The following is a 229,332-nucleotide window of genomic DNA, read 5'->3' on the forward strand; positions in this document are numbered from 1 at the left end:
GATATATCACTCAAATGAGACGCGACCTCAGCTGCTACCCTCTGTCCAGCAATGGGGGGCAAGGGTTTCGCTTCAAGTGCTTCAAGAAGTTCAATATCGGGCATTTAAAACTTAATTCCAAACTCTTGCAGAATTGCTTTACAACTCGAACAGGCTTCCATAACTTTCCCAGTCTGCACACTGATGGTCCTTATTGTCGAGCCCGCAACATCCGCGCCCGCGTTCAATGCTCTACTAACGGCATTGACTTCCCCGCAACAGCCATGAAACACCGAGCGAGAAGAGGCTGGGACATTTTCAGCTATCTTTGCAACGGTTGGATTAGTCGGAACTCCAGGCCCCCCGGCGCGGGTGCTGGCGCCTGTGAATACCTCCTTTGCGCGAGTAACGAGGCCGGAGACCGCACCTCGTGTCGAGCCTCCAGCAACTGCCTCGGTCACTGCCGTTCGAGCTGCATTAGTCGCTGCCACAGCCGCAGTTTCTGGTGCAGTTGCGGCAGCGGCGGCGATAATTGCGCTCCCCGCGACTCCAACTGCGATGCCCTGCGCCATCATTTTCCCACAAGCTGCACCCTGCCCCGCACAATCTTTTCCGACGTCGCGCAGTGCCTGGTTTCGGCGATCCATGACAGAGTCGGACTGCTTTCCATCTGGATCGCTCCTATTGACGGGATCGTTCCCGACATAGGCATACCAGTTGAGCCCATCCTCATACCCGATGGGATCGGTCTGCAGGAACCGTCCGAGGGTGGGGGAGTAGATGCGGGCCTTGTAGTAATAGAGCCCGATCTCGGGCAGCCACGCCTGGCCGGTGTACTGGAACCGCCCGCTGTTGGTTGCCGAGGGGATACCCCATTCGTCGTAGCCGTTGATCGCGAGCGCGGCGCCCGCATCGTCGGCGATCGCCACGATGCTCCCCTGCCAGTTCGCGCGCAGCCGACGCAGCGCGGTGGTGGCGACGCTCGCTCCCTCGTACCAGATGATCGGATCGTCGACGCTCGCCCCGTGCACATAGCGCCGCTGCAAGGTGCCCGCCGCATGATATTCCCCGACCAGCTCGTCGCCGTCGTAGAGGAAGCGCGTCGTCAACCCGCCGCCGACGGTTTCATAGAGCCGGCCCAGCGGATCGTAGCGCAGGCTCGCGGTCGCGCTGCCGCCCGTGCCCACCAGCCGGTTCTCGATGTCGTAGAGATAGGTCTTCGTCCCGTCGCCGGTCAGATTGCCGTTCGTATCATAGGTGAAGTTCGCGGCCCCGGCGGACGTATACTGGTTGAGCCCGTTGACGCCGTACGCCCGGTTCACATCGACCGAGCCCGTCCACCCATAGCCGTCGTTCGACAGCGTCCGGTTCGAAAGCTGTGACGCCGCATTATAGTCCAGCGTATAGCTCACGTCGTTCGCCGTCGACGCCAGGTCGTGCGTCAGGCTCGTCAGACGGCCCAGATTGTCATAGCCGTAGCTCGTCGCCACTCCGGCCCCCAGCGTCGCGGGAAGGCCCTGGCCGTTATAGGTGAACGCCGCCAGCGACGTCGCCCCCTGGAGAATGGCCGTCACCCGCGCCGCGCCGTCATATTGATAGGTGAAGGCCTGCGCGTCCGGGTGTGTCACCGATGTCCGCCGGCCCGCGATGTCGTAAGCATAGCCCAGCGTTCGGGTCACGCCGTCCATCTTCAGCGCCGCGCTCGTCTGACGGCCGAGGCCGTCATAGCCATAGGTCAGCCCGTCCGAACCGCTCGTCGCGCTGTCGAAGCGGACGTAGAGCGGATTGTTGCGCAGGTCGTAGCCCGTATAGACATCGCGCGTATGCGTCACCGCAAGCCCCGAGCGTTCGGGGACCAGCTTGACGATGTTCCGGTTCAGCGCATCATATTGATAGGTCAAAAGGCTCCCGTCGCGTTTGCGCAGGCTGGTCCGGTTGCCGTTCGCGTCATAGCCATATTGTTCGTAATCGGTGGTCGAAGCCTGGCCGGGGGTGGCCGGCGAAGGGAAATTCCATCGCGACAGCCGGTCGAACCCGTCATAGGTATAGCCGGAGCGATTGCCCTTGGCGTCGGTGACGCTCGCCTGTTTGCCGTTCGACGTATAGGTGTAGGTCGCATAATCCTGCTGGATCGGGGTTCCCACCGCGCGCTGAACCTTCAGCAGCTGCCCGGCATCGTCATAGATGTTCTTCGTGATCCGGTCGGCACCCTGGCTGCCCGACGTTCCGGCGACGCAGGCATCGGTCGTGACCGTCGCGAACACCGCCGGGTTCATCCGGACGGCGGTGCAGACCGGCTGGCCGCGGCCGTCGAAGGATTTGTCGGTTATTTGCAGCGTGGTGCCGCCGCTCGATACTTTTTCGCGGATCGGATAGCGCGCGGCGCTATAGCTGGTATCGATGCGTGAAAATGTTTGCGTCAGGGCCGTGGCATTGGGATCGGTGACATAGCCCGACTCGACGGCGATGACCTTGTCGTCGCTGTCGCGATAGGTGTAGCGCTTCGCCTGGCGGACACCGTCGGTCGCGGCCGGGCCGATCTCCCACGTCTTGCGGCCATGGATGTCATAGCGGTTGTAGCTCGCATCCGACGTCCCCGCGACCGGCCCGTCGGTGACGAGCAGCCGTCCGGCGGCGTCGTAGCTGTACGTCGTTTCCGAGGTCAGCCCCGCGGCCTGATCGACCTGCCGCACCGACGAGGGCAGAAAACTGTTGCCCCAATAGCTGTATACGGTGCGCAGCTCCTGCGTCGTCCCGCACGTCGTCGTCACGCCGCACACGCGAGTGACGGTCTTTCGCGATACGAATCCGGCCCCGGTATCGACCTCGGCATATTCGTTGATCGTACGGCGGCGGACGCCGTTCTGATCGGCGGGGTCGGTCTGCTGCGTCAACTGGCCGCGCGCGTTGTAAACATAATCGGTCTGGTGATTGAGAGCGTCGCGTGTCCAGACCGGGCGCCAGCACAGCGATGTCAGCTTGCAATCCAGAACCCCGTTCGCGTCGGTATAGGGCGCGAGATCGACATGGGCCTGCGTGACGATATTGGCGAGGCCGGAGCCGGGCTTTGCGGCCATCGTCCGGGTCGAAATATTGCCCGCGGCGTCATAGACGACCGTTACCGAATTGCCTTCCGGCTCGATAATCTTCGTGACGCGGCCGTTCCCGTCATATTCATAGCTCGTCGTGCGGTTGAGCTCATCCTTGACCTGGGTGATGCGATTGCTGAGCCCGATAGTCTTGATCGCCCCGCCCAACTGCACGGTGTAGCTGGCCGCGTAACCGGCCGGGCCGGTGACATTGACGGCGCTGTACGTATAGCCGCCAAGCTCCGGAGCGTAGGTCGGGCTGGTATAGCTATAGTTCCAGACCGAGCCGTCACGGTTGATCGAACCGATCATCTGCGCCAATGCCGGCAGGCCGGACTTCGGCGTAACGACCAGCGTATTGGTGCTTTCGGTCGGGAGTTTCTGCGAATAACTCGCCGTCTCGGTCTCGACGCCGAGTGCGCCAGGGTCAAACCCATGATAAACGCGGCCGTTCAGATCCGTGACCGATCCATCTAGACCATAGGTCAGACGCGCGATGGGGGTGCTCGGCGCGCTCGTCTTGTACAGCGTCGCCTGGCTCGGCTTGCCCCAATTGGGCTCTCCGAGCACCGATCCGTGATAGGCGATCGAAATATGGTAGCCGAGATTCGTCGAAACCTGGATCGGGCGATAGAAGACGCGACCGTAGCTGTCCCCAGGAAGACCGGCGGTGTCATAGGCGAAGCTGATCACTTCGCCATCGGGATATTCGACGCTCGATGCATAAAATTGCCGGACGTGCTGAGGGTATGGATTGCTTGGTGGCGGAATGGTGAACAGATGAACGAGGCTGTAGTTATATTTGGCGCCCGTACCGCTTTGCCGATAGGTTTTGCCATTATAGGCAAGCGATGAGCCCTTGCCGGTCACACTATCGCATCGCTTGATTGTCGTATTGGCAAGAAATTCCCAGTCGCACTGGAAGGCTTCCGATACTCCATCTATGGTATGCGCCGTCCAGGCGCCGCTCAGTTCGCCATCATCGTCGAAATCCCGAATCTCGTTACCCTTGATAAAGGGGGCCGCATTCTGAATCTGGTCGAATTTCAATCTCGGCGCGGCCGGCACCGACAGCGTAAGCGTATCAGGGGTGGCCTTGCCGGTGGCGAGGTTGACCCCATTGGGATCCGGTTCGATTGCGATCGGTGAGATCGGCTGCGGCATCTCCTGCGCCATTCCCGGAATCGTGAAGAGACCGGCGAAGGCGAGGGCGATCCCGGCAACGAACCGTCTCAACGCGATGCCAGGATGCACTTTTCGCCCCCGCTGTATGATGTGAGATGGGCCGTTCAACATTCCCGATGCGTCGAAGAGGCTCATTTGCCCTTCTCCTCGCTGGGCGCCTCTTCGCTGGCATCTCCTGTGCCGGCGGGCCGGCAAGTCAAACAGACGCTGTCGTCGTTGAAAAGTGTCCCAATGCCCTGCCCATCTGATATGGTCGCACCATTCGTTGGGTTGGACAGGTTCACATAGAATGTTTCGTTCGGTTCGACTTTGAAATCGGTTCTCGTCACCACGGAAATCGTTTTGGTCATCTGCGTTGGTGCGAATGTCAGGGTTCCTGACGTGGCCGTATAGTCGGCCCCCGTCGCAGTGCCGTTTGCGGTTGCATAGTCCACGCTATACGTGGACGTTGTGGAACCCGTCTTGGTGACGGTGAACACGAGCGTCTCGCCTTCTGTCCCCATTGCGTCGTTGATGCTGAAGCTGGGTCCCGGAGGCCCGCCTCCGGAGGCGGTGCAATCGATCGTTCCTGTCGTTGTCGTCTGATTGGAGCGATTGTCTGCGGCATCATATGTCGTGGTGGTCTTTTTGCCCGACGCCGGCCCGCCGGTCTTGCCGACCTGCGTCAATCGCCCCAGCTCGTCATAGCAATAGGAAACCGACTCGCTCGCCGCCGACGGACTCGGCGTCAGCGCGAGCATAACGGCAATGACGAATGCAAAGCATGTCGTCGTCGCGCATCTGAGCGATGCAATTATGCCTCTGCTTTTTTTGAGCCAACTATGATGCGACGCCCCCGTTTCGCAATTCATATATTCCCCCATTTGTTCTTCTGGTCGCAATTCATTCGTTCGGAGTCAATCGTACACGGCGCATGGTTAGGGGGCGACGTGGACGCTGAGCCGCCGGTGGAACGACGACGGGCTGCGCACGCGGGTGACGCGCGGAGACGGCAATTACACGGCCTATGGCTATGATGGGCTCGATCGGCTGACGAGCATCCACAGCAGCGCGGCGCTGCTGGTGTCGCAAGCTATAATGCGAAGGGCGAGGTGATTGGCCGGTCGCGGAGCAACGACGCCCATATTTACGGCGGGGACGCGGACATTGCGCGCAGCTATGCGGTGAACGGGCTCAACCAATATGTGTCGACGTCGAGCGGCGCGGCCTTTTGCTGCAATGGCAACGGCAATCTGACGGCCGACGAAACGAACGTGTTCCTCTACGATATCGAGAACCGGCTGGTGGAGGGCGGGCGCAGGAGAGCGGCAATGGCAACTGCGCGGCGCAGCTTTACACACGGGCGCGCTGCGCGCGTCGCTGCGTTACGACCCGTTAAGGCGCCTTTACGAGACGACGGCGCGAGCGGGCTGGTGCGCTATGAACATGACGGGGGCGAGTTGGTCGCGGAATATGACGGCGTGGGGACGATCCTGCGGCGCTACACGCACGGCGTGAGTCGGGGCGACCCGGTGGCGTGGTTCGAGGGGGCCGCGATGACGAGCGTGGCGCAGCGGATGTTGCTGACGGACCATCAGGAGCATTATCGCGGCGGCCGACGCGAGCGGGACGACGCCGGTGAGATCAGCCGCTACCACGAATGGCGGCGGCGGCGTAGGTGCTATAACAGCTGGTTTCGCTCAAGTTAGCCATGCCAGACTCGAGAGCTTGAATCTGTTCTACATACCTTAAAACGCCGTGATGGCGCTTATTCTTACGAGTGTGACGAGGCCGCAATTGAACTGACAATCACCAGTTTCATTGATACGCACCCGTTAACAGCGGTTTTCCCAGAATTGGAAGCATAATTTTTCATCGTTATCCATAAATTATTGATTCTACTTATCCCGAAAGATACGCTATTCAGTATCCGTGGTCTTGTGACATAATCGCGTCTGGGGGGCGTCTTGATGGGCAGGCAGAGGGCGGTGCTATTGACGTCGTGCGGTGGTGCGGCGTTGTTGGTGGCGGCGGGGGCCGGGGCGACCGAGACGGTCAGTTATAGCTATGATGCGCTGGGCCGGCTGACGACCTCGACGGTCAGCGGCGGCCCCAATGCGACGGTCGGCACGGCGACCTGCTTCGATGCGGCGGGGAACCGGACACGCTACACCGTGGGAGCGGGAGTCACCGCTTGCGGCTCGACGCCGACGCCTACCCCCACACCGACGCCGACACCCACGGCGCCGGTCGCGGTGGCCGACAGCGTCAGCGGACCATGTGGTGGCGTGCGCACCTACAATGTCGTCGCGAACGATTATGATCCGAACGGGCATACACCGCTGACCCTCGTCTCGGTGACGCATAATTCCGTCGTCGATGCCTCGGTGATCAGCAGCACGACGGTACAGTTCACCGGCTATGCGCCGGGCAACACGAGCGTGCTGTCCTATGTGGTGAAGAACAGCGTCGGCGGAACGGCGACCGGATCGATCACCTACAAGACGACCGGCACGACGAGCACATGCTACCAATGATCGGGGCGGCGGCAGGAACTTGACGGCAAGCGGGGGGTAAAGGTGGACAAGCAAGGGGCACGGCATGTCTTCATTCGGGCGGCGGCCTGGGCCGCAGCCGCCCTGCTGGGCGCCGCGGCGACCGCGCCGGCGTCGGCGCAGACAACCGCGACGGTGATCACGCCGCTGGAGACGCAGCCCGACGTCAACAACGTCAATATCGGAACCGGACTGATCCGGGTCGACGTCCCGACCCTTTCGGTTCCGGCGGCGCCGCGGCTTCGCTTCGATGCGCTTCAGAATGCGGTGCCGCATCTTCGCGCCGACATCTGGGGCGGCATGGGCAGCTATATCGAATCGTCGATCGCCGTTCACACGGGCGGATCGACGTCGGAACTCTTCCGATGCCGATATGACGACGTCTGCACCAACGAGAAATCGAACGGCGCGCTGATCGAGGGCAATATCGTCGACGGCGGCCCCTATCAGTTCACCGAGAGCGGCAGCGGCGCCGTCTATAATTACAACTCGCTTCAGCTCGACAGCGGCACGACGCAGCGGCGGGTCTGGTATTATGCGTCGAGCATCACCTACCCCGACGGCGAGATCATCTCCTTCACCTACAACAAGCAGACCTATTCGAGCGGCGCGGGACCGATCCATCACCGGCTGGCCCGGATGAGCAGCAACATCGGTTATGCGATCGAATTCACCTATGAGGGCAGCGACGTCAACTATCCGTCGTGGACCTGGATTCGGCAGGCCAGGCTCTATGCCATTGCGGACCCCGGAACGACATTGGGGCAGCTCGACTATACCGCGACGGGCACGATCACCGACCTGTCGGGCCGCACCTACACCTGCTCGGGCTGCAACAACGGCATCCGCAGCGCGCCCGAATGGTCGACGGTCAGCCTCTCGCTGCCCGGCGAATCGGGGACGCACCTGACCGTGACGCCGACTCCCATTCCCGCGGGCGGGGGGAAGAATGTCGTCGCGTCGGTGGTCCGTGACGGCGTGTCGTGGACTTATACCTACGGCAATCTGCAGGCTGCGCCGGAACCCACGGGCTATACTTACGACAATGTCGTGGTGAACGGCCCGGCCGGCTATCATGTCACCTATGCGATCCGATCGGCGGGAAAAGGTGTGCGGCTGATCGAATCGGCGGTCGATTCGATCGGCCGGACGACCGCCTATAGCTATACCAAATTTCGGCCGACCCTCGTCACACTGCCGGAGGGCAACAAGGTCAGCGCGACCTATGACGACTATGGCAATATCGTGTCGAAGATCAGCTATCCCAAGCCGGGCTCACCGTTGGCGGCGGTGACTGAAAGCGCCGCCATCGACACCGTCGCCTGCGCCGCGCAGCTGGTGCTCTGCTTCCGGCCGACCTCCTACACCGACGGCCTCGGGCGGACGACCGACTATGTCTATGACAACAGAGGCCGGCTGATCCAGCGGACCGACCCCGCCGACAGCGCGGGGGTACGGCGCGTCACCTATCTGAGCTATGGCGCGTCGTTCACCGCGCCGATCCTCGTCCGCACCTGCGGGCTCGGCACGACCTGCGGGACGAGCGCCGAGTGGAGGACCGAATACAGCTATGTGGGCAAGACCGCCTTGCCCGCGACCGAGACGGTGGTCGACGGCGTCGCGGGAACCTCGGCGACGACGGGCTACAGCTATGATGCCGCGGGCCGCCTGCTGGTCCAGGACGGGCCGCTGGCGGGCACCGACGACGCGCGTTATTTCCGATACGACATATTGGGACGCAAGACGTGGGAGATCGGTCCCGCCAACGCCGACGGCAGCCGCCCGGCGACGCGCTACACCTATCGTGCGTCAGACGACAAGGTGACGCTGGCGGAGACGGGAACGATCCCCGACGCGACCAGCAGTGCGCTGACCGTCGCCAGCAGCGTGCAGACCGATTATGACGCGCGCCGCAATCCGGTGCGGACGGCGACCGTGGCGAGCGGCACGACCTATCGGGTGACGAGCGCCTCGTTCGACGACCGCGGCCAGCCGATCTGCCAGACCGTGCGCATGAACCCGGCGGCGTTCGCGTCGCTGCCGTCCGACGCCTGCACGCTGGGGACGGCGGGCGCCGACGGCCCTGACCGGATCACGCGCAACACGCACGACGCGGCGGGGCAACTGCTCAAGATCCAGAAGGCCTATGCGACGCCGCTGCAACAGGATTACGCGACCTATACCTATACCGCGAACGGCAAGCAGGCGTCGGTGAAGGACGCGAACGGCAATCTGGCGACGCTGGCCTATGACGGGTTCGACCGCCTGTCGCGCTGGACCTTCCCGTCGAAGACGGTGCCGGGACAGGTGAACGCCGCGGATTACGAGGCCTATGGCTATGACGCGGCGGGCAATCGCACGTCGCTGCGCAAGCGCGACGGGGTGACGCTCTACTATCAGTACGACAATCTGAACCGGATGACGGTGAAGACGGTCCCGACGTCGGCGAGCGGGGCGGCGGGGTACAGCATTCATTACGCCTACGACCTGCGCGGGCTTCAGACCTGGGCACGGTTCGGCTCGTCGGCGGGCGAAGGGGTGACCAACGCCTATGACGGCTATGGCCGGCTGATGTCGGCGACGACGACGCTGGGCGGGGTGAGCCGGACGATCGGCTATCAATATGACGCGGCGGGGAACCGGACGCGGGTGACGCATCCCGACGGCACGCGGTTCGACACGGTGTACGACGCCGGCGGGCGGCTGCTGACGATGGGCTGGACGAACGGTCTGGGGACGACGCCGTTCCTGACGCTGACCCACGACACGCTGGGCCGGCGGACGCAGCGGGCGCAGGGGGCGAGCTGGACCAGCTACGGCTATGACGCGGTGTCGCGTCTGGCGGCGCTGGGGCAGCATTTTGCGGGCGGCACGGGGAATGCGGCGACGGCATTCGGCTATAATGCGGCGTCGCAGATCGCGACGCGGACGCGCGACAACGACGATTATGCCTTCACCGGCTATGTGGCGGCGGATCGCGCCTATGCGGCGAACGGTCTGAACCAGTATACAAGCGCGGGCCCGGCGGCGTTCACCTATGACGCGAACGGCAATCTGACGGGCGACGGGACGACGAGCTATGTCTACGATGCCGAGAACCGTCTGGTGAGCGCGACGGGCGGGACGACGCTGTCCTACGACCCGCTGGGGCGGCTGTGGAAAACCTCGAGCACGGCGCAGGGGGTGACGCAGTTCGTGTACGAGGGCGATCATGTGGCGGTGGAATATGACGGGTCGCACGCAATCCGGCGGCGGTTCGCCTGGGGTCCGGGGGCGGACGAGCCGCTGCTGCAGGACGAGGGCGGCGCGCTCGACTGCTCGGGCACGCGCTTTCTGCACCCCGACCAGCAAGGCTCGATCGTCGCCTACGCCAACTGCGCGGGCGGCCGGCTGGGAGTGAACAGCTACGACGACTACGGCATCCCCGGCGCGTCGAACTGGGGACGGTTCCAATACACCGGCCAGGCCTGGATCGCCGACCTCGGCATGTATTACTATAAGGCCCGCTTCTACTCGCCGACGCTCGGCCGGTTCCTGCAGACCGATCCGGTGGGGTATGACGACCAGATCAACCTCTATGCCTATGTCGGCAATGATCCGATCAATGGAAGTGATCCGAGTGGCACGGATTCCCTATGGGTGACAGATCCAGAAGGAAATACGATCGTCATGATTCCAGTCAAGTACTCTGGTAACGGAGTTACCCCTGAGATTATTTCTCGAGTGGTAGAACGTGCCGCGGCGTTGGACACTGGAGATTCGAAGCTTAAAATCCAGATTATCCCTACTAGTAAAGCAATCTCCGGTGTTTTGAATAAGATGGATTACAGCTCGGGGTGGGATTTCAAGCGCTTTAAAGAGGTCGGGGAGGGGGTTAATAAGATCGGAGGGAATCGCGGACATATTAATAGCGATGCAACAGATGAATCGGGTAATCCAAGAGATCCTGAGGGAGCCCTGCTGCATGATACATTGCATATGGCCGGTTATCGTGATGGATATACGGGCGGCGGCGGTGATGGTCGAGGTGCGCGTGCTCCCAGTTCCCCAACGCCAGGTCTTTCTAATCAGAATATAATGGCAAATCGCGGCGGTACATCTCTCACTCAAGGGCAGTCAGCAGAAGCGCTCTCAAACAGGAGTTCAAAGGTATGTTCGATACGGACAGGATCTCTTATTCCAGATTGCAAATAATATCTGCTCTAACAGTTTTTATATCTTCCATTATATATTCGCCCCTCTCCAATGCAGAGCAAAATACCTCCCCCATATATGTATCAGTTGCACTTAATGGAGATGATAGTCTAACACAGAAGTTATCTTCTTTGATAAAGAGTGGAATAAATTTAAATAATAATATACATCTTGTAGAAGATAAAAGTGATATGTACTATAACATATCATCAGATTCAAATGTTGATTTGGATATTTTGTCAGGTAAAGAAGTTATTATATATAACGTTTATCTTCGAAAAGACGGAATCATAAAAGGTCATATTGTTGGCGTATGCTTTGAAAAAAAAATGATCAAGTGCTCAAAAGACATTTTGGATAAGTTTATATCAATAATGGAAATAAATAGATAATATATAGCTAAATAGTAAAATTATAGATTACAATACGCACTATCTTTTCCATGACCCTCGCACCAGTATTTCGGACACGCTCCGGCCGGTCGCGTCGCGTTTGAGCTGGACGATCAGGTCGATTGTCGCGCGCGCATAGGCGATGATGTCGAGGCGCTGGAGAGTCGAGCCGCCTTCCAGGACGAGCAGGGCCAATTGTTCGAACGCGCGGTCGACGCCGTCGGCGTGGATCGTCGTCATCGATCCCGGGTGCCCTGTGTTGACGGCGCGCAGGAAGGCGAAGGCCTCCGGGCCGCGCAGTTCGCCCAGGATGATGCGGTCGGGGCGCATGCGCAGCGATGCCGACACCAGGTCGTTGGCGCTGACCGCCGCCTCGCCCAGCGCGCTGCGGGCGGCGATCAGGCCGACCGCATTGGCGTGTGCCAGCCGGATTTCGGCCGTATCCTCGATCAGGATCAACCTTTCTTCGGCCGGAATCTCGCGGATCAGCGCATTGAGAAAGGTCGTCTTGCCCGACGAGGTGCCGCCCGAGATCAGAATGTTGAGCCGCCCGCGCACCGCCTCGCGCAGCGCCGCGGCGATATCGCCGGCCGCGACGAGGTCGTTCACCCGCCCGATGATCGCAGTCGCCGCGTCCCCGGCGATGCGGACCTGCCGGAACGCGTCGGCCGCGATATAATCGTCGAGCGCGAGGTCGGCCGCGACATGCTTGCGGATGGCGAGCGCCAGGTCGCCGCGCGTCGCCGGCGGCGCGACGATCTGGATACGCGAACCGTCGGGCAGGCCGGCCGAGAGCAACGGATGCTCCCGGCTGATCCCCTGATGGCCCAGCGCGGCGACCTGCCGCGCCAGCCGGGCCAGCAGCGGCGCGTCGAGCGCCGGAACGTCGTGCCGCTCGATCCGGCCACCCAGCGTTTCCAGCCACAGCTCGCCGGGCCGGTTGATATAGATGTCGGTGACGTCGGCGCGCTCCAGCGCGAAGGAGAGCGGCGCGAGATAGCTGTGCAGATAGACTTTCCCGGCGGGCGCCATCGCCATCATTGCGCGGCCTCTACCCCGGTGAAATCGAGATCGCGCGCCACGAACACGCTGATGCTGGTGCCCTGCCGGACGCTGAGCGTCGGAGGAATCTGCGTGGCGGGGGTGGTGACGCTGGCGCCGGGCAAAGCGCCGGGAAGCGCGATCACGACCGAATCGCCCGCGGACCGCGCGGCGATATTACCCCCGATCAGCATCGCCGATTGCAGGATCGATCCGGCGAAGCGTTCGAAGAAATGGCTGTTGACCTTGGCGCGCATGCCACCGACGCCGACCGGATCGGTGGCGGGCGAGCCAATCGCGATCGTGACGCCGTCGGGCCGGATCAGCCGGGTCCACGTCACGAAGGCGCGCTTCTGCCCGGGGCTGGTATCCGATCGATATTCGCCGATCAGCCGGCTGCCGCGCGGGACGAGCACCCGTCTGCCGTCGAAGCCATGGACGTCGCGCTGCACCAGTGCCCGCGCATAGCCCGACCCGGTCGAATTGAGCGCGGTTTCCAGCACCGCGGGGATCAGCGTGCCCTGCGGCACCGTCGTCGAGCGGTTCGACATCGCCCCGGCGCGGCTGCGCGCCGACGCCGCGTCGCGCGGGTCCGCGGGGGCGCCGCTTTCTCCCGATGCCGTCACGCGATCCGTGGCGGGCTGCGACCCGTCGATGACCAGGATCGCGCCGTTGCTCGTCCGCGGCGGAGGCGCGGGCTCCGGCGGCGGGGCATAGGTTTGCGGCGGCATGGGCTGGGGTGGCGCCGGTTGCGGCGGCACCGGTGCGGGACGCGCTTGCGCTGTGCGCGGCGTCGGCTCGACGTTTTGGAGAAGATCGGGCGGCGGCGCGCCCGCGTCATATGACACCGGCGGGATGTAGAGCGGAGGAAGCGCTTGTGGTGCGCCAATGACATCGGCCCGTGCAGGCCGTACGGCCGGTGCGGTCAGCGCGCGGCGGCGGGCATCGAGGATCGAGAAAAGGATGGCCGCGGCCAATATGGCCAGGATCGCGATCGCCATAGCCGACAGCCCGGCCCGCGGCGGGGCGACACGGGGCATCGCACCGCGTTCCGCCGTTTCGGCGGCGGCTGCCGGATCGGGACCGGGCGCGGTCATGGTGCATCCTCTTTCGCTGCGTCCTCCGCCTTCAGCGCATGGCGCCGGGCGCGCGCCGTCTTTCGATCGATCCGGAAAAGCAGCCGTTCGTGGACGCTGTCGATGACATAGAAAGGCCCGCGCATATAACCGTTCGCGAGCCGCTCGCGCCCATGGTCGTCGATGATGAAGACGGCCGGGAGGGCGACGTGGGCCGGCCAGTCGATATAGGTTTTCACGCCGTCGTCGCCCATCTGCGCGGGCCACAGCGACCTGCTGCCGCTCAGGCGATACTCACCGACCTGCCGCCCCATTTCGGCCGGCGCCCCCGAAGAATCGTCGCCCGCCTCGGCCGGATAGCGGAACCGCACTTCATAGGGCGGCAATCCGACGGCAGGTACGAGATCGAAGGCATAGAAGCGCGCGCTGGTGATGACCGTCATGTTGGTGCTGACGCCGCCCTGGGTCGGCCGCACGAAGAGCATGTTGCCGCTCTGGCTCGCGACCGCCTGCCATGCGCCACTGTCGCCTATGGCGACATTCTCGATCCGCTCGTCGGGAGCCAGCGCGATCAGAAGCTGATAACCGGGGGCGCCTTCGATCTGCACGACTTGGTCGCGCCGATAATCGACGGTCTGCATGCGCGCGTCCCCCGCCCCCGGATAGGGACGCATCTGGGCTGCCGAAACGATCGGAAGCAGCGCGAGGAGAAGGGCCGACGCGCGCGCGATCACGGCCGTGCCTGCTGCGGCTGTCCGGTTCGTTGCCCGGCCCGGGGTCCGGCTCCGGCCGCGGGAATCGTCTGAGAAGGGATCGCAGAGGTTTCTGGCGGCATCAGCGCTTCGGCGCTCTTGCGGTAGGCGCTGACCTTGAAGCCGAGCGGGTTGACCATCCGGTCCGCGACGCTCATCGGTTCGTCGCTGTAGCCATAGCGGACGATCGCAACCCAGGGCTGCGCCGGCAGCGTCCGGCCGCCCGCGTCGCGGCGCTGCGTGTCGAAGCGCACCATCGCCGTATCGCTTCCCATCGGTGTCACGCTCTTGACCTGGACGTCGATCAGCGAAGAGCGCGGAAGCTGCACCAACGGGCTTTGCGGATTGGACGCCTGGATTCCCGAGATGTAGCTGTCACGCGCGGTCCCCGCCGACCAGAGCGCGACCTTGCGATAATCCTGCTGGAGCGAATTGATGTCAAACCCTTCGCGGGCGATGACATATTGGACGAGAAAGGATTGGGTGAGCGCGCGGTCGCGCGACATCGTCTGCGGTTCGAGTGGCTTCAACTGCTGGACGAAACCGGTCTGCCGATCGACGAGCAGCGTATAGGGCTCGACCGTCTTGAGCGGCATCAGGAACAGCAGGGCCAATGCCTCGCAGATCGCGACGATGCACGCCGCAGCCGCGACCCACCATGCCGTGCGACGCGACGCGCGCAAAGCCTCGGTCCGATCCTTCGCCCAACTGTCGGCTTCGGCAAAATAGGCATCGAGCGCTTCGCGGCTGGATTTGTTCATGATCGCCGGTCCCTGGCCGTGCTGTGGGCGGACAGGCGCCGCCGCGTCCGCCGGACGGCGTGGGTCGACGACCGGGCGGCGGCTCGCCCTTCTCCCGCATCCCGTTGTGCGATGCCGCGGGCGATATGGACGGCGCGTGGCCCGCCGGCGACTTCGGAGGCCGTCAGGTCGCGCCGCTGGCTGATCGCGATGGCGTCGGCGATCGCCGCGGCGCGCGAGCGGCCTGCGACGGACGCACGCGGCTCGGCGATCGGCCGCGACACGTCAGGCTGAGCGGCGCGGCCATCGACACGCGCGCCGTGCGATGGCCTCATCCACGCTGGAATCCGGAGGGCGAGCGCAACGCGCGCGAACAAATAGGCCGCGCAGGCTAGCGCGATGGCGAAGATCGTCGACGCGGCAAGCAACTGCGCCGGTGTACCGACGATATCGAGGCCGCTCGCGCGCCTCGCGAGCAGATTGGCAAGCCAGGGCTCGAGATAGGCCAGGGAAAGTCCCAGCGCGACCGAGATCGCCAGGCTCGCCAGCGCCGTCCCGATCAGCGCCTTGACCCAGCCTTCAAACAGTCCGCGCGTCCCGTCGAACAGCAGAAAGGCCGCGAACAGCGGCGCCAGCGCCAGAAGCAGGCCCGCCGCCACGCGCACGACGGCAAATGCGGCTACGGTCGAGACGAGGAAGATCACGCGCGCGAAGCCGATGGCGAAACTGTCGAAGCCCAGAAACGGGGGAGGCGCGACCGCTGCCATGCGGGGGAGCCCGTCGGCGCCGATCGGCGGCGCACCGACCCCCTCGATGGCCAGGATCGTCAGCGCCCGATCGACGCCGTCGATCCGCTCGATCAGCCCGCCGCCGCTCCCCGGCAGGCTCGTGGCGCCGCCGATTGCCGCCGCGAACTCGGCCGGCGAGCGGAGAATGACGTCATAAACCAGCAATTGGTATGCCGGCCAGCTGGTCGCGAGAAGCAGAACGAGCCCGATCTTTACGAAGGTCAGCACGCCTTCGCGGACCGTCGGCGTCTGGCCAAGGAGCATCCGGTATCCGAGGAATGCGATGAGCAGCGTCACGATGCCGGTCAACAGGACCGAGGCGGTCGATCCGGGCGCCGCCAGCGCCCTGTAGCCTTCTGTACCGATGACCTGCGCCTGGCAGTCGAGAAAGCGCAACAGGCTGGGCGCGAATGCTTCGGGCGTGGGGACGGAATCGCAGATCGTGGCCATCAGGCGCGCTCCATCAGCGCGTCGTACCAGGCTTCCGGCGCATCGCCATGCGCGGCCCGCAGCTCATCGAGCAAGCGCACCGTCCGCTCGCGCCCCGACAAGATCGTTAGCAATTCCCGCTCGCCGGACAGGTTCAGGCGTACGACGACGCTTTCATTGCCATGTTTGACCAGAAAGCAGTGGGCGCTGTCGGGCAGGGAGCGGACCAGCTCGAACTCATGGGGGGTCAGGCCGAAACCCTCGACATAATCGGCCTGGCGCGCCTTCGGATTGGCCATGAAGATTTGCGTCGCCGCCTGCTCGATGATCGCGCTCGCGATCCGGCTCTCGAGGGCGTCCTGCGCGCTCTGGGTCGCGAAGCCGACGATGCCGTTGCGCTTGCGGATCGTCTTCTCCCAGTCCTTGATCCGGCGGACGAACACGTCGTCGTCGAGCGCCTTCCAGCCTTCATCGACGACGATAATCGCCGGGCTTCCGTCGAGGCGTTCCTCGACGCGGTGGAACAGATACATCATCGCCGGGGTCCGGACCGAGGAATCGTCCAATATCTGCGTCATGTCGAAACCGACCGAGCGCGCCGACAGGTCGGTCCCGTCCTCCGCATTGTCGAAGAGCCAGGCGCGCTCGCCATCGCCCCACCACGGGCGCAGCCGTGACCACAGGTCCGCGGCATGCGGCCGATGGCCGCCTCGAAACAGTTCGACGATATGGCGCAGCCGACGATGATGCGGCGGCTGCGCGTAATTGGCGTCGATCGCATCCTTGATCTGCGCAAGCTCGTCGACGTTCACCCCGCCGGCCAGGAGCGCCAGCCAGTCGATGAGAAACTGGCGATTGGCGGGCCCGTCTTCGAGCTGGAGGGGATTGAGCCCCGATGGATGGCCGGGCCGCAGAATATCGTAGCGCCCCCCGATCGCGCGGACGAAAAGCTCGCCGCCGCGATCCTTGTCGAAAAAGACGATCCGCGGGTCGAACTTGCGCGCCTGTGCGAGCAGGAAATTGAGCGCGACCGTCTTGCCCGAACCCGAAGGGCCGATGATGGTGAAATTGCCTAGGTCGCCCTGATGGAAGTTGAAGAAATAGGGGCCGGCCGCGGTGGTTTCGAGCAGCGCCACCGCATCGCCCCAATGGTTGCCATGCGCTTGGCCCAACGCGAAATTATGTCCGCTCGCAAGCCCCGCGAAATTCCCGGTCGATACCAGACCGCGCCGCGCGATATATTTGAAATTCCCCGGAAACTGGGCCCAGAATGTCGGCTCGAGCGCGATCTCCTCGCGAACCGCGATGATGCCGAGGTCGGCAAGCGTGGCCTGGACCTCCGCGATGCCCGCGTCGACGATGGCCGGCGAGCCACCGCGCAGCGCGATGCTCATATGATGTTCGCCGAAGCTCGATCGTCCTGCCGCCACCTCGTCCTTGGCGCTCGACAGTTCGGCGCGCAGGCTGAGGGCCTCGTCCTCGGCCGAGCGCATGCGCCGCAGCGTCAGATTCATCCGGTCGAGCGCGGCCTGGCGCTCGACGAAGCCGAAGGATTGAGCGATGGTGAGTTCGAACGGCAGCCGCAACAGTTCGTCGAACATGCCGGGGCTGGTCTGTCCCGGATAGTCCTTGATCGACACGAGTCCGAGATAGCTTCTGTCCGCATGCCCCGAAGGCCCGAGTTCGATCGCCTCCTGTCCGAAGCTGATGCGCCGGTCGGGCAGGTAGGCGCCGATATCCTGCGTCGGCAGCAAGACCGGCCGGCTTTCGCCATGGAAGAGCGTCGAAAGGAATTCGAGCGGTTCCGAATAGAGCCCCGCCCCGCCCTCATAGATTCCGAGCAGCGAGGGCTCATAACCGGCAAGCGCCGCCATTAGCGCTTCGCGGGCGGTATCGAGCTGGCGAAGGTCGTGCACGACCGTCTCGGCTGCAGCACCCGCCCGGCCCAGCTTTTCGCGCAAGCCGTCGAGCAGCCCCACCCTCCCTTGCAGCGGACGACGGATCAGCGTCAGATAAAGGTCGTTGACGAAGAGCTGGCGCCGATCGAGCCTTCGCTGCCAGGCCGCATCGAGCTTCGCCGAGAACGGGTCGCCGAATATCCCGTCCAGCCCGGCATCGACACGACGACGGACCACATGGTGATAGATTGCAAAGCGCGACGAGCCGATCGCCTGGAGCATCGCATCGCGCATGCGCTTGCGATAATTGATCTCTTCGGTATCCGCGGTCTCGAACAGCATGCCGCGCATACCGATGACCTGCAGCAGCAGGCCGTCCCGCGTTGCGATCGTGTGCTCGTCGACATGATGGCTATAGGGCAGATGCCGCCCGGCCGGCGCTTCGCGCGCCACCGTGCGGGACGATGCCGCTAGGGCCGGTAGGAGTTGCATCGCCAGATCGCATGGTTGCGAACGCGCGGACAGCGTCCGACTTTCGTGAGCCAGAGATCGAAGAAACGCGGCTCACGCAGGCAGAGCAACACGCCTGCCAGATGGACGATCAGCGCGATCGCCAGCGCCCATATCGTGCGAAAGATCAGGAACAGTTCGGTCGCGACAACGGCGTTGGCGACGAAGTAGCTGTAAGTGACGCCGGCGAACATCTGCGGGCGGGTCAACGCGACGAACAGCGAATCCCGCTCGATCCCCTCCACGCCTCAATGGCCCAGGCTGGCGGTGGACTGGATACCGGCGACGATGCTTGCTGCGCCGAACAGGATGAAGCAGCCGAGGATCACCGTCGCGCCGTAACGCCAGTTGATGCGCCCCGTCAGCATCATGAAGCCGACCGTGGCGACAGCGATCACCGCCACGACCGTGGCGACCGTGCCGAGCAGCGTGCCCTCCAGCCATCGCACCGCCGACACCAGGACCCCGGATCCGGCGGGATCGGCGATCTCCTGAGCCTGGACTGCCGCTGCATGAAAAAGTCCGGTCGCCAGGCCGATCAGGCCGGCGATCCTGCTTCCTGTCCTTACTCCATTCATCCCCTGCTCCGCCAAGGCCCCGCGGTTGTCGGCCAAGATACCGACAATAGGGCGCAACCGCCCTGTAAATCAATGCAGCGAATATAGTCGCACGAACGATTCCGATTTACTAGACTGCGGTCCGACTAGAATAGCGTTCGATCAAAATTACCTGGAAAACAAATCTTCCGGAAGAAGAAACCGCCGAAACCCCGATGATCCACGCCGTCCCGTCGCTCACCGATCCGCCTCCCGGCAGCCCGATTGCCGAAAGTCTGTCGTGGATCCAGGACGCGACCCTGGGCGCCGTCGCAACCACTATCGCGGTGATCGCAGTGGCCGCCATCGGATTTCTGATGCTGTCGGGGCGACTCGATCTGCGGCGTGCCGTTACCGTCGCCGTGGGGTGTTTCCTGTTGTTCGGGGCCGGCCGCATAGCGGTGGGGCTCACGGGCCTGGCTGGCGCAGCACCGCCCCCGATGGCCGTCCCCGATACTACCTCCTTGCCACAGGGGCAGCTCTCCCCGCCGCCGACCGTCTACGACCCCTATGCGGGCGCGTCGGTGCCGACGGTCCGCTGAAACCGAAGCCGGCGTCGACATTCGACCTGATGGCGCTCCTTGTAGAGGCTCCAATCGATTGGCGGTTTGCCGGTCCGACTGGGATTAGCCTTGATGTGCTCTGTGGCGCCAAGATCGCTGGCAATGAAGGTGCGTAGAGGGTCTGCGTCGTAGGCGGCGTCGGCAATGATGTGACCGACGCCTTTCAGACCTGCCAGCGGCGCTTCGGCTTGCGGGCGGTCACCATATTGCCCTGGCGTCGGATGGATACGGATCGGCGGGCTGATCGCATCGACAGCAGCATGCAACTTGGTCGTCAGGCCGCCGCGCGAACGACCGATCGCGGCAGCTTCAGCCCCCCTTTTGCACCACTCGCATCCGCGTGGACTTTCGAGATCGTGCTGTCGATCAGCACATACTCAAAGTCCGGCGTGTCAGCCATCGCATGGAACATGCGTTCCCATACACCTGCGTGAGACCAGCGCCGGAACCGCGCATGCACCGCCGTCCACTTGCCGAACACCTCCGGCAGATCACGCCAATGCGTCGCATTACCTGCCATCCACGGGATCGCGTCAACGAATAGCCGGTTATCTACACCGCTCCGACCCGGCCGCCCCGCCCAACCAGGAAGATACACCTCTATCCGGTCCCATTGTTCGTCCGTCAGCTTCCGTCTGCTCATTGAGCATCTCCTTCGATGACATTGAATCAATCATCCCATCAAGGAACCCCTGAATGCAGACAGCGCCTAAGCCGAATTCTGCAAACTCGCACGAAGAAGGGCTGGTGACAAAAGAGCGTCAGATGCCGCAGGTGCCGAGCTTTCCGAACTCTGCGCGGCTGAGGTTATTGCTCTCGTCGCAGAAACGAAGGCGGTCGCAACGCTATCTGCGTGATGCACCTGACTGTCGGGCAATGCACAATAACTAAATTATGGGGAAGCAGCAGTTTGTCCTACCGAGGACCGAATCATTTCACCACGACCCACACGAAATGTGGGAACATCTGTGATATCGATCCGAATGATTTCTACAAATACCATGTAAAATCAACGCGATAAATCGCTTGTCTGGTGACCCCTACGGGAATCGAACCGGATTTTCAGGGCGCTACAGGGGATCAGAGGGGAAATAAACCTCTATTTTTCAACAACCGACTTACCCTGGATTGCCCTCCATTACCCTAAATGTGCCACGAAATGTGCCACGGCGGAGGGTCCGTTCAATCCTCGGTGATTCCAGGGGCTGATGACAGAATGCGATCGCTGTTTGTCTCCGAGCAAACTGCGTGCTTCTACCGCAATACTGATCGCTCGAGTCTGACGCTTCTCACGCCGACGGCATTGAGTCTGGATGCACGGCCTTGACCACGAAGCAGCCGATGCAATCAGCTCTATGGTGATCGATCATCGGAAACGATGAACCGCGCTGCGAACCAAAAATCCAAGAAACCGCATAGCTTGTCTCTTTGTCTATTGTTCCCATCCCCCGCCCAAGGCTAAAAATACCCGGACTCTATCGTTCGCAATCGTAGCGCTTGACGCTGCTAGCGCCGATTCGGCGGCAGCGAGGCTTCTTTCGGCATCGAGCAGGTCGAGGCCCGTTCCCAAGCCGCCGCGAGTCATTCGCGTCTGCAGGCCGAAGGCTTTGCGGTTCTCATCGCGCGCAATCTTGAGTTTTGCGTTCTGCTCGAGGTCGCGCGCATAGGTGCTAAGCGCGGTTTCCACTTCGCGCAAAGCAGACAGGACGCTGCCGTCAAATGCCGCCAGCGCCCCGCGAGAGGCGGCGTCGGCCTCCACGATTCGCGCCCGTGCCACCCCCCGGTTAGGGAATGTCCAGGAGATCAGCGGTCCCAGGCTGAACCTGAACGCCGAACTATCGAACAGATTGCCGACGCCGCGCGACGTCGTGCCCAGCGATGCGCCGAAGCTGACGCTCGGATAGAGTTCGGCCGTGGCCACGCCCATGCGCGCGGTCGCCGCCGCGAGTTGGCGCTCGGCCTGGCGGATATCAGGTCGCCGCCGGATTAGTGCCATTCCGTTGCCTATCGGCAGCGGCTGGTCGATGGTCGGGATTATCTGGCAGCTCGCGAGGCCGGGAGGATAGTCTTCGGGTGCCCTGCCGAGCAGCACGGCGAGACTGTAGAGGGCCGCCTTGCGGTCCGCTTCCAGCGGCGGCAACGCCGCTTCCAGCTGCGCCAGGAGCGCACGGGAGCGCATAGCATCAAGCGGGGTGTAGAGGCCTGCGCGCACGCCACGGTCGGTGAGCGCAAGACTTTGCCGCTGCAACTCCATCGAGCGGCGTGCGACGACCAGCCGCGCACCGGCGGCACAAGCGTCGGAATAGGCTCCGACCACGCCCGCAACGACTGTGGTACGCGCAAGATCATAGGCAGCCGCCTGCGCCTGGGCATCGGCATCCGCCGCTTCGATGGTGCGCCGGATCCGACCCACCACGTCCAGTTCGTAGGAGATCCCGACGCCTGCATCGAATGTTGCATGAGTTCCCGCTGGTGATCCGAGACCGAGATTGGAGGTCTCTCCCGCGGAGGCGCCACCATTTACCGACGTCTGGACATGGGCGCTTGCCCGTATCTCCTGGACGATCGCCTGCGCGCGTTCGAGATTGGCCGCGGCAATCCGCAGATCGGTATTGGCTCGAATGGCTTCCTCGACGAGCGCGTCGAGTTGGGGAATGGCATAGAGCCGCCACCAACGGTCCGGCAACGGCTCAGCGGCAAAGGCCGGCGAATTCCCCTCGGCGAAGGCGGTCGGTTTCTCTGCTATCCCTGCCGGCGGAGGCGGCGCGTGATAGTCCGGGCCGACAGTGGCGCAACCCGCCAACATCAGCGCGCCCGCGAAGGCCCATGATCCCCTCGTGCCGAGACGCTTCATTGTCATGCGCCCAGACCGACCGTGCGTGCATCCCCCGCGCTATCAAGCGACACCGTGACCGTTCGTCCCGCGATCAGGTCGATGCCGGGAGGAACCTTGTCGATGGCGATCCGCACCGGGACGCGCTGGGCAAGCCTGACCCAGCTGAAGGTCGGGTTGACGTTGGCGAGCAGTGTGCCCGAGGCAGTCGTTCGCTCGCGATCGTCAATGCCGGCTGACCGACCCTCGACATGACCGGAGAGGGGGCGGTCCTCACCCATAACGCGGATGGTCACCCGCGCGCCCGGATGGATATGCGAAAGCTTGGTTTCCTCGAAATAGCCCGCCACATAGTAACTGTCCGAATCGACCAGCGCCATCACTGGCTGGCCGGCGGTGGCATAGGCACCGGGACGAAGCGAGAAGTTGGTGACGATACCGTTGACGGGCGCACGCACCTCAGCGCGTTCGAGATTGATACGGGCAAGATCGCGATCGGCGATCGCCTGCGCATAGCGGGCGCGGGCCTCCTCTGCGGCGGAGCGGCGGTCGTCGCGCTGCTGACCCGAGACGATGTCGGCAAGGCCCTGATAGCGCCGGTTCTCACGCTCGGCCGCATTCAATGTGGCGCGGGCGGTGGCGACCGCCGCTTCCGTCTGCTGGAGGGCGTTGCGCAAGCGGACATGATCGATCGTGAACAATATCTCGCCGCGCCTCACGACCTGATTGTCACGGACATGCACCTGTTCGACCCGGCCGGATACGTCGGCGGCCAGTGGAACCACATCGGCCCGGATCTTTCCATCTCGCGTCTGGGGGGCGTAAGTATAGTAATTATAGAGCTGCCAGAAGACGAGCACCGCGACGCCCAGCACGAGCAGGGTAAGGAGCGGCTTGAGCAGGCGCAGGATCGTATCGCGGTCAATGGTCATGGCGTGTGCTTCAGGATGAGGTGACCAGGCGCAACGCGAGAAACGCGGCGCCGGTCAGGATGAGGAAGAGGGAAGTATCGAACAGCGGTCGCTGCCAGACGAGGCGATAGAAACCCGCGGCTTCGAGCAATAGCGAGACGAGCAGGCGGGCGGCAAAGCCGATGCCGACGCAGAGGAGCAGCGGCGAGAGGAAGATGCCGGCAATATCGATCTCTCCGATCATCGGGAGGGCTCCCACGCCGGTGCGCGTTCGAACAGGGCGATACGCAATCCCGCAAGGGCATGGATAACGCGGTCCGGCCGGTCTCCTGGAACCCTGTGCTCGAACCATAGCCGGTCCAGGGCATCATCGATCATCGTGAGCAGCCGCGACGACGGCTGCGGCGCATCGAACTCGGCGCGGAACTGGTCGAGCACGCTATCGGTCGCCGCGCGGGCTGCGGGCGGAAGCGCTTTCCCGATCATACGCAGGTCGGCGACGTTCACGCCGACACGAAGGCGGGAGAGCAGGCTCGCGCTGCGTTCGATCTGTCCCGTCGCGGCAAGCCGGGCGGTCATGACGGCGATGCGATCGAGCGCCCTCTGGACATAGCTGTCCCGTATTCTCTGGTTTGCCGAGCGGCTGAGCCGGGCGATGTCTCGCGCTTCCTTGCGCAGGAAACGCTGAAGCTGATGCTGGACGCCCCAGCTTCTGAACAGCCCCGCGCCCAGAAAGGCGACATAGACACCCAAAAGGCTGGCAAGGCCGGTCTCGAGGAAGGCCCCGAAATCGAACGGAGAATAATGGCCCTGGAGGTTGATGTTGCTGAGGCCGTAGGCCAGCACGAGGGTCGCCATCGGATTGACTGCCGCCCATGCTCCGAGCGGCAGCATGAACAGACCCATGACGAGCGCAAATGCCGCAAAATCATTGGCGAGCGGCAGAAGGCCATAGCAGAGCAGCCCGGCAAGCGTCAGCGCGAGCACCGCGAAGCGGCCGAACATCGCGATCGCCTTGCCTGGCTCGTCGCCGCCTCCAAAGAAGGCCAGCGCGACGGTGCTGAGCAGCACGGCATTCGCGCCCTGATGCCAGCCCGTCATGTACCAGAGACCGCAAAGCAGCGCATAGGAAACGAGAATGCCCCCCGCCAACCTGCTGGCGTGATCGAAGTCTGGGATCAGCGGGAAGGCGCGGGTTTCCCTGACCTGTCCGGCGAGCGCCGGCGTCAGCACCGCTTTCCCGTCGAGCACCGCCTCGATCCGGCGCACCTCGCTCCAGAGCGTGAGCCCTTCAGTGAGCATCCCAGCCAGCGAATCGTGCACGAGTTGCTGCCAGCGCCTGCCGGGCCCGGCATCGAGCGGAACCGCCCGCACATCGTCCGCAAGTCCCGCCGGCGGTTCGGCACCAGTTGCAAGGCAGGCGCTCGCAGCCGCCAGACTGGGCCGGAGCGCTTCACGCTCCGCCTCGCTGAGCCCGGCGATCCGGCTGCCGATCGCCGAGAGCAAAGGGATCATGCGGAGCAGACGCTGCTGGATCGCAAGCGCATGGCGCAATTCCGAGCGGCTGATCGTTGGATCGTAGCGCAACGTACTGATGAGCTGCGAGAGCGAGGTGATGTCGGCCAGCGTCTTCAGCCGATCATGTTCGCCCTTTGCATCCGCCTCATGTCCGTCGAAGATGTCCCTGGCCCAATTCTCCATGTCCGGCAGCCAGCGATGGATGCTCGCGCGCAGGGTCCCGCCGAGCGACCGCGGCATGACGATGGCATCGACGATCGTGGTCGAAAGAATCCCAAGCGCGATTTCGCTGACCCGCGCCACCACCGTGTCGAAGCTCGTCTCCGGATGGTCCACGCCGGCGACAGCGACCAGCATGAGTGTGATCGAGAAAAGCTGGAAACCATAGCTGCGGGGCGTGCGATCGAGAAACGATAGGCCAAAGCCCATGGTCGCGACGATCCCTGCGGCCGCCACGAGCAGCAGCGGCGTGCTCGCAAACATTGCCACCAGCCCGAGAGTGACTATGCCTGCGCAGAATGTTCCTGCGAAGCGATAGACGGCCTTTGACCGGATCGCGCCCGACATCGGGTTCATGCACACGCAGCAGGTGACAAGCGCCCAATAGGGGTTGGGCAGGCCAATCCGCACGGCAAGCGCGAAGGCGATCATGCCGGCAACGAACAGCTTGGCGGAAAAGATCAGTTGGTCGGCGCTGACCTTCATCGGCCCGAACGCTCCTGCTGCAGGTATTGACCGATGCGCGCCTCGAACAGACGGAGCGTCCGGGTCGTCGTCTCAATGTCCTGAGACGGCAAATCCCCGAGGATCCCGGCCCGCAGCTCGTCGACTGCCTTCTCCATCTTGCGGGCTATTTCGCGGCCCTTGGGCAAGGCCTGGATGATTTTGGCGCGGCGGTCGTCCGGAGAATCGCGGCGCTCGAGCAGATCGGCCGCTTCCGCCTGGTCGAGGATGCGGACCATGGCGCCCGGGTTTACCCCGACTTCCTCGGCCAGCGCGTTCTGCCTGATGCCTTCCTCTCCACGGCGCGCAGCCAGGATCAGAGCCGACGTCAGCGATGCCGGAAGCCCGAAGTCAGCCAAGGCCATGTTGACCGCCTGAACCCAGATGCGCCGCACTGGCTGCAACGCGTTGGTGAATTCAAAAAGCGTCGCCGCGCTGACTACGGATCGGTGGGTTGGCATGGACGTCCCTGTAGACCGACGTGTCTATATATTCAATAGGCAACGGTTGCCTTTGCAACATATTTGGCTATGAACGCCTATCTACGCTCATGTTGAAGGAGGATTGGCCATGAGCCAGGAGCAGCTTCAAATCGAGACCGGCGAGGGCAACTGCCCCGCCTATTTTTTCACGCCGGACGGGGCGGGCCCCTGGCCGGGCGTGATCTTCTGCATGGACGGGTTCGGCATCCGCCCAACGCTGTTCTCGATGGCGCAACGGCTCGCCGACAGCGGCTACGCCGTCTTGCTGCCCGACTTCTATTATCGCGCAGGTCCATATGGACCGCTTGTGCCCGCGGAGGTTTTCGCGAGTGGTGACCTCATGGGCGCCATCGGTCACTTGCTGGCTTCCACCGACAACCATCGGGCGGCACGGGACGCGGAGGCGTTCATCACGTTGCTTGACGAACGACCTGATGTTGTCGGCCCTCGATATGGCGTAACCGGCTATTGCATGGGGGGCGGCATCGCGCTGTCGATCGCCGGAAGCTGGCCGAAATACATTGCCGCTGCGGCGAGCTTTCACGGCGGCAATCTCGCAACGGACGCGGATACCAGCCCGCACCTGCTGGCGCCTTCGATCAGTGCGCGGGTCTATGTCGCCGGCGCCGACAAGGATGATTTGTACCCGCCCGAAATGGCCGAGCGTTTGGAAAAGGCGCTGACGGATGCTGGCGTGGACCATCGATGCGAGATTTACAGCGGAGCGCTGCACGGGTTCACCATGGCTGACTTTCCCGTGTTCGATGTAGCGGCCGCGGAAAGGCACTGGCGAGAGCTTGTCGGGCTTTTCGATGGTTCGCTGCGTTAGGCAATGTCAGCATCGCCAACAACGGGACGGCTATGGCACATATGATGGAACAGCGGCGTTTCCTCACACCCGATGGTTTGACGCTGATCGGAGATGTCGGCGGACCGCCCGATGCGCCGACTGTCATTCTGCTGCACGGCGGCGGCCAGACGCGACACAGCTGGGCCGGTGCGACGAACCAGCTTGCCGATCGAGGCTATTTCGTCGTGAACTACGACGCTCGCGGACATGGGGACAGCGACTGGTCTCCCGATGGGGACTATTCGCTTCCCGCGCTTGCTTCAGATCTGGGCGCGGTCCTGTCGACAGTTTCCCGGCCTGTAGCGCTGGTCGGCGCTTCCATGGGTGGAATGACGAGCTTCTATGCCATTGGTAGGGCGTCTCGATCTGTCGCGGATTTGCTCGTCATGGTTGACATCGTTCCGCGGCCGGCAGCGGAAGGTACGGAGAAAATCCGGCGGTTCATGAAGGCTCACCCACATGGGTTCAGCGATCTCGATGAGGCGGCCAACGCCGTGTCCGCCTATAATCCGCAGAGAAGGCGCCCTTCGGACCCGAGCGGCTTGATGAAGAATCTCCGTCTGCGCGACGACGGACGTCTTTACTGGCACTGGGATCCGCGCTTTCTCGAAAGCCTCCCCAACTCGGAACCGCCGTCCTTCGCAGACGATATGGAACGGGTCAGCGGCAATGTCACGCTGCCTACGCTGCTGGTCCGCGGAGGGCAGAGCGATATTGTCGACGATGAAGGTGTGGTCAGCATGTGCAGGCTCGTGCCGCAGACGGAGGTTCGGGATGTGCCGAAGGCCGGACATATGGTCGCCGGCGATCGAAACGATGTCTTCAACGATATCGTGATCGATTTCCTGCAGCGGCACATACCGTCATTCGGATGATGCGGGGTGCCGCATGAACGGAAGGTGGAAGGCTTGCGGCTCAGCGCTGGAGCATTTGTCATGACGGCCGTCCAATCAGTCGGATTGAAACGTCACATCGAGACTGCCGGCCTCAGCGCTGCTGGTGAGATTCAACTCAGGCGGGCGGCCGCTGGCTCATAAATGTCCGCCAGTTTGAGCAACCCCGCTCTTTGTCCACGACGCACGGCAGAGCCCTCGCATCGAACTGGCTGAGCCGGATACGTCCCCTGACCGTCACCGCTTCCGATGCTGCCTTCGACTTCAAGTGCGCTTGATGGATAATTGAAGAACCAGCACGCCGGCTATGATGAGACTGATCCCAAACATAGCCGTGAGACTCAGGCGCTGCTGATATACGATCCAGCCAATCAGGGTGAGCAGGGCAATCCCGACGCCGCTCCAGATCGCATAAGCGATACCCAGCGGGATAGTCTTCAAAGACATCGCCAGCGCGCTGAAGGCGACGATGTAACCCAGGATCGACACTAACGCCCACACGGGGCGGGAGAAGCCATCGCTTGCCTTCAACGCGGAAGTCGCGATGACTTCCGCGCCTATGGCCAGGGCAAGAAGCAGATAGGCTTTCATTTGTCTGCGATCATGGGGAGTGCTGTCGGGAAGCTTTGCAACGAGCGCAGACGTCATGCGGGATGTGCATTAGCGTTTCCCCTGCCTTCAACGTCACGAAGCCAAGATTGCCGGGTCGAACCCTTCCTCCCAATAGTGTGGACGGACAATGGGAAGGCCGAGTGCCGCGAAGGCGCGATTGTCCTCCCAATAGGTCGATTCCAGCACGATCTTCCCGCTATTATCGAACTCGAGGAAGGTGGAACCGAGCGTGCTGATCGTTTTCCCGCCCGTCGCAATGCCACGATAGCTTTCGGCGCCCTCGATCTGGACGTTCCAGTGGATGAGGCCCCTGCGTTCGTTACCGAGATATTCGGTCGCCGTGAAACGATAGCGACCATTCTCGCCGGCCGCGATGCCGCCCAGATTGCGGACCAGCATTTCGGTATCGGTGAACGTGTCGTTTTCATGATCGTCAATTTTCGACCAGTCCGACGAAAAGAAGTCGGCGTAAAGCGCACGCAGCACATGGATGTCGCCGCCGAGCGCATTGCACCAGTCCTGCGCGAATTCGAGCGTTCCGGCGGGAGCCCCGCTCAGTTTGACATCCGCCGAACGGGCAGGCCCTTCGTGCGGTTTGCCGGTGAGGATCTTGGTCGGGCTGACGGGGCCTACGGCGCGCAGGACCGCAGCGGCATCCCACCAGGAGGATTCCCGCTTGATGAAGCCGTCCTTGTAGATGTGGAATGTATGCCCCTGGGTCGTGAAGGGCTTGTCCTTGACGTCGAGGCCGATGAACATGGCCGCATCCTCGGGTCCCCATTCCCAACGCAGGAGCCCGAAATTCTCATCGCCGATATAGGAGCGCATCCTGAAATTGTGGATGCCGACGCCATTGGTGCGATCCTTGTTGGCGTAGGGGACGAACAGCCGGTGAAGGTCCGCCTGGTTGTCGATGTTGTGCTGGTCGAGCATCACATCCTCGAAGACGAAGTCGTCGCCTGGCCCATATAGGCTGCAGATCGCTTCCGGGCTGTGCCTGAAGGCTTTCAGCCATTTCACGCAAAATGAATAATGCATCGTCCTGCTCCTTCCGTGCGACGAGCGTTGCGCTCGATAATCCGATGTGTCGGCATTACATCCTGAAGACCCCGTATCGCGGTTCGGGGATGGGGGTGTTGAGCGCGGCGCTGAGCGCGATCGCAATGGTTTCTCGGGTGGCGAGCGGATCGATGACGCCATCGTCCCACAGTTCGGAGGTGGCATACCAGGCACTGGACGAACGCTGATATTCCGCGATCACGGGCTCGCGGATGGCCGCGATCTGCTCATCGGTAAGCGCGCCGCCTTCTCGTTCCATCTGCCTGATCTTGACCGTGGTCAGCACGCCAGCGGCCTGCTCGGCACCCATCACGGCCACCTGCGAGCGCGGCCAGGAGAACATGAAGCGCGGATCGAAGGCACGGCCGTTCATGCCGTAGGTTCCGGCCCCGAAGGAGGCGCCGCAATTGATCGAGATCTTCGGGACCGAGGCGCCGGACACCGCCATGATCATCTTGGCGCCGTCCTTGGTGATCCCTCGCCGCTCATATTCGCGGCCGACCATGAAGCCGGTGATGTTCTGCAGGAACAGGAGCGGCGTGCGGTTCTGATCGCACAGCTCGATGAAGTGCGCACCCTTCAGCGCACTGTCGCTGAACAGCACGCCGTTGTTGGCGAGGATGCCGACCTGCTGGCCCCAGATGCGGGCATAGCCGCAGATGAGGGTGGTGCCGTAGCCCGGCTGATATTCGTGGAAGCGGCTGCCGTCGACGATGCGGGCGATCACCTCGCGCATGTCGAACTGGACGCGGCCATCGGCGGGCAGGATGCCGTAAAGCTCCGCCGGGTCATAGGCGGGCGGTTCGGGATCGATCGCCGGCTCGCCAGCCTTGGGTTGCCTGCGCCATTGCGCGACGATCTCTCGCGTGATCGCGATGCCGTGCAGCTCGTTGTCGGCCGGATAGTCGGCAACCCCGGAAACCGACGTGTGCATGTCCGCGCCGCCCAGCTCGTCGACGGTGACATCTTCCCCGGTCGCCGCCTTCACCAGCGGCGGACCGCCGAGGAAGATCGCGCCCGTGCCGCGCACGATCACGGAATAGTCGCTGAGCGCGGGGATATAGGCCCCGCCCGCCGTGCAGTTGCCAAGGACAAGCGCCACCTGGGGCACACCCATCTTCGAGAGGGTGGACTGGTTGCGGAAGATGCGCCCCGCGCCGTAGCGATCGGCGAAGAATTGGGCCTGGAGCGGGAGGAAGCCGCCGGCGCTGTCGCACATATGCACGACCGGTAGACGGTTCTCGATCGCGATGTCGAGGGCGCGGACGATCTTCTTGACCGACATGGGATACCAGGCGCCGCCCTTGACGCTGCTGTCGTCGGCGCGGATCACCACTTCCTTGCCTGAGACGATGCCGATTCCGACAAGCTGGCCGGCGCCCGGCGCATCCTCGGCATAGGGTGTTTCGCCTGCCGCCAGCGTGGACAGTTCGAGAAAGGGCGTGCCGGGGTCGAGCAGTTGCTCGAGCCTGGCGCGGACCGTCATCTTGCCTTGGCGTTCGAGCCGCTGAAGGTCGCGTTCGGGACGAATGGTGCGGACCGCGTGCTGGCGCCTCTCCAGTTCCGCCGCAAGCGCGCGATTATGCTCGACATTGGCGAGAAAGGCGGCGTCGCGGGGATCGATCCGGCTGTGAATGCGGCGCATCATGCGTCCTCTCCCAGCGGAGCGAGCGTGACGAGCGGCGCGTCGCGCTCGAACGACTGCGAGAGTGTGACGTGGACCGCTTCGACAACGCCGTCGCGCGATGCGCGGATGGCCGTTTCAAGTTTCATGCTTTCGATCACCAGCAATATGTCGCCTTCCATGACGGTCTGCCCGGCTTCGCTCGACACGCCAACGACAGCGCCGGGCATGGGCGCGCGCACCGTATCTTCCGATCCACTTGCCGCTCCGGCCGCATGGCGCAGGACGGCATCCTTGAAGAGCAGCTCATGGGACTCGCCGTTCCAGTGGATGAAAAGCCTGTCACCTTGCCCGGCGATGTGGACGGGGCCCTGGCTGTCGCCTGCGCGCAGCAAGCCGTTGTCGAGGGAAATCGCGACATCGCCGCCGTCGAAGCGCAGGATGTAGCCGTCAGCCGTTCTCGACAGCCAGATCAGATGGTCATGGCCATCCAGTTCGATACAATGCCGCATCAGTTCCTCCATCCGCCGATGGCGGCGTGAAGCGGGGGAACCGCGTTCGCGGCATCGAGGACAGGGCGGGCCGAAAGCGCCGCCGCCGCCAGCAGGGCGCGGACCGTGGCGCCATCCACAGCCGGGTCGGCCGCCAGTTCGGGTTTCTCACCGATCAGGCCCGTATGTATGGCGCCGGCGCGCACATCGGGATCGGCGAGCAAGCGTCGCAGATAGGCGATATTGGTGCGGCACCCCAGAATGACGAAATCGGCGAGCGCGGCATCGGCCTTGTCGAGCGCCGCTTCGCGGTTCGCCGCATGGACGATGAGCTTGGCGATCATCGGGTCGAAGGCCGCCGTCACGGCGCCACCCTGTTCCACGCCGGAATCGATCCGCACGCCGGCGCCGCCGGGCGGAATCATCGTCAGCAAAGGGCCGGTCGTGGGTGCGAAGTCGCGCGCGGCGTCCTCCGCATAAACGCGGACCTCAATGGCATGGCCGTTGATAGCAAGTGCGTCCTGGCCGTAGCCCAGCGGTTCGCCCGCGGCTACGCGGAGCTGTTCGGCGATGAGATCGGTGCCGGTAATCTCCTCGGTGACGGGATGCTCGACCTGGATGCGGGTGTTCATTTCGAGGAAGTAGAACTCGCCCCTGCCGTAGATGAACTCGACCGTCCCCGCGCCGACATAGCCCGCCGCCCGCGCGATACCGGCGGCCACCTCGCAGATGCGCTCCCGCTCATCGGCGCTCAGCGTGGGGGAAGGGGCTTCTTCCACCACCTTCTGGAAACGGCGCTGGAGCGAGCATTCGCGCTCGAAGAGATGCACGACATTGCCGTGCGTATCACCCAACACCTGAACCTCGATGTGGCGGGGACGCTCGACATAGCGTTCGGCGAACAGCCGGCCATCGCCGAAATAGCGTTGTCCCTCGTTGCGACCGCGCTCGATCTCCTCTTCGAGAAGGGCAAGATCGCGCACGATGCGCATGCCCTTGCCGCCGCCGCCGGCCGAGGGCTTGATGAGCAACGGGGCGCCGACCGCGCGAGCGCGTTCCACGAAGGTCGCGGGGTCATCGTCCTCGATCGCGGACGGCGCGACCGGGAAGCCCCGGCTTTCCACGAAATTGCGCGCGCGCACCTTGTCGCCCATCAAATCGATGGTTTCGGGCCGGGGGCCGATGAAGGCGATGCCCGCTTCCTCGCAGGCCCTCGCGAACCCTGCATTCTCCGACAGGAAACCGTAGCCCGGATGGATCGCATCCGCGCCGGATTCCTTGGCCGCCGCGATAATCTGCGCGCCGTCGAGATAGGCCGCCACTGGCGTTGCGCCGGTGATTTCCACTGCGGTGTCGGCCTGCTTCACCGCCGGCGTCTGCGCGTCGACGGCATGATGCACGGCGACGCCCTTAAGACCGGCCTTGTGGACGGAGCGGAGGATGCGAACGGCGATTTCGCCGCGATTGGCGATCAGGACTTTTGTGATCTTCGTCATGCGCCCGCCTTTGCGAGATACGCGGCGCGTAGCGCCTTCTTGTAGAGTTTCCCGTTCTCCTGGCGCGGCAGTTCTCGGGCGAGGTCGAAGGAACGGGGTACCTTGATCGGCGATAGATGAGCGCGGCAATGCGCGGTGAGCATCTCGACAAAGGCGGTTTCGTTCTCCGGCCACTCGGTCGGTTGGACAACCGCTTTCACTTCCTCGCCGAACTCCTCGTTGGGAACGCCGAACACGGCAACATCCGCGATCGCCGGATGCACTGAAAGCAGGTCCTCGATCTCCTTGGGATAGACGTTCACCCCGCCTGTGATGATCATGAAATCCTTGCGGTCGGAGAGATAGAGATAGCCTTCCTCATCGAGCCGGCCCATGTCGCCCATGGTGATCCAGCCTTCGCGATGATAGACCGAGGCGGTCTTTTCCGGGTCGTTGTGGTAGGCGATCTGCGGTCCGTTGCCGAAATAGATCTGGCCGATTTCGCCCTGGGCCAGTTCCTCGCCATCATCGCCGACGATATGGATTTCGCCCAGCACCGGACGTCCCACGGACCCAGGATGCGCCAGCCACTGTTCGGTGTCGATCGCGGTATAGCCGATCGCTTCCGATCCGGCGTAGAACTCGTGGACGATCGGTCCCCACCAGTCGATGAGCTGGCGCTTCAATTCCGGGGGGCAAGGGGCTGCTGCGTGAACCGCGACCCGGTGACTGGAAAGGTCATATTGGGCCTTCACCTCGTCCGGCAGACGGACCATGCGGCTCAGCATGGTCGGCACCCATTGGCTGTGCGTCACATGATAGCGGTCGATGGCGGCCAGCGCCTGTTCGGCATCGAACTTGGTCATGATGACGTTGGTGCCGCCGATGCGGTGGATGGCGAGCGTATATTTGAGCGGGGAGCCGTGGTAGAGCGGCGCGGGGCACAGATAGACGCTGTCGGGCGTGAAGCTATAGAGTTTGGCGAGCAGCACCGAAAGCGGATCGGCTTCGTCGCGCGTGCGGCCGAGCTTGGGCAGGATGCCCTTGGGCCGCCCGGTGGTGCCTGACGAATAGAGCATGTCGGCGCCCGCTGGGGTGTCGGAACTGGTTTCAAGCGGCGTCTGGCCTTCGATCAGCGCCGTGACGGACAGGAAGCGATCATTCGCCTCGCCGGTGGTGAACCAGTGGCTGACCGGCGTTTCCCAGCCCTGCAACTCCGCCATCAGCGGCTCATATTCCGGCGCCGTGACGACAAGGCGGGCGTCGCTGTCGGTGAGGATATGCGCCACTTCCGCATGCTGAAGGCGAGTGCTGATCGGCGTCCAGTAGAGGCCCGCGAGCCATGCGCCCCAGCCTATGGGATGATACCAGATGCCGTTGGGGAGCATGAGGGCGATATGATCGCCGGGTTGAAGGCCCAGCGCGCGGAAGGCCGAAGCGATCTTCCCCGCCGTGTCGGCCAGTTCGCCATAGGTCATCGTGACGCCGCTTTCCGCGATGATCGTGGCGAGGGCGTCGGGTTTTTCCTTTGCGACCAGGAACGGGTTCATGAGAAGTCACCGCGCATGGCTAATCCATCCTCTCCGATTCTTTGACTGTGCATTAGATGAAATGTTCAATTTATGCAATGTTGTCGCATGGATGATCCTGGCCATCGCTGGTGCCTCTCCGATCCTAGCGGTTCGATAGACTGGCGAGGGTCGCTGCAAAGCGCGCCGACCGTCCCGCCTGGTGCTGAAGTTCCCGTTCGGTCGCGAGCGATTGCTCAAAAGTCTGGGTTTCGGCGAGAGCGGCGGCGCGCTTGGTCCCGGCGACGGCCAGGGGATCGAGCGTCGTTGCATTCTCGATGAGCGACGACAGAAGGGAAGCTACGGCGCCGGACTCGACAAGGCGGGAAACCATGCCGATGCGGACAGCCTCTTCGCCGTCGATCGTCTCGCCGAAGAGAAGCAGGCGCCTTGCCTGAATCGGGCCGACAGTTCGGGAAAGCAGCCAATTCAACCCGCAATCGGGGATGAGGCCGATCCGGGTGAAGGGGAAGGCAAAGCGCGCCTTCTCGGTGGCCACCACCATGTCGAAGGCGAGCACCAGCCCGCAGGCGCCGCCGACGACCAGGCCGTCGACCATGCAGACCGTGGGGCAGGGAAGGCCGGCAAGGCGTCTGAGCAATGGGTGATAGTGGTCGTCCAGCAGGGTTCCCAGTTCGCCCGCATGCGTCATGGGATCGGCAAGGTCGCCGCCGCTAGAAAAGGCTTTTCCCTCCGCATCGAGGATGAGAAGATGCGCGCTGGTCCGCTCTACCTCACCCAGCGCCTCGCCGATCTCCGCGAGCAGGGCACGACTCAGCACATTGCGCTTTTCCGGCCGGGCCAGCGTCACTCTCGCGACGCCGTCCGTGATGCCGAAATATATGTGCTGCCAACGCATGAAGAGCCTCGCTGTCAGAGAGCTTCGATGATCGTCACATTGGCGATGCCGCCGCCTTCGCACATCGTCTGGAGGCCATAACGCTTGCCGCGCTTGCGCAAGCCGTGAACCAGGGTCGCCATCAGCTTGGCGCCGGATGCGCCGAGCGGATGCCCCAGCGCGATCGCGCCGCCGTTGACGTTGAGACGGGCTGGATCGGCCCCGGTTTCCTTCAGCCAGGCGAGATTGACCGACGCGAACGCCTCATTGACTTCATAAAGGTCGATATCGTCGATGGTGAGGCCCGCGCGATCGAGCGCGCGCCGTGTTGCACGGATTGGCTCGTCGAGCATGATGATCGGATCGCCGGCGGTCACGGTCAGATTGACGATGCGGGCGAGCGGCGTCAGTCCATGGACTTTAAGCGCCGCCTCGCTCACCACCAGAACGGCGGCGGACCCGTCGCAAATCTGGCTGGAGTTGGCGGCGGTGACGACACCGCCCTCCTGCAGCGTCTTCACCGAGCCGATCCCTTCCAGGGAAGCGTCACGGCGAACGCCCTCATCGTGGACATGTAACTGCGAATTGCCCTGTGCATCAGTGATTGCGACGGGGACGATTTCATCGTCGAACGCGCCGGCATCGATCGCGGCGACCGCCCGCCGATGGCTTTCCAGCGCGAAGCGGTCGAGCGCATCCCGGTCGAACCCATATTTGTCGGCCATCATCTGCGCGCCGGTGAACTGGCTGAACTCGGCGACCCCGAACCGCTCGCGGATACGGTCCGCGAACGGCGTGCCCAGGCCCGCCTCGGCGGGGAGCTTCGTCGCGGTGAACATAGGTACGCGGGTCATGCTTTCGACGCCGGCGGCAAGGACCACATCCTGCGTGCCCGACATGACCGCCTGCGCCGCGAAATGGATCGCCTGCTGCGACGAGCCGCACTGGCGGTCGATGGTGACGGCCGGCACGGTCTCCGGCAGGCGGGACGCCAGCACGGCATGGCGACCGACATGGAAGCTCTGTTCGCCCACCTGGCTGACGCAGCCCATGATGACATCGTCGATCGCGGCGGGATCGATGCCGGTGCGGTCGAGGGTGGCGTTGAGAACTTCGGCGGCCAGCTCGACGGGATGCCAACCGGCCAGCGCGCCCTTCCTGCGTCCTCCGGCGGTGCGCGCCGCCGATACGATATAGGCTTCACTCATGGCTGAAATCTCCGGTGATGCTGAAGGGGGAGCAAAGCGTGGTCATTTTCCGCTCCACGCGCCTTTGCGCTTTTCGACGAAGGCGACCATGCCCTCGCGCTTGTCGGCGGTCGCGCACAGGCCATTGAACAGGCGGCGCTCGAACAGGAGGCCCGCCGAAAGACCCGTCTCGAAAGCGGCGTTGACCATTTCCTTGTTGGCGATGGTGGCGAGCGGAGGGTAGGCGGCGATCTCCGCCGCGGCCTTGATGGCGTCCTCCACAAGGGTCGCAGCGGGCACGATGCGAGACACAAGACCGGCGCGTTCGGCTTCATGCACGTCCATCATCCGGCCGGAAATGCACATGTCCATCGCCTTCGCCTTGCCGACCGCGCGGGTCAGGCGCTGCGATCCGCCCATGCCGGGCGCAACGCCCAGCTTGACTTCGGGCTGGCCGAATTTCGCCGTGTCGGCGGCGATGATGAAATCGGCCATCATGGCAAGCTCGCAGCCCCCGCCCAGCGCGAAGCCCGCGACCGCCGCGATCCAGGGCTTGCGCGTCGCCACGACCCGGTCGAAGCCGCCGAAATAATTTTCGCCGAACATCTCGGAAAAGCCGCGGTTGGACATTTCCTTGATGTCGGCACCGGCGGCGAAGGCTTTCTCACTACCCGTGAGCACCGCGCAGCCCTGGCTGGCGTCCGCCTCATAGGCCGCGAAGGCTTCGATCAGGTCGGCCAGCACCTGGCTGTTGAGGGCATTGAGGGCATCGGGACGGTTGAGGCGGATGAGAGTGACCGCTCCGTGCTGCTCCACGATGATCGTCTGAAACTGGCTCATCTTGTGTCTCCGAAAGTCGAAGCGGCGCCGGGGTCAGAACCCGACCTTGTCGCCGCCCTTGAGTTTGAGGATGTCGCGCGCTTCGTCGGGGGTGGCGATTTCGAGGCCAAGCCCTTCGAGGATCTGTCGGACGCGGATGACCTGCGCGGCGTTGGAGGGCGCGAGGACGCCCCTGTCGAGCCAGAGATTATCCTCCAGCCCGACGCGGACATGACCGCCCATGGCGGCGGCCTGCGCCGCGACCTGCATCTGGCTGCGCCCGGCGCCCAGCACCGACCAGCGGTAGTTGTCGCCGAACAGGCGGTCGGCGGTGCGCTTCATGTGCAGCACTTCTTCCGGGTGCGCGCCGATGCCGCCCAGGAGGCCGAAGCAGGTCTGGATGAACAGAGGCGCCTGAACCAGCCCCTCGGTCCAGAAATAGTGGAGATTATGCAGATGGCTGGTGTCGTAGCACTCGAATTCGTAGCGCGTGCCAGTGGCGTTCAGCGTGTCGAGCGCGTAGCGAATGTCCTGGAAGCTGTTGCGGAAGACGAGGTCATGGCTGGCCTCGAGCATTTCCGGCTCCCAGGCGTGCTTCCATGTCCGATCCTTCTTGAGCATCGGGAACAGACCGAAGTTCATCGACCCCATGTTGAGGCTGGCGACTTCGGGCTTCCACACTTCCGCCGGCTTCACCCGATAGTCCACCGGCATATAGGGCGAGGCTCCCGTGGTGATATTCACCACGACATCGCTGCCCTGCTTGATGACCTTGAGGAACGGCTCGAAATCCTCCGGCGTGTGAACGGGTTTGCCGGTTTCGGGATCGCGGGCGTGCAGATGGACGATCGCGGCACCCGCTTCGGCCGCCTCCAGCGCGCTTTGCGCGATCTCGGCGGCCGTCACCGGCAGATGGGGCGACATCGAAGGTGTGTGGATCGACCCCGTGATCGCGCAACTGATGATGACCTTGGACATGGAACTTACTTCGCGGCCATGCGGATCGATCCGTCGATACGGACGACCTCGCCGTTCAGCATGTCATTGTCGATCATGTGGAGCGCGAGCTTGGCGAACTCCTCCGGCTCGCCGAGGCGCGGCGGGAAGGGAACCGAGCGGCCGAGCGATTCCAGCGCCTCATCGGGCAGGATCTTGAGCATCGGCGTCAGGAAAATGCCCGGCGCGATGGTCAGCACCCGGATGCCGTAACGCGCAAGTTCGCGCGCGGCGGGAAGCGCCAGGCCGACGACACCGGCCTTGGAGGAAGAATAAGCGGGCTGGCCGATCTGTCCATCGAAGGCGGCGACCGAGGCGGTGTTGATGATGACGCCCTGGGTCTGCTTGCCGTCACCCGGCTCCTGATCACGCGCGATCGCGTCGGCGACGAGGCGCAGCATGTTGAAGGTGCCGATCAGGTTGATGCGTACGACCTTCTCGAAGGCCGAAAGCGCCAGCGGACCGTCCTTGCCAAGAATCTTCATCGGCGTGCCGACGCCCGCGCAGTTGACGAGGATACGCGGCGTGCCGAGTTCGGCAACGATCTGCGCGACCGCCTTCTCGCCTGCCTGTGCATCCGCAATGTCGATGGCGAACGCCTTGCCGCCGATCTTCTCCGCGACCGCGTTCGCCGCATCGGCGTTGAGATCCACGACCGCGACCCTGGCGCCGCCCTCCGCAAGCCTGATCGCCGTCGCTTCGCCGAGGCCCGAGCCGCCGCCGGTGACGATCGCTACCTTGTTGCCGATATCCATGGGTTTGCTCCTTGATGGTTTGCGCGCTTCATTCAGGCGCGTAGAGGTTGCCGAGGCGCATGCCGCCGTCACAGTCGATGGTGGTTCCGGTCACGAAGCTGGCCGCCTCGCTGCACAGCCAGGCCACCGCATTGCCGATGTCGATACGTTGGCCGAACCGGGGGAGCGCGAGCGCGCCGCGAATGCGTTCGGCGAGGTCCGCATCGGTCGCGAGCCGCGCCAGCCCCTCGGTGTCCGCGATCGGGCCGGGGGAGACAGCGTTGACCCTGATCCCTTCCGCGCCCCATTCGAGCGCCAGGCAACGGGTCAGCATGTCGATGCCCGCCTTGGCCGCGCAGGCATGGGCCTGCATGGGCATGGCGCGCTGGGCCTGGGGCGCCGTGATGTTAACGAGGACGGCGCCGGGACGCCTGAGATGCGGATAGGCGGCCGAAAGCACGTTGAATGTGCCGATCAGGTCGATGTCGACGATCGTCTTGAAAGCGTTGGGCGACATCTTGGCCGCCGGCACGAAGAAGTTGCCCGCCGCGCCCGAGAGAACGATATCGATCGGCCCCTTGGCATTCGCCACCTCTTCCATGATCGCCTGCAGGGCGGCAGGCTCGCGGACATCACCGGCATGATGCGTGACGTCCACGCCATCGGCGCGCAGCGTGTCGGCCGCTGCGGCGATGCGATCCTCGGAGCGGCTGACGATCGCCAGGCGCGCGCCCAACGAACCCAGCCGATGGGCGACGCCCAGGTTGATACCGCTCGACGCCCCGACGACGATGGCATTGCGGCCCGAGAGACATTGCGGGTCAAGCGACATGGATTTCTGCTTTCTGAAAGGAGTCGGAGAAATAGACCGGACGCTCGATCGTCCAGAGGTCGCCCCACAGGGCGCCGCCGCCATCGGCCGTGATGGTCGTGCCGGTGAGGAATCGCGTGGTGTCGCTGGCGAGAAACGCGATGATCTGGGCGATGTCCCAGGGATCGCCGGTCGCGCGCTGGGGATTGGCGCGGGCGAAGGCGGCGCGTGCGGCTTCCGGATAGACAGAGAGGCCGCCGCTATCGACAAGACCGGGCGCGAGGCAGTTGATGCGGATGCCATGGGGCGCCCATTCGACCGCGGCGGTGCGGGTCACATTCTCGACGCCGGCGCGCGCGGCGGCGCTGTGCGCGATGCCCGGCATGCCGCGGCCGTTGGCGGCCGTGACATTGACGATGACACCGCCCCTGCCTCCGTCGATCCATCGCCGGGCCACGGCCTGCATCATCAGCCAGCACCCCGTCAGATTGGTTTCTATGACGGCCCGCCAGCCCTTGGGCGCGATCTGCGACGCGCCTTGCGCGAACTGGCCGCCGGCATTGTTGATGAGGATATCCGGCAAGCCGAAACGCGCCGCTACGGCGTCCAGCAGCCGTTCTATCCCGGCCTCGTCGCGAATATCGCAGGGGTGGGCGAGGATGGGCCAACCACGCGCGTCGAAGGCGGATTGCACCGCTTCGAGCCGTTCGGGGTTGCGCCCGCAAATCGCAACCCTTGCACCGAGACGCGCCAGCACCCATGCCGCCGCTTTGCCGATCCCGCTGCCCCCGCCCGACACGATGGCCGTGCGCCCGTCGAGCAGGCCGGACGCAAGCGCCAGCGGAGCATCGTCCAGCCGAAGATCATCGACAGTACGCGCGCTCATTTGAGCAGTTCGCCGGCGATGATGAGCTTGCGGACCTCTGTGGTTCCCGCGCCGATCTCCATGAGCTTGGTGGCGCGGAAGAGCCGGTTGATCTCCGACTCCCAGATATAGCCGGTGCCGCCATGCACTTGGACCGCATTGTCCAGCACCTGGTTCATGGTGTTGGCGGCGTAGAGGACCGAGGCGGCCGTCAGGGCGTGAATCTCGCCGCGTCCGCCCTCGCCATGCCCCAGTTCGGAGCAGCGCGAGAGAACCTGATAGCAGAAGCCGCGCAGCGTCTGGACGGCGACATACATATCGGCGAGGCGCGACTGCACCATCTGAAACTCGCCAATGGCCTTGCCGAACTGTACGCGGGTCTTGGCATAATCGACCGACAATTCGAGCGCCCGTTCGCAAATGCCCAGGCACAGGGGCGAGATCATCGCGCGTTCGAGATCGAGGCCGCTCATGACGACCCGGACGCCGCTATTCTCCTCTCGCAGCAGATTGGCGGCCGGTACGCGGCATTCGTCGAATACCAGCTCACCGGTCTGGCTGCCACGCCAGCCCATTTTCTCGAGCTTCTGGGCAACATGGAAACCCGGCCGATCCGTTTCGACGACGAAGGCCGAGATTCCCTTGGCTCCCGCCGCCGGATCGGTCTTGGCATAGACCAGCACCACGTCAGCGACCGGGCCGTTGGTGATGAAGATCTTGGTGCCGTTGAGCACATAGTCGTCGCCATCCCGGCGCGCGGTGGCGCGCATCGAACCGAGCGCGTCCGAACCGGCACCGGGTTCCGTCAGCCCAAGCGCACCGGTCCATTCGCCCGAGCACAGCCTTGGCAGGAAGCGCGTACGCTGCTCGTCGTCAGCATTGGCATAGATGTTGTTGAGGCAAAGATTTTCGTGAACGACCCAGCTGAGCGCGAGGGCATGGTTCCATCGTGCGAAGGCTTGCGCGACAAGTCCAGCGGTGAAAATGTCCGACTCAAGCCCGCCGAACTGCGCCGGAGTCGTAATGCCGAGATAGCCGGCATGGCCAAGCCGCCTCATAATATCGACCGGCCACCATTCCTCGCCATCCATCCGCTCGGCAAGCGGATAGAGTTCGGCGCGCGCGTAACGGTCGGCCTGGTCGAGAATCTCCTGACGCTCGGTATTGAGCCGATATGTCCACGCCTCGGATTGATCGCTTTCCGCCATGCCGCATGCATCCTCTTCCGCCATTGATCAGGCTGTGAATCGTCTCCTAGCAGGAATGTGCATTATGGCAAGTATTCTATTACGACACTATTCAGAACTGCGGCAAATGGGCATGCAAACGCGGCCCTCATGCGAAGGCCGCGATGAAAAGAGAATGACGCTGAATTTAGCGTGTTGGCGGATGCGACCGCTCGTTGGCCCCTTCGATCTCACCGGGCGGGGGCGCAAGGTGCGGGATTGCGCCGTTGAGGCGCGCTTCACGGGCTGAATTGCGGAACGATAAGGCAAAGAAATCGACGCCCCAGCGCAATTCATCCGTGGTTAGATGCGATAACTGGCCCGCCAGATAGTCGACCGACGCCTTGACCATTCCGTCGACGAACTTCTCGCCGGCCTTTGTCAGTCTGACGACTTTCTCACGCCCCGAATCAGGATTCTCGATTTGCGAAACGAGAGAGAGGGGCGGCTTGGACAATTCGCGCAACAGCTTCGATACGTTTGAATTGCTCATCTCGAACCAAGTGGCGAGGCGAGTTTCGATATCCTTGCGCCGCACCCAACCGGCTGCATCCGCGCGCGAATGAATGAGCCACAGGATCGCCGCCTGCTTGCGAGAGATGCGCCCCTGACACATCACCGTTTCGAGGTCCATGCCGATCCGATAGTGGATCGGATAGAAGAAGTTCAGCAACTCGCCGACCAACGGGAGCGGCGGGCCATATGCCGGCTCGGCTACCGCATCATCCTTCCTCTTCTGCCGGGTGGCCGTTTGCGCCGTCATCTACGTCCTCGATATCTGCCTGCGCCCTTCATAGAATATTCAGTGGCGCTTGAAAACATTACAATCAAAGGACAATGACGAAAGTGTATTATTGTGCGATCTGATGTGGCGTATGCGTGCGATTTGGGGGCGTCTCCATGAAAGAGCAAATCTCTCAAAGCGCCTCTCCGACCAGCCGATAAATGTGCTACAATCAGGCTATGGTGCGGGTTCCCCGCCGCCGCTAGCCGTGCGGAGCCGCGCGAAATCATATACTTGGCGCCCGACCAAAGCGAGTTGATCGCAAACGGCCGCGTCCGTGCATCTGCCATCCCTGAACAGGCCTCCGGAACTGTTGACAGCCGCGCCAAGCGGCGTCGGCCATCCCCGCAGGGCGTGGGTGATCGAGCGAAGCGCAGCGAGGGTAGACCCTGTTGCCTGCCAGCCATAGGCGGTAGCGATCAAACCGACCGGAACACCGTCCAGATAGGCACGGGGATCTTTCGCGGTTTCTTCGACATAATCGATCGCGTTCTTGACCAGGCCGGAAATCGACCCGTGATATCCCGGACTGGCGATGATCACGCCGTCGGCGCGCCGCACCGCGTCAACCAGCGTTCTCGCCTCCGGAACATCCATGGCGCGAGGGCTGAGGTAGTGTGGTAGTCGGCCCAGGTCCGCGCCGCCGAACAACAGCGTCCGCGCACCCAGTTGTTCGGCCGTTGCGAGAGCCATGGCAAGGGCCTGCTCGGTTGATCCCCCAGGAGAGACCGTTCCGCCTATGCCGAGAATGAAGGGCGATGCAGCAGTCATGAAATAATTACCTTCGCCGGGAAGAGGGCGAGCCCAGGGGCCGGCACCGGCGCTTACGTGCCGGTGCCGGACAGCGACCTTAGCCAAGTACGCCGAGTTGCGATTTCCCAAGCAATTCGTAAACGGCATCTCCGGAAAGTGGGTGGTAGATGCCGGCGCGCGCGTCGCGGAACGCGCGCTCCAGCGGTCCACCGCGCCGGATCGCTCCGCCGCCGGTCAGGCGCATGGCGATATCGGAAACCCGCACGGCGGCCTCGGTCGCGGCGATCTTCGCGATCGAAATCCGTGCAGGGCGCTCAGCCGCGCTCCAGTTCGCATCTTCGCCTGCCGCCAGAAGGTCGGCGGTTCCGCGCACTGCGCGTTCAGCCAGTTCCAGTTCCACGATCGCCTGGCCGAGCTGGTGCTGGATATGCCCCACGTCCCGGACCATCACGTTCGCGCCCGACACGGTATGGCCGAGCGACTTCTTCGCGAGCGAATCCCGAACCAGGCGCAAGGCCCGGTCCGCAACGCCCAGATAGACGCCGGCGAACGGGAAGCTTACCCATTCCATTTCGCCGATCAGGCCGGTGCGGAACGGGCCGCCATAACCGTCGGCGGGCACCGGCACCTTGTCGAACACGCAGGTCTGCGTGCCCGAAGCCCGCATGCTGAACGTATCCCAGGTACGCTGGATGCTGATCCCCGGCGTGTTCACCGGAACAATGAAGACCGACTCGCGTGCCTTGTGCTCTTCATAGTCCTCCGGAACCTTTCCATCGGCGTCGGTAATGGTGGCGTTGAAGGTGACGATGTCCGCCCCCTCGATGAAGGTTGCCCAGTTCTTCTTGCCCGAAACATGCCATCCACCATTGCCGTCGGGGACGGCAACCGTATCCGCGATGGTGGAAAAGCCGGCGCGTTCCTCGCTGAACGGACCGGAGATCAGGGCATTGTCCTCGACCACCTGCCTGAACAGCCTGGTTCGCGCTTCCTCCTGCAAGAGATCGCGAAAGATGCCCACCATCACATGGTGCATGTTGAAGGACAGGGTGATCGCCGGATCGCCCCAGGAAGCCAGTTCCTTCTCGACCAGCGCCACGGTCCACAGGTCGGCGCCGAAGCCACCATATTTCTTGGGAACGATGAGCTTCGCGAGACCGCTTTCCTTGTAGAGGGGGACGAGTTCGAGCGGCAGTTGGTTTTCTTCGTCGGCCTTGGCGCCTACCGCCGAAAAGCTCTCGGCGAGCTTGCGCGCACGCGCCACGAGATCGTCACGTTCGGCCGGTGTGATTTCGATACTATGCTTGCCCATGGGCCTCTCCTTCGCATCTGCAGAGATCGCGAAAATGGGCGATCTTGCGACTGGCTACGCGCCGATCGGTCGCACCAGGGCAGGGACTCGATCGCTTGAAATCCAACCTGTTTCCGGGCGGAAATGTAAGCGGTTCGGCCTCGATCACGGCATGTTCCCGATCAGCACTTGGGGTTCTATCTAGCCAAACACTGCATTTTGGCAAGTGTTTATTGAATGAACAAAATGGCGCTTGCGATGCGCTGTCTCACCGGATGGCGGGGCCTCCCGTCAGGGCCTCTACGCGCTCCATCCACGGCAATATGGCAGGCTCGCTGCGCAGCACGTCCAGGCCGCGCCCGGAACCGGCGACACATTCCAGTTGGGACACCACCGCAATGTCCGCCAGCGTGAGGCTCTCGCCAACGAGGAAGTCCCGACCATCCAGCAGGGCGCCAAGCGCCCGCGCGTGGCGTTTCAGTTCTTCCAGAATGTCGGCTTCGCTCCGGCGCGCGAGGCCCTGTCCGGTTCCTTGCTTTCGCGTGAGATAGGGAACCAGCGGCCGGGCGATGCGCCGCATCAACGCATTGTCATATTTGAGGATTTCGCTCACCCAGCGTTCGCGGTCATAAGGCCAGGTGAACCGCATCGTCATCTCGAAGAAATAGAGGCTCTCGTCTGCCCAGTCTTCCAGCAGGTCGACCAGCGCGCGGGCCTTCGGCTCCTGCGGAAAAAGGGCGGGCTGGGGGGCGTGGAGGTCGAGCGCGCGGCAGATGTCGCTCGAATCGTGCAGGACGCGCCCATCCAGTTCAAGGATCGGAACCTTTCCGACCGGCGACAGCCGCTTGAGTTTGCCGAGGTCCGCCATGGGCACATTATGCACCGCATAGTCGAGGCCTTTATAGGTGAGAACACGCCGCACCTTGTCGCAAAACGGTGAAATTTCCAGTTGATGGAGGATGATCCCTGCCACGGCGCTCTCCCGTCATTCTTAAAACTGTGCATTGACGACACTATTTAGGGAAGATAGGGTTTGGGCGAGCTTGGGTCAATGCACATCACAAGCTCGGCAATGAGAGGATAGCGTCCTATGGCCCTTGTCGAATATGCGCGTGAAGGCGCGGTAGGGCGGTTGACCCTCAACCGCCCGGAAGCAGGAAACGCCGTCGACCCTGAGTTCATTGCCGATCTCGCAAAAGCGATTGAGGCCGCCTGCGCCGATCCGGGCCGCGCGATCCTGATTGACGCGCGCGGCGCGAATTTCAGTCTTGGCGGTGATGTTCGTCATCTCGCCGCTTCAGGAAATGGCGTGGCGGATGTCCTGCGCGATATGGCCGCCCGCTTCCATGAAGCCCAGCTCAAGTTGTGCGAACTGCCCCTGCCCATTGTTTCCGCCGTCCAGGGCAATGCGATTGGCGGCGGCTTCGGACTCGCGCTTTCGGCCGATTTCATTCTGTGCGCCGACACGGCTCGGTTTTCGACCGGCTATTCCCGCCTGGGCCTGAGCGCCGACGCGGGCGTCAGCTACTTCCTGACCCGCGCGTTGGGGGCCAGGCGCGCGACGGCGCTTCTGATCAGTTCACGTTTCCTGTCGGCGCAAGAGGCGCGAAGCATCGGAGTCGTGGATGAGGTCGTGCCCGAAGCGGACCTTCAGGGCAAAGCGGTGGCCTTCGCCGATCAATTGGCTTCGGGGCCGACAGCGGCCTATGCGGCCATCAAGCGCCTCACCGAGGCGGCCAGGACATCGGGACTGGCAGACCATCTCGATCGCGAAGCCACCGAAATTGTCGCCCTTGCATCGGGCGATCAGGTGCCCTGCGCGATCGACGCCATCGCAACCCGTAAGCAGCCGGTTTTTCAAGGCTGAACCAACAAGGACATCAAGAATCGACATGGCCGGATTATATTTCGAGGAATTGGCGCCGGGCCTGATCCTGGATCATGCAACCAGGCGCACCGTTACTGAAACGGACAACGTCCTGTTCACGACGATGACGATGAATCCCGCGCAGATCCATCTCGACGCGGACTATTGCGCGCGGACGGAATTTGGGCAGCCGCTCGTCAACAGCATCTTCACCCTTGGCCTTATGATCGGTCTTTCGGTTGGCGACACCACGCTGGGCACGACCATCGCCAATCTCGGCATGACAGATGTCGGCTTTCCGGCTCCCGTATTCGTGGGCGACACCATAAAGGCTCGAACCACGGTCAAGGAGGCCCGCATCAGCAAATCGCGGGATGATGCCGGCATCGTCACCTTCGAGCATCAGGCCTTCAACCAGAAGGACCAACTTGTCGCCCGATGCCTGCGCGCCGCACTGATGCTGCGGCGATCGGTATGATGCTGCGCTCCTTCCTCTTTGTCCCCGCGGACAATGAGCGGAAGATCGCCCGAGGGCTGCAATCGGAAGCCGACGCCTTGATCCTCGATCTGGAGGATTCCGTGGCGCCCGACCGCAAGGCGGAGGCCCGGAAGCTGCTCGCCGGCCAACTCGCCGATCTCGATGGCAGCACTGTGCCCAAGCTCTATGTGCGGATCAATCCGCTCGACAGCCCCCATGTACTCGAAGACCTACTCGCGGCGACTCACGCGGCCGTCGCCGGCATCGTTCTCCCCAAGGCTTGCGGCCGTCACGACATCGATCGTTGCGGGCATTACCTGGATATGGCGGAGAGCGCGAAGGGCATCGCTCCCGGTGCCATCGGCATTCTCCCCGTCGTTACCGAGACGGCTGCGGCGGTGCTCAGATTGCCGGAACTCACCGCGCCGATCGGGCGGCTTCATGCCTTGACCTGGGGCGGCGAGGATCTGGCGACAGTGCTTGGCGCCCGCGGGAACAAGCGTCCGTCCGGCGAATGGGACGACAGCTTTCGCCTGGCGCGCGCGCTTGCCCTTCTGGCCGCGGCGGCGTGCGACGTGCCTGCGATCGATACGCTTCATGCCGATTTTCGTGACGGCGAAGGATTGCGGGCAGCCGGTCTTGCTGCACGGCACGCCGGCTTTGCGGGCAAGATTGCGATCCATCCCGATCAGGTTTCCGTCATCAACGAGGTCTTCGCGCCGAGCGAGACGGAGATCGAGGACGCCAGGGCAGTCGTCGCGGCCTTCGCCGCGTCGCCTGGAAGCGGCGTCGTGGGACTTGGCGGCCGGATGCTGGACCGTCCGCATCTTGTAGCCGCGCAACGGCTGCTCGCGACAACAGGAGAGGTACTTCAATCATGACCGACGATCCGGGCGCGATCCTTGAAAGCCAGCGCGCGCAATCGCGCGATCCATCGCCCGTATCGGCTGCGCTGCGCAAGGACCGCCTGCGGCGCGCCATTGAGGCTCTGTCGAGTCATGAGTCCCGGTTCTGCCACGCGCTGGCTGAGGATTTCGGTGTCCGCGCGCGCGAGCAGTCCCAGCTCTACGACATTGTCGCGTCGCTCCAGACCTTGCGGCATACGCTCAAGCATGTCGATCGCTGGATGCGGCCCGAACGGCGGCCTGTGGACATGGCGCTCCGCCTGTTCGGCGCCTCTGCCTGGATTGAATATCAGCCCAAGGGGGTTGTCGGCATATTGTCGCCCTGGAACTTCCCGCTCTATCTGACCTTCGGCCCGCTCGCCGGAGTCCTTGCCGCTGGCAATCGTGCGATGATCAAGCCGTCCGAGCATAGCCCGGCGACATCGAGCGTATTGTCGGATGCCATTTCGTCGGCCTTCGATCAGGACGAAATCGCGGTGGTAACGGGCGGCGCGGACGTGGCGGCCGCCTTCTCCGCCCTGCCGTTCGACCACATGATCTTCACCGGGTCGACGGCCGTGGGGCGCCATGTCATGCGCGCGGCGGCGGATAATCTGGTGCCTCTCACGCTCGAACTGGGAGGCAAGTCGCCGGTCATTGTCGGCTCGAACGCCGACACGGCGCTGATGTGCGATCGAATCGTCACCGGCAAACTTCTGAACGCCGGCCAGATCTGTCTCGCACCGGACTATATGCTGGTGCCCGCCAGCGAAGAGGCCGCGGTAGCCAAGGGGATCGCTGCGGCGGCGGAAGCCATCTATCCCAATCTGACCGCCAACCCGGAATATGCCTCCGTGCTCGGCGACCGCAACCGCGAGCGGCTTTCGCGCTATGTCGAGGAGGCCCGGGCGCACGGCGCGCGCGTGACCGAGATCGGTGCGCGCGCAAACGACGGGCGGCTGCCTTTCACGATCCTTCAAGATTGCCCGCTCGACGCCGCGGTCATGAAGGACGAGATTTTCGGGCCGATTCTTCCGATCCTGTCCTATGGCTCGCTTGACGAAGCGATCGCGTTCGTCAACGCGCGACCGCGCCCGCTCGGCCTGTATTTCTTCGGTCGCGACAAGACTGAAGAACGGGAAGTGCTGTCGCGGACCGTCTCCGGCGGCGTCACGCTCAATGATGTCGTCTTCCATGTGACTGTCGAAGACTTGCCCTTCGGCGGCATCGGGGAATCCGGCTTCGGCGTCTATCATGGCATCGAGGGCTTTCGCGAGTTCAGCAATGCGCGAGGCATTTTCCGCCAGTCGCGCTTCGATGTCGCCCGCATCGCCGGCTTTCGCCCGCCCTATGGTGCGAAGCTGAGGAAATTCATCGCAAAGAACCTTGGCGGCAGCCGGGCGCATTGAACACGAGGAGAAGGATATGACCCCGCCGATCGATCATCCGCTCAATCTCACCACGCAGGCGATATTGACATGGGGGAGTTGGGGATTGACCGCCGTGGCGCTGCTCATCGCGGCTAGGCTCGGCGTCCGAGAGAGAACGCCGTTCTACGTTCTCCTGATTCTGGCCGCCATGTTCGGCGCCTTTGCTGAACCGCTCTATGATGAAGGTCTGATGCTCTGGTTCTATGAACCCGGCATCTGGTCCCATTTTACGGCCTTTGGCGTGGCTCAACCCAATTGGACCCATAGCGGATATGCCATCCTCTATGGCAGCGCGGCCATGATCATCACCAAGTCCATTCACGACGGCGCGATTTCTAAAAACAGCGTGTATATTTTTTTCGCGCTGGAAGTGGTCATGTCCTGCGTGTTCGAGATGTTCGGGATCAACGGCATAAACGGCGGTGCCTATGAATATTGGGGGCCGCACGTCTTTCGCTTGTTCAACTACCCCATCATCATCGGCATCCTCGAAGCAACGCAGGTCATTTGTTTCTCGCTTGCTGCTATCGAGCTTCGCCAACGGGCAACGCATCCTGCGCACCTTCTTGGCCTCTTCGCCATTTTCCCGATGACCTTTTACGCCGCGAACTTTGGCATCGGCGGTCCGGTCATCATCGCGCTGCATCTCGACGCGCCAGCCACGTCTACGGCATTCGTGACGTTTGGCACGCTCTTGAGCATCGGTTTGGTATTCATCGTCCTGCGGATGGCTGGAGCCGTGATGATAGAGCAGGCGCAAGCAAGCAGGAATGCGGCCCGCTCACTCGGCCAAGGATAGGAGCAAGGATCGTGGTCGAACTATCCCTTGCAGGAGCCATTGAGTCCTTCACCCTGCGCGTCGAGGACCAGGTGTTGGACCGGCTCCGCCAGCGCCTTGATGACGTTCGATGGCCCGACTGCGAGCCGGTTGCCGATTGGTCGCAGGGTGTACCGCTCTCGCGGATGAAGGAACTGGTCGACTATTGGAAGTCTGGCTATGACTGGCGGCGCTGCGAGCGCCGCCTCAACGACCTCGGGCAGTCCCGGGTGCGGATTGATGGCATTGACATCCATTTTCTTCATATCCGTTCGCCTCATGAAGGGGCGATGCCGCTGATCCTCACCCACGGTTGGCCGGGTTCGGTGATCGAGTTTCTCAAGTGCATCGAGCCGCTTACCGATCCCACACGTCATGGCGGCAAGGCCGAGGATGCATTCCATCTCGTGATCCCATCGCTGCCGGGCTTTGGTTTCTCCAGCAAGCCGGTCGAACCGGGTTGGAACGTGCAGCGTATCGCCGGCACCTGGGACATCCTGATGCAGGCCCTGGGCTATGAACGCTACGGCGCTCAAGGCGGAGACTGGGGCGCCGTCGTCACGACCGAGATGGGCGTGCTGCGCCCCGCTGGGCTGCTCGGTATCCACCTCAATCTTCCATTCGTAATCCCCGATCCGCTTCCCGCTGAACCGAGCGACGAGGAGGCGGCGATGCTGGAAGCGCTCGTCTATTACAACCGCTGGCAATCGGGCTATTCGACACTGCAGGCGAGTCGTCCCCAAACGCTCGGTTATCTGCTTGCCGACTCCCCCGTCGGCCAGGCCGCCTGGATATACGAGAAATTCTACGAGTGGTCGGACTGCGACGGCGATCCGGCAAATATCTTCACGGCCGATGAGTTGCTCGACAACATCATGCTCTACTGGCTGACAAACAGCGGGGCCAGCTCAGCCCGATTATATTGGGAAAGCTTCCACGGTGCCTTTGGCGCAAGGGAGCTTCACCTTCCGGTGGCATGCAGCATCTTCCCTGGGGACATCTACAGGGCACCGAGAAGCTGGGCAGAGAAATGCATGCACAATCTCGTCTATTGGAACGAGTTGGCCAGGGGAGGGCATTTTGCGGCCTTCGAGCAACCCCACATCTTCGCCCGCGAAGTAAGACAGGCGTTTCGCGCCATGCGGTGAGCCGGCAACGCCGACAGGTGCTTGCTGGCTGAATTTCACAGCGGGATCGCCGATCGCTTCCGTTTGGACGGCTTCTCAGAATCGTGCCAGATTTCAACCATGCACTATCTGCATCGTTTATATATTGCACTATCCCCAGAATGTTGTAATGGCTGGGGCAGCGATCGGGGAGTCGATATCATCGACGTGAGCCCGACGAGGTTTCGACGGTCATGATGGCCGCAGAAGGAGGATGTTCATGATAAAGGCGCCCTTGAAGGCTCGGGTTCTGTTTCAGTCACTCGGCATGGTCGTGCTGGCGCACCAGTTTGCGTCGCCTGCGCTCGCGCAAACCGAACCTTCGTCTGCGCCGCAGGCTTCCGCTCAGTCATCCGGCGACCAACTGGGCGAGATCATCGTCACGGCCCAAAAGCGTTCGCAGTCGCTCAACAATGTCGGTCTTTCGATCACGGCCGCGGATGGCGAGCAGCTCACCAATCTGGGCATTCGTGAAACCGGCGATCTCGTCAAGATCTCGCCCGGACTGACCTTCACCAAGAGCCAGGACGGCACGCCGCTCTTCACGATCCGGGGTGTCGGCTTCAACGACTATACATTGGGCGCGAGCCCTGCTGTCAGCGTCTATGTCGACCAGGTTCCCCTCGTTTACAGCGCCTACACGCAGGGCGCCACGCTCGATCTGGAGCGTGTCGAGGTGCTGAAGGGGCCCCAGGGCATTCTCTTCGGCCAGAATTCGACGGGTGGTGCGATCAACTATATCGCCGCCAAACCGACGTCAGACTTCCAGGCTGGCGTGAAAGCCTCCTATGGCCGCTTCGACACGTTTGACGGTGAGGCGTTCGTCAGCGGGCCGATCACCGACACCCTGGGCTTCAGGCTGGCCGGCAGTACAACGCAATCGGGTAGCTGGCAGTATAGCTACACCCGCGATGACAAGCTCGGTAAGCAGGACATCCTGCGCGGTCGCCTGCTTCTGGATTGGAAGCCGACCGATACGCTGTCCTTCCTGTTCAGCGCTAACGGTTGGCGCAACAAGTCCGATACCCAGGCGGCGCAGCTTGTCGGACTCAAGCTCCAGCAGGACGCTTCCGCGCCCGGTCAATATGATCCGGTGGAAACTCTCCGGCGTGTCGCCGCATTCCGGGCCCTTTCTCTCGCACCGGGCAACGCACGTGCCGCCGATTGGGATATGGGCAGGAACCTGAAGCGCGATGACAGCCTGTGGCAGCTTTCCCTTCGGGGCGATCTGGAGCTGGGCAGCGGCATCACATTGACGTCGCTAACCTCTTACACCCGCTTCCGCCAGGACTACGAACTGGACCGCGATGGCACGACCCTGCAAAACGCAGGCGTCGAATCGCGTGGCAATGTCAAAACCTTCACTCAGGAGTTGCGGCTTTCCGGAGAAAGCGACAGGCTGAACTGGACGCTGGGCGGCAATTACGCGAAAAACAAGATTCGTAGTTCCGACAATTTTCTGGTGAATGATTCGACCAATACGGCCATCTTGCCTGGCTTTGGCGTCGACAACGGAGATACCACGATTACGGAGAATATCCGCGATCTGGCCGCTTTCGGAAACGTCGAATATAAGCTCACGGACCAGCTGACCGTCCTCGCGGGTGCGCGCTATACCGATACCAAAAATGACTATACCGCTTGTATGCGCGGTGGTCCCGGCCAGCAATTTGTGTTTTGGCAGCTCTCTCAGGCGATCAGCGGTGTTGCTCAACCGGCACCCGACGCAAACACCTGCGTCAATATGGATGAAACAACGTTCCTGTTGATCAGGACTCCCTTTGAGAGCACGCTCCACGAGGACAACGTCTCGTGGCGAGTGGGCGTCAACTACAAGCCGACACGCGATGTGCTGCTCTATGGGCTGGTGTCGCGCGGTTATAAGTCAGGAAATTTCCCGACTGTTCCGGCTTCGACAACGCAACAGTTCGCGCCGGTTAAGCAGGAATCGGTCACCGCCTATGAGGTCGGGATCAAAGCGACCGCTCTGGATAGGAAACTGCAGATCAACGCAGCTCTTTTCCACTATACCTATGACGACAAGCAGATTCGTGGTCTTGTGATTGATCCGATCTTCAACCAGCTCGAAAAACTGGTGAATGTTCCCAAATCCCGGATCAACGGGGCGGAGATCGATATCACTGCTCGTCCATTGTCCGGGCTCACGCTGCGGGCGGCGGGTACCTGGATCGACTCGAAGGTTCTGGATTTTGTCGGGATCAACAATGACCGGGTCCTGGGTGACTATCGCGGATCGGAGCTGCCCTTCTCTCCCAAATGGCAGTTGGTCGGCGATGCGGAATATCGTTGGGCTCTGAGCAGCGACCTCAACGCGTTCGTCGGTGCCAATGTCCTCTACAACAGCAAGACCAATTCGACGCTTGGCGCTCCGGCAAGCTCGCGCATCAAGGCTTTCGCGACACTCGATCTGCGCGCCGGGATTTCCGGTCCGGATGATAAGTGGACGTTATCAGTCTGGGGACGGAACGTGACGGACACCTATTACTGGACCAACCAGTTCGTCACCCAGGATGTGATCGTGCGATATACAGCGATGCCTGCCACCTACGGGGTTTCTGCGAGCTATCGATTCTAGCTGCTTCCTTGTTGGTGTAAAACCGAACCTTCGGGGTAAGCAGGGGAAGCAAGTTCTTGATTTGCGGTGCGCCAATTTGCCCTCCGTTACCCTAAATATCCTACGGAAATGCTGCCGGATGGGTTCCGTACGCTTCTTGCCTTTCGGGCTCAGAGCGCACGCTAATTTGTCGACTTTGGCTTCACGTTGGCGCGGTTCAGTTCGATGAGATGAGAACGGCGGTGCAAAATTAGACCACGGTAGCGGCGGCGAAGTGCTGCTGCGGGCGGCGTAAAAGTCGTCCACTTTTTCCCTTTTCGCGATGCTGGCGAGGAGGGATGAGGGATTTACACCGTGGAACTTTACCTGAAGGTTCGTCTTGCCTGCGCGGGCGGCATGAGCGCCCGGGCGGCAGCGAAGCATTTCAACATATCGCGCGACACGGTCCGCAAGATGCTGTCGTATTCCGAGCCGCCCGGTTACCGTCGCAGCGCCCCGGTGCGGCGACCGAAGCTGGAAGCGTTCATACCGATCATCGACGGCTGGCTGGATGGGGACCGGTCGGTTCCGCGCAAGCAGCGCCATACGGCGAAGCGTGTGTTCGATCGCCTTCGCGAAGAGCATGGCTTCACCGGAGGCTACACGATCATCAAGGATTACATCCGGGAGCGGGATCAGCGCAGCCGGGAGATGTTCGTGCCGCTGGCACACGCACCCGGCCATGGGCAGGCAGATTTTGGAGACGCTCTGGTCGAGATCGGCGGGGTGGAGCAGAAGGCGCACTTCTTCGTGCTCGATCTGCCGCACAGCGACGCCTGCTACGTACGCGCCTATCCGGCTGCCGTTGCCGAGGCCTGGATGGACGGCCATGTTCACGCCTTTGCGTTCTTCGGCGCGGTGCCGCTGTCGATCGTCTACGACAACGACCGCTGCCTGGTCTCGAAGATCCTGCCTGACGGGACGCGGCTGCGCGCGAGGCTGTTCAGCGCCTTCCTGTCGCACTACCTGATCCGTGATCGTTACGGTCGCCCCGGCAAGGGTAACGACAAGGGCGGCGTTGAAGGCCTTGTCGGCTATTGCCGTCGCAACTTCATGGTGCCGATCCCCCGGTTCCCGACATGGGAGGCGTTCAACCTGTGGCTCGAGGAGCAATGCCGCAAACGGCAGAACGACCGGCTGCGGGGCGAGAGCGAGACGATTGGCGAGAGGCTGCGGCGCGATCTGGCGGCGATGCAGGAACTGCCGGCTTCCCCCTTCGAGGCCTGTGACCAGACCAGCGGCCAGGTCTCATCGCAGGCGCTGGTGCGTTACCGGACCAACGATTACTCGGTGCCGGTGCGCTTCGGCCACCAGGAGGTGTGGATCAGGGGCTATGTCGACGAGGTGGTGATCGGTTGCCGGGGCGAGATCATTGCCCGCCATGTGCGCAGCTACGAGCGCGAGGATGTGATCTTCGATCCGATCCATTACCTTCCCCTGATCGAACAGAAGATCAATGCCCTCGATCAGGCCGCACCATTGCAGGGCTGGGACCTGCCCGAGGTATTTACAACGCTGCGCCGGCTGATGGAGACGCGCATGGGCAAGCATGGCCGGCGCGAATATGTGCAGGTACTGCGCCTGCTGGAGAGCTTCGCTCTAGCCGATCTGCATGGCGCGGTGAAGCAGGCCCTTGATATGGGCGCGATCGGCTTCGATGCGGTGAAGCATCTCCTGTTATGCCGGGTGGAGCGCCGCCCGCCCCGACTGGACATGGCGATCTATCCCTACCTGCCCAGGGCCAGAGTGGAGACAACATCGGCGCGCTCGTACATGCGGCTGCTGACCGGCGGAGCAGCGGCATGAGCAGCCAAGCTCCCGAACTGCTGCTCGCCAGCCACCTCAAGACGCTCAAGCTGCCAACCTTCCTGCGCGAGCATGACAAGCTGGCCCGGCAATGCGCAGCAGAGGGCGTAGATCATGTCCGCTACCTTGCCCGGCTTGTCGAACTGGAACTGATCGACCGGGAACGCCGGATGGTCGAGCGCCGGATCAAGGCCGCGCGGTTCCCGGCCGCCAAGAGCCTCGACAGCTTCGACTTTGCCGCCATTCCGAAGCTCAACAAGATGCAGGTGCTCGAACTGGCGCGTTGTGACTGGATTACCCGTCGCGAGAACGTCATCGCCCTTGGCCCGTCGGGGACCGGCAAGACCCATGTCGCGATCGGTCTTGGCCTGGCGGCCTGCCAGAAGGGCCTGACCGTCGGGTTCATCACTGCTTCCGCGCTGGTCAGCGAGATGATGGAGGCACGCGACGAACGCCGCCTACTGCGCTTACACAAGCAGATGACCGGCTATAAGCTTCTCATCATCGATGAGCTGGGGTTCGTGCCCCTGTCAAAGACCGGTGCGGAACTGCTGTTCGAGCTGATCTCACAGCGCTACGAACGCGGCTCGACGCTGATCACCAGCAACCTGCCGTTCGACGAATGGACCGAGACGTTCGGTTCCGAGCGCCTGACAGGCGCGCTCCTCGACCGGCTCACCCACCACGTCAGCATCCTCGAGATGAACGGCGAGAGCTATCGCCTGGCCCAGAGCCAGGCACGCAAAGCACGTCCCAACCCCTGACAGAAACGGCAATCCGGGTGTTGGCGACCCCCGCTCGGGCTACGCCCTCCCGGCGCTCGCCAACACCCGGATCAAGTGGCCTGGTTTTGCTCCGCCCAATGGACGACTTTTACGCCGCCGTTGACAGATGAGAAGCCAATCTCGAAACTTGCCCATATATCCGCCTGTATCGGCGGCGATCTGTGCCAGCAGTTCATCGCTCAGTTCATCTTGTTTGAGATCGAGATCACGCAACGCGCGTCTCACCATGTGGCCTTGGAAAACGAAAATCGCATTGCGCAAATATCCGCGCACGATTTTTTCGATCTTTTTATCGTCCCCTTTGGCGGCATGGATGAGCTTTTCTATGGCAAGAACCGTGGGATCGGGCTCCGCCATCGTCTGGCGCATTTCCGGTGTGAGCTTCATCTCCTCGTCAGACATGGATCATTCCGGCTCATTTGCTTTGGGCATATCAGTATAGTCGCATGGTCGCCGCAGGTGAACAAGGTTCAGCTACGAGGCTCCGTCAGAAAAACCAGCTGCGGAAGATGGGCCATCCCACCATGAAACAGACGGCATTGCTGCCAGATATTTTGTCATGACTTCGCGGTGCCACACAGGTTTTCTCGCGCAGTGATGGCAGGGGCGTGGGAATGTCCTTTGATGTTAACCATTTCCGCGATGAAATTCCCCTCCAAAAGTCACATTGCCGAATGGTGAAATTCCATGATGATAGCCTGTTGGAGCGTTTTGTTCGGTTAGCGGGGGGCAAGCAGACATAGGGCATCGGCGCGGTTTGCCCGATGCCCCCGAATGGGATGGAGAGCGAATGCCCATGCGACACGAAGCCCGAATTGAACCCATGCTGGAGGAGACAGGCCGTCCGGCTGTCTTCGCGCCACTATGCAGGTCGATCATCAGCGCAAGAGCGGCGTCGGCCACCATGTTCGGCTCTCTATGCGCCGACCCAGGATGCGAAATGCTGCTCGATCTCTATTGGCGCGACAGCCAGGGATTGAAGACTTCACTCACCAGCTTCTGCCTCGCGTCAAAAGCATCTGAGATGACCGGCCGGCGATGCCTTGCCGAGATGGAGGCGCAAGGCATAGTCGAGCGCTTCCCTGATCCCTTCGATAAACGCCGGATATATGTCCGGCTGACCGCTGCCGGGCAGGATAAGATGGATGCGTGTTTCCAGACCTTGCTGTCCGGATATGCGCAAACCTGTCACGACTGTGCCCGCAAATGCGGCGACGCTCCAGACGGGGCCCGGCAGGCAGTCCCGTTCTGCATTGCGATAGACGGCGTCCGGCGCTTCCGGCGGTAGAAGTTCAGCGTCGGTATCATTGGTCGGTAAATAGGTCGGCGTAGCGCGAAGCGCTGCGCCGGTAAAACCGGGACGCGCTGCCCGTTGATCCGAGCTGAGATCACGCTGTCAGCAAGTATCGGCCGCGGCCTGAAGAGAAGGAGGGGTGGGGCGAGGGAGTTTTCCTATGCTGGAGTTTCTCCCATGGCCCTGTCGCGCACGAGCGCCGATCCGCGCCTGCATGCCGCTGCCGCCAATATTGTCAAATCACTTGGTGGAGCATGGAAGCCATCGGGCGCGATGTGCCGTTGTCCTGCCCATGACGACCATCGTCCGAGCCTGTCGGTCCGGGTCGGCGAGCATAGCATATTGTTCAAATGCTTTGCCGGCTGTTCCACGATTGATGTCATCCGCGCGCTGCGCAGCGACAGGCGGCCTATCCCGACAGCCGATGCTGAAACGGAATTCACACGCGCAGATGGCAGTGAGCGACGGTTGGCCGGCCGAATTCGTTCGCTCTGGGAGGAGGCGCGCCCTGTCACCGACATCGCGGTGAGCGTCTATATGGCGACGCGCGGCTTCAACGGAACGCATCCGGTTTTGCGCTACCATGATCATGTGCCGCTTGGCCGCGGCGTCGACGTCCGTTTTCGTCCCGCGCTACTGGCCGCCATCGAAGCCGACACCGGCGTTATAGCGCTCGAACGCCTGTTCCTTGATCCCCGCACCGGATTACCGGCGACTGATCTCGATCCGCCCAAATTGATGCTCGGCCGCCCCTATGGCGGCACGGTCCGCTTCGGAGCCGCCACCGATGTGCTGGGGCTGGCTGAAGGCTGGGAGACCGCCTGGTCCGCCCATTTGCTGCTGGGCATCCCCGTCTGGGCCGCGCTTGGCGCCGACCGCTTCCCCTTGGTCACTGTTCCGGAGCGGGTGGAGCGCCTCTTCCTCCTCCATGACAACGACCTTTCCGGACGGCGCGGCGCGGCGCGGGCAAAACATGCCCATGCGCGAGACGGCCGATCGATCGAGGCGCTGCCACCACCGCCGGGCTTCAATGACTGGAACGATCTGTACCGGGCGAAGGGAGGGGGGAGGGAGATGGTTGCGGAATGCAGGCTGATGATCGGCCGCGTCCCGCGCATTCGGACACGCGCAGCGGCATGGGCACCCAGCCAGTCCTGAACGCGAACCTGCTACAATCCACACAGGAGACGAGCCTTGACCTCGCCACAACCGAGCTATCCCTCCACGCTGCCGCTCTCCAGGATCGAGCCGGGATATAATCCCCGACGCTATTTCGATCGGAAAAAGCACGAGGAACTCGTAGAATCGTTCCGTCTGCGCGGACGAATGCTGCAACCCATGCTGCTGCGACCGGCTCAGGATGCCGAGGGCAAATATGTCATTATTTGCGGCGGCCGTAGGTATAGGGCTGCCCTCGAGGTGTTCGGGCCCGATGGAGAAGTGCCGGTCATCATCCACGAGATGACAGACCAGGAGGCGCTTGAAGCCGCGATCGATGAAAATGAGGTGCGCGACGATACCTCGGAGACGGAGCAGGCCGATGCTGCCGTCCGTGTTCTCGCGGCGTGCAAGGGCGACCGCGCCGAGGCCGCATGGCGATTGGCCTGGTCCCGCACCAAGCTCGATCGCCGCCTGGCGCTCGCTGAACTCACCGAGGCCGCCAAAACCGCGCTTGATGAGCGCCGGATCAAGGTCGGGCACGCCGAACTGCTCGCCGTCATCCCCAAGGACAAGCAGGACACGGCGCTCGAAACGATCCTGCGTCTGAACCTCGACGTGAACGATACGCGCAAGGAACTCATGCGCATCACGCATAGTCTCGCCAGCGCGTGCTTCGATAAGACCGAATGTGCCACCTGTCCGTTCAACTCGGCCGCGCAGCAGGTCCTTTTCGAAACCCATGTCGACGATGGCCATTGCACCAATCCGGGTTGCTTCAAGCTCAAGACCGAAGCCGCCGAAGTGATCCGTTTCGAGGAGGAGGAACGCGCCGCGAAAGCGGCAAGGAACGCGATGCCCACTGTCGTCGATGATGCAGATGGTGAGGAACAGGACGATGTCACGGACAAACCCGCACAGTCGATGGATATCCAGCCGCAACCAGAAAACGGCGCGCTATCATCCATTCCTGTCGAAAGCCGCGAGCTTCCTCCGGCGCGCACAGCCGACATCGTGCGGGCCGCGTCGTCGGCGCATAAACCGACTGTCACGGCCAGGTCGATCGCGGCCCGAACCGTCGAGCTTCGCGAGGCGACATGGCGAACCGCGCTTGCCCGTGCGCTCGCCGGCAATGCTGTCCACGCGCGGACCACGATCCTTGTCGCGGCGATGTCGGGCACGCTTTCGCAGATCAAGCCCGGCACGCTGACGTCCCGTGCCGGCATCCTCGTCGGCGCCTCGTTCCCGGACCTCGACTTCAAGGGCAAGATAGCGGAAATCCGGGCGCTTGCCGATGCACGAGCCGCCAACGTGCTGGCCGTCATTGGCGGCGCTTACGCCAAGGATGTGCTCAGCTTCGATCATGTCGCGGACCTTGCGAGAGTGTTCGAGGTCGACCTGCGCGAGACGTGGCAAGTCGATCAGGCCTTTCTCGAACGCTACACCAAGGAAGAGCTCAAGTTCATCGCCCAGGAATGCGGCCTGATCGCGCATGTCGGCGAGAAACGGTTCGCCAAGCTGCTCGCATCGAAAAAGACCGAGCTTGTTACCGGCATGCTCAATCGCATCGGGTTCGATTGGGCGGGACGCCTACCGAGCGCGATGACGCTCGATGGCGCCTATGGACCGCCCCCGGATCGCGCTGCCCAGCCGATCGAAGCTCCCATCCCGCAAATCGCCGCCTGACCGGCATCCTCGCCCTTCCAGACAAGGATTCACGCCCATGTTGATTTCCAACCTGCTCCCGCTTCTCGCCAACTATTCGCTCGGTTTCGATCTTGTCGCCAGCCCTGACGATACCGTCACGCTGACCGTGATCCCCCGCAAGGCGGTGGGCGCGAAACACAGTCTCGAATCCGGCGAGACCCGCCCGATATCGATCACGGCAACTGCCGCGGAGATCGATGCGGAACTTGGCCGCGGCGCGGACGGCGCGCTCGGCCAGCTCATCGCCACGCGCAAGACCCTCGCCGACCAGATCGCCGATCAGCGCCAGGCGGCCGAGGACGCAAGGGTCGCCGCTGCGGAAGCTGCGAAGGCCAAGGCTGCGACGAAGGCCGCGACGGCAAAGTCGACGCCGCCCGCCAGTCCCCCGAAGCTCCAGCACTCGGTCACTCCGCCGGTCGATGCCAAACCGGACCAACCCGCCACCCTGTTCTGACCGAACTCCGCCCAAATCTCGCCACGACCCAAGCCGGGAGTTTTCCCTCATGCAGATCAATCATCTCACCCGCGCGTACCGTTATGACGGCATCGACCTTCCGGTTCCGCCGCATCTCGCCAACGATCCCGACAGTCTGCGCGCCTACCACGCGACCCTCTACCCTGCGGTTCTCAACGCCGAGATGGTCGATGCCGGCGTGTCGGGCGGCGCCCACGTCACCGAATACCGGCGCGCCGTCGGCACGAAGGGCTGACCGTGGCGCGCAGCAGCAGCAGCGCCGCGATCCCGTCCGCCGTTCGCAAAACGCTCATCGAATGGATTGAACCCGGCAATGGCGTCACATCCGACTTCACCCAACCAATCTGCAGCGAGCAGACTCAGGCGCTCCACGCGCGCATCCTCCTCGCCTCCGGGGACAGCAGGAGCAACGCTCCCAGGCCGCTCCCGCCGCCGCCGGGCCTGCGCCTTCCACCCCTCGGCTGACCTCGCGGGACGCGTCGTCGCGCTGTCCGGCGACATTCCCGCCCACTTCGATGCTCCGCTGGCGCCTCATCATAAGCTGATAGGCCGTTGGGCTGCGTCTCGGGAAACGACGGCCAAACGCTATACCCGCGCCGAGGCGCGCCAGCGCATCGAACGGGTGTTCGACAAGGCGGTGCTCGACATTCTCGGCTCCGTCGAATTCGCTGACTTCAGGGTCGTGGTTCTTCACGGCGAGGAAGACTATCCGCCGGCGATCGCGGTGATCTGCGACAGCATGGGGCAACTGGAGCTCGGGTGGATCGAAGACAGCGATGCACCCATTCCCTGGCGCGCCGCGGCCTACAAAGCCCTGGACGATATGCTGGCGCGCGCCCTTCCGATCTTCGGCTACGATGATCTCTTCGATGAAATCTCCATGTATTATTGGGACGGCGCGACCGACGATGAAACCGCGCGGCAGTGGATCACCGAATATCAGGGCGTGGATCCTGAGTATCTCGACGAACTCACTCTGCCATCCAATATGGAGTCTCGTCGGCCCGAATGGATGATCGCGAAAAACGCGGGGGCATCGGCGGAACTTCCGAACGGTTTGCGCCGGAAACTGGAGGAACTTCGCAAGGCGCATGCGGCCCTTGGGAAGCTTCGGCCGGAGCGCAACGCCTGGCGCTTCGATCTCCAGATTGCCTACGAGTATCTCCCCGGCATCGAGGAATGCTCGACATTGCCCCCGCTGACCCTCGTTCCGGTCGAGCAATTCGCGCGCGAGGTCGATGACGTCGGGCGCCACGGGATGGAATACGGCTTCATGGACATCGCCGGCTTCTGCCCTCTGCCGGATTCGGTCCCAGTCGATGACTGGTTGGCGTCCTTGCGTGTCGGCGCGCGCTTCCTGCTTGCCGCCCAGGACCTGATCCAGCTCGACCCAGCCAACCTCTGAGGTTCCTTTATATGTCTGACCACAGCACCCAGTTCGAAGCCACCGCCGGCGGTCTGGCGCTGACCAACGCCATTCTCCTCTACCGCAGCCAGCCGATCCGCAACGCCAGTCCCTACGCCACCACTCGCGAGGGTGCCGCGGCATTTGCCAGCATCCATGCGATCGAGCATGACGACGAGGGACGACCGACTATCGGCGCGGGCACATCGCTGTCGCGCGCGCATCTACGTCAATGGACCGAGGCCCTGGGGCGGACCGTTCTTCCCGAATTCCTGCCTGACAATGTGCTGGTCGCGCATCCCGACATGCTCGCATGGTGGATCCCGGCCCAGGTTCGCCCAGCATATTTCGCGCTTACGACTCCACCCGCCGGCCTGCAGGTGCTCGCAGCGCGAACTACCATGCCGGTCCCTTATCCGCCGCATCTGTTCATCGCGACCCGATCAGGGTTCGGTGTTTATGCCTTGTCGGCAAACGAGCGGCCCGGGATCGATACTCCAGTGCTGCACTCGCCGGTGCTCAATGTTTACCTCGATGGGCAACTTTGCTGGGGCAACATTCCAAGGCCAAAAGCGCTGACGACAGCCTCCATCCCGGAATTCGAGCGCGCGGTGTTCGATAGCTGGTCCACTCACCCAAATCCCGGACAGGAACTGACCATCACCGGCAAAGGCGGTCTGGTTCGGCTCTGGGATGACCTCGCCGCGCGCAAGGCGAAGCGCTTTCCTGTCAGGCGTCTCAGGCCGTTCGATCCCGGTCGGACACGTCAGGCTTCCCGGCGAATGATCCGGACCGACCCGATGACTCTGGGGAAACTCATTGCGAGAGGAGCGAACCAATGACCGTGCTGGCTGACGACCCGACCGCGGCCGCGGTCCTTGCCGCCGTGCCATGCTATCCGGTCCCACCGCAAGGACGCTCGCCCGCCCTCGATAGGCTGCGCGCCGCCCGCGCCGGGCGCGGCCTTGCGATCGGGATAGACGGCGTCATGCTCGTCCTGCGCCGGGCCTGGCTGGAACTCGATTTCCCGATCACGACGCCTCTTGCCTTGCATGTGCCCTACGGCAGCACGGGCGCTTGCCGCGCTGAGCTGCGTTGCGGCCTCATTCCGGGCGAGCATCTCGCTCATATTCTCGATCATTTCCGCGCGGCGTTGCCCAATGAAGCCGCGGCGTTCGTCCTATGGAACGAAGCGACCCACGAATTCGCAGTGGACTTTCCGGCCATCGACGACGCCACGCCCTCGCGCCTCGTCTACCGCACGCCGGTCCCGCAACCCGATTGGCATGTCGTCTGCGACCTTCACAGCCATGGGACCGGTCCCGCCTTCTTCAGTGCCACCGACGATGCCGACGATGCTCATGCGACGAAGATAGCGATTGTGGTCGGACGGCTCGACGATCCCAGTGGCCTGGCGATGGTCGCGCGTCTTTGCGCCGACGGCATGTTCATGCCGCTGCCGCGGAGCCCGTTTTCAGGAGACCGCCATGCCGACTGATCCTACGGATCGCCACTATCTGCCCGCCGGGTTCGACAATCGCACGATCAACGTCCTGCTGGTCGGATGCGGCGGAAATGGCGGGCAGATGCTGATGGGACTCGCCTCGCTCGATACCGCGCTGCGTGCGATCTCCTCACGATCGCTCCACGTTGCTGTGGTCGACAATGATATCGTGACCGAAGCCAATCTTGGCAGGCAGCCATATTATCAGGGCGACGTCGGCAATTCCAAGGTCCGCACGCTCACCGAACGGATCAACCTCGCACATGGCCTGACCTGGCAGGCGGTTCACGGCCGCGCCCCTGAAGCCATTGGTCTAGAAGGCGCCGACATCGTCATCACCTGCGTTGACACGGCATCGGCCCGCCGTGCGATCGGCGCGGCGCTCGCCGAGTGCAGGACCGTTCCCGCCTATTGGATGGATCTCGGCAATCGCGCGAGTGACGGGCAATATCTCATCGGCTCCCCGGAGGCCCGTTCCGACAAGCGCCGCCGTCGCCTGCCGACCGTGCTCGAATATTTTCCTGAACTCGCCGACGAAAACCTGCCCGACGATGATGCACCATCCTGCTCGGTTGCCGAGGCGCTCGAGCGTCAATCGCTGTTCGTCAACCGTGTCGTCGCGAGCCATGCTCTGGCGCTCCTGTTCGACCTCCTCGGACGCGGCTCCATCGGTCACGCGGGCGCGTTTATGAATCTCGCGAGCGGTCAGGCCGTCCCGATCCCGTTGCCGCGCGGCGACTGAACCTATCCGCATCACCCCGTCCAAGCCGGTCCGGAGCCGGCCGAAACCACACGCCAGTTCGGCGGAGCGGCAGGAGAATCGTGCCACCAAAATTCCAACCAAAGGAGAACGTGTATGGCTTCCATTTCCGAAAATGGATGGACCCTTCATTACACGATTTGCACCTTGCTGGCCGCCAAGGTGAGGCCGGGCGATATCATTCCCATGCCGGGCGGGGGCGGCGACTTGATGATACTCGGCGGGCGCGCCCCGCAGCGTGCCAACGACCGTGGCAGCGTTTTCGTGCGCGACCCCCTCTCCGAGACCAGTGATCGCATGGAAATGCCGCTCCGCGCGCTCGGCATGGTCTGGATCAGTGCCGCCGGTGGCTGGTCGGAACTCCCGGCATGAGAGAGTTCCATGTCCATGTCTATACGACGATCAGGGTCAAGGTCGCGGTGACCGCCGATGATCATGCGGACGCCATGAGACAGGCTGACGCGATCGTCGAACGCGGGATTTTCCCTGTTCGTCTCCTTCCGAACGCCGCTGGCGTGCTGGAGGCGGAGCCGGCCGAAGAGGTCACCGGCTATCTGGTCGATGAAACCAACGATCCCGAATTCGAAAAGAGTCGCTCCTACGATGCCGAATACCGGCCTTGCGGCGCGGGCGACAGTCCGGGCTGCGCCTGAGGAGGGGGAGAGGGAACGGGGAAGGGTGCTCCGCATGATGGAGCAGTCTGGAGAACCCCCATGCAAATCGAACTACGGCGCATCTCCTACAGCGCCGCGCTATCGCAGGAAACTTCGGCTTTCTCGGCAGAAGTCTGGATCGACGGCGAACTTGCCTTTCATGCCCGAAACCAGGGAACGGGCGGCGCGGACTTCTATCATCAGGTCGGTCGGTGGACCGTGGCCGAGGTCGATGCCTGGCTCAAGGCCAACCGACCGGTGCGCTACCTGGATGAGAATCTCGGCTGCGACCATGATCTCGAGATTGAGGTGAGCGATCTCCTCCTTCGCGCTGTCGAAGGCCGTCGCCTGAAGCGGCTGCTCCGCACTAATCTCGTCACGATCGAGAGTGATGAGATCCTGCAGTATCCGCTGCGCAAGCGGCCACTTGCGATCGTCACCCGCGCCGTGCGCGCCACCAATCCCACCGCGGTCATCGTCAATGACGCCGGCGATGAGGTGTTCGCGCGCGCGCTCGACCTGCTCCTCGCCAGCTGCTGACACTTCAGGCTGGAGATCGTCATGACCGATAAGTTCGATCCCGCCGATGCGGGATGCTGGATGGCACGCGGCCGTCCAGCCCATCACGCCCATGCGCTGGCCGATGCCTGGCGCCGCTTCCCCGACCTGCCGAACGATGCGCCCCTCGACGCCCGCATGGCGCGTTCCCGCGAGCGCGTTCAGGCGCTTCGTCCCCTCAACGAGGCGATCGCCCAGGAAACCGAGCGCCAGCGCGTGGCCGCGAACTTTGCCTGCATCGAGCGCCAGATCGCGCAGGGCAGCAGCGACAGCCGAAACCCCGCGATCCTCCACGGCCGTGACGTCCATGGCTATGGCTGGGATGCTGCCGTTGCCTACGCCGACGGACTCTATGCAGCCCGGGCGGGATGGGAATCCAGACCACCGTCGCCGTCTCGCCGGGGAGAGCCGGATGTCCGCCGGCTTGGCTACGATCGTGGATTTCTGGATGGCGGCGGCAGGCCCGATGACATCTTCGATGTCGCCCGGCGATCCTTTCTGGCAGCGCCGTCAGAGCCCGATCGAATGGAAGAACCGCGCATCGCCCGGCCGCTTCCCAGCCAATGGCCAGCTCCCACGGACATTCCCGCACCCGTATCCTGGCACAGGCGCTTGCTGGTGCTCGGCGCTTTGGAAAGCGCGACGGGCGTGATTGGCATCCACGCGATGCTGCGGGAACGGCCCGGACATGAAACCGCAGGGCTTTATCTGCTCGGCGCTGACTCAGGGTTGAGATCCATCTCGACGACAAACGGAGCAACGCCTGGCGATCAAACTGCGCTTCGCCATACGCTGCGCCAAGGCGACTATACCGACATCCTTGTCGTTGCCGACGACGCCGAGATGTCCCGACTGGACGCCGACGCCGATATCCTGCCGCTTGCGCGAACGATGGAGCGCACGCGCAATTCGGTGCTCCAGCAGCGCGCGCAGTTCCGTCTCTGGCTGGCTCGTGGCCGCGCGCCCGGCGACCAGTTTGCCGGCGGCCATATCCGTTGGAGCAAGATGGCCGCCGGGCTGTCGGGCCGTCTCGGGGATTTCACCGCGCGCTATGCTGGCCCGGCGCGGCCTCGCGGGCATCGCATCGTCGTCGAGGATGCAAGCGGTGGGCCGGCACTCGGTTACCGCACGCCGCTGGGCCGCGAGCTCCAGCCCGAGATCGTGATCGGCAACAAGGCGCATGCGCGAACCGCGATGGCCGACCTGCTGCGCCAATATGCAGCTTCGCTTCGCCTCGGCTGACCTGACGCCTGAGACGATGCTCAACCCAGGGCCTCACGTCGCGCCCTGATCTTCGACCAGCCTGAGACGCTTGTGGGCCGCAGCGCCGCGCCCGCGAACCCACCAAAAAGGAAGCATTCCATGCGAAACAGTGCATCCGCGCTGGCTCTCCAGCTATGCCTCGATTTCGACCAGCCGGTCAGGCCTCCCGATCCGGCGCCCGATGCAGCGGGCGTCTCCCAGGTTTGCGAACCTACGCTCTTCTCGCTGGCGCCGTCGGAGGTGCTTGCCCCCAGCGATTTCTCCTTCGCCGCCGGGCGGATGCTGGCGTCGTCATGGAAGGTCCGCGCGCAGGACAATGTCGAGGCGATCAGGCTGCTGAACCTCCTGGACCGCGAAGAACGAGGGGCGACGCCGGCCGAGCAGGAAGCGATCGCGAAGTTCATCGGCTTCGGCGCCTCCGAGCTTGCGAACAACATCTTCGCCGATCGCGCGGGCACATTCCGCGATGGCTGGGAGGAACTGGGGCAGGGCCTTGCCGCGGAGACGACCGATGCCGAACTCCAGTCGCTCAAGCGCGCGACGCAATATGCCCATTATACGCCCGAATATATTATCCGCGCCATGTGGGATGCCGCCCGCATCCTCGGTTTCACTGGCGGACAGGTTCTTGAGCCGGGATGCGGCAGCGGCCTCTTCATGGGTCTGCGGCCCGACTGGCTGGCGAGCGACACGCTGTTCGTCGGCATCGAGAATGATCCCGTCACCGCCCGCGTCGCGAACGCGCTCTATCCGGGTCAGATCATCCGCTGCATCGATTTCGACAAGGCGTCGCTGCCGCGCGACTTCGACCTCGCCATCGGCAATCCTCCGTTCTCGAACCTCAGCATTCAGAACAAGACCAGCCTAGGCCGGCTTGGGCTTTCGCTCCACGATTTCTTCATCGCGAAATCGCTGGAGCACCTTCGGCCCGGCGGCGTCGCCCTGTTCGTGACCTCACGCTATTCGCTCGACAAGAGCGATCCCAAGGCCCGCAGCCATATCGACGGCATCGCCGATTTCCTCGGCGCCGTGCGTCTTCCGGGCCGGGCCATGCGGCAGGAAGCTGGCACGGACGTCGTCGTCGATATCCTGCTCGTCCGTAAGCGCGAGCCTGATCTCCTCCGGCCCGGCCACAACTGGATCGATCTGGCCGATGTTCCCGACAGCGACGAGGGCGAGGGGCCGCTGCGCATCAACCGCTATTTCCTGGACAATCCCGGTCATGTGCTCGGGCGCCATGAATGGAAGAGCGGCCAGTTCGGCATGGACTATCACTGCGCCGCCGAGCCGGGCGTCGACCTTGGGCAGGCTCTCACCACCGCCCTGTCGGGAATCGCGTCCCGATATGAAGGCACCTGCCGCCCCGTTCATCGCACGACATCGCTGCGTGACCGGGTCGATGTTTCCCTCAACGTTGAAATCGGCACCGCCGCCGACGAGGCCGAATTCAAGGAAGGCAGTTATCTCGTTTCCGGCGGTGTCCTGCACCAGGTCGTCGACGGCATGCCCACCGCGGTTGACGTCAAATCGGGGCGGGGCACCACGGGCCTGTTCGCCAAACACGCGAGTATCATCAAGGCGCTGATCCCGATCCGCGATGCGGTCCGCGCGATCCTGCGGGCGCAGCTGAACGACCAGCCCTATGCGGCGTCCCAGGAGAGGCTGCTCACGCATTACAGGCAGTTCACGAAGAAGTACGGTCCGATCAACCGGACCATCACCAGCATCCGCACCGACCCGGACACCGGCGCCGAGAAGGAATATCAGCGCCGCCCGAACCTCCAGCCCTTCCTCGACGATCCCGACGTCTGGCTGGTCGCGTCGATCGAGGCCTATGACGAGGCGAGCGATACCGGTACGCCCGGCGCGATCTTCACCGAACGTGTCGTCAAGCCGCCGGTCGCCCATGAAATCCACTCGGCGCAGGATGCGCTGGCGGTGTCGCTCCACGAGCGCGGCCGCGTCGATCTCCCACTCATCGCCGGTCTGCTCGGCGTCACCGAGGCCGAGGCCCTCGCCGACCTTGCCGACGACGTCTATCTCGACCCCATCCGCACCACGCCCCATTTCGACCACTGGGTTACGGCGGACGAAGCGCTTTCAGGCCCCGTGCGCACCAAACTCGCCCTCGCGCGCGAGAAGGCTGAATCCGATCCCCGCTTCAATGCCGTCACCACCGCGCTCGAGGCGGTCCAGCCGGTCGATCTGAAACCCAGCGAGATCACCGCGCGGCTCGGCGCCCCCTGGATTCCCACCAATGTCATCAAAACCTTCGTAGCGGAGATCATGGAGGTCGAGACTACCATCTATCATACCGTCGATATTGCGAGCTGGACCGTCGACAAGGCCCCGTTCGCCGGACACGTCAGTTCCACTTCGACCTGGGGCACGGCGCGCCGCGGTGCAGCAGACCTGCTCGAAGATGCCCTCAATTCCCATATCCCCAAGATATACGACGTTCACCGCGAAGCTGACGGTTCAGAACGCCGCGAGCTCAATGTCACCGACACCGAAGCCGCGAAAGAGAAGCTTGCCAAGATCAAGTCGACCTTCGAAACTTGGGTGTGGCAGGACAGTGAACGCGCCGACCGCCTGGTCCGGATTTACAACGACGCCTATAACAACCTCGTTCCCCGGACCTTCAACGGCAAGCATCTGACGCTCCCCGGCGCGTCGACCACCATCCAGATACGCGATCACCAGAAGCGCGTTGTCTGGCGGATCGTCGCCGCGGGCTCGACCTATGTCGCCCATAGCGTCGGCGCGGGAAAAACCTTCAGTCTGTGCGCTGCGGTAATGGAGCAGCGCCGTCTCGGTCTCGCCAACAAGCCGATGATCGCCGTGCCCAATCATTGCCTCGCGCAGATCGCGCGCGAGTTCCTGATGCTCTATCCCACCGCGCGCATCCTGGTCGCCGACGACACGAACTTCATCAAGGAGAAGCGGCGGCGGTTCCTGGCCCGTGCGGCGACCGGCAACTGGGACGCGATCATCATCACCCATGATGCGTTCAAGTTCATCCCCACGCCGGCAGCGTTCGAAAAGCAGCTGATCGAAGACCAGCTTGCCAGCTACGAGGTGCTGATTACGGGCATCCAGAGCGACGACCGCGTCTCTCGCAAGCGGGTCGAGCGGCTGAAGGAGGGACTCCAGCGGCGGCTTGAGAATCTGAAGGCCCGCAAGGACGACATCGTCCATATCGGCGAGATCGGCATCGACCAGATCCTGGTCGACGAGGCCCAGCAGTTCCGCAAGCTGACCTTCGCCACCAATCTGGGTGACCTCAAGGGCGTCGACCCGGTTGGCTCGCAGCGGGCGTGGGACCTCTTCGTCAAAAGCCGATACCTTGCAGACATCAATCCCGGTCGCGAACTGATCCTGTCGTCGGGGACGCCCATCACCAACACCCTCGGCGAGATGTACACGCTCCAGCGCTTCATGCAGCCCGATGAGTTGCATGCCAAGGGCCTGCACGAGTTCGACGCCTGGGCCGCGAACTTCGGTGACACCCGCACCGAACTCGAACTTCAGCCGAGCGGCAGCTACAAGCCAGTCACGCGCTTCTGCGAGTTCGTCAACGTCGCCGACCTGATGGCGATGTATCGCAGCGTTGCCGATGTCGTATTGAAGGACGATCTGCGCCAATATGTCCGGCTGCCCACCATCAAGGGCGGCAAGCGCAAGATCATTGTCGCGCAGTCCGGGCCGCCCTTCAAAGCCTATCAGAAGGTGCTCGCCGGACGCATCAAGGCGATCGAGAACCGCAGCGGGCGGCCCCAGAAGGGCGACGATATCCTCCTTTCGGTGATCACCGACGGGCGGCATTCGGCGATCGATCTCCGCTTCGTCGATCCCTCGATGGGGAACGAGGAGGGCAACAAGCTCAATCTCCTGATCGAGAATGTCCACCGTATCTGGCGCGATACGAGCGACAATCGCTACACCGATCCCGAAACCGGCAGGCCCTATCCGCTGCCCGGGGCGGTGCAGATGATCTTCTCCGATCTCGGCACCGAGAACGCCATCGAGACACGCGGCTTCTCCGCCTATGTCTGGATCCGCGAACAACTGATCGAGATGGGCATACCGGCCGATCAGATCGCCTTCATGCAGCATTACAAGAAGAACAGCGCGAAGCAGCGCCTGTTCAACGACCTCAATCAGGGGCGCAAGCGCATTCTCATCGGCTCGACTCCCACTATGGGAACGGGCGTCAACGCGCAGCAGCGCCTCAAAGCCCTGCATCACCTCGACGTTCCCTGGATACCCTCAGATATCGAGCAGCGCGAGGGTCGGATCGAGCGCCAGGGCAACCAGAACGACGAGATCGAGCTCTACGGCTACGCCACCAGCGGCTCGATGGACGCGACGAACTGGCAGATGCTTGAGCGCAAGGCCCGCTTCATCGCCATGGCGATGTCGGGCGATCGCTCCATTCGCCGGATCGAGGATGTCGGCTCCAACGTCAACCAGTTCGCACTGGCCAAGGCGTTGGCGTCCGGCGATGATCGCCTGATGCGCAAGGCCGGGCTCGATGCCGAGGTCGCAAGGCTCGAACGCCTGCGCGACGCGCATATCGACGATCAGTATAATATCCGCAGAACCATCAAGCGAACCGCGGACGCCATCATCGACAGCTCCAACCTGATCGCGAAGCTGGAAGCCGATATCGCACGCCGGGTTCTTCCGCGGCACGACCAAGTTCTTTTCGATTGCGGCGGCACGATGATCACCGACCGCAAGGCCGCCGGCGAACGTATCCTGAGGCAAGCCTTCGAATTGCGGCTGCACGGCGGCCAGGCCCGCCAGTCGCTCGGCACCGTCAACGGTATCGATGTAGAACTCGCAGGCTACGAGGCCGTCGACGATGATGGCGAACCCGGTATCCGCACGTCTGTCGCGGCACTGCACCACGGCGAGCGCAACGGGTTTGAGGTATCCGACAAGACGCGCTGGAGCACGGCGTTGGGTCGGCTCGAATCCTCCATTCTCAATCTCGACGCCGAACTTGCCGCCGTGCAGGCCGATCTCAAGGCGAACGAGCGGCGCCTTCCAGCCTTCGAGGCGCGTCTCGGCCAGGACTTTCCCGATGCCGCCCTGCTGGAAGACAAACTGCGGGAACTCGCCGAACTGGAAGCCGATCTGGCGACGACCAAGGGCGAATTCGAGCCGGGGAATGACGATGGCGCAATCCTGACGCCGCCTTCGAGCAACGAAGGCGCAGCGGTGTCGCAAGCGGCCTGACCGGTTTCCTGTCGTAATCCAGCTCGACAGATCACGCGCTGGCCGCCGAGGAGGCGCTGTTCAGAAGCGGCGACCAGTAGCGATCGCGTTCGGCGACGGCATCGGACGAAAGGGAAGGGGGTAGGCGTGGTTGGTCGTCGGGGGGCGGAGATCATCGCGGTAGCCACACAGCATCAGATCCGCAACGCCGCTGAGCGCACCGACAATCCCGCCGCGATCCCCCAGCATGGTGGAATGTTGGCTGCGGAAAAACCCACGCCACAAGCCCTTTGTCCAATCTCCACTTGAGGAGTCACGCGCATGGAAATCACTTTCCACTTCGGTGCCGCCGGCCATCCCGTCAGCAGGATACTCCACGCTGTCTACGGCTCCCACTATGGCGTGGCGCTGGCTGCGGCGCGCACCTGGCACCAGCGCATGATCGCCTCCGCGCGAAACGGAACCCCGCCCGGCGGTCAATTCGTGATCGAGGTCAAGAATGATGCGGTGGTTCGGACCGATCTCATCTTCGATGCTTATTATTTCCGGCAGCATCAGGAACCCGATGACTCCTCCTGGTTATGCCAGTTCCAGTCCTTTCCCCTCGCCATTCCCGAAACCGTCAAACAGATCGTGACCGAGGCGCTCCGGCACACCCTGGTCGATGTTGGCTTCCTGATCCCGCGCGCCGAGTGGGAGGAACGATACCCCGAGCAAGCCGAGATGCTGCGCCAGTTTCGCCAGGCGATGCACGATCGCTTCGGCCCGCGCGATGATCAGGGGAAGGACATGCCATAAGCTGGCACGGCCTCTACCCGCTCGCCGACGCGATCCGGCCCTTCGTGGTCACTCGCTATAAACTGGCTACAATCCTTGGCGCCGCTCGGCTCCACGAGATCAGCTCTCCGCCCGTGTCCTGGAAGTGCCGCGGGCGGCCATAAGGAGTGAAGGGGGAAGCTGGGAAGGGAGCAGGCGAGTGAGTCCGAATGGACCACGGACCACCACACCCCGGTTCTGCGCGGGGTGGGCTCTTCCTTCTTCGGAGACATTTCCCATGACCACTCCCAGATCCGCGCCATGGACGGCGCAGGAAATCACTACGCTGCGCGCCTGGTATCCGGCCGAAGGGCACGGCGTCGCGCAGCGGCTACCGGGCCGAAGCATCCATGCCTTGCAGGTCAAGGCCCACAAGCTCGGTCTGAACACAGCGCATAGAAATTCCGCGCCCAGACCGCATCTTGAAGGCGAATCACTCGAGGAAGCCATCCGGCTGCGCGAGGTCGAAAACTGGTCGTTCAACGCCATCGGCAAACATTTCGGCATCTGCGAAGCCAGCGCCTGCAATGCGGTGACGATCGCCCTTTGTGTCCGGCGCGGATACCGTCCCGCGGAGCGCGATAAGCATGGCCGCCTGACGGCCGAGGGCATAGAGCGACTGCGCTACGCATTGAAAAAGGGCTACAAGGGCATCGACATCCAGTTGCGTCTTGGCGTCTCGGCCGCCTGCGTTTCCGAACAGCGCCGCCGATATAACCGTGAACTGCTTGCCCGCGGCAAGGCGCTACTACCACCGCCGGGAGGTGGCCAGGCCTACAGCGGCGTCAAGGTTTCGGCGGCGAAGCGCAAACAGGTAGAGGAACTGTTCCTGCAGGGGCTTGGCACCCAGAAGATTGCCGAGCGCACTGGCGTGTCGCGGACGAGTTGCACACGCATCCGGACCCGGCTCTTCCGGCGCCTGCGCCGCAAGGGTGAAACGCTTCCCGGATGCGATGCCGCCGGGGTTCGTCGTGTCCATGCCGAAACCGCCCGCTTCGTCACCGATGAGCAGAAAGACCTTCTGCGCGCGATGCTCCTCGATCGTGTGCCTGTCCAGCGGGCCGCGCGCGAACTCGTGATCGGCGCATCAAGTGCCTATCGTCTTCGAGATGCGTTTGCCGCCGAACTGGCGGGCGAAGGACAGGTTCTCCCGCCTCCCAGGCGTCCCGGCCGGGTTCGCCATGCGCCGGTGCGTAGTTCGTCCTGGCCTCCAGCTTCGCCTCAGGAGATTTACGCATTTCGGCGTCTCCTATGCACGATGACCTTCGCAGACGCGAAAACCCATTGGCAGGACATGCGGCGGGAGGCGGTGAAGGCGGAACGGGAAGCCGCCGCGACGCAAAAGCTGACGTTCGAGGAGCAGCTTGCCAAGGTCGCATCCGGCGAACTGCGGATCGTGAGCGGTTTCGTCCGGAACCACCTGGAGCCGCGGCTGCCTATGCATTCTTCGCTACGAAGCAGGAGCGAGACCCTGATCGACGCCTGATCGGGCGATCGTCATCGTCGCCGTTCCATATCGCCCATCCCGGTCTGAAATGGTGGCGGGCGTCTCGGACGCGTTGTCCATTCTCGATGTGCGCCATGCCCATTTCGGGCCTGCGGGGCTTCTGGACCCGAATCGGCGGACGTCCGCCCCTCAATCAGGACATCATCATGGATTCTCACGAAAACCATGTCGCGGCCGTGACCCGGCTGTTGCGATCATGCGCCTATCGCCATGATCTTCACCGGCTGTTTTCGGACTGCATGGAAGCAAGCGCGATCAGCATCTCCAACAGCATGGACGTGCGCAATCGAGAACCACGCGAGAAGCGCTATCTCGATATCGTTGGTCAGTATGAACGCGATATCGTCGAGCTATTCCCTCAGGTCTTTGCGGGAATCGTGATGGCCCTTGAGGCCGAACCCCGCGATGCGCTCGGTACGGTGTATAATAGCCTTGAATTGCCGAGCGCAGACAAAGGACAGTTCTTTACGCCGTGGCCCATATGCCAAATGATGGCGGAGGCGACACTTGGGGACCCGAAGCTGATCCAGGATATGATAGCGCGCAAAGGTTTTGTGCGCGCAATGGAGCCTGCCTGCGGCGCGGGCGCAACGTTTATCGCCCTTGCACAAACCATGCGCGCACAAGGCATCAACTATCAGCGGCACCTCCATGTGACCGCTGTCGACATTGACGCGCGGGTCGCCCACATGGCGTGCATCCAGTTCAGCCTACTGCACATTCCTGCCGTCGTAATCGTCGGGAACTCGCTTTCGCTCGAAATGCGCGACCACTGGTATACGCCCGCGCACATCATGGGCGGATGGTCGGCAAAACTCGCTCGGTGCGATAGCGAGCCAACGGCAAGCTCCGCTCCAAACGAGAACCCTCCCGTTCCGACGACCATTCTTCCTCCGCCAGCCATAGCGGAACGCTCGGAACACCATGTCGCGCCGCGCCAGCTCAGCCTCTTCTGAGCAGACCATCGCGATAATCAGATTGGGCATTGGCACGCCCAAGCCGCCGATGTGCCCCCGGCGTTGCCGATCCCGCGATCGCGATCAGGCGCGATGTCCGCGCAATTGCTCAACCACTCATGATGAAGGAGATTGTGATGAAAGATCATCCACGATTCACGCACCTCACCTTGCTGGCGCGCGCCAGAACAGCACTGGCCTCCCATGCCGAAGCGTCCGCCGACATTGCGGAGGTCATCGCCGATCTCGATACCGCGATACTATCGATCGACCGGGCGCCTGTGGCTTGGTCCATTCCCGTCTATCTCGCCACAATCGGGCATGGCCGCGGAACCACCAATGTCGTCGCGGTCAGTTATGGAGGGCTGCAGGTGCAGGTAGCGACCTTCTGCCGCTCACAATGGGCCGAAATCAACGATAGTCGCGATCCGGGGCAACTCGACGATGCCATGGTGATACGCGACTATTTCAATCTCCATCCAGAAGACGAACTGACCAGCCGCATGGAATGGATCGACCCCGACCTCGGCTACGATCCCGAACGCCTCGAGATCGGCAACTATGTTGCCTTGTCCTCCAGCCATATATCCTGGCCGACGACAGAAAGGATCGATGAATGGATGAAAGTCGATCCGTGCGAGCGGCCCGTCAGCATCGCGGATACTCATTATGGCTGGGTCGTAGCCACCAATCCGTCCTCGTTCGGCGACTTTTTGGAGATTCCTGACGATCTGTTCCATGCGCTGACCTTCGCGCGGGGACTGGGCTGCAATTACCTGATCCTGGACCGCGATTCTTCCACGACCGATCGGCTCGTCTGTTATGAATGGTGACGGCCTGATCGAAGGGGAGGGGGAGGGGTTGAGGCGGGTGTGTGGATGCGCCCAGGCCTCAGGAGTAGAACCCCATGTCCTATGACGCCGCGTTTCGCTTTCAACAGGCGCTTGACCCCTCCGCGCTGACCACGCTTGCCGGAGGGCTGAATGTCCTGATCCGGGCAATCGACGAGTGTCGGCGCAACCAGATCGATGCGGAGCGCGATCCGGCCGTCCTGCTGCTGGCGCGCCATCTTGGCAACCTTGCGGCTGAGAACCGTCCGCCTCAGACGGAGTTGCGCCTTGCCTGCGTCGAAGCCGTCGGCGCCGCCGAACGCACGCCGATCCTGGTGACGCTGGCACGGCGCGGTGTCGACTATGACAGCGCCGCAAAGGCTACTTTTCACAAGGAGGGCCGCAAGGCGATGACGCGGCTCGCCAAGGCGCTCGGCCTCCAACGGGGGCAATTCGAGTTGCGTTCCAACATGGCGGGAATCGCGTGCTCAGGCGAAATTACTATTCACTCTGCCGATCTCTATATTCAGTTCGATCTGGGCTGCATGGGCCCCGGCCACGAGGTAATGTTCCGTAGCTGCGAGGGGCTTAAGGATTATGTCGGCGGCCGCAACCATTTCGCTTCCGTGGCGGAGTTGATCGAACCTACCCGGCTCGCCGATCGTATCCGCCGCGATCTCAATCTTCCCCAACCGGACGTCGCTGCAACCCAGCTCTTCGCCTGAGGACAGTCATCATGGAAATCATCGTCACCCGTTCCCGCATCGCGGGGACGCTGCCCCACTATGCCTATCGCGCGCTGGTCCCCGCCGACAAGGTCGCGGCCGAACGCCGAGCACTGACCGGCACGGTTGTCGGGCCAAAACATGTCGGGCGCCTCCCGTGCGTTCGTCTTGCACAGTTGCTGGCGCCCGACCGCTATTTCACGATGGCGCATGCCGAGCGCGCCGTGCTTGCCTCACGCATCGCCGCCCTCGGGCGCCGGATCGAAACCTTGATCATCCAGGCCAGCTTCCCGGAGATGACCGCGGCCTTCACACCCATCATCTTTCATCTCGATGCCGATCCCGGCGACGCTTTCAACTGGATCGACATCGACGACCTGACGGCCGCTTTCGACCGTCTCGAGTTGCGGTTCGCCAATCTCACCGCCTTCGATCTCGGCCTTCGTCCAGACGATGGCCGCTGCGCCGCCTGATGCCCGCATCGATCTCATATCCTCATCACCCGGAGAATCCGACATGGACATTTTCGTCGCCAACGGAACGCACTTCTCGCAACCGTCGAAGATCGCGCGCTATCACGCCAGCGAACGCGAAGCCCGGATCGCCGCGACCAATATGGTGAATCAGCTTCGCGCCGACCTCGATGCCAAGGGCCTGCCGCCGATCGATACGAGCAACTGGCAATTGGGGCTGGTCGGTGCGCAATGCCGTCACCTCGCCGCGCAGGGCATCGAAAATACAGACATAGACCCCGATGACCTCGCGGAAACCGCCGGCTTCGACGTGTGGATCGAACAGGCCGAACTCCAGGGGATATCGGTTCTTGCGCTCAACGATCGGGAGCTTTCGACAGTCCTTGCCGCGTTGCGCGACCACCAGCGACGTCACTGCGCGTCCGATCCCGGCGACATCGCCAGCAATCTCGGCCGGCACGAACCGCTGAACCCGGAGGAGATTGATGATCTCTGTATGCGGATCAACGGCGCCGGGCAGCTCCCGCTCGAAGCCAATGTCGTGATCGAACTCGAGGGCGGTCTTGTCCAAGGAGTCATCGCCGACCGGCCGATCGCGGTGCGAGTTGTCGATTATGATGCCGAGAGCGCCGATCCCGGCGGCCTCGTCATGGTCCCGCGCGACAATGGTGACCCCGTCCCTGCATCTATCAGCGGTTGGGCCGTTGAGGACGCCTGCATCGATCCGGAATGGATAGCGCGCCTTGATGCAGCCGACGCTCTAGACGACCGAGCCACGCCACCGATGGCAGCGGAATGATCTCGATCGATTCGACGACGATCGAGGACAGGTTCCAATGCACCGCGAATTGTGCGAGCGTCGCACGATGAACGAGCTCACCGGTCTATCGCAGGCATTGCAGGAAGGTGGCGGGCCGGGGTTGCTTGCCGAATATGGCATTGCCGTGGAAGGAAGCCCGGAAGCCCTCGCGACACTTCGTCGATTGCTTGTCGGCAAACCAATTGGCCAAGCCTTGGTGCTCATCGCTCAATTCGGGCGTCAGTATGGCATCCGGCTTTTCACGACGTCCCAATTCGATGAACATCTCTTCCTGAAAGACGCGGCCCGCTTCGGAATGGATTATGAAGAGGCCACTATGTTTGCCCTCAACCTGATTCCTCAGCCTGGTGCCGTCCCCAAATTGAGTTCGGAAATACGCCCGCTGCATTTAGGCGCCACCCGGAAAAAGCGACCACCCAGGCAATAGGCGCCCGCTCGCTACAACTTCGCCATGCGGTGGTCTGAAGGATATAGACATCGCGATCGCACCGTCACCGGCTCGATCCGACTGGTGCGCTCGTTCCCGCTGACCGTTGGGCCTCTGCCTGAACCTATAGTCGCCGCCCGGCGACCGGCAAACCATCAAACCGCCAGGTACGCCGGGTCGCCGCTCATCTCACGGGCCATTCCTCACCACCACCATCCCCACAAGGAGTATCTGCATGACGACTTCCGATATCGATACCGCAACCGCCGAACAGCTCGCGCCGGTCCTTTACGCTGCTATTCAGCGTCTCGGTCAGTTCGGCCGCACGGGCGCTGTCGCGCTCGCTGCCCTGGTCGAAGATGACGACGCCGATTTTGAGGAGGGTGCCTCCTGGATTGGCGACATCGCCGCCGGCGATCTGCGCGAATAGCCACCCGACACCGACATTCCTTGTTTTCCACGAAGCCCGGCCATCGCGCCGGGCTTCGTGATTCTGGGGAAACGTAGATGCACTGCCTCGCCCCGAAACCTGATGATCGCGGGCCCCTCGAAAGGACGATCGATGACCAGCTTTACCGCAACCTATAGCCCGGAAGACAACAAGATCCGCATTTACGCATCATCGCACCTTGATGCCGAGACCTATGCACAGGTCAAGGCGGCCGGGTTCAGATGGGCTCCGAAGCAGGAGCTTTTCGTCGCTCCCAGGTGGACGCCGCAACGCGAGGATCTGGCCATCGAGCTTGCGGGCGAGATCGAGGCCGAGGAAATGAGCCTGGCCGAGCGCGCTGCGATCAGAGCAGAGCGACTCGAAGGTCTTGCAGACAAGCGCAACGCCCAAGCCAATGCCTTCGCGCACCGCGCGGATGAACTATCGCAGGCCTTCTACATGGGTCAGCCGATCCTTGTCGGCCATCATAGCGAACGCGGGGCGCGCAGGACACAGGGACGAATGCACTCCGCCATGACAGCATCTGTAAAGGCGGAAAAGGCAGCAGGCTACTGGCTCGGCCGCGCGAGCAGCGCCGGGCATTATGCCAGCAGGAAGAGCGACCCGCGCGTCCGCGCCAACCGAATCAAGGCCCTGCTGGCAGAACTGCGGGACTTTCAGCGCGGTCTCAACAGGGCCCATGCGGCGCTGGCGATCTGGGAGGAGATCACGACCGACGAACAAATCCGTCACGCGCTCGGCAACATGGATTCCCGCGAACTCTGGTCGGGCTATGATGTCTATTACAAGGTCAACAGGGGCGAGATCACGCCTGCCGACGCACGGCAACAGTGCATCGACGGGGCAACCGTCGCCGTCAACGGTCCCAACCGCCGCCGCTGGATCGAGCACATCCTGCACCGGCTCGCGTTCGAGCGTTCCATGCTCGGCGACGTGCCGCGCTATGACGGCGAACTAACCCCGGTCATCATCCAGGCCTTCGCTCGCGAGCATGGCGCGGAAAGCCCGAAATGTAGCGCGCTCACTGTCGGCCGTTTCCGTCTCGAAAGCCCGGTTCCACTTCCGGCGCATATCGCGTCGGCATCCTCTCTTGAACTGAACGAGGATGACTGGCGCGACCTGATGCAGGCGTGCGGCTACATCGTACTGGAGAAGAAGGCTCGCCGGGCGGGCAAGCCGGGCACGGTGCCGCTGATCAATCCATCGCGCGAGCAGGCCGAACAACTTCAGCGGATATGGAACCTGCGCATGGCCGCAGCCCGCAAGGGCAAGCAAGGTGCAGCCAAGCCCAACGAGGTACGTGCGACGGAGCAAGCCTTTTATTCGGCCAATTCAAAGGGCGACTATGACGTATTCAAAACGGTGGAGATAGCCGCAGATGGCCGCCCCGTGCGAATGGGCTGGCAGGGGCATGAGCGCGTGCGGTCCGGCGAGCCTGTCGCCCGCATCCGCATCTCTGATCTAGGCAACGAAATGTACCAGCCGGACGCCGTTGTCTTCATCACCGACAAGCCGAGCAAGGCGTTGCCGATCGACCTCGACGCTCTTGAAGCCGATGCCCGCCATGCCGTGAACGAGGAGGCCGCAGCATGAAAGCAGGCGTCTCTTCCTGGCCCGCAGAGCCATCACGGATCGCGGTCCATCCGCCCAGCGTTTTCGCAAAGGCTGAGATCGCGTCCGCTGCGGAAAACCAAAACCGCACCATGCCGACGGATAGTCTCGTATCCGCCCTCGAAACCGCTGCCTGCCTCTGGGAGGCGGTGCTGACATTGCGCGATCATCCCAGCTCCGACCCGGACGCCGTCGCCTTGGCGCTGGCCATCCGCGAAACCTGCAATGCGGTCGGCGCCGCTGACCTGCGCTTGACAGTCGTGGGCTGGGCCAACGCGGTCGAGGCTGCCTGGAGTGTGGTCGCCGACACCTACGACCTGTGTTTCGACTGGGACTTCGTGCCGGGCTGGATCGTCGATCATATCGACTGGTCCGATCCTACCCATCCCACGATCAGGCCGGAACCCGTGCCGGAAGGCCCCGATCGTGCTGCGATCGACGAACCCGTCACCGCCCAGCCGCCCGCTTGGCGGCTATCTGCTGACGAGGGGAACTGACCATGGGGCGCTCGGTATCCCATCCCAGCGGAGCGCATGTCGCGTTCGCGCAGTGGGACGCGGGCTGGATCGAGGACGACGACGATTCCGACACCCGCCATTTCGATGAATTTGCCGCACAGGATGACTGGGACTTCATCGTCGCGGATTTTCGGGAGCAGGTGCTCGCACTCTATCCTTCGGCATGGACTCATGACGGATGGATTGACCGTGAAGATCGGATTGTCGCCATGAACGGCTATGCCCGTTTCGGCCTCTCGGAATATTGCGGCTGCATAGCCTATTGGGTGGTCTTGCGGGATGACATCGGCGCCGGCCGGGAAGGGCTGGCAGAGCAATGGTTCGACCAGATCGGGCCAAAGTTCGAGCAGCGTTTCGCGACGCTTGTCCGGCTGGGCAGCTTCTCGAACGGCGAGTCCGTCTATCGGCGTATCGCCGCCTGATCGCCCGGCCGGCCGATCCCATATTTAGCTCATTTCACGATCGCAGGATGCCGCCGGAGCGCTGCTTACCGATCGCACAATCGCGCCATGAAGGGGAGGGGGCGGGAGGTGGGGGCGATGATGAGGTCGCAGCATTTCCGGAGACTCACATGACTTTCCCCACCACTATCCACACCACGGTCGGAGATTCCCTGCTTACCAGGATCACAAGGTTCTTTGACGGCTCGGTTTCTGCGTGCCTGATCGAGGCGATCCAGAACGCACGCCGGGCTGGCGCCAAGCGGATCGATATTTCCCGGATCGAGAGCGATCGGGGACCTGTGCTGCGTATCCGTGACGACGGATGCGGCATCGCCGATCCGGTCAAGTTCCTGACGCTTGGCGACTCCGGTTGGGACGAGACGATCGCCCGATCCGAAGATCCGGCGGGCATGGGCGTGTTCAGTCTTGCGGGACGTTATGTCACGGTCCGTTCCCACGCGGCTGAACTCGAGGTGGCTTGGCAGGTGACCATCACCCCCGACGCCTGGGAAAGTGGCATGCCGCTCGATCTTGCGCCGGCGGCCATCGACAAGGGCACCGAGATTGAGGTCGACATGACCGAAGACTGGGTGAAAGCACTCAATCAGGCGGTGAAGGATGCCGCGCGCTTCTGCCCGGTGCCGGTCTGGCTCGACGGCAAGAGGCAACTCCACGAAAGCTTCCTCGCCGATGCGACACGCGTCGAGAAATGGAACGGCTGCAACATCGGCATCTACTGCGACAATATTCATGTTCCACGCGAACTGGCGCGGATCAACTTCCATGGCCTCACGGTCCCGTGCCAGCTGCCGCATATCCATGACGTGGATGGTGGCCGTGGATGGTATGCCAAGGTCGACATCATAGACGCAGGCCACCTACAACTCGTGCTCCCTGCGCGCAAAGAAATGGTGCAGGGGCCGGCGCTCGAGGCGTTGCGCGAGGCCTGCGAGGCGGCGATCTTCCGCACCGTCGCCCGCAAGGGTCACCATCGGCTGTCGCATGCCCATTGGCTGCGGGCCAAGGCGCTGGGCGTGTTCCTCCCTGAAGCCGCACCCTGGCTGTCGGTCTGGACTCCGCGCACCGCGGAAGCGGATAGCACCATGTTCGGCGAGCGGGTGGCGGGTGAACCGATGATCCTGATGCCGACGGACCAGGCCCATATCGAGCAGTGTGCCGAGCGCGCCCTCGCGTCGGGACGTCTGCACGGCGCGACCCCAGTCGAGCCCGTCGATGAATTCGCGGGATACGCCTGGTATGACGAACTTCCGCGAGTGCTCGGATGGTCCTTCCGGGTCGACCAGGGCGAAGGCGACGTCTTCGATTATGCGGCTGACACGCAGCTGTCGCAGGTCGTGGTCTCCGGGCGCGTCGATGCGATCGAACTCGAAATCGCCGTGCAGGCGTCAGCCGATTCCGGCGAACCTGCCGAAATCCTCTCGTTACCGGCGGATGTGCTGATTATTCCCGATGACTGCTCGAACGATCTCGATAACGTCACCATCCTGCTCAGCGCCGACTGTGCAATCACACCCAGCGAACTCGCCTACCTGCTCGAAGCCGCCTGTTTCTATCACGACGACGATTGCGACGCCGACAGCTATCATACCCAGCAGGCGACATTCGATATGCAGGCGCGCTTTGCTGCGAACATGTTGCTGCTCGGCGAGGATGCCGCAATCCTTGAGCGAGTCCGCGAGGCGATCCGCGAGCATGTCTCCTGGCTGATCCCCAAGGACCGGGCGATTAGGATGCAGGCTGTCAACTATCTGGTTGAGGCCAGCTTCGCGGACAATGACGACGGGGCCGCTCTCGGCGCCGCCGAATAGCCCATTCTCTTTCCGGCCTGCCCGGCGCGTCATCACGCGCGCCGCGGCACGCCATGTCCATGAGGAATCGTCCCATGACCCAGGCTCCTCCATTCAGGAAGATTTTCGACGGCGTCGCGACACGCGAGCAGATGTTCGAACTGTTCAACCGCGTTCCCGATTGTTCGTTAGAGGATCGCATTTCGGGGAAGGCTTTTGAGAATAGATGGTTCGAGATTGAACTCGAATCCTACGAATCCATGCTTGAGGAACTGCCGCCGCTCTTCATGCGCGCCGGGATGTTTGCCTGGTCTGAACTCAAGGCCGGTTTCGTCGGTTCGGTCTTCTTCGCCATCACGATCGGACGCAAGCGCTGGTTTACCGGTTATTGCAATCTTGGAGATCGCCATAGCCCCGACGCGATGCGGGCGGCAATCATAGCCCATGAGACAGCCGCCGCTCCGGGCATGACCCGCGAACAGAAGCTGGAACTGATCTGGTCGCACACGCATCCTGATATTCGTGGTCTTGCAGGCGAGGCCGATCCCGATGCGTGGCCCCCGGAAGACCGGGGCAAACGCACGATCGTCATTTGTGAACCGGACGGCGGTTCCGCTTTGAAACTGCTCGAACGCCTCACCGATGATGAGATCGACCACCGGCTGCCGTCGGGGCCGGCGATCTAGCCTGCCGGGTGCTGTTCCATCCTTTCCATCCAGGAGCTGAAAGATGGCCAATCACTATCTGCAAACGGCGTTCGCCATTCCGCTGATGCCGCAGGAAGCAATCCTGCTCAAGGAATGCTTCGCCGTATCGACCCAACTGTCCAGCGACTTCGCCGAACTCCCGTCTAACGGGATGCAAGCGGTGAAGACCTATTACGCGTCGCTCAGCGAGGGATTCAGGAACACCTTTCCGAACAAACCGGAGGAGGAGGATCCTTTCGCGGACTTTCTCGATCTCTGGTCGGATCCGGGCTTTCCCGAGTTCGATGCCGATCTCATCATTCAAGGCGACCCGGAGGCCAAGACACAGTTCGCGTTCATCAGCGGCCATGAAGCCGACGTTCCGGCCCTCGCATCGCTGATCCAGAAAGTCTGCAAATCCGCGCTGCCGTTCGGCTTTCAATGGGCGGAGGTGGCCGACAAGGACATCGCTGACGGTTTCGGAGGCGGTTACTATGTCGTCACCGATACTGAGATATTCGGCGGCTCGACCCGGTGGCTCATGAAGGAGACGCTGCAAACATTGCGAGCTGGCGCGACATGAAGCCGCTGCTCAAGCAGCCGTGCAACGAATGCCCCTGGCGCCGCGATCATCCCGCCGGCTGGCTGGGCGGCTACCGGCCGGAGGATTTCACGCAGCAGATCCAGTTCGACGGGCCGCCGCTGCCTTGCCACAAGACCATTCCGGGCGATGGCAGCGATGCCCGCGCGATGTGCGCCGGCGCACTCATCTTCATGCGCAACAGCTGCAAAGGCGCGCATCACCCCGAATATGGCGACGCGCTCGATATGATCGAGCCGGATACTGAGACAGTATTCGCCTGGTCACAGGAGTTTATCGACCACCATAATAACCCGGCGCATTGGGTCGAGAACGTCCGGGCTCGGATGATGAAGCGCCCCTGAGACCGCCAATAGCTCTTCCATCCCCGACATAGCACCGGACACCTCGTGTGCCCCGTCTGGTCGCACCCGCGAAGGAGATTCCGATGAACGACGATCAATTCGACGCGCTGGTCGATGACGCTACCCATGCGGTCAACACCCTCATTCCCAACACTGTGCTGGACGGTCTGCGCGATAGCGAAAGGTCGGATCTGCTTTTCCAGATCAATGACGCGCTGACACCGATCCTGCGCGAAGCGATCGACAGGACCGATAGCGACAATCCGACCCGCGCCAGCACGATTGCTGCCCTAATCTGCGAGCTGCTGGAGACTCATGCCAAAAAGTGCGACGAGAGCGGCGATTGCAAGGATGACCGTCCGCCCCATGTAATTTCGGAAATCCATGGCACAAGCGCCAATATCGACAGCATCGCAAGCTGCGATATCCAGACGGGGACGCAGATCTACCTCGTGCTGGGCGATCGTTCCGCCTTCCGCATTACCGTGGAGGCGGTCTCCACATGATCGAGATGCACATGGGGCTTCGTGCCCTGAGGCAGATCGCGCTCGCTGCCGACCAGAGCGAACGCGACGTCGTCAGGACGGATGTATCCGATATCCTTGAGCGCGCCGGTTGGGAAAATTCGGCGCGCACCGTCATCGACAGCATCGGTTGCCCAGTCGTCTCCCACGATGCCGCCTCCGACGATCAGGAAGACCCGTCACAACAAGGCTGATCCCGCATCGGCCATGCCCGCCTACCGGGCAGCAAACCTTCCCCATCTCAACCTCATGGAGGATATCATGGCCCAACTGTCTCCCCTTCGCGAGCGTTTGGCGAGCGCGGAGCACGCATATGCCTGCGCGATTCAGCGCCGTAGCGCCACCGGCCGCAACCAGTATGTCATCCGCACCGGCAGCCCGATCCAGCCGTTCTGCGTGACGGAGACGCGCCCGGCGAAGGACGAAAATCTCGTACTGCACGTCGCCTGATACCAATCCCATCGTCGTGGAGGCGCCAATGAACCCTGCCGATCGATACCCGATCACGCCGGGCATGTGGATCAGGACCGAGGAGAACGAGAAGTTCTTCTTCCTGCGATATTCATCGACCGGCCATTGGGGTTTCTTTTCCGAGGAGCGTCATCACACCGTGCGGGAATACAAGCTCCCGCTCGCGGGCCTCAAACCTTGGCACAAGGAACGCTGCCCATGAAAACGCACGCGATGGCGAGCGGCCTTCGGGTCACTCTGAGCAAGACCGAGCTGCAAGCCTTGCTTGCGCTCGCGCGATATGGCGCCGAACAGATCGCGGCCGCACACCATTCTTATATCGTGCCAAAGCGGCAGGAAGCCCTGGCGGCCGACGTCATCAAGGGCCTCGAACAGGGGCTGTCGTCGGTCCGCTGGAAACAGGCGGAGGCCAAGGCAAGACGCGACGCACCGAAACGCGAGGCCGAGCGACGCGCAGCACGCGAGCATCATGCACAGATCGACGGCTATACGGTTTGGGGGATGTTGAGCGACTGGACCGATCTTTCGGACGATCCCGACCGGCACCAGTGGGCGGATCTATTGAATCCTCTAACCGAAGCGCGTGAGCAGGCAGAAATTCGCCATAATGTCTGGCGGATATTCATCAGCAAGGGCAGCGCCGCGGCGGACGATCTCATCGTCTATCCGGGTGATTGCACGCAGACCGCCGATCGTCAGGAAATCGAGGTGCTCGCCCGACGAATCATCGCGCAACATCGGGAATGACGGGATCGCGCTGGCAAGATATGCGCGCGCCCTCGGAGGTGACCACAGGATCGGCCATTGCGAAAGGGCCCGCAAGGAGGGGAGTAGGAGGGGCTGACGGTGAACTTCCCTGGGAGCTTGCTATGACCGCCAGCGATTTTGCCACATACCATCGCGTATCCACGCCACCCATATTCATCTCCGGATCGCTTTCCATCCGGCAGCTTCCGGCCTGCGTAATGAAGCGGCTCGGCGTCGTCATCGAAAAGGAGTTGCCCGTCGTGATTGGCGACGCATCTGGCGCGGATGCAGCGGTCCAGCGATTCCTCGCCGATTGCGGTGTGCGTCACGTCACGATCTTCTGCGGAGGTTCCGTCCCCCGGCACAATATCGGCATATGGCCGGTCCGGCAGATCCGAGCAGATGCTCCTGCGGGTACGCGCGCCTTCCACAGCGCGAAAGATCGGGAAATGTGTCGCCTCGCCGGTGTCGGGTTCGTCATATGGGACGGAACGAGCCAGGGCAGTCGCGCCAACATCCGGCGACTATGCGAGCGCGGGCGGTATGTCGTCGTCTATCTTCGCCCTGACGACTGTTTCGTGACCCTTGCCAGTGATGCGCAAAGGATGGCGTTTTTGGCCTCCGGCCGTCTCGGCTGACATCACTGCGGAATGGTGGTTGCACGCCTCGCTAGAACCCGCCCCCAGCCTCGAACTTCCATCACAAGGATGCCATCGATGACCGAATCCATTCGATTGTCCGCCGATGACGTCCGGCAGCTGCGAGACGTCGCCGAGCGTATCGCCCGCCGCCACAGTTCCGTCCGCCGCTTTGCGATCGAGATCGCCGAGCGCTTCAGCCTCACCACCGGCAACGCTGCCCTCAATATCCGTGCGATCAGCGCCGACCCGGATTGGGCGGACACCGATCTCAATCAGACGTTCCCCTGGTCGCGCATCCGCGAGCGCCATATACTTGCGAACGGAGGTGCGCTGTTCGACCTCTATATCTACGAACGGCCCGGCATCGGGGAAACCGGCGACCTTGTCTGCTGCGTCCAGGCCGAGTTAGATGGACAGGGCCTCATTGCCGTCCACGCGGATAGCACCAGGGATGTCTGGCGCCGGTCGGACCTGTAGACTGTCTTTCCGCCCATTCGATACGATGAGCGCGATCGCTCACAGCAACCACATCTTCGGGAATCCCGCCATGCGCCTGTCAGACGAGCTTGCCGCCAGACGCCGCCTCTATGCCATGCCGCTCGTCACCGCTCCGGCGGTGATGGTCATCGACATTCCGCCGCGTCTCGCGGGGCAGGGGCTCGCACTCGATCGCTATTATATCGTCATGATCGAGACCGATGAGGAGCTTGCCGCGTTCGAAGCGTTCCTCACCGTGGACCGGGACGGCCTGCGAGCACCCGATCTACTCGATCGCAAACCCAGTTGCCGCGAGGCGGGAGAGATAAGCTTCTTCGAATTCTCGCCCCCTGAGCCGGGCTGGCCATGGATCCTGCTTTGTCACTGGCCGCGGCACTTTGCGCGGATGTTCGGCACCGACCCCGATGCTCTCGCGCGCCGGGCCTATTCGATGGAGGCGTTCGACGATCGGGAAGGCCTGGAAGCGGCGCTGAAGGCGCATATTGCCGCGTTCGGCGAACTGGCGGACGTCAAGGTCATCCAGCCGCTGGCCGGCACGGCGGGCCGGGCGTGATCAGGCTGCCTGACTTGCCCCTATTCTGGATGAGCAACTGACCGCAGCGAACAGTCCTGGGCCGCAGGAGGGGAGGAAAGAGGTGATGGGCGAGGGAGCCATAGTGGATCCTCCGATCTCCATAAGGAAACAGCCCATGCCCACCCATCAGCTATCCGGTTTCACGACGGAAGCAACCGCCGACATCATCTCTCGGCCGTCCGCCGATCTTGTCGCGCTGTCCAGCAACGAACTGATGGTTGCGCGCAAGCTTGCCTATAATCCCGAAAACGACGCGCTTGGCGAAGGTGATTTCTGGGCCGAATATATGGAAAGCGAGGACGACTGCATGGCCGCGCGCCAGGTCGTTCCGTTCGACACATTCACGCTTTCCGTCTGGCATACCCTTGCCGCCGACATGTTCGAGGAACGATCCGATGAACGCGATGCATCCCAGATCGACCGGCTGATCGAAAGGCGCGGCCTGTTTCCTCATGATCCCGCCAATCGTCCTTGGCGTATCGCGCTTCCCGCAATCGAACTCCAAATCGCGCTTGAAAAGGATATCAAAGCAGGTTCGTGTCGGACTGCCGATGCCCGGATACGGGTCGATGCCCTCGATCAATTGTCCGGCATGGAGCCCGACTTCTATACGGATAGGGAAGCCATATCGACCGCAGGCTGGGACGCTCTTTCGGTCACCATCTTCGAACAGACCTGCACTGCGCCGACGGGCGTGCGCTTCGGGAACATCTTCGATCGACCCGACCTGACGACCGGAACGCCGCTCGCGCACGCCCGCGCCCAACTCTTCGAACTCCAGACGGCGCTCGCTTCCGCCACACGGAGCCGACGGCAGGATCCTGCGTTCAAAATCTATGTGCGGGGCATGATGGACGAGCTGCTCGCGATGCCTCCGCTGCTGGAGGCGATCCATAATGACCACAGCGGCGCATTCCGCGTCGTGGCCGCCTTTCTCGACGATCATCATCCCGAATGGTCCGAGGGGCTCTCGAAGAACCAGGCATTCAGTCCCTTGCTGCCCCTGCCTGTCGACTGGAATGGCCACGTCGATATCGTTGGCCTGGTGCAGGACTCGCGCGCCCGCATGTCCGCCGAAACGGTGGGTGTCGCGCCGCAGTTCTTCGGACTCTATGCCGGACGCCGCGATGGCAGTTCCGTCTGGCTCGGGGCGGCGGCCTGCGAAGCCGATGCTCATGCGCTGGTGACCCGGTTGGGCTAACCCGGCCCCATATCGATCCGCTCATTGGCGCGGCAGACTGGTGCAACAACAGGGCGGCAACATGGCGCCCTTCGCGTTCTCCACAGGGGGAAAGGGGGTGGTTGGTGGATGAGTTTCATCTGGGAGTTCACCAACCATGTCCAGCAGCCAGCGAACCACGAACACCCCCGAAATCATCGTAACCGACAGCATCACCTGTCCCAACTGCGGCGCAGCCGAGTGCTATGATGATCCCACGAGCCCTACAGGCAAGCGGTTCAACATCAACGCCTATAAGGTCGGCGACAAGCACGGTTACTGGTGGAGCCGTTGCAACCTTTGCAATAGCTGGTTCTAGAAGGGCAGGAGGATTTCCGGCTCCCGCAAGCGTAACCGTCTTTCGTCTCACCGACCCTTCGCTTGAGAAGCGTGACGTCGCGGAGGCCAGCATGAACATAGAGATCATCGTCGGCCTCCCGCATCTCAATCGTGGCCCGCTTCTCCAGCGCGCGATCGAGATGCGCTATCCGGTCCTCATTTCAGCGAACGCGCTGTCGCGATGGGATCGCCGCGAGGGCTATGCGCGCTGGGCGGGCTGGAACCTGCGTTCGCTGGCCAATGCCTCGCGCCTGGTGTCGATCGACCTCGACTCCGCCGGCTTTGTCGTCGCTCATCGCTACCGCGGGCTGCCCTGGACGGCCGATGACTATATCGAACTGGCCGCAAGCTACCCATTTCGGCGCTTCGCGAGCCTCGACCTGTGCACCGAAGAGGAAATTGCCCGCGACCGCGACGAAGTCCTCGACCGTATCTCGCGCACCATCGCGCTCAATCATGCCTGTCATGCAAGAGCCGCCGATCGCGGAATCGATGCCCGGTTCATGCCCGTCATCCAGGGACGGCATCCCGACGACTATCTGCGATGCCTCGACGGCATTGCCGGTATCCTTCGGCCAGGCATGGTTGTCGGTATCGGCTCCATGTGCCGCCGCACGGTGTCCGGTCCTGATGGGCTTCTCGCGGTGCTAAGCCGGCTCGACCGGGACGCAGACCCTGCGCTCCGCTTCCACCTTTTCGGTGTGAAGGGAACAGCCCTCCATTATTTGCGGCCGCTTGCGCATCGCATCGCCAGCCTCGATTCCTGCGCCTATTCTCTGGCCGCGCGGATCGAGGCGTGGCGCGAAGGCTTTTCGAAGACCGACGAGTTCGTTGCCGGTCATATGGAGCGATGGCAACGCCGGCAGCAGGCCCGGCTCGACGGGGGCGACGCCGCATTCCAGCATCATCTGCCGCTCACGAAACCTGCGCTTTCGGCCGGAAACGCATGGGACAGAGCACTCGATCTCGCCCGGGCGGAAATCCGCACTTTGATCGAACAAGGGGAGATCGCGCACGAGCAAATCACCGAAGGGTGGGTCGCGCAGTGGGCGGCTGAAACCTATAGCGCCACGTAGTAACGCAGGTCCTGGTGAATTTAGCCTCGGTCGCTGACCTATGCGGTGTGCGAAGAACTCACCGGCCTATAAGGTCGAGGACGCCACGCAGGGTCTTGCCCATCGATCGAATCATCTCCTCGCCCGCCTCACCTCGTCATCCCGACAGAAGTTCCAATACTCGTCCATATCTGCGAGCGTTAGCTTCTTCGGCTGCATCTTGGCCCAGGCATCCGCCATAAAGAGCATGAAGCTCATTGCGCCGTCATCAGAAACGGCATGCGGCTGATACACGATAGGCAGGTTCATCACGAGCATCCCTGTCGGAGCACTTTGTTTCTTTTTCAAAGCGGCGATAGGCGACCGCCCGTTTTTCACAGGTCCGAGACGCTCCGATTACGCCTGTCGCTGCGAATTCACAAGATTGACCGCCAGATTGGCGTGAACGACGCGCGGTTGCAACCACCGATCACCGTCGCCGCACGGCCTGGCTGTGCCGATGGGGGCAATTGCGGCCTTCAAGCCCGCAAAAAGGAGGTATCCGTGACCCAGTGTCCCGAATCCAATTCGGCCGAGCGTCATTGCTATGGCGTGATTCTCCATCATCGCGCCGAATGGTGGCTTGTCGAATTTCCCGAGCGCGATCCGGACCCTATCAAGGCATGGGCCCTGACCGGCCAGCTTACGCCGGCGATGGCGGATTGGTTTCGTGCCGATACGGGCAATAACGCCGCCAAGGCAGAGGTCCCCGCGTTGAACCCGGACAGTCGCTGCTGGTCTGGTGAATTCTCGATCCGTCCGTCGCCGGATAGCGCCGATCGCTTCGACATCGATGCGCATCCCTGGGGCTCCGAAGCGGGCGAATTGGAGACGCGGCTTGCCCGCGCCATGATCGAAAGCACACTCTTCCCTATCCCGCCCGGCTTCCTTTCAGTCTTCACAGGCCTTCCGGACGACGATCGACCCGTTCTTGCCATCCGCCTCAGCGGCTATATCTGCTCGACGTTCGAAGTGCTCACCGCCCGTTACATGCCGGTCTATCGGCCTCGATCGCCCTGGCGGGACATATCGGGCGAGGCCGTCAGCGACAGCGGCAGTGACATTCTCGGATGGGCACCCGCCCGCGACTGGATCAGGCCGGCATGACACACATGGCCTACCGATGCCGGATCGAGCTTGCGCCGATACCGCTGGATCATTATATCTGACTAACTAGTCAGATGGAGAATTTTCATGACTACCTCCAAACGCGCCGGTGACGGCCCCGCACGCAAAGGTGGTTCCAGGCTTCCACCAGCGGCGCGCGGATGGAAGCTCGAAGACGCCAAGGCGCGGTTCAGCGAGGTGGTTCGCCTGGCCCGCAGCGAAGGGCCGCAACGCGTCACGGTGCGCGGCAAGGATGCCGTCGTTATCATCAGCGCCGACGAACTCGAAAGATTGCTGCCGCCTGAACGCAAGAAGCCGCTTGTCGCCTTTCTCGAAGGACTGCACCTCGAAGGCGTCGATCTGACGCGCGAACGCGATAGCGGACGGGACATCGTCTTGTGATCGGCTGGCTTCTCGACACCAATGTGATTGCCGCCCTCATAAATCCCAACGGCGCGCCGAGCGTGAAGACATGGGCGTCGGAGCAGCCCGAAGAAGCGCTGTTCCTCAGCATCCTGACGCTCGGCGAATATGACAAGGGAATCCACGCCATACCCGCGAACCATCCCGAGCGGCCCCGCTATATCGGGGCTCGCGATGCGCTCGAAGCGCGTTTCAAAGGTCGCATTCTGTCCGTTGATGACGCGATTATCCGGCGATGGGGAGCAATCTCCGGCGACGTCAAGCTAGGGACGGGCCATGCGCCGGGCGTTGTCGACACAATGCTGGCGGCCACCGCGATTGAGCACCAGCTTTATCTCGTGACTCGCAACGTCAAGGATGTGCGTCACAGCGGCGCAGCCATATTCAATCCGTGGGAGGATGATCCCACAACTCTGGCGCTATCCTGACCAGTTCGGGAATGAGATCCTTCCTCAGGCCCCTTCGAGCAATCGCTCCCGCGCCAGATCCAGCGCGTGCGAAAGCCGTATCGCCACCACCTGGTCCTTAGGGTCGACGAGGCATTCGAGTGCCGCCTCCATGTGCTTGATGGCGTTTTCCAGCCCTGGCTCTTCGTCTGTCATCTGTGCTTCTCCGTCCCGTCGCGCTCAGTCGGCGGGCACCCCCCCGGAGGAGGATGCCGGCCCCTGAGCCGGACGGTAGAAAGACGCGAACAATAGAACGCGTGCCTGATCTTTAGCCGGAGCCTGGACATAATCAGGCAATCCGGCCGCAAGGCATGCGCCGACTCTATTGTTCGGAGTTTCTACTCTCCGGCCCACCACCGGCGGACCCGCCCCTCTAACCCAATCGGGCAGCAACTGCCAATCGGTTCCGTGCGAAATTACCGGATGCCGCAGGTGGGGACGGGATATTCAGCGTGTCGATAGACGCGCCGCTTCGACCGGCCGATACATATCCGCGCGATCACGCATTACGCTGGTAAGCCAGGCGAGATGGCTGGCCGCGTCCGCCAACGGCAACGTGGCTACCGCGTCGAACAGGCTGCGTTGATAGGGTGGACCGCTATCGAGGATATCCACCAGCTTTTCCCGCGCCGGGCTATGGGGATCGGTGATCTCGGCATTGGCTTCGCGAGCCGCCTCCAGAAAGGCCTCAGCCAGTTCTTGCGTGGCATAGTAGCCGCTGTCGAGACCTTCCCCGAGCGCGAGGGCGGCGATCTGGCTGCGCACATCCGCGATATCGGGGTCGTTGACTGCATCGATCAGCGACAGGTTGAAATCGAAGGTGGCGAGATAGTCCGCGATCATGGGAAAGTCCTTTCATCCATGAATAGAACATAGGTCGAACATGTTTACAATCGGAATGATGCCCGCAATAGGATCGCGATCATGAGTTTCGCTTCCGCATGGGCCGCCCCGATCGGCCGGCACCCCGCGCCGTGACCATGGCGGCCGCGCCTCTGCGCCTCCGTGGACAGCTGCGCCGATCCGAGCGCGGTTTCCTCCTCGAGATGGAGGATGGCCACGTCTGGCGTCTCAATGGCGCGCAGGATTTCCCGCCGCTGGTGGACGCCACTGTCATCGTCGAGGCACGCAAGGCCAGCAGCAGCCTCCTCGACGTTCTCTGGCTCGGGCCAGCGTAGCAACCCCAAAGGCACGCTCCGATCTCTCCTCGGGCATCGCGTTTGGGGAACCGTCGCCGCGGGCCTCGGCGAGGACGCCTCGGCCCGCAATCAGCGTCGCACGCAGTCTGTCATCACATTCTGCGCCGCCTCGCAGGGTCTCGGCGTGCCAGGGCTGGTCGGGGCAAGCAAGGGCTGCCTCCGGCCAAGAAAACCTAGGAGTAGAAGGGGCCTGCCGACGTTGTCGCTTGGGGTAAGCGGTCGGCAGGCCCCTTCTACTCCAAGCTTTTCTAAAGGCCGCAGCGCGACGTCCCTTGCTTGCCCCGACCAGCCCTGACCCTTGAGCCCCGGCGACGGCGGCTCCGAATGCGATGACAGACGGCCACCGTCGCGTCCTCCGCTGATCAGGAAGGAATGGCTTCGCCATACTTTTCTTTGTTCGGGACGCTGCCGCGTCCGTTTTATTGGCTCTGGCTCACCAAATGCGATGAAATACTGTCAAGAAAACAATGACATATACTCAAAAAGGGGGAGGGGGTATAAGTATAGGTGCTGATGGGGATTGGCCCCGGATGCATCGTTTGGAGTAAAGGCTATGAATATCGGTGAGTTTAACCTGAACAAGGGCCGCATCATCGGGTGGATTGCCACCCGCGCAATCGACCTGCCCAAGCTGGCCTTGCGCCCGGTGGAAAGCGAAAACGAACTGGCCCCGGCTTATGAAATCATCGCGCCCAATGTCGGGGGCCGTGTCGTTCAGGTCGGCGCGCTTTGGGAAGCCGTCGCCAAGAAAACCGGCGAGGTTTTCCTGCAAGGCCATGTTGATGACCCGTCGATGCCCGAAGCCCTGCCCATCGCGCTTTTCGGCTCGGTGGAGGAAGGCTATCGGGTGGCATGGCGCAGGCCGGAGCGCGACGATTTCGGTCCCGCCATTCGCGCCACCCGCGACAATGCGCCTTCCGGCAACCGTGGCGACGACTACGGTTTCGGTGACAGCACCGCCGATGAAAGCGGCGGACTGTCCAGCCAAGGAGCCGCCGCCGATCTGGACGATGAAGTTGCGTTCTAGGGGCTAGGCCGAGACGGGCCGGGGGAGCGTTGCACCGCTTCCCCGGACCCTAACCGATCATCCTGCCATCAGGAGTCAGACCCATGACGAAGAAGTCAGCTAAGAAAACCGTTAGCACATTTGCGGACCTGCCGGAACTTATCGCGGAGGAAACCGCAAACCCTGCCTTTGAAGCATCCTTTGGCGATCCGCTGCCGCTGTCCATCATCGAACCCGGCGACGAACCGGGCGAACACACCATGCCCGAACCGTTCACCGCGCAGAAGGTATGCGGCGAACTTATCACGTCGCTTTACTGCCTCTTGACCGACACGCGGCTTGACCCGCTCGCCCCGCAAATCGCTTGGGGTATCGTCAACAGCTTCCATTTCGTTGCCGGAACGGTGGAGCGCCAAGAGGATAGGCTTGCCGACAAAATCCGCGACATGACGCGGCGCATGGAACCGGGCGAGGTATTCAACAAAGACCTTGAGGATACCCAGTTGCAATGCCGCTCGCTGGCCGAACAGCGCGCAGCCATCGAGACATTGCGCGACTATGCCGCCGCCATGTATCGCGCTTGTTGGCGTCGCGCATGGGCACCGACCAAGGGCAGCAAGGCGTCATCTGTCACCACCGCAAGCTATATCAATGCGCTGGATTTCTTGCAGGAGCGCGCCCTTGCCAAGCGCGAGAAGCACCAGCCGCAAGGCCCCGTCGTCATCTTTTCCGGCCCAGCCGTATGGGAGGAATGGCAACCGCTTTGGGCGAAGCTAAGCGAGATCAAGGCCCGTGTTCCGCATATGACGCTTGTTACCACCGGGCAACGGAAAGGGGCGGACGCCATCGCGGCGGCATGGGCAGCGCGGGAAGGCGTCCCCGTTGTCGCCTATGGCCTCTATGGTGGCGGGCGCAAGGCTCCCTATCAGCGCAACCGCAAGATGGGCGAGCTTGAGCCGGTGGAAGCCGTCCTTTGCGAAGGGTCCGGCATCCAAGCCAATCTCTATCAGACCATGCGGAAACAAGGCGTTCCCATCCATGCTTTCCGCAAGCCCAAGGATGCCCCCGCATCCCGCAAGCCGCAGAACGGCGAGGGGGACACGTTCAGGCAAGCACGGCGCAGCGCCTGAAACCAAACGGCGCGGCGCTTCCCCCAGCGCCGCGCTACCCATCACACGAGACCCGCCAAGGCTGGCGCGCATCCCCGCGCGCTGGCCTTTTGTCGTGCCCCCGGCCGCCGCCGCGCCTGACGGCGCGGCGGCGGGAAGAACCAAAAGGGGAAGGGCCGACAGGTTCACGCCCCCACCGAAGGGCCGAGCGCCCCACCGTCATCCCCCTTTGCGGGCCTTGGCGCGGCTGGCGCTTTCCCCGAATGGGAAGCATCGGAGGCACCCGACGCCCCCTTGAGCGCAGCCAGCGCGGCAGCGCCGCCCAACCGCAACACATGGCCCAGCACGTCCCGGAACTCGCGTTCCGTCAATTGCTCGACCGGCAGCGCCGTCACCATTGCCGCATAGCGATCGCGTAGCCGCTTGCGTAGCGCAGCCTTCTCGACCGCAATCCTCTTCTCGCGATCTTCCAGATCAGCGAGCCTATCGCGTTCAGACATTTTAGGCATGACCAGTTTCCTTCTCAGGCTGGCCCGCTCGTCACGCGATCCTTGTCGCACAGGCGCACCCGCGCCACAAGCGACCCCACCGCATAGCGCGACCTATCTCCCCACATCGACCACCACCGCAATGGGTGCGCCCGGCAGCGGTAGGGATGACGCAGCAACTCCGTTGCTGCGGGCAAGCGACGCACGCGCTTCGCGGTTTGTAATGCACCGTACGCACGGGTGCTGTGGCCTGAAACTGCCCTATAATCAATGGTTTCCGTTGGCAGACGCGTCAGCCAGATTTCACGTTATTTGGCTGACGCGTCTGCCGCCTCAGTACTATTGCCCGAAAAAGCCCCGCAATTCCGCCGTTTCCGGCTGGCAGACACGTCCGCCACGCTGATTTTATTGTGATCGTCGCTTGTCTGCGCTATAGTTGCTGTGCGTCGTGACCTCCTTGTCGAAGCTCCAGTCGGAGCATCACCTTGGCAAGGGTCACAATCCGGATCGACGATGCCCTTTACGAGCGGCTGCAGCGCCGTGCCCGTAAAGTCGGCGTCAGCGTCGCCGAACTCCTCCGCCCCGCGATCGACCAGACCGCCGATCCCCGCGGCGGCTACGTCTACACGACGCAGGACGAAATCCTCTCCTGCGTCCTGCAGACGCTCTCTATCCTCGCGGCATCGGTGCGACGCCGGTCGCCCGAGACGCTCGAACAGGGCATGGCCGACGCCAGGGCGCTGCTCCTCGAAAAGGGGCTGCTCTCACCGGACGAACAGCCATGACCCGGCGCGCGGATCCCCACCTCGCGGACACATGCCCGGCCTCGCGTTCCCCCTCGGCGGGCTTCCCGTCCGGCCGCGCGATTGCCTGCGATTATTCCCTGCCGGTCAGGGCCATCCCAAATCCGGGGGCATGCCGTAGCGCACCGCCAGCCGTTCGGGGGAGGGGCCGGCCATGAGCATCTTCCGCAACGACACGTTGGGGAGCTGGACGCGGGGCGGGCAGGCGATCGTCCACAATGTCCGCATGACCACCCAGGTCTTTTTCCAGACCGTGCTGGCCGGGCTGATCCTCTGGTTGATGGGGACCTGCTGGTATGCGTTCGAAAAGTCGACCGACTATCAGCGCTTCGTCCTCGCCAAGCTGGTGGAGGCGACCATCAAGGCGGATGCGGCGCCGGGGACCAATGACCCGGTGCTGTTCCGCACCCCCGACGGGCGCCAATACTGGACCTCGGCCGACACCCTCGCCGACTCCGGTGTCGCGAAGCAGGCGCTCCACAAACTCGAAAAGGACCTCATCCACGGGGCGGCCATTGCCGGTGTGGTCGCCCTCTTCGGACTGGTCAGTGCCTGGTTCTATTTTACCAGAACTGGGAAGGGGCTCGGCTCCAACGAATATCTGCGCGGCGCCCGCTTCGGGACGGCCTCGGAAGTGCGGCGCGCGCTCCGGGGGCAGAAGAAGGGGGCGCTCACAATCGGCGGCGTCGCCGTGCCGGAAGCCTTCGAGCCCGAACATATCCTGCTGGTCGGCGCTCCAGGAACGGGCAAGACCAACCTCATCACCACCATGCTCGAAGGCATCCGCAAGCAGGGTAAGCGGGCGATCGTCTATGACACGGCCGGGAGCTTCGTTGAGAAATTCTATCGCCCCGGCAGGGACATCCTGCTCAACCCGCTCGACAAGCGCACCGACATCTGGAGTCCCTGGGTCGATGTTCCGCGGGAGTATCATTACGACCAGATCGCGGAATCTACGATCCCCGACAAACATGGCGATCCGTTCTGGAGCAAGGCCGCGCGCGGCACGCTGGTCGCCGTCCTGCGCAAGCTCGCGCGGCAGAAGCACACGCTCATCTCGGTCCTGCTTGATCGGGTGCTGCGTTCCCCGCTCGCCGATCTTGCCGCCTATGTGAAGGGCACCGATGCCGCCGCTTTCATCTCCGCCGAGGGAGAGCGCACCTCGGCCGGCGTCCAGGCCGAGCTTGCCTCGGTCATGCGCAGCTTCGCCTATCTCGACGATACCGAGGACGGCTTCTCGATCCGGCGTTGGGTCGAGGACGAGAAGGACGACAGCTGGCTGTTCGTCACCGTCAAGGCCGACCAGCTTCCTTCGCTGCGCCCCCTGATCACGGTCTGGCTCGACATCGCGATCAGCGCGATCATGAGCCTCACGCCCGACCGCGACCGGCGGCTCTATTGCGTCATTGACGAATTGCCGACGCTCCAGAAGCTCCCCAGCCTATCCGACTTCCTCGCCCGTGCGCGCAAATATGGCGGCTGCGGCATATTGGGGTTCCAGTCCTATCCCCAGCTGACCGCGACCTACGGCAAGGAGGATGCGGCGGCCATCACCGGCTACTGCTCGACCTGGGTCGCGCTCCGGGCGAACGATAGCGACACCTCGGAACTTATCTCCAAAAACCTTGGCCGGGTCGAGCAGGTCGAAGCCAACGAGGGGATGAGCTACGGCGTCAATGACATGCGCGACGGGGTGAACCTCAGTCGCATGCAGGTGACCCGCCCGCTGGTTCTGGACACCGAGGTCACCCATCTGCCGAACCTTTCGGGTTTCCTCCGTTTCGGGCGCAATCTCCCCGTCGTCCGTTTCACCGATCGCTTCAATCCGCTGCCTTCGATCGCGGCCGCGTTCGTTGAACGCACCGAGCCCCCCAAAAGGCTGCCGCTCGGCAAGGCCATCATCTCCCAGGCGTGGGCAGAGCGCCGCGCGCGCCAGGCGCGGGAGGAGGCCGCGAGGCGAGGGCAGGGTCCGGGACATCCGGACACGCCGCCGTCTCCCGGAACGGGGCAAGGCGATCTTTTTACCGGCGAGGCCAATCCCCCGCCGGCGCGGGAGCCGACCCAGGAGCCGCCCAGCCTGCCGGATCCCCAGGACGCCGTGCCGCAGGATGAGGTGTTCGGACCCACCGACCACAGCGATTCCGGCATGACGGACGAGGGAGCGCCGATCGACGATCATCCCGACGAGGAGAACAGGGTTGCCACCCCCATCCCCTTGTTGGGGGCGACGCGCGGCACGATCCGTGTGCGGCTCGACAGCCATGGCCGTTCCGAAGGCCCGCGTGAGAAGGCGAAGCCGGCATGATCCATCCTCGCCGCCTCAAGGGGACACCCGCCAATATCGGCCGCTACTATACAATCGGCGACTATTATACCAAGGGCGGCAACGAACCCTCCGAATGGGGCGGCAAGCTCGCCGCCAGCCTCGGCCTGTCCGGGCCTGTCGACCCCAAGCAGTTCGAGGAACTGCTCGCCGGCAAGGTCGGCGACCAGCAGCTCGGTCGCCGGCGCAAGGAAGGCATCCAGCATCATCCCGGCTGGGATTTCACGATCAGCGCGCCCAAGTCGATCTCGATCCTGGCGCTGGTCACGGGCGACGAGCGCATCCTTGCCGCGCACGAGCGGGCGGTCGGGGTTGCGCTTGCCTATGCCGAGGAACATGCCGAGCTGCGCCGCCGGGTGGACGGCGAGATCGTCCACGAGACGACGGGCCGGCTGCTGTTCGCGCGTTTCACCGAATATGCCAGCCGCGAGCACGACCCGCAGCTCCATACCCATGTCGTCATTCTCAACATGACCAACCATCTCAATGGCGACCGCATGTCGAGTCTCGAGACGCGCTCGATGTATGCCGAGCAGCTCGTCATGGGTCAGATCTATCGCAACGAGATTGCCCGCGACGTGCGCGCGCTGGGGCATGAGATCGTGTTCGATCCGCGTAAGGGGCTGTTCGAGGTCGAAGGCATGCCCGGCCAGCTTATCCGTGACTATTCGCAGCGCGCCGAGCAGATCAACGAGCATGCCGCGGAGCACGGGCTTGAGGGACAGGCCCAGCGCCGGATCTCCTTCTTCGCGACCCGAAAGGCCAAGGAGACGATCGGCCTCGATGACCTGCGCGAGCAATGGCGCGTGCGTGCTGAACCCTATCGTGAAGATCTCGACAGGCTCCAGGCCGCGGCGCAGGAGCGGGGTGAACGAACCATCGAGACCGATCCGCGCGTTGCCCGCCGCGCCGCTCTGTTCGGCATCCGCCAGAATGAAACGCGCGAGGCGGTCAACAATATAGGCCGTCTCTATCGCACCGCGCTCGCATCGCATGTCGGTGAGGTCCGCCTGGGCGACGTGCGGCCGCTCTACGATGCGCAGGAGAACAAGGGCAAGCTGCTGGTCACGGTGCGCCAGACCGGCGACCAGCCGCTTCCGCGCGGCCGGACATCGCGCCGGACCGCCAAACTCGAACTCGCCCTGTCCGAGCATCTGTCGCTGGCCATGGGCGATGCGAAGCCGGTTGCCACCCGTGAACGGCTGGAAGAGGCTGCGACGGCCGCCAGGCTGAAGCCCGAACAGACCGCGGCGCTGATCGCCATCGGCAGCGGCACAAACCGGGCGGTCGGCGTGCATGGTGTCGGCGGCGCAGGCAAATCCACCCTGGTCGCCGCGTTGGTCGATGCGACCCGCGACGACTATACCACCGTGGCGCTCGCACCGACCTCTTCGGCGGCGGCGGAACTCGGGCACAAGGCGGGCATCGAATCCCGCACGCTCGCCTCGCTGCTCGCGAGCGGCGGTTATGGCATTACCGACAGGCATATTCTCGCGCTCGACGAGGCGGGCCAGCTCGGCAACCGCCAGGCGCTGCGCGTGCTGGAGATCAGCCGCGCGACCGGCGCGCGTCTCATATTCCTCGGCGACAATAAGCAGACGGGCGCGATCGAGCAGGGCAAGGCCTATTGGCTGCTCCAGCAACTCGGGCTGCCGACTAGCCAGCTCAAGGAGTCGCGGCGCCACCTGACCGACGCGACGCGGGAGGCCGCGGACATGGCGCGCAAGGGCGACTATGCCGCGTCGCTCGCCGCGCTGGATCGCGTGACCACCGGCGACACCGCGGAGAACCTCGCCAAGGCGATGGTCGCCGATTGGACCCGGCTCAAACCGGAGATACGGGGCGAAACCAATATCCTCGTCCTCGACAACGCGACCCGTCTGATCGTCAACAGCCATATCCGCGAAGTCCTGAAACGCGAGGGCACCGTCGCGGCCGAAGACCATCGGCTCGAAGTGCTGACCCCGTCCGGCCTGACCGACCAGGAAAAGCAGATGGCGCGCTTCTACAGCGCGGGCCAGGTGCTCAAGTTCACGCGCGACAATCCCAGGCTGGGGATCGCACGCGACGCCGACTATCGCGTCGTCGGGGTCGGCCGGAACAATCATGGCCGCCAGGTCGTGCGCCTGGTCGACGAGCATGGCCGCCAGATCGAATGGCGTCCGGGCCTCGGCAAGGCGGCGCATGTCAATGTGTTCCTGCCTGAGAAGCGCGACCTTGCCCAGGGCGACCGCATCCAGTGGCGGCTGGTCAACAAGGAACTCGAGGTCAAGAATGCCGAACGCGGCACCGTTCTGGCGCTCGAGGGCAATATCGCGACGATCAGATGGGACCGCGGCGAGCGCGTCCAGCAGGTCGATCTCTCGGTCCACCGGACCTGGGATCATGGGTATTCGGAAACCGTCTATTCGTCGCAGTCCAAGACCTATGACCGCGTCTATGCGCTGGCGCCTGTGGAATCCGGCCTCGTCAACGGTCAGAACTATTACACCGCCATCACTCGCGCCGCCTATGGCGTGAAGCTCTGGACCGAGAGCCAGCAACGTCTCGCGGAAAAGCTCGCCTCGCGATCGGGCGAGAAGACCTCGTCGCTCGAAGGGCTCGGCCGGATCAGGGCCGACAGCCACAAGATGCGGGGACTTCGCCACAAGGACCGGCACGACCGCTCCCGCGAGGAGAATGCCCGCGAGCGCGCCGCCCGTAATGCCGAGCGGGAGCAGCGCGAGCGGAAACGGCAGGGCCGCTCCGAACCCCGCCCGAACAGTCTTGCCGAGATCCTCGCCGGCCGCGCGCAGGAGGCTGCCTCGCTGGTCGACCGCTTCCTGCGCGGCACGATCGAACGGGACCGTCAGCACGCGCCGGCGGAGCCCGATCGCGCGGGTACGCGCGAGCCTGTCCACCAACCAGAACCCCAATCCCAACCTCAGCCGCAGCACGATCATGGCGATCGTGGCGGCGGGCATGACCGATAGGAGAAGATGATGGAACTTTTGCTGATGGCGATCGCCTGCGCCGCCCTCGTTGCCCTGCTATACCGCCATTATCGCGTTCCGATCCGTCATCGCTGGCGACGCCGACAGGCTCGAACGATGTGCGAGCAGCTGCGCGGACCGGATCGCGATCAGCCCGCCGTCTTGCACTATGCCCGGCTGCGCGCGATGGATCCGCTGGCGTTCGAGGAATTACTGCTCGAAGCCTTCGAGCAGCGCGGGCACCGCGTCATCCGTAATCGCCGCTATACCGGGGACGGCGGCGTCGACGGGGAGGTCATCATCGATGGCCGGCGCTGGCTGATCCAGGCGAAGCGGTATCGCGATGCGATCAAGCCTGAACATGTGCGTGAGTTCGCCATGCTTTGCGCTGCGCGGCGGCGGCGCGGCATGTTCATCCACACCGGTCGCACCGGCGGGATGAGCCGCACGATCTGTTCGAGCGCCGATGGCATCGAAATCGTCTCCGGGCAGCGATTGCTTGCGCTGCTGACCGGCGCTCCGTTCGAGCCGGATGGTCTGCCGTCTCGCGATCTTCTTCGACGTGGCCCCTCCGATTTTCGTGATCGGATAGTGCAATGAGGGCGTGTCGATCAATGATTTTCCAGGCCTCGGTAGCGGGAAGGGCGCTCACCAGTATAGCGATCCTGTCCGTCATACTGACGCCGGCTCCTGTGCTGGCGAAGCAAGCTGCACCTGGTGAGGTCGCCGAAATCGCCCGTTGCATCCGCGTCGCCGCGCGGGGGCGTGCCTGGCTTGAAAAGACGCTTTGGGGCTTGCGGACACAGGAGGCTGGCTGGCTGGGCGCGGAGATCGCGAATACCAACGGCACCCACGATCTCGGGCCGCTTCAGATCAACAGTAGCTGGGTGCCGAAAATGTCCCGACTGCTCGAACGACCCCAGGAGCAGATCCGTCATTGGCTGCGCTACGATCCCTGTTTTAATGTCGAGGCGGCACGCTGGATATTCCTGTCCGGGCTGGAAGCGACCGGAGACTATTGGAAAGCGGTTGGCGTCTATCATAGCCCAACCGAGGCGAGGCAGGTCGCCTATGCGAAGAAGGTCGCAAGCCACATGCGTCGGCGGTTTGGCCCGGACGTGTTTGCGGCAAGCCGCGGGAACCTGGTGAGGTAGTTTTGGGCGATGAATACAAGCGGTTGAATAGCTTTCAACGCTGGACTCCAAGGCTGGGCAGGCAGCCCGTTCGCTGCATCTGCCCTCCGAGGTCATCCCTTTTCAGCGAACACTGGGATCGTACCTAAGATCGTGCGCTGGCCACCTGCGCTTTGCAGCTTCCGCCCCAATTCAGCGATGCGTCGTTCGCCGTCCTCTTACGTCAGTGTACTCCTTCGATGGGGCTGGCGGACTTGCACAGCTTGGCAGGCTTGGTGGACGGCCTGCGATCTGCTGATCGGTGAAACTGACGACAGGCAGGCAATGGCGCGATAGGGTGAGTATTACGCCCGCGCCCGCAGTTCGTCGATCATGCATTTGTGTTGCCCATAACCTGCTCTCGATCTTGGGCCATCCGGCCGGAGCTGATCCGGTCAATCTGATGATCGAGCCGAAGTCCATCGATACACTCAGGAGCCTTACGTAGTGACGTTGCCAGTCGGCGCGGTGATGGTGACCACAAAAGAGGTGGCTGGGTGAAACCTTGAGGCGGCCTCTGGCACCTTACGCAAGCTGGAGATGAGCTATGTCCAAGCCGATGATTTTGTGGTTCGAAGACATCGGTATCGCTGATGTGCAGGCCGTAGGCGGCAAGAACGCGTCTTTAGGCGAGATGACCGCGGCCCTCGCTCAGAAGGGCGTGAAGGTGCCCTCTGGCTTTGCCACCACTGCGGACGCTTACAGGGCGTTCATTCACGACAATGAGCTTGCACCCCGCATTACGGAACATCTCTCCGCCTTCCACTCCGGCGGATGCACCCTTCAGGAAGCGGGGCAGGCTATAAGGAGTCTGTTTCTGGAAGCGGAAATGCCCTCCCATATCGCCGAGGAGATTGTGTCCGCTTATGCGGAACTTGGCCGGCGTACCGGCACAGAGCGTCCCGCCGTTGCCGTGCGCAGCAGCGCGACCGCCGAAGATCTGCCGGATGCGAGCTTCGCGGGCCAGCAGGAAACCTTCCTCAATGTCCGGGGCCGGGCCGCACTTCTGGCGGCCTGTCGTCGATGCTTCGCCTCGCTGTTCACCGATCGCGCGATCAGTTACCGCGATGCGAAAGGCTTCGATCATCTCGAGGTTGCGCTGTCGATCGGCATTCAGCAGATGGTCCGCTCGGACCTGTGCGGATCGGGCGTCATGTTCTCGATCGATACCGAAACTGGCTTTCCAAATGCTATCGTCATCAGCGCCGCCTGGGGGCTGGGCGAGACCGTCGTCCAGGGGAGCGTAAACCCGGACAGATATGTCGTATTCAAACCGCTTCTCGCGCAGCCGGGGACCGAACCGATCATCGACAAGGAGTTGGGCGGTAAGGCGTTCCGCATGGTCTATGGGGAAGGCGGAAGCCACCGTACGAGGATCGTCGAGACAACCGAGCAGGAGCGTCAGAGCTTCGTTCTCGATAACAGCGATATCGTCCAGCTCGCGCGGTGGGCCGTGGCAATCGAGGACCATTACCAGCGTCCCATGGACATGGAATGGGCGAAGGACGGCGAGACTGGTGAACTCTACATCGTCCAGGCGCGTCCCGAAACGGTTCAGGCCCAGGCCAGCACTTCGACATTCCGGCATTACCGCCTCAAGGAGAAAGGCGACCCGCTATTGACGGGCGCGGCGGTGGGAACAGCCATCGCTGCTGGCAAGGCTTGTGTCATCCGGACCGCCGCCGACATCGCCCAGTTCCGGGACGGGTCTATTCTCATCACTGAGACGACTGACCCCGATTGGGTTCCGGTCATGAAACGCGCGGCGGGGATCGTGACCAATCATGGCGGCACCACCAGCCACGCTGCCATCGTCAGCCGCGAACTCGGTGTTCCCGCAATCGTCGGCACCGGAAACGCGACCGAGATCATTGCCGAGAACAGCGAGATCACGATCAGCTGCGCTGACGGTGACGTCGGAACAATCTACGCCAGCATACTCGATTTTTCCGTGACGGACGTGGATATCGGCTCCCTGCCGGCCACCCGGACGGACATCATGGTCAATATCGCGAACCCGGCGGCGGCATTCCAGTGGTGGCGGCTTCCTGCCCGAGGGGTCGGCCTTGCGCGCATGGAGTTCATCATCAACGCGCATATCAAGGTGCATCCGATGGCACTGGTTCACCCGGATCGCGTGAGCGCTGAAGCTCAACGGCAAATACGCGATCTGACCAAGGGGTATTCCGACCCATCGGAGTTTTTTGTCGATGTCCTCGCGCGCGGCATCGCGAAGCTTGCAAGTCCCTATTACCCGCACCCCGCCATCGTGCGCCTGAGCGATTTCAAAACGAACGAATATGCGCACCTTGTGGGCGGCGACGCCTTCGAGCCGGATGAGGAGAATCCGATGCTCGGCTTCCGCGGCGCCTCGCGCTATTACGATGAACGGTATCGCGAAGGCTTCGCTCTCGAATGCCGCGCGCTCAAGCGGGTCCGGGAGGAACTGGGCTTCTCGAACGTCATCGTCATGGTCCCCTTCTGCCGCACGCCGGCCGAGGCGGATCGCGTGCTCGAAGCGATGGCCGAGAACGGTTTGCGCCGCGGGGAGAATGGGCTGCAAATCTACATGATGTGCGAGATACCCTCGAACGTCATTCTCGCCGAGCAGTTCGCTACGCGCTTCGACGGATTTTCCATCGGCTCCAACGACCTCACCCAGCTTGTGTTGGGTGTCGACCGCGATTCCGGGATTCTGGCCAATCTCTTCGATGAAAGAGACGAAGCCGTCACCCGCATGATCTCGGAAGCCATTCGCAAGGCGCACGCGGCGGGCATCAAGATCGGCATATGCGGCCAGGGGCCGAGCAACCATCCGGACTTTGCGGCGTTCCTGATTTCGGAGGGTATCGATTCCATGTCGCTCAATCCCGACAGCTTCGTGCGAACGATCAAGGCCGTCGCGGAGGCGGAGGGACAATCGGGCTGAGCGCCGGGTGAAATGACACTGATGCGAGGTACAGGAAATTGCGTCTACCGGTGCTGATCCGCCTGGGTTCACCCGCATATTGTCGCGCAATCGCGAGCTCGGGAAGGTTACCCGAGAACGTCGTCTGAGTCCGGCGGCATTCGTAAAAGCCCTAATGGCCCCATCCTGGAACCGCCGATAGCCTTTGAGTGCTGGCTGGAATCGGGGAACAGGGTCCGGCCAGATGACGTTGATAGCAACAGTCGGAATGAGCGCCGCCGGTAGCGGGGAGACGGACGGCAACAGGAGGTTTTCCTATGTCTGCCGTATCTGCCTTTCCATCCTTCTCCCAGCCCCGAATGTCCGCGAAGACATCCGGCGTCGTCGCGTGCATCGATTGCACCGATCGCAACGCGTGGATCTATCCACACGCTCTTGCTCTGGCTTCAACGCTCGACGTTCCGGTAACGCTGCTTCAGGTCTTGGACAGAGACGCGTCGCCCGACGCACGGCCTGACCCCATCGAGTGCAATCTTCGTCGCCGCGAGGCCATGCGGGTGCTCGATCGTTGTGCTGCGACGATCGAACCGTCCTCATCTCAAACGACCATTGAGCTCGCAGAAGGACCGGCGGCGGAGGAAATCTGCCGGTACGTGCGGGAGTGTGACGAAGGGATGGTCGTGCTGGGCAGGCGCGGACGAAAGGAAGCCGGCCGCGACGGCGTCGGGGGCACAGTCCACAAGGTGCTGTCCCAGGCACCAGGCCCTGTCCTGCTTGTTCCGGTGGAAGCGCCCGTCCCGGGTTCGGCCTATCGACGGATCGTGGTGCCGCTCGATGGCTCGCGCTGGGCCGAAAGCGTGCTGCCCCTTGCGGTGCGCCTCGCGAAGGCAGCCGACGCTGAGCTGCTGCTCGTTCATGTCGTCCCCACGCCCGAAATGATCCAGGCGCGACCCCTGGAAACCGAAGACGAGACGCTGCGCGAAAACCTGATCGAACGCAACGAGCAGGCCGCGCGCAGCTATCTGGATCGGACCAGGTCCAATCTTTCGGCGATGGGCCTTCGCGCTCGCGCGATTGTCATCCGTGGCGGCGACGTTCGCGACACGCTTTGCGCGTTGATCGATCGCGAAGCGGCTGATCTCGCGGTGATGTCCGCACGCGGGCACGGGCATCAGCATGTCAGGGACGTCCCGTACGGAACGGTTGCCTCCTATCTGATGGCCCATTGCAGTGTCCCGATGCTCGTCCTGCCTTCGGCGAGTCGCAAGGCGCAAATGACTTCGCCTGCCGCCAGCCAGAGCGTGAGATTGCCAACGGCCATTCAGGTCTGATTGATGGCCGATTATGAGGAGCGCGATCCGCTCGCCGGGGCGGCGGAGGAGGTCGCCGACCGTCATCGCCTGACAGGACTGCTCGGCAAGTCGGTGCCGCTGCCCGCATGGGCGCATCTCGAGGAGATGAAGACCTGGCTGAGGCAGGCCCGACAGGCGGCCGCCAAGGCCGACAAGCGCGCAGGCGCCGCGGCTGAATGGCTGCTCGACAACGATTATCAGATACAACGCGCCATCCTGCAGATCCGCGAGGATCTTCCCGGAGAGTTCTACGCGAAACTTCCGGCGATCTCCGGGGACGGGCTCGGTCGCCCTCGCGTGCATCAGCTTGCCCATGCCTTGCTGCAGGCTTCTCACCTGCAGGTCTCGCTGAATGGCGCGGTGCTGTTCGTAGAGCAATATCAAAAGAAGATGCCGCTCAGCATCGCCGAGACCTGGGCCTTCCCGACCATGCTGCGCATAGTCTGCCTGGAATTGCTCATCGGAGGTTTCAGCCACCTCTTCCCGGAGGTCGAGCCGCCCTTTGAGATCGTCGAGACGCCCGACACGGCGATGGTTGGTTTTGACGATACGGAATGCGTCGCGCGCGCAATCGCGAACCTTGGCGTGATCGCGACGATTCAATGGAACGACTTCTTCGATCGAACGAGCCAGGTCGAAGCCATCCTCCGGCGCGACCCGGCAGGCGTCTATCCACATATGGACTTCGATACGCGCGATCGATATCGCCATGCGGTCGAGCAGCTTGCCGACCAGTCGGGACTCCCGGAATGGGATGTCGCCGAGCGTGCCTTGCGCCAGTGCTATAGCAGCGACGAAGCGCCATCGGGCCATGTAGGCTTCTGGCTCATCGATATCGGACGGCCTGCCTTTGCCGACGCGATCGATCCTCGTCCATGGACGCCGGGCTCGATATTGCGACGCGCGCTGCGTTATCCAGGCCTGCTTTATGCAGCCGCCTTGCTGCTCGCGGGCCTTGCGGGCTTTGCTCTACCCGCAGCCTATCTGGTTTCCACCGGCGCCACCGCCGGATCCTGGCTTCTAGGGATCGCGCTCACCCTGCTACCCGCATCGATCCTGAGCATCACCTTCGTCAATTGGCTCGTGACCCACATCGTTCGGCCGAACGTACTCCCCAAGCTCGATTTCAAGGACGGCATCCCCGAAAGTTCGGCGACGGCAGTCGTGATGCCTGTCTTGGTCGCGCGATTGTCGGATATCGCGCCGCTGCTTCGGCGCCTGGAGGCACACCGCCTTTCCAATCCCGATGCCGCGCTCGAATTCGTGCTGCTCAGCGATTTCGCCGATGCGTCACAGGAAAGTGTCTCGGTCGATGCCGATATCGTTCGCGCGCTGACCAGCGGGATCGAGGAACTCAACGCGCGCTTTGCCAATGCCAAGGGACATGGGCCGTTCCATTTGCTGCATCGGCCACGACGGTTCAACGCGGCCCAGGGCTGCTGGATGGGCTGGGAGCGAAAGCGCGGAAAGCTTGAGCAGTTCAACGCCTTCATCCTGAACGGAGATGCGTCCCCCTTCAATGTGACCGTCGGTAGCATCGAACGGTTGCGGCGATGCCGTTTCGTGATGACGGCCGATGCCGATACCAGGTTGTCGGCCGGCATCGTCCGGCGACTGGTGGGGACGCTATCTCATCCCCTTAACCGCGCCCACTTCAACGCTGCGACCGGCGCGGTCGAACGAGGATATACGGTTCTTCAGCCGCGCGTTGAGCTGGCGCCGGAAGCGACCGGCCAATCCTTGTTTTCGCGCCTCTATGGCGGTGACACGACCATCGATATCTATTCGCGCGCCGTATCCGACGTCTATCAGGATCTGCTCGGCACAGGCGTCTACGTGGGCAAGGGCCTCTATGATGTGGCGGCCTTTCATCGGAGCCTCGAAGGGCGCGTTCCCGAGAATACACTTCTCAGCCATGACCTGTTCGAAGGACTGCACGGGCGAGCGGCGCTGGTCAGCGATGCGATCGTTTATGAGAGCTTCCCGACCAGCTATCTCGACTTCACCTGGCGCTGGCACAGATGGGTCCGTGGGGACTGGCAGATCCTGCCATGGCTCTTTCCCTTCGTGCCCGGCGGCGATGGCCGATGGCTGCGCAACCGGCTCGGCTGGTTCGATCGGCTGAAGATATTCGACAATTTGCGGCGCAGCATAATTCCAGCGAGTATTGTGGCGCTGCTGGTGGGTGGATGGTTTCTTCTCCATGGGCAGCCCTGGGTCTGGACCTTGCTTGCCGTCATCGCGCCCGGTGCATATCTCTTTACGGACCTCGTGACCGGCCTCGCGCAGGGCCGCCGCCGCGGCGTCATGCAGAACCTGCTGCGACGTCTGGCGGATCACGCGGGTCGCTGGTTTCTCGCTATCGTCTTTCTCGTCAGTGACGCGATGATAGCGCTGCATGCCATTGCCATCACCCTATGGCGTCTCCATTCGGGCCAAAGAAAGCTCGAATGGACGTCGGCCGCCCACATGGCGACGCGCAACGCGGCGCGACATCCGCGACTGGCGGCATGGCGTGACATGGCCGCCTCTCCGGTGTTCGCGCTGATCATCGGCGCGGGTCTGTTCCTTGCGGCGCCCGCTTCCCTGCCTGTCGCGGCTCCCCTGCTGCTGCTCTGGTTCATTGCGCCTGAGATCGCGATCCGGATCAGCCGTCCGATTGAGCCGGCAAAGGACACGCTGTCCGAAAACGATCGAAAGTTCCTGAGACTGATGGCGCGGCGCACCTGGCTCTTTTTCGAGACCTTTGTGCGCCCCGAGGACAACTGGCTGCCACCCGATAACTATCAGGAGCCGCCCGACGAGGAAATCGCGCACCGAACCTCGCCGACCAACATCGGAATGATGATGGTATCGGTCCTCACTGCCTGGCGCCTCGGACATATCGGCCTCAACGAGGTTGCGACACGGCTTCACAACACGCTCGATACGTTGGATCGCCTGGACCGCTACCGCGGCCATATTCTCAACTGGTACGAGACGAGAACGCTCGCGGCCCTGGAGCCCCGATATGTTTCGACCGTCGACAGCGGAAATCTCGCGGTCAGTCTGATCACCGTCGCGCGAGCCCTTCAGGAAGCCAGAAGCTTGCCACCGGTCGCCACGGATTTGTGGCGAGGGTTTGACGACAATATCGAGTTGCTCGCCGAAGCGATTGCGACGATCGACCTCGAAGCGGCCTCCGCCGCCGGCTCGATCCTTGAGGCTATGCGGGAAACCGCCCGCAGGATTGAGGAAGGGAGGCAAGACTGGGCCGAGAGGATCGACGATCTCCTGTCGATCGATCTTCCTCGCCTGCGCGAGCAGATTACCCTGATGGCCGAAAGCGTCGGCGAGGATGAAATCGCCTCCCTGCGGAATGTCCAAGCCTGGCTGGAGCGGCTCGAACATCATCTGTCCGGCATGCGGCGAGACCTTCGGCTGTTCTCGCCCTGGTGGGAGACGCTCGCGGCGCATCCGGCAGAGTGTTCGAACGTCGCGGCAAAAGTCGCCGACCTGTTGGCGAACGACCGGCTGCCGTCCACGCACGCGGGCGCCGCGGCAGCAATTGGCGTCCTCAATGCGGCGAGAGACCAGCTACCGGCGGAAAGCCGGCAATGGGCGCACGATCTCCAGGCGGCGATCGAGGAAGGCCAGGCGGCCCGGCAAGCGCTTCATGACCGCCTCGATGACCTCTCCAGTCGCGCTAACGCCGCCGCGCACGCCATGGACTTCTCGTTCCTGTTCGATGCCGGCAGCCGGCTCTTTCATATCGGCTACAATGTGAGCGCCGATCGAATAGATCCGCACCACTACGATCTGCTCGCCAGCGAAGCACGCCTCGCCAGCTTTTTCGCCATCGCGAAGGGCGACATAGAGCCTCTGCACTGGTTCCATCTCGGGCGGCCCATCACCAAGCAGCACGCAGGCCTGGCGTTGATATCGTGGAACGGCTCGATGTTCGAATATCTGATGCCGAACATCTTCCTGCAGAGCGATCCCCAAACCCTGCTCGGAATGAGTGACCGGACCGCGATTGCTATCCAGATCGCATTCGGGCGGTCACATGATATGCCTTGGGGTATTTCGGAGTCGTCCTTCGCATCGATGGGCGAGGACCGCGTCTACCGATATCACGCATTCGGCGTCCCTGCGCTCGGCCTCCAGCGAGGTCTGGGGCGCGATCTGGTTATCAGCCCCTATGCGACGGCGCTGGCGCTGACGATCCGGCCCGCGCTGGCGACGCGCAACCTTCAAACTCTGGCGGATCTTGGCCTCATCGGCCGATACGGATTTTTCGAAGCGGTCGACTTCACGCCCGAGCGGGCGCCTGACGGTGAACGCTTTGCCGTCGTGCGCTCCTACATGGCTCATCATCATGGCATGAGCCTTGCCGCGCTCGGAAACGCGTTGTGCGATGACATGCTCGTGCGCTGGTTCCACACCGATCCTCATATCCGCACCGTCGACCTGCTCCTTAACGAAAGGATTCCATGGGAGCTGCCGCCCGAGATCGCGCGGCTTGAGGTTCGTGAGCCACAGCCGGAACCCGACGAACTGATTCCGGGCCTTTACGGCTGGGCACCCACTCGGCGCCGTGGGGAGCACGCGTGGCAGATTCTCGGCAATGGCCGGCTTTCGAGCCGCATTCGGACAGACGGTGCAGGTGGGCTGAGCTGGAACCAGCATGCCCTGACCCGTGGGGACGCAGGTTTCTGGATCTATCTGCACGACCGGGATGCAGATGTTACCTGGTCGGCAACGGGCGGCCCCTTTTCTCGACCCGAAGACGCGCCGGAGGTGATCTTCCAAGCGCATCAGGTGGAGTTCCACCAGCGCGCCCACGGCTTGTCGGTCACGACAACGATCAATGTCGCCAATGCCGACGACCTGGAGATCCGGCGTGTCGCTCTTGTCAATGATAGCGATAAGCCCCGGACCATCGAAGTCACGGGCTACGCGCAGATCGTTCTGGCTCCGGCCCAGGACGCGGCGCGCCACCCTGCCTTCAGCAAGCTGTTCGTGGGGGCGGAAGCCTTGCCTGGCAATGACGGCCTGCTTTTCACGCGGCGGCCGCGCAGTTCGGCGGAACGTCCGCCCGTCCTGCTGACCCGTGTGATCGGGGATGAAGATGGCGTTACCCTGCTCGGTCTCGAAGCCGATCGCAGCGCTTTCATCGGACGATATGGGTGCCCCAGGCGGCCCGCATTGTTGACCGGGGAACTGCCTGGTGGCCCGCTCGGCTGGACGCTTGATCCGATCTGCGCGATCAGGATGACGGTGGAACTGCCTCCGCGCGCGCGACGTGAATTCGCCTTCGTCACCATTGCGGCTGGATCCCGGCAATCGGCCCTCGAACTTGCCGAGCGCTTTACCACCCTGCCGTCACTCGACTGGGCTGTGAGCGATACGGCAAGTGCGGCGGCGCGCGAGATGCACAAGCTGGGCCTGCAGCCGCACATCGTGCCGCAGGCGCAGGCGTTGCTGTCCACTCTTCTCACCAGAGCGGCAGAGCCGGGATCGGCCGGCGCGCGCACATTTCGGCGCGGGGACCTTTGGGCGCTCGGGATATCGGGCGACCATCCTATTTTGATGCTGCGTTCCGGAACCGCGGAGCAGCAGGACCTGCTTCGACAGCTTCTCTCCTTCCACAAGCTCATGCGGCAGCGTGGTATGCCGATCGACCTGGTGGTGACGCATGAAGGAACGTCGGGCTATATCGAGCCCGTCCGCGAGCGTCTTCTGGAAGTGCTGAAGGATGCCGGGCTACAGGATCGCCTTGGCACCCATGCCGGGATACACCTCGTCGGCATCGGTCCATCCGATGGCGAGCGGGCGGCGCTTCTCGATCAGGTTGCCCGCCTCATCCTTGACGAAGCCGGCGGCAGCCTAGTCGACCAGCTTGCGCGATACGACCAGCCGCCGCATCCGGGCCCGCTGTTCGCGCCGGTCGGGGCGAACTCCGGTACAATCATGACGGCGCCCGTACCGCGCCCGGCTGATCTGCAATTCGATAATGGGTGGGGAGGCTTCGATCCGGATACGGGCGACTATACTATCTATCTGGAACCCGGTGCGCCGACCCCTGCGCCCTGGGCCAACGTCCTCGCCAACGACGGCTTCGGGACGATCGTGACCGAGGGCGGTCTGGGCTTCACCTGGGCGATAAACAGTGGTGAAAACCGTCTCACGCCGTGGTTCAACGACCCTGTCGAAGATCCTCAAGGCGAACGCCTTTATCTGCGCGATGAGGAAAACGCACGGCTCTGGACGCCGACGCCGCTTCCGGCCGGTGGAGACACGGCATGCCGCATCGATCACGGCCCCGACCGTACGTCCTGGCACCGGCATAGCGAAGGCCTTGAACAGGAGCTCTCCGTCATCGTGCCGACGCACGACACCGTGAAGCTTGTCCGGCTTCGCTTGCGTAATCAGTTGCCGCGTCCGCGCCGGATCACGGCTACCTACTATGCCGAATGGCTGATGGGCGCTGTGCAAGGAGAACAGGCGCCCCTGCGCCGCTCATTCTATGATCCGATCTCGCACGCGATTCTCGGCCAAAATCCCTGGACCGACGAATTTGCCGACCGCATCTCCTTTCTTGCTTCGACACTTCCGGTCCACACGCTCACCACCTCACGCTACGATTTTCACGGCGATGACGCCGACCCCACCAGTCCCCTCGGACTTCTGAACTGGGATCTTGGTCACCGGCAGCATGCTGCCGGTGACGACTGCTGCGCCGCCCTGCAGGTCCATCTTGATATCCCGGCTGAAGGAACCGCAGAAGTTTGCTTTGTGCTGGGGCAGGGCGACGACCTGGATCACGCGCGTGACCTTGTCCGTCGCTGGCAGGACCCATCGGCCTTCGAGACCGCGGCGCGGGAGTGTGCCGGTTTCTGGAAGGACAGGCTGGACGCGGTGCAGGTCAAGACGCCCGATCCCGCCTTTGACCTGATGGTCAACCGGTGGCTGCCGCACCAGTCGCTCAGCGCCCGCATCCGCGCTCGCGCGGGCTTTTATCAGGCGAGCGGCGCTTTCGGTTTTCGCGACCAGCTGCAGGATGTTCTGGCACAGATCCATGCCGATCCGAATGCAACACGGCAGCATATCCTTGCCGCGGCTGCCCATCAGTTCGAGGAAGGCGACGTGCTGCATTGGTGGCATCCGCCATTGGATCGCGGCGTCCGCACGCGCTGCTCGGACGATCTGGTCTGGCTACCGTACGCCGTTGCTCATTATGTTGAGGCGACCGGAGACAAAACCATCCTGAGCGAGCTGGTTCCTTTTCTGCGGGCGCCCCCGCTCACGGCCGAAGAAACCGATCGCTATGCGCGTTTCGAGGTGAGTGACTACACGCAATCCCTGTTCGTTCATTGCGAGCGCGCGCTTTCCCACGCCTACCGCCTCGGGTCTCATGGCCTCCCGCTGATTGGTGCAGGGGACTGGAATGACGGCATGGATCGCGTGGGCAACCGGGGGCATGGCGAAAGCATATGGCTCGCCTGGTTTCTCATCGCGACCATCCGAAATTTCACGCGTCATTGTGTGGATGCGGACCGGAACGAGTTCCGCGACCATTGGAACGGCCGCGCAGAGACGCTTGCGGCCGCGGTGGAACGGTCGGGGTGGGATGGCGAATGGTATTTGCGCGCATTCGACGACGACGGCCGTCCATGGGGCGCGTCGGAAGAACAGGAATGCCGCATCGATTCCATCGCGCAGTCGTGGTCCGTATTGTCGGGTGCCGGCAAGGTCGAGCGTACCCGATCGGCGCTCGCTTCGGCCAGACGATATCTGGTTCGGGATGACGACAGTCTCGTGCGTCTGCTGGATCCGCCCTTTGACCGCACGCCGCGTGAGCCGGGTTATATCAAGGCCTATCCGCCGGGAATTCGCGAGAATGGAGGCCAGTATACCCACGCGGCAAGCTGGCTCGCGCTCGCGTTCGCGCGCACGGGGGATGGTGATGGGGCCAAGGCGCTCTTCGACCGAATCAATCCTATTCAGCATGCCGCGACGGCTCGCAGCGCCGCCCATTATCGAACCGAGCCTTATGTCGTGGCGGCTGACATTGCCGGCATGGAGCCCCACCTCGGCCGAGGTGGCTGGACCTGGTACACGGGTGCCGCAGCCTGGACATGGCGGTTGGCGGTAGAGGAGATTCTTGGCGTTCGGCTCGTGGGCGGCGAACTTCAGGTGCGCCCCGTCTTGCCCAGGGACTGGGAGAGCGTCGAATTGACCCTGCGGCGAGGCCGTGGGTCTATTCATGTGACGATCGAGACGGATGATACTCTGGAGAGCGAAGAACCGGTAATCGAGGTTGAAGGGACGCTCTGGGACGCACGCGGAATCCCGTTCCCCGAGAACGATCATACGCGGATAGTCGTCGTGCGGGTTGCGCAGCGAGCCTGAAGAGCAATCCAGGACCGGGGCCAACGTGTATCCGGTGCTTTACGTAGCGCCCAGTGCTTCAGGCTCGGCTACAGGAACACTTCTCAACACCTTGTTGCCGGGGAGCGACCGATGAGCACCATTGAAGAACTTAAGGCTGATCTTGCCAAGCTCCGGGACGAAGCCAAGGTCCAGGTGCATCTGGGCGCGATGGAAGCTCGCGAGGAGTGGGACGAGCTCGAAACCAAATGGCACCATTTCGTTGCAGAAGCTCGCCTTCAGGAGAGCGGCGGTAACATCAAGGCCGCGCTCCAGGTGCTCGCTGATGAACTTCGTTCGGCTTACCTGCGTCTGAAGAAGGCGCTATAAATCTGCACCGAACCCCAAGCCGATTTCGGTACCTACTGTTCTGAAGGAATCTCCGTGACTGACACAGCCGCCATAGAAGAGCGCCTGACAGAGCGACTGTCGGAACTTCGCGCTCGGCTGACGCGAGTGAATGCGGATCTGGCTGAGCCCCTTAATGCGGACTCATCGGAACAGGCCGTCGAAGTCGAAGATGATGCGGGTCTGGAAGCCGAGGCAAGCTTGATCGTGCGGGAGGCCGCTTCGATCGATCGTGCCCTGGAGCGAATTGCGAAGGGCACCTATGGCGAATGCGTTCGTTGTGGGTCGCAGATTGCACCGGCTCGGCTGGATGCACGGCCGGAGGCAGCATTGTGCATCGATTGCGCGCGCGCCGAACAATGATCGGCATCGCGACCTCACCGGATGGAGAATCCCTTCGGCTGGGGCGACATGCGCGGCCTGCATCATTCCCCGTCACAAATGGCGAACATCCAGGACGTCCATGACTTGCGTTGCGACCGTCTTGCGGTCATCCGCCGCGTTGACGCGGTGCCAGTCGATCTCACCCAGATCATAGCGAGTCTGCAATTCGACAACGGCGCCGTTGGCGTCGGAAGCGTCATGTGTCCGGGCGGATACCCTCGCCGTCAGCATATCGGGTGATGCGTCGAGCCATATCCCATCGAACCGCACATCTCGTCGCAGTGCGACCTGATGGATCTCCGTGCGCTCTTCAGGCTTCGCATGGACAGCGTCGGCCACCACCGAATGCCCGGCGTAAAGCATGTGTCCCGCCAGCCGTCTCAGCTCTGTGTAAATCGCTGCGTTCGCGGACAGGGTATATGCGTCTTTGGGAAGCGGCGATTCTGGCGGCACGCCGGCAAGTCGCTTCCGCAGCACATCGGATCTCAGAATACGCGCGCCTGGAACCTCGCCGAGGGAATGGCCGATCAGTTTCGCTATTGTGGACTTGCCGGATCCGGAAAGCCCGCCAATGGCGACGAGCCGCGCGGGCACCGGTTCGAGCACTGCGCGCGCCAGCGTCAGATAGGCGCTGGCCTTTTGGGTCAGAGCTTCGTCTGAACCATCGCTCGCCTGTGCGGCCGATGTATGGGCGCGAATCCCGGCTCGGATCGAAAGAAACAACGGCACAAGGGCCACGCCGGCATCGTCCTGAGGGGAAATGTCCAGATAGCGATTGAACAGGGCATTCGCTTCGCAATGAAGGCCGCGGCCCCATAAATCCATGAGTAGGAACGCAAGGTCGTAAAGGACATCGCCGGTCGCAAGTTCGGGACTGAATTCCAGGCAGTCGAACAGGACGGGGCTCCCGTCGATCACGGCAATGTTACCCAGATGCAGATCGCCATGGCCATGTCTCACGCGCCCGCTTCGCGCACGTGAATCGAGCAGATCGGAGTGCTGGGCCAGCAGGGCGACTTGCCTGTCGATCAGGTCTCTCACGAGCCGAGCGGGAAGAATGTCGGGGAATCGAGCCATGCTTCGATCATTCCCGGCAATGACGGCTTCCAAACGGCTGCGCCCCGATCCGGACAGGCACGTCTCGGCGCCATCATGAAATGCCTTGATCCGGTCTGCGAGCTGCGTGATCAGCACATCGGTCAGGCCACCTTGGGTTGCCACATGATCGAGCAAGGCGTCATCGGGAAAGCGGCGCATCTCCAGAAGCCAATCGACAGGTTCTCCGTCGCCATCGAGGTTCAGGCAGCCCGCCGAATTCTTGGATACCGGGCGAACCGCCAGGTAGAGTTCCGGCGCGGTCCTGCGATTAAGCCGTAGCTCCGCTTCCAGGGCGGCGCGGCGTCTATCGGCGGTTGAAAAATCCAGATAGTCGAACTGGACGGCACGCTTGAGCTTCCATGCGCGATCGCCGACGAGGAATAGACGCGCCGCATGCGTGTCGATCCGACGCATGGGCTCTCCAGAGCCGAAGGCTCGTCCCTCGAGAAGGGTTATGACGTCGGCTTGCGGGTCTGCGTGGTGCCGAGGTCCCGTCGAAGCCTCCGGCAAACTGCTATGCCTGCCCGATTTCGATCTTCCGACTCCGCGCTGGCGCATTTTCATCCTTGGTCAGTGTGACGGTGAGGACACCATCCTTGAATGCAGCGGTGATCGCGTTCGGGTCAACGTCGCTGGGCAAGGATACCTGGCGCCGGAAGGAGCCATATCGCCGTTCGCTGAATACATAGCCCTTGTCCTTGCGTTCGGTCTCCTCCTTCTTTTCGCCGGCTATCGTCAGGAGACCGTCAGCGACGCTGATATCGATATCATCATCGGACAGGCCAGGGAGCTCGGCGGTGAGGCGATAGGCCTTGTCCTCATCGACAAGTTCAACAGCCGGAACTGGCGCGATTGAAGATCGATTGCCGACACCGAACAGACTGGCGGCGGGGCGGCCAAAATCTTCGAAGAGGCGGTCAATCTCCGTGCGAAGCCAATCAACCGGATGATCGAGAATTGGGCTGATCGGATTGGCCTTGGACGTGGTCGCTGGAACCTGATCATTCATGGCGGACCTCCTGCGAAATGAATGCTCGAGGTCCGGATTGGGCGGGGGGGATGGCCGATGAATCAGGCCAACAGCGATCCGGCCCTCGAGCGAGGAGGAGGCTATGCGGTTGCCTGGGTGGGCTCTATCCGGAAAGTTACTGAGGGGCGTTTGGGGCGCTCACCATCTCACAATGGACCCGCGGGTCCATTGGTTCAGGTAGCAGCGCGCAAGTCGCACGGATGATGACAATCCGAAGAGCCCGGCCTAAAGAACGCCGACGGTTTGAAGCTCGTGGATGCGACGGTCTGGACATGTTTCCAGCGCTGAACTCCAAAGCAAGTAACATCATCGTTGAGATGGTTGCCAATTTTAATGGATCGCACGAGGCGCTGTTGATAGGCTTGAGACAGAAAGGGGTATCAGCGCTTGCTGCTTCCTTCTGACGACGAAGAGGCAGAGTCATCATTAAAACCGCTCCGCGATCCGGGAAATTCCTCCATTCATGGCAAGCGGGTGCCATTGCGCCACTGGTTGACCGTTCGATCCATGCCCGGCTTTTGACCGCGTCCCTTGCGGGACTGGCTATCGCCGTCATCGCGGTGGTCACACGATGGCAGCTTGGCCGGCAGATCGACGAGAGCGTTCATTATTTCGTCTCTCTCGGCGTGGCCGGTATGGTGCTCGTGGCGCTCAGGCCGGATATCGTGGTGTTGGCGGGCGTCACGCTCGTTACCCTTACGACGCTCGCAATCGTTGACGGTTGGCCGACCGTGGCAGAACAGTGGGTTGCCCTGTTCCTGTTTCTCGCCGCCATGGCTCTGCTTTGGCGGAATCACCATCGTACTCTCTCACGCGCTCGCGATCTCGCGGACGGGACGAGGATGCTGGCCGCAGAACTGAACCTGCTCATCGATGGGGCGGAAGATTATGCGATCTATATGCTCGATGCTGAAGGACGGGTCACGATCTGGAACGGGGGCGCCGAGCGTCTGAAAGGCTGGACAGAGGCCGAGATGGCCGGCCAGCTTACAGATCGGTTTTATCCGGCCGATGTCGTCGCCAGCGGCAAGCCGACGTCCTTGCTTGCCGAAGCACAACACCGTGGCAAGATCGAGATCGACGAGTGGCAGATTCGTAAGGATGGCAGTGAGTTTCTGGCTCACATTTCCATCACCGCGTTGAAAAAACCCGACGGATCGTTGGGCGGTTTCGCGACAATTGTCCACGACATCACCGACCAGCGAGCAACGCTGAGCTCTCTTCGCAACAGTGAAGCGCATCTTCGTTCGATTTTGTCGACGGTCCCCGATGCAATGATCGTCATCGATGAAGGCGGCACGATGGTGTCGTTCAGCACGGCGGCCGAGCGTTTGTTCGGTTACACTCAGGAGGAAGTCCTGGGTTCCAATGTCAGCATGTTGATGCCCTCGCCTTATCGCGAACGCCATGACGGTTTTCTCGAGCGCTATCTGCGTACAGGAGAGAGGCGCATCATCGGGATCGGACGCGTGGTTTTTGCACTGCGAAAGGATGGGACGACCTTCCCGATGGAGTTGTCGGTTGGAGAAGCGGCCGGCGAGAGCCAGCGGCTGTTCACCGGCTTCATTCGCGATCTGACGGATCGCCAAAGGACACAGGAGCGGCTAGAGCAGCTTCAATCCGAACTGATCCACGTCGCGCGCGTCAGCGCGATGGGGACGATGGCGTCGACGCTCGCCCATGAGCTGAATCAGCCGATCACCGCCGTAGCCAACTATCTCGAAGCGGTCCGGGACCTGCTCGACCAGCCAGATCCCGATGATCTGCCCGACATCCGGGAGGCGCTGACAGACGCCGCGGGGGAAGCGATGCGCGCGGGTCATATCGTGCGCCGTTTGCGTGATTTCGTTGCCAGGGGGGAGGTCGAGAAGACTGTCGAGAACTTGCCCAACCTCATTAACGAAGCGGCTGCCTTCGGCCTGATGGGCGCGGGCGAGAAATCGATCGAAACCCGCATGGACATCGATCACGAAGCTGCGACGGTCCTCGTCGATAAGGTCCAGATCCAGCAGGTCCTCGTGAACTTGATCCGCAATGCGGTCGAGGCCATGAATGCGCGCGCCAGGCCTGTGCTCACCATCCGCACCGGTCCCGACCAGGCGGGTTTTGTGCGTGTCACGGTGTCCGATACCGGCACGGGAATGGCCCCCGAGGTCGCTGCCCAGCTCTTCAAGGCCTTTGTCAGCACCAAGTCGGACGGCATGGGGTTGGGTCTCTCGATTTGTCGAACGATTGTCGAAGCCAATGGCGGGCGCATCTGGATGGAGCCTGCGGAAGGGGGCGGCACGCAATTCCATTTCACACTGGTCAGGGCAGATAGGGAGCAATCTTATGGAGGATAAGCGGATCGTCCACATCGTCGACGATGAAGATGCAATCCGTCGATCTGCCGGTTTCATGCTCAAGAAATCAGGTTTCTCGGTCGAAACCTGGTCCTCCGGTGTTGAATTTCTGAAAGACGTGAGGAACGCGGCCGAGGGCTGCATTCTCCTCGATGTGCGTATGCCTCAGATGGATGGGCTCGAAGTCCAAAAGGAATTGAACGAACGCGGTATCGCGATGCCCGTCATCATCCTGACCGGGCATGGCGATGTGTCGATCGCTGTAAGCGCGATGAAGGCCGGCGCAGTCGACTTCATCGAGAAACCGTTCGAGAAGGCGGTGTTGCTCGCGGCTATTGAAAGTGCCTTCGAACGGCTTGCCGACGTTGAAGGCAGGGCAACCCGCGCCGCCGACGCAACGATCCGCATCGCCGCTCTGTCCGGGCGCGAACAGGATGTGCTCAAGGGGCTTGCGCGAGGACTGCCAAACAAGACGATCGCTTATGATCTTGGGATTTCGCCGCGCACCGTAGAGGTGCATCGCGCCAACCTCATGACCAAGCTGGGCGTTCGCAGCCTGTCGGAGGCGCTCCGTATCGCGTTTTCCGCGGGGATCACGGGCTGAGGATCGGGACACTTACGTAGCGACCCGGGGATCGTTTCCTGACATCGTCCGAGGGACCAGCAATGCCGCTGGGCCGATGGTGTGAGATGTCAGGCGAGAATATTGCGGCCCCGTTGCGGGAACGCCCGCGTCTTCTTCTGGTCGAGGATGACGCCGGTGTTCGCCGTTCACTGCAGCTTCTCTTTCGTGCGCAGGGTTTTGACGTCCGGGCCTATGCGGCTGGTGCGGCGCTTCTGGACGATCCGTTATCGGGGGATGCCTGCTGCTTCGTTGCTGATTTTCGATTGGAGCAGAGCGATGGCATCGAGGTGCTTTGCCGCCTGCGCGAACGTGGCTGGCCGGGTCCAGCCATACTCATCACCGCGTTCCCATCGGCCGAACTGACCGAGCGTGCCTTGGCGCAGGGGTTCGCCCAGGTTCTGGAAAAGCCCCTGCGGGAACATGCGCTGACTGGCGCGCTTGCCAGGCTGACGGGCGTGGGAAAGCGCATTTGAAACGACGCTCGACCAAAAGGGAGTGCGCAGCATAACAGGAGAAACGTGTGACAGCAGCGGAACAGAAACAGCAGGCGCCCTATGATCTGGTTGGAGGGGCCGTCGTCGTCCGGAATATCGTAGACCGCTTCTATGATCTGATGGATCAGGAGGACGCCTATCGGGAGTTGCGTGCGCTACACGCCCCGGAGTTGGGGCCGATGCGCGTTTCGCTTGCCGGTTTTCTCAACGCATGGCTGGGCGGACCGCGAGATTGGTTTGATGATCACCCTGGCGTTTGCATGATGTCGGCCCATGCGCGCCTGCCGATCACTGGTGAGACAGCGGATCAGTGGTGTGACGCGATGCGCCGCGCCATCGCTGATTCGACGGTAGATCCTGCCCTGGGCGTCAAGATGGCCGAAGCCTTGTCGAACATGGCGCAGGGCATGGCGGCGCGTGCCGCGTCGGCAGCGTGACCCCGCGGCGCGAACAGGCGAAGAAATCACTATGACCGAGATGTTCGCGATGCAGCTCGAAGCGGTCGGCACGCCGCTGCGGCTCGTTGCGCGACAGGTTCCAACGCCTGGTCGAGGCGAGCTTCTCATCGAGGTCGCTGCTTGCGGCGTCTGCCGAACCGATCTGCATATCGTCGATGGGGAGATCGAATCCCGCCTCCCCATCGTTCCCGGGCACGAAATTGTCGGCATCGTTGTTGCGGCGGGGGAAGGGGTCGCCGATGTCGCGATCGGTGATCGCGTCGGCGTTCCCTGGCTCGGACATAGCTGCGGCCATTGCGACTATTGCCGAACAGGTCATGAAAATCTGTGCGATAGTCCCGCATTCACGGGATGCACCCGGGATGGCGGTTATGCGACCCATACGGTTGCGGACGCTCGCTTCTGCTTCAGGATACCCGACGCCTTTTCCAATGAAGAAGCCGCGCCCTTGCTGTGCGCCGGGCTGATCGGCTGGCGGTCCCTGCGCGCTGCGGGGGAGGGAACGCGGATCGGTCTCTACGGATTTGGCGCCGCCGCGCATATCATCGCCCAGATTGCGCTGTGGCAGGGCCGGGCGGTTTATGCCTTTACCAGGGCGGGAGACGACGAGGGACAGGCTTTTGCGCGATCACTCGGCTGCGCCTGGGCCGGATCATCGGAGGATGACCCGCCCGTGGAACTCGATGCGGCGATCCTCTTTGCCCCCGTCGGTGATCTTGTTCCGCGCGCGCTGCGTGCAGTCCACAAGGGAGGCAGGGTGATCTGCGCAGGGATCCACATGAGCGACATTCCGTCGTTCCCCTATGCTGACCTCTGGGGTGAGCGAACCATTGCATCGGTGGCTAATCTGACCCGCGAAGACGGCACAAGCTTTTTCGAGATCGCGCAGAAAGCCAACGTCAAATCCGTGACGACGGTCTTTCCGCTGGCTCAAGCCAATGTCGCGCTTGAGCGGTTGCGCAGTGGCGCCGTTGTTGGAGCGGCCGTCCTGGTGCCATCGAACTACGCGAAGGCTTGAGTATGCACTCGCCGCGAAGCGCCCTCTTCACGGCCCCAGGGGCGAGTGCGCGTCACGCGGTGCCTCTGTAAAGTTACGGAGTGCGGTCATCAATGGCCGGGGCCATGATGCGATCATGAGCAGCATTTCACAGATCAAACATGTGCTCGTCGTCGTGGACGGTGCAGAGCATTCCCTGACCGCCGTTGATCAGGCGCTTGCCTATGCCGGTATGCATGAAGCGGCGCTTACGATCGTCGTCGTGACCGAAAATCTCGCATTCGCCGCGGCGGCTGATGCGATGGCTTTCGCGCAGGCCATCACGGTATCCGAGGACCAGCGCGACGAACATCTGGCGGCCGTTCGCGAACGAACCAGGAATACCGCGATCGAAGTAGAGGTTCACTCGGTGTTCGAGGCCAGCGGGCTGATACCCGGTCTCGTGAAGGCTGAAGGCCAGTACGCGGATATCGCGCTGATTCCGGGTGTCGGGCGCTGGCAAAGGGATGGCTTGAGGCGCCGTATCTCCGAGGCGCTTCTGTTTACGGGCGTGCCGACGGTCATTTTGCCGGCCTCCTGGAATCCTGGTCCCATCGATCACGCCGTATTGGGCTGGAACGCATCACTTGAATCGTTCCGCGCCGCGAGGGCGCTTCTCAATCTGGCCGAACCCGATGCCCGTATCGACGTTGCGATTGTCGATGATCCGGGTGTCGAATCCGGGGAGCACCGGGGCGGTGTCCAGATCGCCCGCCTTTTCGCGCGACATGGCCATAGCGGCGGCGTTTGTCCGATCAGCTCATCCGGTAAGGATACGTCGGCTGTCCTTCAGAATTACGCAGTGGAGCAGAAAGCCGATGTGCTCGTGATCGGTGGCTATGGGCGTTCGCGCGCACTCGAGTTCGTGCTTGGCGGCGTGACGCGGGAACTGATCGATCATCAGCGCCTGCCGATCGTTTTCGTACACTGACTGGCGAACCCGTCTAACGGTTGAACGGAGGAGATCATGAAAGCTCTCGTTTATCATGGCCCCGGCGAGAAGAGTCTCGAGGATCGCCCGAGGCCGGCCTTGCAGGCACCCGGCGATGCGATCGTGCGGATCACGAAGACCACCATTTGCGGCACCGACCTGCACATCCTGAAGGGGGATGTGCCGACGTGCGAGCCGGGCAGGATCCTCGGACATGAGGGTGTCGGGATCGTGGAGGAGGTCGGAACCGCGGTTGGAGCCTTCAAGCCCGGAGATCATGTCCTGATCTCCTGCATCACCTCTTGTGCCCGGTGTGAATATTGCCGGCGCGGCATGTATTCGCATTGCGTCGAGGGCGGCTGGATATTGGGCAACAGGATCGATGGCACGCAAGCCGAATTCGTGCGCATCCCCCATGCCGACAACAGCCTTCACGCGATCCCGCCGGGGGCCGATGAGGATGCCCTCGTCATGCTGAGCGACATTCTTCCGACGGGCTATGAGTGCGGCGTCCTGAACGGGAAGGTTGCACCGGGCAGCAGCGTCGCGATCGTCGGCGCTGGACCGATCGGCCTGGCGACCCTGCTGACTGCGCAATTTTATGCACCGGCCCGGATCATCATGATCGATCTCGACGACAATCGCCTCGCCGTCGCGCGCAAGTTCGGCGCGACGGACACGTTCAACAGCGGACGTGATCCGGTCGTGAGCCTGGTTCGAGAGCTCACCGACGGCAAGGGGGTCGATACGGCTATCGAAGCAGTCGGGATCCCTGCGACATTCGCGTTATGCGAAGAACTGGTCGCGCCCGGCGGGGTAATTGCCAATGTCGGTGTCCACGGCGCCAAGGTCGACCTCCATCTGGAGGAACTCTGGTCGCGCAACATCACCATCACCACCCGGCTCGTCGACACCGTCAGCACGCCGATGCTCCTGAAGACGGTCGAGGCCAAGCGCCTGCGGCCCGAACAGCTCGTCACCCATCGTTTCGTGTTGTCGGACATATTGGAGGCGTATGAGACGTTCGCGCGCGCAGCCGATACTCATGCCTTGAAGGTGGTGATCGACACGTGATCGGGGTTTCCAGCGATATTCCGGGCGATGCGCAGCAATTCCATCCGAATATAGGGAGTTCCGAACCGGCGGAACCATCGTTCGCGCGCGCGCGCCGGCTGCGCCTTCACACGCATCATGAGCTGGTCGCGATCATGCGGACCGACAGCCCGGTGTGCCATGCCGAGGGCCTTGCCGCGCACACCCAGGTCTATATCCGCAACGGCAGCCAGCCGATCGCGGCCACGCTCTATCAGGTGGAGGGCGACTTCCTGGCCGGCGACGAGATCGGTCTGTCCGAAGCGGCCTGGGTCGCGCTTGGCGTGGAGGAGGGAACCGTTGTCCAGGTCGGTCATGCGCCGCCCCTCGAATCGATCGCCTGCGTCCGCCAGCGCATCTACGGACACAGGCTGAACGGGGCCGCGCTGACCAGCATCGTCGGTGACGTGGTGGCGGGCCGCTATGCCGATGTGCACCTCGCCGCCTTCCTCACGGCTACCGCCACGCTTCCCTTCGACGAGGACGAGACCTACCATCTCACCAGGGCGATGGTCGAGGCCGGCGACCGTTTGCGCTGGCCGAGCGAGATCGTCGTCGACAAGCATTGCGTTGGCGGTCTGCCGGGCAACCGCACGAGCCCGATCGTCGTCGCCATCGCTGCCGCCTGCGGTCTGACCATGCCCAAGACGTCGTCGCGGGCGATCACGTCCCCGGCGGGAACGGCCGATACCATGGAGACGCTCACCCGGGTCGATCTCGACCTTGGCGCCATGCAGCGCGTGGTGGCGGTCGAGGGCGGCTGCCTCGCCTGGGGCGGCGCGGTCTGCCTCAGTCCCGCCGATGACATCTTCATCGGCGTGGAACGCGCGCTCGACATCGATACGGAGGGGCAGCTCATCGCCTCCGTTCTGTCGAAGAAGATAGCGGCGGGCGCGACCCATGTGGTGCTCGACATTCCGATCGGGCCGACCGCCAAGGTGCGCAGCGTCGCGGCGGCCGAACGGCTGGAAGCCACGCTTGGCGCCGTCGCCGCCCGTTTTGGCCTTGTTATCCGCTGTGTCCAGACCGATGGCACCCAGCCCGTCGGCCGGGCGATCGGGCCCGCCCTGGAGGCGCGCGACGTGCTGGCGGTGCTGACAGGCGATGCCGATGCTCCGCCGGGCCTTCGGGACCGCGCCTGCACGCTCGCCGGCGTGGTGCTCGAACTCGGGAAGGTCGCGGAAGAAGGCCAGGGACGCGCGCGCGCCGAACGCACATTGGCCGACGGCAGCGCCTGGGACAGGTTCCAAAGGATATGCCAGGCCCAGGGCGGCATGCGCACCCCGCCCACGGCCAGGCTCACCCATCCGATCCTGGCGGCGCATAGCGGCCGCGTCACCCATATCGACAATCGCCGGATAGCGCGCCTTGCGAAGCTGGCGGGCGCGCCCGACTCGCCGGCCGCGGGCATGCTTCTTCATGTTCGCCTGGGCGACGACGTTATCGCTGGCCAGCCTTTGCTGACCCTCCACGCCCAGTCGCAGGGTGAAATGGCTTATGCGCTGACCTACGCCGCCGCCAATGCCGACATGCTTGCGATCGTGCCATGACGGCGATGCTGTTTTCCATGCCCGGGAACGAACGGCTGGCCGCATCCATCGCGGAACATACCGGGTGGGCGACAGGCACGCTCGAGGTTCGCCGGTTTCCCGATCAGGAGAGCTATGTCCGGCTCCGCTCCGGGGTGTCGGGATCAGCCGTGGCCGTCATATGCACGCTCGCGCGGCCCGACGACCAGATCATGCGGCTGCTCTTTGCTGCAAGGCTGCTGCGCGAGAGCGGGGCGCGGTCGGTCCATCTCGTGGCGCCTTATCTTGCCTATATGCGACAGGATCGGCGGTTCAAGGATGGCGAAGCGCTGACGTCCCGCCAGTTCGCCCAGCTCCTTTCATCCGAGTTCGATGGGCTCGTGACCGTCGATCCGCATCTCCACCGCTACGCGGATCTGGGGGAGATCTATTCGATGGAGACGGCTTCGCTCGCGGCATCTCCGCTTCTGGCGGACTGGGTCCGGGCCAATGTCGATGCACCGCTCATCATAGGACCCGACAGCGAGAGCGAGCAGTGGGCGGGCGCAATCGCCAGGCTTATCGGAGCGCCCCATGCGGTCTTCGCGAAATCGCGGCGCGGTGATCGGGACGTCCTTATCGCGGCCTCGGACCTGGGGGCATGGAAAGGCCGCACGCCGATCCTCGTCGATGACGTGATTTCGTCGGGACACACCCTTGCCAACGCCGCGCGCGAGATCATCGACCAGGGCTTCCCTCCGCCGATCTGCCTGGCTGTTCACGGCCTCTTCGCGGCTGGTGCCGAGGCTTTGCTCAGGGAAGTCGGCTGCCGCATGGTTACGACCGAAAGTATCTCGCATGCCAGTAACGCGATCACTCTTGGCGCACTGCTTGGCGATGCGCTGGCCCGGCAGATGGAAGGGGGCGCCGGTCGGCTACGTATAACACCCGAATGAATCCCATCACGGCGCTGGGTAGCAGGAATAGCTCAAAGCTGGAGGGACATATGGCTATCAAGGACATTCTCGCCGTCGTCGATACCGGAGACAAGGACGAGCGGTTTTTGCGCGATGCGCTTGCCTTTGCCGAGTTCCACGACGCCAGCCTTGCCATCGTCGTGCTGTCGGCTCTCCCCGCGAGCGACTATGCCCTGACGGTTGCACTGCCTTATGTACTTCTTCCCGATTATACTGAAGCGGTGGAGGCGAAGCAGCAGCGGATCGCGATGCTCGCCCGCTCCACGAACGTAGAGGTGAGGACGATTTCGGACCAGCCGGCGGTGATCTTCGCCAAGACCGCGGTCTATGCCCGTTATGCCGACCTCGTCCTGTTCGGTCCTTCGGACAATTACGACCATCCGCCAATTCGACGTGATACGCTTGAGCGTTGCCTGTTCGCATCTGGGCGTCCCGTTCTGATCCTGCCCACCGGCTATAAACCGGCCGCCATCGATCACTTGGCGATCGGCTGGAATGCGACCCGCGAGGCGACGCACGCGCTGCGCGACGCGACCATGTTCGCGGCGCCTGGGGCAAGGATCGATATACTCATCCTCGATGCGAAGCCGACGGCCCAGGGCCACGGTTCCGAACCGGGAGCCGATGTCGCCCACCATCTCGCCCGGCATGGCTTTACGTCGACCGTAGTTCCCATCCAGGGCGGTGACGTGTCGGATGCGGAGGCGCTGGTCGAAGCGGCTCACCGGCGTGGCGCCGGGATGCTCGCGCTTGGCGCTTATGGCCACTCTCGCCTGCGCGAGATGATCCTGGGCGGCGTCACGCGCGACCTGCTCACTGGCGCGCCGCTGCCGCTGCTGTTTGCGCATTGAAGCCCATTCAATCGGCGGCACGCAAGCGCGGAACCGCGGGCCGGGAATGAAACCGGTCCGCACGGTCTTCGCTCCGCATGCTCAACACGAGATGGTTTGATGTAATACGAAAGAGATTTGATGTCAGGACCCATGGAAACTTCCGAAGTGCGCTGGCATATGCTGTCAACCAGCGAAGTTGCCACGGCACTCGACGTCGGTTGTGCGGGTCTCTCTTCTCCGGAGGTGGATCGGCAATCGGCCCGCTTTGGGCCGAACGCGCTACCCCGGTCGGCGCGTCGCAATGTGTTCCTTAGGTTCCTCGCGCAATTCCATAACACGTTGATCTATGTGCTTCTTGCCGGGGCATTGGCCGCAGCGCTGCTCGATCACATGATCGACGCGGTGGTCATCGTCGCCGTCGTGATCGTGAATGCGGTGATCGGGCATATCCAGGAAGGAAAGGCTGAACAGGCGCTTGAGGCCATCCAGCAGATGATCGCGCCCAAGGCCAGCGTGGTGCGTGACGGCGTGAGGCAAACGATTCCCGTCCGCGAGATCGTGCCCGGCGATCTCGTGATGATCGAGGCCGGTGATCGCGTTCCCGCCGATCTCAGGCTTCTCCATGCGCGGCGAATGCTTATCGACGAGGCGCTGCTGACGGGCGAATCGGTGGCTGCCGAAAAGCAGGAAGCGGTGCTGCCCGAGCAGACCGATTTGGCGGATCGGCGTAATATGGCCTTTTCGGGCACGATGGTTGCGGCTGGGCACGCAAGCGGGCTCGCTGTTGCCACCGGATCTCGCACGCAGATCGGACGGATCAGTTCGCTTATCCAGTCGGTCGAACAACTGGCAACCCCGCTGCTGAAGCAGATCGACGGTTTTGCCCGGCGCTTCACCTGGTTCGTACTCGCGGGGGGGCTTGCGCTGTTCGCCTTTGCCGTTCTGGCGCGGAATTACGATTGGATCGACGCGCTGATCGCCGTGGTCGCGCTCGCCGTGGGGATCGTGCCGGAAGGGCTGCCGGCGGTCATCACGATTACTCTCGCGATCGGCGTGCGGCGGATGGCGGGGCGCAACGCCGTCATCCGAAAGCTCCCGGCCGTCGAAACGCTCGGCGCGACCTCGGTGATATGCACCGACAAGACCGGCACGCTCACACGCAACGAAATGACGGCCCGCCGCGTCATCACCGAGCGGCATACGATGATCGCGAGCGGATCCGGCTATGTTCCCGATGGTCAAATCCGGATCGTCGGGTCCGGGGACCAGGCAGAGGCTATGGCCGATGCGATGCCACTGATCCGCTGCGGGCTGCTGTGCAACGATGCCGCGCTGCGCAAGGTCGGTGCGGAATGGCGTGTCGAGGGCGATCCGATGGAGGGGGCCCTCTTCGCCCTGGCAATGAAGGCGGCCATCGATCCGGAGCAGGAGCGGGCGGAATGGGAGCGGCTCGACGAGATTCCCTTCGACGCCGCGCATCGGTTCATGGCGACGCTCTGCCGGGGTTCCAACGGCACGCGCTTGCTGTTCGTGAAGGGCGCGCCCGAAGCGCTCTTGGCGATGACCGCGCCCGACAATTGTTCCTATTGGGAGAGTTCCATCGCTACCGCCGGAAGCGATGGCGAGCGCGTTCTCGCCTTCGGCGCGAAGGAAATGCCTGCCGGCAGCGAACGGATCTCGTTCGAAGATCTCTCGACTGGCGTGTGCCTCCTGGGCCTTGTCGGCTTCATCGATCCGCCTCGTGCGGAGGTCAAGGACGCCATCGCCGAATGCCGGTCCGCCGGAATCGGCGTCAAGATGATCACTGGCGATCATGCGGCGACGGCGCTGGCGATCGCCCGGCAACTCGACCTTGCCGACGACCCGCGCGTGCTGACCGGGCTGGAACTGGAAAAGCTTCCGGACACCGAACTGGAGCAAGCGGTCGCGGATGTCTCGGTCTTTGCCCGGACCAGCCCGGAACATAAATTGCGGATCGTCCGTGCGCTGCAGGCTCAGGGAAAGATCGTCGCGATGACGGGGGACGGCGTGAACGACGCGCCGTCCCTCAAGCAGGCCGACGTCGGGGTCGCCATGGGCATCAAGGGCACCGAAGCGTCGAAAGAAGCGGCTTCCATGGTGCTGCTCGACGATAATTTTGCCTCGATCGTCAGCGCCGTTCGCGAAGGCCGAACGGTCTACGACAACATTCGCAAGGTCATTTCCTGGGAAATCCCTACGAACGGCGGTGAAACACTGGCGGTCGTATTGGCGATCCTGCTGGGCTTCGCGCTGCCGATGACGGCGACGCAGATCCTCTGGGTGAACCTCGTCCTCGCCGCCACGCTCGGCCTCGTGCTGGCGTTCGAGCCCACGGAACCCGGTGCGATGTTGCGCCGGCCACGGGAGCGCGGCGCGCCGTTGCTTTCGCCGTTCCTGCTTTGGCGTGTCCTTCTCGTCTCTGTGCTGTTCGCGGCCGTCACTCTCGGAATCTTTTTCCATGTTCTGGCGCAAGGCCGGAGCCTGGAGATGGCGCGCACCATGGTCGTCAACATGTTCATCATCGCGGAGATCTTCTACCTCTTCAACGTCCGCTATCTCCACATGACGTCCCTGACATGGCGCGGCGCGATCGGTACTCCCGCCGTGTTGATCGCGATCGGCGTTCTCGTCATCGGCCAGGCGCTCTTCACCTATGCGCCGTTCATGAACGCGATTTTCCACTCGCAGCCGCTGGGCTTCGCGGACTGGGTGTTGCTGGTGGCGTGCGGCATGCTTCTCATGCTGTCGCTGGAGGTGGAGAAGCATGTGATGCGGCGACTGGGCTGGTTTAGCGAACTTAATAATCAGGAGGACATGCCATGACGCGTGACGGTTTCCCTAAATGCATCGCGCTCGCGACCGACCTCAGCCATCGTTGCGACCGCGCCTTCGATCGCGCCCTGCTGGTAGCCCAGGCATGGCGGGCGGAGCTTATGGTCATCCACGCGCTGAACCCGCCGGAAGACGGGATGCTGTCCGTCCGACTCGGCGATCTGCCGTCCTGGCGTCGGCCTCTCGAAGACCCGGTGCGGGCGGCGCGCCATCGCATCTACCACGACCTTGTTCGCGAGGCGCCGCCAATCGACATTTCGGTCCACGTCGAAACCGGCTCGCCGGCACCGGTCGTCCTCGATATCGCCGGAAAGGGCGAGGCGGGCCTGATCGTCACCGGCGTGGCTCGCGATGGGCCGCTGGCCCGGATGCTGCTCGGCGATACCGTGGACCGGCTGATCCGCAAGGCGCCCGTTCCGATCCTGATCGTACGCGACCGCGCTTTCGAGCCTTACCGCGCCATGGTGGTCGCGACAGATTTCTCCGCGCCCGCCCGGATCGCTCTGGAGACCGCCGTCCGCTTTTTTCCCGATGCGGCTATCTCCCTTTTCCACGCCTACGATGTGCCCTTCGCGGGCTATCTCGGCCGATCGGAAATCGAACGGCAATTCGAGGGTTATGGCGAGGCTGCGGCCGACAAGTTCCTTGCCGAAGCGGGACTGTCTGATGTGGCGGCCCGGAACGTCACGCGCATGATCGAGCACGGGGTTCCCGAAGCGCTGCTTCGCGACCGTGCAGAAAATGCCGCACGTCACCTGACGGTCGTTGGAACCCATGGCGGTGGCCTCGTCTATGAGGCTATGATCGGCAGTACGGCGCGCAAGATCCTTGATGCGGTCCCGGGCGATGTCCTCCTCGTACCCGATCCCGCCAGGCGCAAGGTGAACCCGGCCGGATGACGCTGGCGATCGTTTCCAGCCTCATGGGGCTCGCCGCCCTGATCGCTGGTGCGGAGTGGCTGGTGAGGGGAGGCTCGGCGCTGGCCGCGCGGCTGGGCGTTTCGCCGCTGCTCATCGGCCTCACGATCGTGGCGCTGGGAACGAGCACGCCCGAACTCGCCGTCGGGATCGAGGCGGCGCTCCAGGGAAACGGCTCGCTCGCGGTTGGCAACATCGCCGGCACCAACACCGTCAACATCCTCCTTATCCTCGGCCTCAGCGCGATGCTGCAACCACTTGCCATTCGGATGCAGACGCTGCGTCTGGAACTGCCTGTCATCGTCATCGCGTCGGCCGCGCTACTCGTCTTTGCCTGGGACGGTGTGCTCTCGCGCCTTGAGGGGCTGTTTTTGATCACGATGGGAATGGCCTTCACGCTGACCGTCATTCGCGTCGCCCGGCGGGAAAGCATCACGGTGAAGCTGGAGTTCGCGCGGGAATTCGCGGCGCCGCGCTTTTCCCGCCGCCACGGTTTCTCCGCAATGGCGATGCTGGCCATCGGCCTCGTCGTGATCGTCGTGGGCGCCAACTGGCTGGTGGATGGTGCGGTCGCGCTTGCCCGGTTGTGGAACGTATCGGACGCCTTTATCGGACTGACGATCGTTGCGATCGGTACTTCCGCTCCTGAACTCGTTACGACGATCATTTCGACGATTCGTGGCGAGCGCGACATCGCGATCGGCAATCTGATCGGCAGCAGCGTTTACAATATTCTGGTGATTCTCGGCGCGGCCTGCCTGTTTCCGTCGAACGGGATCGAGGTCAGCGCGCAACTGATCCGGGTCGACATCCCGGTCATGTTGGGGGTCGCGCTGGCCTGCATTCCCGTATTCATCAGCGGACGCCAAATTTCGCGGTTCGAGGGTGGAATGTTTGTGAGTGCCTACTTGCTATATCTTGCCTATTTGATCAATGATCGGATTTAACCGATAAGGAAAGCGCGAGGGCATCTTTTGACAACGCCGCGATTTTCCCGCCTTTCGTCTATTATCCAGTGATTTTGGGTCGCAGGCGGTGGCTGCTGCTGTCAGGTTGCTAACGCGGGTCTTTCGATCCCGGTAGAACTTCGCACCCTTTCGATCGGAGCCTTCGCATTCGTGGACCCGCGATAGCGTAACGATTAGGGAAATCCCGGATAGACCCGAGCCCATCCGGGTCCCTCAATGGCGGCCATGATGAACATCGCGACCCTCACCCTGAACCCGACGATCGACGTCGCCTATGAAGTCGATCATGTCTACCACACCCGTAAAATGCGGACGAAGACAGAATTCTATTCGCCGGGTGGCGGGGGAATCAACGTGGCCCGTGTCTATGTCCGGCTCGGCGGGAACGCGCGGAGCTACTATCTTTCGGGCGGTGCAACCGGCCACGCGCTCGATGGTCTGCTCGACCTGCACCAGCTGGTGCGCAACCGTATCCCGATCAAGGGGCATACCAGGGTGGCCACCGCAGTGCTCGAGCGCGAAAGCGGGAAGGAATATCGCCTCGTTCCGTCCGGACCGATGGTCGAACCTGCAGAATGGCGGCAGTGCCTCAATCAGCTCCAGACGGCACAATGTGACTATCTGGTCGCGAGCGGTTCGCTCTCACCCGGCATTCCGGATGATTTCTATGGCCAGGTCGTCGCGATGATGACGGAACGCAATATACCGGTCGTGCTCGACAGTTCAGGCGCTGGCCTGCGCGGAGGCCTTGAGCAAGGCGGCGTCTTCCTCGTCAAGCCCAGCATTGGCGAGTTGCGCCAGTTCACCGGTCGGGATCTTCCCGACACGGAGTCGGTGGGACGGGCGGCCATGCAGATCGTCGGGGGCGGTCATGCGCAATATGTGGCGGTGACGATGGGGCACGAGGGCGCTCTCCTTGCCTCGGCCGAGCGCCAACTCCTGCTTCCCGCAGTGGACATCGAGGTCAGAAGCGCGGTCGGCGCGGGCGACAGTTTCCTTTCGGCGATGGTCTTTGCTATCTCCTCAGGCTGGGAGATCGAAGAAGCGTTCCGCTTCGGCATCGCGGCAGGCGCGGCGGCCGTGATGAATCCGGGGCACGATCTTGCGCGACCCGAAGACATCCGGCGGCTCTATTCGCAGGTCCGTGCAGCCTCCTGAACCTTGCGTTGAACTTGAGCGTACTCCACCGACCAGTTCATGATCGTGGTTCCCGGTCGCGAAATTCGCGACCGGTTCGGCGCACTGCCGGTCAAGTGTTCGGCTGTTTCGATTTCACGGCGTATTATTGTTTCGCTTGATCGGAGAACTGATCGAAGGCCTCGACCGCCTGCGCGGCATACATGAGGCTGGGGCCAGCGCCCATGTAGAGCGCCATGCCCATCGTCTCCATCACTTCATCGCGCGTGGCGCCATGCTTGACGGCGGCCTTCGAATGGAAGGCAACGCAGCCGTCGCAGCGGATGGCGACCGAGATGGCAAGAGCGATCAGTTCCTTGGTCTTGGCATCGAGCGCCCCGGCCTTGGTGGCCGCAGTCGCCATGGCGGAAAAGGCCTGCATCACGTCGGGCGTGCCGAGCCGCACTTCCTTGATGGCGCCATTCAGCTCGGTCGCCATTTTCGGCCAGTCCTTGTGCATATCGTCTCCTGTAAAGTTCAGCGTCCGAGAAGGGCAAGCAGTCGGTAAGCCGCGACGATGCGATCGCTTCGCGCGCGAGCTTCGCTGACCGCTGCGGCGGTTGCCTCGCGTTCGGCATCGAGCAGATCGAGCTGGGGCTTCATCCCCACGCGAACCTCGTGGCGCACGCTGTCGCGCGCCTGTCCGGCGGCAAGGGCTTGCTGGGAAGCAGCCGCTTCGACCAGGGCGGCCGAGCGCACCCCGGAAAAGGCGCTGATCGTCTGTTCATCGACGGCGGCGCGTGCGGCGCGCATACGCGCATCGGCGGCCCTGACCGCACTATCGGATTCGGTAATCTTGGCTGAGACTCGCCCGCCCGCGAATATCTGCCAGCGCGCCCGCACGCCGACCGTGGCGGCATCGGAGCGATAATCGGGAAAGAACTGGTCACGCACCGTCGAACCTTCGGCGAAGGCGCCGATCGTGGGCAGGCGTTCGGCCCGCGCGCCCCGCGCGCCGGCCTGGGCGGCATCCAATGCCGCTTCGGCTTGCGCCAGCGCCGGGTTGTTCCCGCGGGCGCTGTCGAGCGCTTCATCGAGCGAGGCAGGCAGGACCGGACTTGCCGGAATGGGCTGGAGATCCTGCGGGGCAAGGCCAGTGAGGTTGGTGAATCGCGCATCGGCCGAGATGGCAAAGCCGCGCGCGCCTTCAAGGGCTGCCTGTGCTTCGGCAAGGCGCGCCGCCGCCTGCGCAACATCGGTGCTGGGGCTTTCGCCTGCCTTGAAGCGGAGCCGGGCCTGGCGCTGGATCTCCTCCATCTGGCCGACCATCTGTTCATAGAGCGCTATCATTCGGTGCGTGGTCAGCACGTCGCCATAGGCTTGGACCGTCGCGACAACGATCTGGCTGCGGGTCATCGTTTCACCGGCGCGTGCTGCTTCGCTGCCCGCTTTCGCCTGTGCGATCCCGGCGCTGACCCTGCCGCCCATAAAGAGGGGCTGTTCGATAGTGAGCTGCGCCGCGCGCGGCGTGACGTTGGCCGCCGGAAGCCCGAAGAAACCCTGCGGATCGAGTCGTCCATAGCCGATCGTCCCGCTCAGCGTCGCGGTTGGCAGACCCTGGCCGCGTGCTTCCCTGATCCGGGCGTCGGCCGCATCGGCATCGGCCCCCGCCGCCTCGATTTCCGGCGCGTGGTTCACGGCGGCCGCAATGGCTTCTTCAAGCGTCGTTGCCTGCGCGGGCATGGCGACACTCGCCAGCAGGCCGGCGAGCAGGGGGAGGGGGATCGTCCGCCTGAGCGTCATTTGAAGGCGGTTCCCGGACGGACGCCGAACGCCTTGAACACCATCGCAGCCGGGCAGAAACCAGTGAAGCTTGCCTGAAGCATATTGAGGCCGGCAAAGGCGGTGAGCGCGATCCACCAGGGATGCACGGTCAGCGACAGGACGACGCCGAGCAGTACGACACAACCGGCGAACGCCATCACGGCACGATCGAGAGTCATCAGTCTCACTCCTTCGCTTGGGAAACCAGAAGCCGGGGCATCAGAAACGCAGCTTGCGGATGCCCATCGCGTGCATGGCGAGCTTTTCGTAGAAGGGCTCGCTCTCGCCCTTGCGGACCTTGCGCAGGAAATATTTCTCAAAGCCGACCTTGGCCAGATGGACCCATTTGCCGCTGGACGACCAGTTGACGTTGCGCGGCGGGATCTGCGGCTGGGCGACGAAGGCGACGCCTCCGTCGCCAAAATCGGCGAGACACACCGCGTTCCACGTCGCTTCCGCCGTCGGCTCCTGGCCGTCGAGAACCAGCGAGAGATTGGCGGCGATCGCCGTGACCATGGATTCGATCATGAAACCGGTCTTGGGCACGCCCACCGGAACCGGCGTCGGGCCGGTCGGCGGGATGGCGACACAGACACCGAGCGCGAATATCTCGGGGAAGGCCGGATTGCGCTGGTGCTTGTCGACGATGATGAAGCCGCGCGGATTGGCCAGCCCTTCGATATTGCTGACCGCGGGGACCCCCCGGAACGCAGGGAGCATCATCGAGAAGCCGAAGGGCAGGTCGTGCGTCTTCTTCACCGCGCCGTCCTCGCCGACTTCCTCGACGTGCATGACGCCGGGCTCGACCTTGGTGACGCGGGCGTTGGTGATCCATTTGATGTGGCGATCACGCAGCTCGCTCTCGAGCAGCGACTTGGTATCGCCGACGCCGTCGAGCCCAAGGTGGCCGATATAGGGTTCGGGCGTCACATAGATCATCGGCACCTTGTCGCGGATCTTGCGCTTGCGCAGTTCGGTGTCGAGGATCATCGCGAATTCGTAGGCCGGGCCGTAGCAGGACGCGCCCTGCACCGCGCCGACGACGATCGGGCCGGGATTTTGTGCAAAGGCATCGAACGCATCGGCGGCGGCTGAGGCGTGGGGCGTCTGGCAGATGGAGAGGGTATGGCCGCCATGCGGACCCAGCCCCTCGATCTCGTCGAACGCGAGTTCCGGGCCGGTAGCGATTACAAGATAATCGTAATTGATGGATGAGCCGTCATTGAGTTCGAGTCGCTTTTCGCCGGCATGCAGCCGCTTCGCGCCGACCGAGGTGAAGCCGATCTTCTTTTTGGCGAACACGGGAGGGAGGTGGACCTGGATGGCTTCAGGCTCGCGCCAGCGCACGGCGACCCAGGGATTGGACGGGATGAAGTTGTAGGTATCGCTATCGGATACCGTCATCACGTCGGCGCGGTCTTTGACGGCAGCCTTGATCTCATAGGAGGCGATCGTGCCTCCCAGACCCGCGCCCAGCACCACGATCAAAGGCTTGCCCATCTGCGATCCTTCCATGTCTCAATGGCATTGACGAATATCATCATTACACGTTATATGCAAATAACAAAGTTGAGGAAGCTGCCATGTTCGGATTCAAGAAACGTGATGCCCACCGTGAGATCGGCCCCGCCGAGCTGGACGCCATGCTGAAGGGCGGCAAGGCGCTCCTGATCGACGTGCGCGAGACAGGCGAGTTCGCCGCCGGCCACATACTGGGCGCAATAAACATGCCACTGTCGGGCTTTTCACCTCGTAACATCCCTGATCCCAAGGGCCGGACTGTCGTGCTGCAATGCGCGGGCGGAAAGCGCTCGGGCCAGGCACTCGATCAATGCGCGGCGGCGCAGAGCGCGATCGACACCCACCTCGCTGGCGGGATCGGTGCGTGGAAAGACGCCGGCTTCCCGGTCGTTGGTGATTGAGAGCCTGAAAGAGAACCAAAAAAGAGGGGTATCGGCGGCATGATGAGCGGCAGGGGCAAGTGGCTCTGGTTGGCGGGCGCCGCGCTGGCGCTGTCGGCATGCGGGAGCAAGCCGGAGCAGGAGCAGGCGGCGGCGACGCTACCCGCCGGGGAAACTCTGCGGCTCGCCGCAACCGAAATCCCGGACATGAAGGTAGTCGGCGCGGAGATCGCCACGCGCGACCAGGCCGAAGTGCTCGCCCGCATCCCCGGCATCCTCACGTCGCTTTCCGTCCGTGCCGGCGACACGGTGCAAAAGGGCCAGCGGATCGGCATGATCGTCGATTCGCGGCTCGGCTATGAGACAAGCGCCTATGGCGCCCAGACCGCCGCCGCCCAGGCCGAAGCCGCGCGGACCAATGCCGATCTCGCCCGCATTCGCGATCTCTATGGCCAAGGCGTCTATGCCAAGGCGCGCCTGGATCAGGCCGTTGCGGCCGCGCGCGCGGCCGATGCGCAGGTTGCTGCCGCTCGGGCGCAGCAGGGCGCAAGCGTCAGCGTCGCGGGGCAGGGGGCGGTGATCGCCCCGGCGAGCGGTCGGGTGCTTCGCGCCGATATTCCCGCCGGATCACCGGTGGCGCCGGGCATGTCGATCGCGACGGTTACCGCGGGGCCGCCGGTGCTGCGGTTGATGCTGCCGGAGTCGGTTGCCGGACAGGTCCATCCCGGTGCGCGCGTGATCGTCAATGAAGCGGATATGCCGTCCGGGCAGCGCGAAGGCAGTGTGGCGCAGGTCTATCCCGCGATCACTGGCGGCCAGGTCCGCGTCGATGCGACTTTGCCTGGGCTTTCCACCCAATTCATCGGCCGCCGCGTGAGCGCGTCGGTCGAGATCGGCACGCGCAAGGCGCTGGTCGTGCCGCGCTCCTTCATCACCACGCGCTATGGCATGGATCAGGTGCAGATCGTCGCGGAAGGCAAGCGGCTCAGCATGGTGCCGGTCCAGATCGCGCCGACGGCCGATCCCGCCCTGGTCGAGATATTGAGCGGTGCGGCCGCCGGCGACGTGCTGTTCGCCCCCGGTAAGCCGGCCAAGGCTCCGCGGCCATGAATCTCGGTGTTTCCGGTCGCCTCACCAGGGCCACTATCGCTTCCCCCCTGACGCCGCTGTTTCTGCTGGCGGCGATCGCTGTCGGTCTGCTGGCTCTTCTTTCCATCCCAAGGGAGGAGGAACCGCAGATCAGCGTGCCGATGGTGGACATTCAGGTGATGGCGCCCGGCCTGTCCGCCGCCGATGCGACCGAGCTGGTGGGCATTCCGCTCGAAACCATCGTCAAGAGCGTCGACGGGGTGGAGCATGTCTATACCCAGGCGCAGGACGATGGCGTAATGGTGACGGCGCGCTTCCTCGTCGGGTCGAACCCGGAGGATGCAGCGATCCGCATCGAGGAGAAGCTGCGCGCCAATTGGGATCGTAAGCCGGTCGGCATCCCCGATCCCAAGGTGACGGTGCGCGGCATTAACGACGTTCCCGCTGTCGTCCTGACCCTTGCCCCCAAGCCCGGCGCGGCAGGGCAGTGGAACGATGCCAGCCTCTACGAACTCGCCGCGAAGCTGCGCACCGAGATCGCCAAGGTCGACAATGTCGGGATCAGCTTCCTCGTCGGTGGCCGCCCCGAGGAAATCCGCATTGCGCCCGATCCGGCCAGGCTCCGCCAGTATGGCGTGCCGCTGGGGAGCGTGATCGAGGCCGCGAGCCAGGCCAATCGGTCCTTTCCGCTGGGTAATATCCGCGAGGACGGCAAGGCGGTCGGCGTCACGGCGGGCCGCACCCTGTCATCGGCGCAGGAGGTCGGACTTCTGACCGTGCGCTCTGCCTCCGGCTCGCCCGTCTATCTGCGCGACGTTGCCAGCGTAACGCAGGGGCCGCGCGAGGATCAGGCGCGGGCGTGGCGCTGGGCGAAGGAGGAAAACGGCAAGTGGCATAGCGCCCCCGCCGTCAGCATCGCCTTCGCCAAGCGCGCCGGCGCCAATGCCGTGGTGGTGTCCGATGCGATCCTCGAGCGCGTCGAGAGCCTGAAAGGCAAGCTCATCCCCGATGACGTCACGGTCGCCGTCACCCGCAACTATGGCGAGACGGCGAACGAGAAGGCCAACGAGCTGCTGTTCCATCTGGCGCTGGCGACCGTCTCCATCGTCGTGCTGATCGGCTTCGCGATCGGGTGGCGCGAGGCGGGCGTGACCGCCGTGGTCATTCCGACGACGATCCTGCTGACCATGTTCGCCTCGAACCTCATGGGCTACACCATCAACCGCGTCAGCCTGTTCGCGCTGATCTTCTCGATCGGCATCCTCGTCGACGACGCGATCGTCATGATCGAGAATATCGCGCGCCATTGGGCGATGGACGATGACCGCAACCGTACCCAGGCCGCGATCGAGGCGGTGGCGGAGGTCGGCAATCCCACGGTGGTCGCGACATTGACCGTGGTTGCGGCGCTGCTGCCGATGCTGTTCGTTTCCGGCCTGATGGGCCCCTACATGGCTCCCATCCCGGTCAATGCGTCGGCGGCGATGATCTTTTCCTTCTTCGTCGCCGTGGTCATTGCGCCGTGGCTGATGATCCGTTTTGCCCGCAAGACGCTCGGCTCTGGCCACGGCCATGACGAGAGCGGCGGCAAGCTGGGGCAGCTCTATGCCCGTGTCGCGCATCGCGTCATCGATACGAAGAAGTCCGCCCGCAATTTCCTGATCGCGGTGGGCGTGGCGACACTGGTCGCCTGCTCGATGTTCTATTTCAAGGCCGTTACCGTGAAGCTGCTGCCCTTCGACAACAAGTCGGAGGTTCAGGTCGTGGTCGATATGCCCGAAGGCACCGCGCTCGAAAACACGGGCCGCGTGCTGGAAGATGTTGCCGGCGTGGTGCGAGGCTTGCCCGAAGCGACGGCGATGGAGGCCTATGTCGGCACATCGGCGCCGTTCAACTTCAACGGCCTTGTCCGCCATTATTTCCTGCGCTCGCAGCCCGAGCAGGGCGATGTGATGGTGACGCTGCTGCCCAAGGGGGATCGCAGCCGGTCCAGCCATCAGATTGCGCTCGACCTGCGCCAGCGGCTGAAGGCGCTGCGCTTGCCCAATGGCGCATCTATCAAGGTGGTCGAGACGCCTCCAGGACCGCCCGTCCTCGCGACCCTGCTGGCCGAGGTCTATGGCCCCGACGAAGTCACGCGCCAGAAGACAGCGTCCGAGCTGGAAAAGATCTTCAAGTCCGTCCCCTTCATCGTCGACGTGGACAACAGCTTCGGCGAGGCGCGCCCGAAGCTCCGCCTCGACGTGCAGCGCGACCGGCTCGATTATTACGGCCTTTCCCAGCGGCAGGTCGCCGACAGCATCGGTATGCTCATGGGGAGCCAGACTGTCGGCTACGCGCCGCGCGGCGATGGCCGCAGCCCACTACCGATTACAATCGCGCTGGAACAGAAGGACCGCAGCTGGACGCAAGCCTTGTCGAGTATGCCTGTCGCACAGACGCCGGGCGGCCAGCTCATCGACCTTGGCGCGGTGGTCGAAGCGCGCACCGAGACGGGGAGTCCTGCGATCTTCCGCCGTGACGGTCGATATGCCGACATGGTCACGGCCGAGCTGGCCGGAGCCTATGAAGCGCCGATCTACGGCATGATCGAAGTGAACCGCGCGGTCGATGCCTATGACTGGGCGGCCAAGGGCCTCCAGAAGCCGGAAATCCGTCTCAACGGTCAGCCCGAGGATGAGAGCGTGCCGTCCCTGCTCTGGGATGGCGAATGGGAGATCACCTGGGTCACGTTCCGCGACATGGGCGGCGCCTTCATGGTCGCGCTGCTGGCGATCTACATCATCGTCGTCGCGCAGTTCAAAAGCTTCCGCCTGCCGCTCATGATCCTGACGCCGGTGCCGCTCACGCTGGTCGGGATCGTCATTGGCCACATGCTGTTCCGTGCACCGTTTACGGCAACCTCGATGATAGGGTTCATCGCGCTCGCCGGTATCATCGTGCGCAACTCGATCCTGCTGGTCGACTTCATCCGCCATTCGGCCACGCCGGACAAATCGCTGCGCGACGTGCTGCTGGAAGCCGGCACGATCCGGTTCAAGCCGATCGTTCTCACGGCCGCCGCGGCGATGATTGGCGCGGCCGTGATCCTGACCGATCCGATCTTTCAGGGTTTGGCGATCTCGCTGCTGTTCGGCCTTGCGTCCTCGACGCTGCTGACCGTGCTGGTTATTCCGGCCATTTACATCGTGCTTCGAGATGATGGGAAACCCGCGACCAGATGATGCCGCTTGAGACGCCCCTTGCACAACTCGCCGAGCACGCCGCCCATGCGGCGAGCGTGCTGAAGCTGCTGGCCAATGAACAGCGTCTGCTGATCCTGTGCCGGCTGACCCAGGGCGAATTCTCCGTCGGGGAGATGGTGGAGTTGTGCGGGCAATCGCAATCCAGCGTGTCCCAGCATCTGGGGAAATTGCGAGAAGGGGGTCTGGTCAAGACCCGGCGCGAGGCGACGACGATCTACTACAGCCTTGCTGACAGCGACGTCCGCAAGTTGATCGACATGCTCTGCGATCGCTTCGGTCCCGGTGCTGGACAATCCTGAGAAATCCGATGCGACGCGCCGTCCTTCCGCTCCTGTCCATGGTCTCTCTCGGGGCTTGCGCCTCGAATGAGCCGCCGTCGGATCCGGCGGTGATGGTGCAGGAGGCACAAGCGCGCTCCGATATCCTGGCCGACCGCTTCCAGAAGGAATTATTGAGCGCGCTGACCGCCGCGATGGCGGCGGATGGTCCGCAAGGCGCGATCAGCGTCTGTTCGAGCATAGCGCCCGCGCTCGCCGCGCAGATCTCCGAGGAAAGCGGAGCGACCGTCCGGCGCACGGCGCTGCGCACGCGTAATCCCGCTGCCAGTCCTGACGCTACCGAACGCCGCGTCATGGAGAGCTGGGCCGCCGCGCCGTTTGGCGTCGACGGCAAGCCCAGGCGCTGGTCGGCGTATGAGGGCGGGCAATATCGCTATATGCGCGCCATACCGACCATGCCCATGTGCCTCGCTTGCCATGGCGAGAATGTCGCCCCGGAGGTGATGGCGGCGATCCGCGCGCATTATCCCGCAGATCAGGCGACGGGTTTTGCTTCCGGCCAGCTTCGGGGCGCCTTTTCGATCCGGTGGGAGGAGGCAGCCCTGGCGCGTGCGATCAAAGGCGGGGAGGGCGCGCAGCGAGGTCTGCACCCATGACGATCTTGCGCGCGCTTGCGCTGGCCCGATTTTACAGCGCTGCGGCAGCTGTCGCCTACCGCTCAGCGGCGCCGTGATCGCCAGAGTGCTTTGCCATCAGGTTCGGCCCGGCAGCATTCGGCGCAAGGTATCATCCTTGACGATGTAATGATGGAAGAGAGCGGCAAGGGCGTGAAAGCCGATCAGGAAATATCCGATGGTCCCGACTGTCTCGTGCCAATCCTTCATCTGTCCCGCCAGGGCTTTGCTCTGGCCGACAAGAGCCGGCAGTTCCAGACCGAAGAATGGAATCGGCTTGCCCGACGCACTCAGGATCACCCAGCCCGCCAAGGGCATCGCCAGCATGAACGCGTAGAGTGCGAGATGCGTCGCATTGGCTAAAAGCGTCTGCCATGACGGCGGTTCCGGCGTGATCGGGGGGGTGCGCTGGCTGAGGCGTGCCAGCAGGCGGATGATCGCCAGCGCCAGAACGGTGAGTCCGAGTATGAAATGCCAGGTTTTCAGCCCCTCGCGGATGTCGGTTCCCTTGGGATAGTTCTCCCGCAGGAGAATGGTAGCGTAAACGACCGAGATCAGCAGCACCATGAGCCAGTGCAGAGTGATCGACAGGGAAGAGAAGCGGTTACGGATATCGGTTGTACTCATGGCGAACCTCCCATCAATTTTCATATTGCCAGCGAGATGAGAAAAATGCCTTGATCCTTCTCAAGAAGCTTTGCGCCGAACAACCGCAATAACCGGTCAGCTGCGCTTGCGGACAAATTCCGCACGAAGCACCAAACCTTTGATGCCTTCATACCGGCAGTCGATTTCCTGCGGGTCATCCGTGAGGCGGATCGACTTTATCAGCGTTCCCCGCCTCAGAGTCTGGCCGGCGCCCTTGACGACCAGATCCTTGATCAACGTGACCTGGTCGCCGTCGGCAAGCAGGTTGCCCACGGCATCGCGGACTTCGATCCGGTCCGCGGTGGCGCGCCGTTCCTTCAGTTCGGATGCAGCCATCCATTCACCGGATTCTTCATCGTAGACATATTCATCTTCGCTCATGGAGTTCTCCATCGGTCAGGAATGTGCGTCAGGCACCGAACAGATCGCGTTCAATCAGCCAGGCGCGCATTGCCAGCAATGCGGCGACGAGGGCAGCCACGGCAAAGGCTCTGGCGTCGAGCGTGATCCACGCAACAGCGCCTGCAAGCCCGCCAATAAGGAAGACCAGCCAAAAGGATGCATGCAAGCCAAGCTGGCGATAGTTCGCGTGATGCCGTCCGCCGGCCAATGCCTCCCCGAACCGCACGACCTGCGTGGAGGGCGAAATAGCCTCCTGCAGGTCGGGATCATCCCTCTCAAAAGTGCAATGAGCACTACCCATGGCCATCGCGATCAGCACGGCCGGGATGATCGCCAGATGCGAGAGGAATGTCAGATAGGCGGCGGCCAACGCGATTGCGGTACAAACGAGCGCGATTGTGCGCCGGTACCGGCCTAGCCAGTGCGTAATCAAGGTCGTGAGGACCACACCCCCCACGAAGCTGAAGATCATTCCGCCCACAAATTTCGTGATACCAAAGCCACCGGGAAGGCTCGTGCCCAGAACAGTGGCGTTGGCCTCGGGCGAGGCAAGGAAGACGTGCCCGAATGCCAGAAAGCCGGCTGCATTGATCGCGCCGGCAAGGGCCGCCAGCATGGCGGCCAGTTGGACCAGCGCGCGCTGCGCTCTGCCGATATCCAGGGAGCTGGGCCGTCTGCCTGTCCGATCCGGTTCGCTCATGCTCGCCTCTTACGCATCCTGGCTCGGCAATCGCTCGATCACGAGTGCAATGCCTTGTCCGCCGCCAATGCACATGGTCACAAGCCCGTAGCGGCCGCCAATACGCTCGAGCTCGTAAAGCGCCTTGATGGTGATGATGGCGCCGGTTGCCCCGACGGGATGCCCAAGTCCAATGCCGCTGCCATTGGGATTGACCTTCTCGGGCGGGAAATCGAGCAGTTTGGCGACCGCGCAAGCCTGCGCGGCAAAAGCCTCGTTCGCCTCGATCACGTCGATGTCGTCAAGCGATAGTCCGGCCCGCTTGAGGGCGATGGGCACGGCTTCGACGGGACCGAGCCCCATCACTTCGGGGGCAACACCGGCATGTCCCCAGCTTACAACCCTGGCGCGGGGTGTCAGGCCGTGTCTCTCGGCGGCGGCGGCGGAAGCCAGCACCAGAGCCGCGCCAGCGTCGTTGATGCCGCTGGCGTTGCCCGCCGTTACGGTCCCGCCATCCTTGCGGAAGATGGGCGTGAGTGCGCCGAGGCCTTCGCTGGAAACGTCGGTGCGCACATGCTCGTCGGCCTCGAACATAAAGGTGCCGCTACGGCCCTTGACCTCGACGGAAACGATCTGCTCGCGAAAACGGTCTTCCTGCTGTGCTCTTGCTGCCCGGCGATGGCTTTCGGCCGCCAGCGCGTCCTGCTCGGCCCGGGTGATGCCATGACGTTCGGCAACGTTCTCGGCAGTGACCCCCATGTGACCTGCACCGAACGGATCGCTCAGCGTCGCGTTCATCGCGTCGATCATCATTTCATCGCCCATCCTGCGCCCCCAGCGCAGGCCCTTGAGAACGTGTGGGGATTGGCTCATGCTCTCGACACCGCCAGCAACGGCGATGTCACACTCGGCCAATGCGATCATTTGGGCGGCGGAAATAATCGCCTGCACACTCGATCCGCAAAGGCGGTTCAGGGTGAGCGCCGGGGTCCGATCGGGAATCCCCGCCGCGATAGCGGCAATTCGCGAGACATATGCATCGCTGGGTTCGCTTTGAATGACCTGGCCAAGGACAACATGCTCGACATGGCCTGGTTCGATTCCGGCCCGCTTGATGGCTTCGGCAATGACGATGCGGCCAAGCTCCCACGGCGCGACGTCCTTAAGGCTGCCTCCAAAATCCCCGATAGCGGTGCGCACACCCGACAGGATCACGACGTCGTTCAAATTTCCTTCCTTTCGACAATATGTTCGCCCGAACCGCAGCAGGGTGCGCCGATCAGTGCGGCTGAGTTTTGGGCGCTTCGAGCAAGCTGACCGCGAGCGACTGGGCGCTGGCGAAGTCCGCGGCATAGAAAAGCTTGTCCGAACCAGCTTCCAGGTGAACGCGCGCAAGCATCGACTTCGGTTGCGGCTGCACGCCGGACAACACGACCGTTGCGCCGGCGACGCGCGCTTGTTCGATGAACTGTTCGAGCGCCTGGACGCCGCTTGCATCGAGCAGGGGAACGAGCCGCATGCGCAGGATGATGACTTTGGGCGACTGACCGACGCGGCGCAGCGTATCGAGCAGTTCGCCTGCTACGCCGAAGAAGAACGGGCCGGTGATCCGGAACACCTCGACACCCTCCGGCAACGCGTCGCGCTGGTGAACGTCTTCGGAATCGAGATCGATGTCCTGCCGGCCGCTGCTGTCGACCTCGACAGCCTCGCTCATGCGGGCCATGAAGAGGAGCGAGGCCAGAGTTACGCCGACGCCGATTGCGACGGTGAGATCCACCAGTACCGTCAGGCCGAATGTCAGTAGCAGCACGGCCCGGTCGCTGTTGGGCATGTGCAGCAAGGCAATGAACCGCTCATATTCACTCATGCCCCAGGCGACCATGAACAGGATCGCGGCAAGCGCGGCCATGGGTACGAATGCCATCAGGTCCGTGGCGAACAGGATGAACAGAAGAAGGAACACGGCATGCATGATTCCGGCAACCGGGGTTCTGGCCCCGGAGCGGATATTGGTGGCGGTACGCGCAATCGCGCCCGTCGCGGGTAGCCCACCGAACAGGGCGGATCCGATATTGGCGACGCCCTGGCCGATCAATTCCTGGTTGGAGCGATGCCGCGTTCCGGCCATGCCATCGGCGACGACGGCCGACAGCAGGGCTTCGATGCCGGCGAGAAATGCAATGGTGAATGCCGAAGGCATCACCGCATTGATCTTGGCGAAGGTGAATTCCGGCAGGGACGGCATCGGCAGGCCGGAAGGAATGTCCGGGAAGCGGGAGCCGATAGTGTCGACCGGGAGCTTGAGCAGAGCGACGGCGAGGGAACTTACCACGACCGCGATCAGGAACCCGGGCAGTCTGGGCGCGAGTTTGCGCAGCACGATGATGGTCGCAAGTGCTCCGACCCCGACGCCTAGAGTTGCCCAACTGGTGCTCGGCAGAGCGGCGAGATAGGACTGCCATTTGGGCAGGAACTCAGCCGGGACCTCGGTCATCGAGAGCCCGAGGAAGTCCTTCACCTGACTCGAGGCAATGATAACGGCGATCCCCGCGGTGAATCCGGTGACGACCGGATGGGGGATGAATTTGATCATCTGCCCGAGGCGAAACGCACCGGCGGCAATGAGGATGATGCCTGCCAGGAGCGTCGCGATCAGCAGCCCATCATAGCCGTGCTGGGCGATAACATTGAAAATGACGACGACAAAGGCGCCCGTGGGTCCGCCGACCTGGACCCGCGATCCGCCGAGCGCGGAAATCAGGAACCCCGCCACCACGGCCGTGACAAGCCCCTTGTCGGGAGAAGCGCCGCTGGCGATGCCCAGGGCCATGGCAAGAGGCAGCGCGACGATCGCGACCGTCAGGCCCGCTATGGCGTCGGCGCGGAAGGTCTGAGCGGTGTACCCTTCGCGCAAGGTCGTGATGAGCTTGGGCGTATAGGCTTTCGCGCTCACCTGACCGGTTCCTCCGCCTTGTCATAGAGAAGCGACTGCCCCTGGCCGCCGGACTTTCCCGCGGTCGTTTCGCGCAGACGCACACCGCGGCCCACGCCCGTGCTGGGCGCATTCTCGCCCAGCAGTTCGATGCCTGCGCCTTCCAGCGCGGTGATCACCTTGACCAGCGTGTCGACCACACCGCGCACTTGGCCATCGGATGATTCCATGCGCTGGATGGTCGGCAGGGAGAGGCCGGCCAGCGCGGCGAGCTGGCGTTGATCAAGTCCGAGGAGGGCGCGCGCGGCGCGCATTTGCTGCGACGTGATCATGTTGGCTCCATGATGTTTAATACATCAAATATCACTCTTAACAAATTAGGAGGGAGTTGTATATGTGCATTGTACCGGATAATCGATCACACGCGCTTTGTCGGGGTGAGGTATTTCCGCGTCTGAGAAAGCCGATGGTCTTGAGGGCTGCGACCTTCGAGCCTCCAGATCGGAGATGAGCAAATGATCGTGGAGAAAAAGCACCGCCGCAAAGGTGCAGGTCGACAGGCGCCGCCATCGGATGCCCCGGCGGCGGCGAGTCCGGTGTCGCAACCCGATCGTCTTCGGCGCCCGAAGCTCAGGCTGAAACTTCCCGTCGGAACAGGTTCGGGCGACGCCCGATCCGCCTGCTTCCTTCCAACCCGATCCGAAAGGCCACACAGCAAAATCACGCAGATCCCCGCAGCTTTGGACATCACGGTCAAATCCGGTGGGACGCTTCACGAAAATCTCGATACGCCCGAACTCGTCGAGATCGCCTTGCGGCGCGGTGAAGGCCGCCTGTCCGAGCATGGCGCCTTCGTGGTTGAAACCGGAAAACATACCGGCCGTTCGGCCCAGGACAAATTCATCGTCCGTGATGAGGTCACCAGGGATGATGTCTGGTGGGGGGCTTCCAACAAGCCGATGTCGGAAGAAGCCTTCGCCAATCTGCGCGAGGATTTCCTCAAGCATCTTGCCGCACTCGACGACGTCTTCGTCCAGGATCTGTTCGGCGGCTCGCAGCCGGAATTCCGTGTCGGAGTCCGGGTCGTCACGGAACTGGCCTGGCACTCGCATTTCGTGCGCACCATGCTGGTTAGGCCGACGGCGGATGAACTCACGCATTTCACGGCGGATTACACCATCATCGACTTGCCCGGCTTCCGCGCCGATCCCGAACGCCATGGCTGCCGGTCGGAAACCATCATCGCGATCGATTTCACCCACCGGCTGATCCTGATCGGCGGCACCGGCTATGCCGGCGAGATGAAGAAGGCGGTGTTCTCGGTGCTGAACTATGTGCTGCCGCAAAAGGGCGTCATGCCGATGCATTGTTCGGCGAACATCGGTCCCGATGGCGACACCGCGATCTTCTTCGGCCTCTCGGGCACCGGCAAGACCACTTTGTCCGCTGATGTTTCGCGCACGCTGATCGGCGACGACGAGCATGGCTGGTCGGACAGCGCCGTCTTCAATTTCGAAGGCGGCTGCTACGCCAAGATGATCCGTCTCTCGGCCGAGGCGGAGCCTGAAATCCATGCGACCACCCGCCGCTTCGGTACGATCCTCGAGAATGTCGTCATGGATCCGGAAACCCGCGCACTCGACCTCGACGACGCCTCGCTCGCCGAGAACAGCAGGGGCGCCTATCCGATCCACTTCATCCCCAATGCCTCCGCCGAGAACATGGGGCCGGTGCCGAAGAACATCATCATGCTGACGGCCGATGCCTTCGGCGTGCTCCCGCCCATCGCGAAGCTAACGCCCGAACAGGCGATGTATCATTTCCTGTCCGGCTACACAGCCAAGGTCGCGGGCACCGAACTCGGTGTCACCGAACCCGAAGCGACGTTCTCGACCTGCTTTGGCGCGCCGTTCATGCCGCGGCATCCCAGCGTCTACGGCAATCTGCTTCGCAAGCGTATCGCCGCGGGGAATGTCGATTGCTGGCTGGTCAACACCGGCTGGACCGGCGGCCAATATGGAACGGGATCGCGGATGCCGATCAAGGTGACGCGCGCACTGCTCAATGCTGCGCTTTCCGGGACTCTCGAAGGCGCACAGTTCCGCACCGATCCCAACTTCGGCTTCGTGGTCCCCGTTGCTGTAGAGGGTGTGGATTCGAGTATTCTCGACCCGCGTTCCACCTGGGCTGATGGGGCCGCCTATGACGGCACGGCGCGTTCCCTGGTCGACCGCTTCAAGCGCAACTTCACGCAGTTTGTCGCTCATGTCGACGAAAGCATCCGCGCGGCGGCCCCTCCCGGATGGTTCGATGCCTGACCTCATCCGGTTCCCCTTTGACAAGTTTCACGAAAAGCCAGAATCCATGCCCGCTCATGAACAGGGATCGGTAACCGGCAAGCTTGTCTTGCCGGTCACAGGTTGGGCCGCGATCCTGCGCGGGTTGCGCGGGCGATGCCCCCGGTGCGGCGAGGCGCGCCTGTTCATGCGGTTCCTGAAACCGATCCCTCATTGCCCGCAATGCGGCCAGGACTGGACGCATCAGCAAGCTGATGATTTCCCGGCCTATGTCTCGATCTTCGTGACGGGGCATCTGATGGCGCCGCTCATTATCGCCGTGACCAGTCGCGCGGAAATGTCCGTGCCGATGTTGATGGCGATCCTGCTTCCGTTGGCGTTGCTCCTGATGGTCGGGCTGCTTCAGCCCGCCAAGGGAGCCATCATTGCCTTGCAGTGGTGGTTCGGCATGCATGGGTTTCGCAGGGAACGCCCGGGAGCAATTCCGGACGACGCCGATACATGATCTTCAGCTTCGGCCGTGGCCAGTCTCGAGATTGACCAGGGTATGAGGCTGTCGGGCCGATGCGCGACTTCTCAAATTCAACTTTTTGCCGGAGAACTTTGTCTTGCCTCAGAGCAAAGTCCTGACGCGTTACGTGAACGCCATTTCAACGGGTCAGCTGCGCCCTGACGACGCCCAGCGGCAGGTCGCTCTGCGTTTCGGCAAGGCGGTTGCGGAATTGGAAGCACAGGCGCGCCGTCAGGGCCTCCTGTCGCGTTTCGTCAGGCGCAAACCCGATCCCGTGCGGGGAGTCTATCTCTGGGGAGGGGTCGGCCGCGGCAAATCGATGCTGATGGATCTCTTCTTCGACTGCGTCGAGATCGCCGGGAAACGGCGCGTCCACTTCCACGAGTTCATGCAGGAGGTGCATGACCAGCTACGCTCCGAACGCGCCAAGGAGACCGGCGATCCGATATTGCCGGTCGCCGATGCCATCGCGGCCGAAGCGCGGCTGATCGCCTTCGACGAAATGATCGTAACCAATTCGGCTGACGCGATGATCCTGTCGAGGCTGTTTACCCGGATCATCGGACATGGCGTTACCGTGGTCGCTACATCCAACCGGCCGCCTCAGGACCTCTACAAGAACGGCCTCAACCGCGAACATTTTCTGCCATTCATCGCGCTCCTCAAGGATCGGCTCGATGTGCTCACCCTGGATGGGCCGACTGACTATCGCATGCAGCGCCTTGGAGGGTTCCAGACCTGGCACGTGCCCAATGGCGATGCGGCGACGGAAGCCCTGAGCCGGGCGTTCTTCCGGTTGACCGATTTTCCGGTCGAGGACCGGGAGCATGTTCCCTCCGAAACACTGGCAATCAAGGGCGGACGAGAACTGTTCGTGCCCAAGTCGCTGAAAGGCGTGGCCGTCTTCTCATTCAAGCGGCTATGCGGCGAACCGCGCGGCATTCCCGATTATCTTGCATTGGCCTACCGCTATCACACCGTGATCCTGGTCGGGATCCCCGTTCTCGACGCAAACCGGAAATCGGAAGCGGCGCGATTCAAGACACTGATCGACGCCTTCTATGAAAATGGCGTCAAGCTGCTGGCTTCCGCCGATCGCGAACCCGACGCGCTGTATTGCGCGGCAGACGACGCCTTCGAGTTCGAGCGGACGATCTCGCGCCTCAACGAAATGGGATCGCAGGACTATCTCGCCCGCGGTCATGGAGTGAGCGACGAGGTCGCGCTCGCCGAGGTTCAGCGTCCATCGAGAACACAAAGGCTTATGGAATGATTCCGAAACCGGATCTCAAGCCGGCAGTCCGAAACAGCGATGTCTATCTGAACAGACGTGATGTGTGCCTCGCCGAGGCGAAGGAAATGTACGAGAAAGCGCAGCTGTTCGAGGAACGCCAAAGGCGCTGACGCCGACAGGTCATGCCTCGCGCCCTCTGTCGATGCCATCCACCGTCGATTACGGATCCCAAAAGCAGCCTGTGCCTGAGTGATCGCGATTGAGGGAGGCCGTCACGAACGGCGATCGCGTTCCCGCTCCAGGCATTGCCTGAAAGCTGGAAGGTGGCGCTCGCGCGAGGCGGCCTGCAGGTTTTCCATCACCTGGCGCGCCGCGGGGTCGTCGACCATCGGGATCAGCCGGTCGTAAAGCGCGATATTCTCGATCTCGCCCTGGACCGCGCTTTCGCAAGCCTGCGCGAGAGAAGCTGGTGCCGCCACTTTCCCCGTCCATGGATCGGGCGGTACGTCGATGCCCAGCCGGGCAAGCTGGCGCTCAAGTGCGGCGGCATGGCGCTGTTCGGCCTCTATGATGTTGGAAAAGGGCCGGACAGGGCCGAACTTTTCGATCACGGCGGCATAGGTCGCCTCCGCCTTCCGCTCGTCTTCGAGCGCATCGAGGAGGATGTTTGCCAGCTTTGACGTAGCCAAGGTCTCGTCCTTTCAATGGCGGCAGTTCGCTAACGGCCCCGGCCTCGCAGAGATTGCGCGGCCGGGGCCAGTCGTTGAGCGTGTCTTACTCTTCGAGCAGGGCGCGCAGCATCCATGCGGCCTGCTCATGCACGCCGATCCGTTGGGTGAGCAGGTCCGCGGTCGGCTCGTCGCTCGCCTTCTCGACCAGAGGGAACAGCGTGCGCGCCGTGCGGGCGGCCGCTTCATGCCCCTTGGCGAGGATGTCGACCATGTCGAGCGCCTTCGGCGGCACTTCCGGCGCGTCGGGCAGGGAACTGAGTTTGGCGAACTGCGCGTAGGAACCGGGTGCGGGCTGTCCGAGCGAGCGGATGCGTTCGGCGATCGGGTCGATCGCGTTCCACAACTCGGTATATTGCGTCATGAACATGGCATGGAGGCTGTTGAACATCGGCCCGGTCACGTTCCAGTGAAAGTTGTGCGAGGTCAGATAGAGAGTGTAGGTGTCCGCCAGGAGGCGGCTCAGGCCTTCGCAAATCGCAACCCGATCTTCCTCGCCGATTCCAATATTCACTTGTCTGGTCATGGTCTTCTCCTTGATCGAAACTCTACTTCAGATCGCGTAGTCCCGCGAGCAGGGCGGCCCGCGAGATTTCACCGACATGGAGCGCACGGATCACGCCTTTGCTGTCGACGAACAGCGTCGCGGGAAGCCCGGCCGAGCCGGTCGCGGCAGCTATGCGCAGGTCGCGGTCGAGATGGACGTGCGCCGCTTCAAGGCGCTTGCTGTCCAGCCACGCACGTACGTTGTCTGCATCCTCGCCCTGATTGACAAGCAGGATCGGCACGGCCGAGTGTGCCGCTTCTACGACCATCATCGGCATTTCACGCTGGCACGGCGGGCACCAGGTTGCCCAGAGATTGACGACGAACGGCTTGCCCCGGCGATCGTCGAGCAGGCTCGTTCCGCTGTCCAGCGACTGGAGAACGATTCCTTGCGGTAGAGGTCGCTGCGCCGAGGCAAGGGCCGCTGCCGTGGCGCCGGATGTGACCGCGACGCAGCCCGCGAAGACGAGTGTCAAAGGTGCTAGGGCGCGAGATCGCCGTAGTGACACGCCCAGCACGATTGCGGCAGTCACCAGACCGGGGAGCGGCGAGAAACCTCCTTGCCAGACATAGAGGATGGTTGCGGGTTCGATGGCGAAGGCATGCCAGTTCTGCGCCACAAAACCCGCGCGAGCTGCAACGAGGCCAGCGAGCAATGCCCGCCACGCGGCCGTATCGCAATCCACGCCGCGACGGCGGCCTATCCAGTTCGCCGCCGCCAGGAAGGCGATGATCCCGAGAATCGCGAACAGCCGTTCCAACGCGAGCGCGAGAGGGCCGATGGCAATCATGATCCGTCGCGGTCAGGCCGCAATGTCCTCATCGGGATCGGCGTGGAATTCATGCCACATGCCGTTGAGGATACCGAACCCGACGGCGAGGCCCACGCCCAGAATCCAACTGAAATACCACATGGAAAGTCGTCCTTTCAGTAATAGTCGGGGTTGGTGTCGACATCGCGCAGCGTGATGCGGCCGAACAGGACCTTGTAGACCCAGGCGGTGTAGAGCAGGATGATCGGCAGGAAGATCACCGTCACGGCCAGCATGATGAACAAAGTCACATGGCTGGACGAGGCGTTCCAGACCGTCAGGCTCGAGGCCGGGTCGATCGAACTGGGCAGGATGAACGGGAACATCGAGAGGCCCACGGTCGCGATGATGCCGATCGCGCCGATCGATGAGCCGCCAAAGGCCAGAACCTCGCGGCCCTTGCGGATGCCGATCCACGCCAGCAGCGGCCCCGCGAAGCCGAGGATCGGGGCGATCAGCATCCAGGGATGGGCGCCATAATTGTTGAGCCAGGCCCCCGGCGCCGCGACCGTTCCCGACAGCAGCGGATTGGACGGGCCGAGCGGATCGGCCGCATGGGTCAGGCGGAAGCCCATGCCCATTTTCGCGACCATGACCCCGCCCAGCGCGAACAGCAGGATCGACGCGACCGCCGCGACCTTGCCGAAGGCGCGCGCGCGGTCATGCACGACGCCGCGTTCGATCTTGATCGCAAGCCAGCTCGCGCCGTGCAGCACGATCATGGCGACCGAGAGCAGCCCGGCGACCAGCGAGAACGGATGGAACAGGCCGAGCAGGCTGCCCTCGTAGAAGGAGCGCAGATCGCTATCGAGCCGGAAGGGGATGCCGGTCAGGACATTGCCGACCGCGACGCCGAACACCAGCGCAGGCACGAACCCGCCGACGAACAGCGCCCAATCCCAGCGCGAGCGCCATGTGGCATCGGGCTTCTTCGAGCGGTATTTGAAGCCCACGGGCCGCAGGATGAGCGCGGCGAGGACGAGGAACATGGCCAGATAGAAGCCCGAGAAGCTGACCGCATAGACGAACGGCCAGGCCGCGAAGATCGCGCCGCCGCCGAGGATGAACCAGACCTGGTTGCCTTCCCAGGTCGCGCCGATCGAGTTGATGACGAGACGCCGTTCGGCGTCGGTCTTCGCGACGAAGGGCAGCAGCGCGGCGGTGCCGAGGTCGAAGCCGTCGGTGAGAGTGAAGCCGATCAGGAGGACGCCCATCAGCAGCCACCAGATCAGCCGGAGCGTTTCATAGTCGATGGGAGGTGCCATGACCTGTTCTCCTTATTCGGCAGGGATGGGCGCGTAGCCGCTGTGGGTTTCGGGGGATGGCGCCGGAGGCCGATGCTGGTCCGGTCCCTTGCGGATTGCCGCCAGCATCAGCCGCACTTCGATGACGGCGAGCGCGCCATAGATCACCGTGAACCCGATGATCGTCGTCCAGAGCTGCGCGACGGTCAGGCTCGAGGCGGCAAGGAACGTCGGCAGAACGCCATCGATCGCCCAGGGCTGGCGGCCGATCTCGGCCAGGATCCAGCCAAATTCGATGGCGATCCACGGCAGCGGGATGACCCAGACCGCCGCGCGCAGGAAGGTGCGGCAGAAGCGGCTGTCGCAGTTCAGCTTGCGGATCGAAGCCATCCAGAAGGCGGCGCCGAAGAAGGCGATGAAGAAGAAGCCGAGGCCGGCCATCACCCGGAACACCCAGAACATCACCGGGACATTGGGCACGGTCGACCATGCGGCCTTTTCGATGTCCTGGGGCGTGGCTTGCCGCGGATCGGCGACGAAGCGTTTCAGCAGCAGGGCATAGCCAAGATCGGCCTTGGCTTCCTCGAATGCCTCGCGCGCGACCATGTCCTTCTGGTCCACCTTCAGCTTTTCCACCGCATCATAGGCCTTGATGCCGTTCTCGATGCGGTCCTGCGCCCTGGCGACCAGTTCGAAGATGCCGGAGACTTCGCCCGTCAGGCTGCGCGTGGAGATGAGACCGAGCACATAGGGGATCTTGACCTCGAAATAGGTCTCGCGGTCGGCGACGCTGGGAAAGCCGACAACGGCAATGCCCGCGGGCGCGGGCTCAGTGTGCCACATGGCCTCGAGCGCGGCGAGCTTCATCTTCTGGTTATCGGTCAGCGCGTAGCCGCTTTCGTCGCCGAGCACGACGACCGACAGCGACGAGGCAAGGCCGAAGGCGGCGGCGACCGTGAAGCTGCGCCGCGCGACCGCGACCCACTTGCCCTTGAGCAGATACCAGGCCGAGACGCCCAGCACGAAAACGGAGGCGCAGACATAGCCCGCGCTCACCGTATGGACGAACTTCGCCTGCGCGACCGGATTGAACAGCACCGCCATGAAGTCGGAGACTTCCATCCGCATCGTTTCGGGATTGAAGCGCGATCCCACCGGATTCTGCATCCAGCCATTGGCGACGAGGATCCACAGCGCCGATAGGTTCGAGCCGAGAGCCACCATGAAGGTGGTGAGCAGATGCCCGACCCTGGACAGCTTGTCCCATCCGAAGAACATGAGGCCCACGAACGTCGCTTCGAGGAAGAAGGCCATCAGCCCTTCGATGGCGAGCGGCGCGCCGAAGATGTCGCCGACATAATGCGAATAGTAGGACCAGTTGGTGCCGAACTGGAATTCCATGGTAATGCCGGTAGCGACGCCCAGCACGAAGTTGATACCGAACAGCTTGCCCCAGAAGCGCGTGACGGTGCGCCAGATCTCACGGCCCGTCATCACATAGATGCTCTCCATGATGACGAGGATGAAGGAGAGGCCGAGCGTCAGGGGGACGAACAGGAAATGGTAGAGAGCCGTCAGGGCGAATTGGAGGCGTGAAAGCTCGATCACAGCCATGTCCATGGCAAGACTCCTTGCGTTCCGGCCCGGCTTCCATGGGTGTCCTGAGTCGGTTGAAAAGATTATGATTATTCGTTACTCGTAATTGAGTATATGAGCAACCCGTTAGATAGACAGGCTGCGGCCCTTTTCTGGATCGGCGACAGCGGCGCGGCGATCCTCATGGCGGCGGCGCTGGCCGGAGCCGTGGCATCAATGGAGCAAGGGGCGGGGCAGGGCCATCTTGCGCTTGCCGCGGGCGGACTGATAGCCGCCGCCCTGCTTCGCGCCGGGATGCAGATCGGTGCGACCAACGCCGGCGAAGCGGCTGCTATGCGCGTCAAGACGAACTGGCGCCAGCGGGTGTATCCAGGCATTCTCGTCGCCGCGCCGGGGGATCGCCGGATGCTGGGCGAGGCGGTCGCCGATGCCGTCGACCGGATCGAGGACCTGGGCGGCTTCCATGCCCGCTTCCTGCCGCTGCGCCGCGCCGCGGTCCTGTCCCCGCTCATAATCGCGATTGCTGCCGTATTTGGGAGCTGGGTCGCCGGCGTGATCATGCTCGCGACGCTGATTCCCTTTGCCATGGGCATGGCGCTCGCAGGAACGGCGGCCGCGCGGGCCGCCGCGCGCCAGCTCGATGCGCTGAGTCGCCTGTCGGGCCTGTTCGTCGACCGGGTGCGCGCGCTCCCGGTGATCGTCGCCTTCGCCGCGCAGGACCGTATCGGCCGCCACCTTGCCGACGCTACCCGCGAGGTCGCCGCGCGCACGATCGATGTGCTCAAGGTCGCCTTCGTGTCGAGCGCGATCATCGAGTTCTTCGCGGCGCTGTCGGTGGCGCTGGTCGCGCTCTATTGCGGCTTCAACCTGCTCGGCATCCTGCCCTTTCCGGCTCCCGAAAAGCTGACCCTGGGCCAAGCCCTGTTTGTTCTTGTCCTCGCGCCGGAATTCTATCTTCCCATGCGCCGCCTTGCCGCCGCCTATCACGACAAGCAGGTCGGGGAGGCTGCGGTGGAACGCCTTGAAGCGCTCGCGCCCGCTTCTCCGCCCGCGCCGAAACCCGCGATCGAAGGGCCGCCAGCGCTGCGCTTTGACGGCGTGGTGATCGACTATGGCGAGACGGCCATCGGTCCCTTCACGCTGGATATCCCGGCGGGCACCAGCCTTGCCCTGCGCGGAAGCACCGGGGTCGGCAAATCGAGCCTGCTCCATGCGCTGCTGGGGCTGGCCCCCATTGGTGGGGGACGGATTCTGGTTGACGGCCGGGATGCGGCCGAGGTTGCGCTTCCCGGCCATGTCGGCTGGGCGGGCCAGACGGTTGCGTTCGTCCCGGGCACGCTGGCCGACAATATCCGTCTTGCGCGTCCCGATGCCGACGATGCGGCAGTCGAAGCCGTGGCCCATCTGGCAGGCCTTGGGCCGATGATCGAAGCGCGCGGACAGGGATTGGCCTTGCCGCTCGATCATCGCGGGTCGGGCCTGTCCGGTGGGGAACGCCGGCGCGTCGGCATCGCGCGCGTGTTGCTCAAGGACGCGCCGCTCTGGCTGCTCGACGAACCGACCGCGGATCTCGACGCGGGATCGGCGGCCGACATCGCCGGGATACTGGCGTCCGCCGCAAAGGGCCGCACGGTCCTGATAGTGACGCACAGCGCCGAGCTGGCCGCGATCGCCACCAAAGAAATGGTGCTTTCATGAGCCGCGCGGATATGGACCTGCTGCTCGCTGAAGCTATCGGCCCCGAACGCCGCGCCTTCCGAATCGCGGGCTTGCTTGCCTCCGCTGCGACAATCGCCGCGGTCCTGCTGCTGGGCCTGTCTGGATGGTTCATCACCGGCGCGGCACTGGCCGGGCTGGGCGGCGTGTTGGCCGCGCAGGGTTTCAACTACCTGGTGCCGAGCGCGATGATCAGGCTGCTCGCGATCGTAAGGACGACGGCGCGTTACGGCGAACGGCTCTATGGCCACCGCGCGGCCTTGATGGCGCTCGCCGCGGTTCGCGCGCGCCTGTTCGACCGCATCCTGTCGGTGCGCGACGTGCGGGCCGTATCGGCGGGCGATGCCGTGACGCGGCTCGTGCAGGACATCGGCGCGCTGGAGGACAATCTGGTCCGTAAGCCGGCATTGCCCGCCGCGTTCGCCGGCGCTGCCATCGGCCTTGCCCTTGCGTGGCTGGCCAGCCCCTGGACGAGCCTTGCCTTGCTGGCGTTGCTTGCCGGTCTTGTCCTCTGGGCGCATCTGGCGACCCCCCGCCTGCTGGCGAGCGCCGCGACCGATATGGCGGAGGCGCTGGCGCGGCTCAAGGCGAGCATGGTGGACTATGCCGCCGCTTCGCCCGAAATCCTTGCCTACGATCTCGCTCCGGCGATCGGGCGAAGCCTCGCGGTCGAGACGGCCGAGTTGGACAGCGCGCGACCTCGGTTCGCGCGCGGCGAAGCGATCATCGATGCGGGCCTCGTGTTGGGTGGGGGCATCGCCATGGGCGCGATGCTGATCTTCTCCCATGCCTCCCTGCCGGTGACGGTCCTTGCCGTGCTGGCGGCGGCGGGCGCGATCGAAGCGCTTTCCGGCTATGTGCGCGGGGTGTCGCGCGGCGCGCTGGTCGCGGCCGCCCTCTCGCGATTGGAGGGCATGGCGGGTCAACCGTCTGCGCCTGTCCGAAAGGCGACGGCATCCATGGCGCCCGCGCGGACCATTGCCTTTGACCGGGACGGCATGAATATCCGGATCATGGCGGGCGAGCGCTTGGGGATTTCAGGCAAATCCGGCAGCGGCAAGACCAGCCTTCTGGAAACGCTCGCTGGTATTCGGCCCGCTGGCGAGCATTGCGGCATTGCTCTTGATGACCAGCTTCTTGCTTCCCTGCCGTCCGAGGACGTGCGAGCGGCATTCGCGCTCTCGCCCCAGGATGCCCAGCTCCTGTCGGGAACCATCCGCGACAATTTGCGTGTGGCGCGCCCCGGCCTCAGCGACGAACGGCTTTGGGCGGCGCTGGAAGTCGCCTGCCTCGCTGTCGATATTCGCGCGATGCCGCATGGGCTTGACCAATGGGTCGGCGACGGCGGAGCGCGGTTGTCGGGCGGCCAGCGCAAGCGGTTGTCGATCGCCCGCGCCTTGCTTGCCGGCAGGCCGTGGCTGCTGCTCGACGAGCCGAGCGAGGGGTTGGACATGGCGACGGAGGCGCGGCTTGCGGGCCACCTCGACGCGTGGCTTCGCGAGACAGGGACCGGAGTCGTGGTGGTGAGTCATCGACCGATTTTCTTGAGTCTCGTCGGCAAGGGTCGAACAATCAACTTGAAGGATCGCCGCTAATATAGGGATATCTGTAGCTGGCCTGGGGGCGGATCGATTTGGCGCGCGTAATCAAATCCATTCAATCCACGTCGCGCATAAGGAGGAGCCTATCTGCCGCGTTCATACTACCGTTCCCGATCGATTACCTTGCCGTGGAGTGATCATTTGATATCGCTTGATATGGAACTGCTTCGTTCGCTTGCTGCGGCGCTCGCGGTAGGCGTGCTGATCGGTATCGAGCGAGGCTGGCGGCAGCGCGAGGCAGCGGATGGCAGCCGGGTCAGCGGTTTGCGCACCTTTGGCCTGCTCGGTCTTGCCGGCGGCCTTGCCAGCCATATGCCCGAAAGCCTTGCGGCGGTAATCGGGCTGGCGGTCACTGCCAGCCTGGTTCTTGGATATCGCAGCGAACAAGCCCGCACGGCCAGCCTGTCCATCACCAATACGTTGGTCGGCATTATCACCTTCGCCTTGGGATATATGGCCGGGCAGGGCCTGGTGAGCGAGACGCTGGCCGTCGCGGCGGTAACCACCTTGATCCTGACGCTCAGGCAGCAATCCCACGCCATGCTCAAAGGGATGAGCCACAAGGAGGTCGAATCGATCGCCACGTTCGCGATCGTCGCGTTGGTCATCCTGCCGCTGCTGCCGGATGCGAGCTACGGCCCCTTTGAGGCCTGGAACCCGCGGCAAATCTGGATGGTCGTCGTCGTCGTGCTCGGACTCTCCTTCGCCGGCTATGTCGCCAGTCGTCGGCTCGGCGCGGACAAGGGGGTCATGATAACCGCTTTGTTCGGGGCATTGGTATCGTCCACGGCGGTCACTGTTGCCTATGCCCGGCGTTTGCGCGCCAATGATGGTCCGCAAGGCCCCTTGATTGCTGGTATTGCGCTCGCCTCGCTCGTGATGTTCGCGCGCGTCCAGATACTCTCTTTTACCCTCATCCCCTACGCCAGCACATCGCTCGCGCTTGCAATGGTTCCGGCTTTCGTCGTCGGCGGTCTGACAACCCTTCTGGCGCTACGCTCCAAGGTGGATGGTGATGGCGCCAGCGAGGTGAAGCTGGGCAATCCGCTGGATTTCGGGCCGGCGCTTCTGCTGGCGGGCGCGGTTGCGTTGATTGCTGTCCCGGCACGTTGGGCGCTCGCGCGGTTCGGCGATCAGGGCATTGTCGTTGTGCTTGGCCTTACGGGCATGTGGGATGTGGACGCAGCCGTACTCACGCTCGCGGGGCTGCCTGAGGATATGCTGAAACCCGACACGGCCGGACTGGTGCTTGCGGTGCCCGTGCTCGCCAACACGATGTGGAAGGCTGTACTCACGCTGGTACTGGCAGGGCCATCAAAGCAAGGCTGGAAGGCGTCCGGCCCACTCTTCGCATCAGTTCTGGCATCTGCTGCCGGTATCGCCGCGCTCATGGTGTTTCGCTAGGAGCGATGAGCGGGCAGCTCGTGACTGGTTCGAAGCTGGTTCAGGTCCATTCCTGAGCGGGGATGCGCGCTTTCGTTGCTGGCCGTGAATTTGTGGCGACGCAGAGCCATGGCCGGCTATTGTCGTAAGGGCCGAACGCGCGGCATCCGGCCCTTGGGCAGATCAGGCGGCCTGCGACAGGGCTTCGGCGATCTGATCCTTGATCGCGAGGCGGCGCTTGCGAAGTTCGGTCTCGTGATCTTGCGAGGTCGGTTCGATATTGGTTTCAGCCACGTGGATTTCGTCATTCACGACATCATAATCGAGAAGAAGCTGCGCGAAGCGAGAGTCCGAAGCCTTCAAGGCGTGAATCTTGTCCATCTGACCGGGGAATTCCTCGCTCAGGGTGTGGGGGGTATTCGACATAATTACTCCTTTGATGAAACTATGATATATAGCGAATTCGCGGGTGGCCGCACCCGTTTATGTCTGGGGCTGGTCACTTTGTTTTCGCCGATCAGCTCGATCGGCTCTTACGATGCTCGCGATAGGCCTGATAGGAATGCAGAATCTCGGCCATGCGGGCGAGTGCCTCGCGCCGGCCCGACGCGCTCTCGATATTCTGCAGTTCTTTTTTCAGATGGGTCGAAAAATCCGCATAGTCATTCTGCCAATCGCGGCCGACAGCCTCCTGTAGTTCCGGCTTTCCGGTCTTCAGGCGCTTGGACGGGGCGCGTGACGGCAGTGAATAGGTTTCCCCGATCTTCGGCGTGACAATCGATGCCGCGGCATCGTCCGCCTGCATCAGGCGGCGGAACGTCTCGATCGAGCCCTCTTCGCCGTGTCCCAGGAACAGGCTGCCATCGATCGGCTTCCGCGCCCTTATCCAGCGCTGCAGATCCTTCTGGTCGGCATGCGCCGAATAAGTGTCGATCCGCCGGATCTGCGCGCGCACCGCGACGTCCTGCCCCCAGATGCGCACGCGGTTCGCGCCATCGAGGATTGTCCGGCCAAGGGTGCCTGCGGCCTGGAAACCGACGAACAGGATCGTCGATTCACGGCGGCCGAGATTGTACCGCAGATGGTGACGGATGCGTCCCGCTTCGCACATGCCGGATGCCGCCATGATGATGGCTCCGGACATGTCGTTGAGCCGCATCGATTCCATCGTGCTGGCAGTGTAGTGGAACGAGGGGTGACGGAAGATTTCACCCGAGCCCATGTCTTCGAGTTCCCCGGCATGTTTGGCGAACACCTCTGTCGCGCGGGTCGCAAGTGGCGAATCGATGAACACCTGCGGATGCGCCAGGCGTCCGGTGTTGATCAGGGTCGCGATATCGAGGAGCAATTCCTGGGTGCGTTCGAGCGCGAAAACGGGAATGACGAGGTTGCCGCCGCGCGTAAGCGCTGCATTGATCTCGGCTTCCAGCAAAGTCCGGCGCTGCTCGATCGTCACGTCCTCGCGGACGCGGTCGCCATAGGTGCTCTCGCAGAACACATGATCGAGTCCTGCCGGACCCTCGGGATCGGCATGAAAGGCCTTGTGGTCTGGACCCAGGTCGCCGGAGAAGAGCAAGTGCACGCCACCGACCTCGATCTCCACGGATGTGGAACCCAGGATATGGCCCGCATTCCACAAGCGCGCCCGAAAACCGGCGGCAGGTGCGAACCAGTCGTGCAGCGCTACTGTCTCGACCTGTTCATAGGCCGCTTTGGAATCCGCTTCGGTATAGATCGGTTCGATCGGCTCCTCGTCCCGGCGATCCTGCCGTCGATTGCGGCGCTCCGCATCGCCCTCCTGAATTCGTCCGGCGTCGGGCAGCATGTAATACAGAAGGTCGCGGGTTTGCGGTGTCGCGAAGATCGGCCCGCGATACCCTTCCGCCGTGAGCCTGGGCAGCAGGCCGCTATGGTCGATATGCGCGTGCGTCAGGACAACGGCGTCGATCTTGCGCACGTCGAACGCGAAGGGGTCGCGATTGAGTGTTTCCAGCGTCCGGGATCCCTGGAACAAGCCGCAATCTATGAGGATCGTCTTTCCGCCATGGCGTAGTTCCATGCAGGAACCAGTGACTGTGCCGGCAGCGCCGTGGAAGGTTATGGTGGGTACGCTACTCATCGGTCCTCTCATTCTCTCGCCGGCGGTCCAATAGGCTGGTTATGCGCGGGTCGCAGGCCAATCATCTGTAAACTCGCCGATCTTCGTCTGTCCTTACGTATGGTTCCGAATTTGATCGGTGAAGCCCGGATCGATAGTGGCGCTGAGATTGATTCCATGGAGTTCTTGCAAGGACGTGGGCGACGTCCGCGAACTGGTTGAGCTCAAGCAGGGAAAATGGAGGACGATGCCGCCCTCGAAGGCCAGACCTCGCTTCTTGACCGCGAAATTGCTCCCATGAGCCGGGCGCTGGAGCGGATCAGGCGAGGCGCTTACGGCGAATGCTTGCAGTTATGGTATTCCACAAGCCTCGAAATGCTCTCTAACGTTGCAGCGATGATGTTCAGAACTTTCTTGGAAGACATCGTCCAGGACAATATCGTCACAAAATCTTGGCGAAGGTAGCGACCGATCCCTGGGGAAAAGGTCGCTTTGTTTTCGCGGCAGTGTCTCCTCTATTTATCGGAGTTCCCGCTAGAGCGCATAGCAATTTCGCTGTTCCCTCCATATTGGCCGATACGATGCTATAGAAAACGAGTTTCGCATCGCGGCGCGTCTGAACCAGTTCCGCCTTGCGCAAAATTGCGAGTTGTTGGGACAGGCCCGGTTGACCGATGCCGGTGAGGGCTTCGAGTTCGCCTACAGACTTCTCGCCATGTTCGAGGAGCGTCCGCAGGAGCTTCAGGCGGACGTCATGGGCGATCGCCTTGAGGACGCTGGCAGCCTCTTCAAGCTGCGTATCGGTGAAAGTCATCACTTGCCTGTCTTCCCATGCTTGTCGGGCTGCGTGCGGTGGAACCAGCAGCCATCGCCCGCCGCATCGAGCGCACCGTGCTGGTCCTGATAGGGCGGAAGAAGCACGTCATCGCCGGGATGCCAGCCTTCGGGGGTCACTATGTTGTCGTTGTCGACCCGTTGCAGCGCGGTCAGGACTCGAAGCAGCTCCTCCACCGATCGCCCGATGGTGGCTGGATAGCAGAGCTTGGCGCGGACAATGCCTTCGGGGTCGATGAAGAAGGTCGAGCGCAGCGTGGCCGCGTCGGGGGCGTTGTCCGCGAGCATTCCATAGGCGCGGCCGATCACCATCGAGGGATCTTCGACGATCGGGAAAGCGATGGTCACGCCGAAATGCTCGCGGATCGCCCTGATCCATCCGAGATGGGAATAGAGGCTGTCGACCGACACCGCGACCAGGTCGCAGCCGAGCGCCTTGAACCGATCGCTGGCGCGCGAGAGGGCGACGAATTCACTGGTGCAAACCGGCGTAAAATCGGCGGGATGAGAGAACAGCAGTACCCAGCGGCCGCGATGGCCGGACAGGGTCATGTCGCCCATCGTCGTGCGGGCGCGGAAATCAGGCGCGGGATCGCCGATCTGGATAGGGGAGCACACGGCATTGTCGTCTGCGTTCGAGTTCAACTTTCTCACTCCTGCAGAGAGGCAAGTCTTGAACCCTCTCCCTTACACGGTTACATCATGCGGGTAAACGATTAAGCGGTATTGGCGTTCCACAGGAGAGAAGCGCATGTCCGATGTCCCGCTGGTAGCCTGCCCGGTTTGCGCGAGCATCAACCGCGTTCCTGCAGCGAAGATCGGCGCGGCGCCAATTTGCGGGAAATGCGGAATGCCGCTTTTCCAGGGACAGCCGGTCGATGTCGACCAGGCGGCATTCGATCGGCATGTAGGTCGCGGAAGCCTGCCGGTTCTCGTCGATTTCTGGGCGAGTTGGTGCGGACCTTGCCGCGCCATGGCGCCGGCGTTCAAGGCGGCCGCTGCGGAGCTGGAGCCGCATGTCCGGCTCCTGAAGGTCGATACCGAAGCTGAGCAGGGTATTGCCGGGCGCTACCGCATTCAGTCGATTCCGACGCTGATCCTGTTCAGGGGTGGCCGCGAGGTCGCCCGACAGGCCGGGGCGATGGACCGTGCGCGACTCGTCGCCTGGACAAGGCAGGCGCTCGTCACCGCCTGATTCGGGGTGTGATGACCCCATACTTAGCATAAACGATGCTTTGACGTGTTCGCGCCTCTGGTCCCGTGCGCTGCGAATCCGGCCTAATTCGGCCGATTGCAGAAGTGATTGAAAAATCCGATCAAAGGAATTAGATTTATCGTGTTATCACGATTAATAGAAATGTGTATTCAATGTCTGTCACTCACTCAGTCATAGGAGACGATAAAATGACAGACCAGGTCACTCCCTCCATGCCGCGGATCAACGAACCGGCGCCTCCCTTCAAGGCCAAGACGACCCACGGCGAACGCTCGCTCGACGATTACAAGGGCAAGTGGCTCGTTCTCTTTTCCCACCCCGCCGACTTCACGCCGGTCTGCACGACCGAATTCATGGGCTTCGCCAAGGCCGCCGACCGCTTCAAGGCGCTCAACTGCGAGTTGCTGGGCCTCTCCATCGACTCGGTGCATTCGCACATCGCCTGGATGCGCAGCATCGAGGAGAAGTTCGGCGTCGAGATCCCGTTCCCGATTATCGACGATCTGTCGATGAACGTCGCCAAGGCCTTCGGCATGATCCATCCCGGTGCCTCGGACACCTCGGCCGTTCGCGCCACCTTCATCATCGACCCCGAAGGCATTGTCCGCGCGATGGTCTATTATCCGATGTCGAACGGCCGCTCGGTCGATGAATTCGTCCGCCTGCTCACCGCGCTCCAGACGTCCGACGCCAACAAGGTGGCGACGCCTGAAAACTGGCAGCCCGGCGAGCCGGTGATCGTGCCGCCGCCCGCGACGGCCGAAGCCGCCAGGGCCCGCAAGGACGAAGGCTACGACTACACCGATTGGTATTTCAGCAAGAAGACCCTCTGAGGCAGCTGGGCCGGCTTCGCGTCCCAAGTGCGAAGCCGGTACGCCGGGCCAGACAGGAAAGGACAAGGCCATGGCCGACCCGCAAATCCGTGAAGCCACCCGCATCGTCGAGGCCGCGAGCAATGCGCGGCCCGCCGTCATCCGCAGCTTCTTCGACGAGGACACGTTTACCGTGACCCACGTCATCTCAGATCCCGCCACGGCCAAGGCCGCGATCATCGATAGCGTGCTCGATTTCGATCCGGCTTCGGGGCGCACCTCCTTCGCGTCGGCCGACAAGGTGATCGACTATATCCGGAGCGAAGGGCTCGAGGTCGAATGGCTGCTGGAGACGCACGCCCATGCCGACCATCTGTCGGCCGCGCCCTATCTTCAGGAGAAGCTGGGCGGCACGCTGGCGATCGGTCGCCATATTCTCACCGTGCAGGAGGTCTTCGGCAAGATCTTCAACGAGGGAACGCGCTTTGCTCGCGACGGCTCGCAGTTCGACCGGCTGTTCGATGACGGCGACCGTTTCAGGGTCGGCTCGATCGAGGCGATCGCGCTGCATGTGCCGGGCCATACGCCCGCCGACATGACCTATGTGATCGGCGATGCGGCGTTCATCGGCGACACGCTGTTCATGCCCGACTACGGCACGGCCCGCGCCGACTTCCCGGGCGGCGATGCGCGCACGCTTTATCGGTCGATCCGCCGCCTGCTGTCGCTCCCCGATCAGACCGGCCTTCATCTTTGCCACGACTACAAGGCCCCCGGGCGCGACACCTATGCCTGGGAAACGTCGGTCGGCGAGGAGCGAGAGCATAATGTCCATGTTCGCGACGGGGTGAGCGAGGACCAGTTCGTCGCCATGCGCGAGGCGCGCGATGCGACGCTCGGGATGCCGCGCCTCATTCTGCCGTCCATCCAGGTCAACATGCGCGGCGGCCACCTGCCCGAGCCGGAAGACAATGGCATGCGCTACCTCAAGCTGCCGATAAACGCGCTGTAAGGCCATGGCACTCGAATCCATCCAATATCTGCTTGGTGCCGGATCGGGCTCGCTCGTCGGATTCACGCTGGGGCTGGTGGGCGGTGGGGGCTCAATCCTCGCCGTCCCGCTCATGGTCTATCTGGTCGGCGTCGCCTCGCCGCATGTCGCGATCGGCACCAGCGCGCTGGCGGTCGCCGCCAATGCCGGGGCCAATCTCGTTCCCCACGCGCGCCAGCGGACGATCAAATGGCGTTGCGCCGGCATGTTCGCCGCTGCTGGTGTCGCCGGCGCCTATGCCGGATCGACACTCGGTAAAGCGTTCGATGGACAGAAGCTGCTGTTCCTGTTCGCTCTGCTGATGGTCCTGGTTGGCGGGCTGATGCTAAAAAGCCGGGGCGATCCCGGCAATCCCGATGTCCAATGCCGGCGCGAGAATGCGCCCAAGGTGATCGGTTATGGGGCCGCCACTGGTCTCTTTTCCGGGTTCTTCGGCATCGGCGGGGGCTTCCTGATCGTGCCGGGACTGATGGCTTCGACCGGGATGCCGATGCGCAACGCCGTCGGATCGTCGCTGGTCGCCGTCACCGCTTTTGGTCTGACGGCCGCGCTCAACTATGCCCTTTCCGGCTTGGTTGATTGGGGGCTTGCTGCGGCGTTCATCGCCGGCGGCGTCATCGGCGGCCTTGTGGGCGCGGCGCTCTCTCGGCGGCTGTCGGCGCACAAGGGGGCGCTCAATACGATATTCGCACTGCTGATCTTTGCGGTTGCCGCCTACATGCTGTGGCAAAGTACCGCCGCGATCCTGGGCTGATTCTTGAAACGACGATGGGAGTACATCGATGAACGATGCTGGCGAGAACAGGGAAGGTTTGGCCGCGCACGATTGGGCCGGCCAGGCGGGCATGCGTTGGCTCGCCCAGCTCGACCGCTTCGAAAGCATGATCGAGCCGATCGGCAGGGCGTTGCTTGCCCAGGCCGCATACAACGCCGGCGAAACGGTGGTCGATGTCGGATGCGGCGGTGGCTGGACCACGCGGCAGATCGCCACGGCCGTCGGCAACACCGGATTTGCGCTCGGCCTCGACATCTCACCCGATCTGGTGGGGATGGCCAGGGAACGGGCACAGCGCGCGGGCCTTGCCAATATCCGCTTCGAGCAGGGCGATGCCGCGACGACGATGCTGGAGGAAGCGCCGTTCGATCGGCTGTTCTCGCGCTTCGGTTCGATGTTCTTCGCTGAGCCTTATCCCGCTTTCGCCAATCTGCGCCGGATGTTGCGCGATGGCGGGCGGCTCGACATCGCTGTCTGGGCGTCCATCGCTGACAATCCGTGGCAGCTTAGTGTCATGGGCATCATCAAGGAGCATATGGACCTGCCGACGCCGCAGTCGCGCGCGCCGGGACCATTCGCGCTCGGCGAGCAGGACTATGTGATCGACCTTCTCCAAAGCGCGGGTTTCTGCGAGGTCAGATTCGATGCCTGGACAGGTGAGCAGCGCGTGGGCGGCCCCGGCAGTGATCCCGAGAGCGCCGCTCGCTTCGTGCTTGAGGGGATGCAGATCGGCGATCTTGTTCGACAGAACGGGGCAGAGGTACGCAAGGCCATTCACCAGCATCTTGTCGAGCTGTTCGAGCGCCATTGCGATGAGAATGGCGTTCATATGGGGGCGAAGGCCTGGCTGGTGAGCGCACGGGCCTGAGAGCATTCAAGAAAAGGGTGATAATATGGCGCGCAAGAAGCTATCGCTTCGGCTTCCGGGGAAAGGTTCATCCGATGGTGACGCTGCCAATTCCGAGGAAATAGCGGCGGCGCTCGCACTGATCGAGACGCATGGGCAACGTGCCGGACAGGCTCTTGTCGATGAGGCGCAGGCTGCCATCAAGGCTCGCGACGATCACCGTGTTTTGTTTCTGGAACGTGTGCGCGTCGCCCTATTGACGATCGAGCCATCCTCGTCCGCCATGCGGCCTCAATGAAAGCTGAATGGTATCGTAAAGACCAACTGCTCGCTTTCCACGCCCATAGGCGGTGTTGGAAAAGGAGCAGCATTGCGCACCGTGCGGAGCGCCAGGCGATCGAGCGCGGCATTCCCGCTGCTGCCGGCCAGCTCGACGGCAATCAGCGCGCCGTCAGCCCCGACGATGAAGCGGACCGTTGCGACCCCGTCGAGGTGGATCCCCGCGGGCTTGCGCGCGGCTATTCGCGCCCAGAGCTGGCGCTGATAGGCCGCAAGCGCGGACTGTTTCTTATCATCCTGGGCTTGCGGCGGCGCGACCTCGGGTTCCGGCGCGGGCGGTCTGCTTACCGGCGCGACAGCGAACGGAGAGGCGATTGCTGGAGCAGCGGGTATAGGCGACGAAGCTGGTCCGCCTCTTTCTCCCGTCGTAGCCAGCTCGGGCGGGTGCGCAGGGCGCCGCTCCGGCGATAGGCGGGCCTCGTCTGTCCGCGATCGCGACAACGTTGAAGGCGGTGGTGACGGTGGCGACGGGGTAAACAACCGGAAGCGGCTCACCTGCACAGGCTGCGTCATTCGCAGCCGTCCCGATAGATTGGCATTGAGCGCCACTAGCACCAGCAGGCAGCATGACGCGGCGGCAAGGCCCGCGCCCAGGCGCTGCGACCAGGCCGAGGGCTGGCCATAGCCTGCCCTCGGCTCCTCGTTCATGTCGTGCGAGTTCGGGAGCATGGGCGCTCAAAACGCAATCGTGATCCCGGCGTTGACCGATCGCCCCCGGCCCGGAACCGGGCGGCGCACGCCGGTCGCCTTCAGATCGCCGAGCGACATGCCGCTAAGCGGAGCATAATAGGCCTTGTCGAACAGATTGTCGGCGCCGAGCGTCAGGCGAACCTTGTCGATGCGATAGGCGAGCTGGACATTGAGCAGCGCGTAGCTGCCCGTCCGCGGTTCGTTGCGGGTCGGATCGGCGCGATCCTTTTCCGTCACGATGTCGAGGTCAATCCGGGTTTCGAGGCCGCCGATCCGATGCTCGAGGCTCAGCGCCGCATTGAACGGCATCTGGTGATAGAGCGGTGCGTGGTCGGTCAGATTCTGGCCGTGCAGCCAGCTCGCGCGCGCGGTCAGACGCGCGGTGCCGGCCGACGACGATGACCATAGCGGCACGGCGCCCGATATGTCGATGCCGTAGATCTCTGCCTTCTGGTTGGCGAACTGCAATTGAACGAACCCGGTCGGACTGCCCATCATGTCGGTGAAGTCCGCCAGCTTAAAGGCGTCGATATATTCGTCGACATGGGTGTAATAGGGCGCGATCTTGAACGACCAGCCATCCTTGCCGCCTCCGGAAATGGCCAGGGCGGCGCTCAGCGTATCGGCCTTTTCGGGGCGAAGGTCGAGGTTGCCGACATAGCCGTTCCCGTCGCCGAACCACCCGATCATGCGGCTCGCCATGCTGCCCCGGCCCCAGCTATAGCGCTCGTAGATATTGGGCGAGCGAACCTTGCGGGCATAGCCGATCTCGATATCCGCCCCGTCCGAAAGCGCGTAGCGGACCAGCAGGCTGCCGCTCCAATTGCTGTCGTGGCGCTTGCGGTCGGCCTTGTTGAACGCCGCTGCCGCCATGACATCGGCCATCTGCATCATGCCGGTGCCATAGGGCGCGACCTTGCCGGTGTTCATCCAGACCTGATCGTTACGGATGCCGGCGATGAGGGAGAAACCGCTATCCCAGCGCGTTTCCCACTCGAGGAAGGTGCCGAGCCGATCGCGCTTGGCCCCGTTGACGTTGATGAACGCATTCGGCCCCATCATCATATTGCCCACAACGGGCGGCCAATAGTCGTTGAGCCATTGATGCTGGAATTCGCTGCCCAGGCGCAGCGTGCCGCCGCCGAGCAATATATCCGCCTGGACGGTATAGCTCGCGCTGTGGACCTCCGTGTTCATCGGCATCCCGCCGGTCGCGGTCCCGCCCTTGTCGGCGAGGAAGTTCATGACGTGGTCGGTGTCGCGCCAGCTCGCCCGCACATCGAGATTGCCCCAATCGAAGACGCCGGCATAATGGCCGTTCAGGAACCACGACTTGTTGGACGTCATGTCCATATATTGGTTCGGGAAACCCTCATAGGGCGCGAAATGATAGCCGCCTTTCAGCTCGATCAGGCCGTTGCTGACTTGCGCTGCGAGATTGAGGCTGTGGTCGGTCTTGGCATATTCGCTGGATCGCACGACGCCCAGCGAGCCGCCGCCCTTGAAATTGTCGGCTTGAGTGTAGGAGCCATTGTAAGTCAGGCTGACCTTGTCGCTCGCGGCCGTCACTGACAGGGCGCCGCCGAACCCGTCGCCATTGCTGCGATAGAAGGCCGAGGTTTCGCCGGTCAGCAGCGTTTCCCCTTGCTTAGCAAAGCGGGGCGGAGCGCTCTCGACGCGAATGATCCCGCCGATGCTGTCGCCGCCATAGCTGACTGGCGAAACGCCGGTAATGACGTCGATCGCGCTCACGGTTTGCGGATCGGTGTAGGACAGGGGCGGATTCATATCGTTCGGACAGGCCGAGGCAATCGCCACGCCGTCGACCAGCACGGTCAAGCGCTGCGCTTCAAGGCCCCGGATCACCGGCAAGGTCGAGAAGCCCCCGGCCCCATAGCCGCTGACGCCGGGTACGCTTTGCAGGATCGCTGCGGTATCGCTCGAGCCGACCTGAAGGTCGCGCAGGCGCGAGGGGGAAAGCCGCTCACCCGAAACCGTCGACCCCGCCTCGCTCGCCGAGCTAACGTCGACCTCTGGCAGCGGCGTCCCGTCCTGGGCGAAGGCTCGCGAGATGGGGGCGCCCGCCAGCACAGCGACGAGTGCGGGAAAAGCGAAGCTCCCGGCGAGGCGAACCTTGAAAGTTGGTTGCTTGCTGGTGGAGCGAGCGAAGGCAGGCATGGTGGTTGCCGCGCAATGCGCGGAATCAAGCATAATCGTCATGTCGGAATCCTGATTCACATGCGGCGCCCCGGCGAGGGGCGCCCATCAACGGGGAATGTCGAAGGAATCAGGTGGTGGGAGGACCGATCGCCGGCGGGCGCAGATAGGTGCCGCGCCGGAGGACTAGGCGGTTTGGACGCCGAAAAACCGTTGCGAGGATGAAGGCGAGGGCGACGGCTAGGAGCAGCGCATCGACGGCCGCGAGCGATGGCGAGGACAGGCCGGTAAAGGCGCAAGGCGCTTCCGCCTTCTTGTGCTCGTCATGGTCCTGCTCGCCGCCTTTGCTCGGCAACTTGATTGCGATCTTCTGAGGCCCTTGCCCCGAGCACAGCTGGACCAGGATCACGCCATTCGAGACGACCGGCATGAAACCCGCCGGCACCAACGCCTTCACGAGCAGCGCAGCGCCTAGCAGGAGCGCGCACAGCCAATGGTGCCGGACAAGGAATTTGCGAGCTTCGGTCACGCAGCATCCTCTAAGTGCAGGCTCGTTTCATGTCGAGAATGTTTGCTTGCCGTATGTTAGCTAGTCGTGCCCCGCTTCATCTGGTGCCCAGATGCTGTGGGAATCGATCTGGATCTTGAGCAGAGCACGATCGGCTTCGGAGCGCGCCTCGATTTCCATTCGGCGCGCGTCATTGGCCTGCCGGCGGGCATAGAGCATATCGGAGAGGTCGATCTGCCCGAGTTGGTAACCGCGCACCGTCCTTTCGGCGGCGTCGCCGGCGCTGCGCGCCGAAGCGTCGGCATTGCGCCAGGCATCGAGCCGGGTGTGCGCGTTGGAAAGGTCGGCATTGGCGGTCGCCTCGATGCTGCGCTGCACGGCCGCGAGTTCCATGCGCGCGGCATTGGCCTCGGCTGACGCCTGATCGGCTGCGGCTCTGCGATAGCCACCGCCGAGCGGGATTAAAGCCACCACGCCCGCGCCGGCTTCCGCGCCGCCGCGCTCGCTGAACAGGCGGACGCCGAAGCTCGGGTCTGCGATGCGATCCGCTCGCACCCGACGCGAAGTCACGTTCAGACGCTGCGCTTCCTTGTCGGCGGCGCGGATCTCGTGACTGCGCTCGATTACCAGGTCGCGCATCGCTTCCAGCCCCTGGGCGGGCAGCATGGGGTCGGCCAGTTCTGGTGGTTCGGAGGGGAGCGGGATTTCCGGAAAGGACGCTGCGAAGGTCACGCGCGCCTGTTCGCGCAGCGAGAGTGACGATGCGGCCTGCGCGCGCGCCTGAGCCAGCGCCGCCTGCGCCTGGTCGAGGTCGAGTTGGGCGGCGTCTCGCAGCGTGACCCGCCGCTTTATGGCGGCGATTGCCTCCTCCAGCCCGCGGACGCTGTCGAGATCGTTGCGATAATGGCTTCCCGCAGTGAGCCAGTCGTGCCAATAGCCGGCCAGCAGCAGCGCGGTTTGATGGCGGACATCCTCCATCTGGTTTTCCGCGACCTCAATGCCGAGCGCACCGGCTTCGCGGTCGAGCGCGGCCTTGCCCGGCAGGCGGAATGGGCGGCTGATTGTCGTATCGAATTCGTCGAACCCGCCTTCGCGATCGACGGTTCGGCGAATGTAGCTGCCGCTCACCGTCACTTCGTGGGGGCCTTTGCGCAGCATATCGCCGCGTGCCCGTGCGGCTTCGACGCGCGCAATTGCGGCGGCGACGCTGGGGTGATTGTCGAGCGCTTCGTTGACCTTGTCGGCAGGCGGCAGATCGGTATGCTGGGCCAGGGCAGGCGCGGTCGTCAGAAGGCCGAGAGCGGCGAGTACGATCCGCATCAGGCGATCCTTCCATGATCGAGCAGGGGCGTCGTGCGCCACCGGACCGGCAGATCGCGCCGCGCGTCTTTTACGGTGCGGAGCAGGTCGGGCACCGCGTCCGCGCTCACGATCAGTTCGAGCGTCGAACGCTTCAATTCGCCCGACACGCGCTCGGCGGTTCCCGCATCGCCAAAATCGCGACCTCGCACAGCTTCCCCGCGGACATGGATTGGCGTGGGGGAGACGGCGCGGATCGCGTCCACGAGAAGCTCGGTATCGCGGGTGGCGCAATGGAGGGTGAACAGCAGGTCAGGCATTAGCGGCCTCCCCGGCGCTTTCCCCGAAGCGCTCGAACAGGATCGGCAGCAGGACCAGCGTCAGCAAAGTGGAGGTAATGAGGCCGCCGATCACCACGATCGCGAGCGGCCGCTGGATCTCGGACCCCGGCCCGCTGGCGAACAGCAGGGGGACGAGGCCGAAGGCCGTGATGCCGGCAGTCATCAGCACCGGTCGCAGCCGACGCTGCGCGCCCAGGCGCACGGTCTCGGCCATACCCACCCCGTCGGCGCGCAACTGGCGGAAATAGGCCACCAGCACCAACCCATTGAGCACGGCGATGCCGAGCAGGGCGATGAACCCCACCGACGCCGGGACCGAGAGATACTCGCCCGACAGCCACAGCGAGATCAGCCCGCCGACCATCGCGAAGGGGATGTTGGAGAGGATCAGCAGCGCGGCGCGCAATGAGCGCAGCGCCGCCAGCAGGACGAGGAAGATCAACACCAGCGCTACGGGCACCACCATCATCAGCCGGGCCGATGCGCGCTGCTGGTTCTCGAACTGACCGCCCCAGACGATGCTGTAGCCTGCCGGTAGCCGTACCTTGGCGGTGACCTGCGCCTTCGCCTCATCGACATAGCCGACCAGATCGCGGCCGGAGACGAAGGCCTGCACCAGCGCGAAGCGCGAGCCGTTCTCGTGATCGAGCTTCACCGGTCCCTGCGTGCGCTCCACCCGCGCCATGTCGCTGACACGCGCCAGCGTGCCATCGGGCGTGCGCAATTGCAGGTCGGCGAAACGGGCCGGATCGCTCCGGATGCCGTCGTCACCGCGAATGACGATCGGAATGCGTTTCTGACCTTCGGCCACGACCCCGGACCGCACGCCCTCGACCTGTCCGCGCAGCGCGTCCTGGAGCTGGTCGACCGGCATCCCGAACCGCCCCGCTGCCGCGCGGTCGATGTCGAGTTGGAGATAGTCCACATTGTCGTTGGCGACCGTCAGGACCTCCGATGAGCCGTGGATGCCGGACAGGATATGCTGGATCCGACCCGCGAGCTCGGCGAGCGTTGCGGTGTCAGGCCCGAAAATCTTGACCGCTAGATCGCCGCGCGCGCCGGTGAGCATCTCCGAGACGCGCATCTCGATCGGCTGGGTGAAACTCGATTGGATACCGGGCAGGCCGTCCAGCGCCTTGCGCATTTCCCCGACGACGAAATCCTTGTCCCCGCGCCATTGCGAGCGCGGCTTCAACTGGACGAAGCTGTCGGTCTCGTTCGGTCCCATCGGATCGAGACCGATCTCGTCGGAGCCGACGCGGGCGATCACGTCCTCCACCTCCGGCACGGTGCGGAGCGCGCGCTGCACCGCCATGTCGCCGGCCACCGATTGGTCCAGGCTGATCGAGGGCAGCTTGGTAAGCTGCACGATCACCGAGCCTTCGTCCATCGTCGGCATGAAGGTCTTCCCGGCCGCGCCATAAGCGAGGCCCGCCAGCACCAGCCCGGTGGCGGAGAGACCATAGACCAGCTTCTTGTGCGCGAACGCCGCGTCGAGCAGCGCCTGGTAGCGTGGGCCGATCTGCCGCATGATCCATGGCTCACCATGATGGCCGCTCCTGAGGCTGAAGGAGGCAAGGACCGGCACCAGCGTCAGGGCGAGCAGCAGGGAGCCCGCGAGCGCGAAGACGATGGTGAGCGCGACGGGCGCGAACAGCTTGCCCTCCAGCCCCTGCAGCGAAAGCAGGGGCAGGAACACGAGCGCGATGATGACGATGCCCGCCGACACCGGCACGATCACCTCGCTGGTTGCGCGGAATACGTGGTTGAGTCGGGGCGTGTCCTCGCCCTGGGCATGGCTCAGGCGCTCGACGACATTCTCGACCACCACCACCGCGCCGTCGACCAGCATCCCGATCGCGATGGCGAGCCCGCCGAGGCTCATGAGGTTCGCGGACAGCCCCATGCCGCGCATGAACAGGAAGGTGATGAGCGCGGCCATCGGCAGGGTCGCCGCGACGATCGTGGCCGCACGCCAGTCGCCGAGGAACAGGATCAGCAGCACGACGACCAGCACGGTCGCTTCCAGCAGCGCCTCCTCGACCGTGCCGACCGCGCGCCCGATCAGATCGGAGCGATCGTAGAAGACATGGATCTGCGTGCCTGCGGGCAAGCTGTGCTGAAGCCCGGCAAGCCGCGTCCGCACGCCATCGACCACCGCCCGCGCATCCGCGCCGCGCAGCGCGATCACCAGGCCCTCCACCGCCTCGGCCTTGCCGCCGCGCGTCACCGCCCCATAGCGGGTGAGGCTGCCGGTGCCGACTGTGGCGACGTCGCCCAGGCGGACGATGCGGCCGTCCCGGCTGGCGATGACCAGCGTTTGCAGATCCTCCACGCTGCGGATCGCGCCCACGGCTCGGACGATCAGCGATTCCTCGCCATCGGTCAGGCGCCCCGCGCCGTCATTGCGATTGCCGCTTTCGATCGCGGTGCGCAGATCGGAGATCGAGAGCTTCGCGCTCGCCAGCGCCACCGGATCAGGCCGGACCTCGAAGGTACGAACATAGCCGCCCAGCGCGTTCACGTCCGCGACGCCGGGCACTGTGCGCAGCGCCGGGCGGATCGTCCAGTCGAGCAGTTCGCGTTTCTGCTGGAGAGACAGCGGCCCTTCGATCGTGAACATGTAGACGTCGGACAGGGGCGTCGAGATCGGCGCGAGACCGCCGGTCACGGCAGCAGGCAGATCGCCCGTCACGCCCGCCAGCCGTTCGGCGACCTGTTGGCGCGCCCAGTAGATGTCGGTGCCGTCGGTAAAGTCGATGGTTATGTCGGCGATGGCATATTTGGCGCTCGAGCGCAGGATCGCCTGGTTGGGAATGCCGAGCATCTCCGTCTCGATCGGCGTGATGACGCGGCTCTCGACCTCCTCCGGCGTCATGCCGGGGGCTTTGAGGATCAGCTTCACCTGGGTCTGCGCGATGTTGGGATAGGCATCGACCGGCAAGTTGACAAAAGCCCAGACCCCGAGCCCGGCCGTGGCGGCGGCAAGGATCAGGACGAGCAGACGATAGGACAGCGCGGTGGCGACAAGCGAACGCAGCATCGGGAGAGCCTATTGCGCGGTGGCGAGCGCCTTGAGCGCGCTCGTACCGGAAACCACCACCTGTTCACCGGGCCTGATCCCGGAGAGCAGCACCGTGCGGCCATCACTGCCGCTGCCGCCGGTCACGGCGCGCACGGCAAAGCCGCCGCGCGCGGTCACGAACACAACCGGCTTGCCGTCGATCATGGTGACCGCCGTATCGGGCACGCTGACCGCGCCCGCCGGCGCCGGGCCGACGATGACGATGCTGGTTGCGCGCCCCGCGACAACACCGGGTCCGGCCGGAATCTCCGCCTTGAGGCCGGCCGAACGGGTCGCGGGATCGATGGCCGTTCCCACCGCGACGATCCGGCCGGTGAGGTTGGGAAGTAGCCGCACGCTCATGCCGGGGCGCACTTGCCCGATCAGCCGTTCGGGCAATTGGCCGACCACTTCATAGCGATCCGTCGCGTCGATCACATAGGGCGCGGTGGTGCCGTCCACCGGATTGCCGGTCTGGATGGAGGCGCTGGTGACGCGACCCGCGATAGGAGCCGTCAGCGTATAGGAGCCGCTGGCGCCATGACCGCCCACCATCGCCAGGATGCGCGACTTTTCCGAAACGTCGGCGCGAGCCTCGGCTGCGATGGCATTGGCTTCGTCAGCGCGCGCGCCTGCGATGATGCCTTCGCGGCTGAGCAGGGAGAGCCGCGCGGCATTGGCCTCGGCTACGCCACGCCGCGCGTTCGCGCGGCTGAGGTCCGCGCCGATCGTCAGCACGTCGCGGCTGGCGATGATCGCCAGCGGCTGGCCCCGCCGCACGCTGTCGCCCTCGACCACGAGAGTCCGCAACACGGTGCCGGGAAAGGTCGCGGCCACCGCCACCCGGGCGTTGGCGGGAGGCTCGATCATCGCGGGGATGGTGGCGAGCGCCGCATCCGCGGCTGCCGTCGCGGGCATAAGGCGGATACCCATCTGCGCGGCGCGGCGCGCATCCACCGCCAGGATCCCATCTGTCGGTTGGGCGTTGCTTGCCGGCGCGGAGTTGCCCGTCTCGACCGGTCGACTGGCGAACCACCACAGGCCTGATAGAATCAAGGCGATCGTCGCGGCGCCCGCAATGAGGGTGTATCGTCTGGACATGCGCTCGGGCTAGGGAGCGTTCCTGACCGAACCCTGACGGGATATGAGGATTGAAGATCAGGTCGCGGGAAAACGCAGCACCAGTTCACGGTCGGCCGGATCGGTCTCAAGCGTGCCGCCATGGGCCGCCATGATCCGGTCGACGATAGCGAGGCCGAGGCCGGCGCCATCCTTGCTCGCATGGTCGGCGCGGCGGTGGCGTTGCACAAGGTCGCGCAACCTTTCGAGCGCCAGCCCAGGGCCCTCGTCCCGCACGCCCAATAGCGCGTGGGGGCCGGCGAAGACCTGGATCGTGCCACCAGCCGGCGTCACGCGCGCGGCATTCTCGATCAGATTGCGCAGCGCTGCCGCAATCGCTTCGCGCCTGCCGTTCACGACCGCAGCCTGACCGCGGGTATCGAACGCGATCAGCTTGCCTTGTGCGATGATCCCCGGCGCCACGGCGCTGACGACCTCGCTCGCCACATCCGCGAGTGACACCTGTTCGGGAGCGGTCTGGGCGGCCTCCGCCGCGTCGATCTGCGCGAGCAGCATGAGTTGGTCGATCAGCCGGCGCATGGCCGCCACGTCTTCCTTGAGGCGCGCGGCGTCGTCATAGTCAAGCCGGTCGAGTTCGAGAGACAGGAGGGCGAGCGGCGTGCGCAACTCGTGCGCGACGTCGGCGGCGAACGCTTCCTGCCGCCGCGCGGCCTGATCGAGCCGCGCCAACAGATCGTTGACCGCATAGACGAAGGGTAGCGCCTCGGCGGGCATTTGCGACGCATCGATGCGGAACCCTCGTTCGTGGCCCTGTGCAGCCTCGATCCGGGCGGCGGCATCTTCCAGCGGTGCGAAGGCCTGGCGGATCACTCGGAGCACCATGATCGCGACGGGAACGAGCAGGACGACAAGCGGCAGAGCGACATGCTCAAGCATTTCCTTGATCGCGCGGATCATCGCCGCGCGTGCATCGAGATGTGTGAAGGTGACACTGTAGAAGAAGGCGACCGCCGCCAGCAGCAGAACGGTGCCCGCCACACCAATCAGGCCCAAACCGCGTTTGAGGCGCCGTGAGATGGAGCGCTGCACGGTCATGCCTTCCCGTCCTTCAGCATATAGCCGACACCCCGAACGGTATGGAGCGCGCCGGCCACGCCCGTGTCTTCGAGCTTGCGGCGCAGACGCGAAATGGCGGCTTCGACCGCATTGGGGGTCACCGGATCGTTGAAGCTGTAGAGCGCGTTCTCGATCACTTCGCGATGGACCACCGTGCCGGCTCGCCGCATCAGCAGTTCCAGAAGGTCCGCCTCGCGGCGCGAAAGGTCGATCTCGCGATCGCCAATGCTGGCAGAGCGGCTTGCCGTGTCGAAACGCAGCATGCCGACTTCGATGACGGGCTGGGTTCGAACGCCAGGCCGGCGCAGCAGGGCGCGGATGCGCGCGGCGAGCTCGTCGATCTCGAAGGGTTTGACGATATAATCGTCTGCGCCGGAATCGAGACCGGTGACGCGATCCTCCAGCGCCCCACGCGCGGTCTGGATGATGGCAGGCGGCATCTGCTGATATTTTCGGCGGCTCGCGAGCCAGTCGATCCCGTCGCCGTCGGGCAGGCCGAGGTCGAGTATGATGGCATCATAGCTCGCGCTGCCCATCGCAGCGTCGGCTTGTGCGAGATCATGGGCAACATCGCACACGAAGCCCCGGCGCTGAAGACCGTCGGCGATCAGTGCCGCCATTCGCTCATTATCTTCGACGATGAGAAGGCGCATGGGTTTAATGTAGACTTTCCACCAGGAACGAAAGGCAAGAAGGATTGAAGCTTTCTACCAGACCATCAACCGATGTTTTCAATCCCTTTCCTCGTGCGAACCGTGATGGGAATGGCGTTGCTGCGGCGCGAAGGCGGTCGGATCCACCATGACAATGGCGATGATTGCCAGAACGATCGCTGCGGCACCAAGTAGAGCCGCAAACAAGCCTGGTCCCCGAGCCTCACGCACATTCGGATAGAGGCTGTTCTTCTTGCGGCCGCTGATCATCGCGCGAACAAGGTTTTCGCCGGTGAGCAGCGACATCAACAGCACGGCGCCGACATGAAGCCCGATCAAAGCAAGCAGGCTGTAGGCGAGGGTTTCATGAAGGTCTTTGTCCATGCCGCCTGCCGCAACGCTGCTGCCGCTCCAGATGACGATTCCGGTCAATCCGATCAGCGCCACGACTGCGATCGCGCCCAGTGGATTATGACCCACGGAACGTCGAGGATGGCCAGCTAGAAGGTCGCGTGCATGGGTGGCGATTGCTGTTGGCCGAATGAAATTCACGAACCGGGCATGCTCGCCTCCGACGAAGCCCCAGATCAGACGGAACGCAAGCAAGGCAGCAGCAGACCATCCTGCGACCATATGCCACGATGCGATCGGACTATCGTCGTCGGAAGAGAGAAACGCGATCGAGATCGCTAGGACCAGCAGCCAATGGAATAGCCGTAGCGGCGTGTCCCAAACCTTGAATGTCCTTGTATATTCAGAATTTGTCATCACGTTCGCCTTTCCAGCTGGAAGGGCTACGGGTGTTCACTGACCGAATCCTGACGATGTGAGCAGCGTGGTTCAAACCACTGTTCCGAACAGCCTCCCGATGCCCGCGGTCGCAGCCAGGGCCAGCGCGCCCCAGAATGTGACCCGTAGGATTGATTTCATGGGGCGGGCGCCCCCGGCCCAGGCGCCAAGCGCGCCCAGCAGTGCGAGAAACAACAGGGTTGCCGCGACCTCGATTGCGACGAGGCTATCATGCGGAACGACGGCGACCAACAACAGGGGCATGAGGGCGCCTGTGCTGAAAGTTGCGGCGGATGTGAGCGCGGCCTGGATAGGGCGGGCGGTCACGACTTCGGAAATGCCGAGTTCGTCGCGGGCATGCGCGGCCAGCGCATCCTTTGCCATTAGTTCGTCGGCTACCTGCCGGGCCAGTTCCTCATTCAGACCGCGTTTGACATAGATGTCCGCCAGTTCCTGATGCTCGAGCACCGGTTGAACGGCGAGTTCACCTCTTTCCCGGGCGAGGTCGGCATTCTCCGTGTCCGCCTGAGAGCTGACCGAGACATATTCGCCGGCGGCCATCGACATGGCGCCTGCCACCAGCGCCGCCATCCCTGCGACCAGGATATTGGCCTTGCCCGCGCCGGAGGCTGCGACGCCGACGATGAGGCTCGCGGTCGAAACGATCCCATCATTGGCTCCCAGCACTGCCGCGCGTAGCCAGCCGATGCGTGACACCGCATGGCGTTCGGGATGGGATCTTAGTCGGCTCATGGTGTCCTTCGTAAAATGCCGTGAAAAAGTTCAACAGTCTTTCCTGACGAAACCCTGACGATGATTGGTAGCCGGCATAGCTCAGCAATCCCTACTTGAATCGGTCTACATTTGTCGCACCACGCTGAAATCGGCACTCGGTGAAGGGGCCGTCACGCTTGAATCCATAGAGATTGGAGAGACCCGGCCTAGTTCATGTGATCATGGCCTCCTGCAGGCGGCTCATGAGAGGCAGCGCCAATTCCAGATCATCCGGTTCGACGGCTGCCTCCAATATGGTTTCGACGTGCATGACGGCTATGTTCACAGCTTTGGCCTTCGCATGACCGCGGGGATCGATTTCGGAATCCGTCTTCTTGCGAAACTTCGGGGTGAAGAGACTGCAAAAATTACGTAACTCGCGATCGAATATGATCCAGCCCCCCGTTCGATACGGGTCGTCCACGTAATGCGAGTCCTGAACTAATCGCGACAGCGCGTGCGATTATGGGTGAGGATGCGGCCTATCAGGCCGCTTTGATCGCTGCGGAACGTCGCGTATGAGTGAGAGGCGCGTTAGAGGGGCTTACAAGCCGCATCAGCTTCCAGCCCAGGAAATAGCGGAACGGGAGCCGAACTGGGCAAGGATAACTTGCACTGCGTCGCTCAATAACTGCGGCAATCCCCATTCGGATAACGGAAACCGAGCGTATATTGCGAGATGAAGTGATACGGCCTTCCGCTCGAACATGATCGCCGTCGCTGGACAATGGAAGCCGTGGACCGAAAGGGAGGTCCACGAAATCGTAGCCCGATCACGGGAAAGGAATTATCTTTCCCGATTGCTGACCCACATGCTTGCCGTTTTTCGCTGGCGGATGATCGAACAAGATTGGCGGCGCCTCCTCTCGCTGCTTGCTCCGTCAAAGTGAGCGGTTTCGCGCGGGCATCGTCCCCAGTCTACCGTTTCGGCGCCTTTGGGCGCTGCGCGCGGATTTCCGCCAGCAGCACGCCAAGATATTTCTCAGCTTCGGCAGCTTCGCTTTCGGGATAGGCGGCCGTCATGCGTCCGCTCCAATAGCCATAGTCGACTGTCGTCAGGCTGGAACGCCATGGTTTGCCGTCGCGATAGCCGGTGAAAGTTCCGCGATAGGCCTTGAGGCGGCGATTGGTTGGGATCGTCGCCGGTCCTTCCGACACGATGGTCGGCGCGGCAAAATGGGACATCGTAGCCTGACGCATGATCATATAGTGGTCGCGTGGCGACATCTGGTCGATATGGACCACCGCCATCCGCACCACGATGCGATCGTCGCCGGTGCCGAGTGGCCGGTCGTAGCCGATGGCGATATACTCGCCGCCCGGATCGAATGCCCGTTCCCTGAGGCGGGTAAAGCCCTCGAATTCCTCCGGGAAGCGCAGGCCGCTGGCCACGTGGACAAGAGTTGTGCCGTCCGGCGCCAACTCAAATCCGTCGGGTACCGCGATTGCCGTGGCGTCGGCCGAAGGCGGCGCAGCGGGCGCGGTTTCAGCCAGTGACGGAGCCGCCGAGGACAGCCCCAGCAGGATGGCGGCGGCAAGGGAAACTGGAACGCGCAATGATCGGGACATCGAAGTCAAATCCTCTGGTGAGTATGTCGTAATTAGGCCGGTCTTCGCAATTATGGCAGGGGGCTGTTTGGAATCAGGCGGTAAGACGCTGCGATGGACGCGAAGTCGGGATTGCGCAACGTCATCGTTCGTTTGTATCCGCTTGGGCATCCTCGCCCGTGAGCACGGTCAGGGATGTGCCTGTACTCCCGCTTTCGAGGGTATCGGCCGTGACGATCAGCGTGCTTCCCGGTTTGAGCACCGACAGCAGGCCCCGTCTGAAGTCCTCGGGAAGGATTAGCCGCTCCCGGTCCTGCCGCGAGACTTCCCCCGTCTGTGCACCGCCAAATACAGGGAGGAACATCCAATGCGTCCCGTGTTCGTCGATGGAGGCGAGGTTGAAGGCCTGAAGGCCGGAGATCTTGCCGCGGATGGCGACAGGCGCCGAACCGATTTCGATGCCGTTTCGCAACACCACGGCGCGCTGGTCCGCCGCGCTGACGATTATGGAGATCGGCCCTGTGAGTGCTTTCTCTGGCTGCCAGACCGTCAAAAAGGCATTCCCGAACGACGAGCGCCGGGCCGTATCCTGCAGGATACGGGGAGCTGGGGCAAAGCGCGGAATCTCGCTTGCCTGCGTGATGATGACCGTCAGGCCAAGCTGCGTGACATCATAGAGGTGCTCGGCGAACGTCAGGGGAAACCGGATGCATCCGTGCGAGGCGGGATAGCCCGGAAGATTGCCGGCGTGCATGGCAATCCCGTCCCAGGTGAGGCGCTGCATGTAGGGCATCGGCGCGTCATTGTAGAGGTTCGATCTGTGCGCGACTTTCTTTTGGAGGATGGTGAAAACCCCGGTCGGCGTTTCGTGGCCGGCTGCGCCGGTGGAAACGGTCGAGATGCCGATCAGGACGCCGTTGCGATAGACATAGGCCCGCTGCCTGGCGAGGCTGACGATGATGACCACCGGACCATCGGGAGCCGCTTCGGGCGCCCACAGGAACTCTCCTGGCCGTAACGCTTCCACGCTCGCCGCGATCGATCCTGGATCAAGCGCCATAGCGCGGATCGGAGCGGCGGTCAGGCAGAGCGCGGCAGTCATGGTGCCGGCAAGAAGCGTTCGGCGCGAGAAGCGTGTCGATGGTGCGTGGGATGCGCCGGCCGTTGCCACGGCAGTGAGCGTCGGGGTTCGCAATATGATGTCTGGTGTTGTGATTTTATCCATCCTCTTCTGATCAGGCCATAATATCGGTCTGCTTCGCGACGGCCAGCGAATCCTTGCCGAAGAACATTTCTGTCCGTCCTGCAAATACACGGCGACACGTTCCTTGGTTGGCGGACCACTGCTGATATGTTGCGTCGATATGACCCCGCGAACGATTCTGTTTCCAACCGATTTTAGCGGTCGCTGCGACCGAGCCCGCGACCGCGCGATACAGCTGGCGAGCGAGTGGCGCGCACATCTGGTTCTTCTCCACGTTCAGAGGGATCCCGATCCCGCAGACATGCTCGACGGACTGCAGGCCGCCGAGAGTCGCCTTCATGCCCGCTTGCGGGCGGAGGTGGCGGACCCGGATATTCCGGTCGAGACACGCCTCGCCACCGGCGCCGTCTCGCAGGCGGTGCTGGAAGCGTCAACCGCATGCGGGGCGGATCTCATCGTGACCGGCATCTCGCGCCATGACGATATCGGGGATTTCCTGATCGGCACGACCGTGGAGCGCATGATACGCCATGCTCATGCGCCGGTGCTTATCGTGAAGGAAAAGACCCAGCACCACTATCGCCGGGTCTTGGTCGCAACCGATTTCTCCGGCTGCTCGGCCCAGGCGCTTCGCACGGCCATGGCCGCATTCCCCGCTGCCGAGATCACTCTCGTTCACGCCTATCACGTGCCGCTGGAGGCACTTCGGGGCCGGGAAGGGCCGGCAGCTGCGCTGCAGGCCAGGATAGCCTATGATCTGGATGCCTTTCTGGACAGGACCGATCTGCCCGCCGACGCACGCGACAGGCTGGATATCAATGTCGACTATGGCGAGGTTTGCGAGGTTGTCCGCAATCATGTGAAGCTGAGCGAAACCGACCTGGCCGTGATCGGAACGCACGGTCGATCGGCCCTGACGGTGGCGGTGCTCGGCAGCACGGCGCGGGCGCTGCTCAGCCGTCTCGATTGCGATGTCCTGCTCGTGCGCCAGCAGCCGCAGGCGGATGCTGCCGTCTGATCCGGATCGTCATCCTTGCCTGCCTGGGCTTCGTCGCGGCGTCGATGCTCGCGACTTGGGTCTACGGCCTGTTCGCCAGTCGCGCGCAGGGGGAGCCTTCCTACGCACTGTCGATCGAACGCGGCCGGACGCCGCTCGATCAGCGTATCGGCGCCACGACGGATGCGCACCCCGGTGAGAGCGGCCTGCTTTTGCTGGACGAGAATCTCGACGCCTTCGCGGCACGTGGATTGTCGGCGCGCAAGGTCGAGCGCTCGCTCGATCTGATGTATTACATCTGGCACGACGATCTGACCGGCCGCCTTCTTCTGGCCGAGGCCCTGTCCGCGGCCGATCGCGGCGTCAGGGTGCGGATCCTGATCGACGACATCGGCACCAGCCATACATCTGATGCGATGATCGCCATGGCGCATCATCCGCATATCGAGATCCGTATCTTCAACCCGACCCGGGCGCGGCAGGGCGGCTTGCGGCGCGGCATCGAAATGATGCTGCGCGCCTTCAGCGTGACCCGGCGCATGCACAACAAGGCCTGGATCGCTGATGGCCGCGTTGCCATCCTTGGCGGGCGCAATATCGGCGACGCCTATTTCGATGCCGCGACGCAAACCAATTTCCGCGACATGGACGTGCTGGTGATGGGGCCAGCCGTCGCCCAGACGGAGAAGATCTTCGACGATTACTGGAACAGCGGCCTGGCGTTGCCGGTCGATAGGCTTTCGCCCTTGAAAGATCCTGGCGCGGCGCTGACGCGGATCGCCGCCGAATTGAGCAACGCTGCCAATGAGGCTGCCGCGCGCCCCTATCTGGAGCGCATCGCCAAACGGCTCTCGCTTCTCGATCCCGAGACCACGCGGCCCGACTGGACTCGCGCCGCCCGCGTGATCGCCGATCCGCCGCGCAAGGTGCTGGGCAAGGAGGGCAAGAACTGGCTGATGCACGACCTGCTGCCGGTCTTCGATGCGGCGCGGGAAAGGCTTGAAATCACTTCGCCCTATTTCATCCCCGGCGAGGAAGGCACGGCGGCGCTCGCCGCGATTGCGGCAAAGGGGGTTTCGGTCTCGGTCCTGACCAATTCTCTTGCGGCAACCGATGTCGCCGCGGTCCATGGCGGTTATGCGCGCTACCGTGTTCCGCTGCTCGAGGCAGGGATCAAGCTCTGGGAATTGCGCCCCGAGCATCAGGAGCGGGACTTTTCCCTGCGAGGATCGAGCCGGGCAAGCCTGCACACCAAGGCTTTCACTGCCGACGGGCATATGGGGTTCATCGGCTCGATGAACCTGGATCCTCGTTCGGCTTCCCTCAACACGGAAATGGGCGTCCTCTTCGAGTCCGAGGCCCTGGCCCGGAAGATGGCTGCCATCTGGCAGCGCGATACCGCGCCCTCCCGCAGCTATGAGGTCTGTCTGACGTCGGATGGCGACGTGGCATGGGCCGGGAGCCGGAACGGCGTGCCCGTCCGATACGACCGGGAACCGGAAGCCTCGTTCTGGCGCAGACTAACCGCACAGGCCATTGGCCTTCTGCCGCTGGAATCGCAGCTTTGACCCAAGCAGGCTTTCGGCGCCGTCTTCAATTTTGCGTGTTGCCGACGAATGGACCGTCTGCGACGGGGACCTGTTTCCTTGAGATCATGCGCTTGAGCGCGGATCGTTGTCGGAGCGCAGAAATCTGCTCCAGTCGATCTGGGCGAGCGCAGCAAGCAGGATGATCATGCCGATCTGCATCGCGATGCCCCACGGACTGGTGAGGCGCTCGGTAAAGACGTCACCCAGGCTCGATTTGCGGATCACGCCTGCTGTCGCGGCATAGATCGAATAGGAGACGAGACGCCCGACGAAAAACGCTGCTGTGAACTTCCCCAGCCTGATACCCGCAAGGCCGGCCGCTTCGAACAGTTGCGCCGAGGGAAGCGGAGAGAGCGCGAACAACGCGAGCCCGAAAATCGCGCTTTTCGGTCGGTCCTCGACGACTTTTTTCGCTGCTTCGAGGTTGCGCTTTTGTTTCGCGGGCAAATAGTCCTTGAGAAATCGAAAGCCCCAGGCAAGCAGCAAACGTCCAAGAGCGGCCGCGAGCGCGCCAATGAACACGATCAAGGCGACAGGCAGATCGGTCGTCAGGCCATAGAGAACGATGATCGACCATGTCGGGGGACCGAACGCGGGCAACAGGTTGATACCAAGGACGATCAGGAAGAGAATCAGGCACGCGGTCATTTCGCCTTCGGCGTTATCGCATTTGCGCAGGGTCAGCGAGCCGGATGGGAGAGGTGTCTTTCAGCCTGTCAATCCATGCGTCTACTTCTCGACGCGCGTCCAGATCTGCGACCGGCACCCGATGCGCCCGACGAGGCAGCCGTTCGCCTCGAGCCTGTTGCTGTCGAGTACCGTGACGCGCCCGGTGAAGGTCCGGCCGATATCGGGCACGAAAACGCGGCCGCGCCACACGCCGGGCTGCTCCTGCTCGAAATCACGAAACAGCTGTGCGCCCACCAGAGGATCCGGGCTGCCCTTGCGCGCATCGGCTTTCGCCTTGTCGTTAGCCCAGACGACGACACCGCACATCCTGTCGTCGCACGGTTGCGCGCGGATATGCACACTGTTTGCAGGGTTGCGCCAGATAGTCCCGGAAATGCTCGATGCCGGAGCATTTCCGACCGTTGCCGCCAGGATGAGCAAGACCGAAAGCGGTTTGTATCCTCCGATCATCCTGGCGTTTCCTTTGTTGTTCGGGGCAGGGCACCCTTGCCGCACTAAGTCTATAGCTTACCGATGCGGCGCAGACCCATGGCGAGGATGATGAGGAAGGTTCCTCGCAGCAGGAAGCTCAGGCCGACCGCCAATGCCAGGAAGGCAAGTCCGGTCGCGGGATCGCTGAACAGGAGGAGACCGCCCAGAACAGTGTCGAGAACGCCGAGTAGCAGGCGCCAGCCCCGGTCATGCGCAGACTGGAATGCGCCGACGATTTCGAAAACGCCGATGATGAGCAACCAGGCGCCGATCAGCGCGACGAGCGTCAAGGCCCCGGCGAAGGGATTGAAGAAAGTGATGGCGGCCGCGACGAGGCTCAGCACGCCGAGGAGGATCTCGATCCAGCGTGCGCGCCGGGAGAGCGAGGACAACCCGGCCGCGATAGCCAGTATTCCGTATATGAGGAGCGCCACGGCAAGGAAAACACCTGTCGCGAAGCCCGTCGCGATTGGGTTGAGGAGCGCAAAAACGCCGATCAGGATCACGAGCAGCCCATAAGCCAGGACCCAGCCCCAACTGGTCTCCAATGCCGGGTCGGCCATACCATAGGGGCTGGAATAGCGCCTCGATTGTGACGGCATGTGAAGGGCTCCTTCTTGGTGACTCGGAACTTTTGCTGTGAGCGTGTCGACTATTGCCAGAGTGCAACCTCAAGTCGAGCAGGAAGCGCTGATGTCGCAGGAGGCGTCGCTCAAGTGCGTGATGTGCATGAAGGCGGGTTTCAACGCACCAGTGCCACGCCCAGACGAAAACGGGTCGTATGGCGATCATAGTCGAGCAGATTCTCGCCATAGCCGATGAAGCTCTGGCCGAAGAGATAGAAGTCGGGTCCCCCGCCCAATAGCCGCGAGAGCGGATAGGAAAAATCGGCGGCGAGTGCGCCTTTGCCGCTGGAGACGCTGAACCGCGTGGATGTCGTAAGGCGTAGGCCGTCATCTTTCCCGACTTCCAGGAAGAGCGAGCTATTGCCTCTGTAGCGGCGGATATCGGGATTGTCGGATTTGTCGCCGACAAGGAGGGAGAAGCGCGGAGCTACCGACAGGCGATAGCCGCCGCCGAGCGGGAAGGCGGCCATCGGCGCCACATAGAGCGTGTTGAGGCTGCGGGAATCGAGACCGGAGCGACCGTTGGATTCATGGCGAAAGCCGCCCTGTGCGCTCAGCGAGATGCCGCGTGTCAACGTAGCTGAAGGGGTCAGGTAGAAGAGTTCCGGCTGATAGTCGATGTTACGAAACGGCGAGGAATCCGCGCCAAGATCCCAGAACATGCGCTGGGTATAGGCAAAATGCAGTCCGTCGCGCCAGGAAAGTGGCAAGCCCTGGGCGCGTCTCGTTCCGAAAATCTGATATTTGAAGCTGATCTGGATGCGTGCGGCGCTGTCGGTGCCCGGACCATAGACAGCATAGATCGGTTCATAGGCCGACAGGTTGGCGAAAAAGGCGTTGCCCGCCGACCGGTCCGAGGGAGGCGGCACAGCCTTGTTTTCCAACCCCGGCGCGTTGGGAGGCCCGGATTGCGCGGAGGTGTTCGTGGCTATTTGCGCCCCTCGGTCCGCGGGCCGCAATGCCAGCGTGATCTGCCGCGTGCCCCATGCGGGAACGGAGATCGCGGCGCCTTCCAGCGACAGATTGGTCCTCCGCGCAAGCCGGTAGGTCGCGCGCGTGAAACCGCCAGGTGGAATGATCGGGTTTGGAGGCGTCGTCGCCATGCGCTCCAGCCAGGCGGTGCGAGAGACGCCGCTCTGCTCCACCTGCGCTTCGATGCGGTCCGGAAGGGCCATGCCCTGCGGATCGCCGCTGTCATTGAGCAGGCGCAGATCGACTAGGACAGCGCCGGTTTCGTCCTCCTGCCCGGCATCGCTGATCAGGATTTCGACGGGCGATGCGGCATGAGCCGCGGCAGGGACGGCAAGCGCGATGGTGGCAAGGCTTATCGCGCGCCTCATGATGGATTCTCCCCCAGCACGTGCAAGGTGTGGAGCGCGATCATCCGTTCCTCGTCGGTGGGAATGACGCGCACCGCGACATGGCTGCCGGGCGTGCTGACAAGCGGGGCGCCGGCAGCGTTCGCCTGTTCGTCGAGTTCCACGCCCAGCCATGCGAGGCGTGCGCAGATACGCTGGCGCATCGCGGCGTCGTTCTCTCCGATCCCGGCGGTGAAGACGATGCCGTCCAGCCCGCCCATCGACGAGGCGAGCGCGGCCGTCTCGCGCGCGGCGCGCCAGGCGAACAGCGCCATGGCTTCTTCCGCTTCCGGCGCATCGCTGGCCGCGAGCGCCCGCATGTCGCTCGACAGGCCGGACACGCCGAGCAGGCCGGACTGCCGGTAAAGCATGTCCTCCACATCGGCCGCGCTCATGCCCATGCGGAGCTGAAAGTGCAGGATCACGCCGGGATCGATAGTGCCGCAGCGCGTGCCCATCACCAGGCCGTCGAGCGCAGTGAAGCCCATGGTCGTATCGACGCTCCTGCAGTCCCGCATGGCGCAGAGGCTGGCCCCGTTGCCCAGGTGCGCCGCGACCACGCGGCCCGCGGCCAGCGCCGGGTCGATCTCCGCGAGACGCATTGCGACATATTCATAGGACAGGCCGTGAAAGCCGTAGCGGCGGATGCCCTGATCGTGGAACTTGCGCGGGATGGCCAGGCGCGAGGCGACGTCCGGCTTGTCGTGGTGGAAGGCCGTATCGAAGCAGGCGACCTGCGGCAGGTCGGGTTTCAGCTTCGCGATCGCGCGGATCGCCGCGAGGTTGTGCGGCTGATGCAGCGGGGCGAGGGGGCACAGCGTTTCCAGCCTGTCCAGCAGGTCGGCATCGACCAGGCGGGGCGTGACGAAGTCCAGGCCGCCATGCACCACGCGATGGCCGATGGCGATCACGTCCCGCCCTTCCAGCGGATGGTCTCCTGCCCAGGCGAAGAGGTCCATAAGCAGGTCGGCATGGCTGAGCGCGGCGCCGTCCGGCCAGTCCCGCTCGATGAGCGTTTCCCCCGTCGCGGAGCGGGCCCGCAGGCTGGGCGCGATGCCGATCTTCTCGATCTTGCCGCCTGCCGAGAGCGTCAGCCCGTCCCGGCCATCGAGCGTGAACAGCGAGAACTTGATGCTGGACGAACCGGAGTTGATGGCGACGACGGCTTTCATGCGCTCGCCGCTCCCGGCAGGCCGGGCGCGGCCTTGGTGGCGGCGCGCGCCATCAGCACCGCGACCGCGCAGGAGGCGAGGCGGGTGCGCAGGCTGTCGGCCCGGCTGGTGAGGATGATCGGCACGCGCGCGCCCATCACGATGCCCGCCGCGTCCGCGCCGCCCAGGAACGTCAACTGCTTGGCCAGCATATTGCCCGCTTCCAGGTTGGGCACGACGAGGATTTCGGCCTTGCCCGCCACCAGCGAGACGATGCCTTTCTCCTTGGCGGCGGCTTCGCTGATCGCGTTGTCGAAAGCCAGGGGCCCGTCCAGAATGCCGCCCGTGATCTGCCCGCGATCCGCCATCTTGCACAGGGCGGCAGCGTCCAGCGTGGATTGCATCGCGGGATTGACCGTCTCCACGGCGGAAAGGATCGCCACTTTCGGCTTCTCGATGCCGATGACATGGGCAAGGTCGATGGCGTTGCGGATGATGTCCGCCTTTTCATCGAGCGTCGGGGCGATGTTGATCGCGGCATCCGTGATGATGAGCGGCGTCGGATGGCCCGGCACGTCCATGATATAGGCATGGCTGATCCGCCGTTCGGTCCGCAGGCCCGTGGCGGAGCGCACGATGGCGCCCATCAGTTCGTCGGTATGGAGCGAGCCTTTCATCAACAGCTTCGCTTCGCCGCCGCGCACCAGGTCCACGGCCTTTGCCGCCGCTTCGTGGCTATGGGCGGCGGATACGATGCGGAAAGGCGAAATGTCCTTGCCGGCGTCTTCGGCCGCCTTGCGGATCTTCGCTTCCGGCCCGACCAGGATCGGCATGATGAGATTGGCTTCGGCGGCTTCAATCGCGGCCAGCATGGCGGCCGCGCTGCAGGGATGAGCCACCGCCGTCGGTTCCGGCACGCCATTGGCGGTCATCTCGATCAGCTTGCGGTAGCCGTCATGGTCGCGCAGGCTGACCTCCGGCAGCGCCGCACGGGGGCGGCGGACCTTCTCGGCCGGCGCCTTGACTTCGGCCTGGCCGCTGATGACTTCCTCGCCGTCCTGGTTGACGCAGCGGCAATCGAACAGGATATCATGGTGCGCGCGTTTTTCCGCCACCGTCACCGACGCCGTGATCGTGTCGCCAAGGCCTACCGGCCGCGTGAACTGCAGCGACTGGCTGAGATAGATCGCGCCGGGGCCGGGCAGTTCGGTGCCCAGCACGGCGGAGATGAGACCGCCGCCCCATAGTCCGTGCGCGATGACGCGGCGGAACATGTCGGTCGCGGCATAGTCGGCGTCCATATGCGCCGGGTTCACGTCGCCGGACACGAGCGCGAAAAGCTGGATGTCCTCTTCGGTCAGCGTGCGCGAGATACTGGCGGTATCGCCCACTTTTATCTCGTCGAAGGTGCGGTTCTCGATCATGGTTCCGTCAGTCATTGCTCAATGCTCCAGCACATAATGGCCGGGAGCATCGGCGATCGCCGCATAGCCCTTGTCCGCTGCGCCCATGGGCGGCGGCGCACCAGGTTCTCCCGAACGCGCGGCCAGCCATTCTCCCCACGCCGTCCACCATGAGCCTTGCTTTTGCTCGGCGCGGCTTGCCCATTCTTCGGGATCGTAGGAGGTGCCGTCGACCTCGCGGGTCAACACGCGGTAGCGGCGGCCCTTGTGGCCCGGTTCCGAAACGATGCCGGCATTGTGCCCGCCGCTGGTCAGGACGAAAGTGATCTCGGCCCCGGTCAGCAGGTGGATCTTGTGGACGGAATGCCACGGCGCGACATGATCGCGCTCGGTTCCGACCACGAACAGCGGTTTGCGGATGGAGGCAAGGTTGATGGTTCGCCCATCCACCCGGTATTTTCCTTCGGCCAGGTCGTCGTCGAGGAACAGGCGGCGCAGATACTGGCTGTGCATGGCATAGGGCATCCGTGTGCCGTCGGCGTTCCAGGCCATGAGGTCGTTCATCGGTTCGCGCTCGCCCATCAGGTAGGTGGCGAGCACACGCGACCAGACCAGGTCGTTGGAACGCAAGACCTGGAAGGCGCCGCCCATCTGGCTGCTGTCCAGATAGCCCCGGCTCCACATCATGTTCTCCAGCAGGTTGAGCTGGCCTTCGTCGATAAACAGGCCCAATTCCCCCGGCTCGCTGAATTCCGTCTGTGCGGCCAGCAGTGTGACGCTGGCGAGCCTGTCATCTCCGTCGCGCGCCATGGCCGCGGCCGCGATGGAAAGCAGCGTGCCGCCAAGGCAATAGCCCATGGCATGGATGCCCGTCGCGCCGGTGATCGCCGTCACCGCATCGAGCGCCGCCATCGGTCCGAGGTGCCGGTAGGCGTCCATGTCGAGGTCACGGTCGGCACTGCCGGGATTGTGCCACGAAATCATGAACACGGTGAAGCCTTGCGCCGTCAGCCAGCGGACCAGCGAGTTCTCGGGCGACAGGTCGAGAATATAGTATTTCATGATCCACGCGGGCACGATCAGGATTGGCTCGGGCCGCACGGTGTCCGTGGTCGGTTCATACTGGATCAGTTCGATCAGCTTGTTGCGGTAGACGACCTTGCCTTTGGCAGTGGCGACGTTTTCGCCCACGCGAAAGGCTTCGGCGCCGACCGGCGGCAGGCCGCGCGCCATGTGCTGCATGTCCTCGACCAGGTGCCGGAAGCCGTCGACCAGGCATTGGCCACCTGTTTCCGCGATCTTGTGTTGGAGAACGGGATTGGTGGCGAGAAAGTTGGTCGGCGCGAGCATGTCCAGCATCTGCCGTGCGGCGAATTCCACCATGTCTTCATGATGTTTCGAGACACCGCCAATGCCTGTCGTCGCGGCGTGCCACCATTGCTGGTTGAGCAGGAAGGCCTGAGCGACGAGATTGAAAGGTAATTCTTTCCAGGCGGGATCGGCGAAGCGCCGGTCCTGCGGCAATGGTTCGATGGCCGGTTCGGCCTCGCTGTCTTCCATGCGGCGCTGCAGATAGTCGAAAAGCCGGGCATGCTTGCGGATGGCCTTGGCGCCAAGCTGCATTTGTTTGCCCGGCGACGTGGCGAGATGAATCCCCCAATCGGCCATGGCAAGCAGGAGCGTGGCCGGCGAAAGGCCGAAAGTCGTCTGCGCGATGGCCGCCGATGCCGTGCGGTCGAGCGTTTCGCTGATTCCGTCCAGCGGATCGTCGGAAGGCGGAGGGGACGTGGCCATGACTATATACTCCGAGTTCCGCTGGAAGGTGCCTCGTCTCTCCGACAGGATTCCACAGCAGATGTTTGGGCCGCCCCTCCCGGTTCTTCTTATGCCGAACGGTACTGCATAGGTAAGATAGAATGCAAGCCGCACGGAGCTTGGTTGCGACCGGACGGCTGTCTGACGGCCAGTCGCAACCGCGGGCGCGGGGATATTCGGCCATGGCCTGCTGGAGAAAAAGGAGCCTCAATCATTGAGCGTAAAGCCACTAGGTATAGTTCACGATGGCGATGCATTGCCTGGAGATACAGTGTACGGCGGTCGTCATCCCGGGCAATTTTGCGGGAAATTGAAGGAGAATGGATGATCCGCGAGATCGCCATGATGGCAGCGGTTGCGCTGGTGCTGGCCGGCCGGGATGGAGACGCGTACTGACCCGGCTTTTGAGGGACCTTGGCGGAAATCTCGGGCATGATGCCCAACTCGTATCGCCGGCCGCGCGTTCGGAGAGCGAGCCGCTTGCGCCCGCGTCAATCGGACCGGTCGCAGTCGAGCGCGCGCCGACGGTTCTTTCGATCGCCGGGATCGAGAAGTCCTTTGGCAAGCGGAAGGTGCTTGACGATGTCGCGCTCGAAGTGCGGGCAGGCGAAATCGTGGGGCTTCTGGGGCCAAACGGGGCCGGCAAGACGCTCTGCTTCTATGCGATTGCCGGCCTGATGAGCGTGGATGCCGGCAGGATCGAGATTGGCGGTCAGGATGTCACCGCGCTTCCCATGGATCGAAGAGCGAAGCTGGGCCTCGGCTATCTTCCCCAGGAAGGATCGATCTTCCGCGGCATGACGGCTGCGGAGAATATCGCGGCCGTGCTCGAACTGCATATCGCCGATCGCGATGTAGCTGCCGCGCGGCTCGATGAACTTCTTGCCGAGTTCAATATCGCCCACATTCGCGACGTTCCCGCACAGCGGTTGTCCGGCGGGGAACGCAGGCGCTGCGAGATCGCCAGGGCCATGGCGGCAGCGCCCTCGGTCATCCTGCTCGATGAACCGTTCGCGGGCATCGATCCCATGTCGATCGCCGACGTCAAGGCGATGGTGCGAAAGCTCAAGCGAGAAGGCGTGGCGATCCTTCTGACCGACCACAATGTGCATGAGATGCTCGAACTGGTCGAGCGGGCCTATATCATCGATCAGGGCAGGATGCTGTTCGAGGGCGGCCCAGAAGCGGTACTCGACAACCCCGAAGTCCGGCATCGCTATCTTGGCGAGGGCTTCAGGATGTGAGGCGGTTACCGCGCCCTTCGTTCAGGAACGGAATGGCCTTTGCCATGAGGTCGAGCGCTCGCTCGATATAGGCAGCCTTTGTCCGGGTGGTGTTGTGCAGATCATGGCGCTGCAGGATGCGCTGGCGCGGCACGGTGACCAGCGCGTCGAAGAGAAAAGCAGCGAGGAACGGAAGATCGCCTGCTTCCTCGCTGTTCGGTTCGCTCGCCTCGGCAAGGATCGTCTGCATCAGATCGATGCCGAACTGGGTGCCGATCGCGGGCTGTGCCCGCATCATGCCCGGATTGTGGTTTGCCAGCCAGATGATGAGCGCTTCGATGCCCACGACATCGCCTTGAAGCGACAGGTCGAGCATCCTGCGAGCGATATAGGCGATTTTTTTGCGGGTGCTTCCTCGAGGGACCGATGCCGCGATCGGATCGAGATAGCGGGCAAGGCCGTGTTCCATGGCGGCGACGAGCAGGGCGAGCTTTGAGCCGAAGCGGGAATAGAGCGTTCGCTTCGATGTCTGTGCGGCGGCGGCGATAGCTTCCATACTCGTACCCTCGACGCCGCCGGCGATGAATTGGGCAAGCGCCGTCTCGAGGATATGATGTCCAAGCCGGGCTGCGACCTCCTGTGGCGGCCTTCCTCCCCTGGGATCGCGGGCAGGCAGACGCGAGCCGGTTCCCGATGCGGCGCCGTCATCTTTCATGAATCGCTCGCGGCCCATCGCTGCTTCATTCCAGCTTTCGCGCTTGATCGGCAAGTGATACCGGGCAATATCAAAACCACTAAGTGTAGATACTAATAGTCCGGAGAGGTGCTTGCCCATAGGCGTACCGCCTGTTTGAACCAGAATGGAACCGGACTAGATGGCTCGCCGCGCTCATATTACTGGCCGTTTATGCGGGTTCCGGGCCGTCATGGCGGCGATGATCGTGCCATCTTTCCTGTCCGGCTGTTCCTTCGCGCCGCCCAATGTCCGGCCGGCCCAGCCGGTGCCGCAGGACTATCCCGCGCCAGCCGCGCTGGGCGCGTCCATCGCGCGGATCGGTTGGCATGATTTCTTCCGGGAAGAGCATCTGCGTGCGCTGATCGCGGCCGCGCTGGAGAACAACCGCGATATCCGTATCGCCGCGGCCCGCGTCGATCAGGCGCGCGCGGCCTGGCGTATCGAGGGATCGGCGCTCTATCCCGAACTCAACGCCGTCGGCACCGGCACGCGGGGTCGTTCCATCATCAGCCTGCCGGGCGCAGGCACGCAGAGCTATGACATCAAGCAGGTCACCGCGCAGGTGAGCGCGAGCTGGGAAATCGATTTCTGGGGCCGTCTGCGCAACCTGAACGACGCCGCGCGCAATCGTTATCTGGCGACGGAAGAGGCGAAGCGCGCCGTTGCCACCGGCCTGATCGCGCAGGTCGCCAATGGCTATCTGCTGGAGCGCGAATATGAGGAACGCCTCGCGCTTGCCCGGCGGACGATCGTCACGCGCGAGGACTCGCTGCGGATCATGCGTCGCCGCTATGAAGTTGGTTCAGGTTCCAAACTGGAAATGACCCAGGCGCAGTTGCTGCTGGCGCAGGCGCAGGATGCGCTGCAAGCGCTTGAGCAGGACCGCGACGTGAACCGCAACGCGCTGGCGCTGCTGGTCGGGCGGCCCGTGGAGATCGTGCCTGGGCCCCTCGGTCTTGCCGAAACCGGACCGGATATCGCCCTTCCGCCGGGCTTGCCCTCCGACCTTCTGGTCAACCGGCCTGATATCGTGGCGGCGGAATATCAATTGCGGGCGGCCAACGCCGATATCGGCGCGGCGCGGGCGGCGTTCTTTCCCAATATCAGCCTGACGGGTGCCTTCGGCACGGCGAGTTCCGATCTCGACGGGCTGTTCGGCGACGGGAGCCGCGCGTGGAGCTTCACCCCGACGATCGCCCTGCCGCTGTTCAATGCGGGCCGCCTTTCCGGCAACCTCGATCTGGCGAAAGCGCGGCAGGTCGAAGCCGTGGCCAGCTATGAAAAGACCGTGCAGGGCGCGTTTCGTGATGTTTCCGACGCGCTGGTCCGGCGCCGGCAACTGGCGTTGCGGATCGACACCGCGCGCAGCTCGCTGGACGCCTTGCGCGAACGGGCTCGGCTGGCCGGGTTGCGGTTCGACAACGGGCGTTCGGCCTATCTGGAAGTGCTGGACGCGCAACGCGACCTTTTCGACACCGAACAGGCGCTGATCCAGTTGCGCCGCGCTCATCTGGCGAGCGGCATAGCCCTCTACGCGGCGCTTGGCGGGGGTCCCGCCGAAGTCGTCCACGACAGCAACGATCAAGGCGGAGAACACAGGTGATGACGGCGTCCCGGAAGACATGGCTCATCAGGGGCGGCATCGCGGCGGCGCTCGTCGTTGTAGCTCTGCTCCTTTGGCAGGTGCTCAAGCCCGGCGATTTGCCCGAAGGCATCGTCGGCGGTAACGGCCGGATCGAAGCGGTTGAAATCGACGTTTCCGCCAAATCGCCCGGCCGCATCCGCGAAATCCTGGTCGACGAAGGCGCGTTCGTGCAGGCGGGGCAAGTCGTCGCCCATATGGATACGGACGTGCTGAGTGCCCAGAGGGCCGAAGCCGAAGCGCAACTGGCGCAGGCGCTGAACGGCATCCAGATCGCGACCAGCCAGGTCGCGCAGCAGCAGAGCAACCGGGCGGCGGCTCTCGCCGGCGTCCGCCAGCGTGAGGCGGAGCTGAACGCGGCGCGCAAGCGGCTGGCGCGATCGGAAACGCTGGCGCGAGAAGGTGCGACCGCCGTGCAGGAACGGGATGACGATCAGGCCCGCGTCGAAGGCGCGGCGGCGGCAGTGGAGGCCGCTCGCGCCCAACTCGCGGCCGTCGACGCGGCGATCACGACGGCGCGCAACCAGGTGATCGGCGCGCGTTCGCAGGTCGATGCCGTGCGCGCCACCATCCAGCGGATCGAGGCCGATATCCGCGACAGCGACCTCAAGGCGCCGACGGCCGGCCGCGTGCAATATCGCGTCGCCCAGCCGGGCGAAGTCGTGGGTGGCGGCGGGCGCGTGCTCAACCTGGTCAATCTGGGCGACGTCTACATGACCTTCTTCCTGCCGGAAACGGTCGCGGGCAAGGTGGCGCTGGGCAGCGATGTACGCATCGTGCTCGATGCGCTTCCGGATCGTGCGATCCCTGCGAAAGTCAGCTTCGTTGCCGATGTGGCCCAGTTCACGCCCAAGACGGTGGAGACGCAAAGCGAGCGCCAGAAACTGATGTTCCGCGTGAAGGCGCAGATCGATCGCAAGTTGCTCGATCGCTATATCACCCAGGTCAAGACCGGCCTTCCGGGCATGGCCTATGTGCGGATCGATCCGAAATCCGAATGGCCCGCGAAACTGACCGTCAACGTGCCGCAATGACGGAAGCTGTCGCCCGCGTTTCGGGCGTGAGCCTGCATTACGGCAAGGTGCTGGCGCTCGATGATGTGAATCTTGAAATCCCCGCCGGGCGCATGGTGGCGATGATCGGCCCGGACGGCGTCGGCAAGTCCAGCCTGTTTTCCCTGATCGCGGGCGCGCGAGCCATCCAGGAGGGCCGGGTCGAGGTGCTGGGCGGCGACATGGCCGAGGCCCGCCACCGCAACGCCGTGTGTCCGCGCATCGCCTATATGCCGCAGGGGCTGGGCAAGAACCTCTATCCTACGCTCTCCATCGACGAAAATCTCGAATTCTTCGGGCGGTTGTTCGGGCAGGACGCGGCCGAACGCGAGCGCCGCATTGCCGACCTCACCGAAAGCACGGGCCTCGCGCCGTTCCGCAAGCGCCCGGCGGGCAAGCTTTCGGGCGGCATGAAGCAGAAGCTCGGCTTGTGCTGCGCGCTCATCCACGATCCCGATTTCCTGCTGCTGGATGAGCCGACAACCGGCGTCGATCCCATGTCGCGCGCGCAATTCTGGGATCTGATCGACCGCATCCGCGCGAACCGCCCGCACATGAGCGTGCTGGTCGCCACGGCCTATATGGAAGAGGCCGAACGCTTCGACTGGCTGATCGCGATGGACGCGGGAAAGGTGCTGGCCACCGGCACCGCAGCCGACTTCTATGCACGCACCGGCGAACAGTCGCTGGAACAGGCGTTTATCTCGATGCTTCCCGAGGAGCGCCGCCGCGGGCACAAGCCGGTGGAAATTCCGCCGCGCAGCGACGGCGGCGAGGCCGAGATCGCCATCGAGGCGCAGGGGCTCACCATGCGTTTCGGCGATTTCACGGCAGTCGATCATGTCGATTTTCGCATCGAGCGCGGCGAGATCTTTGGATTCCTCGGCTCCAACGGCTGCGGCAAGTCAACCACCATGAAGATGCTGACCGGCCTGCTGAAAGCCAGCGAAGGCCAGGCCTGGCTGTTCGGCCGCGAGGTCGAGAATGACGACATGGCGACGCGCCGGCGCGTCGGCTATATGAGCCAGGCCTTCTCGCTCTACTCGGAACTGACGGTCCGGCAGAACCTCGAGCTGCATGCCCAGCTCTTCCATGTTCCCGCCGAAGACGTGCCGGCCCGCGTGAGGGAAATGGCGCAGCGGTTCGGCCTGGATGGCATCATGGATGCGTTGCCCGGCGCCTTGCCGCTGGGCCAGCGCCAGCGGCTCAGCCTAGCCGTCGCCATGATCCACAAGCCGGAAATGCTGATCCTCGATGAACCGACGTCCGGCGTCGATCCGATCGCGCGGGACCAGTTCTGGCAGATGATGATCGACCTGTCCCGGCGCGACAAGGTGACGATCTTCATTTCCACGCACTTCATGAACGAAGCGGAGCGGTGCGACCGCATATCGCTGATGCATGCGGGCAAGGTGCTGGTCAGCGACACTCCCGCCGCCATTGTCGAGAACCGCGGCGCGGCGGACCTGGAAGAAGCGTTCATCGCCTATCTTCAGGATGCGAGCGGCGAGACGCCGACAGAAAAGAGGGACGATCCGGTTCCTGCGGGCGCGCCTGCCGCGGCCGATCAGGACATTTCGGCTGCACCGGCCCGCTCCCCATGGTTCATGCGGCGCCGGATGATGAGCTATGCCCGGCGCGAAGGGCTGGAATTGCGCCGTGATCCCATCCGCGCCACTCTGGCTCTGCTCGGCAGCGTCATCCTGATGTTCATCATGGGCTATGGCATCAGCATGGACGTGGAGGACTTGCCGTTCGCCGTGCTGGACCGCGACGGCACGACCACCAGCGAGAACTACGTCCTCAACCTGGCCGGATCGCGCTATTTCATCGAACGGCCGCCGATCACCGACTATAGCCAGTTGGACCGGCGGATGCGCTCGGGCGAACTGAGCGTGGCCCTGGAGATTCCGCCCAATTTCGCGCGCGACCTGCGCCGGGGCGTGCCGGTGCAGATCGGTGTATGGGTCGATGGCGCCATGCCGCAGCGGGCTGAGACCGTGCAAGGCTATGTCCAGGCCCTGCATGCCCACTGGCTCAGTGAAATGGCCGTGCAGGAAACAGGTGCGCGGCCATCGATGGGTCTCGTCAATATCGAGCTGCGCTATCGTTACAATCCGGACGTGAAAAGCCTTGTGGCCATCGCGCCGGCCGTGATTCCGATGATGCTGCTCTTGTTCCCGGCGATGCTGACGGCTTTGAGCGTGGTGCGGGAAAAGGAGCTGGGATCCATCGTCAATTTCTACGTGACGCCGATCAGCAAGGTGGAATTCCTGCTGGGCAAGCAGCTTCCCTATGTCGCGCTCGCCATGCTGAACTATGTCCTGCTGGTGTTCCTCGCCGTCACGATGTTCGGCGTGCCGTTGACGGGCAGTTTCCTCGCGATGACGCTGGGCGCTCTCTTCTATACGCTGTCGGCGACGGCCATCGGCCTGCTGTTCTCCATCTTCATGCGCAGCCAGATTGCCGCGATGTTCGCCACCGCCATCGGCACGATCCTGCCCGCCGTGCAGTTTTCCGGCCTGATCAACCCGGTGTCCTCGCTCGAGGGGGCGGGCGCGGTGATCGGATCGATATATCCCGCGACCTGGTTCGTCACCATCTGCCGCGGCGTCTTTTCCAAGGGGCTGGGGTTCGCCGACCTCTGGCCCGACCTTCTCGTGCTGTTCGCGACGTTTCCCGTCATCCTGGCGCTGTGTGTCGCGTTGCTGCGCAAGCAGGAGAGCTGATATGCGCCACGCGGCCAACATCTACCGGCTCGGCATCAAGGAACTGCGCAGCCTGTGGCGCGATCCGATGATGCTGTTCCTGATCCTCTATTCGTTCTCGGTGGGGATCTACGTCGCGGCAACCGCCATGCCGGAAACGCTGCACAAGGCGCCTATCGCGATCGTCGATGAAGACCAGTCGCAGCTTTCCAGCCGGATAACCGGCGCCTTTTATCCGCCGCACTTCACGCCCCCTTCGATCGTGGGACTGAACGAAGTGGACAAGGGGCTGGATGCCGGGCGCTATACGTTCGCTCTCGACATCCCGCCCGATTTTCAGCGAGACGTACTTGCGGGACGCCAACCCGGCTTGCAGCTCAACGTTGACGCTACGCGGATGAGCCAGGCTTTCACGGGCGGCGGCTACATCCAGCAGATCGTGCAGGGCGAAGTTGCCGAATTCATGAAAGGCACGCGTGCGAGCACGCCGGTCCCGGTCGAGCTGGCGCTGCGCGTGCGGTTCAATCCTACGCTGGCGCAAAGCTGGTTCGGCGCGGTCATGGAAATCATCAACAGCGTCACCATGCTGTCGATCGTGCTGACGGGCGCGGCCCTGATCCGCGAGCGCGAGCACGGCACGATCGAACATTTGCTGGTGATGCCGGTGACGCCATTCGAGATCATGGCCAGCAAGGTCTGGGCCATGGGGCTCGTTGTCCTGGTCGCCTGCGCTTTCGCGCTTTTCGCGATGGTGGAAGGGGTACTGTCCGTTCCCGTCGAAGGGTCGATCGCGCTGTTCCTCGCCGGAGCGGGGCTGCACCTGTTCGCCACGACCTCCATCGGCATCTTCATGGGGACGATCGCGCGCTCCATGCCGCAGTTCGGCTTGTTGCTGATGCTGGTGCTGCTGCCGTTGCAGATGTTGTCCGGCGGTTCGACGCCGCGCGAAAGCATGCCTGAGTTCGTCCAGACGGTCATGTTGGCCGCGCCCACCACCCATTTCGTGAAGATGGCGCAGGCCATCCTTTACCGGGGCGCGGGCTTTGACGTGGTCTGGCCCCAGTTCCTGGCTATCATTGCTATCGGCGCGATCTTCTTCGCCATTGCGTTGGCGAGGTTCCGGCGAACCATCGGCACGATGGCGTGAGGAGGCAGTCGAATGTCAGAACACCAAATTGCGTGGGGCATCGTAACGATGCTTCAGACTAACGATTGCCGAACGGTTCCGCGCAGGTTTCGCAGGAGAATAATACCGGCGGCGGTGTCACGGATCCTGAGCCAGGTTTTCGAAACAGCGAATCCACGATTGCCCTAGCAGCCTCACGCGTCAGCCATAGCGCTGGCTGACGGCTGTGAATGCCCCCTATCTCCCATAGGTATCACAACGGCTTCTTCTGGCACGTTTGCCGGTGCACGGCCAACACAACCCAAGGAGGATGCCATGTATGTCAATGCCAGACTGCGTGAGACACTCTCACGCTTCAATGTCGCTTCTTCAATGGAAGCGCTGCTCGCCGCCTTAGCTGATGCCGCCACGAAAATGGGCTTCCCCTATGTCGCGATGATCCAACATGGCGGCCTCCCACGCTTGGTCGAACGGGCGCTGGTTATTACCAACTATCCGGCGGAGTTCGTGCGTTTCTACACCGAGAGCCACGCGTACGTCATCGATCCAGTCTATGAGGTGAGCCAGTTGCTGGACCGCCCGTTCAGCTGGGACGAGATTCCCGGTTATGTCGATCTCACAGGCACACAATCAGCCCTGTTCGAAGAAGCGCGGCTGCATGGTCTCGTCCACGGTGTCACCGTGCCGCTCCACATACCGAGCGAATCCCATGCGTCTTGCACTTTCGCACGCGCGGAGCCGATCATGGCTTCGCCATCGCTACTGACGACGCTCCACATCGTCGCTGCCTTCGGGTTCAAGGCGGGCCTCAGACTACATCATGCCTCGCGCGGACATGACGTACCCAGGCTCACGCGCCGCGAAGCTCAATGCACGGCATTGGTCGCCGTCGGCAAGAGCGATTGGGAGATCAGCCAGATACTCGGTCTGAGCGAGACCTCGGTGCGCTATTTCGTCTCCCACGCAAAGCAGCGTTACGGCGTCTACAAGCGCTCAGAGCTTGTCGCCAGGGCGCTCATCGACGCGCAGATCCTTCGAAACGACCAAGGGATCATTGAGGCTGGACCCCGCCGCCCGCGCCACAGGGCGAAACGGCGCAGTCCTTGACAGTCCTGTCGGTGTCGCCGTGTTGCGCATCCCGTCAATTGGCCCGCGAACCGCCATGCCTAGGGCGGATAAGTGTATTGACCTACGGTCGCACGATCCAGTTTGCCGAGCTCTGATAATGCCAAGCAAGGCTTAGCTAATTTCGAAATTAATAAACTCGACAGTAGTTTCCCAATCTGTCAAAATGCATAGCATGGCTTCGCAAACATTAGGAAAATTAAACCGGCTGCAACGGGATCTCCCAGAGAGCCTGCTGGTCGACGCGGCATGGATGGAAGCCCATGGTTACTCATCATCGCTGCGGAGCCAATATGTTCGCGCGGGATGGCTCGATAGCCCGACCCGGCGCGTCTATCGCCGCTCGCGTGGACCGCTCACCTGGGAACAGGCCGTTATCTCACTGCAATCCCTGTTGGACCTGCCTTTGACAGTTGGCGGGCGCACAGCGCTCGAACAGCAGGGCTACGCTCATTATCTCTCCATAACGGTGCGCGAAGTCCATCTCTATGGGCCAAGCCGGCCGCCGACATGGCTCGACAGCCTGCCACTCGATGTCTCGTTCCGCTGGCATAACAGCCTCCGGCTGTTTCCAGTCGACGGCGAGATTCCTCCCGAGCCTGCGCCCCGGATGTCCAGCACCGCCGGCACGACCTTGCCGATCCGCTGTTCGAGCAAGGAACGCGCCGTTCTCGAACTGCTCGATGAGCTTCCCCATGAGAGCTTCCATCAGGTCGACATGCTGATGGAAGGAATGAGCGACCTCAGCCCACGTCGCCTTCAGACACTTCTTGAGGCGTGCGCGAGCGTAAAAGTGAAGCGTCTCTTCCTCTTCTTCGCGGATCGCCATGGCCATGCCTGGCGTTCGAAGCTCGATGTTTCCCGCCTGGATCTCGGATCGGGCAAACGCGTCCTGGTCAAAGGAGGGAAGCTCGACCGGCGCTACAACATCACCGTGCCCTCCGACCTGGCGGGAGAATAGCTGTATGGCGTTTCTCGACGGCTACCGGAGACAGGTCGCTCTTCTTCTGCGTGTTATGCCTCACGTCGCGAAGGAGGATATCTTCGCGCTGAAAGGCGGAACAGCGATCAATCTGTTCGTGCGTGACCTGCCGCGACTTTCGGTGGACATCGACCTCACCTATCTGCCGATCGAGGACCGCGCGACCTCGCTCGCCACGATCGATGCGGCGATGCTGCGGATCAAGGAACGCATCGAGGAAGGACTGGTCGGAGCCAGGATTCATGCGTCGCGTTCCGCTGACGAAAAAATCGTCACCAAGCTCATCGTTCGTGCGGATGATGTGCAGATCAAGATCGAGGTCACGCCAGTGTTGCGCGGGACGGTCTATGATCCCGTCGTTATGGGTGTCGTTCCCGCAGTCGAGGACGCCTTTGGTTTTGCTGAGATTCAGGTGGTGTCCTTCGCCGATCTCTATGCGGGAAAAATCGTGGCGGCGCTCGACCGGCAGCACCCTCGCGACCTCTTCGACGTCCGCGACTTGCTGGCGAACGAAGGCGTCACAGACGATTTGCGACGTGCATTTCTCGTCTACCTCGCCAGCCATAATCGCCCGATGGCCGAGGTTCTCGCTCCCGCCCGTAAACCGCTCGCCGAGGAGTTCGAGCGCGGTTTCGTCGGAATGACTCACCAGCCGATCACTCTGGCGGAACTGGAATCAGCGCGTGAAGACATCATCGCGTGCATGGTTGCCGGGATGCCTGACACTCATCGGCAATTCCTTGTCGGCTTCAAGCGTGGTGAACCGGACTGGGCGCTTGCGGGCATTGATGAGGCGAGGCGACTGCCCGCGGTTTTGTGGAAGCAACGTAACCTGGACCGGTTGGACCCTGGCAAGAGGCAGGAGCTTGTTGCCGCGTTGGAGAAGCAATTGCTGCCGGGATAGGTCAGGCGCCCCTCCGACGCCTGCAGGTCAGCCTGTTTGCGGCGAGCAGCGCGGAAGGGTGGTGGTTAGGTGAAGTGCGGGAGCAGCGAGGAAAGGGTGGAGGTGATGGGAGAGGGAGCCGCTCGCGTTTGGGACCAGCAGGTACATTGAAGGCTTACGGTTCGACATGGATTTTGGCGGAATGGCCGGGCAATGTCTTTCCGCCAGCGCTGGCTATATTCTTGGTGATGCAGGCGCGCGAACATAGCGCACAGCGTGGTCGAGGCGCTCCGCCGCGTCGGCCTCGCTGATGCGGAGGCGGCGTGCGATCTGGCCAACGGTAAAGCCGTCATTGCGATGAAGGAACAAGGCCCGCATGGTCAGGTGCGGTAGATCGGTAAAAACAGAATCCCATACCTCGCCTTCTTCCCCCATCTTGCCCGACGACCCCATGACCCTCTCAATCACATCGTGGAGATCGGCAGCAGCGGGTTCCTGCAAGGCGTATAGGATCGCCAAGGACTGCTCCATCATTTCCAGCGCTTGTTCTTTTAATTCGTCGTTGCCCGGCTCGTTACCGCTCCCCATGCTCTCACCTCCTTCTTAGTTGCAGAGGAGCATGACAGAAATCGCGGGATTTTCATCAACAACAACCCCCAACTTGGATATTGTTGTGCGCTGGCTCTTTGCGCGAAGGTGCCATGCGCTATTTTATGGTTTCCGAGCCGTTAGCCGGACTTCAGATTTTGAAAACATCATGACTGCCAGCCTTACAGGTCGCGCCGCCGCTCGCATCAGCGGAGGTGCCGAGAAGGGGGTTGCCCGGGGATGGAGATGCTCGAGATATGGAAAATGCACGGTCTCGTGCCGACCTTGTAAGTCATATGCCCAGCAGAAGCGGCTGAGACGCAGTCCGTGTTGGACACCGCAAAAGCTGTCCCAACCGCGACATTTACCGGAACTGGCAAGAACGACCGTCATGCATTGACATTGGTGACGGTTATTGCGGCGGCGCCAATACCCTCTCTCTGGAATTGACGCCGCCACATCGATCCCTGTTCGCAAAGATGGGTCAATGCCGATAGATTAGAAGCGTTGTTCCCAATCGGTTTCCAGATCGAGCCGATTCACAAATGATGGAACACCGACAGAATTCTGCTATAGTCCTCCAGTGAGGATATAGCGATGAACAACGCCGCCCATATTCAAGCGCCCGAACCGGCATCGCCTCGGCTGAAACCGGCCGATTGGCTTTGGCGTCCGTGGTACGCGAAGCTGTGGTGGTCGGCAATTCCGGTCTGGTGGATCGGCATGGCTGCATCGACCAGGATCGCGCCGCTTGAGGCGTTCTACGACAGCGCGGCGGCCGGTTTTCTCAACGTCCTGTTCTTCCCGATGATGGCGCTTATGGTGCTCGGAATCGGCTATGCACAGCATTGGCTCGCGCAGTTTCCAAAGCAGGGTGACGGAACTTCGCTGTCCGATGAAACGGTAGCTAGAATCGCCGATGTATGGGAGGAGCATGATCGGGCAATGGAGGATCTCCATGCCAGCTCCGATATTCTCGATCCGAGGTCTGGTGCATTGTGGATCGGAAATCCTTTGAGCTCTCACTGGCCTCACAAACGACTTTAACGCTTCTTGAAGCTACTGTCCCCGTCGCCGGGGCTGTTATCGAGATCGGTCGAGAACCGACCACTTTTCAGGACGGAATTCTGTTCGATTGAGGTGAGCGGACCGGTGATATCGAACGTAGCTCGCCCGGAATCCGCATCCTGCAGGTAGCGATTGCGCATCCCGTTCGGGCCAAGAATGCGTTCCGATAGTTCGCGCGAGAAGGCCGCTTCCGGGCTGCCGGAGCGGGCAGCCGCCCGTTCAGCCGCTGCTATTGCATTGCGGACGTCGTAGTTCACGATATCAATCGCTGACTGCGCCGTCTCGCTCGTGGTGCCAACGTCACGGCTCTCAAACCCAAGACTCCCACCGACACGCCCCGATGTGGAGCGTCCCTTTTGGGTGATCGGGCTTTGGTTCGATTGTTGCCCTTTGCCGCTAGGTTGTCCGCGACCGCCCGTCGCTTCCGACTCATTGGCACTGATAGTGCCGCCAACATGAGCGCCGATAGTGGTCCCCATCGTGGTCTGGTCCTGCGCGGATCGTGAGAGCCCGCGCTGCCATCCGGTCTGCGCGATGATCGCCTGGACGTCGCGCGTAAGCGTATCGGCCACCTGCGGGTTAAGCCGCCAGTTGCCATGCCGATCCATCTCGAACCCGCCGCGCAGCCAGTTCTGCATCATCGCCTGGCCCTGTTCGCCGCTGCTGAGGAAGTGTTCAATGGTGTCAGGGCCTGCCTGCTTGCCCGCCTCGAACCGCGTGGAGGTGTCGTTGCGTGCCGATTGCTGGAACCCGACCGAGCTGGAGACGAGAAGATCGTTGTCGGCGAACGAGAACCTTGCCCGCCCGCCATTGGCGACCGCGCCGAGCTGGCTTTCGTTGATGAGCCCGCCACGCCACATCTGCGCCGCCGTCTCCGGGGTAAGATTGAGGCTCAGATCGCCATTCTGCGCCATGGCGATCTCGCGCTTCGACATGTCCACCCCATGATCGGCCAGCAACTTCTGCATGCGGGTCAAGCGCTCATTGTCGATGATCCGCGTCAACCGTTCGTTGCGGGCGCGATCAGCGATGCCTGCCGCGCCGCCTTCGGCCATATCGACCTGATTGCCGGCACCCTGGCTGAGCGTGCGGATGAAGCTGTCGAGATGTGCGGCCTGTCGCACCGACATGCCCGCCGCGGCCGCGCCTTCCGCGAACCCGGCGTTGTCGGCCTGCCGCCGCTGCTCACCGATCCGGGCGGCGGACCGTGTCCCGTCGTGACCGACCTCACGCTGCGCGTCGAGCTTGCCCGACCGTTCGGCAAAATCGAAGCCCGCTGCCTCGCGGGTGCGCCCATAGACGCTGGTGCCCTCGCGCGCGGCCTCGGCGGTCGCACCGTCGGCGGTGCCGACCTGCACGGCGGCATTGTAGGTTTCGAGCGCCCGCATGACCTGCGCTTCATTTCTGCCCGTTGCGCGCGACAGTTGGGAAATGGCGGTGGAGCGAGCCTCTCCGGATAGCGCGTTGATAAAGGCGACGCGTCGGGAGGTTTCCTGAACGGAGAGGCCGAGCATGGAGGAAGCGTTGCGCTGGCCCTCATTGCTGCCGGTCCTATGCGCCTGCTCGGTCGCGACATTGCCGCGCTCGATCCGCCTTACATTGTCGCCAGCAAAATCGCGCCTGCCTTCCATCGCGCCGACCTGGATCTGCGCGCCGGTCAGATCGTTCCTCAGCATCTGCTCCTGGTCGAAGGTATTAGCGATCAGCTTGGCGAAGGTCGGATCGGCCGACGCCTGCGCGATCACCGTCGAGGCTTTGAGCGCGGCATCCTGCTGGTCGTAGCCGCTCCTCTCGAAATGCCGCTGCGCGCCGGACAGCATCATGTCATAGGCGCGGGTATCCCCGAACGCCTTCCACTGGACCATCTTCTGCGCGAAGGCGGCGAAGGCGCGCTCCCCGGACTGTCCCTCGCCAAAATAGCCGGTGCCAAGGCTGCGCAGCGCATCCTTCTCGGCAAAATTATGGATGGCGCTCGTCGTCGCATTGTCGCGCACGGCGCGCACGGTCGCGGGATCGGTGAGGCTGCGGCCGGTGAGGGCAGGGGAGAGGCCGCCCAGTTCGCGCGCCGCATCGAGCTTGCCCAAGCCGAACGCGGCCGTCCCGCTGGCGCCGCCGCCATGTTCGCCGAGCACGCTGCTCGCCGCACCGAACGCCCGATTGGCGCCGAAGGTCGTGCGTTCGCCGAAGTCCCCGAAGTTCGAGGCCGCGCCCCGGCGCGCCATCGTGCCCGCAGCCCCCGCCTGCGCTTCGAGCGCGCCGGCATAGCCTTCGCTGGTGGCAAGCGGCGCTGCCGCCGCCGTGCCCTGGCCCTGCACGCCGAGCGCGCCGGATGTGAACGAGGTGAATACATTGCCGGAGAAGCGGAACACGGTGAACACGAAAGCGCCTGCCAAACCGGCAGATGCGGTGCGGAAACTCCCGAAGATGGCGAGCGCCTTCATCGCGGACGACGGCGCCAGCATCCAGGCATTGGCCGCGACATGGTTGGCGCGCATCTCGGCCAGCACATCGGTCGCGCGGCCGAGCGTCAGCTGATAGATCCCGGCGTCGATCACGCCCCAGAGCGCCACGAACACGAACAGGCCGAGCGCGAAGCTTGCGACGCGCAGGTTGATCGGGGTGAGGATGAACAGCAGCGCGACGGGCATCATGAACAGCATGATCCCGAACACCGTGGCGCGGATCGTCGGCATCCACTCGTTCGCGGTGGACATGGTGGCAAGGCCGGACGAGACGACCGCGCGATTGGCCATGACGCGCGCGGCGGTGGCGGGGCTATCCTCGAACAATACGTCGCCCACCGTGCTGCCGAGCATCACGTTGGTCAGGAATTGCTGGAGCGAGAGCGGCGTATCCATCATCATCTGGCCGAGTTCGCCGATGTTGGACCGGCAGCGCTGAAGCTGGGTCGCATTGCCGATGTCGTAGCCGGTGCGGGTGCAGACCTGCGCGACATAATTGTCGAACAGCGCGGGCTCCGAAAGGCGTGTCGAGATATGCTCCCAGGCCTCATTGCAGCTCACGGTCGTGCCGCCCTTGTCGGTAGCGGTGAACACGGTGCTGAAGGTCGCCGGTCCGGCCATTGCCGCAAAGGCGCCAGGAAGATCGGTCGCCGTGCGGAACAGCTGATCGTCGTCGACCCCATAGGCCGGTGAAACCCGCGCGACCGGATAGCATTGCCGGACATAGTCCTTGATCGTCGCATCGAGGAAGGTGTCGGTCATCGGCCCGCGCGGGGATGCGGCATTGAGGAACAGGTCGAAACTGTGCCCGCCCGCGCCAAATTCCAGCTTGGCATGCGGATCGGTGGTGTTGTCGTCGATCACCTCCGCGAGCGCGCGTTCCATCATGTTGGTCATGCCCGCGACCAGCACGATGAGGTTCGGCACATCGCCGACCGGCTGATAGGCGTTGCGGACGCGGTCATAGACATGGACCGTGCCGGTAGTCGCGACCAGGCCGACGAACAGCCCGACGCCGATCAGCATCTGGAACCCGAAGGTGACGATACCCATGCCTTGCCCGCGGATGCTCGCGAGCAGCACGCCGACCGCGATGCCCACCACCGCGACGATCAGCACCAATGTCTCGTAACGCGAGTCACCGAAGATCATCGAGACGAGGCGGAAGGCATCCACCGTCTCGGCAAAGCCGTCATAGGTGTGGAAACTCGCATCGATCGCCAGGGCGGGACTGGCCGCGAAGAGAGCGATCAGGACCGAGAGAGCGCGAACGAGGCGATGCATGACGCGGCCCTCCGTCAGCGGTTGCGGTTGGCGGCGGCGCCGGCGGCGTCGCGCGCATCGCGGTCGCGCTGGCGCACGACCCCGGCATAGTTGGCCGAGAGGTTCGCCTGGTTGAGAGCGGCCATGTAGGATTGGCGCATCTGCGCGCGCTGGCGCAGCACCTCGTCGCGCAGCCCGCTCAATTGCTCGATGCCCTTGGCGAGGATGCGAGTCTGGCAGATCCTGGCGCTGCCGGCATCGGCCGCACCGGCGGCGGTCACGCCACGTTCGGCATTGGACACGGCAAAATCTATGCTGCGCGTGAGGTCGTTGAGCATCTGGTATGCGAGCGTCAACGCGACCAGTTCGTCGGTATCGCCGATCACGCTCTCGACCAGCCCCTGGCGCACGCCCCATTCCAGAAGACGATAGACGGGGAGGGTGCGCACATTGGCGACGAACTGCCGCTCCTCTGCCGTCAACGCCGCGCGCGTGCGAATCTTGACCGCGATCGACTCCATCCGGCCGCGTGCGAGCACCAGTGCGCCCTTGCCGCTGCCGTCGGTCGAGCAATCGGCCGCGGTCGGCGGCACTGCGATCGCGCGGGTCTGGACCTTGCCGGTCAGGAAATCGTCGACACTCTCGGTGTCCTGCCGTGCGCAGGCGGGGATGGCGGTGAACAGCGGAACCTTGTCCGCCGGGTCCCAGCGCATATAGACGTCGCCAACGCGGGCGCGCATGACGCCGGCCCAGTCGGACGCGCCGACACGCGCGGCGGCGTGGGCTAGCAGCGAGCCGGTCTTGAAGATATCCGTGACTTCCGCCGGGCAGTTTTCCAGCGCGTCGCGCAAATCCTCGGTCGGATTGCCCTGGTTCGCCTGGATCTTCTCGCGGCTCTGCTGATAGCTCTTGGAAAAGCCCTCCCGCACGCTCTTATAGCCGGTCATTTCCTCGATGATGCCCGACATATTGTCATCGCCCTTGGCGATCTGCACCATGCGGTTGGCGAGGCGGCAATCGTTGACCTGGATCGAGTTCAGGAAATTGGTGGCGGCCTCCATCTTCGAGATGATGTTACCCATCTTCTCGTCGAGCGTTTCCAGCAGATACTGGAAAGCGACCGCCGGGGCAGCCTGAAGGATGCTTTCGAGCTTCTGGACGAGATAGTCGGGGTCGAGGAACGACATGCCGCCCAAAAACATATCGATCCCTCCGCAGCCCGCGCGGACCTTGGGCAGCGTGACGCTCATCAGATAGTCGTTATGGACGTCGATCCGGCCCGACATACCGCCCGCGGTGATATAGCCGCGGGTCTGATCCTCGAAAGAGCCCGGGCTGGTGTAGGTCACATTGTCGAACCAGCTCTCGGCCCAGCTTTGCGCGGAAGCCGGGGTGGCAAAGGAAAGGCATGCCAGCAGAGGGAGGGTGAGCAGGGGCAGGCGGCGACGCGGCGAAGTCATGGCAGAGAGCCTTCGATGATGTGGGCGAGGAAGCGGCTCTCCATGTCAGTTCCTCGCCCGGTTGGAGGAGAGACGCGTGGCCGCGGCCACGATCCCGGTGAACTTCGCCATGCCGCGCACGCCGACAGCGGGCTTCACCCCGGTCAGCATCTTGGCGGCGAGGTAGAGATTGCGCGCGAGGTTGGGCTCATGATCGGTGCCGATCGCGACGGGAATGATGCGATTGGAATCGGCGACAGGGCGGACCCAGGCGACGGGATGCCCCACCCAGGGCAGGCCGAGACGCCCGGAGCGCAGCATCGCTTCCTGGCTGCCGATGGTGCGGACTTTCCAGCCATAGCGTTGCCCCAGGGTTCCAAGCCGGGCCCAGAGATCGGCGCAGGGGATGCAACCGGGTGCCGTGCTCATCTCGACGATGAACGCGGGGGGCTGGCCTTTCATGGTTTCGGCGAAGTCGGGCGGCCAGTCGCGGGTCACCGGAACGCGGGCGAGCCACTGGCGCATCTCCGCGTCGGTCGAGATGGGGTGGATTGCCGCGCGCATCGCCTGTTCGCGCGTCGGCGCCTGCGCGTGAGTGGGCGCACTGGCCATGACCAGCGCCACAAACAGGATGGCGACGAAGCGGATCATGGCCGGGGCTCCATCCGAACGTCCACCAGATCGCCGCCCAGCACGCGCGGATCGGTGGCCGACACCGGGCCGTTGGCGAGCGCGTCGAAGAAGCCGTCTTCTTCGCCCGCGCCGGTCAGGAACTGTTCGGGCCGGATATCGCCCGCGAGCAGCCGGACCGCCTGGTAGGCCATCTGGATGAGGTTGGGATAGGCCTCGACCCCGCTGGCGATCACCATGCGCTGCTGGCTGCCCCGCCGGATCACCATCGTCGTGGGCGTGACCTCGACCCCGAAACGCTGCGCGAGTTCGGGCTTGCGGTCGATGTCCTGCAGCGTGACCTGCCAGCCCATCTCGTCCTGGAAGCGCTGGACGATCGGCCACTGGACGCGGCAGTAGCCGCAGGTCGAGCGCGAGAACATGACGAGCGCAAACTCGTTGGCGCGGCTGCGCAGATACTGCCGCCGGACCTGATCCTTCTGCGCGGAAAGCTGATCGCGCGCCTCGCCGACCATCGGGTTCGCCGATTTAGCGTTGAGTTCGGGATTTTGCAGCATGGCGATCTGGGTGACGCCGGCGAAGGCGCGGGCCTTGCGCCGGGCGAAGTCCTGCAGGCGCCAGAAATCGCTCACCGCATCGACCGTCAGCACGGTCGCCGCGTAATCCCGTTGTTCCTCGATCAGCTTCCTGATCTTCGGCGGCGTCCAGGTCGCCAGCTCGACCATCGGCGGGATCGCGGGCTTTTTGAGCGCGTCGGGATCGGGTTCATCGTCGGCGGGTTTGGGCGGCGCCTGATACCACCAGTAGCCGGTGCGCTGATCGCCGGTCTGCGCATGGACAGGCAGGATCGGCAGGAGCACCGCCACGATGAGGAGGGCGACGCGGATCACAGCAGCTTCTCCATGCGCTTCAGCCGCTCGATTGCGACCGGGCCGTAGTAGCGGCTGTCGAACCCGCTGGCGTGCGACGAGCCGACATAGATCATGCCCGCCGGGATCGTCGGATAGAACGGCCGCCAGTGCTCGAGCTTCTGGCCGTTATGCCCATAGGGCTTGCTGATCCCGAGCAGCTTGCCGTTGCAGAAGTACCAGCCATCCCATTCGCCGGGATGGATGGGCCCAGATGCAGACGACGGCTTCTCGATCCAGTCGATGCGGTCGCCCGGCAGGCACAGCGCCATCTTGGTGACATCGACCGGCTTGGGACCGGCGAGCGGATGCGACAGGGTAAACGATACGAAGTCGCCGCGGTTGATCGGCCCTGGCGCCTTGCGGACGAGCCAGGCGTCGATCGACGGGCTCATCACGATGGTCGCCTGGGGAATGGCCCACCAGGCCAGTAGGCCGACCGGCAGGACGATCCCGAACGCCTTCCATAGCTGTTTGGGCCGGGGTGGCTGGCCGAGGCCGGAACTGCCGAGCGCGACCGCGGCCTTGAGCGGCAGCAGCTTCAGTTCGGCCCAGCCGGATCTAGCGGCCCTGAAGGCGAGTCTGAGCATCGCGGACCTCCTGCTTGCCGCCGAGGCGGGCATATTCTTCGAGAAGTCCGGAAAGCGCCGCGTCGCCGTAGATGACATGCGCGGCGCGCGGGGCATCATCCTCGCGCTCGCAATAGGGGAGCGCCGGATCGCCCGGCACCATGGCGAGCGCGGGCACGCGGGTGACGCCCTGCTGGCGGAAAATCAGCGGATCGACGATCAGCTGCACGTCGCGCATCGCGCAGGCCGGGCCTTCGCATCCGGGATCATGGCGCAGGATTTCCGCCGAGAGTTTCGCCATCGGCGCGACCCTGGTGAGACCGCCGGGCATTCCCCGGAACGCCAGCACGCCGCCAACCCGTTCGAGTTGCCCGGCATAGGTGCGCAATGTCGTCACCGGCATCGAGGACGAGACGAACAAGACGGGCACCCAGCCTTTGGCATCCAGTGGCGTGGTCGCGCCCGCCACCGCCGCCATGTCGGGCGCATCGAGACCGAGTGCCTGGCCGAGCCGTTTGGCCATGGCGTCGCGCTCGGCGGCCATCGCTTGCTTGCCCTTGTCGAGCGCGGTGCGCGCCCGCGCGTCCATCGCCGGCGACGGGGCGCGTTTGCGCAGCCCCTCGAAGGCGCGGCGGCGGCTCTCTTCGGACGGGGTTGGCAGCGCCGTCGGGCCACGCGCTTCCGCTTCGGCCTTGCGCGCGGCCGTGGCGCGTTCGAGCCGGTCCATCGCCGCGCCGCCTTGCTCTTGCGCGTGTTCCCTGGCGTTCACCGGCGGCGCGGCGTCCTGCGCGTGGGACGGCGCGGAAGTGGAAAGCAGCAGGGCGAGCGCGGTGAGGACGCGCGCGTTACTGGCCGATAACCCGCATATACGCATCGATCTTGTCCTTCATGTCGATCTGGATGTCGGCCTGGGCGCGGGCCTCGATCTCGGAATAATATTCGGAAAGGTCCATTTTGGAGAAATCCAGCGCCTGGAACTCTTCGGGGGTGAAGCCGCGGCAGTAGGGGTTCTTCGGCGTGCCCCAGCCAAGCCTATTGAAGCTCTTGAGCTGCGGGCGGCCCTGCTCCTGGATGATGCGGCCCAATTTGGTGTTGAAGCAGCAGTGGCCCTTCGACTTCTGCACGCAGATGCCGAGGATCTTGGAAGAGCAGTAGGTGCCGACCTCATGGCACATGCCCGAGCCCCGGAGCATGCCCACTTCCATGTCCTGGCTGTCACAGCCGGACAGGAGGAAATCCATCATGAAGTTGATCGCGAGACTGATGGCTATCGAGGTCGGATCGATCCCGGCGATGATCGCGTTCGCGCCCGAGCTTGCGGCCTGGCCGGCGGTCGCGCCCGCCTTGAACGCGCCGTAGGCGGCCTTCATGCCGGTGAACACGCCCTTGGCCACCGCGATCTTGGTGCCGATCGACGAAATGGACGAGCCCATGCCGTCCTTGACGATTTTCCCCTTGTCCTTGCAGCAATTGGAGAAGGTGGTCTTGAGGCCCGCCGGGCGGCAGCGCACCGCGCGTCCCGCGAATATCTCGATATTGCCGAGGCAATGCCCTTCGGCGTCGACTTCGCCATCAGCAGGCGCGCCGGGATCGTCGACGATGGGATCGTCCTCAATTCCGGCACCATCGCTGCCGGTGCAGGCATTGGGCGAGCACATCGGCGTGCCGCCGCCGACCGGCGTCAGGCATGGGTGCTGGCTGCCGAGCGGGCAGCTATAGGCGCCCTCGGCATCGGCTACGCACATCGTCTGCTGCATCGGACAGAGCCAGGCATCATCCGCCATGATGGTGCAGTTCGCGACCTCGCCGGGATCACCGGCATCGCCATTGCCGTTGAGATCGACCGCGCAGACTGGGAGTGTTTGCGCCTGTGCCGGGGTGACGTGCGCCGCGAGCAGGAAGCCGGACAGGCCGAGCGCGAACAACGCCGCGCGCTTCGGCCAGGAAAGGCGGCGCCCGATCATCGCACTTCTCCCGTGCAGACCATGTCGGCCCCGCCGAGGCGGACGGTCTGCATCATCACTACCGCTTCGGGAAAATCGTCGAGGCAGCCGCAGGGCGAGACGATCTCCTCGCCCGGACCCACAGGGCAGACATCGCCGCCGCTTGCCGCCGTGCAGGCATGGTAGAAGGTGTCCCACCCGACAGGCGCATTCTGTTTGGCGCCGACCACCCCGTCGATCGCCGCCGCCGTGTTGCGCGCGGGCGCGCGGGTCTTGCAGACCGGCTCGCAGGCCGGAACCGAACCGCGATCGGGCAGCGCGAACGAGCGCGACGAGGTGGAGTAGCCGCCGTCGGCTGTCCTGACGCGGTCGGCCAGCATCGTCTCGGTCGAATGGTCGATGATCCAGGCGCCGCGGCCCAGATCCGGTTCCGGCATCGATCCGGTATCGACGGTGCAGCGGTAGCGCCGTTGCCGCTCGAACCATGGCCGCGCGAGACGGAGCGAACAGGCGCCGCTCTCGAACAGGCGCGTCTGCGGCAAGGGCGTGAGCCCGGTTCCGACGCCGCTGCGGAACGTGTCCACGCCATCGACGTTCTCGTCATGGAGCGCGCAATTGGCGTCGCCGGCATAGCCCGAACAGAGATCGATGATGCGCTCGCTCACATCGCAGGCGGTGTCGGCCTGGATTTCAACGACGACATAGCCCCAGTTGCCGCCGCCACCGCCGCGCACCCGCGCCGACACGGTGGCGGCGCCGGCCTTCAACTGGGTGGTGATGTCGATCGGCGCATGGTTGTACCAGGCGCTGCCGCTGATCCGGCAATCGCCCGACGGGATGCCGTCGTGCATCCACACGCGCTTGCCCGCATAGCCGACCGCGACGCCGTTGACGCGGGCCTGCACCCAGTCGTCGGCGCCCATTTCGACGATGCGCGCGGAGGTGATCCGCTCCGGCGCTTGCGTGCTGAAGATGGCGGAATAGACCGGCGGATTGCTGCCGCAGGCGCCTGCGCCGCGGATCTGGTAGCGGCGGCAGCCATCGCCGCAACTCCAGCTCGACGTGATGCCGCCGCTCGCTGAGACGATGTCGTCGAACTGCCAGGGCTTGATACTGATCTCCCGCGTGATCGTGCAGGACCGGATCTGATCGGCCTTGCCGACCCCGGCGGGCGATGCTTTCAGCGCCTGAAAAATGCTGTTCGATGCGGCGACGCTCGCGGCATCGCCCTGGATCGTAGCGGGACTGGCGCGATAGGCCGTCTGCGGGAGCGCGGGGTCGGGCGAGCAGGCCGTGCTTTGCGCGCCGGTATAGCGGATGGCCGGGCCGTCGATCACCGCCTGCGCGACGCCGACGCGTGGATCGGCGGTGGTGAGCGCACCGATCACGCCGCCGCCCAGGTCCTTCAGCACCGAGGCCATATTGCCCCAGACAAGATTGCTGCCGCAGCTATTGTTGACACAGTAGCAGCCGGCGAGATCGGTCAGCTCGACTTGCGCGAGCTTGAGATCGCCGCCAGACGCGACGTCCCATTTGAAGCTCTTGCACTGGTTCCAGGTGCCGGGCTGACAGGAGACCACGCCATTGGCGCAAATGCCCGATACCGGCACCGGCAGGGTCAATGTCTGGTCGACCGTGCCGTCGAGATCCTTGTCGCGCGATATCCGCAGCGTGCCGATATCGCCGGTCGCCGCCGGCTGCGCGATCAGCTCGAGCAGCGTTGCGGTCTTCTGGCAGGCGATGTTGGGGTTGAACGTCTGGCTGTTGTCGACCGTCGAGATCGGCTGTCCGGCAAGACCCGGCGTCAGGTAATTCTGCTGGATCGCATCGCTGTCCGAGGTCTTCGCGCGGGATACTTCGGCGGCGGCGCGGGCGCGGTCCTCGACCGTCTGCGCCGAAACAGGAGACGCCATCAGCGCGGTGGCTGCGAGGAGGAATATGCCGCGCCTCACCATGGCGTCCTCGCGCGGGTGGTCCGCGAGCCATAGGCAAAGCGCAGCACGTCTCCCGCCCGGAACGCGGCGGAACCGGGCGAGAGTACCTTAAAGACGGCCTGTCCCTCAAAAATGGTCAGCGCGGCCGCCACCGGGGACACGGCGGGAGGGGGTATTGCCGGCCCCGGCGGGGGGCTTTCGGCCGCGCTGACCGAGGGGGGAGCGGCGGCGGAAAGGGACACCGCCGCTCCTTCCGCGCGCCCGCTCACGGTGGGGAGCGTTCCGTGACGAGCGGGGCAGCTACCCGTGCGTGGCGCACGGTTTGGGGGAAGCGATCGGCTCACGGCGTGGAAATCCCCGCGCAGCAAATCGCCTTTTCGAACAACATGAATTGGGCGTTGTCCTTTCCGGGCGCGTGCTTGCCGGAAGTCCAGAGCGCGCCGGGGCGGCCGATATTGACGCATTTCCCGCCCTTGACGGGCTCCATGATCTGCATCTTGTAGCGGCTCTTGGTCCAGATCGGCTGCGGCTTGAACGAGCAGCCGTCCGCCGAGTGGATCGTGAGGGCGCCCAAACGCCCCATTATGAAGGTCGAGCGTGCGGCGAGCCCGGCCCAGGCTTCGACCCGGTCGCCCATGTGGATGTCCCCGGCCACCGGATAGGTCGCGCCCCAGGACCCCATGCACCAGAATAAAGGGTCAATCGTCTTGCCCGCGGCGGCCGCGGCACTGTCGGCCATGCAGGCAAGCCCGGCGGCGGGATTGCCGAACAATATGCCTTCAGGCTGGATGATCGCGCCGAGCGTTCCCGACTGCCAGGTGGGCAGGACCTCGGTGATCATCGCGACGTCGAAGCCGTCATCCTCGATACAGGGCAGGTCGGTGAACATGTCGAGCATCTTCCAGACCGGCGAGATATAATAGTGTGCTTGGGCGAACAGCTTGGTGGTGTTGGTGCCATCTGAGATCGACGACTGGCTGCCCTGCAGCTTGCCGCCCGTCGGCATGAGATCGACGCCGAGCGCCATCATGCAGCCCGGCTCGGTCACGACGTCGACCATGCGGTTGGGCGACCAGAAGCTGACCTTGACCCCGAACCAGAAGGTCGCGCCCTTGCGGCACGCGCACAGGGGTTTGGACGCCGACTGCGCGTCGAGTTCCTTGTCGAGCTTGTCGTAGGAGCCGACCCGAACCCCGCCGATGGTGATCGGGAAGATGCAGTTCCAGCGGACCTTCGTGATCGGATTGAAGACGGTGCCCGCCTCGCATTTCGAAGCGTGCGCAGGCGCGGCGGGCGCGAGCAGCGCCAATGCGAGGGCGGCTGCGGTGGCGCGGAGGGTGGATGCGATGCGGCTCATGGGTTTGGCCTGCCCTTGGGTTCGAGACGAATTTCGCGAAGCTCGAGGCGCTGGCCGACCTGCCGGACGATGACCGGCGCGACCGTGAGACCGAGGCGGTCCTTCACCCGCTCTTCGAGCACGAACAGCGCGCGGCCGTGGCGTTCGCCGAGCGATAGCGCATCGTCCTTGGGGGCGCCGCCTCCCGTCAGGATGATCCAGTCGGTGAGCGCGGCGGTCTTCAGCGCCCAGCCCAGATCGCGGGGATGCACGACCACCAGTTTCTGCGGCAGCGACACATAGGTCAGCGGGTTGAAGGTGAAGCCGGCCGGATAGAGCAGCTTGCCGTCCGGCAGCCGGATTTCCCGATCGAGCGTGTAGAACGGCACAACGCTGCGAACTTGTGTCTGGCGCGCGACGCCGAGCATCGCGCCCTTCAATGCGCTCCAGCCCGAACGTGGTCCGAACTTTTCCGCCATATTGGGCGGCTGCTTTGCGGCGCGCGCCTCGATCTCGGCCATCGCGTCGAGCTCGGCGACTGGCCAGGTGCGCCCGATGGTCGATGTCTCGGCGTGGGCCACGCCCGCGACGATCAGCGCGCCGGCCAGACACCCGGTGATGAGCGCCGACTGGATGGCGACGACATGCCAGCCCTGGGGAACACGTCTATCGGCCACGGCGGCGCTCCCTCCAGGGAACGGCAGGTGTGCGGCTCTCGCCGCAGACCGCGCAGATGAACGCGGTGACGCCCAGGAACAGGGTGAGCCAGATCAACGCCTGGCCGCCGCCGAGATCGGGAGCCGACCAAAGCACCAGCGAGGACTGGAGTATCAACAGCAGATGCGTGCCGACCAGCAGGCGAATGGATGACGGACAAGGCGCGCCGGAGAAGATGCCGTTCATCGGCCCCACCTTTCGGCATGTCGGGCGAGGGCATTTGCCATCCTCGACGCGCGGTACAGGAACCACAGCCCTCCAAGCACAAGCGCGATCGGCGTCAGGACAAGAATGGCCGCCCGCATGAACAGGGGCATTTCCGGGACGAGCAGGAACAGGCCGACGATGATCGAGGCCGCCATCGCTTCGAGGCCCATGATCTGCCGAAAGCGCAGAGCCGCGATCCTCTCGTCCCGACCGGACGTATATTCCATGGCAAGCGCGGCGCGGGCCATGATCAGGAGCGCGGCTTCATTCGAGCGATGCAGGCGTTCGACGTAGGCTTCCTGCGTTTCGCCCGGCAGGTGCGGCGCCATCCCTGGACGGATCAAAAGATCCTCCGGCCGTTTTCCGGGACGAGGAGGGATTTCGTCGATCCCGCCGTCGATCTGCCGGGCAAGCCAGCGGATCATGTCGCCGACCAGCGGGCGGATCGACGACGGGTCGGGCGAGCCGGAGAAGCTGCCGTTCATGCCCATCTCCGTGCCCTCCGCGCGACCAGCCAATTCGGGATGCTGTCGATGATGCGGGCGATGCCGATCGCCAGCGCGGCGCCGGCAAGTCCGGCACAGGCGATCAGCCCGGCCATAAGCGGCACTGGCACGCTGTCCGCGGCCCCGCACAAGCCAAGACCAGCGGAGGCCAGGGCAGCGATGACCGGCCCGGTGAAGGTCAGCAGCAGGCTGCGCCGCCGCCAGCGCTGGCGTTCCATTCCAAGGATGGTCCATTGCGCGTCGCGAACGGACGCGAGGAACCGGACCCGGTCGCCCAGTTCCCACTGGCAGCGGACCAGATAGTCGTAAAGGGATTCGTCGGGCCTGCGCACGACGAGGGTCAGGCGCTCATTGCCGCCACTGGGCGGGAGCATATCCAGCATCATCTTTTCCTCCTGAGTTTTGCGAGCAGACGGCCCGCGGCCCCGGTCAGGCCGATGAGGATGAGCCCGGTCAGGAAACAGCCGCCCCCGACGATTGCCGCGCCGCGAAGAACGATGCCGGCGGGCTGTTCGAGCACCAGCCCGGCCGCGAGCACGAGCGATGCGATCATCACGGACTCGATGACCACCAGGCGGAAGCGCCAGCGCAATGCGTCGGCTTCCGCCCGTGCGGCGACGCGCGCCTCGATGATCCGCTCGATATCCTCATCCGGGCTCTCCACGAGCCGGAGCGGCAACTGGTCCGGAGAGGGGGAGCGCCGCGTCATGACAGCGCACTCCGCTTCAGCGGCGCGACGTCAGCGAAGGACGTGCCGATTATCCCGGCGGGGTCGACCCCGGCGAGGTCGCACACCGCCTCGAGGGGCGAGCGTCCGGCGCGGACCAGCGCCTCGAACGCGGCCACGTCTTCGGGCGCGGAGGTGTTGATCCAATAGCTGAACGGGTCGACGACGAGCCGGGCGATGCCGAGGCCGAGCGGGCTGTCGATGAAGACTTCCGAATAATTCGGCTTGTTGTTGCGGACCGATTTCAGGAGGTCGAGGATGAAACCCGAATAGTCGAGGATCTTGTTTTCGACCGCCTTGTCATAGGTCGATCCTTGCAGGAGGAAGCGCGTCGCGGCATTTTCCAGGATCACCTGTCCCGTGCCGCCGAACAGCAGCAGATCGTTCATGCTCTGGAGAATGATGCCGAAGCTGCCGCGATATTTGCGGGCGCGGCGATAGCCCTGGCTGATCGCTTCGGCGAGGCGGGACAGGTCCTGGCCCTCTTCGCGGGTCATGAACTGCGCGGCTTCGTCGCACAGCACGAAGCGAGGGCGATCGCGGGCGGACAGGTAGAGTTCCTGCGTTACCGCGTTGATCACCACCATGACGACCACGTTGAACAGGTCGGGCATGGCCTTCAGGCGCTCGAGTTCGAGCACCACGAATTCATCGTTCGAGATGTCGAAAGTGGACGGCCCGTTGAAATAGTGGCCGTAAGCGCCGTCCGACCCGAAATCACGCAGGTTGAAGGCCAATTCGCGCGCCGTGGGCACCAGGTGGTCGACCCGGTCGAGATCGGAGACGGTGTTGGCCGGATAGGAGCCGAGCCATTCGCGCACCGCATCGATGCCCGCTTCCGCGCGGCCGCTCTCGATCGCCCATTGCACGGCGGACTTGAGCAGGTTCCATTCGGACGTCGTGACGGGCTTGCGCGTCCCGGCGTTGGCCATCTCCGCGACGATCGACACCGCCATCGAGATCGCGGACTCGCGATCGTCGCCGTCGAGAGCCAGCCCCAGGTCGAAGGGATTGAGGACGAGGTGCTCTTCGCCGAGATCGATGTAACGGCCCGAGCAGAGCGTGCAGAGCTTCCTGTAGCTGCCGCCGATATCGACGATGCGGATGAGGGCGTTTTGCGCGAAATATTGCTGGCACAGGTTATTGAGCAGGAAGCTCTTGCCCGCGCCCGATTCCGCTGAGACGATAAAATTGTAGTTGTTGATGCGCGGATCGAAGAGGTCGAGCGTGATGAGCTGTCCCTTGCGCCCTGTATAGAGCAGCGCCGGCCGCCCGCCGCCCCGGAAATCGGTCTGGATCGGCGACATCAGCACGCCCGCGCGCACCGGCACGCGGAAATCGCGCTGGAGCATGCCGATCGTGCGGCGTTCGGGGTACAGGCCGAAGGGCAGGCTTGCCGCCAGCAGGATCGGATTGAGGTAGCTTTCCTCCTGGACCATCCAGGGCAGCGGCTCGCTCTCCCACAGCCGCTTGGCGCGGGCCGCCATCTCGCGGGCCTGGTGCCGGTCGCGGCCGAACACCCACATGGTCGGGATCACCGAGACGAACCGGGTGTTTCCGGCCTCGTCCAGGATCCAGCCTATCTCTTCGATCTGCTTGCCGACTTCGACCGCGAAGCTGCCTGCCGCCTTCTGCGCCGAGAGAATCTGCGCGCGCTTGTGGATTTCGAAGGCCGAGTGATCGAAAAGGACATTGAGCGTATAGAGGAACGGCCCGCCGATCTGGTCGCTGTCCTCGGCCGACCCGCGCATGCCGCCGGTCAGGCGATTGGCGCGTTCAGCCGTGATCCGGCGCGGCGGCGACTTGGGCGTCAGGCAGCGCGCCACCTGGTTGCCCAGATACACTTCCGGTCCGTCGAAGCGGAGCGCGGGCCCGGCATCGATGATCTGGCGGCGCAGCGGCACATCGGCGGTCTGGGTGAAGACGCCGGGCGCGGGCGCATGGACGCCGTTGAATATGCGGCGATAGAGCGAGATGATCTCGCTCGGCGCCATCGGGCGGATGCCGAGCTTGGCGAGCTGCTCCTCGATCTGGCGCTTGAGGTCGCTGTCCATCGGCGCGCGCGTCTTGACCGACAGGAAGGTGCGGAAATCGCGGATGGGAATGCCATGCAGGGCTTTCAGGCCCATGGTGCCGGCGCGCAGATAGTCGAAGGTGCGCCGCGCCGAGGCCTGGATCAGCGGATCGGGCCGGGTCTTGAGGTCGAGGAAGGCATCCAGCGCATCGTCGATCAGCGGGTCGGCGAAACTCTGAAGCTGGAGGATCGTGCCTTCGGGAAAATTGACGTTGAGCAGCCCCAGCAGCGCCTCATGGACATGCGCGAACATGTAGGGGGAGGGGACCAGTTCCCAGCTATACCCCCAGCCATCGTCGATGGTGAGGAAGGCCTGTTCTTCCTCGACCCAGGCGGCGAGCGGCAGGAAATCGGAATAGCTGTCGCGCTCGACGCTGCGGCGCAGCCGCGCCAGCGTCATGCCCGATTGATAGCTGGTCATGGCCGTGGCCCCGCATCGTTCGGCCCGTCGTCCGGGCGGTCCCGGACCTGTTCGAGCACGTTCGCGCGGGACGCGGGCGAAACCGGGGCGACGAGATAGTCGCCGACGACCCATTGCGGGCGCTCGACCAGCGAATAGACATAGCGCGGCATGTAGAGCCGGTCGGGCCGCTGGCGGTCGGCATAGGGCAGGATCAGCGTGCGGACCGAACGCGAGGGCTTGAGCATCGGCGTGACCGGCTGCTCGATCAGCCCCTGAAGCTCGCGATAGACGCTGTCGCGATAGCCGGCGAAGGCGCCCGATGCCGCTCTGCCCGAGCCTGATCCGCCCGAACCGCGCGCAGGCTTGCTGTCCCTGATCAGTTTCCTGTCCCTGGTGACCGCCGGATCGGACTTCGACGCGACGCCCGCAACGGCATCGGCATAGGCCTTCTCAGGGTGGATGCACTGGCCGTGATCGTTATTTTTGCAACTGAACTTCTCGCTATAGGGCGACATGACCGAACCCAGCGTCGCGCAGCCGCTCAGCATGAAGGCGGCGCAGACCGGAAGAAGCGGGGAGAGGGCGCGCGATCGGCGCGCGGGCGATAGAGGCCGCATGGGCGATACTCCCTGTTGGATGAGAGGCCGGCGCATCAGAACTTGCTTCCGGCGGTCGGCTTGATTTCGAGGGTGACGCCCTCCTGGATCACGACCACGACGTCCTTCGCCGCGCCGACCTCGACGATCGGCCCCGCCTGGCGCGCGAGATCTAGATAGAAATCGGTGAGCTTCTCGGACGATCGCGACAGGCCGCCGGCGATGCCGGCCTTGGCGGCGTCGCCCGCATCGAGCGTGCGCACCGAACCCAGCGCCGAGGTCGAGACGTCGCCGATCGTGTTCTGGACGGTATCGGCGACCCCGGTGATGGTCCCGGCGATGAACGCGCGGGCGAGCGCCGCGCCGGCGCGGGTCACGACCTTGCCGGAGAGGCCCTTCTTGCCGTCGGCGTCGACGAAGAAGCCCTTGATGGGCTGGTCGACGACCGAGCGTTCGTCGAAATCGACGCAGGAGAGACTGACCAACTGGATCTCGACCCGTTCCTTCGCGAGCGACCCGGTGGCGTTGCCGATGACGAAGCAGCCGGCGAGGTTGGCCTTGACGTCATTGGGCAGGACGGCGGGGGCTTGCACCCGCGCGATCAACGGCTCGGGATTGTTGGTCGCATCCCGGCTCGCCAGCGCATCGATCCCGGTGAGGAGCCGCGCCTTCATGAAACCAGGTGGCAAATAGATGGTCCGCGTCTTTTTTTTAGCGGCCTGTGCCCCATCGGCGGCCGCGACCGGACTGGTTGCGGCGCCGATCGCGCCCACGGTCTTCTCGACCGGCGGGGCCGGAGGCGCGGGCGGAGCGGCAGGCGGCGCGGGCGGCTTCGCGACGGACGGATCGATGTCACCGGTCGCGGGCGGTTCGGGAAAATCGGGAACCGCGCCGGGGATCGCCGGAGGCAGATCGCCGTCCAGCGCATGGGGCGGCGTGCCGGAACCGGGTACGACCTTGCCTTCCTCGATGGCGGTGACGCGATCGCCGAGCAATTGCTGGCCGTCGAGGATCTTCTGGAGGTCGCCGCGCAGCTTG

Annotated in this window: 218 protein-coding genes and 2 pseudogenes (2 of these 220 running past the window's edge); 117 read left to right on the forward strand and 103 right to left on the reverse strand. The window is 63.4% G+C overall.

The window, feature by feature from the left end; genetic code table 11:
• The 3 genes from SGRAN_RS22065 to SGRAN_RS02380 all read right to left on the reverse strand — a co-directional run.
• On the reverse strand, positions 1–104 hold the start of the coding sequence (locus SGRAN_RS22065) for a hypothetical protein (protein ID WP_148650780.1). The gene continues 274 nt to the left of window position 1, outside the view; only the first 104 of its 378 coding nucleotides appear in the window; its start codon is at positions 102–104; its stop codon lies off the left edge, out of view.
• The gene (locus SGRAN_RS02375) at positions 105–4,304 is read right to left on the reverse strand and encodes an RHS repeat-associated core domain-containing protein (RefSeq protein ID WP_172709602.1); all 4,200 of its coding nucleotides are present in this window, start codon (positions 4,302–4,304) and stop codon (positions 105–107) included.
• Positions 4,305–4,384: 80 nt separating this feature from the next.
• On the reverse strand, positions 4,385–4,993 hold the full coding sequence (locus tag SGRAN_RS02380) for a Calx-beta domain-containing protein (protein ID WP_067180471.1): 609 nt from the start codon (positions 4,991–4,993) through the stop codon (positions 4,385–4,387).
• 351 nt (positions 4,994–5,344) lie between these two features.
• Between SGRAN_RS02380 and SGRAN_RS02385 the strand changes: the two genes are divergently transcribed.
• From SGRAN_RS02385 to SGRAN_RS22070, 4 genes are all read left to right on the forward strand, one after another.
• Complete coding sequence (locus SGRAN_RS02385; RefSeq protein ID WP_067180476.1) at positions 5,345–5,941, forward strand: hypothetical protein; 597 nt, start codon at positions 5,345–5,347, stop codon at positions 5,939–5,941.
• A 261-nt stretch (positions 5,942–6,202) separates the two neighbouring features.
• Entirely contained in the window at positions 6,203–6,769 is a 567-nt protein-coding gene (locus tag SGRAN_RS02390) for an Ig-like domain-containing protein (RefSeq protein ID WP_148650781.1), read from the forward strand.
• Between the two features lie 42 nt (positions 6,770–6,811).
• Entirely contained in the window at positions 6,812–10,981 is a 4,170-nt protein-coding gene (locus tag SGRAN_RS02395; protein ID WP_067180480.1) for an RHS repeat domain-containing protein, read from the forward strand.
• Positions 10,939–11,373, forward strand: coding sequence for a hypothetical protein (locus tag SGRAN_RS22070; RefSeq protein ID WP_148650782.1), 435 nt, complete (start codon positions 10,939–10,941; stop codon positions 11,371–11,373). Before SGRAN_RS02395 ends, SGRAN_RS22070 begins: the two co-directional genes overlap by 43 nt.
• Positions 11,374–11,412: 39 nt before the next feature.
• Here SGRAN_RS22070 and virB11 read toward each other — a convergent pair whose 3' ends face one another.
• The 8 genes from virB11 to SGRAN_RS02435 are packed head-to-tail and all read right to left on the reverse strand — an operon-like array spanning position 11,413 to position 19,185.
• Positions 11,413–12,414, reverse strand: a complete 1,002-nt coding sequence (virB11, locus tag SGRAN_RS02400; RefSeq protein ID WP_082737052.1) for a P-type DNA transfer ATPase VirB11 — start codon at positions 12,412–12,414, stop codon at positions 11,413–11,415.
• Positions 12,411–13,511, reverse strand: a complete 1,101-nt coding sequence (locus SGRAN_RS02405; RefSeq protein WP_067180481.1) for a TrbI/VirB10 family protein — start codon at positions 13,509–13,511, stop codon at positions 12,411–12,413. Before SGRAN_RS02405 ends, virB11 begins: the two co-directional genes overlap by 4 nt.
• A complete protein-coding gene (locus tag SGRAN_RS02410) occupies positions 13,508–14,224 on the reverse strand; it encodes a TrbG/VirB9 family P-type conjugative transfer protein (RefSeq protein ID WP_067180483.1) in 717 nt (238 codons plus the stop codon). The genes SGRAN_RS02405 and SGRAN_RS02410 overlap by 4 nt, the downstream gene beginning before the upstream one ends.
• Positions 14,221–15,003: a virB8 family protein gene (locus tag SGRAN_RS02415; RefSeq protein WP_067180485.1), complete on the reverse strand. Its 783-nt coding sequence runs from the start codon at positions 15,001–15,003 to the stop codon at positions 14,221–14,223. Before SGRAN_RS02415 ends, SGRAN_RS02410 begins: the two co-directional genes overlap by 4 nt.
• On the reverse strand, positions 15,000–16,220 hold the full coding sequence (locus SGRAN_RS02420; RefSeq protein ID WP_067180488.1) for a type IV secretion system protein: 1,221 nt from the start codon (positions 16,218–16,220) through the stop codon (positions 15,000–15,002). The genes SGRAN_RS02415 and SGRAN_RS02420 overlap by 4 nt, the downstream gene beginning before the upstream one ends.
• Positions 16,220–18,589 (reverse strand): VirB4 family type IV secretion/conjugal transfer ATPase, encoded by a 2,370-nt coding sequence (locus SGRAN_RS02425; RefSeq protein WP_067180491.1) that lies wholly within the window; start codon positions 18,587–18,589, stop codon positions 16,220–16,222. Before SGRAN_RS02425 ends, SGRAN_RS02420 begins: the two co-directional genes overlap by 1 nt.
• Positions 18,568–18,852, reverse strand: coding sequence for a type IV secretion system protein VirB3 (locus SGRAN_RS02430; protein WP_082737053.1), 285 nt, complete (start codon positions 18,850–18,852; stop codon positions 18,568–18,570). Before SGRAN_RS02430 ends, SGRAN_RS02425 begins: the two co-directional genes overlap by 22 nt.
• Before the next feature lie 3 nt (positions 18,853–18,855).
• On the reverse strand, positions 18,856–19,185 hold the full coding sequence (locus SGRAN_RS02435) for a TrbC/VirB2 family protein (protein WP_067186843.1): 330 nt from the start codon (positions 19,183–19,185) through the stop codon (positions 18,856–18,858).
• A 194-nt stretch (positions 19,186–19,379) separates the two neighbouring features.
• Between SGRAN_RS02435 and SGRAN_RS21445 the strand changes: the two genes are divergently transcribed.
• Positions 19,380–19,745, forward strand: a complete 366-nt coding sequence (locus SGRAN_RS21445) for a TrbC/VirB2 family protein (protein ID WP_082737054.1) — start codon at positions 19,380–19,382, stop codon at positions 19,743–19,745.
• A 17-nt stretch (positions 19,746–19,762) separates the two neighbouring features.
• On the opposite strand, the pseudogene SGRAN_RS21450 reads toward SGRAN_RS21445, so the two are convergent.
• From SGRAN_RS21450 to SGRAN_RS02470, 6 genes and pseudogenes are all read right to left on the reverse strand, one after another.
• Positions 19,763–20,409: pseudogene (locus SGRAN_RS21450) on the reverse strand (IS5 family transposase); the annotation flags it as partial.
• Between the two features lie 789 nt (positions 20,410–21,198).
• Positions 21,199–22,620 carry an efflux transporter outer membrane subunit gene (locus tag SGRAN_RS02450; RefSeq protein WP_021244030.1) on the reverse strand — a complete coding sequence of 474 codons (1,422 nt, stop codon included), beginning with the start codon at positions 22,618–22,620 and terminating at the stop codon, positions 21,199–21,201.
• A 2-nt stretch (positions 22,621–22,622) separates the two neighbouring features.
• Entirely contained in the window at positions 22,623–23,531 is a 909-nt protein-coding gene (locus SGRAN_RS02455; RefSeq protein ID WP_062066109.1) for an efflux RND transporter periplasmic adaptor subunit, read from the reverse strand.
• 10 nt (positions 23,532–23,541) lie between these two features.
• Positions 23,542–23,754 (reverse strand): DUF1656 domain-containing protein, encoded by a 213-nt coding sequence (locus SGRAN_RS02460; RefSeq protein ID WP_021244032.1) that lies wholly within the window; start codon positions 23,752–23,754, stop codon positions 23,542–23,544.
• Positions 23,751–25,733, reverse strand: a complete 1,983-nt coding sequence (locus SGRAN_RS02465) for an FUSC family protein (RefSeq protein ID WP_021244033.1) — start codon at positions 25,731–25,733, stop codon at positions 23,751–23,753. Before SGRAN_RS02465 ends, SGRAN_RS02460 begins: the two co-directional genes overlap by 4 nt.
• The gene (locus SGRAN_RS02470; RefSeq protein ID WP_021244034.1) at positions 25,730–26,212 is read right to left on the reverse strand and encodes a MarR family winged helix-turn-helix transcriptional regulator; all 483 of its coding nucleotides are present in this window, start codon (positions 26,210–26,212) and stop codon (positions 25,730–25,732) included. Before SGRAN_RS02470 ends, SGRAN_RS02465 begins: the two co-directional genes overlap by 4 nt.
• A gap of 109 nt (positions 26,213–26,321) precedes the next feature.
• Between SGRAN_RS02470 and SGRAN_RS02475 the strand changes: the two genes are divergently transcribed.
• A complete protein-coding gene (locus SGRAN_RS02475) occupies positions 26,322–27,062 on the forward strand; it encodes a dienelactone hydrolase family protein (protein ID WP_021244035.1) in 741 nt (246 codons plus the stop codon).
• A 32-nt stretch (positions 27,063–27,094) separates the two neighbouring features.
• A complete protein-coding gene (locus SGRAN_RS02480; protein WP_021244036.1) occupies positions 27,095–27,958 on the forward strand; it encodes an alpha/beta fold hydrolase in 864 nt (287 codons plus the stop codon).
• A 282-nt stretch (positions 27,959–28,240) separates the two neighbouring features.
• Here the strand turns inward: SGRAN_RS02480 and SGRAN_RS02485 are convergent, their stop codons facing one another.
• The 18 genes from SGRAN_RS02485 to SGRAN_RS02570 form a co-directional block, all read right to left on the reverse strand.
• Entirely contained in the window at positions 28,241–28,567 is a 327-nt protein-coding gene (locus SGRAN_RS02485) for a DMT family transporter (protein WP_021244037.1), read from the reverse strand.
• Positions 28,568–28,660: 93 nt separating this feature from the next.
• Positions 28,661–29,626, reverse strand: a complete 966-nt coding sequence (locus SGRAN_RS02490) for a nuclear transport factor 2 family protein (protein WP_021244038.1) — start codon at positions 29,624–29,626, stop codon at positions 28,661–28,663.
• A 55-nt stretch (positions 29,627–29,681) separates the two neighbouring features.
• Entirely contained in the window at positions 29,682–31,292 is a 1,611-nt protein-coding gene (locus SGRAN_RS02495) for an acyl-CoA carboxylase subunit beta (protein ID WP_021244039.1), read from the reverse strand.
• A complete protein-coding gene (locus SGRAN_RS02500) occupies positions 31,292–31,795 on the reverse strand; it encodes an acetyl-CoA carboxylase biotin carboxyl carrier protein subunit (protein WP_031290693.1) in 504 nt (167 codons plus the stop codon). Before SGRAN_RS02500 ends, SGRAN_RS02495 begins: the two co-directional genes overlap by 1 nt.
• On the reverse strand, positions 31,783–33,258 hold the full coding sequence (locus SGRAN_RS02505; protein ID WP_021244041.1) for an acetyl-CoA carboxylase biotin carboxylase subunit: 1,476 nt from the start codon (positions 33,256–33,258) through the stop codon (positions 31,783–31,785). Before SGRAN_RS02505 ends, SGRAN_RS02500 begins: the two co-directional genes overlap by 13 nt.
• Positions 33,255–34,787, reverse strand: a complete 1,533-nt coding sequence (locus SGRAN_RS02510; RefSeq protein WP_021244042.1) for an AMP-binding protein — start codon at positions 34,785–34,787, stop codon at positions 33,255–33,257. Before SGRAN_RS02510 ends, SGRAN_RS02505 begins: the two co-directional genes overlap by 4 nt.
• A 124-nt stretch (positions 34,788–34,911) precedes the next feature.
• Positions 34,912–35,664 carry an enoyl-CoA hydratase/isomerase family protein gene (locus SGRAN_RS02515; RefSeq protein WP_021244043.1) on the reverse strand — a complete coding sequence of 251 codons (753 nt, stop codon included), beginning with the start codon at positions 35,662–35,664 and terminating at the stop codon, positions 34,912–34,914.
• A gap of 14 nt (positions 35,665–35,678) precedes the next feature.
• A complete protein-coding gene (locus SGRAN_RS02520; protein WP_021244044.1) occupies positions 35,679–36,851 on the reverse strand; it encodes an acetyl-CoA C-acetyltransferase in 1,173 nt (390 codons plus the stop codon).
• Between the two features lie 42 nt (positions 36,852–36,893).
• Complete coding sequence (locus SGRAN_RS02525) at positions 36,894–37,670, reverse strand: enoyl-CoA hydratase-related protein (protein WP_021244045.1); 777 nt, start codon at positions 37,668–37,670, stop codon at positions 36,894–36,896.
• A 33-nt stretch (positions 37,671–37,703) separates the two neighbouring features.
• Positions 37,704–38,627: a BKACE family enzyme gene (locus SGRAN_RS02530; RefSeq protein ID WP_021244046.1), complete on the reverse strand. Its 924-nt coding sequence runs from the start codon at positions 38,625–38,627 to the stop codon at positions 37,704–37,706.
• 5 nt (positions 38,628–38,632) lie between these two features.
• On the reverse strand, positions 38,633–39,400 hold the full coding sequence (locus SGRAN_RS02535) for an SDR family NAD(P)-dependent oxidoreductase (protein ID WP_062066107.1): 768 nt from the start codon (positions 39,398–39,400) through the stop codon (positions 38,633–38,635).
• Between the two features lie 28 nt (positions 39,401–39,428).
• Positions 39,429–40,211, reverse strand: coding sequence for an SDR family oxidoreductase (locus SGRAN_RS02540; RefSeq protein WP_021244048.1), 783 nt, complete (start codon positions 40,209–40,211; stop codon positions 39,429–39,431).
• Complete coding sequence (locus SGRAN_RS02545) at positions 40,201–41,076, reverse strand: SDR family oxidoreductase (protein ID WP_021244049.1); 876 nt, start codon at positions 41,074–41,076, stop codon at positions 40,201–40,203. The genes SGRAN_RS02540 and SGRAN_RS02545 overlap by 11 nt, the downstream gene beginning before the upstream one ends.
• Complete coding sequence (locus tag SGRAN_RS02550; protein WP_021244050.1) at positions 41,073–42,263, reverse strand: acyl-CoA dehydrogenase family protein; 1,191 nt, start codon at positions 42,261–42,263, stop codon at positions 41,073–41,075. Before SGRAN_RS02550 ends, SGRAN_RS02545 begins: the two co-directional genes overlap by 4 nt.
• A gap of 166 nt (positions 42,264–42,429) precedes the next feature.
• Entirely contained in the window at positions 42,430–43,044 is a 615-nt protein-coding gene (locus SGRAN_RS02555) for a winged helix DNA-binding protein (RefSeq protein ID WP_021244051.1), read from the reverse strand.
• 198 nt (positions 43,045–43,242) lie between these two features.
• Positions 43,243–43,836 (reverse strand): NADPH-dependent FMN reductase, encoded by a 594-nt coding sequence (locus tag SGRAN_RS02560; RefSeq protein WP_031290697.1) that lies wholly within the window; start codon positions 43,834–43,836, stop codon positions 43,243–43,245.
• A gap of 79 nt (positions 43,837–43,915) precedes the next feature.
• A complete protein-coding gene (locus tag SGRAN_RS02565; protein WP_021244053.1) occupies positions 43,916–45,130 on the reverse strand; it encodes an acyl-CoA dehydrogenase family protein in 1,215 nt (404 codons plus the stop codon).
• A 247-nt stretch (positions 45,131–45,377) separates the two neighbouring features.
• Complete coding sequence (locus SGRAN_RS02570; RefSeq protein WP_021244054.1) at positions 45,378–46,082, reverse strand: glutathione S-transferase family protein; 705 nt, start codon at positions 46,080–46,082, stop codon at positions 45,378–45,380.
• A gap of 117 nt (positions 46,083–46,199) precedes the next feature.
• On the opposite strand from SGRAN_RS02570, the gene SGRAN_RS02575 reads away from it, so the two are divergent.
• The 9 genes from SGRAN_RS02575 to istB all read left to right on the forward strand — a co-directional run bounded on the left by SGRAN_RS02575 (position 46,200) and on the right by istB (position 56,935).
• Positions 46,200–46,976 carry an enoyl-CoA hydratase/isomerase family protein gene (locus SGRAN_RS02575; protein ID WP_021244055.1) on the forward strand — a complete coding sequence of 259 codons (777 nt, stop codon included), beginning with the start codon at positions 46,200–46,202 and terminating at the stop codon, positions 46,974–46,976.
• Positions 46,977–47,001: 25 nt separating this feature from the next.
• Entirely contained in the window at positions 47,002–47,454 is a 453-nt protein-coding gene (locus tag SGRAN_RS02580; RefSeq protein WP_021244056.1) for a MaoC family dehydratase, read from the forward strand.
• A complete protein-coding gene (locus SGRAN_RS02585) occupies positions 47,451–48,335 on the forward strand; it encodes an HpcH/HpaI aldolase/citrate lyase family protein (RefSeq protein ID WP_021244057.1) in 885 nt (294 codons plus the stop codon). Before SGRAN_RS02580 ends, SGRAN_RS02585 begins: the two co-directional genes overlap by 4 nt.
• Positions 48,332–49,747 carry a coniferyl aldehyde dehydrogenase gene (locus SGRAN_RS02590; protein WP_021244058.1) on the forward strand — a complete coding sequence of 472 codons (1,416 nt, stop codon included), beginning with the start codon at positions 48,332–48,334 and terminating at the stop codon, positions 49,745–49,747. Before SGRAN_RS02585 ends, SGRAN_RS02590 begins: the two co-directional genes overlap by 4 nt.
• Before the next feature lie 16 nt (positions 49,748–49,763).
• Entirely contained in the window at positions 49,764–50,567 is an 804-nt protein-coding gene (locus tag SGRAN_RS02595) for a hypothetical protein (RefSeq protein WP_081659663.1), read from the forward strand.
• Between the two features lie 11 nt (positions 50,568–50,578).
• Entirely contained in the window at positions 50,579–51,733 is a 1,155-nt protein-coding gene (locus tag SGRAN_RS02600; RefSeq protein ID WP_021244060.1) for an epoxide hydrolase family protein, read from the forward strand.
• A 238-nt stretch (positions 51,734–51,971) separates the two neighbouring features.
• A complete protein-coding gene (locus SGRAN_RS02605) occupies positions 51,972–54,347 on the forward strand; it encodes a TonB-dependent receptor (protein ID WP_161626263.1) in 2,376 nt (791 codons plus the stop codon).
• A gap of 333 nt (positions 54,348–54,680) precedes the next feature.
• Positions 54,681–56,171, forward strand: a complete 1,491-nt coding sequence (gene istA / locus SGRAN_RS02610) for an IS21 family transposase (RefSeq protein ID WP_082737055.1) — start codon at positions 54,681–54,683, stop codon at positions 56,169–56,171.
• Positions 56,168–56,935: an IS21-like element helper ATPase IstB gene (gene istB, locus SGRAN_RS02615; protein WP_048578302.1), complete on the forward strand. Its 768-nt coding sequence runs from the start codon at positions 56,168–56,170 to the stop codon at positions 56,933–56,935. The genes istA and istB overlap by 4 nt, the downstream gene beginning before the upstream one ends.
• Before the next feature lie 39 nt (positions 56,936–56,974).
• On the opposite strand, the gene SGRAN_RS02620 is transcribed toward istB, so the two are convergent.
• Complete coding sequence (locus SGRAN_RS02620) at positions 56,975–57,358, reverse strand: hypothetical protein (RefSeq protein WP_067180494.1); 384 nt, start codon at positions 57,356–57,358, stop codon at positions 56,975–56,977.
• 538 nt (positions 57,359–57,896) lie between these two features.
• On the opposite strand from SGRAN_RS02620, the gene SGRAN_RS02625 reads away from it, so the two are divergent.
• The 40 genes from SGRAN_RS02625 to SGRAN_RS02815 all read left to right on the forward strand — a co-directional run bounded on the left by SGRAN_RS02625 (position 57,897) and on the right by SGRAN_RS02815 (position 92,061).
• The gene (locus SGRAN_RS02625; protein ID WP_021244063.1) at positions 57,897–58,244 is read left to right on the forward strand and encodes a MarR family transcriptional regulator; all 348 of its coding nucleotides are present in this window, start codon (positions 57,897–57,899) and stop codon (positions 58,242–58,244) included.
• 183 nt (positions 58,245–58,427) lie between these two features.
• Complete coding sequence (locus tag SGRAN_RS02630) at positions 58,428–59,408, forward strand: DUF7146 domain-containing protein (protein ID WP_067180497.1); 981 nt, start codon at positions 58,428–58,430, stop codon at positions 59,406–59,408.
• 36 nt (positions 59,409–59,444) lie between these two features.
• Positions 59,445–61,094, forward strand: a complete 1,650-nt coding sequence (locus tag SGRAN_RS02635) for a PRTRC system ParB family protein (RefSeq protein WP_031290708.1) — start codon at positions 59,445–59,447, stop codon at positions 61,092–61,094.
• A gap of 37 nt (positions 61,095–61,131) precedes the next feature.
• Positions 61,132–61,569 carry a PRTRC system protein E gene (locus SGRAN_RS02640; RefSeq protein ID WP_021244066.1) on the forward strand — a complete coding sequence of 146 codons (438 nt, stop codon included), beginning with the start codon at positions 61,132–61,134 and terminating at the stop codon, positions 61,567–61,569.
• A 49-nt stretch (positions 61,570–61,618) separates the two neighbouring features.
• Complete coding sequence (locus SGRAN_RS02645; RefSeq protein WP_021244067.1) at positions 61,619–61,825, forward strand: PRTRC system protein C; 207 nt, start codon at positions 61,619–61,621, stop codon at positions 61,823–61,825.
• A 78-nt stretch (positions 61,826–61,903) separates the two neighbouring features.
• Positions 61,904–62,995: a hypothetical protein gene (locus SGRAN_RS02650; RefSeq protein ID WP_031290709.1), complete on the forward strand. Its 1,092-nt coding sequence runs from the start codon at positions 61,904–61,906 to the stop codon at positions 62,993–62,995.
• 11 nt (positions 62,996–63,006) lie between these two features.
• Positions 63,007–63,837 carry a PRTRC system protein B gene (locus SGRAN_RS02655; RefSeq protein WP_021244070.1) on the forward strand — a complete coding sequence of 277 codons (831 nt, stop codon included), beginning with the start codon at positions 63,007–63,009 and terminating at the stop codon, positions 63,835–63,837.
• The gene (locus tag SGRAN_RS02660) at positions 63,834–64,493 is read left to right on the forward strand and encodes a PRTRC system protein A (RefSeq protein ID WP_021244071.1); all 660 of its coding nucleotides are present in this window, start codon (positions 63,834–63,836) and stop codon (positions 64,491–64,493) included. The genes SGRAN_RS02655 and SGRAN_RS02660 overlap by 4 nt, the downstream gene beginning before the upstream one ends.
• Complete coding sequence (locus tag SGRAN_RS02665; protein ID WP_021244072.1) at positions 64,483–65,241, forward strand: PRTRC system ThiF family protein; 759 nt, start codon at positions 64,483–64,485, stop codon at positions 65,239–65,241. The genes SGRAN_RS02660 and SGRAN_RS02665 overlap by 11 nt, the downstream gene beginning before the upstream one ends.
• A 114-nt stretch (positions 65,242–65,355) precedes the next feature.
• Entirely contained in the window at positions 65,356–65,631 is a 276-nt protein-coding gene (locus tag SGRAN_RS02670; protein ID WP_021244073.1) for a hypothetical protein, read from the forward strand.
• The gene (locus SGRAN_RS02675) at positions 65,628–65,912 is read left to right on the forward strand and encodes a hypothetical protein (protein WP_021244074.1); all 285 of its coding nucleotides are present in this window, start codon (positions 65,628–65,630) and stop codon (positions 65,910–65,912) included. The genes SGRAN_RS02670 and SGRAN_RS02675 overlap by 4 nt, the downstream gene beginning before the upstream one ends.
• Positions 65,913–65,972: 60 nt before the next feature.
• Entirely contained in the window at positions 65,973–66,452 is a 480-nt protein-coding gene (locus SGRAN_RS02680; protein ID WP_021244075.1) for a hypothetical protein, read from the forward strand.
• Between the two features lie 21 nt (positions 66,453–66,473).
• Complete coding sequence (locus SGRAN_RS02685; protein ID WP_021244076.1) at positions 66,474–67,712, forward strand: hypothetical protein; 1,239 nt, start codon at positions 66,474–66,476, stop codon at positions 67,710–67,712.
• 120 nt (positions 67,713–67,832) lie between these two features.
• Positions 67,833–72,977 carry a lactate dehydrogenase gene (locus SGRAN_RS02690; protein WP_067180499.1) on the forward strand — a complete coding sequence of 1,715 codons (5,145 nt, stop codon included), beginning with the start codon at positions 67,833–67,835 and terminating at the stop codon, positions 72,975–72,977.
• Positions 72,978–73,277: 300 nt separating this feature from the next.
• Positions 73,278–73,754: a hypothetical protein gene (locus SGRAN_RS02695; RefSeq protein ID WP_021244078.1), complete on the forward strand. Its 477-nt coding sequence runs from the start codon at positions 73,278–73,280 to the stop codon at positions 73,752–73,754.
• 256 nt (positions 73,755–74,010) lie between these two features.
• Positions 74,011–75,258, forward strand: a complete 1,248-nt coding sequence (locus SGRAN_RS02700) for a hypothetical protein (protein ID WP_021244079.1) — start codon at positions 74,011–74,013, stop codon at positions 75,256–75,258.
• 167 nt (positions 75,259–75,425) lie between these two features.
• Positions 75,426–76,235 (forward strand): N-6 DNA methylase, encoded by an 810-nt coding sequence (locus SGRAN_RS02705; protein WP_067186847.1) that lies wholly within the window; start codon positions 75,426–75,428, stop codon positions 76,233–76,235.
• A gap of 137 nt (positions 76,236–76,372) precedes the next feature.
• Complete coding sequence (locus SGRAN_RS02710) at positions 76,373–77,068, forward strand: DUF5983 family protein (protein WP_021244081.1); 696 nt, start codon at positions 76,373–76,375, stop codon at positions 77,066–77,068.
• 74 nt (positions 77,069–77,142) lie between these two features.
• Complete coding sequence (locus tag SGRAN_RS02715; protein WP_021244082.1) at positions 77,143–77,790, forward strand: hypothetical protein; 648 nt, start codon at positions 77,143–77,145, stop codon at positions 77,788–77,790.
• Positions 77,791–77,801: 11 nt separating this feature from the next.
• Positions 77,802–78,263, forward strand: coding sequence for a hypothetical protein (locus tag SGRAN_RS02720; protein ID WP_021244083.1), 462 nt, complete (start codon positions 77,802–77,804; stop codon positions 78,261–78,263).
• On the forward strand, positions 78,244–79,062 hold the full coding sequence (locus SGRAN_RS02725) for a hypothetical protein (protein WP_021244084.1): 819 nt from the start codon (positions 78,244–78,246) through the stop codon (positions 79,060–79,062). Before SGRAN_RS02720 ends, SGRAN_RS02725 begins: the two co-directional genes overlap by 20 nt.
• A 37-nt stretch (positions 79,063–79,099) precedes the next feature.
• Positions 79,100–79,510, forward strand: a complete 411-nt coding sequence (locus SGRAN_RS22075; protein ID WP_148648541.1) for a hypothetical protein — start codon at positions 79,100–79,102, stop codon at positions 79,508–79,510.
• A 235-nt stretch (positions 79,511–79,745) separates the two neighbouring features.
• Positions 79,746–79,940, forward strand: coding sequence for a hypothetical protein (locus SGRAN_RS02735; protein ID WP_021244086.1), 195 nt, complete (start codon positions 79,746–79,748; stop codon positions 79,938–79,940).
• 132 nt (positions 79,941–80,072) lie between these two features.
• Complete coding sequence (locus tag SGRAN_RS02740) at positions 80,073–81,554, forward strand: DUF3560 domain-containing protein (RefSeq protein WP_021244087.1); 1,482 nt, start codon at positions 80,073–80,075, stop codon at positions 81,552–81,554.
• Positions 81,551–82,069 (forward strand): hypothetical protein, encoded by a 519-nt coding sequence (locus SGRAN_RS22765; RefSeq protein WP_021244088.1) that lies wholly within the window; start codon positions 81,551–81,553, stop codon positions 82,067–82,069. The genes SGRAN_RS02740 and SGRAN_RS22765 overlap by 4 nt, the downstream gene beginning before the upstream one ends.
• A gap of 2 nt (positions 82,070–82,071) precedes the next feature.
• On the forward strand, positions 82,072–82,512 hold the full coding sequence (locus SGRAN_RS02750; protein ID WP_021244089.1) for a hypothetical protein: 441 nt from the start codon (positions 82,072–82,074) through the stop codon (positions 82,510–82,512).
• Between the two features lie 149 nt (positions 82,513–82,661).
• Positions 82,662–84,362, forward strand: coding sequence for an ATP-binding protein (locus SGRAN_RS02755; RefSeq protein WP_021244090.1), 1,701 nt, complete (start codon positions 82,662–82,664; stop codon positions 84,360–84,362).
• 74 nt (positions 84,363–84,436) lie between these two features.
• Complete coding sequence (locus SGRAN_RS02760) at positions 84,437–85,027, forward strand: DUF1419 domain-containing protein (protein ID WP_021244091.1); 591 nt, start codon at positions 84,437–84,439, stop codon at positions 85,025–85,027.
• A gap of 43 nt (positions 85,028–85,070) precedes the next feature.
• Positions 85,071–85,610, forward strand: coding sequence for a hypothetical protein (locus SGRAN_RS02765; RefSeq protein ID WP_021244092.1), 540 nt, complete (start codon positions 85,071–85,073; stop codon positions 85,608–85,610).
• A complete protein-coding gene (locus tag SGRAN_RS02770; protein ID WP_021244093.1) occupies positions 85,607–85,972 on the forward strand; it encodes a DUF6283 family protein in 366 nt (121 codons plus the stop codon). The genes SGRAN_RS02765 and SGRAN_RS02770 overlap by 4 nt, the downstream gene beginning before the upstream one ends.
• Before the next feature lie 83 nt (positions 85,973–86,055).
• Entirely contained in the window at positions 86,056–86,478 is a 423-nt protein-coding gene (locus SGRAN_RS02775) for a hypothetical protein (protein WP_021244094.1), read from the forward strand.
• Positions 86,475–86,690, forward strand: coding sequence for a hypothetical protein (locus SGRAN_RS02780; protein WP_021244095.1), 216 nt, complete (start codon positions 86,475–86,477; stop codon positions 86,688–86,690). Before SGRAN_RS02775 ends, SGRAN_RS02780 begins: the two co-directional genes overlap by 4 nt.
• A 67-nt stretch (positions 86,691–86,757) precedes the next feature.
• A complete protein-coding gene (locus tag SGRAN_RS02785) occupies positions 86,758–86,946 on the forward strand; it encodes a hypothetical protein (protein ID WP_031290719.1) in 189 nt (62 codons plus the stop codon).
• Between the two features lie 28 nt (positions 86,947–86,974).
• Positions 86,975–87,169 (forward strand): hypothetical protein, encoded by a 195-nt coding sequence (locus SGRAN_RS22080; protein ID WP_062066102.1) that lies wholly within the window; start codon positions 86,975–86,977, stop codon positions 87,167–87,169.
• Positions 87,166–87,714 carry a hypothetical protein gene (locus tag SGRAN_RS02790; RefSeq protein WP_021244098.1) on the forward strand — a complete coding sequence of 183 codons (549 nt, stop codon included), beginning with the start codon at positions 87,166–87,168 and terminating at the stop codon, positions 87,712–87,714. Before SGRAN_RS22080 ends, SGRAN_RS02790 begins: the two co-directional genes overlap by 4 nt.
• A 122-nt stretch (positions 87,715–87,836) precedes the next feature.
• Entirely contained in the window at positions 87,837–88,352 is a 516-nt protein-coding gene (locus tag SGRAN_RS02795; protein ID WP_021244099.1) for a hypothetical protein, read from the forward strand.
• Positions 88,353–88,430: 78 nt separating this feature from the next.
• Complete coding sequence (locus SGRAN_RS02800) at positions 88,431–88,832, forward strand: hypothetical protein (protein WP_021244100.1); 402 nt, start codon at positions 88,431–88,433, stop codon at positions 88,830–88,832.
• Entirely contained in the window at positions 88,807–89,406 is a 600-nt protein-coding gene (locus SGRAN_RS02805; protein ID WP_237233731.1) for a hypothetical protein, read from the forward strand. The genes SGRAN_RS02800 and SGRAN_RS02805 overlap by 26 nt, the downstream gene beginning before the upstream one ends.
• A gap of 85 nt (positions 89,407–89,491) precedes the next feature.
• A complete protein-coding gene (locus SGRAN_RS02810) occupies positions 89,492–90,628 on the forward strand; it encodes a hypothetical protein (protein WP_237233732.1) in 1,137 nt (378 codons plus the stop codon).
• 428 nt (positions 90,629–91,056) lie between these two features.
• Positions 91,057–92,061: a deazapurine DNA modification protein DpdA family protein gene (locus SGRAN_RS02815; RefSeq protein WP_013846873.1), complete on the forward strand. Its 1,005-nt coding sequence runs from the start codon at positions 91,057–91,059 to the stop codon at positions 92,059–92,061.
• Between the two features lie 111 nt (positions 92,062–92,172).
• Here the strand turns inward: SGRAN_RS02815 and SGRAN_RS22500 are convergent, their stop codons facing one another.
• Positions 92,173–92,349 (reverse strand): hypothetical protein, encoded by a 177-nt coding sequence (locus SGRAN_RS22500; RefSeq protein WP_013846872.1) that lies wholly within the window; start codon positions 92,347–92,349, stop codon positions 92,173–92,175.
• A 234-nt stretch (positions 92,350–92,583) separates the two neighbouring features.
• On the opposite strand from SGRAN_RS22500, the gene SGRAN_RS02825 reads away from it, so the two are divergent.
• From SGRAN_RS02825 to SGRAN_RS02835, 3 genes are all read left to right on the forward strand, one after another.
• Positions 92,584–93,186 (forward strand): hypothetical protein, encoded by a 603-nt coding sequence (locus SGRAN_RS02825; protein WP_062066100.1) that lies wholly within the window; start codon positions 92,584–92,586, stop codon positions 93,184–93,186.
• 87 nt (positions 93,187–93,273) lie between these two features.
• Complete coding sequence (locus SGRAN_RS21455; RefSeq protein WP_021244107.1) at positions 93,274–93,588, forward strand: type II toxin-antitoxin system Phd/YefM family antitoxin; 315 nt, start codon at positions 93,274–93,276, stop codon at positions 93,586–93,588.
• Positions 93,585–94,037, forward strand: coding sequence for a type II toxin-antitoxin system VapC family toxin (locus SGRAN_RS02835; protein ID WP_021244108.1), 453 nt, complete (start codon positions 93,585–93,587; stop codon positions 94,035–94,037). The genes SGRAN_RS21455 and SGRAN_RS02835 overlap by 4 nt, the downstream gene beginning before the upstream one ends.
• A gap of 24 nt (positions 94,038–94,061) precedes the next feature.
• On the opposite strand, the gene SGRAN_RS22505 is transcribed toward SGRAN_RS02835, so the two are convergent.
• Complete coding sequence (locus SGRAN_RS22505) at positions 94,062–94,211, reverse strand: hypothetical protein (protein WP_021244109.1); 150 nt, start codon at positions 94,209–94,211, stop codon at positions 94,062–94,064.
• Between the two features lie 291 nt (positions 94,212–94,502).
• Positions 94,503–94,898 (reverse strand): hypothetical protein, encoded by a 396-nt coding sequence (locus tag SGRAN_RS02840; RefSeq protein ID WP_021244110.1) that lies wholly within the window; start codon positions 94,896–94,898, stop codon positions 94,503–94,505.
• Between the two features lie 98 nt (positions 94,899–94,996).
• Between SGRAN_RS02840 and SGRAN_RS22085 the strand changes: the two genes are divergently transcribed.
• From SGRAN_RS22085 to SGRAN_RS02855, 3 genes are all read left to right on the forward strand, one after another.
• Positions 94,997–95,233 (forward strand): DUF5818 domain-containing protein, encoded by a 237-nt coding sequence (locus SGRAN_RS22085; protein ID WP_021244111.1) that lies wholly within the window; start codon positions 94,997–94,999, stop codon positions 95,231–95,233.
• Between the two features lie 574 nt (positions 95,234–95,807).
• Positions 95,808–96,281, forward strand: a complete 474-nt coding sequence (locus SGRAN_RS02850; RefSeq protein ID WP_021243077.1) for a DUF736 domain-containing protein — start codon at positions 95,808–95,810, stop codon at positions 96,279–96,281.
• An 83-nt stretch (positions 96,282–96,364) separates the two neighbouring features.
• Positions 96,365–97,390, forward strand: coding sequence for an SLOG family protein (locus SGRAN_RS02855; RefSeq protein ID WP_062066095.1), 1,026 nt, complete (start codon positions 96,365–96,367; stop codon positions 97,388–97,390).
• Positions 97,391–97,554: 164 nt separating this feature from the next.
• Here the strand turns inward: SGRAN_RS02855 and SGRAN_RS02860 are convergent, their stop codons facing one another.
• Complete coding sequence (locus tag SGRAN_RS02860; protein WP_013846863.1) at positions 97,555–97,878, reverse strand: hypothetical protein; 324 nt, start codon at positions 97,876–97,878, stop codon at positions 97,555–97,557.
• Between the two features lie 464 nt (positions 97,879–98,342).
• Here SGRAN_RS02860 and SGRAN_RS02865 point away from each other — a divergent pair, with 464 nt between their 5' ends.
• The 10 genes from SGRAN_RS02865 to SGRAN_RS21465 all read left to right on the forward strand — a co-directional run bounded on the left by SGRAN_RS02865 (position 98,343) and on the right by SGRAN_RS21465 (position 118,510).
• On the forward strand, positions 98,343–98,642 hold the full coding sequence (locus tag SGRAN_RS02865) for a ribbon-helix-helix domain-containing protein (RefSeq protein WP_013846862.1): 300 nt from the start codon (positions 98,343–98,345) through the stop codon (positions 98,640–98,642).
• Between the two features lie 172 nt (positions 98,643–98,814).
• Positions 98,815–100,965: a type IV secretion system DNA-binding domain-containing protein gene (locus SGRAN_RS02870; protein ID WP_013846861.1), complete on the forward strand. Its 2,151-nt coding sequence runs from the start codon at positions 98,815–98,817 to the stop codon at positions 100,963–100,965.
• Entirely contained in the window at positions 100,962–103,955 is a 2,994-nt protein-coding gene (gene mobF / locus SGRAN_RS02875; RefSeq protein WP_067180506.1) for a MobF family relaxase, read from the forward strand. The genes SGRAN_RS02870 and mobF overlap by 4 nt, the downstream gene beginning before the upstream one ends.
• Positions 103,956–103,979: 24 nt before the next feature.
• Entirely contained in the window at positions 103,980–104,555 is a 576-nt protein-coding gene (locus SGRAN_RS02880) for a restriction endonuclease (RefSeq protein ID WP_234703076.1), read from the forward strand.
• Between the two features lie 14 nt (positions 104,556–104,569).
• Positions 104,570–105,109, forward strand: coding sequence for a lytic transglycosylase domain-containing protein (locus SGRAN_RS02885; protein WP_013846858.1), 540 nt, complete (start codon positions 104,570–104,572; stop codon positions 105,107–105,109).
• A gap of 565 nt (positions 105,110–105,674) precedes the next feature.
• Positions 105,675–108,056 carry a phosphoenolpyruvate synthase gene (ppsA, locus tag SGRAN_RS02890; protein ID WP_030090317.1) on the forward strand — a complete coding sequence of 794 codons (2,382 nt, stop codon included), beginning with the start codon at positions 105,675–105,677 and terminating at the stop codon, positions 108,054–108,056.
• A 296-nt stretch (positions 108,057–108,352) separates the two neighbouring features.
• Positions 108,353–109,366 carry a universal stress protein gene (locus SGRAN_RS21460; protein WP_013846856.1) on the forward strand — a complete coding sequence of 338 codons (1,014 nt, stop codon included), beginning with the start codon at positions 108,353–108,355 and terminating at the stop codon, positions 109,364–109,366.
• A 3-nt stretch (positions 109,367–109,369) separates the two neighbouring features.
• Entirely contained in the window at positions 109,370–117,781 is an 8,412-nt protein-coding gene (locus SGRAN_RS02900) for a GH36-type glycosyl hydrolase domain-containing protein (protein ID WP_030090319.1), read from the forward strand.
• 111 nt (positions 117,782–117,892) lie between these two features.
• Positions 117,893–118,129 (forward strand): hypothetical protein, encoded by a 237-nt coding sequence (locus SGRAN_RS02905; protein ID WP_013846854.1) that lies wholly within the window; start codon positions 117,893–117,895, stop codon positions 118,127–118,129.
• Positions 118,130–118,183: 54 nt separating this feature from the next.
• Positions 118,184–118,510, forward strand: a complete 327-nt coding sequence (locus tag SGRAN_RS21465) for a TraR/DksA family transcriptional regulator (RefSeq protein WP_013846853.1) — start codon at positions 118,184–118,186, stop codon at positions 118,508–118,510.
• Between the two features lie 72 nt (positions 118,511–118,582).
• Here the strand turns inward: SGRAN_RS21465 and SGRAN_RS02915 are convergent, their stop codons facing one another.
• Together SGRAN_RS02915 and SGRAN_RS02920 are read right to left on the reverse strand one after the other, a co-directional pair.
• Complete coding sequence (locus SGRAN_RS02915; protein ID WP_119034650.1) at positions 118,583–120,043, reverse strand: bifunctional aminoglycoside phosphotransferase/ATP-binding protein; 1,461 nt, start codon at positions 120,041–120,043, stop codon at positions 118,583–118,585.
• A gap of 100 nt (positions 120,044–120,143) precedes the next feature.
• Positions 120,144–120,638 carry an Hsp20/alpha crystallin family protein gene (locus tag SGRAN_RS02920; RefSeq protein ID WP_013846851.1) on the reverse strand — a complete coding sequence of 165 codons (495 nt, stop codon included), beginning with the start codon at positions 120,636–120,638 and terminating at the stop codon, positions 120,144–120,146.
• A gap of 539 nt (positions 120,639–121,177) precedes the next feature.
• Here SGRAN_RS02920 and SGRAN_RS02925 point away from each other — a divergent pair.
• The 14 genes from SGRAN_RS02925 to SGRAN_RS02990 all read left to right on the forward strand — a co-directional run bounded on the left by SGRAN_RS02925 (position 121,178) and on the right by SGRAN_RS02990 (position 136,851).
• On the forward strand, positions 121,178–123,001 hold the full coding sequence (locus SGRAN_RS02925; protein WP_013846850.1) for a PAS domain-containing sensor histidine kinase: 1,824 nt from the start codon (positions 121,178–121,180) through the stop codon (positions 122,999–123,001).
• A complete protein-coding gene (locus SGRAN_RS02930; RefSeq protein ID WP_013846849.1) occupies positions 122,991–123,605 on the forward strand; it encodes a response regulator transcription factor in 615 nt (204 codons plus the stop codon). The genes SGRAN_RS02925 and SGRAN_RS02930 overlap by 11 nt, the downstream gene beginning before the upstream one ends.
• Before the next feature lie 62 nt (positions 123,606–123,667).
• The gene (locus tag SGRAN_RS02935) at positions 123,668–124,099 is read left to right on the forward strand and encodes a response regulator transcription factor (RefSeq protein WP_013846848.1); all 432 of its coding nucleotides are present in this window, start codon (positions 123,668–123,670) and stop codon (positions 124,097–124,099) included.
• 47 nt (positions 124,100–124,146) lie between these two features.
• Positions 124,147–124,557, forward strand: coding sequence for a group II truncated hemoglobin (locus SGRAN_RS02940; RefSeq protein WP_013846847.1), 411 nt, complete (start codon positions 124,147–124,149; stop codon positions 124,555–124,557).
• A gap of 31 nt (positions 124,558–124,588) precedes the next feature.
• Positions 124,589–125,596 carry a zinc-dependent alcohol dehydrogenase family protein gene (locus SGRAN_RS02945; protein WP_013846846.1) on the forward strand — a complete coding sequence of 336 codons (1,008 nt, stop codon included), beginning with the start codon at positions 124,589–124,591 and terminating at the stop codon, positions 125,594–125,596.
• Between the two features lie 115 nt (positions 125,597–125,711).
• The gene (locus SGRAN_RS21470; RefSeq protein WP_013846845.1) at positions 125,712–126,545 is read left to right on the forward strand and encodes a universal stress protein; all 834 of its coding nucleotides are present in this window, start codon (positions 125,712–125,714) and stop codon (positions 126,543–126,545) included.
• A 36-nt stretch (positions 126,546–126,581) separates the two neighbouring features.
• On the forward strand, positions 126,582–127,619 hold the full coding sequence (locus SGRAN_RS02955; RefSeq protein WP_013846844.1) for a zinc-dependent alcohol dehydrogenase family protein: 1,038 nt from the start codon (positions 126,582–126,584) through the stop codon (positions 127,617–127,619).
• Complete coding sequence (locus SGRAN_RS02960; protein ID WP_425454911.1) at positions 127,616–129,187, forward strand: thymidine phosphorylase family protein; 1,572 nt, start codon at positions 127,616–127,618, stop codon at positions 129,185–129,187. Before SGRAN_RS02955 ends, SGRAN_RS02960 begins: the two co-directional genes overlap by 4 nt.
• Entirely contained in the window at positions 129,184–130,101 is a 918-nt protein-coding gene (locus SGRAN_RS02965; protein WP_030090325.1) for a ribose-phosphate diphosphokinase, read from the forward strand. The genes SGRAN_RS02960 and SGRAN_RS02965 overlap by 4 nt, the downstream gene beginning before the upstream one ends.
• A gap of 557 nt (positions 130,102–130,658) precedes the next feature.
• On the forward strand, positions 130,659–130,973 hold the full coding sequence (locus SGRAN_RS23225; protein WP_374411714.1) for a universal stress protein: 315 nt from the start codon (positions 130,659–130,661) through the stop codon (positions 130,971–130,973).
• A 120-nt stretch (positions 130,974–131,093) separates the two neighbouring features.
• Complete coding sequence (locus SGRAN_RS02975) at positions 131,094–133,799, forward strand: HAD-IC family P-type ATPase (RefSeq protein WP_030090327.1); 2,706 nt, start codon at positions 131,094–131,096, stop codon at positions 133,797–133,799.
• Positions 133,796–134,707, forward strand: a complete 912-nt coding sequence (locus SGRAN_RS02980) for a universal stress protein (RefSeq protein ID WP_021246219.1) — start codon at positions 133,796–133,798, stop codon at positions 134,705–134,707. Before SGRAN_RS02975 ends, SGRAN_RS02980 begins: the two co-directional genes overlap by 4 nt.
• Positions 134,704–135,672, forward strand: a complete 969-nt coding sequence (locus SGRAN_RS02985) for a calcium/sodium antiporter (protein ID WP_030090329.1) — start codon at positions 134,704–134,706, stop codon at positions 135,670–135,672. Before SGRAN_RS02980 ends, SGRAN_RS02985 begins: the two co-directional genes overlap by 4 nt.
• 246 nt (positions 135,673–135,918) lie before the next feature.
• The gene (locus SGRAN_RS02990; protein ID WP_030090330.1) at positions 135,919–136,851 is read left to right on the forward strand and encodes a 1-phosphofructokinase family hexose kinase; all 933 of its coding nucleotides are present in this window, start codon (positions 135,919–135,921) and stop codon (positions 136,849–136,851) included.
• Positions 136,852–136,975: 124 nt separating this feature from the next.
• Here the strand turns inward: SGRAN_RS02990 and SGRAN_RS02995 are convergent, their stop codons facing one another.
• From SGRAN_RS02995 to SGRAN_RS03010, 4 genes are read right to left on the reverse strand one after another with little or no spacing between them, the layout of a single operon-like run.
• On the reverse strand, positions 136,976–137,329 hold the full coding sequence (locus SGRAN_RS02995; protein ID WP_030090331.1) for a carboxymuconolactone decarboxylase family protein: 354 nt from the start codon (positions 137,327–137,329) through the stop codon (positions 136,976–136,978).
• Positions 137,330–137,346: 17 nt separating this feature from the next.
• Positions 137,347–138,612, reverse strand: a complete 1,266-nt coding sequence (locus SGRAN_RS03000) for a TolC family outer membrane protein (protein WP_030090332.1) — start codon at positions 138,610–138,612, stop codon at positions 137,347–137,349.
• Positions 138,609–138,812 (reverse strand): YgaP family membrane protein, encoded by a 204-nt coding sequence (locus SGRAN_RS03005; RefSeq protein WP_021246224.1) that lies wholly within the window; start codon positions 138,810–138,812, stop codon positions 138,609–138,611. The genes SGRAN_RS03000 and SGRAN_RS03005 overlap by 4 nt, the downstream gene beginning before the upstream one ends.
• 40 nt (positions 138,813–138,852) lie before the next feature.
• Positions 138,853–140,133, reverse strand: coding sequence for an NAD(P)/FAD-dependent oxidoreductase (locus SGRAN_RS03010; RefSeq protein WP_030090333.1), 1,281 nt, complete (start codon positions 140,131–140,133; stop codon positions 138,853–138,855).
• An 83-nt stretch (positions 140,134–140,216) separates the two neighbouring features.
• Here SGRAN_RS03010 and SGRAN_RS03015 point away from each other — a divergent pair, with 83 nt between their 5' ends.
• From SGRAN_RS03015 to SGRAN_RS03035, 5 genes are all read left to right on the forward strand, one after another.
• A complete protein-coding gene (locus tag SGRAN_RS03015) occupies positions 140,217–140,555 on the forward strand; it encodes a rhodanese-like domain-containing protein (RefSeq protein WP_021246226.1) in 339 nt (112 codons plus the stop codon).
• Between the two features lie 39 nt (positions 140,556–140,594).
• The gene (locus tag SGRAN_RS03020; protein ID WP_030090334.1) at positions 140,595–141,644 is read left to right on the forward strand and encodes an efflux RND transporter periplasmic adaptor subunit; all 1,050 of its coding nucleotides are present in this window, start codon (positions 140,595–140,597) and stop codon (positions 141,642–141,644) included.
• Positions 141,641–144,847: an efflux RND transporter permease subunit gene (locus SGRAN_RS03025; protein ID WP_067180511.1), complete on the forward strand. Its 3,207-nt coding sequence runs from the start codon at positions 141,641–141,643 to the stop codon at positions 144,845–144,847. The genes SGRAN_RS03020 and SGRAN_RS03025 overlap by 4 nt, the downstream gene beginning before the upstream one ends.
• Entirely contained in the window at positions 144,844–145,167 is a 324-nt protein-coding gene (locus SGRAN_RS03030) for an ArsR/SmtB family transcription factor (protein ID WP_030090336.1), read from the forward strand. Before SGRAN_RS03025 ends, SGRAN_RS03030 begins: the two co-directional genes overlap by 4 nt.
• Positions 145,168–145,259: 92 nt before the next feature.
• Positions 145,260–145,802, forward strand: a complete 543-nt coding sequence (locus SGRAN_RS03035) for a Tll0287-like domain-containing protein (protein WP_231746296.1) — start codon at positions 145,260–145,262, stop codon at positions 145,800–145,802.
• Between the two features lie 96 nt (positions 145,803–145,898).
• Here SGRAN_RS03035 and SGRAN_RS03040 read toward each other — a convergent pair whose 3' ends face one another.
• The 6 genes from SGRAN_RS03040 to SGRAN_RS03065 form a co-directional block, all read right to left on the reverse strand.
• A complete protein-coding gene (locus tag SGRAN_RS03040; RefSeq protein ID WP_030090338.1) occupies positions 145,899–146,447 on the reverse strand; it encodes a cytochrome b in 549 nt (182 codons plus the stop codon).
• A gap of 96 nt (positions 146,448–146,543) precedes the next feature.
• A complete protein-coding gene (locus tag SGRAN_RS03045) occupies positions 146,544–146,849 on the reverse strand; it encodes an alkylphosphonate utilization protein (protein WP_030090339.1) in 306 nt (101 codons plus the stop codon).
• A gap of 28 nt (positions 146,850–146,877) precedes the next feature.
• The gene (locus SGRAN_RS03050) at positions 146,878–147,570 is read right to left on the reverse strand and encodes a DUF1275 family protein (RefSeq protein WP_030090340.1); all 693 of its coding nucleotides are present in this window, start codon (positions 147,568–147,570) and stop codon (positions 146,878–146,880) included.
• Positions 147,571–147,579: 9 nt separating this feature from the next.
• Positions 147,580–148,776 carry a beta-ketothiolase BktB gene (gene bktB / locus SGRAN_RS03055; protein ID WP_030090341.1) on the reverse strand — a complete coding sequence of 399 codons (1,197 nt, stop codon included), beginning with the start codon at positions 148,774–148,776 and terminating at the stop codon, positions 147,580–147,582.
• A 52-nt stretch (positions 148,777–148,828) separates the two neighbouring features.
• Positions 148,829–150,505 (reverse strand): SulP family inorganic anion transporter, encoded by a 1,677-nt coding sequence (locus SGRAN_RS03060; protein ID WP_037446394.1) that lies wholly within the window; start codon positions 150,503–150,505, stop codon positions 148,829–148,831.
• Positions 150,502–150,816 carry a helix-turn-helix domain-containing protein gene (locus tag SGRAN_RS03065; protein ID WP_030091389.1) on the reverse strand — a complete coding sequence of 105 codons (315 nt, stop codon included), beginning with the start codon at positions 150,814–150,816 and terminating at the stop codon, positions 150,502–150,504. The genes SGRAN_RS03060 and SGRAN_RS03065 overlap by 4 nt, the downstream gene beginning before the upstream one ends.
• A 408-nt stretch (positions 150,817–151,224) precedes the next feature.
• On the opposite strand from SGRAN_RS03065, the gene SGRAN_RS03070 reads away from it, so the two are divergent.
• The 4 genes from SGRAN_RS03070 to SGRAN_RS23110 all read left to right on the forward strand — a co-directional run bounded on the left by SGRAN_RS03070 (position 151,225) and on the right by SGRAN_RS23110 (position 154,696).
• Positions 151,225–152,802, forward strand: coding sequence for a phosphoenolpyruvate carboxykinase (locus SGRAN_RS03070; RefSeq protein ID WP_030091390.1), 1,578 nt, complete (start codon positions 151,225–151,227; stop codon positions 152,800–152,802).
• A gap of 46 nt (positions 152,803–152,848) precedes the next feature.
• Complete coding sequence (locus SGRAN_RS03075; protein WP_051743820.1) at positions 152,849–153,286, forward strand: DUF983 domain-containing protein; 438 nt, start codon at positions 152,849–152,851, stop codon at positions 153,284–153,286.
• 103 nt (positions 153,287–153,389) lie between these two features.
• A complete protein-coding gene (gene zapE / locus SGRAN_RS03080) occupies positions 153,390–154,565 on the forward strand; it encodes a cell division protein ZapE (RefSeq protein ID WP_067180514.1) in 1,176 nt (391 codons plus the stop codon).
• A complete protein-coding gene (locus SGRAN_RS23110; RefSeq protein WP_255210268.1) occupies positions 154,562–154,696 on the forward strand; it encodes a hypothetical protein in 135 nt (44 codons plus the stop codon). Before zapE ends, SGRAN_RS23110 begins: the two co-directional genes overlap by 4 nt.
• A 102-nt stretch (positions 154,697–154,798) precedes the next feature.
• Here the strand turns inward: SGRAN_RS23110 and SGRAN_RS03085 are convergent, their stop codons facing one another.
• The 6 genes from SGRAN_RS03085 to SGRAN_RS03105 all read right to left on the reverse strand — a co-directional run bounded on the left by SGRAN_RS03085 (position 154,799) and on the right by SGRAN_RS03105 (position 159,476).
• Positions 154,799–155,215: a ferritin-like domain-containing protein gene (locus SGRAN_RS03085; protein WP_030091393.1), complete on the reverse strand. Its 417-nt coding sequence runs from the start codon at positions 155,213–155,215 to the stop codon at positions 154,799–154,801.
• An 85-nt stretch (positions 155,216–155,300) separates the two neighbouring features.
• Entirely contained in the window at positions 155,301–155,780 is a 480-nt protein-coding gene (locus SGRAN_RS03090; protein WP_021246237.1) for a Dps family protein, read from the reverse strand.
• Between the two features lie 22 nt (positions 155,781–155,802).
• A complete protein-coding gene (locus SGRAN_RS03095; protein WP_030091394.1) occupies positions 155,803–156,591 on the reverse strand; it encodes a TlpA disulfide reductase family protein in 789 nt (262 codons plus the stop codon).
• A 12-nt stretch (positions 156,592–156,603) separates the two neighbouring features.
• Complete coding sequence (cydX, locus tag SGRAN_RS21475; RefSeq protein WP_030091395.1) at positions 156,604–156,714, reverse strand: cytochrome bd-I oxidase subunit CydX; 111 nt, start codon at positions 156,712–156,714, stop codon at positions 156,604–156,606.
• Between the two features lie 14 nt (positions 156,715–156,728).
• Positions 156,729–157,877 carry a cytochrome d ubiquinol oxidase subunit II gene (gene cydB / locus SGRAN_RS03100; RefSeq protein ID WP_030091396.1) on the reverse strand — a complete coding sequence of 383 codons (1,149 nt, stop codon included), beginning with the start codon at positions 157,875–157,877 and terminating at the stop codon, positions 156,729–156,731.
• A 12-nt stretch (positions 157,878–157,889) separates the two neighbouring features.
• On the reverse strand, positions 157,890–159,476 hold the full coding sequence (locus SGRAN_RS03105; protein ID WP_030091397.1) for a cytochrome ubiquinol oxidase subunit I: 1,587 nt from the start codon (positions 159,474–159,476) through the stop codon (positions 157,890–157,892).
• A gap of 90 nt (positions 159,477–159,566) precedes the next feature.
• On the opposite strand from SGRAN_RS03105, the gene cydD reads away from it, so the two are divergent.
• From cydD to SGRAN_RS03120, 3 genes are all read left to right on the forward strand, one after another.
• The gene (cydD, locus tag SGRAN_RS03110; protein ID WP_030091398.1) at positions 159,567–161,150 is read left to right on the forward strand and encodes a thiol reductant ABC exporter subunit CydD; all 1,584 of its coding nucleotides are present in this window, start codon (positions 159,567–159,569) and stop codon (positions 161,148–161,150) included.
• On the forward strand, positions 161,147–162,763 hold the full coding sequence (locus SGRAN_RS03115; RefSeq protein WP_030091399.1) for an amino acid ABC transporter ATP-binding/permease protein: 1,617 nt from the start codon (positions 161,147–161,149) through the stop codon (positions 162,761–162,763). Before cydD ends, SGRAN_RS03115 begins: the two co-directional genes overlap by 4 nt.
• A gap of 147 nt (positions 162,764–162,910) precedes the next feature.
• A complete protein-coding gene (locus SGRAN_RS03120) occupies positions 162,911–164,173 on the forward strand; it encodes an MgtC/SapB family protein (protein ID WP_210766563.1) in 1,263 nt (420 codons plus the stop codon).
• 162 nt (positions 164,174–164,335) lie between these two features.
• On the opposite strand, the gene SGRAN_RS03125 is transcribed toward SGRAN_RS03120, so the two are convergent.
• Positions 164,336–164,578: a YdcH family protein gene (locus SGRAN_RS03125; protein ID WP_030091400.1), complete on the reverse strand. Its 243-nt coding sequence runs from the start codon at positions 164,576–164,578 to the stop codon at positions 164,336–164,338.
• Positions 164,579–164,669: 91 nt separating this feature from the next.
• A complete protein-coding gene (locus SGRAN_RS03130) occupies positions 164,670–166,271 on the reverse strand; it encodes an MBL fold metallo-hydrolase (protein WP_030091401.1) in 1,602 nt (533 codons plus the stop codon).
• Positions 166,272–166,487: 216 nt separating this feature from the next.
• On the opposite strand from SGRAN_RS03130, the gene SGRAN_RS22770 reads away from it, so the two are divergent.
• Positions 166,488–166,715: a hypothetical protein gene (locus SGRAN_RS22770; RefSeq protein WP_030091402.1), complete on the forward strand. Its 228-nt coding sequence runs from the start codon at positions 166,488–166,490 to the stop codon at positions 166,713–166,715.
• On the opposite strand, the gene SGRAN_RS03140 is transcribed toward SGRAN_RS22770, so the two are convergent.
• Positions 166,693–167,067, reverse strand: coding sequence for an ArsR/SmtB family transcription factor (locus SGRAN_RS03140; protein WP_030091403.1), 375 nt, complete (start codon positions 167,065–167,067; stop codon positions 166,693–166,695). The two genes, SGRAN_RS22770 and SGRAN_RS03140, sit on opposite strands and share 23 nt — an antisense overlap.
• Positions 167,064–167,729 carry a peroxiredoxin gene (locus SGRAN_RS03145; RefSeq protein WP_030091404.1) on the reverse strand — a complete coding sequence of 222 codons (666 nt, stop codon included), beginning with the start codon at positions 167,727–167,729 and terminating at the stop codon, positions 167,064–167,066. Before SGRAN_RS03145 ends, SGRAN_RS03140 begins: the two co-directional genes overlap by 4 nt.
• Positions 167,730–167,835: 106 nt before the next feature.
• On the opposite strand from SGRAN_RS03145, the gene trxC reads away from it, so the two are divergent.
• The 6 genes from trxC (at position 167,836) to SGRAN_RS21480 (ending at position 172,083) form a co-directional block, all read left to right on the forward strand.
• Complete coding sequence (gene trxC, locus SGRAN_RS03150) at positions 167,836–168,279, forward strand: thioredoxin TrxC (RefSeq protein WP_021246250.1); 444 nt, start codon at positions 167,836–167,838, stop codon at positions 168,277–168,279.
• A 209-nt stretch (positions 168,280–168,488) separates the two neighbouring features.
• A complete protein-coding gene (locus tag SGRAN_RS03155; RefSeq protein ID WP_030091405.1) occupies positions 168,489–169,133 on the forward strand; it encodes a peroxiredoxin in 645 nt (214 codons plus the stop codon).
• Between the two features lie 70 nt (positions 169,134–169,203).
• Positions 169,204–170,124, forward strand: coding sequence for an MBL fold metallo-hydrolase (locus SGRAN_RS03160; RefSeq protein ID WP_021246252.1), 921 nt, complete (start codon positions 169,204–169,206; stop codon positions 170,122–170,124).
• A 4-nt stretch (positions 170,125–170,128) separates the two neighbouring features.
• On the forward strand, positions 170,129–170,917 hold the full coding sequence (locus SGRAN_RS03165; protein WP_030091406.1) for a sulfite exporter TauE/SafE family protein: 789 nt from the start codon (positions 170,129–170,131) through the stop codon (positions 170,915–170,917).
• A 28-nt stretch (positions 170,918–170,945) separates the two neighbouring features.
• Positions 170,946–171,806 carry a class I SAM-dependent methyltransferase gene (locus SGRAN_RS03170; RefSeq protein WP_030091407.1) on the forward strand — a complete coding sequence of 287 codons (861 nt, stop codon included), beginning with the start codon at positions 170,946–170,948 and terminating at the stop codon, positions 171,804–171,806.
• A gap of 25 nt (positions 171,807–171,831) precedes the next feature.
• Complete coding sequence (locus SGRAN_RS21480) at positions 171,832–172,083, forward strand: hypothetical protein (protein WP_030538178.1); 252 nt, start codon at positions 171,832–171,834, stop codon at positions 172,081–172,083.
• Here the strand turns inward: SGRAN_RS21480 and SGRAN_RS21485 are convergent.
• The 12 genes from SGRAN_RS21485 to SGRAN_RS03225 form a co-directional block, all read right to left on the reverse strand.
• Entirely contained in the window at positions 172,077–172,793 is a 717-nt protein-coding gene (locus tag SGRAN_RS21485) for an energy transducer TonB family protein (RefSeq protein WP_021690801.1), read from the reverse strand. The two genes, SGRAN_RS21480 and SGRAN_RS21485, sit on opposite strands and share 7 nt — an antisense overlap.
• Before the next feature lie 6 nt (positions 172,794–172,799).
• Complete coding sequence (locus SGRAN_RS03175) at positions 172,800–174,992, reverse strand: TonB-dependent receptor (protein WP_119035245.1); 2,193 nt, start codon at positions 174,990–174,992, stop codon at positions 172,800–172,802.
• Positions 174,993–175,101: 109 nt separating this feature from the next.
• On the reverse strand, positions 175,102–175,500 hold the full coding sequence (locus SGRAN_RS03180) for a DUF2946 family protein (protein ID WP_231746293.1): 399 nt from the start codon (positions 175,498–175,500) through the stop codon (positions 175,102–175,104).
• A gap of 60 nt (positions 175,501–175,560) precedes the next feature.
• A complete protein-coding gene (locus tag SGRAN_RS03185; protein ID WP_067180526.1) occupies positions 175,561–176,799 on the reverse strand; it encodes a TolC family protein in 1,239 nt (412 codons plus the stop codon).
• Complete coding sequence (locus SGRAN_RS03190) at positions 176,799–177,098, reverse strand: DUF3240 family protein (RefSeq protein ID WP_021246260.1); 300 nt, start codon at positions 177,096–177,098, stop codon at positions 176,799–176,801. Before SGRAN_RS03190 ends, SGRAN_RS03185 begins: the two co-directional genes overlap by 1 nt.
• Positions 177,091–180,162, reverse strand: a complete 3,072-nt coding sequence (locus tag SGRAN_RS03195; RefSeq protein ID WP_030538175.1) for an efflux RND transporter permease subunit — start codon at positions 180,160–180,162, stop codon at positions 177,091–177,093. The genes SGRAN_RS03190 and SGRAN_RS03195 overlap by 8 nt, the downstream gene beginning before the upstream one ends.
• Positions 180,163–180,171: 9 nt before the next feature.
• A complete protein-coding gene (locus tag SGRAN_RS03200) occupies positions 180,172–181,284 on the reverse strand; it encodes an efflux RND transporter periplasmic adaptor subunit (RefSeq protein ID WP_030093018.1) in 1,113 nt (370 codons plus the stop codon).
• A 57-nt stretch (positions 181,285–181,341) separates the two neighbouring features.
• Complete coding sequence (locus SGRAN_RS03205) at positions 181,342–182,358, reverse strand: sensor histidine kinase (protein WP_021246263.1); 1,017 nt, start codon at positions 182,356–182,358, stop codon at positions 181,342–181,344.
• The gene (locus SGRAN_RS03210) at positions 182,355–183,032 is read right to left on the reverse strand and encodes a response regulator (RefSeq protein ID WP_021246264.1); all 678 of its coding nucleotides are present in this window, start codon (positions 183,030–183,032) and stop codon (positions 182,355–182,357) included. Before SGRAN_RS03210 ends, SGRAN_RS03205 begins: the two co-directional genes overlap by 4 nt.
• Positions 183,033–183,110: 78 nt before the next feature.
• Positions 183,111–183,800, reverse strand: coding sequence for a cytochrome b/b6 domain-containing protein (locus tag SGRAN_RS03215; RefSeq protein WP_030538173.1), 690 nt, complete (start codon positions 183,798–183,800; stop codon positions 183,111–183,113).
• Between the two features lie 72 nt (positions 183,801–183,872).
• A complete protein-coding gene (locus SGRAN_RS03220) occupies positions 183,873–184,574 on the reverse strand; it encodes a VIT1/CCC1 transporter family protein (RefSeq protein ID WP_030538172.1) in 702 nt (233 codons plus the stop codon).
• A 193-nt stretch (positions 184,575–184,767) separates the two neighbouring features.
• The gene (locus SGRAN_RS03225) at positions 184,768–185,019 is read right to left on the reverse strand and encodes a hypothetical protein (RefSeq protein ID WP_021246267.1); all 252 of its coding nucleotides are present in this window, start codon (positions 185,017–185,019) and stop codon (positions 184,768–184,770) included.
• 280 nt (positions 185,020–185,299) lie between these two features.
• Here SGRAN_RS03225 and SGRAN_RS23280 point away from each other — a divergent pair.
• Positions 185,300–185,485 (forward strand): annotated as a pseudogene (locus tag SGRAN_RS23280) (DUF7079 family protein); the annotation flags it as partial.
• 28 nt (positions 185,486–185,513) lie between these two features.
• Here the strand turns inward: SGRAN_RS23280 and SGRAN_RS22890 are convergent.
• The 3 genes from SGRAN_RS22890 to SGRAN_RS22510 are packed head-to-tail and all read right to left on the reverse strand — an operon-like array spanning position 185,514 to position 187,621.
• A complete protein-coding gene (locus tag SGRAN_RS22890; protein ID WP_237233734.1) occupies positions 185,514–186,314 on the reverse strand; it encodes a hypothetical protein in 801 nt (266 codons plus the stop codon).
• A complete protein-coding gene (locus SGRAN_RS03235; RefSeq protein ID WP_081856543.1) occupies positions 186,286–187,368 on the reverse strand; it encodes a L,D-transpeptidase in 1,083 nt (360 codons plus the stop codon). The genes SGRAN_RS22890 and SGRAN_RS03235 overlap by 29 nt, the downstream gene beginning before the upstream one ends.
• Before the next feature lie 10 nt (positions 187,369–187,378).
• The gene (locus SGRAN_RS22510; RefSeq protein WP_162180676.1) at positions 187,379–187,621 is read right to left on the reverse strand and encodes a hypothetical protein; all 243 of its coding nucleotides are present in this window, start codon (positions 187,619–187,621) and stop codon (positions 187,379–187,381) included.
• On the opposite strand from SGRAN_RS22510, the gene SGRAN_RS03240 reads away from it, so the two are divergent.
• Positions 187,508–188,365 carry a universal stress protein gene (locus SGRAN_RS03240; protein ID WP_021690797.1) on the forward strand — a complete coding sequence of 286 codons (858 nt, stop codon included), beginning with the start codon at positions 187,508–187,510 and terminating at the stop codon, positions 188,363–188,365. The two genes, SGRAN_RS22510 and SGRAN_RS03240, sit on opposite strands and share 114 nt — an antisense overlap.
• A 44-nt stretch (positions 188,366–188,409) precedes the next feature.
• On the forward strand, positions 188,410–189,912 hold the full coding sequence (locus tag SGRAN_RS03245) for a phospholipase D family protein (protein ID WP_051743722.1): 1,503 nt from the start codon (positions 188,410–188,412) through the stop codon (positions 189,910–189,912).
• Positions 189,913–189,996: 84 nt separating this feature from the next.
• On the opposite strand, the gene SGRAN_RS03250 is transcribed toward SGRAN_RS03245, so the two are convergent.
• From SGRAN_RS03250 to SGRAN_RS03280, 7 genes are all read right to left on the reverse strand, one after another.
• Positions 189,997–190,581: a hypothetical protein gene (locus SGRAN_RS03250; RefSeq protein ID WP_021246272.1), complete on the reverse strand. Its 585-nt coding sequence runs from the start codon at positions 190,579–190,581 to the stop codon at positions 189,997–189,999.
• Positions 190,582–190,662: 81 nt separating this feature from the next.
• Positions 190,663–191,073 (reverse strand): DUF2147 domain-containing protein, encoded by a 411-nt coding sequence (locus SGRAN_RS03255; protein ID WP_021246273.1) that lies wholly within the window; start codon positions 191,071–191,073, stop codon positions 190,663–190,665.
• A 50-nt stretch (positions 191,074–191,123) separates the two neighbouring features.
• A complete protein-coding gene (locus tag SGRAN_RS03260) occupies positions 191,124–191,696 on the reverse strand; it encodes an HdeD family acid-resistance protein (RefSeq protein WP_021246274.1) in 573 nt (190 codons plus the stop codon).
• A 140-nt stretch (positions 191,697–191,836) separates the two neighbouring features.
• Entirely contained in the window at positions 191,837–192,895 is a 1,059-nt protein-coding gene (locus SGRAN_RS03265; RefSeq protein WP_311880560.1) for a phospholipase A, read from the reverse strand.
• A 161-nt stretch (positions 192,896–193,056) separates the two neighbouring features.
• The gene (locus SGRAN_RS03270) at positions 193,057–194,250 is read right to left on the reverse strand and encodes an acetate/propionate family kinase (protein WP_030090400.1); all 1,194 of its coding nucleotides are present in this window, start codon (positions 194,248–194,250) and stop codon (positions 193,057–193,059) included.
• On the reverse strand, positions 194,247–195,668 hold the full coding sequence (locus SGRAN_RS03275) for a bifunctional enoyl-CoA hydratase/phosphate acetyltransferase (RefSeq protein ID WP_030090401.1): 1,422 nt from the start codon (positions 195,666–195,668) through the stop codon (positions 194,247–194,249). The genes SGRAN_RS03270 and SGRAN_RS03275 overlap by 4 nt, the downstream gene beginning before the upstream one ends.
• 3 nt (positions 195,669–195,671) lie before the next feature.
• Positions 195,672–197,426, reverse strand: coding sequence for a PHA/PHB synthase family protein (locus SGRAN_RS03280; protein WP_030090402.1), 1,755 nt, complete (start codon positions 197,424–197,426; stop codon positions 195,672–195,674).
• Between the two features lie 341 nt (positions 197,427–197,767).
• Here SGRAN_RS03280 and lptB point away from each other — a divergent pair, with 341 nt between their 5' ends.
• Positions 197,768–198,691, forward strand: a complete 924-nt coding sequence (gene lptB / locus SGRAN_RS03285) for an LPS export ABC transporter ATP-binding protein (RefSeq protein WP_062066091.1) — start codon at positions 197,768–197,770, stop codon at positions 198,689–198,691.
• On the opposite strand, the gene SGRAN_RS03290 is transcribed toward lptB, so the two are convergent.
• Positions 198,681–199,505 (reverse strand): TetR/AcrR family transcriptional regulator, encoded by an 825-nt coding sequence (locus SGRAN_RS03290; protein WP_231746292.1) that lies wholly within the window; start codon positions 199,503–199,505, stop codon positions 198,681–198,683. The two genes, lptB and SGRAN_RS03290, sit on opposite strands and share 11 nt — an antisense overlap.
• A gap of 100 nt (positions 199,506–199,605) precedes the next feature.
• Between SGRAN_RS03290 and SGRAN_RS03295 the strand changes: the two genes are divergently transcribed.
• The 7 genes from SGRAN_RS03295 to SGRAN_RS03325 all read left to right on the forward strand — a co-directional run bounded on the left by SGRAN_RS03295 (position 199,606) and on the right by SGRAN_RS03325 (position 208,945).
• Complete coding sequence (locus tag SGRAN_RS03295) at positions 199,606–201,009, forward strand: efflux transporter outer membrane subunit (protein WP_051743724.1); 1,404 nt, start codon at positions 199,606–199,608, stop codon at positions 201,007–201,009.
• Positions 201,009–202,082 (forward strand): HlyD family secretion protein, encoded by a 1,074-nt coding sequence (locus tag SGRAN_RS03300; RefSeq protein ID WP_021246282.1) that lies wholly within the window; start codon positions 201,009–201,011, stop codon positions 202,080–202,082. The genes SGRAN_RS03295 and SGRAN_RS03300 overlap by 1 nt, the downstream gene beginning before the upstream one ends.
• Positions 202,046–204,829, forward strand: coding sequence for a ribosome-associated ATPase/putative transporter RbbA (rbbA, locus tag SGRAN_RS03305; protein WP_404950392.1), 2,784 nt, complete (start codon positions 202,046–202,048; stop codon positions 204,827–204,829). The genes SGRAN_RS03300 and rbbA overlap by 37 nt, the downstream gene beginning before the upstream one ends.
• A 1-nt stretch (position 204,830) precedes the next feature.
• A complete protein-coding gene (locus tag SGRAN_RS03310) occupies positions 204,831–205,955 on the forward strand; it encodes an ABC transporter permease (protein WP_030090407.1) in 1,125 nt (374 codons plus the stop codon).
• A gap of 294 nt (positions 205,956–206,249) precedes the next feature.
• Positions 206,250–207,041 (forward strand): helix-turn-helix transcriptional regulator, encoded by a 792-nt coding sequence (locus SGRAN_RS03315; protein WP_013846843.1) that lies wholly within the window; start codon positions 206,250–206,252, stop codon positions 207,039–207,041.
• A gap of 193 nt (positions 207,042–207,234) precedes the next feature.
• A complete protein-coding gene (locus tag SGRAN_RS03320; RefSeq protein ID WP_021690794.1) occupies positions 207,235–208,020 on the forward strand; it encodes a type IV toxin-antitoxin system AbiEi family antitoxin in 786 nt (261 codons plus the stop codon).
• Positions 208,021–208,024: 4 nt separating this feature from the next.
• Positions 208,025–208,945: a nucleotidyl transferase AbiEii/AbiGii toxin family protein gene (locus SGRAN_RS03325; protein WP_013846841.1), complete on the forward strand. Its 921-nt coding sequence runs from the start codon at positions 208,025–208,027 to the stop codon at positions 208,943–208,945.
• Between the two features lie 213 nt (positions 208,946–209,158).
• On the opposite strand, the gene SGRAN_RS03330 is transcribed toward SGRAN_RS03325, so the two are convergent.
• The gene (locus SGRAN_RS03330; RefSeq protein WP_013846840.1) at positions 209,159–209,512 is read right to left on the reverse strand and encodes a hypothetical protein; all 354 of its coding nucleotides are present in this window, start codon (positions 209,510–209,512) and stop codon (positions 209,159–209,161) included.
• 597 nt (positions 209,513–210,109) lie between these two features.
• Between SGRAN_RS03330 and SGRAN_RS03335 the strand changes: the two genes are divergently transcribed.
• On the forward strand, positions 210,110–210,559 hold the full coding sequence (locus tag SGRAN_RS03335) for a hypothetical protein (protein WP_013846839.1): 450 nt from the start codon (positions 210,110–210,112) through the stop codon (positions 210,557–210,559).
• Here the strand turns inward: SGRAN_RS03335 and SGRAN_RS03340 are convergent.
• The 17 genes from SGRAN_RS03340 to SGRAN_RS03420 form a co-directional block, all read right to left on the reverse strand.
• A complete protein-coding gene (locus SGRAN_RS03340) occupies positions 210,556–214,326 on the reverse strand; it encodes a conjugal transfer protein TraG N-terminal domain-containing protein (RefSeq protein ID WP_062066084.1) in 3,771 nt (1,256 codons plus the stop codon). The genes SGRAN_RS03335 and SGRAN_RS03340 overlap by 4 nt on opposite strands.
• Positions 214,327–214,340: 14 nt before the next feature.
• Entirely contained in the window at positions 214,341–215,765 is a 1,425-nt protein-coding gene (locus SGRAN_RS03345) for a conjugal transfer protein TraH (protein WP_062066081.1), read from the reverse strand.
• 45 nt (positions 215,766–215,810) lie between these two features.
• Entirely contained in the window at positions 215,811–216,395 is a 585-nt protein-coding gene (locus SGRAN_RS03350) for a hypothetical protein (protein WP_062066079.1), read from the reverse strand.
• A complete protein-coding gene (locus SGRAN_RS03355; protein ID WP_062066077.1) occupies positions 216,392–217,264 on the reverse strand; it encodes a conjugal transfer protein TraF in 873 nt (290 codons plus the stop codon). The genes SGRAN_RS03350 and SGRAN_RS03355 overlap by 4 nt, the downstream gene beginning before the upstream one ends.
• Positions 217,261–217,872, reverse strand: a complete 612-nt coding sequence (locus SGRAN_RS03360; protein WP_062066075.1) for a S26 family signal peptidase — start codon at positions 217,870–217,872, stop codon at positions 217,261–217,263. The genes SGRAN_RS03355 and SGRAN_RS03360 overlap by 4 nt, the downstream gene beginning before the upstream one ends.
• On the reverse strand, positions 217,844–218,725 hold the full coding sequence (locus SGRAN_RS03365) for a type-F conjugative transfer system pilin assembly protein TrbC (RefSeq protein WP_062066072.1): 882 nt from the start codon (positions 218,723–218,725) through the stop codon (positions 217,844–217,846). Before SGRAN_RS03365 ends, SGRAN_RS03360 begins: the two co-directional genes overlap by 29 nt.
• The gene (traN, locus tag SGRAN_RS03370; RefSeq protein WP_148650786.1) at positions 218,697–219,815 is read right to left on the reverse strand and encodes a conjugal transfer protein TraN; all 1,119 of its coding nucleotides are present in this window, start codon (positions 219,813–219,815) and stop codon (positions 218,697–218,699) included. Before traN ends, SGRAN_RS03365 begins: the two co-directional genes overlap by 29 nt.
• On the reverse strand, positions 219,812–221,749 hold the full coding sequence (locus tag SGRAN_RS03375; RefSeq protein WP_062066070.1) for a hypothetical protein: 1,938 nt from the start codon (positions 221,747–221,749) through the stop codon (positions 219,812–219,814). Before SGRAN_RS03375 ends, traN begins: the two co-directional genes overlap by 4 nt.
• Before the next feature lie 319 nt (positions 221,750–222,068).
• Positions 222,069–223,085, reverse strand: a complete 1,017-nt coding sequence (locus SGRAN_RS03380; protein ID WP_062066068.1) for a TraU family protein — start codon at positions 223,083–223,085, stop codon at positions 222,069–222,071.
• Positions 223,082–223,741 (reverse strand): hypothetical protein, encoded by a 660-nt coding sequence (locus tag SGRAN_RS03385; RefSeq protein ID WP_062066066.1) that lies wholly within the window; start codon positions 223,739–223,741, stop codon positions 223,082–223,084. The genes SGRAN_RS03380 and SGRAN_RS03385 overlap by 4 nt, the downstream gene beginning before the upstream one ends.
• Positions 223,731–223,967, reverse strand: a complete 237-nt coding sequence (locus tag SGRAN_RS03390) for a hypothetical protein (RefSeq protein WP_062066063.1) — start codon at positions 223,965–223,967, stop codon at positions 223,731–223,733. Before SGRAN_RS03390 ends, SGRAN_RS03385 begins: the two co-directional genes overlap by 11 nt.
• Positions 223,964–224,473, reverse strand: a complete 510-nt coding sequence (locus SGRAN_RS03395; RefSeq protein ID WP_062066061.1) for a hypothetical protein — start codon at positions 224,471–224,473, stop codon at positions 223,964–223,966. Before SGRAN_RS03395 ends, SGRAN_RS03390 begins: the two co-directional genes overlap by 4 nt.
• Positions 224,470–224,880 carry a hypothetical protein gene (locus tag SGRAN_RS03400; RefSeq protein WP_062066059.1) on the reverse strand — a complete coding sequence of 137 codons (411 nt, stop codon included), beginning with the start codon at positions 224,878–224,880 and terminating at the stop codon, positions 224,470–224,472. Before SGRAN_RS03400 ends, SGRAN_RS03395 begins: the two co-directional genes overlap by 4 nt.
• Entirely contained in the window at positions 224,877–225,203 is a 327-nt protein-coding gene (locus SGRAN_RS03405; protein WP_013846825.1) for a hypothetical protein, read from the reverse strand. The genes SGRAN_RS03400 and SGRAN_RS03405 overlap by 4 nt, the downstream gene beginning before the upstream one ends.
• On the reverse strand, positions 225,200–227,716 hold the full coding sequence (locus SGRAN_RS03410) for a TraC family protein (RefSeq protein ID WP_062066057.1): 2,517 nt from the start codon (positions 227,714–227,716) through the stop codon (positions 225,200–225,202). The genes SGRAN_RS03405 and SGRAN_RS03410 overlap by 4 nt, the downstream gene beginning before the upstream one ends.
• Positions 227,713–228,315 carry a TraV family lipoprotein gene (locus SGRAN_RS03415; protein ID WP_062066055.1) on the reverse strand — a complete coding sequence of 201 codons (603 nt, stop codon included), beginning with the start codon at positions 228,313–228,315 and terminating at the stop codon, positions 227,713–227,715. Before SGRAN_RS03415 ends, SGRAN_RS03410 begins: the two co-directional genes overlap by 4 nt.
• A 35-nt stretch (positions 228,316–228,350) precedes the next feature.
• On the reverse strand, positions 228,351–229,332 hold the 3' portion of the coding sequence (locus tag SGRAN_RS03420; RefSeq protein ID WP_062066053.1) for a TraB/VirB10 family protein. It continues 332 nt past the right edge of the window; 982 of the gene's 1,314 nt are visible here — the last part of the coding sequence; its start codon lies beyond the right edge, outside the window; the stop codon is at positions 228,351–228,353.

It is taken from the genome of Sphingopyxis granuli (assembly GCF_001559015.1).
GTDB classification, from domain to species: Bacteria; Pseudomonadota; Alphaproteobacteria; order Sphingomonadales; family Sphingomonadaceae; genus Sphingopyxis; species Sphingopyxis granuli.

Bases quoted from the DNA above. Each gene is read 5' to 3' on its own strand.
- SGRAN_RS02380 (WP_067180471.1), bottom strand. From the start codon at position 4,993: ATGCTCGCGCTGACGCCGAGTCCGTCGGCGGCGAGCGAGTCGGTTTCC.
- SGRAN_RS02390 (WP_148650781.1), top strand. From the start codon at position 6,203: ATGGGCAGGCAGAGGGCGGTGCTATTGACGTCGTGCGGTGGTGCGGCG.
- SGRAN_RS22070 (WP_148650782.1), top strand. From the start codon at position 10,939: ATGTTCGATACGGACAGGATCTCTTATTCCAGATTGCAAATAATATCT.
- virB11 (WP_082737052.1), bottom strand. From the start codon at position 12,414: ATGATGGCGATGGCGCCCGCCGGGAAAGTCTATCTGCACAGCTATCTC.
- SGRAN_RS02405 (WP_067180481.1), bottom strand. From the start codon at position 13,511: ATGACCGCGCCCGGTCCCGATCCGGCAGCCGCCGCCGAAACGGCGGAA.
- SGRAN_RS02415 (WP_067180485.1), bottom strand. From the start codon at position 15,003: ATGAACAAATCCAGCCGCGAAGCGCTCGATGCCTATTTTGCCGAAGCC.
- SGRAN_RS02420 (WP_067180488.1), bottom strand. From the start codon at position 16,220: ATGGCCACGATCTGCGATTCCGTCCCCACGCCCGAAGCATTCGCGCCC.
- SGRAN_RS02425 (WP_067180491.1), bottom strand. From the start codon at position 18,589: ATGCAACTCCTACCGGCCCTAGCGGCATCGTCCCGCACGGTGGCGCGC.
- SGRAN_RS02435 (WP_067186843.1), bottom strand. From the start codon at position 19,185: ATGAATGGAGTAAGGACAGGAAGCAGGATCGCCGGCCTGATCGGCCTG.
- SGRAN_RS21445 (WP_082737054.1), top strand. From the start codon at position 19,380: ATGATCCACGCCGTCCCGTCGCTCACCGATCCGCCTCCCGGCAGCCCG.
- SGRAN_RS02450 (WP_021244030.1), bottom strand. From the start codon at position 22,620: ATGAAGCGTCTCGGCACGAGGGGATCATGGGCCTTCGCGGGCGCGCTG.
- SGRAN_RS02455 (WP_062066109.1), bottom strand. From the start codon at position 23,531: ATGACCATTGACCGCGATACGATCCTGCGCCTGCTCAAGCCGCTCCTT.
- SGRAN_RS02460 (WP_021244032.1), bottom strand. From the start codon at position 23,754: ATGATCGGAGAGATCGATATTGCCGGCATCTTCCTCTCGCCGCTGCTC.
- SGRAN_RS02465 (WP_021244033.1), bottom strand. From the start codon at position 25,733: ATGAAGGTCAGCGCCGACCAACTGATCTTTTCCGCCAAGCTGTTCGTT.
- SGRAN_RS02470 (WP_021244034.1), bottom strand. From the start codon at position 26,212: ATGCCAACCCACCGATCCGTAGTCAGCGCGGCGACGCTTTTTGAATTC.
- SGRAN_RS02475 (WP_021244035.1), top strand. From the start codon at position 26,322: ATGAGCCAGGAGCAGCTTCAAATCGAGACCGGCGAGGGCAACTGCCCC.
- SGRAN_RS02480 (WP_021244036.1), top strand. From the start codon at position 27,095: ATGGCACATATGATGGAACAGCGGCGTTTCCTCACACCCGATGGTTTG.
- SGRAN_RS02485 (WP_021244037.1), bottom strand. From the start codon at position 28,567: ATGAAAGCCTATCTGCTTCTTGCCCTGGCCATAGGCGCGGAAGTCATC.
- SGRAN_RS02490 (WP_021244038.1), bottom strand. From the start codon at position 29,626: ATGCATTATTCATTTTGCGTGAAATGGCTGAAAGCCTTCAGGCACAGC.
- SGRAN_RS02495 (WP_021244039.1), bottom strand. From the start codon at position 31,292: ATGCGCCGCATTCACAGCCGGATCGATCCCCGCGACGCCGCCTTTCTC.
- SGRAN_RS02500 (WP_031290693.1), bottom strand. From the start codon at position 31,795: ATGGAGGAACTGATGCGGCATTGTATCGAACTGGATGGCCATGACCAT.
- SGRAN_RS02505 (WP_021244041.1), bottom strand. From the start codon at position 33,258: ATGACGAAGATCACAAAAGTCCTGATCGCCAATCGCGGCGAAATCGCC.
- SGRAN_RS02510 (WP_021244042.1), bottom strand. From the start codon at position 34,787: ATGAACCCGTTCCTGGTCGCAAAGGAAAAACCCGACGCCCTCGCCACG.
- SGRAN_RS02515 (WP_021244043.1), bottom strand. From the start codon at position 35,664: ATGCGTTGGCAGCACATATATTTCGGCATCACGGACGGCGTCGCGAGA.
- SGRAN_RS02520 (WP_021244044.1), bottom strand. From the start codon at position 36,851: ATGAGTGAAGCCTATATCGTATCGGCGGCGCGCACCGCCGGAGGACGC.
- SGRAN_RS02525 (WP_021244045.1), bottom strand. From the start codon at position 37,670: ATGAGCCAGTTTCAGACGATCATCGTGGAGCAGCACGGAGCGGTCACT.
- SGRAN_RS02530 (WP_021244046.1), bottom strand. From the start codon at position 38,627: ATGTCCAAGGTCATCATCAGTTGCGCGATCACGGGGTCGATCCACACA.
- SGRAN_RS02535 (WP_062066107.1), bottom strand. From the start codon at position 39,400: ATGGATATCGGCAACAAGGTAGCGATCGTCACCGGCGGCGGCTCGGGC.
- SGRAN_RS02540 (WP_021244048.1), bottom strand. From the start codon at position 40,211: ATGTCGCTTGACCCGCAATGTCTCTCGGGCCGCAATGCCATCGTCGTC.
- SGRAN_RS02545 (WP_021244049.1), bottom strand. From the start codon at position 41,076: ATGAGCGCGCGTACTGTCGATGATCTTCGGCTGGACGATGCTCCGCTG.
- SGRAN_RS02550 (WP_021244050.1), bottom strand. From the start codon at position 42,263: ATGGCGGAAAGCGATCAATCCGAGGCGTGGACATATCGGCTCAATACC.
- SGRAN_RS02555 (WP_021244051.1), bottom strand. From the start codon at position 43,044: ATGACGGCGCAAACGGCCACCCGGCAGAAGAGGAAGGATGATGCGGTA.
- SGRAN_RS02560 (WP_031290697.1), bottom strand. From the start codon at position 43,836: ATGACTGCTGCATCGCCCTTCATTCTCGGCATAGGCGGAACGGTCTCT.
- SGRAN_RS02565 (WP_021244053.1), bottom strand. From the start codon at position 45,130: ATGGGCAAGCATAGTATCGAAATCACACCGGCCGAACGTGACGATCTC.
- SGRAN_RS02575 (WP_021244055.1), top strand. From the start codon at position 46,200: ATGGCCCTTGTCGAATATGCGCGTGAAGGCGCGGTAGGGCGGTTGACC.
- SGRAN_RS02580 (WP_021244056.1), top strand. From the start codon at position 47,002: ATGGCCGGATTATATTTCGAGGAATTGGCGCCGGGCCTGATCCTGGAT.
- SGRAN_RS02585 (WP_021244057.1), top strand. From the start codon at position 47,451: ATGATGCTGCGCTCCTTCCTCTTTGTCCCCGCGGACAATGAGCGGAAG.
- SGRAN_RS02590 (WP_021244058.1), top strand. From the start codon at position 48,332: ATGACCGACGATCCGGGCGCGATCCTTGAAAGCCAGCGCGCGCAATCG.
- SGRAN_RS02595 (WP_081659663.1), top strand. From the start codon at position 49,764: ATGACCCCGCCGATCGATCATCCGCTCAATCTCACCACGCAGGCGATA.
- SGRAN_RS02605 (WP_161626263.1), top strand. From the start codon at position 51,972: ATGATAAAGGCGCCCTTGAAGGCTCGGGTTCTGTTTCAGTCACTCGGC.
- istB (WP_048578302.1), top strand. From the start codon at position 56,168: ATGAGCAGCCAAGCTCCCGAACTGCTGCTCGCCAGCCACCTCAAGACG.
- SGRAN_RS02620 (WP_067180494.1), bottom strand. From the start codon at position 57,358: ATGTCTGACGAGGAGATGAAGCTCACACCGGAAATGCGCCAGACGATG.
- SGRAN_RS02625 (WP_021244063.1), top strand. From the start codon at position 57,897: ATGCTGCTCGATCTCTATTGGCGCGACAGCCAGGGATTGAAGACTTCA.
- SGRAN_RS02630 (WP_067180497.1), top strand. From the start codon at position 58,428: ATGGCCCTGTCGCGCACGAGCGCCGATCCGCGCCTGCATGCCGCTGCC.
- SGRAN_RS02640 (WP_021244066.1), top strand. From the start codon at position 61,132: ATGTTGATTTCCAACCTGCTCCCGCTTCTCGCCAACTATTCGCTCGGT.
- SGRAN_RS02645 (WP_021244067.1), top strand. From the start codon at position 61,619: ATGCAGATCAATCATCTCACCCGCGCGTACCGTTATGACGGCATCGAC.
- SGRAN_RS02650 (WP_031290709.1), top strand. From the start codon at position 61,904: ATGGCGTCACATCCGACTTCACCCAACCAATCTGCAGCGAGCAGACTC.
- SGRAN_RS02655 (WP_021244070.1), top strand. From the start codon at position 63,007: ATGTCTGACCACAGCACCCAGTTCGAAGCCACCGCCGGCGGTCTGGCG.
- SGRAN_RS02660 (WP_021244071.1), top strand. From the start codon at position 63,834: ATGACCGTGCTGGCTGACGACCCGACCGCGGCCGCGGTCCTTGCCGCC.
- SGRAN_RS02665 (WP_021244072.1), top strand. From the start codon at position 64,483: ATGCCGACTGATCCTACGGATCGCCACTATCTGCCCGCCGGGTTCGAC.
- SGRAN_RS02670 (WP_021244073.1), top strand. From the start codon at position 65,356: ATGGCTTCCATTTCCGAAAATGGATGGACCCTTCATTACACGATTTGC.
- SGRAN_RS02675 (WP_021244074.1), top strand. From the start codon at position 65,628: ATGAGAGAGTTCCATGTCCATGTCTATACGACGATCAGGGTCAAGGTC.
- SGRAN_RS02680 (WP_021244075.1), top strand. From the start codon at position 65,973: ATGCAAATCGAACTACGGCGCATCTCCTACAGCGCCGCGCTATCGCAG.
- SGRAN_RS02685 (WP_021244076.1), top strand. From the start codon at position 66,474: ATGACCGATAAGTTCGATCCCGCCGATGCGGGATGCTGGATGGCACGC.
- SGRAN_RS02690 (WP_067180499.1), top strand. From the start codon at position 67,833: ATGCGAAACAGTGCATCCGCGCTGGCTCTCCAGCTATGCCTCGATTTC.
- SGRAN_RS02695 (WP_021244078.1), top strand. From the start codon at position 73,278: ATGGAAATCACTTTCCACTTCGGTGCCGCCGGCCATCCCGTCAGCAGG.
- SGRAN_RS02700 (WP_021244079.1), top strand. From the start codon at position 74,011: ATGACCACTCCCAGATCCGCGCCATGGACGGCGCAGGAAATCACTACG.
- SGRAN_RS02705 (WP_067186847.1), top strand. From the start codon at position 75,426: ATGGATTCTCACGAAAACCATGTCGCGGCCGTGACCCGGCTGTTGCGA.
- SGRAN_RS02710 (WP_021244081.1), top strand. From the start codon at position 76,373: ATGAAAGATCATCCACGATTCACGCACCTCACCTTGCTGGCGCGCGCC.
- SGRAN_RS02715 (WP_021244082.1), top strand. From the start codon at position 77,143: ATGTCCTATGACGCCGCGTTTCGCTTTCAACAGGCGCTTGACCCCTCC.
- SGRAN_RS02720 (WP_021244083.1), top strand. From the start codon at position 77,802: ATGGAAATCATCGTCACCCGTTCCCGCATCGCGGGGACGCTGCCCCAC.
- SGRAN_RS02725 (WP_021244084.1), top strand. From the start codon at position 78,244: ATGGCCGCTGCGCCGCCTGATGCCCGCATCGATCTCATATCCTCATCA.
- SGRAN_RS22075 (WP_148648541.1), top strand. From the start codon at position 79,100: ATGCACCGCGAATTGTGCGAGCGTCGCACGATGAACGAGCTCACCGGT.
- SGRAN_RS02735 (WP_021244086.1), top strand. From the start codon at position 79,746: ATGACGACTTCCGATATCGATACCGCAACCGCCGAACAGCTCGCGCCG.
- SGRAN_RS02740 (WP_021244087.1), top strand. From the start codon at position 80,073: ATGACCAGCTTTACCGCAACCTATAGCCCGGAAGACAACAAGATCCGC.
- SGRAN_RS22765 (WP_021244088.1), top strand. From the start codon at position 81,551: ATGAAAGCAGGCGTCTCTTCCTGGCCCGCAGAGCCATCACGGATCGCG.
- SGRAN_RS02750 (WP_021244089.1), top strand. From the start codon at position 82,072: ATGGGGCGCTCGGTATCCCATCCCAGCGGAGCGCATGTCGCGTTCGCG.
- SGRAN_RS02755 (WP_021244090.1), top strand. From the start codon at position 82,662: ATGACTTTCCCCACCACTATCCACACCACGGTCGGAGATTCCCTGCTT.
- SGRAN_RS02760 (WP_021244091.1), top strand. From the start codon at position 84,437: ATGACCCAGGCTCCTCCATTCAGGAAGATTTTCGACGGCGTCGCGACA.
- SGRAN_RS02765 (WP_021244092.1), top strand. From the start codon at position 85,071: ATGGCCAATCACTATCTGCAAACGGCGTTCGCCATTCCGCTGATGCCG.
- SGRAN_RS02770 (WP_021244093.1), top strand. From the start codon at position 85,607: ATGAAGCCGCTGCTCAAGCAGCCGTGCAACGAATGCCCCTGGCGCCGC.
- SGRAN_RS02775 (WP_021244094.1), top strand. From the start codon at position 86,056: ATGAACGACGATCAATTCGACGCGCTGGTCGATGACGCTACCCATGCG.
- SGRAN_RS02780 (WP_021244095.1), top strand. From the start codon at position 86,475: ATGATCGAGATGCACATGGGGCTTCGTGCCCTGAGGCAGATCGCGCTC.
- SGRAN_RS02785 (WP_031290719.1), top strand. From the start codon at position 86,758: ATGGCCCAACTGTCTCCCCTTCGCGAGCGTTTGGCGAGCGCGGAGCAC.
- SGRAN_RS22080 (WP_062066102.1), top strand. From the start codon at position 86,975: ATGAACCCTGCCGATCGATACCCGATCACGCCGGGCATGTGGATCAGG.
- SGRAN_RS02790 (WP_021244098.1), top strand. From the start codon at position 87,166: ATGAAAACGCACGCGATGGCGAGCGGCCTTCGGGTCACTCTGAGCAAG.
- SGRAN_RS02795 (WP_021244099.1), top strand. From the start codon at position 87,837: ATGACCGCCAGCGATTTTGCCACATACCATCGCGTATCCACGCCACCC.
- SGRAN_RS02800 (WP_021244100.1), top strand. From the start codon at position 88,431: ATGACCGAATCCATTCGATTGTCCGCCGATGACGTCCGGCAGCTGCGA.
- SGRAN_RS02805 (WP_237233731.1), top strand. From the start codon at position 88,807: ATGTCTGGCGCCGGTCGGACCTGTAGACTGTCTTTCCGCCCATTCGAT.
- SGRAN_RS02810 (WP_237233732.1), top strand. From the start codon at position 89,492: ATGGGCGAGGGAGCCATAGTGGATCCTCCGATCTCCATAAGGAAACAG.
- SGRAN_RS02815 (WP_013846873.1), top strand. From the start codon at position 91,057: ATGAACATAGAGATCATCGTCGGCCTCCCGCATCTCAATCGTGGCCCG.
- SGRAN_RS22500 (WP_013846872.1), bottom strand. From the start codon at position 92,349: ATGAACCTGCCTATCGTGTATCAGCCGCATGCCGTTTCTGATGACGGC.
- SGRAN_RS21455 (WP_021244107.1), top strand. From the start codon at position 93,274: ATGACTACCTCCAAACGCGCCGGTGACGGCCCCGCACGCAAAGGTGGT.
- SGRAN_RS22505 (WP_021244109.1), bottom strand. From the start codon at position 94,211: ATGACAGACGAAGAGCCAGGGCTGGAAAACGCCATCAAGCACATGGAG.
- SGRAN_RS02840 (WP_021244110.1), bottom strand. From the start codon at position 94,898: ATGATCGCGGACTATCTCGCCACCTTCGATTTCAACCTGTCGCTGATC.
- SGRAN_RS22085 (WP_021244111.1), top strand. From the start codon at position 94,997: ATGGGCCGCCCCGATCGGCCGGCACCCCGCGCCGTGACCATGGCGGCC.
- SGRAN_RS02850 (WP_021243077.1), top strand. From the start codon at position 95,808: ATGAATATCGGTGAGTTTAACCTGAACAAGGGCCGCATCATCGGGTGG.
- SGRAN_RS02855 (WP_062066095.1), top strand. From the start codon at position 96,365: ATGACGAAGAAGTCAGCTAAGAAAACCGTTAGCACATTTGCGGACCTG.
- SGRAN_RS02860 (WP_013846863.1), bottom strand. From the start codon at position 97,878: ATGCCTAAAATGTCTGAACGCGATAGGCTCGCTGATCTGGAAGATCGC.
- SGRAN_RS02870 (WP_013846861.1), top strand. From the start codon at position 98,815: ATGAGCATCTTCCGCAACGACACGTTGGGGAGCTGGACGCGGGGCGGG.
- mobF (WP_067180506.1), top strand. From the start codon at position 100,962: ATGATCCATCCTCGCCGCCTCAAGGGGACACCCGCCAATATCGGCCGC.
- SGRAN_RS02880 (WP_234703076.1), top strand. From the start codon at position 103,980: ATGGCGATCGCCTGCGCCGCCCTCGTTGCCCTGCTATACCGCCATTAT.
- SGRAN_RS02885 (WP_013846858.1), top strand. From the start codon at position 104,570: ATGATTTTCCAGGCCTCGGTAGCGGGAAGGGCGCTCACCAGTATAGCG.
- ppsA (WP_030090317.1), top strand. From the start codon at position 105,675: ATGTCCAAGCCGATGATTTTGTGGTTCGAAGACATCGGTATCGCTGAT.
- SGRAN_RS21460 (WP_013846856.1), top strand. From the start codon at position 108,353: ATGTCTGCCGTATCTGCCTTTCCATCCTTCTCCCAGCCCCGAATGTCC.
- SGRAN_RS02900 (WP_030090319.1), top strand. From the start codon at position 109,370: ATGGCCGATTATGAGGAGCGCGATCCGCTCGCCGGGGCGGCGGAGGAG.
- SGRAN_RS02905 (WP_013846854.1), top strand. From the start codon at position 117,893: ATGAGCACCATTGAAGAACTTAAGGCTGATCTTGCCAAGCTCCGGGAC.
- SGRAN_RS02915 (WP_119034650.1), bottom strand. From the start codon at position 120,043: ATGCGTCGGATCGACACGCATGCGGCGCGTCTATTCCTCGTCGGCGAT.
- SGRAN_RS02920 (WP_013846851.1), bottom strand. From the start codon at position 120,638: ATGAATGATCAGGTTCCAGCGACCACGTCCAAGGCCAATCCGATCAGC.
- SGRAN_RS02930 (WP_013846849.1), top strand. From the start codon at position 122,991: ATGGAGGATAAGCGGATCGTCCACATCGTCGACGATGAAGATGCAATC.
- SGRAN_RS02935 (WP_013846848.1), top strand. From the start codon at position 123,668: ATGCCGCTGGGCCGATGGTGTGAGATGTCAGGCGAGAATATTGCGGCC.
- SGRAN_RS02945 (WP_013846846.1), top strand. From the start codon at position 124,589: ATGACCGAGATGTTCGCGATGCAGCTCGAAGCGGTCGGCACGCCGCTG.
- SGRAN_RS21470 (WP_013846845.1), top strand. From the start codon at position 125,712: ATGAGCAGCATTTCACAGATCAAACATGTGCTCGTCGTCGTGGACGGT.
- SGRAN_RS02955 (WP_013846844.1), top strand. From the start codon at position 126,582: ATGAAAGCTCTCGTTTATCATGGCCCCGGCGAGAAGAGTCTCGAGGAT.
- SGRAN_RS02965 (WP_030090325.1), top strand. From the start codon at position 129,184: ATGACGGCGATGCTGTTTTCCATGCCCGGGAACGAACGGCTGGCCGCA.
- SGRAN_RS23225 (WP_374411714.1), top strand. From the start codon at position 130,659: ATGTTCGCGGCGCCTGGGGCAAGGATCGATATACTCATCCTCGATGCG.
- SGRAN_RS02975 (WP_030090327.1), top strand. From the start codon at position 131,094: ATGTCAGGACCCATGGAAACTTCCGAAGTGCGCTGGCATATGCTGTCA.
- SGRAN_RS02980 (WP_021246219.1), top strand. From the start codon at position 133,796: ATGACGCGTGACGGTTTCCCTAAATGCATCGCGCTCGCGACCGACCTC.
- SGRAN_RS02985 (WP_030090329.1), top strand. From the start codon at position 134,704: ATGACGCTGGCGATCGTTTCCAGCCTCATGGGGCTCGCCGCCCTGATC.
- SGRAN_RS02990 (WP_030090330.1), top strand. From the start codon at position 135,919: ATGATGAACATCGCGACCCTCACCCTGAACCCGACGATCGACGTCGCC.
- SGRAN_RS02995 (WP_030090331.1), bottom strand. From the start codon at position 137,329: ATGCACAAGGACTGGCCGAAAATGGCGACCGAGCTGAATGGCGCCATC.
- SGRAN_RS03000 (WP_030090332.1), bottom strand. From the start codon at position 138,612: ATGACGCTCAGGCGGACGATCCCCCTCCCCCTGCTCGCCGGCCTGCTG.
- SGRAN_RS03005 (WP_021246224.1), bottom strand. From the start codon at position 138,812: ATGACTCTCGATCGTGCCGTGATGGCGTTCGCCGGTTGTGTCGTACTG.
- SGRAN_RS03010 (WP_030090333.1), bottom strand. From the start codon at position 140,133: ATGGGCAAGCCTTTGATCGTGGTGCTGGGCGCGGGTCTGGGAGGCACG.
- SGRAN_RS03015 (WP_021246226.1), top strand. From the start codon at position 140,217: ATGTTCGGATTCAAGAAACGTGATGCCCACCGTGAGATCGGCCCCGCC.
- SGRAN_RS03020 (WP_030090334.1), top strand. From the start codon at position 140,595: ATGATGAGCGGCAGGGGCAAGTGGCTCTGGTTGGCGGGCGCCGCGCTG.
- SGRAN_RS03025 (WP_067180511.1), top strand. From the start codon at position 141,641: ATGAATCTCGGTGTTTCCGGTCGCCTCACCAGGGCCACTATCGCTTCC.
- SGRAN_RS03030 (WP_030090336.1), top strand. From the start codon at position 144,844: ATGATGCCGCTTGAGACGCCCCTTGCACAACTCGCCGAGCACGCCGCC.
- SGRAN_RS03035 (WP_231746296.1), top strand. From the start codon at position 145,260: ATGGTGCAGGAGGCACAAGCGCGCTCCGATATCCTGGCCGACCGCTTC.
- SGRAN_RS03040 (WP_030090338.1), bottom strand. From the start codon at position 146,447: ATGAGTACAACCGATATCCGTAACCGCTTCTCTTCCCTGTCGATCACT.
- SGRAN_RS03045 (WP_030090339.1), bottom strand. From the start codon at position 146,849: ATGAGCGAAGATGAATATGTCTACGATGAAGAATCCGGTGAATGGATG.
- SGRAN_RS03050 (WP_030090340.1), bottom strand. From the start codon at position 147,570: ATGAGCGAACCGGATCGGACAGGCAGACGGCCCAGCTCCCTGGATATC.
- SGRAN_RS03065 (WP_030091389.1), bottom strand. From the start codon at position 150,816: ATGATCACGTCGCAGCAAATGCGCGCCGCGCGCGCCCTCCTCGGACTT.
- SGRAN_RS03075 (WP_051743820.1), top strand. From the start codon at position 152,849: ATGCCCGCTCATGAACAGGGATCGGTAACCGGCAAGCTTGTCTTGCCG.
- SGRAN_RS23110 (WP_255210268.1), top strand. From the start codon at position 154,562: ATGATTCCGAAACCGGATCTCAAGCCGGCAGTCCGAAACAGCGATGTC.
- SGRAN_RS03090 (WP_021246237.1), bottom strand. From the start codon at position 155,780: ATGACCAGACAAGTGAATATTGGAATCGGCGAGGAAGATCGGGTTGCG.
- SGRAN_RS03095 (WP_030091394.1), bottom strand. From the start codon at position 156,591: ATGATTGCCATCGGCCCTCTCGCGCTCGCGTTGGAACGGCTGTTCGCG.
- cydX (WP_030091395.1), bottom strand. From the start codon at position 156,714: ATGTGGTATTTCAGTTGGATTCTGGGCGTGGGCCTCGCCGTCGGGTTC.
- cydB (WP_030091396.1), bottom strand. From the start codon at position 157,877: ATGGCACCTCCCATCGACTATGAAACGCTCCGGCTGATCTGGTGGCTG.
- SGRAN_RS03105 (WP_030091397.1), bottom strand. From the start codon at position 159,476: ATGGACATGGCTGTGATCGAGCTTTCACGCCTCCAATTCGCCCTGACG.
- cydD (WP_030091398.1), top strand. From the start codon at position 159,567: ATGAGCAACCCGTTAGATAGACAGGCTGCGGCCCTTTTCTGGATCGGC.
- SGRAN_RS03115 (WP_030091399.1), top strand. From the start codon at position 161,147: ATGAGCCGCGCGGATATGGACCTGCTGCTCGCTGAAGCTATCGGCCCC.
- SGRAN_RS03125 (WP_030091400.1), bottom strand. From the start codon at position 164,578: ATGTCGAATACCCCCCACACCCTGAGCGAGGAATTCCCCGGTCAGATG.
- SGRAN_RS03130 (WP_030091401.1), bottom strand. From the start codon at position 166,271: ATGAGTAGCGTACCCACCATAACCTTCCACGGCGCTGCCGGCACAGTC.
- SGRAN_RS22770 (WP_030091402.1), top strand. From the start codon at position 166,488: ATGGAGGACGATGCCGCCCTCGAAGGCCAGACCTCGCTTCTTGACCGC.
- trxC (WP_021246250.1), top strand. From the start codon at position 167,836: ATGTCCGATGTCCCGCTGGTAGCCTGCCCGGTTTGCGCGAGCATCAAC.
- SGRAN_RS03155 (WP_030091405.1), top strand. From the start codon at position 168,489: ATGACAGACCAGGTCACTCCCTCCATGCCGCGGATCAACGAACCGGCG.
- SGRAN_RS03160 (WP_021246252.1), top strand. From the start codon at position 169,204: ATGGCCGACCCGCAAATCCGTGAAGCCACCCGCATCGTCGAGGCCGCG.
- SGRAN_RS03165 (WP_030091406.1), top strand. From the start codon at position 170,129: ATGGCACTCGAATCCATCCAATATCTGCTTGGTGCCGGATCGGGCTCG.
- SGRAN_RS03170 (WP_030091407.1), top strand. From the start codon at position 170,946: ATGAACGATGCTGGCGAGAACAGGGAAGGTTTGGCCGCGCACGATTGG.
- SGRAN_RS21480 (WP_030538178.1), top strand. From the start codon at position 171,832: ATGGCGCGCAAGAAGCTATCGCTTCGGCTTCCGGGGAAAGGTTCATCC.
- SGRAN_RS21485 (WP_021690801.1), bottom strand. From the start codon at position 172,793: ATGCTCCCGAACTCGCACGACATGAACGAGGAGCCGAGGGCAGGCTAT.
- SGRAN_RS03175 (WP_119035245.1), bottom strand. From the start codon at position 174,992: ATGCCTGCCTTCGCTCGCTCCACCAGCAAGCAACCAACTTTCAAGGTT.
- SGRAN_RS03185 (WP_067180526.1), bottom strand. From the start codon at position 176,799: ATGCGGATCGTACTCGCCGCTCTCGGCCTTCTGACGACCGCGCCTGCC.
- SGRAN_RS03190 (WP_021246260.1), bottom strand. From the start codon at position 177,098: ATGCCTGACCTGCTGTTCACCCTCCATTGCGCCACCCGCGATACCGAG.
- SGRAN_RS03195 (WP_030538175.1), bottom strand. From the start codon at position 180,162: ATGCTGCGTTCGCTTGTCGCCACCGCGCTGTCCTATCGTCTGCTCGTC.
- SGRAN_RS03200 (WP_030093018.1), bottom strand. From the start codon at position 181,284: ATGTCCAGACGATACACCCTCATTGCGGGCGCCGCGACGATCGCCTTG.
- SGRAN_RS03205 (WP_021246263.1), bottom strand. From the start codon at position 182,358: ATGACCGTGCAGCGCTCCATCTCACGGCGCCTCAAACGCGGTTTGGGC.
- SGRAN_RS03210 (WP_021246264.1), bottom strand. From the start codon at position 183,032: ATGCGCCTTCTCATCGTCGAAGATAATGAGCGAATGGCGGCACTGATC.
- SGRAN_RS03215 (WP_030538173.1), bottom strand. From the start codon at position 183,800: ATGACAAATTCTGAATATACAAGGACATTCAAGGTTTGGGACACGCCG.
- SGRAN_RS03220 (WP_030538172.1), bottom strand. From the start codon at position 184,574: ATGAGCCGACTAAGATCCCATCCCGAACGCCATGCGGTGTCACGCATC.
- SGRAN_RS22890 (WP_237233734.1), bottom strand. From the start codon at position 186,314: ATGCCCAAGCGGATACAAACGAACGATGACGTTGCGCAATCCCGACTT.
- SGRAN_RS03235 (WP_081856543.1), bottom strand. From the start codon at position 187,368: ATGGATAAAATCACAACACCAGACATCATATTGCGAACCCCGACGCTC.
- SGRAN_RS03240 (WP_021690797.1), top strand. From the start codon at position 187,508: ATGACCCCGCGAACGATTCTGTTTCCAACCGATTTTAGCGGTCGCTGC.
- SGRAN_RS03245 (WP_051743722.1), top strand. From the start codon at position 188,410: ATGCTCGCGACTTGGGTCTACGGCCTGTTCGCCAGTCGCGCGCAGGGG.
- SGRAN_RS03250 (WP_021246272.1), bottom strand. From the start codon at position 190,581: ATGACCGCGTGCCTGATTCTCTTCCTGATCGTCCTTGGTATCAACCTG.
- SGRAN_RS03255 (WP_021246273.1), bottom strand. From the start codon at position 191,073: ATGATCGGAGGATACAAACCGCTTTCGGTCTTGCTCATCCTGGCGGCA.
- SGRAN_RS03260 (WP_021246274.1), bottom strand. From the start codon at position 191,696: ATGCCGTCACAATCGAGGCGCTATTCCAGCCCCTATGGTATGGCCGAC.
- SGRAN_RS03265 (WP_311880560.1), bottom strand. From the start codon at position 192,895: ATGGCCCTTCCGGACCGCATCGAAGCGCAGGTGGAGCAGAGCGGCGTC.
- SGRAN_RS03270 (WP_030090400.1), bottom strand. From the start codon at position 194,250: ATGAAAGCCGTCGTCGCCATCAACTCCGGTTCGTCCAGCATCAAGTTC.
- SGRAN_RS03275 (WP_030090401.1), bottom strand. From the start codon at position 195,668: ATGACTGACGGAACCATGATCGAGAACCGCACCTTCGACGAGATAAAA.
- SGRAN_RS03280 (WP_030090402.1), bottom strand. From the start codon at position 197,426: ATGGCCACGTCCCCTCCGCCTTCCGACGATCCGCTGGACGGAATCAGC.
- lptB (WP_062066091.1), top strand. From the start codon at position 197,768: ATGGATGATCCGCGAGATCGCCATGATGGCAGCGGTTGCGCTGGTGCT.
- SGRAN_RS03290 (WP_231746292.1), bottom strand. From the start codon at position 199,505: ATGGGCAAGCACCTCTCCGGACTATTAGTATCTACACTTAGTGGTTTT.
- SGRAN_RS03295 (WP_051743724.1), top strand. From the start codon at position 199,606: ATGATCGTGCCATCTTTCCTGTCCGGCTGTTCCTTCGCGCCGCCCAAT.
- SGRAN_RS03300 (WP_021246282.1), top strand. From the start codon at position 201,009: ATGACGGCGTCCCGGAAGACATGGCTCATCAGGGGCGGCATCGCGGCG.
- rbbA (WP_404950392.1), top strand. From the start codon at position 202,046: ATGGCCCGCGAAACTGACCGTCAACGTGCCGCAATGACGGAAGCTGTC.
- SGRAN_RS03310 (WP_030090407.1), top strand. From the start codon at position 204,831: ATGCGCCACGCGGCCAACATCTACCGGCTCGGCATCAAGGAACTGCGC.
- SGRAN_RS03315 (WP_013846843.1), top strand. From the start codon at position 206,250: ATGTATGTCAATGCCAGACTGCGTGAGACACTCTCACGCTTCAATGTC.
- SGRAN_RS03320 (WP_021690794.1), top strand. From the start codon at position 207,235: ATGGCTTCGCAAACATTAGGAAAATTAAACCGGCTGCAACGGGATCTC.
- SGRAN_RS03325 (WP_013846841.1), top strand. From the start codon at position 208,025: ATGGCGTTTCTCGACGGCTACCGGAGACAGGTCGCTCTTCTTCTGCGT.
- SGRAN_RS03330 (WP_013846840.1), bottom strand. From the start codon at position 209,512: ATGGGGAGCGGTAACGAGCCGGGCAACGACGAATTAAAAGAACAAGCG.
- SGRAN_RS03335 (WP_013846839.1), top strand. From the start codon at position 210,110: ATGAACAACGCCGCCCATATTCAAGCGCCCGAACCGGCATCGCCTCGG.
- SGRAN_RS03340 (WP_062066084.1), bottom strand. From the start codon at position 214,326: ATGCATCGCCTCGTTCGCGCTCTCTCGGTCCTGATCGCTCTCTTCGCG.
- SGRAN_RS03345 (WP_062066081.1), bottom strand. From the start codon at position 215,765: ATGACTTCGCCGCGTCGCCGCCTGCCCCTGCTCACCCTCCCTCTGCTG.
- SGRAN_RS03350 (WP_062066079.1), bottom strand. From the start codon at position 216,395: ATGATCCGCTTCGTCGCCATCCTGTTTGTGGCGCTGGTCATGGCCAGT.
- SGRAN_RS03360 (WP_062066075.1), bottom strand. From the start codon at position 217,872: ATGCTCAGACTCGCCTTCAGGGCCGCTAGATCCGGCTGGGCCGAACTG.
- SGRAN_RS03365 (WP_062066072.1), bottom strand. From the start codon at position 218,725: ATGCGTATATGCGGGTTATCGGCCAGTAACGCGCGCGTCCTCACCGCG.
- traN (WP_148650786.1), bottom strand. From the start codon at position 219,815: ATGATCGGGCGCCGCCTTTCCTGGCCGAAGCGCGCGGCGTTGTTCGCG.
- SGRAN_RS03375 (WP_062066070.1), bottom strand. From the start codon at position 221,749: ATGGTGAGGCGCGGCATATTCCTCCTCGCAGCCACCGCGCTGATGGCG.
- SGRAN_RS03380 (WP_062066068.1), bottom strand. From the start codon at position 223,085: ATGAGCCGCATCGCATCCACCCTCCGCGCCACCGCAGCCGCCCTCGCA.
- SGRAN_RS03390 (WP_062066063.1), bottom strand. From the start codon at position 223,967: ATGAACGGCATCTTCTCCGGCGCGCCTTGTCCGTCATCCATTCGCCTG.
- SGRAN_RS03395 (WP_062066061.1), bottom strand. From the start codon at position 224,473: ATGAACGGCAGCTTCTCCGGCTCGCCCGACCCGTCGTCGATCCGCCCG.
- SGRAN_RS03400 (WP_062066059.1), bottom strand. From the start codon at position 224,880: ATGATGCTGGATATGCTCCCGCCCAGTGGCGGCAATGAGCGCCTGACC.
- SGRAN_RS03405 (WP_013846825.1), bottom strand. From the start codon at position 225,203: ATGACGCGGCGCTCCCCCTCTCCGGACCAGTTGCCGCTCCGGCTCGTG.
- SGRAN_RS03410 (WP_062066057.1), bottom strand. From the start codon at position 227,716: ATGACCAGCTATCAATCGGGCATGACGCTGGCGCGGCTGCGCCGCAGC.
- SGRAN_RS03415 (WP_062066055.1), bottom strand. From the start codon at position 228,315: ATGCGGCCTCTATCGCCCGCGCGCCGATCGCGCGCCCTCTCCCCGCTT.